This is a genomic window from Saccharicrinis aurantiacus (genome assembly GCF_001660705.2).
In the GTDB taxonomy this organism is placed as follows: domain Bacteria; phylum Bacteroidota; class Bacteroidia; order Bacteroidales; family Marinilabiliaceae; genus Saccharicrinis; species Saccharicrinis aurantiacus.
Genome location: NZ_LYBV02000001.1, coordinates 1 through 230,686, shown reverse-complemented (window position 1 = coordinate 230,686; position 230,686 = coordinate 1). Strand labels below are relative to the sequence as shown.

General features: G+C 35.3%; 172 protein-coding genes, 5 tRNA genes, 1 rRNA gene and 1 other RNA gene. 84 read left to right on the top strand and 95 right to left on the bottom strand.

Features of this window, described 5'->3' with window-relative positions; translation table 11 throughout:
* Positions 1 to 264: 264 nt before the first annotated feature.
* The 6 genes from A8B35_RS00895 to A8B35_RS00870 all read right to left on the bottom strand — a co-directional run bounded on the left by A8B35_RS00895 (position 265) and on the right by A8B35_RS00870 (position 12,482).
* On the bottom strand, positions 265 to 1,383 hold the full coding sequence (locus A8B35_RS00895; RefSeq protein ID WP_075601708.1) for a phytase: 1,119 nt from the start codon (positions 1,381 to 1,383) through the stop codon (positions 265 to 267).
* Between the two features lie 12 nt (positions 1,384 to 1,395).
* Positions 1,396 to 2,355 (bottom strand): hypothetical protein, encoded by a 960-nt coding sequence (locus A8B35_RS00890; protein WP_075601707.1) that lies wholly within the window; start codon positions 2,353 to 2,355, stop codon positions 1,396 to 1,398.
* 59 nt (positions 2,356 to 2,414) lie between these two features.
* A complete protein-coding gene (locus A8B35_RS00885; RefSeq protein WP_075601706.1) occupies positions 2,415 to 3,803 on the bottom strand; it encodes a hypothetical protein in 1,389 nt (462 codons plus the stop codon).
* Between the two features lie 24 nt (positions 3,804 to 3,827).
* Positions 3,828 to 6,629 (bottom strand): TonB-dependent receptor, encoded by a 2,802-nt coding sequence (locus A8B35_RS00880; RefSeq protein ID WP_083634252.1) that lies wholly within the window; start codon positions 6,627 to 6,629, stop codon positions 3,828 to 3,830.
* A gap of 492 nt (positions 6,630 to 7,121) precedes the next feature.
* Complete coding sequence (gene galB / locus A8B35_RS00875) at positions 7,122 to 9,578, bottom strand: beta-galactosidase GalB (RefSeq protein ID WP_075601705.1); 2,457 nt, start codon at positions 9,576 to 9,578, stop codon at positions 7,122 to 7,124.
* Positions 9,579 to 9,587: 9 nt separating this feature from the next.
* Positions 9,588 to 12,482, bottom strand: coding sequence for a VPS10 domain-containing protein (locus A8B35_RS00870; RefSeq protein ID WP_171973130.1), 2,895 nt, complete (start codon positions 12,480 to 12,482; stop codon positions 9,588 to 9,590).
* 344 nt (positions 12,483 to 12,826) lie between these two features.
* On the opposite strand from A8B35_RS00870, the gene A8B35_RS00865 reads away from it, so the two are divergent.
* From A8B35_RS00865 to A8B35_RS00825, 9 genes are all read left to right on the top strand, one after another.
* Entirely contained in the window at positions 12,827 to 13,900 is a 1,074-nt protein-coding gene (locus tag A8B35_RS00865; protein WP_075601703.1) for an L-rhamnose/proton symporter RhaT, read from the top strand.
* Between the two features lie 126 nt (positions 13,901 to 14,026).
* On the top strand, positions 14,027 to 15,184 hold the full coding sequence (locus tag A8B35_RS00860) for an ABC transporter substrate-binding protein (RefSeq protein ID WP_075601702.1): 1,158 nt from the start codon (positions 14,027 to 14,029) through the stop codon (positions 15,182 to 15,184).
* Positions 15,177 to 16,325: a CaiB/BaiF CoA transferase family protein gene (locus tag A8B35_RS00855; protein WP_075601701.1), complete on the top strand. Its 1,149-nt coding sequence runs from the start codon at positions 15,177 to 15,179 to the stop codon at positions 16,323 to 16,325. Before A8B35_RS00860 ends, A8B35_RS00855 begins: the two co-directional genes overlap by 8 nt.
* 10 nt (positions 16,326 to 16,335) lie before the next feature.
* Positions 16,336 to 17,472 (top strand): CaiB/BaiF CoA transferase family protein, encoded by a 1,137-nt coding sequence (locus A8B35_RS00850; protein ID WP_075601700.1) that lies wholly within the window; start codon positions 16,336 to 16,338, stop codon positions 17,470 to 17,472.
* Between the two features lie 11 nt (positions 17,473 to 17,483).
* The gene (locus A8B35_RS00845; RefSeq protein ID WP_075601699.1) at positions 17,484 to 18,704 is read left to right on the top strand and encodes an ABC transporter substrate-binding protein; all 1,221 of its coding nucleotides are present in this window, start codon (positions 17,484 to 17,486) and stop codon (positions 18,702 to 18,704) included.
* A 13-nt stretch (positions 18,705 to 18,717) separates the two neighbouring features.
* Positions 18,718 to 19,791, top strand: coding sequence for a Gfo/Idh/MocA family protein (locus tag A8B35_RS00840; RefSeq protein WP_075601698.1), 1,074 nt, complete (start codon positions 18,718 to 18,720; stop codon positions 19,789 to 19,791).
* Between the two features lie 256 nt (positions 19,792 to 20,047).
* Positions 20,048 to 21,061, top strand: a complete 1,014-nt coding sequence (locus A8B35_RS00835) for a zinc-dependent alcohol dehydrogenase (RefSeq protein WP_075601697.1) — start codon at positions 20,048 to 20,050, stop codon at positions 21,059 to 21,061.
* 457 nt (positions 21,062 to 21,518) lie between these two features.
* Positions 21,519 to 22,283 (top strand): SDR family NAD(P)-dependent oxidoreductase, encoded by a 765-nt coding sequence (locus A8B35_RS00830; RefSeq protein WP_171973131.1) that lies wholly within the window; start codon positions 21,519 to 21,521, stop codon positions 22,281 to 22,283.
* A 94-nt stretch (positions 22,284 to 22,377) separates the two neighbouring features.
* Entirely contained in the window at positions 22,378 to 22,824 is a 447-nt protein-coding gene (locus A8B35_RS00825; RefSeq protein ID WP_075601695.1) for a MaoC family dehydratase, read from the top strand.
* A 657-nt stretch (positions 22,825 to 23,481) separates the two neighbouring features.
* On the opposite strand, the gene A8B35_RS00820 is transcribed toward A8B35_RS00825, so the two are convergent.
* The 4 genes from A8B35_RS00820 to A8B35_RS00805 form a co-directional block, all read right to left on the bottom strand.
* On the bottom strand, positions 23,482 to 24,504 hold the full coding sequence (locus tag A8B35_RS00820) for a hypothetical protein (protein WP_075601694.1): 1,023 nt from the start codon (positions 24,502 to 24,504) through the stop codon (positions 23,482 to 23,484).
* A gap of 416 nt (positions 24,505 to 24,920) precedes the next feature.
* Positions 24,921 to 25,931: a hypothetical protein gene (locus tag A8B35_RS00815; protein WP_075601693.1), complete on the bottom strand. Its 1,011-nt coding sequence runs from the start codon at positions 25,929 to 25,931 to the stop codon at positions 24,921 to 24,923.
* Between the two features lie 96 nt (positions 25,932 to 26,027).
* The gene (locus A8B35_RS00810; RefSeq protein WP_075601692.1) at positions 26,028 to 26,990 is read right to left on the bottom strand and encodes an EFR1 family ferrodoxin; all 963 of its coding nucleotides are present in this window, start codon (positions 26,988 to 26,990) and stop codon (positions 26,028 to 26,030) included.
* A gap of 376 nt (positions 26,991 to 27,366) precedes the next feature.
* Complete coding sequence (locus tag A8B35_RS00805) at positions 27,367 to 28,131, bottom strand: IclR family transcriptional regulator (RefSeq protein ID WP_075601691.1); 765 nt, start codon at positions 28,129 to 28,131, stop codon at positions 27,367 to 27,369.
* A gap of 369 nt (positions 28,132 to 28,500) precedes the next feature.
* On the opposite strand from A8B35_RS00805, the gene A8B35_RS00800 reads away from it, so the two are divergent.
* From A8B35_RS00800 to A8B35_RS00790, 3 genes are all read left to right on the top strand, one after another.
* Positions 28,501 to 30,294 (top strand): helix-turn-helix domain-containing protein, encoded by a 1,794-nt coding sequence (locus tag A8B35_RS00800; protein ID WP_075601690.1) that lies wholly within the window; start codon positions 28,501 to 28,503, stop codon positions 30,292 to 30,294.
* Between the two features lie 405 nt (positions 30,295 to 30,699).
* The gene (locus tag A8B35_RS00795; protein WP_075601689.1) at positions 30,700 to 36,264 is read left to right on the top strand and encodes a chitobiase/beta-hexosaminidase C-terminal domain-containing protein; all 5,565 of its coding nucleotides are present in this window, start codon (positions 30,700 to 30,702) and stop codon (positions 36,262 to 36,264) included.
* A 166-nt stretch (positions 36,265 to 36,430) separates the two neighbouring features.
* Complete coding sequence (locus tag A8B35_RS00790; protein WP_075601688.1) at positions 36,431 to 37,480, top strand: lactonase family protein; 1,050 nt, start codon at positions 36,431 to 36,433, stop codon at positions 37,478 to 37,480.
* Between the two features lie 21 nt (positions 37,481 to 37,501).
* Here the strand turns inward: A8B35_RS00790 and A8B35_RS00785 are convergent, their stop codons facing one another.
* Positions 37,502 to 38,332, bottom strand: coding sequence for an MIP/aquaporin family protein (locus A8B35_RS00785; RefSeq protein ID WP_075601687.1), 831 nt, complete (start codon positions 38,330 to 38,332; stop codon positions 37,502 to 37,504).
* 249 nt (positions 38,333 to 38,581) lie between these two features.
* On the opposite strand from A8B35_RS00785, the gene A8B35_RS00780 reads away from it, so the two are divergent.
* Together A8B35_RS00780 and A8B35_RS00775 are read left to right on the top strand one after the other, a co-directional pair.
* Positions 38,582 to 39,745 carry a glycosyltransferase family 4 protein gene (locus A8B35_RS00780; RefSeq protein ID WP_075601686.1) on the top strand — a complete coding sequence of 388 codons (1,164 nt, stop codon included), beginning with the start codon at positions 38,582 to 38,584 and terminating at the stop codon, positions 39,743 to 39,745.
* 215 nt (positions 39,746 to 39,960) lie between these two features.
* Entirely contained in the window at positions 39,961 to 41,544 is a 1,584-nt protein-coding gene (locus A8B35_RS00775) for a sulfatase family protein (RefSeq protein WP_075601685.1), read from the top strand.
* A 173-nt stretch (positions 41,545 to 41,717) separates the two neighbouring features.
* Here A8B35_RS00775 and rpe read toward each other — a convergent pair whose 3' ends face one another.
* Both rpe and A8B35_RS00765 read right to left on the bottom strand, forming a co-directional pair.
* A complete protein-coding gene (gene rpe, locus A8B35_RS00770) occupies positions 41,718 to 42,398 on the bottom strand; it encodes a ribulose-phosphate 3-epimerase (protein ID WP_075601684.1) in 681 nt (226 codons plus the stop codon).
* Between the two features lie 78 nt (positions 42,399 to 42,476).
* Positions 42,477 to 43,340 carry a sigma-70 family RNA polymerase sigma factor gene (locus A8B35_RS00765; protein WP_075601683.1) on the bottom strand — a complete coding sequence of 288 codons (864 nt, stop codon included), beginning with the start codon at positions 43,338 to 43,340 and terminating at the stop codon, positions 42,477 to 42,479.
* Between the two features lie 488 nt (positions 43,341 to 43,828).
* Between A8B35_RS00765 and rho the strand changes: the two genes are divergently transcribed.
* Complete coding sequence (rho, locus tag A8B35_RS00760; protein WP_075601682.1) at positions 43,829 to 45,514, top strand: transcription termination factor Rho; 1,686 nt, start codon at positions 43,829 to 43,831, stop codon at positions 45,512 to 45,514.
* Positions 45,515 to 45,944: 430 nt separating this feature from the next.
* Here the strand turns inward: rho and rplT are convergent, their stop codons facing one another.
* The 4 genes from rplT to thrS all read right to left on the bottom strand — a co-directional run bounded on the left by rplT (position 45,945) and on the right by thrS (position 49,178).
* Complete coding sequence (rplT, locus tag A8B35_RS00755; protein WP_075601681.1) at positions 45,945 to 46,304, bottom strand: 50S ribosomal protein L20; 360 nt, start codon at positions 46,302 to 46,304, stop codon at positions 45,945 to 45,947.
* A 95-nt stretch (positions 46,305 to 46,399) separates the two neighbouring features.
* Entirely contained in the window at positions 46,400 to 46,588 is a 189-nt protein-coding gene (rpmI, locus tag A8B35_RS00750) for a 50S ribosomal protein L35 (RefSeq protein WP_425595547.1), read from the bottom strand.
* A gap of 45 nt (positions 46,589 to 46,633) precedes the next feature.
* Entirely contained in the window at positions 46,634 to 47,194 is a 561-nt protein-coding gene (gene infC / locus A8B35_RS00745; RefSeq protein ID WP_075601679.1) for a translation initiation factor IF-3, read from the bottom strand.
* A 34-nt stretch (positions 47,195 to 47,228) separates the two neighbouring features.
* Positions 47,229 to 49,178 (bottom strand): threonine--tRNA ligase, encoded by a 1,950-nt coding sequence (gene thrS / locus A8B35_RS00740; RefSeq protein ID WP_075601678.1) that lies wholly within the window; start codon positions 49,176 to 49,178, stop codon positions 47,229 to 47,231.
* A gap of 346 nt (positions 49,179 to 49,524) precedes the next feature.
* Between thrS and A8B35_RS00735 the strand changes: the two genes are divergently transcribed.
* Positions 49,525 to 49,875, top strand: coding sequence for a hypothetical protein (locus A8B35_RS00735; protein WP_075601677.1), 351 nt, complete (start codon positions 49,525 to 49,527; stop codon positions 49,873 to 49,875).
* 88 nt (positions 49,876 to 49,963) lie between these two features.
* On the opposite strand, the gene A8B35_RS00730 is transcribed toward A8B35_RS00735, so the two are convergent.
* From A8B35_RS00730 to A8B35_RS00710, 5 genes are all read right to left on the bottom strand, one after another.
* Positions 49,964 to 50,737 (bottom strand): prephenate dehydrogenase/arogenate dehydrogenase family protein, encoded by a 774-nt coding sequence (locus A8B35_RS00730; protein ID WP_075601676.1) that lies wholly within the window; start codon positions 50,735 to 50,737, stop codon positions 49,964 to 49,966.
* Between the two features lie 162 nt (positions 50,738 to 50,899).
* Positions 50,900 to 51,979: a bifunctional 3-deoxy-7-phosphoheptulonate synthase/chorismate mutase type II gene (locus A8B35_RS00725; protein WP_075601675.1), complete on the bottom strand. Its 1,080-nt coding sequence runs from the start codon at positions 51,977 to 51,979 to the stop codon at positions 50,900 to 50,902.
* 7 nt (positions 51,980 to 51,986) lie between these two features.
* On the bottom strand, positions 51,987 to 53,150 hold the full coding sequence (locus A8B35_RS00720; RefSeq protein ID WP_075601674.1) for a pyridoxal phosphate-dependent aminotransferase: 1,164 nt from the start codon (positions 53,148 to 53,150) through the stop codon (positions 51,987 to 51,989).
* Positions 53,151 to 53,154: 4 nt separating this feature from the next.
* A complete protein-coding gene (locus A8B35_RS00715) occupies positions 53,155 to 54,057 on the bottom strand; it encodes a prephenate dehydratase (protein WP_075601673.1) in 903 nt (300 codons plus the stop codon).
* A gap of 297 nt (positions 54,058 to 54,354) precedes the next feature.
* Positions 54,355 to 56,223: an ABC-F family ATP-binding cassette domain-containing protein gene (locus A8B35_RS00710; RefSeq protein ID WP_075601672.1), complete on the bottom strand. Its 1,869-nt coding sequence runs from the start codon at positions 56,221 to 56,223 to the stop codon at positions 54,355 to 54,357.
* A 152-nt stretch (positions 56,224 to 56,375) separates the two neighbouring features.
* Here A8B35_RS00710 and A8B35_RS00705 point away from each other — a divergent pair, with 152 nt between their 5' ends.
* The 3 genes from A8B35_RS00705 to A8B35_RS00695 all read left to right on the top strand — a co-directional run bounded on the left by A8B35_RS00705 (position 56,376) and on the right by A8B35_RS00695 (position 58,483).
* On the top strand, positions 56,376 to 56,900 hold the full coding sequence (locus A8B35_RS00705; protein WP_075601671.1) for a DUF4251 domain-containing protein: 525 nt from the start codon (positions 56,376 to 56,378) through the stop codon (positions 56,898 to 56,900).
* Positions 56,901 to 57,093: 193 nt separating this feature from the next.
* Positions 57,094 to 57,735 carry a hypothetical protein gene (locus A8B35_RS00700; protein WP_075601670.1) on the top strand — a complete coding sequence of 214 codons (642 nt, stop codon included), beginning with the start codon at positions 57,094 to 57,096 and terminating at the stop codon, positions 57,733 to 57,735.
* A gap of 220 nt (positions 57,736 to 57,955) precedes the next feature.
* Complete coding sequence (locus A8B35_RS00695) at positions 57,956 to 58,483, top strand: TetR/AcrR family transcriptional regulator (protein ID WP_171973129.1); 528 nt, start codon at positions 57,956 to 57,958, stop codon at positions 58,481 to 58,483.
* A 36-nt stretch (positions 58,484 to 58,519) separates the two neighbouring features.
* Here A8B35_RS00695 and A8B35_RS00690 read toward each other — a convergent pair whose 3' ends face one another.
* Together A8B35_RS00690 and A8B35_RS00685 are read right to left on the bottom strand one after the other, a co-directional pair.
* A complete protein-coding gene (locus tag A8B35_RS00690) occupies positions 58,520 to 59,470 on the bottom strand; it encodes an aldo/keto reductase (protein ID WP_075601668.1) in 951 nt (316 codons plus the stop codon).
* A gap of 93 nt (positions 59,471 to 59,563) precedes the next feature.
* The gene (locus A8B35_RS00685; protein ID WP_075601667.1) at positions 59,564 to 60,292 is read right to left on the bottom strand and encodes an SDR family oxidoreductase; all 729 of its coding nucleotides are present in this window, start codon (positions 60,290 to 60,292) and stop codon (positions 59,564 to 59,566) included.
* A gap of 167 nt (positions 60,293 to 60,459) precedes the next feature.
* Here A8B35_RS00685 and A8B35_RS00680 point away from each other — a divergent pair, with 167 nt between their 5' ends.
* The 4 genes from A8B35_RS00680 to menB all read left to right on the top strand — a co-directional run bounded on the left by A8B35_RS00680 (position 60,460) and on the right by menB (position 64,815).
* Entirely contained in the window at positions 60,460 to 61,287 is an 828-nt protein-coding gene (locus A8B35_RS00680) for a LysR family transcriptional regulator (RefSeq protein WP_075601666.1), read from the top strand.
* Positions 61,288 to 61,355: 68 nt separating this feature from the next.
* Positions 61,356 to 62,111, top strand: coding sequence for an acyl-[acyl-carrier-protein] thioesterase (locus A8B35_RS00675; protein ID WP_075601665.1), 756 nt, complete (start codon positions 61,356 to 61,358; stop codon positions 62,109 to 62,111).
* Between the two features lie 169 nt (positions 62,112 to 62,280).
* Entirely contained in the window at positions 62,281 to 63,978 is a 1,698-nt protein-coding gene (gene menD, locus A8B35_RS00670; RefSeq protein ID WP_075601664.1) for a 2-succinyl-5-enolpyruvyl-6-hydroxy-3-cyclohexene-1-carboxylic-acid synthase, read from the top strand.
* 15 nt (positions 63,979 to 63,993) lie between these two features.
* Positions 63,994 to 64,815 carry a 1,4-dihydroxy-2-naphthoyl-CoA synthase gene (gene menB, locus A8B35_RS00665; RefSeq protein WP_075601663.1) on the top strand — a complete coding sequence of 274 codons (822 nt, stop codon included), beginning with the start codon at positions 63,994 to 63,996 and terminating at the stop codon, positions 64,813 to 64,815.
* Positions 64,816 to 64,935: 120 nt separating this feature from the next.
* Here the strand turns inward: menB and A8B35_RS00660 are convergent, their stop codons facing one another.
* The 8 genes from A8B35_RS00660 to surE form a co-directional block, all read right to left on the bottom strand.
* Positions 64,936 to 65,541: a hypothetical protein gene (locus A8B35_RS00660; protein ID WP_075601662.1), complete on the bottom strand. Its 606-nt coding sequence runs from the start codon at positions 65,539 to 65,541 to the stop codon at positions 64,936 to 64,938.
* A 152-nt stretch (positions 65,542 to 65,693) separates the two neighbouring features.
* Positions 65,694 to 66,818: a DNA polymerase III subunit beta gene (dnaN, locus tag A8B35_RS00655; RefSeq protein ID WP_075601661.1), complete on the bottom strand. Its 1,125-nt coding sequence runs from the start codon at positions 66,816 to 66,818 to the stop codon at positions 65,694 to 65,696.
* Between the two features lie 190 nt (positions 66,819 to 67,008).
* Positions 67,009 to 67,926 (bottom strand): hypothetical protein, encoded by a 918-nt coding sequence (locus A8B35_RS00650; RefSeq protein ID WP_075601660.1) that lies wholly within the window; start codon positions 67,924 to 67,926, stop codon positions 67,009 to 67,011.
* A 6-nt stretch (positions 67,927 to 67,932) separates the two neighbouring features.
* Positions 67,933 to 69,627 (bottom strand): gliding motility-associated ABC transporter substrate-binding protein GldG, encoded by a 1,695-nt coding sequence (gene gldG, locus A8B35_RS00645; RefSeq protein WP_075601659.1) that lies wholly within the window; start codon positions 69,625 to 69,627, stop codon positions 67,933 to 67,935.
* Between the two features lie 21 nt (positions 69,628 to 69,648).
* A complete protein-coding gene (gene gldF, locus A8B35_RS23130; RefSeq protein ID WP_075601658.1) occupies positions 69,649 to 70,380 on the bottom strand; it encodes a gliding motility-associated ABC transporter permease subunit GldF in 732 nt (243 codons plus the stop codon).
* Positions 70,381 to 70,382: 2 nt separating this feature from the next.
* The gene (gene lpxB, locus A8B35_RS00635) at positions 70,383 to 71,516 is read right to left on the bottom strand and encodes a lipid-A-disaccharide synthase (protein WP_075601657.1); all 1,134 of its coding nucleotides are present in this window, start codon (positions 71,514 to 71,516) and stop codon (positions 70,383 to 70,385) included.
* 48 nt (positions 71,517 to 71,564) lie between these two features.
* Complete coding sequence (locus tag A8B35_RS00630) at positions 71,565 to 71,861, bottom strand: hypothetical protein (protein ID WP_075601656.1); 297 nt, start codon at positions 71,859 to 71,861, stop codon at positions 71,565 to 71,567.
* Positions 71,851 to 72,621 (bottom strand): 5'/3'-nucleotidase SurE, encoded by a 771-nt coding sequence (gene surE, locus A8B35_RS00625; protein ID WP_075601655.1) that lies wholly within the window; start codon positions 72,619 to 72,621, stop codon positions 71,851 to 71,853. Before surE ends, A8B35_RS00630 begins: the two co-directional genes overlap by 11 nt.
* 291 nt (positions 72,622 to 72,912) lie before the next feature.
* Here surE and pheT point away from each other — a divergent pair, with 291 nt between their 5' ends.
* Both pheT and A8B35_RS00615 read left to right on the top strand, forming a co-directional pair.
* On the top strand, positions 72,913 to 75,369 hold the full coding sequence (pheT, locus tag A8B35_RS00620; RefSeq protein ID WP_075601654.1) for a phenylalanine--tRNA ligase subunit beta: 2,457 nt from the start codon (positions 72,913 to 72,915) through the stop codon (positions 75,367 to 75,369).
* 574 nt (positions 75,370 to 75,943) lie between these two features.
* Positions 75,944 to 77,014: an Ldh family oxidoreductase gene (locus tag A8B35_RS00615; RefSeq protein WP_075601653.1), complete on the top strand. Its 1,071-nt coding sequence runs from the start codon at positions 75,944 to 75,946 to the stop codon at positions 77,012 to 77,014.
* An 82-nt stretch (positions 77,015 to 77,096) separates the two neighbouring features.
* On the opposite strand, the gene modA is transcribed toward A8B35_RS00615, so the two are convergent.
* The 4 genes from modA to A8B35_RS00595 form a co-directional block, all read right to left on the bottom strand.
* Positions 77,097 to 77,867 (bottom strand): molybdate ABC transporter substrate-binding protein, encoded by a 771-nt coding sequence (gene modA / locus A8B35_RS00610; protein ID WP_075601652.1) that lies wholly within the window; start codon positions 77,865 to 77,867, stop codon positions 77,097 to 77,099.
* A gap of 31 nt (positions 77,868 to 77,898) precedes the next feature.
* Positions 77,899 to 79,068 carry a porin gene (locus A8B35_RS00605; RefSeq protein WP_075601651.1) on the bottom strand — a complete coding sequence of 390 codons (1,170 nt, stop codon included), beginning with the start codon at positions 79,066 to 79,068 and terminating at the stop codon, positions 77,899 to 77,901.
* Between the two features lie 66 nt (positions 79,069 to 79,134).
* Positions 79,135 to 79,620: a tRNA (N6-threonylcarbamoyladenosine(37)-N6)-methyltransferase TrmO gene (gene tsaA, locus A8B35_RS00600; RefSeq protein WP_075601650.1), complete on the bottom strand. Its 486-nt coding sequence runs from the start codon at positions 79,618 to 79,620 to the stop codon at positions 79,135 to 79,137.
* A gap of 57 nt (positions 79,621 to 79,677) precedes the next feature.
* Positions 79,678 to 80,028 carry a winged helix-turn-helix domain-containing protein gene (locus A8B35_RS00595; protein ID WP_075601649.1) on the bottom strand — a complete coding sequence of 117 codons (351 nt, stop codon included), beginning with the start codon at positions 80,026 to 80,028 and terminating at the stop codon, positions 79,678 to 79,680.
* A gap of 227 nt (positions 80,029 to 80,255) precedes the next feature.
* On the opposite strand from A8B35_RS00595, the gene A8B35_RS00590 reads away from it, so the two are divergent.
* The gene (locus A8B35_RS00590) at positions 80,256 to 80,738 is read left to right on the top strand and encodes a hypothetical protein (protein WP_075601648.1); all 483 of its coding nucleotides are present in this window, start codon (positions 80,256 to 80,258) and stop codon (positions 80,736 to 80,738) included.
* Here A8B35_RS00590 and A8B35_RS00585 read toward each other — a convergent pair whose 3' ends face one another.
* Positions 80,739 to 81,329: a hypothetical protein gene (locus A8B35_RS00585; protein WP_075601647.1), complete on the bottom strand. Its 591-nt coding sequence runs from the start codon at positions 81,327 to 81,329 to the stop codon at positions 80,739 to 80,741.
* A gap of 34 nt (positions 81,330 to 81,363) precedes the next feature.
* A complete protein-coding gene (locus A8B35_RS00580; protein ID WP_075601646.1) occupies positions 81,364 to 82,707 on the bottom strand; it encodes an amidohydrolase family protein in 1,344 nt (447 codons plus the stop codon).
* Positions 82,708 to 82,842: 135 nt separating this feature from the next.
* Between A8B35_RS00580 and A8B35_RS00575 the strand changes: the two genes are divergently transcribed.
* The 5 genes from A8B35_RS00575 to A8B35_RS00555 all read left to right on the top strand — a co-directional run bounded on the left by A8B35_RS00575 (position 82,843) and on the right by A8B35_RS00555 (position 88,227).
* The gene (locus A8B35_RS00575) at positions 82,843 to 83,739 is read left to right on the top strand and encodes a DMT family transporter (protein ID WP_075601645.1); all 897 of its coding nucleotides are present in this window, start codon (positions 82,843 to 82,845) and stop codon (positions 83,737 to 83,739) included.
* The gene (locus tag A8B35_RS00570; protein ID WP_075601644.1) at positions 83,739 to 84,287 is read left to right on the top strand and encodes a WcaF family extracellular polysaccharide biosynthesis acetyltransferase; all 549 of its coding nucleotides are present in this window, start codon (positions 83,739 to 83,741) and stop codon (positions 84,285 to 84,287) included. The genes A8B35_RS00575 and A8B35_RS00570 overlap by 1 nt, the downstream gene beginning before the upstream one ends.
* 258 nt (positions 84,288 to 84,545) lie before the next feature.
* Positions 84,546 to 86,189, top strand: coding sequence for a sensor histidine kinase (locus tag A8B35_RS00565; RefSeq protein WP_075601643.1), 1,644 nt, complete (start codon positions 84,546 to 84,548; stop codon positions 86,187 to 86,189).
* An 11-nt stretch (positions 86,190 to 86,200) separates the two neighbouring features.
* Entirely contained in the window at positions 86,201 to 86,890 is a 690-nt protein-coding gene (locus tag A8B35_RS00560; protein ID WP_075601642.1) for a response regulator transcription factor, read from the top strand.
* A 335-nt stretch (positions 86,891 to 87,225) separates the two neighbouring features.
* Positions 87,226 to 88,227, top strand: coding sequence for a sensor histidine kinase (locus A8B35_RS00555; protein ID WP_075601641.1), 1,002 nt, complete (start codon positions 87,226 to 87,228; stop codon positions 88,225 to 88,227).
* 162 nt (positions 88,228 to 88,389) lie between these two features.
* Here the strand turns inward: A8B35_RS00555 and purL are convergent, their stop codons facing one another.
* Both purL and A8B35_RS00545 read right to left on the bottom strand, forming a co-directional pair.
* Positions 88,390 to 92,079, bottom strand: coding sequence for a phosphoribosylformylglycinamidine synthase (gene purL / locus A8B35_RS00550; RefSeq protein WP_075601640.1), 3,690 nt, complete (start codon positions 92,077 to 92,079; stop codon positions 88,390 to 88,392).
* 172 nt (positions 92,080 to 92,251) lie between these two features.
* Positions 92,252 to 94,876 (bottom strand): valine--tRNA ligase, encoded by a 2,625-nt coding sequence (locus tag A8B35_RS00545; protein ID WP_075601639.1) that lies wholly within the window; start codon positions 94,874 to 94,876, stop codon positions 92,252 to 92,254.
* Positions 94,877 to 95,174: 298 nt separating this feature from the next.
* Here A8B35_RS00545 and A8B35_RS00540 point away from each other — a divergent pair, with 298 nt between their 5' ends.
* On the top strand, positions 95,175 to 95,609 hold the full coding sequence (locus tag A8B35_RS00540) for an outer membrane insertion C- signal (protein WP_075601638.1): 435 nt from the start codon (positions 95,175 to 95,177) through the stop codon (positions 95,607 to 95,609).
* Between the two features lie 82 nt (positions 95,610 to 95,691).
* Here A8B35_RS00540 and A8B35_RS00535 read toward each other — a convergent pair whose 3' ends face one another.
* A complete protein-coding gene (locus A8B35_RS00535) occupies positions 95,692 to 96,522 on the bottom strand; it encodes a hypothetical protein (protein ID WP_075601637.1) in 831 nt (276 codons plus the stop codon).
* Positions 96,523 to 96,613: 91 nt separating this feature from the next.
* The gene (locus A8B35_RS00530; protein WP_075601636.1) at positions 96,614 to 99,211 is read right to left on the bottom strand and encodes a DUF5686 and carboxypeptidase regulatory-like domain-containing protein; all 2,598 of its coding nucleotides are present in this window, start codon (positions 99,209 to 99,211) and stop codon (positions 96,614 to 96,616) included.
* A gap of 284 nt (positions 99,212 to 99,495) precedes the next feature.
* On the opposite strand from A8B35_RS00530, the gene A8B35_RS00525 reads away from it, so the two are divergent.
* The 3 genes from A8B35_RS00525 to A8B35_RS00515 all read left to right on the top strand — a co-directional run bounded on the left by A8B35_RS00525 (position 99,496) and on the right by A8B35_RS00515 (position 102,845).
* On the top strand, positions 99,496 to 100,692 hold the full coding sequence (locus tag A8B35_RS00525; protein ID WP_075601635.1) for a pyridoxal phosphate-dependent aminotransferase: 1,197 nt from the start codon (positions 99,496 to 99,498) through the stop codon (positions 100,690 to 100,692).
* 61 nt (positions 100,693 to 100,753) lie between these two features.
* Entirely contained in the window at positions 100,754 to 101,998 is a 1,245-nt protein-coding gene (locus tag A8B35_RS00520) for an ABC transporter permease (protein WP_075601634.1), read from the top strand.
* A gap of 205 nt (positions 101,999 to 102,203) precedes the next feature.
* Complete coding sequence (locus tag A8B35_RS00515) at positions 102,204 to 102,845, top strand: NUDIX hydrolase (RefSeq protein ID WP_075601633.1); 642 nt, start codon at positions 102,204 to 102,206, stop codon at positions 102,843 to 102,845.
* Here A8B35_RS00515 and A8B35_RS00510 read toward each other — a convergent pair.
* Together A8B35_RS00510 and A8B35_RS00505 are read right to left on the bottom strand one after the other, a co-directional pair.
* Positions 102,834 to 104,255, bottom strand: coding sequence for an MltF family protein (locus A8B35_RS00510; protein WP_075601632.1), 1,422 nt, complete (start codon positions 104,253 to 104,255; stop codon positions 102,834 to 102,836). The two genes, A8B35_RS00515 and A8B35_RS00510, sit on opposite strands and share 12 nt — an antisense overlap.
* A gap of 57 nt (positions 104,256 to 104,312) precedes the next feature.
* A complete protein-coding gene (locus A8B35_RS00505) occupies positions 104,313 to 106,361 on the bottom strand; it encodes a putative porin (protein WP_075601631.1) in 2,049 nt (682 codons plus the stop codon).
* 227 nt (positions 106,362 to 106,588) lie between these two features.
* Between A8B35_RS00505 and A8B35_RS00500 the strand changes: the two genes are divergently transcribed.
* The 3 genes from A8B35_RS00500 to A8B35_RS00490 all read left to right on the top strand — a co-directional run bounded on the left by A8B35_RS00500 (position 106,589) and on the right by A8B35_RS00490 (position 110,208).
* Positions 106,589 to 107,347, top strand: coding sequence for a DUF5020 family protein (locus A8B35_RS00500; protein WP_075601809.1), 759 nt, complete (start codon positions 106,589 to 106,591; stop codon positions 107,345 to 107,347).
* Positions 107,348 to 107,357: 10 nt separating this feature from the next.
* A complete protein-coding gene (locus A8B35_RS00495) occupies positions 107,358 to 108,650 on the top strand; it encodes an NCS2 family permease (RefSeq protein WP_075601630.1) in 1,293 nt (430 codons plus the stop codon).
* Between the two features lie 220 nt (positions 108,651 to 108,870).
* Complete coding sequence (locus A8B35_RS00490; RefSeq protein ID WP_075601629.1) at positions 108,871 to 110,208, top strand: MATE family efflux transporter; 1,338 nt, start codon at positions 108,871 to 108,873, stop codon at positions 110,206 to 110,208.
* 457 nt (positions 110,209 to 110,665) lie between these two features.
* Here A8B35_RS00490 and A8B35_RS00485 read toward each other — a convergent pair whose 3' ends face one another.
* From A8B35_RS00485 to A8B35_RS00455, 7 genes are all read right to left on the bottom strand, one after another.
* Positions 110,666 to 111,721, bottom strand: a complete 1,056-nt coding sequence (locus A8B35_RS00485) for an ATP-grasp domain-containing protein (protein WP_075601628.1) — start codon at positions 111,719 to 111,721, stop codon at positions 110,666 to 110,668.
* Between the two features lie 83 nt (positions 111,722 to 111,804).
* The gene (locus tag A8B35_RS00480; RefSeq protein ID WP_075601627.1) at positions 111,805 to 112,410 is read right to left on the bottom strand and encodes a PliI family lysozyme inhibitor of I-type lysozyme; all 606 of its coding nucleotides are present in this window, start codon (positions 112,408 to 112,410) and stop codon (positions 111,805 to 111,807) included.
* Positions 112,411 to 112,510: 100 nt separating this feature from the next.
* Positions 112,511 to 113,749, bottom strand: a complete 1,239-nt coding sequence (locus tag A8B35_RS00475) for a DEAD/DEAH box helicase (protein ID WP_075601626.1) — start codon at positions 113,747 to 113,749, stop codon at positions 112,511 to 112,513.
* Between the two features lie 102 nt (positions 113,750 to 113,851).
* Positions 113,852 to 115,036 (bottom strand): class I SAM-dependent rRNA methyltransferase, encoded by a 1,185-nt coding sequence (locus A8B35_RS00470; RefSeq protein WP_075601625.1) that lies wholly within the window; start codon positions 115,034 to 115,036, stop codon positions 113,852 to 113,854.
* Between the two features lie 25 nt (positions 115,037 to 115,061).
* The gene (locus tag A8B35_RS00465) at positions 115,062 to 115,670 is read right to left on the bottom strand and encodes a 3'-5' exonuclease (RefSeq protein WP_245820758.1); all 609 of its coding nucleotides are present in this window, start codon (positions 115,668 to 115,670) and stop codon (positions 115,062 to 115,064) included.
* 54 nt (positions 115,671 to 115,724) lie between these two features.
* A complete protein-coding gene (locus A8B35_RS00460) occupies positions 115,725 to 116,339 on the bottom strand; it encodes a DUF5063 domain-containing protein (RefSeq protein WP_075601624.1) in 615 nt (204 codons plus the stop codon).
* Positions 116,340 to 116,475: 136 nt separating this feature from the next.
* Positions 116,476 to 118,371 (bottom strand): RecQ family ATP-dependent DNA helicase, encoded by a 1,896-nt coding sequence (locus A8B35_RS00455; RefSeq protein ID WP_075601623.1) that lies wholly within the window; start codon positions 118,369 to 118,371, stop codon positions 116,476 to 116,478.
* A gap of 159 nt (positions 118,372 to 118,530) precedes the next feature.
* Here A8B35_RS00455 and A8B35_RS00450 point away from each other — a divergent pair, with 159 nt between their 5' ends.
* The 11 genes from A8B35_RS00450 to A8B35_RS00400 all read left to right on the top strand — a co-directional run bounded on the left by A8B35_RS00450 (position 118,531) and on the right by A8B35_RS00400 (position 128,992).
* The gene (locus A8B35_RS00450) at positions 118,531 to 118,821 is read left to right on the top strand and encodes an ArsR/SmtB family transcription factor (protein ID WP_075601622.1); all 291 of its coding nucleotides are present in this window, start codon (positions 118,531 to 118,533) and stop codon (positions 118,819 to 118,821) included.
* 182 nt (positions 118,822 to 119,003) lie between these two features.
* Positions 119,004 to 119,240 (top strand): thioredoxin family protein, encoded by a 237-nt coding sequence (locus A8B35_RS00445; RefSeq protein WP_245820757.1) that lies wholly within the window; start codon positions 119,004 to 119,006, stop codon positions 119,238 to 119,240.
* A 21-nt stretch (positions 119,241 to 119,261) separates the two neighbouring features.
* On the top strand, positions 119,262 to 119,753 hold the full coding sequence (locus A8B35_RS23505) for a nitrophenyl compound nitroreductase subunit ArsF family protein (RefSeq protein WP_075601621.1): 492 nt from the start codon (positions 119,262 to 119,264) through the stop codon (positions 119,751 to 119,753).
* A 1-nt stretch (position 119,754) separates the two neighbouring features.
* Positions 119,755 to 120,456, top strand: coding sequence for an aromatic aminobenezylarsenical efflux permease ArsG family transporter (locus A8B35_RS00435; protein WP_075601620.1), 702 nt, complete (start codon positions 119,755 to 119,757; stop codon positions 120,454 to 120,456).
* A gap of 40 nt (positions 120,457 to 120,496) precedes the next feature.
* The gene (locus tag A8B35_RS00430; RefSeq protein WP_083634251.1) at positions 120,497 to 121,597 is read left to right on the top strand and encodes a permease; all 1,101 of its coding nucleotides are present in this window, start codon (positions 120,497 to 120,499) and stop codon (positions 121,595 to 121,597) included.
* 237 nt (positions 121,598 to 121,834) lie between these two features.
* A complete protein-coding gene (locus A8B35_RS00425) occupies positions 121,835 to 123,118 on the top strand; it encodes a cytochrome b N-terminal domain-containing protein (protein WP_075601619.1) in 1,284 nt (427 codons plus the stop codon).
* Between the two features lie 33 nt (positions 123,119 to 123,151).
* Entirely contained in the window at positions 123,152 to 123,607 is a 456-nt protein-coding gene (locus A8B35_RS00420; RefSeq protein WP_075601618.1) for a QcrA and Rieske domain-containing protein, read from the top strand.
* A complete protein-coding gene (locus tag A8B35_RS00415; RefSeq protein WP_075601617.1) occupies positions 123,607 to 125,898 on the top strand; it encodes a HEAT repeat domain-containing protein in 2,292 nt (763 codons plus the stop codon). Before A8B35_RS00420 ends, A8B35_RS00415 begins: the two co-directional genes overlap by 1 nt.
* 39 nt (positions 125,899 to 125,937) lie before the next feature.
* Positions 125,938 to 127,743 (top strand): Ig-like domain-containing protein, encoded by a 1,806-nt coding sequence (locus A8B35_RS00410; RefSeq protein WP_075601616.1) that lies wholly within the window; start codon positions 125,938 to 125,940, stop codon positions 127,741 to 127,743.
* Positions 127,744 to 127,807: 64 nt separating this feature from the next.
* Entirely contained in the window at positions 127,808 to 128,119 is a 312-nt protein-coding gene (locus A8B35_RS00405; RefSeq protein WP_075601615.1) for a thiamine-binding protein, read from the top strand.
* Positions 128,120 to 128,176: 57 nt separating this feature from the next.
* Positions 128,177 to 128,992, top strand: coding sequence for a DUF3108 domain-containing protein (locus tag A8B35_RS00400; protein WP_075601614.1), 816 nt, complete (start codon positions 128,177 to 128,179; stop codon positions 128,990 to 128,992).
* Between the two features lie 221 nt (positions 128,993 to 129,213).
* Here A8B35_RS00400 and A8B35_RS00395 read toward each other — a convergent pair whose 3' ends face one another.
* The 4 genes from A8B35_RS00395 to purT all read right to left on the bottom strand — a co-directional run bounded on the left by A8B35_RS00395 (position 129,214) and on the right by purT (position 141,722).
* Entirely contained in the window at positions 129,214 to 137,454 is an 8,241-nt protein-coding gene (locus A8B35_RS00395) for a hypothetical protein (protein WP_075601613.1), read from the bottom strand.
* Between the two features lie 408 nt (positions 137,455 to 137,862).
* Positions 137,863 to 139,962, bottom strand: a complete 2,100-nt coding sequence (gene recG, locus A8B35_RS00390) for an ATP-dependent DNA helicase RecG (protein WP_075601612.1) — start codon at positions 139,960 to 139,962, stop codon at positions 137,863 to 137,865.
* A gap of 117 nt (positions 139,963 to 140,079) precedes the next feature.
* On the bottom strand, positions 140,080 to 140,442 hold the full coding sequence (locus A8B35_RS00385; protein ID WP_075601611.1) for a four helix bundle protein: 363 nt from the start codon (positions 140,440 to 140,442) through the stop codon (positions 140,080 to 140,082).
* A gap of 98 nt (positions 140,443 to 140,540) precedes the next feature.
* Positions 140,541 to 141,722, bottom strand: a complete 1,182-nt coding sequence (purT, locus tag A8B35_RS00380; protein ID WP_075601610.1) for a formate-dependent phosphoribosylglycinamide formyltransferase — start codon at positions 141,720 to 141,722, stop codon at positions 140,541 to 140,543.
* Between the two features lie 549 nt (positions 141,723 to 142,271).
* Between purT and A8B35_RS00375 the strand changes: the two genes are divergently transcribed.
* From A8B35_RS00375 to A8B35_RS00350, 6 genes are all read left to right on the top strand, one after another.
* A complete protein-coding gene (locus A8B35_RS00375; RefSeq protein ID WP_075601609.1) occupies positions 142,272 to 142,751 on the top strand; it encodes a YehS family protein in 480 nt (159 codons plus the stop codon).
* A gap of 5 nt (positions 142,752 to 142,756) precedes the next feature.
* Positions 142,757 to 143,533: a patatin-like phospholipase family protein gene (locus tag A8B35_RS00370; protein WP_075601608.1), complete on the top strand. Its 777-nt coding sequence runs from the start codon at positions 142,757 to 142,759 to the stop codon at positions 143,531 to 143,533.
* Positions 143,534 to 143,543: 10 nt separating this feature from the next.
* Positions 143,544 to 144,335 carry an O-methyltransferase gene (locus A8B35_RS00365; protein ID WP_075601607.1) on the top strand — a complete coding sequence of 264 codons (792 nt, stop codon included), beginning with the start codon at positions 143,544 to 143,546 and terminating at the stop codon, positions 144,333 to 144,335.
* 64 nt (positions 144,336 to 144,399) lie between these two features.
* Complete coding sequence (locus tag A8B35_RS00360) at positions 144,400 to 145,107, top strand: ABC transporter ATP-binding protein (protein ID WP_075601606.1); 708 nt, start codon at positions 144,400 to 144,402, stop codon at positions 145,105 to 145,107.
* Between the two features lie 139 nt (positions 145,108 to 145,246).
* On the top strand, positions 145,247 to 145,807 hold the full coding sequence (locus A8B35_RS00355; RefSeq protein WP_075601605.1) for a cob(I)yrinic acid a,c-diamide adenosyltransferase: 561 nt from the start codon (positions 145,247 to 145,249) through the stop codon (positions 145,805 to 145,807).
* 76 nt (positions 145,808 to 145,883) lie between these two features.
* A complete protein-coding gene (locus A8B35_RS00350; RefSeq protein ID WP_075601604.1) occupies positions 145,884 to 146,105 on the top strand; it encodes a DUF2795 domain-containing protein in 222 nt (73 codons plus the stop codon).
* A gap of 65 nt (positions 146,106 to 146,170) precedes the next feature.
* On the opposite strand, the gene A8B35_RS00345 is transcribed toward A8B35_RS00350, so the two are convergent.
* From A8B35_RS00345 to A8B35_RS00330, 4 genes are all read right to left on the bottom strand, one after another.
* A complete protein-coding gene (locus tag A8B35_RS00345) occupies positions 146,171 to 147,778 on the bottom strand; it encodes an OstA-like protein (RefSeq protein WP_075601603.1) in 1,608 nt (535 codons plus the stop codon).
* Between the two features lie 51 nt (positions 147,779 to 147,829).
* On the bottom strand, positions 147,830 to 149,185 hold the full coding sequence (locus tag A8B35_RS00340; protein ID WP_083634250.1) for a peptidylprolyl isomerase: 1,356 nt from the start codon (positions 149,183 to 149,185) through the stop codon (positions 147,830 to 147,832).
* Positions 149,186 to 149,352: 167 nt separating this feature from the next.
* Positions 149,353 to 150,207, bottom strand: coding sequence for a hypothetical protein (locus A8B35_RS00335; protein WP_075601602.1), 855 nt, complete (start codon positions 150,205 to 150,207; stop codon positions 149,353 to 149,355).
* Positions 150,208 to 150,276: 69 nt separating this feature from the next.
* Entirely contained in the window at positions 150,277 to 152,199 is a 1,923-nt protein-coding gene (locus tag A8B35_RS00330) for a peptidylprolyl isomerase (protein WP_075601601.1), read from the bottom strand.
* A 165-nt stretch (positions 152,200 to 152,364) separates the two neighbouring features.
* Between A8B35_RS00330 and A8B35_RS00325 the strand changes: the two genes are divergently transcribed.
* From A8B35_RS00325 to A8B35_RS00315, 3 genes are all read left to right on the top strand, one after another.
* Complete coding sequence (locus A8B35_RS00325) at positions 152,365 to 153,261, top strand: hypothetical protein (protein ID WP_075601600.1); 897 nt, start codon at positions 152,365 to 152,367, stop codon at positions 153,259 to 153,261.
* A gap of 65 nt (positions 153,262 to 153,326) precedes the next feature.
* A complete protein-coding gene (locus tag A8B35_RS00320; protein ID WP_075601599.1) occupies positions 153,327 to 154,466 on the top strand; it encodes a lytic transglycosylase domain-containing protein in 1,140 nt (379 codons plus the stop codon).
* 111 nt (positions 154,467 to 154,577) lie between these two features.
* Positions 154,578 to 154,979 (top strand): DoxX family protein, encoded by a 402-nt coding sequence (locus A8B35_RS00315; protein ID WP_075601598.1) that lies wholly within the window; start codon positions 154,578 to 154,580, stop codon positions 154,977 to 154,979.
* Positions 154,980 to 155,050: 71 nt separating this feature from the next.
* Here A8B35_RS00315 and recQ read toward each other — a convergent pair whose 3' ends face one another.
* The gene (gene recQ / locus A8B35_RS00310; protein ID WP_075601597.1) at positions 155,051 to 157,159 is read right to left on the bottom strand and encodes a DNA helicase RecQ; all 2,109 of its coding nucleotides are present in this window, start codon (positions 157,157 to 157,159) and stop codon (positions 155,051 to 155,053) included.
* A 108-nt stretch (positions 157,160 to 157,267) separates the two neighbouring features.
* Here recQ and A8B35_RS00305 point away from each other — a divergent pair, with 108 nt between their 5' ends.
* Positions 157,268 to 157,618: a DUF6249 domain-containing protein gene (locus A8B35_RS00305; RefSeq protein WP_075601596.1), complete on the top strand. Its 351-nt coding sequence runs from the start codon at positions 157,268 to 157,270 to the stop codon at positions 157,616 to 157,618.
* A 67-nt stretch (positions 157,619 to 157,685) separates the two neighbouring features.
* On the opposite strand, the gene A8B35_RS00300 is transcribed toward A8B35_RS00305, so the two are convergent.
* Positions 157,686 to 158,849, bottom strand: a complete 1,164-nt coding sequence (locus A8B35_RS00300; protein ID WP_075601595.1) for an alkaline phosphatase — start codon at positions 158,847 to 158,849, stop codon at positions 157,686 to 157,688.
* A 102-nt stretch (positions 158,850 to 158,951) separates the two neighbouring features.
* Positions 158,952 to 159,743 carry a phosphatase PAP2 family protein gene (locus tag A8B35_RS00295; protein WP_171973128.1) on the bottom strand — a complete coding sequence of 264 codons (792 nt, stop codon included), beginning with the start codon at positions 159,741 to 159,743 and terminating at the stop codon, positions 158,952 to 158,954.
* A 263-nt stretch (positions 159,744 to 160,006) separates the two neighbouring features.
* On the opposite strand from A8B35_RS00295, the gene A8B35_RS00290 reads away from it, so the two are divergent.
* The 7 genes from A8B35_RS00290 to A8B35_RS00260 all read left to right on the top strand — a co-directional run bounded on the left by A8B35_RS00290 (position 160,007) and on the right by A8B35_RS00260 (position 168,950).
* Entirely contained in the window at positions 160,007 to 161,362 is a 1,356-nt protein-coding gene (locus tag A8B35_RS00290) for an efflux RND transporter periplasmic adaptor subunit (RefSeq protein ID WP_075601593.1), read from the top strand.
* Between the two features lie 35 nt (positions 161,363 to 161,397).
* On the top strand, positions 161,398 to 162,756 hold the full coding sequence (locus tag A8B35_RS00285) for an ABC transporter permease (RefSeq protein WP_075601592.1): 1,359 nt from the start codon (positions 161,398 to 161,400) through the stop codon (positions 162,754 to 162,756).
* A gap of 82 nt (positions 162,757 to 162,838) precedes the next feature.
* Positions 162,839 to 164,326 carry a TolC family protein gene (locus A8B35_RS00280; protein WP_075601591.1) on the top strand — a complete coding sequence of 496 codons (1,488 nt, stop codon included), beginning with the start codon at positions 162,839 to 162,841 and terminating at the stop codon, positions 164,324 to 164,326.
* Positions 164,327 to 164,380: 54 nt separating this feature from the next.
* A complete protein-coding gene (locus tag A8B35_RS00275; protein WP_075601590.1) occupies positions 164,381 to 165,616 on the top strand; it encodes an efflux RND transporter periplasmic adaptor subunit in 1,236 nt (411 codons plus the stop codon).
* A 251-nt stretch (positions 165,617 to 165,867) separates the two neighbouring features.
* Entirely contained in the window at positions 165,868 to 166,800 is a 933-nt protein-coding gene (locus A8B35_RS00270; protein WP_075601804.1) for a malate dehydrogenase, read from the top strand.
* Between the two features lie 261 nt (positions 166,801 to 167,061).
* Positions 167,062 to 167,700, top strand: a complete 639-nt coding sequence (locus A8B35_RS00265; RefSeq protein ID WP_075601589.1) for a hypothetical protein — start codon at positions 167,062 to 167,064, stop codon at positions 167,698 to 167,700.
* 92 nt (positions 167,701 to 167,792) lie between these two features.
* Complete coding sequence (locus A8B35_RS00260; protein ID WP_075601588.1) at positions 167,793 to 168,950, top strand: DUF6786 family protein; 1,158 nt, start codon at positions 167,793 to 167,795, stop codon at positions 168,948 to 168,950.
* A gap of 64 nt (positions 168,951 to 169,014) precedes the next feature.
* Here the strand turns inward: A8B35_RS00260 and A8B35_RS00255 are convergent, their stop codons facing one another.
* From A8B35_RS00255 to A8B35_RS00240, 4 genes are all read right to left on the bottom strand, one after another.
* Positions 169,015 to 170,316, bottom strand: coding sequence for an immunoglobulin-like domain-containing protein (locus tag A8B35_RS00255; RefSeq protein WP_083634249.1), 1,302 nt, complete (start codon positions 170,314 to 170,316; stop codon positions 169,015 to 169,017).
* A gap of 518 nt (positions 170,317 to 170,834) precedes the next feature.
* The gene (locus tag A8B35_RS00250; protein WP_075601586.1) at positions 170,835 to 173,285 is read right to left on the bottom strand and encodes a T9SS type A sorting domain-containing protein; all 2,451 of its coding nucleotides are present in this window, start codon (positions 173,283 to 173,285) and stop codon (positions 170,835 to 170,837) included.
* Positions 173,286 to 173,499: 214 nt separating this feature from the next.
* Entirely contained in the window at positions 173,500 to 174,546 is a 1,047-nt protein-coding gene (locus A8B35_RS00245) for a T9SS type A sorting domain-containing protein (RefSeq protein ID WP_075601585.1), read from the bottom strand.
* A 171-nt stretch (positions 174,547 to 174,717) separates the two neighbouring features.
* Positions 174,718 to 175,584 carry an AraC family transcriptional regulator gene (locus A8B35_RS00240; protein ID WP_075601584.1) on the bottom strand — a complete coding sequence of 289 codons (867 nt, stop codon included), beginning with the start codon at positions 175,582 to 175,584 and terminating at the stop codon, positions 174,718 to 174,720.
* Positions 175,585 to 175,724: 140 nt separating this feature from the next.
* Here A8B35_RS00240 and A8B35_RS00235 point away from each other — a divergent pair, with 140 nt between their 5' ends.
* Both A8B35_RS00235 and A8B35_RS00230 read left to right on the top strand, forming a co-directional pair.
* Positions 175,725 to 176,756, top strand: a complete 1,032-nt coding sequence (locus tag A8B35_RS00235) for a uroporphyrinogen decarboxylase family protein (RefSeq protein ID WP_075601583.1) — start codon at positions 175,725 to 175,727, stop codon at positions 176,754 to 176,756.
* A gap of 290 nt (positions 176,757 to 177,046) precedes the next feature.
* Positions 177,047 to 178,573, top strand: coding sequence for an alpha-L-fucosidase (locus A8B35_RS00230; RefSeq protein ID WP_075601582.1), 1,527 nt, complete (start codon positions 177,047 to 177,049; stop codon positions 178,571 to 178,573).
* A gap of 129 nt (positions 178,574 to 178,702) precedes the next feature.
* Here the strand turns inward: A8B35_RS00230 and A8B35_RS00225 are convergent, their stop codons facing one another.
* Both A8B35_RS00225 and A8B35_RS00220 read right to left on the bottom strand, forming a co-directional pair.
* Positions 178,703 to 179,437: a hypothetical protein gene (locus tag A8B35_RS00225; protein ID WP_139314775.1), complete on the bottom strand. Its 735-nt coding sequence runs from the start codon at positions 179,435 to 179,437 to the stop codon at positions 178,703 to 178,705.
* Between the two features lie 43 nt (positions 179,438 to 179,480).
* Entirely contained in the window at positions 179,481 to 180,164 is a 684-nt protein-coding gene (locus tag A8B35_RS00220; RefSeq protein ID WP_075601580.1) for an outer membrane beta-barrel protein, read from the bottom strand.
* A 275-nt stretch (positions 180,165 to 180,439) separates the two neighbouring features.
* Here A8B35_RS00220 and A8B35_RS00215 point away from each other — a divergent pair, with 275 nt between their 5' ends.
* Together A8B35_RS00215 and A8B35_RS00210 are read left to right on the top strand one after the other, a co-directional pair.
* Positions 180,440 to 183,235 carry a TonB-dependent receptor gene (locus A8B35_RS00215; RefSeq protein ID WP_075601579.1) on the top strand — a complete coding sequence of 932 codons (2,796 nt, stop codon included), beginning with the start codon at positions 180,440 to 180,442 and terminating at the stop codon, positions 183,233 to 183,235.
* A gap of 128 nt (positions 183,236 to 183,363) precedes the next feature.
* Positions 183,364 to 184,479: an EF-hand domain-containing protein gene (locus A8B35_RS00210; RefSeq protein ID WP_075601578.1), complete on the top strand. Its 1,116-nt coding sequence runs from the start codon at positions 183,364 to 183,366 to the stop codon at positions 184,477 to 184,479.
* A 106-nt stretch (positions 184,480 to 184,585) separates the two neighbouring features.
* On the opposite strand, the gene A8B35_RS00205 is transcribed toward A8B35_RS00210, so the two are convergent.
* From A8B35_RS00205 to A8B35_RS00190, 4 genes are all read right to left on the bottom strand, one after another.
* On the bottom strand, positions 184,586 to 186,091 hold the full coding sequence (locus A8B35_RS00205; protein WP_075601577.1) for an alpha-L-fucosidase: 1,506 nt from the start codon (positions 186,089 to 186,091) through the stop codon (positions 184,586 to 184,588).
* A 20-nt stretch (positions 186,092 to 186,111) separates the two neighbouring features.
* On the bottom strand, positions 186,112 to 187,626 hold the full coding sequence (locus A8B35_RS00200; protein ID WP_075601576.1) for an alpha-L-fucosidase: 1,515 nt from the start codon (positions 187,624 to 187,626) through the stop codon (positions 186,112 to 186,114).
* A 138-nt stretch (positions 187,627 to 187,764) separates the two neighbouring features.
* Positions 187,765 to 189,228, bottom strand: a complete 1,464-nt coding sequence (locus tag A8B35_RS00195) for a sulfatase-like hydrolase/transferase (protein WP_083634246.1) — start codon at positions 189,226 to 189,228, stop codon at positions 187,765 to 187,767.
* A 459-nt stretch (positions 189,229 to 189,687) separates the two neighbouring features.
* The gene (locus tag A8B35_RS00190; protein ID WP_139314774.1) at positions 189,688 to 191,523 is read right to left on the bottom strand and encodes a hypothetical protein; all 1,836 of its coding nucleotides are present in this window, start codon (positions 191,521 to 191,523) and stop codon (positions 189,688 to 189,690) included.
* A 315-nt stretch (positions 191,524 to 191,838) separates the two neighbouring features.
* On the opposite strand from A8B35_RS00190, the gene A8B35_RS00185 reads away from it, so the two are divergent.
* The 3 genes from A8B35_RS00185 to A8B35_RS00175 all read left to right on the top strand — a co-directional run bounded on the left by A8B35_RS00185 (position 191,839) and on the right by A8B35_RS00175 (position 197,062).
* Positions 191,839 to 193,275, top strand: a complete 1,437-nt coding sequence (locus A8B35_RS00185) for a TlpA family protein disulfide reductase (protein ID WP_075601574.1) — start codon at positions 191,839 to 191,841, stop codon at positions 193,273 to 193,275.
* 90 nt (positions 193,276 to 193,365) lie between these two features.
* A complete protein-coding gene (locus A8B35_RS00180; protein WP_083634245.1) occupies positions 193,366 to 196,305 on the top strand; it encodes a histidine kinase in 2,940 nt (979 codons plus the stop codon).
* Positions 196,298 to 197,062, top strand: coding sequence for a LytR/AlgR family response regulator transcription factor (locus tag A8B35_RS00175; protein ID WP_171973127.1), 765 nt, complete (start codon positions 196,298 to 196,300; stop codon positions 197,060 to 197,062). Before A8B35_RS00180 ends, A8B35_RS00175 begins: the two co-directional genes overlap by 8 nt.
* Positions 197,063 to 197,369: 307 nt before the next feature.
* On the opposite strand, the gene A8B35_RS00170 is transcribed toward A8B35_RS00175, so the two are convergent.
* From A8B35_RS00170 to A8B35_RS00150, 5 genes are all read right to left on the bottom strand, one after another.
* A complete protein-coding gene (locus A8B35_RS00170; protein ID WP_075601571.1) occupies positions 197,370 to 198,266 on the bottom strand; it encodes an anti-sigma factor in 897 nt (298 codons plus the stop codon).
* 489 nt (positions 198,267 to 198,755) lie between these two features.
* Positions 198,756 to 200,231, bottom strand: a complete 1,476-nt coding sequence (locus A8B35_RS00165; RefSeq protein ID WP_075601570.1) for a sensor histidine kinase — start codon at positions 200,229 to 200,231, stop codon at positions 198,756 to 198,758.
* Between the two features lie 349 nt (positions 200,232 to 200,580).
* Positions 200,581 to 201,285 (bottom strand): response regulator transcription factor, encoded by a 705-nt coding sequence (locus tag A8B35_RS00160; RefSeq protein ID WP_075601569.1) that lies wholly within the window; start codon positions 201,283 to 201,285, stop codon positions 200,581 to 200,583.
* Positions 201,286 to 201,615: 330 nt separating this feature from the next.
* Positions 201,616 to 202,974 carry an NAD(P)/FAD-dependent oxidoreductase gene (locus A8B35_RS00155; RefSeq protein ID WP_075601568.1) on the bottom strand — a complete coding sequence of 453 codons (1,359 nt, stop codon included), beginning with the start codon at positions 202,972 to 202,974 and terminating at the stop codon, positions 201,616 to 201,618.
* Positions 202,975 to 203,058: 84 nt separating this feature from the next.
* A complete protein-coding gene (locus A8B35_RS00150) occupies positions 203,059 to 203,934 on the bottom strand; it encodes a helix-turn-helix domain-containing protein (RefSeq protein WP_083634244.1) in 876 nt (291 codons plus the stop codon).
* Positions 203,935 to 204,313: 379 nt separating this feature from the next.
* Between A8B35_RS00150 and A8B35_RS00145 the strand changes: the two genes are divergently transcribed.
* Complete coding sequence (locus A8B35_RS00145) at positions 204,314 to 205,333, top strand: ParA family protein (RefSeq protein WP_075601566.1); 1,020 nt, start codon at positions 204,314 to 204,316, stop codon at positions 205,331 to 205,333.
* Positions 205,334 to 205,337: 4 nt separating this feature from the next.
* Positions 205,338 to 206,336, top strand: a complete 999-nt coding sequence (locus A8B35_RS00140; protein WP_075601565.1) for a ParB N-terminal domain-containing protein — start codon at positions 205,338 to 205,340, stop codon at positions 206,334 to 206,336.
* A gap of 1,080 nt (positions 206,337 to 207,416) precedes the next feature.
* Here A8B35_RS00140 and hemB read toward each other — a convergent pair.
* From hemB to cysK, 5 genes are all read right to left on the bottom strand, one after another.
* Positions 207,417 to 208,409 carry a porphobilinogen synthase gene (gene hemB, locus A8B35_RS00135; protein ID WP_075601564.1) on the bottom strand — a complete coding sequence of 331 codons (993 nt, stop codon included), beginning with the start codon at positions 208,407 to 208,409 and terminating at the stop codon, positions 207,417 to 207,419.
* Positions 208,410 to 208,598: 189 nt separating this feature from the next.
* Positions 208,599 to 208,829, bottom strand: a complete 231-nt coding sequence (locus tag A8B35_RS00130; protein ID WP_075601563.1) for a DUF2061 domain-containing protein — start codon at positions 208,827 to 208,829, stop codon at positions 208,599 to 208,601.
* A 365-nt stretch (positions 208,830 to 209,194) separates the two neighbouring features.
* Positions 209,195 to 210,910 carry an NADPH-dependent assimilatory sulfite reductase hemoprotein subunit gene (locus A8B35_RS00125; RefSeq protein WP_075601562.1) on the bottom strand — a complete coding sequence of 572 codons (1,716 nt, stop codon included), beginning with the start codon at positions 210,908 to 210,910 and terminating at the stop codon, positions 209,195 to 209,197.
* Positions 210,911 to 211,211: 301 nt separating this feature from the next.
* The gene (locus A8B35_RS00120) at positions 211,212 to 213,011 is read right to left on the bottom strand and encodes an assimilatory sulfite reductase (NADPH) flavoprotein subunit (RefSeq protein WP_075601561.1); all 1,800 of its coding nucleotides are present in this window, start codon (positions 213,009 to 213,011) and stop codon (positions 211,212 to 211,214) included.
* A gap of 138 nt (positions 213,012 to 213,149) precedes the next feature.
* On the bottom strand, positions 213,150 to 214,067 hold the full coding sequence (cysK, locus tag A8B35_RS00115; protein ID WP_075601560.1) for a cysteine synthase A: 918 nt from the start codon (positions 214,065 to 214,067) through the stop codon (positions 213,150 to 213,152).
* Positions 214,068 to 214,456: 389 nt separating this feature from the next.
* On the opposite strand from cysK, the gene A8B35_RS00110 reads away from it, so the two are divergent.
* Positions 214,457 to 215,572: a methyl-accepting chemotaxis protein gene (locus tag A8B35_RS00110; RefSeq protein ID WP_075601559.1), complete on the top strand. Its 1,116-nt coding sequence runs from the start codon at positions 214,457 to 214,459 to the stop codon at positions 215,570 to 215,572.
* Between the two features lie 52 nt (positions 215,573 to 215,624).
* Here the strand turns inward: A8B35_RS00110 and A8B35_RS00105 are convergent, their stop codons facing one another.
* From A8B35_RS00105 to A8B35_RS00090, 4 genes are all read right to left on the bottom strand, one after another.
* Positions 215,625 to 216,053, bottom strand: coding sequence for an RrF2 family transcriptional regulator (locus A8B35_RS00105; protein ID WP_075601558.1), 429 nt, complete (start codon positions 216,051 to 216,053; stop codon positions 215,625 to 215,627).
* Positions 216,054 to 216,157: 104 nt separating this feature from the next.
* Positions 216,158 to 217,306, bottom strand: a complete 1,149-nt coding sequence (locus A8B35_RS00100; protein WP_075601557.1) for a BamA/TamA family outer membrane protein — start codon at positions 217,304 to 217,306, stop codon at positions 216,158 to 216,160.
* Between the two features lie 4 nt (positions 217,307 to 217,310).
* Positions 217,311 to 218,552 carry an aminotransferase class V-fold PLP-dependent enzyme gene (locus A8B35_RS00095; RefSeq protein WP_075601556.1) on the bottom strand — a complete coding sequence of 414 codons (1,242 nt, stop codon included), beginning with the start codon at positions 218,550 to 218,552 and terminating at the stop codon, positions 217,311 to 217,313.
* 144 nt (positions 218,553 to 218,696) lie between these two features.
* A complete protein-coding gene (locus A8B35_RS00090; RefSeq protein WP_075601555.1) occupies positions 218,697 to 219,128 on the bottom strand; it encodes a c-type cytochrome in 432 nt (143 codons plus the stop codon).
* A 196-nt stretch (positions 219,129 to 219,324) separates the two neighbouring features.
* On the opposite strand from A8B35_RS00090, the gene A8B35_RS00085 reads away from it, so the two are divergent.
* Together A8B35_RS00085 and miaA are read left to right on the top strand one after the other, a co-directional pair.
* On the top strand, positions 219,325 to 219,849 hold the full coding sequence (locus A8B35_RS00085) for an IS1096 element passenger TnpR family protein (RefSeq protein WP_075601554.1): 525 nt from the start codon (positions 219,325 to 219,327) through the stop codon (positions 219,847 to 219,849).
* Between the two features lie 6 nt (positions 219,850 to 219,855).
* The gene (gene miaA / locus A8B35_RS00080; protein WP_075601553.1) at positions 219,856 to 220,755 is read left to right on the top strand and encodes a tRNA (adenosine(37)-N6)-dimethylallyltransferase MiaA; all 900 of its coding nucleotides are present in this window, start codon (positions 219,856 to 219,858) and stop codon (positions 220,753 to 220,755) included.
* Between the two features lie 5 nt (positions 220,756 to 220,760).
* On the opposite strand, the gene A8B35_RS00075 is transcribed toward miaA, so the two are convergent.
* The 3 genes from A8B35_RS00075 to A8B35_RS00065 are packed head-to-tail and all read right to left on the bottom strand — an operon-like array spanning position 220,761 to position 223,044.
* Positions 220,761 to 221,489: a class I SAM-dependent methyltransferase gene (locus tag A8B35_RS00075; RefSeq protein ID WP_075601552.1), complete on the bottom strand. Its 729-nt coding sequence runs from the start codon at positions 221,487 to 221,489 to the stop codon at positions 220,761 to 220,763.
* 10 nt (positions 221,490 to 221,499) lie between these two features.
* Positions 221,500 to 222,453: a glycosyltransferase family 2 protein gene (locus tag A8B35_RS00070; protein WP_075601551.1), complete on the bottom strand. Its 954-nt coding sequence runs from the start codon at positions 222,451 to 222,453 to the stop codon at positions 221,500 to 221,502.
* A 9-nt stretch (positions 222,454 to 222,462) separates the two neighbouring features.
* On the bottom strand, positions 222,463 to 223,044 hold the full coding sequence (locus A8B35_RS00065) for a DUF4199 domain-containing protein (RefSeq protein ID WP_075601550.1): 582 nt from the start codon (positions 223,042 to 223,044) through the stop codon (positions 222,463 to 222,465).
* Positions 223,045 to 223,324: 280 nt separating this feature from the next.
* Between A8B35_RS00065 and ffs the strand changes: the two genes are divergently transcribed.
* The 6 genes from ffs to A8B35_RS00035 all read left to right on the top strand — a co-directional run bounded on the left by ffs (position 223,325) and on the right by A8B35_RS00035 (position 224,570).
* An RNA gene (ffs, locus tag A8B35_RS00060) (signal recognition particle sRNA small type) lies at positions 223,325 to 223,418 on the top strand.
* Between the two features lie 7 nt (positions 223,419 to 223,425).
* A tRNA-Thr gene (locus A8B35_RS00055) sits at positions 223,426 to 223,499 on the top strand.
* Between the two features lie 81 nt (positions 223,500 to 223,580).
* Positions 223,581 to 223,666: transfer RNA gene (locus A8B35_RS00050), tRNA-Tyr, on the top strand.
* A 10-nt stretch (positions 223,667 to 223,676) separates the two neighbouring features.
* Positions 223,677 to 223,750 (top strand) — tRNA-Thr (locus A8B35_RS00045).
* 29 nt (positions 223,751 to 223,779) lie between these two features.
* Positions 223,780 to 223,852: transfer RNA gene (locus A8B35_RS00040), tRNA-Gly, on the top strand.
* A 103-nt stretch (positions 223,853 to 223,955) separates the two neighbouring features.
* The gene (locus A8B35_RS00035; RefSeq protein WP_075601549.1) at positions 223,956 to 224,570 is read left to right on the top strand and encodes an L-threonylcarbamoyladenylate synthase; all 615 of its coding nucleotides are present in this window, start codon (positions 223,956 to 223,958) and stop codon (positions 224,568 to 224,570) included.
* Here the strand turns inward: A8B35_RS00035 and A8B35_RS00030 are convergent.
* The 6 genes from A8B35_RS00030 to rrf all read right to left on the bottom strand — a co-directional run bounded on the left by A8B35_RS00030 (position 224,567) and on the right by rrf (position 230,603).
* Positions 224,567 to 224,893, bottom strand: a complete 327-nt coding sequence (locus A8B35_RS00030) for a DUF6122 family protein (protein ID WP_075601548.1) — start codon at positions 224,891 to 224,893, stop codon at positions 224,567 to 224,569. The two genes, A8B35_RS00035 and A8B35_RS00030, sit on opposite strands and share 4 nt — an antisense overlap.
* A gap of 6 nt (positions 224,894 to 224,899) precedes the next feature.
* Positions 224,900 to 226,288 (bottom strand): TrkH family potassium uptake protein, encoded by a 1,389-nt coding sequence (locus A8B35_RS00025; RefSeq protein WP_245820756.1) that lies wholly within the window; start codon positions 226,286 to 226,288, stop codon positions 224,900 to 224,902.
* A 124-nt stretch (positions 226,289 to 226,412) separates the two neighbouring features.
* Positions 226,413 to 227,753 carry a Trk system potassium transporter TrkA gene (gene trkA, locus A8B35_RS00020; protein ID WP_075601546.1) on the bottom strand — a complete coding sequence of 447 codons (1,341 nt, stop codon included), beginning with the start codon at positions 227,751 to 227,753 and terminating at the stop codon, positions 226,413 to 226,415.
* A 198-nt stretch (positions 227,754 to 227,951) separates the two neighbouring features.
* Entirely contained in the window at positions 227,952 to 229,979 is a 2,028-nt protein-coding gene (locus A8B35_RS00015; protein ID WP_075601545.1) for a ComEC/Rec2 family competence protein, read from the bottom strand.
* A gap of 274 nt (positions 229,980 to 230,253) precedes the next feature.
* Positions 230,254 to 230,327: transfer RNA gene (locus A8B35_RS00010), tRNA-Met, on the bottom strand.
* Between the two features lie 165 nt (positions 230,328 to 230,492).
* Positions 230,493 to 230,603, bottom strand: a 5S ribosomal RNA gene (gene rrf, locus A8B35_RS00005).
* Between the last annotated feature and the right edge of the window lie 83 nt (positions 230,604 to 230,686).

Here is a 230,686-nt window from a genome sequence, read left to right as displayed (position 1 = left end):
TTAATGGGGATTATGTAGAATATTTTTAAAGAAGGCATTTGAAAAAACTAAATTATGAAGAAGGAAGACACTAAAAATATTCAACTAAAAAAAGACACTATATTTTGAGAAAATTATAGTTATAATCCATTCAAAATATAGTGTCTTTTTTTTCAGAATATAGTGTTCACTTTTTATGGGCGTTACGCACTATATTTTTGGATTTGGTAAATTAATTGAAGTTATTAACAATAATTAAATGACACCAATTCTTTAATCTACAATTTACCTGTTCAATACCGCTTGTTTAATATTGCGCCAATCTATTACCTTAAAGTTTTGTGCTTTTAATTCTTCTCCATCGTAGTTATAACCATCGTGCACAATTGCAAATCCTACTGGAAATTCGGGCAAATTAATATTAATTACCTCTAAACCATCCGTTTCTTCCACGCCATCAACAATACCATCCATCACCTTAAAAGAACCCAGGTATTTATTATCGCCCTCTCGTTCAAAAAGAGCATACGAGTAATTCCCTTGTATAGATGCTAGCAGATATCCCGTTGAGTCTGTTGTTGGATATAAGGCGAGTCCTTCAATATCGGCTCTAAAAAGAGGATTCTTTTTAATGATGCTTTCCTTTAAAACCGTACCCTTAGTACCATGTTTTGGGTCGGCTCCATACTTCCATATGGCACTTTTTTCTTCTCCAATATACAATACATCTTGTGCATCATCAGCAACCATACCTTCGGTTTGAGATGGCAGTTTAAATGCGCGCACTTTTTTAAAGCCAATGGTATCTGCTTCACTCCAAAAATGATATTGTTCTACCGAGCCTTGCTTACAATTTATAAAGGCATAAAAATTATTGGTTTGCGGATTTTTATACAAACAAAATCCGTACACCTCATCGGAGAAATCGGAAACTATTTGCCCAACACTTAAGGGACGCAAAGCGCCACTTTTATCAATTTGATAGATATCTGTAGAGTGTGAACTTCTGTTACTAAAAGCTACAATATCAATTAACCCACCTTTATATGGGAATCCGTAACGAACATCTACATTATTGGCTTTGCCAAACGAGTAATAATGCAATTCCTTACCCTTAAGGGTATACACTCCTACTCCTCCTTTTTTATTAGTTCCGATAATATAAATAGAATCAGGGTGCTGCGCAGCCACATAAATAGCAGGATCGTCAGCTGAATCCTCATGAATTCCGGCAGGAACGGGGTCTGTTTCATATTTAGCTGTAACACTAGGTTTAATAAGGCTCTGATGTTTTTTTGATCCCTCGCTAACTCTCCCAACAGGAGTGCAAGCATAAATAAATAGCAATATTAAGATGGATATGGCCGTCCCTATTCTTATTACGTATTTTATTTGCCTCAACATATTAATCTTAATTTATTTCTGTTTATAAAAATTAAAGCTAGGATGCACGTTTTTATCTTTTTCACTTGTGGTTAAGTAACCCCCATCTGTAGTAAAACAAATTGCTTCTCCTTGCACTTCTCCAACATAGGGTACACGTAAAGGTTCAGATTGCAAGAGGTCAACTATACTCTCACTATGGTCACGTTCCCAATAAAAGACCGTTTCATAGGTTTTTATAAGAATTTTTGTGCCGTCTTTTGAAATATCAGCAGCTGTTACTTTTTGTCCATTTATTTTAATCATTCCAAGATACTCGGCTTCATTTTGCTCATCCTCTAAAAACGGATAGTTAATTCGATAAACCAAACACTTAGTAGCTGCTTTAGTAAATAAATAGATATGATTTGTTTCGGGCTCTACAAACATAGCTTCGCAATCGTAGTTTGGGTAAGTTTCCTCAATCTCTTTACTCGGCAGGTATTGATATTTAATGGTTTTAACATCATCAAGCACAACATAAAAGTCTTTCTCAGCAGGAGCTTCAGGCTCTTTGAAGTAATGGATTTCGTACCAATCGCGGTTTAATGGATTATCGCCAAAGTCGCCAACATATAAAAAGTGCTCACCTGTTTTAGATGTAAAGTTTGAGATATCTTCATAATCGATACTCCAGGCCATACCTAAACGAAATCTGCCGAGTTGCTCAGCTTGGCTATTATACAAGTATACAATATTAGAATGTCCCCTGTCATTATGGGTATAATAACAATCTAAATTTACTCTACCTTGTGCTAGCCCTGAAGCCTCTTCAATAGCATTAACAACTTTAATGCTTTTGCTAAATTCAAAATATGTTGTATCAACATCAAAATAGAGCGGATTATAACTTACTTCAAAAGGAATGTAATCCACATCTTCAATCCCTTCCGTTAATTCGTGCGTATCACACGCATAAAAAAAGATGACTAATAATAAATAGAGCTGTTTCATTTTCTTGAAAAAAAAAGCGACCCATAAAAGGGCCGCTAAAATATTGTTTTTACAAATGATTAATTTGTTCCGAAAGCTCCTATATAATTTTTCGAAGCAGGAACAGAGAATGTTTTACCTGCAACATTGTGATTATAAGTAGCCGAAATACCATCTTGTCCAACACTTAAGGCAGGAGAACCTGACTTTAAGTGAAAATCAAAATTTGTCCATTGTTCAAACTTAAGCGTTTCAGTAGTTGAAACAGGCACATTTACTGAAGTACCTTCATCATCAACAGTATCCCAAGTTACTTTAAATGAGTTTACATCGTAGTTGGCAAACATAGGGTCATTATTATCTGTAATAGAGGTAGCTGCAGCCTCAGTTAATAAACCATTTGAAGGCACAAACTCTGAAACCATAATTGCATCATTACCAAAATAATATTGGTAACCATAAGCTGTATTGGCCATATCTACAGACTCATCAACTACACGGAACCCATAACGACAGTTTACAATTAGGTTGTTTTTAATTGTTCCGCGTGCAGACTCTTCAATGTTAATTGAACCTCCTCTTCCTAATGAAGAACGACGGTAACCACCATTTAAAATAGTATTGTTATACACATTCATATTGGTTTGTACTTCGCCAGCATTTTTGCTCGACCATTTTGGACCATTGGTAGCACAGTTGTAAAATAGGTTATAAGCAATATCTCCAGTAGTTCCTTTTTTGATGTTTAAAGCTTCGCCACCTGTAGAACCAATAAATGCAAAAACATTGTTGTAGAACGAAAGCTGACCACCCTCTGGACGAAAAGCATCATCGATAGTATAAGCAATAACAGAGTTATGAACAATTACTTTAGTATTTGGGTTTTCTGAGTAAAATCCGTAAGATGGATCCCCTTCGTCTAACTTAACCTCACCTCTTTGTATTGATGGATACTCATCCGTAAGCGTTGCATTACAAAACTCCATAACACAATGATCCATCACAAAGTTTTCAGCAGTACTAGAACAGATAAAACCACCCCAAGCAGCTAATTTTAGAATATTATTTTCAGTTCTGTCTGCTTCTGGCACAGTAAATTTAATTGGCTTATCAGCTGTTCCAATAGCAATTAAACTCCCCTCAATATATAACTCTGGGCCTACACTTTTATCGGCCAACACTGTAACACCTTCTTCGATAGTAAGCGTTACACCTGGGTTAATTACAATGTGTCCTGCCCAATTTACTATTGAATTAGCTTTCCATGTTGTATTTTCACTAATAAGAGTATTGCCATCAATATCAATAACTACCTGCTCTTCGTCAACATCGGTATCACCATCCTCCGGATTCTCAATATCTGGATCATCTGTTTTTGGATCGTCATCATCATTACAAGAACTAAGAGATAGCGCACCAACTATAGCTGTTGCAAAAAAAAGCGTTTTGAAAAAATTAACTGTTTTCATTTTAGTTTAATTAATTGATTTTATTTAAAATTTATATTTTAATCCGATTAAAAAATTTCGTCCATACCTATCGTTCCGCACCACAAGGTTATCACCTACATTTCCTTGACTTTCGTAATCAACTTGTGTTTCTGTAATCCCTTGGTTGATATACCAAACTCGCTCGGTATCGAGCAAGTTGCGCGCCTTTAAGAAAACAACTAGACCGAAGTCAAAAGTTTTCTCTGCCGAAAAGTCTAACTGCCACATACTTTCTTGCCAATAATCTTTTTCGTAATAGGCTGTTATCTGAGCAATACGTTTACCAGTAAATACATTAGCCAACTGAAATTCGAGGCCCCTATCAGGATTTCTATACAATAATGAAATATTACCTATATGACGCGACTGCCCTTGTAATGGGCGGGTTTGCTCCACCTCTCGAGCTACGATATCCGAACTATTATCATTAACATCTTCTCGTTCGTAGATAACCTTATCCGTAGTAATACTACTTTCGGTGAATGTATAATTGGCCTTTACGCCAAATTGTCTGAAAAACTTAGTCATATCGAACTCCAGACCATAATTTGTAGCATTACCGTAATTTCCTGGTTGCAGATAGGTTGAATTTCCATCTACTACAATTCCTTCTTCTATTGGATCGTTTATATCTTTATAGAAAGCTCCTATAAAAAGATTATCCTGTGGAGAGGGGAAAAACTCAAAACGCAGATCAATATTATTAGCTAATGTTCGCTTTAAATCAGGATTTCCTCGTTCATCAAACTCACTATCGGAGTATGCACTACCAATGTTATAAGGTACTATCTCGAAAAAGCCAGGACGTATTACTGATCGAAAATAAGAGGTACGAATATTCGTTTTATTATTAACAATGTATTTGGCGTGGAAAGAAGGTAAAAAGTCAGTATACTCCTGTTCTCCTATTGGATCTAAAGTACTAAAGTCGCCTAGATTTCTGAGTTCATAACCTTGTATGGTATGCTCAGCACGCACCCCACCTACTAATTCTATTTTTTTATCAATATCCCATTTAAACTGCGTGTAGGCTGAGCTTATTTTTTCTGAAGCATCGTAGTTTAAAGGGTTTGATGAGCTTCCTCTTGGGTTTCCTAACTCCCAAGTAATTTCGTCATATCTCCAATCTCTATCCTTGCGGGTAATAGCACTTTCATAAAACTCAGTATCGGGTTTAAAATTATACTGCACAAAGTTATTCTCACGCTCTTTGTCGCGATACATCCCTCCTATCTTTATGTTAAATTGGCTCGATAAATCTATTTGAGTATTTATGTAAAAAGACAGGTCTCTATCGCTATTATCCTCCCACTGACGAGTTGGCAAATATTCGTATCGGTCAATATCATATGCCAATATATTGCCTCCCAAATGCGTAATTCTTCTTCTAAAATCGAGCTGGTCTGGTCTTATACGCTGCGCCATTGAATATACACCCGACCAATCCATCTTCCATCTAGCAGTAAGCTGATGATTTCCTTGCAAAGTTGAATTATATATGGATTGCTCCGTTGTGCGGTTACGCGTTCGATGTACTACCTCGCCTGTTTTACTTTCAAAATCGTAGTTTGTAAAAAGTATCCTGTTGTTTTCACGAACCTGATCTTCTCGCTCATATATATAAGCATTGTATAAACTGATGGAGTGATTATGATTGAACTGATAATCGAGTTTATTATGAAAACCACCACGAAATAAATACGATGAATATTCACGCTCTTGCATGGTTTGTACTGCAACAGTATTATCTTCGATATTGTAGGCTCCGAGCGTGAAAAAATCAGTTTCTGAACCTCTATGCAATGATTGTACATTACCAGCTATCACAAGCCCTAACTTATTATTAAAAAACCTGTCACCCACAGATAATCCTAAATTGTAATCTACCGGATTATAGCTTTGAGTTTGTCCGTGATTGTTATTGGTAAAATCATTAATACTGGCACTATAACCTGCAGGATGCTTGCTATGTGGTGAGTTATAATCAGTGTTATTTTGACTGTAAGATCTAAAAGGAATCCCATCCTTACTAAATAAAGTTGACATACCAACAGATGCATTTACTTTAAACATAAAATTATCTGGTGCATTTTTCATAACTAAATTCATAGCTCCACCAACTGCATCCCCTTCCATATCGGGCGTTAAGGCTTTTGTTACCTCAATACGATCCATCAATTCTGATGGAAACATATCCAATGGCACATATCTATTTTTATTGTCAGGAGATGGAATTTTAACCCCATTTACAAGAGTGTAGCTATACCTTTTGGGCATTCCCCTAACTATGGCATAACTCCCAACACCCGCATTACTCTGCTCAAGTGATACCCCTGAGATGCGCTGCATTACATCAGCTACGTTTAAATCGGGTGAAAGCTCAATTGCAGCTCCCGAAACCACATTAACAACCATAGGAGCCATTCGTTCTGTAGCACGCGCACTTGAAATAGTATTCTTAATACCACCTGCTGTTACCACTATTTCCCCCATCAACAAGTCATCCTCATCAAGCGTGAAGCTGATTTCTTCATTATTGGTAAGCTTTATTGTATGTTGTTCCTGCTTACATCCAATGTACGATACCGTAAAGGTATATTCGCCAGGTTCTAATCCTTTTATTATGTAGCTTCCATCAAAACCCACTACTGACCCCTCTGTTGTGCCAGAAATTACAACTGTTGCGCCAACCAAAGGCTCTTTATTATTATCAGTTACTTTACCTTTTACCTCATATTTCTCAGCAAATGTATTCAGAGGAATGAGCAGCATCATAAAAATAATGCCTAATTGAGAGTTCATCATTTATCTTTCTTCATCTTAATTAACGATGGCAAATAAACGCGATGTATTGCACTTCAACTTAAAATTAACCTTATGCTATTATTATAATTAAGATCAATTCTACGGTTACTTATATATACTTATAATGGTTTTTTAACAATTATTAAATATTTAAGTAATCCTAATGGAGTAAACAACTGCACTAAGAAATTATAGTACAATAGATAAATGACAATATAGATGCGTGTTATTGAAAGATTGTTAACATCTAAAATCGATAAAAACACATTAAACAAGTGTTAATAGTACAAATTAAATAAAATAGACATTGCTAAAAAAACGAATAAAGGTAGCCTTGCCTATATGCACAAAGCACCACCGACCGCCAAATGATATGCTTGAATAGGTAATAAACAAAAAAGCACCTTCAAAATAAATGAAGATGCTTCTTTAATATGATAGTCAGTAAAACTCCACCACAGATCTTGTGTGATGCAGTATAATCAATTTATTCTATTTTGTGGTTACCACAACTTTTGCTGATTTTAAACCTTTACCACTTGCTACTAGTTGAATAGTACCCGATGATTTAGTTGATTTTAATACTGCTAGTGCCATGCCGTTAAATGCCTTACGATACGGTGCCTGAAATGACTCTAACGAAGCAGCATTACCATTATCAACAGCCACTAAACTACCAGCTCCTTTTACTTTAAAGTTGACTAGGTTATCTGCATTCGGACAAAGGTTACCATCTTTATCTTCAACACGCACAGTTACGTAAGCCAAATCTTCACCTGAAGCATCAATGCTTTCGCGATCAACAGATAGGCTAATTTTAGCTGGTGCACCTGCAGTATTAACCTGCTCTTCTAAAATAGCTTTGCCATCTTTATAAGCTACCACTTTAATAGATCCTGCTTGGTAAGGAACATCCCACGATAAGCGGTATGGCGAATCGAATGTTTTAGATTCGTAACGTAAGAAATCGACCAATACAGTACTTAGGTCTTTTCCTTTTACTTTTTTACCCATCGACTTTCCGTTCACAAATAACTCAGCCTCGTCGCAATTGGTATAACAGTATACTGGGATAGTTTTACCTTCCATGCCTTTCCAATTCCAATGCGGCAATAGGTGAACCATTGGCTTTGTAGTCCACTGACTTTGGTATAAGAAGAAACGATCTTTAGGGAATCCACAAAGGTCAACTGCCCCGAAATAAGAACTACGCGATGGCCAGTTATCGTTCCAATATCCGTTGGTTGAGTTATCTCTACCTCCGTATGGCGTTGGCTCACCTAGGTAATCAAAACCTGTCCAGATAAACTCACCCATACTAAACTCAAATTCTTTTTGAAAGTGGAATTCAATATCTGGTGGATATGCCCATGGCGGACCAACAATATCGTAACTCGTAACTTGGTTGTCATCGGCAATTTTATACTTCTCTACTGGGAAGTGATACACACCACGGCTACTTGTACAGCTGGAAGTCTCTGAACCATACAATGGCATATCAGGATAATTCTCACGAAGCTCACCATATTTAGTAGGCTTGTAATTTACTCCTGCAATATCAACTTGCTGAGCCATGTTGTGCTTATATGGCGCATCGTAATGATTAAAGCCAGCTGTAGTAGGACGTGTTAAATCTAACTCCTTTACGTAGTCGTTCAGCATTTTCGCTGTTTTCCAACCATTCTTCTTATCCTTTTGCTCAATAATTTCGTTACCAATACTCCACATTACAACTGAAGCATGGTTTCTATCGCGAAGTACCATATCTTTGATATCGCGCTCAGCCCACTCTTCAAAAAACACGTTGTAGCCGTTCTCTACTTTCTCCATTTTCCAAACATCGAAAGCCTCATCCTGAACCATTAAACCCAATTCGTCACAAAGTTCTAATAACTCACGCGATGGCATATTATGACTGGTACGAATGGCATTCACACCCATATCTTTCATAATTTGAAGCTTACGCTGATCGGCTCTTCTGTATGTAGCCGTTCCTAAAGCTCCATTATCATGATGCAAACAAACGCCATTAAAACGAACTTTACGACCATTTAAATAAAAGCCGTCCTTATCGTAATGGATGGTGCGAATACCAAAACGCGTTTTGTAAGTATCTACAACTTTACCATCCTGTTTAACAGTTGTTACGGCATTGTATAAGTTGGGCGTATCTAAATCCCATTTTGCCGGATTCTCGATATTACACCATAAGCCAGATACGGCCGATGCATTGGCTTTAATGGTTAATTTCTCACTAACCGTTGCTACCGATTTCCCTTCAGGAGAGAAATACTCTTGAGTTACCTCTATAACTGCATCCTTATTGCTTTTGTTATTAATGGTAGTCTCGTTTTGTACTACTGCTTTTGCATTACTAACCGTTGGTGTAGTAATAAAAGTACCCCATTGTGCTACATGTACTGGCGCATCAACCTTTAACCAAATCGAACGGTAAATACCTGCACCCGGATACCAACGCGATGATAAATCTTTAGGCTCTAAACGTACAGACACCACATTATCGCTACCGTCGTACTTTAAGTGCTTGCTAATATCAAATTCGAAACCTATATATCCATACGGACGATTACCTACGAAAGTACCATTTACCCATACATGAGCATCGTACATAGCCCCTTCAAACTCTAAACGAATTACTTTTCCCTTTGCACCTTCTGGCGTTTTAAAAGTTTTACGATACCATCCTGTACCATGAAATGGTAAACCGCCACTACGGGCATTGTATTTAATATCGAATGGTCCTTCAATTGCCCAATCGTGCGGCAAATCAAGGCTTCTCCATTTCGAATCATCAAATTGTGGTTTTTCTGCTCCTTCAGCCTTATCGTTGAAGAAACGCCACGAGTCGTTAAAATTGATGTTTTGCGCAAAACTATTTAAGCACACGCACAACACCAAACTCATTAGAATTAAAAATTTGTTGTTCATTAGATTTATTTATTGTTTTAAAAATTGCTTAGTATACATTGTATCATCAATTACAATTGAGATAAAATAAAACCCAGTAGCCAAATCCTTAGTTGAAAACGCTAGTTCATTTGCATTTATTACATTTCGATATTCGAAGCTTAGCGTTTTTGAGCCCATAACATCATAGACACTGATAGAAACATTACTTGATTTACTTATCCCAAAACTTAAATTACATATATCGTTAACCGGATTTGGAAAAATAACAATACTCTTTTCAAAACTAGACTCCGATACAGAATTACTGATTTCTTCTTCTTCAGGAGCCCAACCACTTCCTGTATAATCCTTATGGTAACCAACAGCCCATCCGCTTCCCTTAAGCGCACACCAAAATATATTTTCATCCTTTGGATCAGGTTTAAAGTCCACCACAGTATCGGGCTGACCAATATTCTGATTTACTTTTTCCCAAGTATCACCGCCATCAAAAGAAACATAAAGGCCTGGATTAAAATTAGAAGCCCCTTTATTTTCGTGTGGCAAAGCAACACAAACTGTTATAATATCTGAATTTACAGGCGATACTTCTGCTTGCCAAACCCAAGGCATTTCAAATATTTTTGTCCACGTAGAGCCATCATCGGTACTCTTCCAAACACCGCCTTCTGAGATAGATCCTTCTTCTCTACCACAAGAGATAAATAAGTCTTTGGATTTTCCATCCATAAACACATTATTAACCGCAACTATTTGCGATGGGATAGACAACTTTGCCCAATTATCACCTTTGTTAGTTGATTTATATAAACCGCCAGCAACGCCCGTTTTACTTTCGTTTAAAGCAGCATACAAGATTTCAGGATTCTCTGGATGCATAATTAATCGATGCACACTACAATTTGACGGAAATCCAGTATTCGGTCTAGTCCACGTTGCTCCACTATCCGTGCTTCTGTACACTCCAAAGTTTTCGTAATCATCTGGCACATTATCTTTACTTACATCAGTAATCGCATTCTCAGGTTGCGTAAAATAAATATTATCCGGATCATTATAATCAATCATTAAAGAGTTTTGAAACATCATATCCCCAGATACATTTCCAACCCAATCAATAGGTTTAGAAATATTAGCCCATGTTTTTCCACCATCTGTTGATTTGCGATAATATCCACTATGATCTTGGCGAAACATAAGGATGGAAACCTCATCTGAATTCTTCGGATTAACAGCAACTGCAGCAATGGAAGTTGCTCCGCCATCAACATTTTGGCCTTCAATTTGAGTAACAGGAATGGCTCTTTTATCGGGGTAACCTTCCAATGGTGCTGATTGCCAAAGACCATGCTCCCCTGAACAGAAAAAATAGCGTCCATCAATACCCGTTTGTAAAAGCATAAACCTACCTGGCAGGTTACTTGCTCCACGGCCAACCCATGCTGTGCTTCCATCATAGGTTTCAAAATCATCAACTTGCTCCCACGATTCTCCATTATTATTGGTACGTAATACTTGCTGATCCAAGCATATAAAAACATCACCTACGCTGTTAATCGTGAGAAAACGATTACCGTAAGTCTCTGTTTCATGATCTACAACACGTTGCAGATGAGCAAATTTTGTATTTGTTGTTTTCCCAACATTTCTATCAGACCAATAAGTCTCATCTTTATCACTATCCCAATAAGTACCTGTACGTGCCGATGGTTTCCAAGTACTTCCGCCATCACTCGTTTTCCACACATCGCTTGCTCCGAATGATTTATCATGTTTTACATTCTTGCCTAAATACACTTCATTTTTATCAATTGGATTTACAACAATACGATTAAAAACAGGTAATATTTCACTCGGGTAATCTGGATATGCAGCTAGTGCCTCATCTTCTGTAATACCAAACCAATAGGTGATAGTATTATAGTATTTATCGCGCGAGGACCAGTCGGTAATACTAATCAAATCATGATTAAGATTTCCTGTTGCGCTAATCCAATTAACACCCCCATCTGTACTTTTGTATACGCCTCCCGAACTTTTTACTGATGATCCGTCAGCCTCATATTTAGTTTGAAGGATACAGTACAATATAAATTCATCATCACTGGCGTTGTAGTAGTAATCCATATCTCGCGCCAAATGATGCGGTAAACCTTCTATACTCAATGCCCAATCAATACCTTGATTTGAACTACGGTAAATTCCATAATTAGTAACTGCAATAACTACATCAGAATTCCTTGGGTCAACAATTATTTTCCCAAATTCGGTTTTAGCAGGAAATACACTTGTGACCTTAATCCAATCTTGGCCCTTGTTAGTACTTTTATAAATATGACCATACTCTGCATAGTCATAAAAGTAACCCGTTGTCGGATCATCAAAACTTTCTTGACTACGATGATTAGATTTCACATTCCAGAAATTACCCGCACCCATATACCAAATATTATCATTACTTGGGTCAACGGCTAATTCAGAATGCTTTCCTCCAAAATTATCACTTACTAAATTCCAATTTCTACCTTGATCGGTAGATTTATATAGATGCCCTCTAACATCAATTGCTAATCCAAAATTAGCATCCTGGTGCGAAAAAGTTATCGCCTGAATACGACGCATATCTTTTCCATTTCCATCCTCATCTTTTATAGTTTGCCACGATACTCCATTATCCCAGGTACCATAACTATTGTACATATCTGGCGACTGAAACATCACATTTTCATCTGTAGGATGGCACCAAAACTCCTCGCAATAACCAGACATTCCAGGACCAAATTGGGTCCACTCAATTACATCACTTGATTCTATTCGCTCCGTTTGTAATTTATCAAAATAATCCTGGTCCATTTGGGCTTTAACTCCAACTACCGAACTTATACAAAAGATGTAAATAAATAGCTTGTAGATTTTTTGCATATAATCACTTTTAATTTTTTGTAATGAGGTATTCACAAAGGGTGAATAACTCTACTAATTTTTAGGTGACTGCAAGATACAATACCTACAAAATTCCACTCGTGGAATATAATTTATAAAGTTAGGGGGTATTTGAACATCCAATAGCAAATTAGCACCCCATTACTCCCTCTTAAGCAAACTAACTAATTAATCACACTTGGTTTCACAGCCTGATAAATAGCTGAACTTTCCATTTATTTTAAGGGGGTAATTATATATCGTACCTATTTCTCTTGTAGCTTTCAATATTAAATTGCTTCTTTGTATTTCATATTTAAAACACTCATTCATATTTAAATTCTATGATACAACAAAATCCATTAATGGGTACTTTATTACATGCTGTAGGTGGTGTTTCGGCCTCTACTTGTTACGTACCATTTCAGAAAGTAAAACAATGGAATTGGAATTCTTATTGGTTGGTTCAAGCTACTTTTGCTTGGTTAATTTTTCCATTAATTGTCGGGTATATAACTGTACCCAATTTATGGGAGGTATTTGCTGAATCGCCATTCGATTTAATTGTAAAAGCATTTTTGTTGGGTTCTATTTATGGATTTGGGGGCATGTGTTTTGGTTATGCCATTAAACATATTGGATACTCTTTAACCTATACTATTTCAATTGGTATTTCAGCCATCCTCGGAACTATCGTTCCCTTAATTATGCACGGTGAACTTATCTCTAAATTTCATGAACCAGGTGGCAATATTATCTATCTAGGAATGCTAATCTCCTTAATAGGAATTAGCTTATGCGGTGTAGCCGGATATAGAAAAGAAAAAGATCTTACCGAATTAAATAAAGAGTCAGGTGAAAAATCTTCTTTCAATATGAAAAAAGGTTTTACCCTTACTTTAATTGCGGGTGTATTATCTGCTGTGTTTGGCATCTCGCTAGAGGTAGGTGCTCCAATTGCAGAAATAGCAGGAAAACATGGTGCTGGCCATTTTGAAGGAAATGCCAACTTAATGCTTTCAACTATGGGTGCATTTGCTACAAACTTAATTTGGTTTGTTGTGGTTGGCATAAAACAAAAAACATTAAAAGAAATAGTTGATGTAAAAGGTCTTGGTGGTAAAACAATAGGACTTAACATGTTTATGTCAATAATCAGTGGTGCACTTTGGTACGGACAATTTTTCTTTTACAACATGGCACACGTACGCATGGGCGGATTTAAGTTCGCTAGTTGGGTTATCCACATGTCAATGCTAATATTCTTTAGCTACATACTAGGTATTGTAATGAAAGAATGGTCGCAGGTTTCTAAACGAACTTACCGAACACTAGTTTTTGCCTTGGCTGTCTTAATTTCATCATTCTTAATTATGACCTACGGAAGTAGCATGGGCACTGAGGCTATTGGGCACTAAAATAGAGTTAATTAGTTTTCAGCCAGAAGCCAATAGTGAAAAATTAATACTAAAGGCCAAATACTATTATCTCAAACCTAACAAGCTATTCACATTCATCTGATTAAAAAAATAGAAAATATACATATGAGCACTGATATTAAAAAATTAAAAGGAATTACTTGGAACCATAGTCGTGGATTTACTTCAATTGTTGCTGTATCGCAACGTTTTGAAGAACTAAACCCAGGTGTTCAAATTTCATGGGAGAAAAGATCATTACAAGCTTTCGCTGATGAGCCTATCGATCAACTGGCTGAGCGTTACGATTTCTTAATTATTGATCACCCATGGGCAGGTTTTGCAGCTCGAACGCAAGTGATTATGCCTTTGGATACAATTCTATCTAAAGACTTAATGACAGATTTAGCGGAGAATTCTGTTGGGCGTTCTCACGAGAGTTATTCTTTTAACAATCACCAATGGGCATTGGCTGTAGATGCTGCTACACCGGTTGCCTCTAGTCGTCCAGATTTATTCCAAAAAGAAGGACTTAAATTCCCTGAAACTTGGGACGATTTAGTTGAACTTTCAAAAACAGGTAAAGTAGCCATCCCTGGTATTCCTCAGGATACTTTAATGAGTTTTTATATGGTATGTTCTACTTTAGGTGAGAATGTATGCGAAACTAAAGATTACGTAGTATCTGACGAAACAGGCCTAAAAGCGTTACAAATGCTACGCGATTTAGGAGAGAATATCAAACCAGAAAGTTATGATTGGAACCCAATTAAGGTTTGTGAAGCCATGACTTTAACTGACGATTATATTTACGCGCCGTTTGGATATGGATACACCAATTATTCTCGCGAAGGATATGCACGTGTTACCTTAAAGTATCATGATATGGTTGCTATTAACAATCAAAAACTAATCAGTACTTTAGGAGGAACAGGTTTAGCACTTTCATCTAAATGTGAAGAAAAAGAAATAGCAGCTAAATTCTTAGAGTACGCAGGTTCTTTAGAGGTACAAAAAGGAATTTTCTTTGATAATGGTGGACAACCTGGACATAGAAAAGCTTGGACTGACGAAAGAGTAAACAGCCAGTGTATGAATTTCTTTTCAGATACTTTACCTGCTTTAGATCGTGCTTTTTTACGTCCACGATACAACGGACATATGTACTTCCAAGATAGAGCGGGTGCGCCTATCCGTGAATACATGATGAATGGTGGCGATCCTAAACAATTACTGAAACAATTAAACGAGTTATACATCAAATCCCTTTCGGAAAATGAGTAATGCAAAACCTTTAGAGGGTATGTTGGTACTTGAGTTCTGCCAATTTTTGGCAGGACCATCTGCCGGACTTCGTTTGGCGGATTTAGGAGCTCGTGTAATTAAAATTGAGCGACCAAACCACGGTGAGGCTGGCCGCCAAATCGCCATTAAAAACCTTAGGGTTGATGGCAGCAGCTTGGTATTTCATACCTTAAACAGAAATAAAGAATCATACGCAGCTAACCTTAAGGATGCGGATGATTTAGAAAGAGTAAAAGCACTGATCGCTAGAGCGGATGTGATGACGCACAATTTCCGCCCTGGTGTAATGGAGAAAATTGGTTTAGATTATGATACTGTAAAGGCTATTAATCCTAAATTAGTTTATGCCACAGTAACTGGTTATGGTACTGTAGGTCCTTGGTCGGCAAAGCCTGGTCAGGATTTATTAGTGCAATGCATGTCGGGCTTGGCTAACCTAAGTGGCGATAAAGAAGATGGCCCTACTCCATTCGGATTGGCTGTTGCCGATATCGTAACAGGCTCTCATATGGTGCATGGTATTTTAGCCGCGTTATTGCGCTGTGCTAAAACACAAAAAGGTGCCATGGTTGAAGTAAGCCTGCTGGAGTCCATGCTCGATTTCCAATTTGAGGTAATTACAACCTACCTCAACGATGGAAATAAACTTCCTGAAAGAGCTGCTCAAGGTTCAGGCCACGCCTACTTAAGCGCACCATACGGAGTTTATGCAACAAAGGATAGTCATATTTCATTGGCCATGGGTTCATTCGATACTTTAGTCGAACTATTAAATGCAGACGAACTTAAAGGATATAGCGAGGCTGAAACCTTTACCAAACGCGATGAGATTATGGCCATATTACGAGACATACTTTCAACCAAAACAACGCAAGAGTGGCTTGATATTTTTGAACCTGCAGGCATTTGGTCTTCGGCAGTATTCGATTACGAACAACTGTTAAACCACGAAGCTTACAAAGTATTGCAAATGGATCAGAAATTGAGTTTAGATACGGGTGAGCAAATTCACACCACACGTTGCCCTATCCGTTTAAACGATGAAAAAATATTTGCACCAAAACCTGCACCGCGTGTAGGACAGGATACGGATGCCATAACTAAAGAGTTTAACCTGTAGAGACAAAGATATGCTACCATTAAAAGATATACTTGTAGTTGATTTAAGCCAGTTTTTGTCTGCTCCTTCAGCTACTTTACGCTTAGCCGATTTAGGTGCCAGAGTAATTAAAGTTGAACGCCCCGAAACAGGTGACATCTGTCGTCAGCTATACGTTTCTAACGTAATGCTCAACGGCGAGTCTTCAGTATTCAGAGCGATTAATAGAAACAAGGAAAGTTTTCAAGCAGATTTAAAAACTGAAGACGATAAAAATAAAGTACTCAAGCTTATTGCTAAAGCAGATGTGCTAGTGCACAACTTCCGTCCGGGAGTAATTGAGCGATTAGGCTTGGATTACGATACTGTTAAAGCCATCAACCCCTCTATTGTTTATGGTGAGATTTCTGGTTACGGATCAGAAGGTCCTTGGGCAAAAAAACCAGGTCAGGATTTATTATTACAATCACTTTCGGGAGTTACTTGGTTAAGCGGAAATGCCGATAAAGGTCCAGTACCTATGGGAATTGCCATTGCTGATATTTTAGCAGGTTCGCACTTAGCGCAAGGTATTTTAGCTGCTTTAGTGAAACGCATTAAAAGCAATACAGGAAGCAAAGTTTCTGTAAGTATGTTGGAATCTATTCTCGATTTCCAATTTGAAACCATCACTACCTATTACCATGATGGCGGAGAGCCTACTGTGCGTACCGCTAGTAATAATGCACACGCTTACCTTGGTGCACCTTATGGTGTTTACGAAACACAGAATGGTCATCTGGCTTTAGCCATGGGTGCTATTCCTGTTTTAGGAGAATTATTAAGTTGCAAAGCTTTAACGGAGTATCCTGAGCCTGATAGTTGGTTTACGCAGCGTGATGAGATTAAAGATATTCTAGCAAAACATCTTCAAGCACAAAGTACTGAGCATTGGCTATCTATTCTTGAGCCTGCTGATATTTGGTGTGCTGATGTATTGAGTTGGGACAAGCTTTTTGCTCACGATGGCTTCAAGGCATTGCAGATGATTCAGAATGTGAAAATGGGCGATGGTTTCGAGTATCAAACCACACGCTGTCCTATTAAAATAGATGGAGAGTATTTAACTTCATCACTTGGTTCTCCTTCAATTGGTGAGCACACAGCAAAAATTTTAAGCGAACTATAAGCTAGTAAACAATGAAGGAAAAATTAAGAATTGCCGTTCGTAAATTCGGTCCTTTTGAGAGTGCTATAGATAAAATATGGGCCGACTTCTGCAAGCTGAATAACTGCGACTTAGAGTTGGAAGCTATCCCAATGGATTTACATCCTTTATACGATAGCACTTTAAAAAATGATGGCCTTAAAAATGGAGAATGGGATATTGCCTTAATCAATACCGATTGGATTACTGAGGCATATAGCTCCAATGCTATTCTCGATCTTGTTCCGTTTATCAATAATGATTCTTCTATTGATACAGAAGCATGGAGTAACTCTATGTTGGGCAAACAAAGTTTTGATAATGCCTTTATGGGCTTGCCATTTCACAATGGCCCTGAGTGCTTAATTTATCGTAAAGATTTAATTAACGATCCCAAAGAAAAAGAAGCTTTTAAGGCACAATATGGTCGTGAATTAGAATTGCCAAAAACTTGGGACGATTTAATGGAAGTAGCCACTTTCTTTAACCGTCCTGAAGATAATTTATACGGAACTACGTTTGCTGCCTATCCTGACGGACACAATACGGTATTTGATTTTTGTCTGCAGCTTTGGACACGCGGTGGCCAATTAATTACCGATGATAAAAAGGTAATCTTAAATTCAGAAGCAGCTGTAGCAGGTATGAATTTCTACCGCAAAGCACTTCAGAATACAGATGCTATACATCCTGCTTCGCGCGATTTCGATTCTGTAAAAGCCGGATTGGCCTTTGCTGCTGGCGAGTTAGCCATGTGTGTAAACTGGTTTGGTTTTGCTGCCAACTGCGAAGTGAATGCCAATTCTCAAGTAAAAGGTAAAGTTGATGTTGCCTATATCCCTGCAGGCGAAGGCGGCGAAGGCGTTTCCTTAAATGCCTATTGGATGTATGTGATTGGCGCCGGAAGTAAAAAGCAGCAAGTAGCCTATGATTTTATTAAATTCGCTACTTCGGCTCAAAACGATGAGTTGTTAACCCTCGAAGGAGGTATTGGCTGTAGAGTATCAACATGGCGCAGCCCTAAGGTGAATGCCGAGATACCCTATTATCATAAATTAGAAGAGCTGCACCAAAATACAAAATCGTTACCACGCATGGGTAACTGGTCGCAAATTGCAGATATTATTGATGAATTGGTATTGAAAGTAATCAATACAGAAGAAGCCATTGAGTCTATTTTAGAGACTGCACAAACTAAAGTAAACAAGCTGTAAAAGATTAAAAGAGATGGAAATCAATTATAACTATACATTACCAAAGACTTCTCGCCCAATTATTATTTTTGGTGCCGGAGGTATTGTAAACGATGCACATATGCCAGCCTACAAAAAGGCAGGTTTCGAAGTATATGGTATCACCAACAGAACCAAAGCGCGAGCTGAGAAAGTTGCTGAAAAATTCGGCATTCCACGAGTATTCGATAGCATCGATGATGCCATTGCTCAAGCTCCTGAAAATGCAGTGTTCGACTTAACATTAATGCCCAATCAGTTTGTTGATACATTAGAAAAACTACCGGATGGAGCAGCGGTGTTAATTCAAAAGCCTTTGGGCGATTACTTTGAGCAAACCAAAGAAATCATTGAAGTTTGCCGTCGTAAAAAACTAATTGCTGCTGTTAATTGTCAACTGCGTTTTGCTCCATATATTATGGCGGCTCGTAATTTAATTAAGCAAGGTGCCATTGGCGAGATTTACGATATGGAAGTAAAGGTAACCGTGCATATGCCATGGGAATTATTTCCAAATGTAATGTATCACCCACGTTTAGAAATTCAACAACACAGTATTCATCATATCGATTTAGTGCGTTCTTTCTTGGGTAACCCTAAAGGAATTATGGCTAAAACACTGAAACATCCTGGCAAAGAGATGTCATCAACACGTACCAATGTTATTATGGAGTATGGCGATGATGTACGCGCCTTAGTAAGTACGAATCACGATCATATTTTTGGTCACAATCACCAAGAAAGCTATGTGAAGTGGGAAGGTACTAAAGGAGCCATTTATGCAAAAATGGGTTTATTGATGAATTATCCTGATGGTGTGCCTGATGCTTTTGAATATTGCATTTTGGAAGAAGGTAAAAAGCCAGAATGGAAATCAATGAAATTAGAGGGATCGTGGTTCCCTGATGCATTTATCGGAACTATGTCATCTTTAATTTGCTACGCAAATGGCGAAACAGACAAATTAGACACTTCGGTAGATGATGTATTAGATACCATGCATGTTGTTGAAGCAGCTTATGCATCGAGCGATGCGGGTGGCATTGCTCCAAAATACGATTCAATTTAAATAGTAATTAGCTAGAAGTCAGAAGTGAATCTCATCCGACATTGCGTCATCGCGATGCAAGAAGCCATCACAAGGTGAGATGAATTTTACAAAATGCCTTGAGATTCCTTCGTTCCTCGGAATGACGAGGCGCTCATTAAGGTTCAATTGACTTACGATATTGCGTCACTGCGAAGAATGAAGCAGTCTCAAGGAAAGATGCTTAATGAATTTAAGCCAACACTAAATTAAAAATAATTAAAACTCAACATCCATAATGAAAGCAACGTTGTACGAAGGAAATAAATCCTTCTCAGTAGTCGAAAAAGAAATTGAAGCACCTGCAGCAGGTGAAGTAAGAATTAAAGTAGCCTATTGTGGTGTTTGTGGTACAGATGTACACATTTACCATGGTATGATGGATCAACGTGTGGATATTCCACAAATTATTGGACACGAAATGTCGGGTACGGTTGATGCCATTGGCGAAGGTGTTACGGGTTATAAAGTTGGTGAAAAAATTACGGTTCGTCCTTTGGATAATCGTGGAGAAACAGCTTCTGATAAAGGGCACGGACATATTGCGAAGTCGTTAAAGTTTATTGGTATCGATAGTCCTGGTGCCATGCAGCAATATTGGAATGTACCAGCTTTTACTTTACACAAATTAAAAGAAGAGACTGATCTTAAATTAGCTGCATTAATTGAGCCGCTTTCAGTTGCTTGTCACGATGTGCGCAGAGGTCGTTTACAAAAAGGAGAAACAGCAGTTGTTCTTGGTGGTGGTCCAATCGGATTATTAGTTGCCATGGTTGCAAAAAGCAAAGGTGCTAATGTTGTTATTTCTGAGGTGAACGAAATTCGCATTAAAATGGCCGAAGAAATGGGATTTGAAGTAGTGAATCCTGTGAAAACAGATTTAGTTGAATACGTTGAAAAGAAAACAAATGGCGGTTTAGCCGATGTTGTTTTTGAAGTGGCAGGTGTTCAACCGTCATTAGATGTAATGACTGAGGTGGCTGGTATCAGAGGACGAATTGTGATGGTTGCCATTCATGGCGAGAAAAAACCAATCGATTTATTCAAATTCTTTTGGAAAGAGCTTGAATTAGTTGGTGCTCGTGTATACGAAAAAGAAGATTACGAAGAGTCAATCGAGTTAATTACTAAAAACGAATATCCTTTCGAAAGTATTATTACTGATACAAAACCATTGGATCAAATTCAACAATTATTCGAAGATATCGACGCTACGCCAACAGGAATGAAGTTCTTAGTGGATTGTCAGTAATGAGTTAGTAGTTTTTAGCTATTAGTTAGTAGTGATTTACAAACGATATTGCGTCATCGCGATGCAAGAAGCGATCTCAAGGGAAGATGTTTTTTACAAGGCGCCTTGAGATTCCTTCGTTCCTCGGAATGACGCAATAATTAGATACAAAACCATTGGATCAGATTCAACAGTTATTCGAAGATATTAACGCTACGCCAACAGGAATGAAGTTCCTAGTGGATTGTCAGTAATGAGTTAGTAGTTTTTAGCTATTAGTTAGTAGTGATTTACAAACGATATTGCGTCTTCGCGATGCAAGAAGCGATCTCAAGAGAAGATGTCTTTTCAAGGCGCCTTGAGATTCCTTCGTTCCTCGGAATGACGTAATAACAATTAACAACAAATATTAATCAAGAATGTAAGGCATCTTAATACTTGTGTCTTGATACTTGATACTAAAAAATAAACAATGAGCATTTTAAATAAATTTAGCGTAGAAGGTAAAGTTGCCTTAGTAACAGGATGTAAAAGAGGAATTGGTATGGGAATGGCCGTGGCATTGGCCGAGGCTGGAGCTGATATCATTGGTGTGAGTGCTTCTTTGGAAAAAACAGGTAGTGCTGTTGAAAAAGCGGTAACTGCTTTAGGTCGTAAGTTTACGGCTTACACATGCGATTTTTCTGATCGTACATCTTTATACGCATTTATTAAAGAAGTAAAAGCTGAGAATCCGGTTATCGATATCTTGGTAAACAATGCGGGTACTATTTTAAGAGCCCCAGCTGCTGAGCATCCAGACGAAATGTGGGATAAAGTAATTGAGGTAAATCAAAATGCACAATTTATTTTAACTCGCGAAATTGGTAAAGAAATGGTAGCTCGTGGATCGGGTAAAATTGTATTCACCGCTTCGTTATTAACATTCCAAGGTGGAATCACCGTTCCTGGTTATGCAGCTAGTAAAGGTGCTATTGGTCAAATGACTATGGCTTTTGCCAACGAGTGGGCTTCAAAAGGAGTTAACGTAAATGCTATTGCTCCAGGTTATATCGATACTGATAACACTGAGGCTTTACGTCAGGATCCAGTTCGTTCTGAGCAAATTTTATCTCGTATTCCAGCAGGAAGATGGGGTAAGCCTGAGGATTTTGCAGGACCAGTTGTATTCCTTTGTTCTGAAGCAGGTTCGTACATGCAAGGAGCTGTAATGCTTGTTGATGGCGGCTGGATGGGGCGCTAATTAAATAAAGTATCAAGTAGTAAGACACAAGTATCAAGATACGATACTCAGTCTTGATACTTGATACTAGTTACTTGATACTAAAAAAACAGATATGCATATCAAATCACAATATTTCGAAGATTACACGCTGGGAGATTTTAGAGAGACTCTTGGTAGAACGATTACAGAAACCGACTTTGTTGTTCATGCGGGTCAAACGGGAGATTTTTTTCCACACCACATGGATGCTGAGTGGTGCAAAACACAGCCTTTTAAGCAACGCATTGCACATGGCACATTAACTTTTAGTGTGGCTATTGGCATGACGGCTACAGAGATTAATCCTGAGGCTTTCTCTAAAGGATACGACCGCTTGCGTTTTATTAAGCCGGTTCATATTGGCGATACCATCCGAGTAAAGGTTACGATTTCTGAAAAAACAGAATCGAAAAAACCAGAGTTCGGACAAGTAAACGAACACGTTGAGGTATTCAATCAAAAAGACGAGCTAGTATTGGTTTGTGATCATATATTATTGGCGAATAAAAAGGATAAATAAATATTTATAAGCATTTTTTATCAAGGCTTGCTCCAATCAAATGAAGCAGGCCTTTTTTATGAAACTTAGCTTGGTATTATTATCGCCTGGGCAGAAGTCTCAATAAATCAAGTTATTTATATCATAAGAATATGTTCGGGTGAAGCTTGCTGCTGAAGTAAAAGGGCAATTTCAGCTCGGGTGGAGCTTGCTGCTGAAGTAAAAGAGCATTTCCAGCTCGGGTAGAGCTTGCTGCTGAAGTAAATGTGCATTTCCGGCTCGGGTAGAGCTTGCTGCTGAAGTAAATGTGCATTTCCGGCTCGGGTGGGGCTTGCTGCTGAAGTAAAAGAGCATTTCCAGCTCGGGTGGAGCTTGCTGCTGAAGTAAATGTGCATTTCCGGCTCGGGTGAAGCTTGCTTATGAATTAAATGTGCAATTCCAGCTCGGGTGGAGCTTGCTTAAAAAGTAAATGTGCATATCCATAACGTTGGCATATGAAACGTAAGGATTTTTAAACACAAAATTACCTTGTTGCTCAGAGCCAAATTTGCAATTAGACACAAATTTAAATTTTTTAATCAACACATCAAATTGCAAATTTGGCGGGCTCGATTAAATGCTCAAAAGTTCCATAATCCACTGTTGTCCTTATGTTTTGTGATGCATTGTTATGGCCTTTTATTCTTTCTTAAATTTAATTCCTTCAATTCTTAACTCATTGTCAACATTATGTATACGTATCACCTCCTTTTTCAAGAAATCACCTGATGTTGCCAACCATTTGATAACTTTTTCGGCTCCATTCTTCAAAAATGGACTTCCTTCTTTTTGCTCAGTTGTAAAATATTGTTCAACTGACCCTGCAATCAAATCTGTTACACTTAATAAATCCATTGTATGGATATCTTTATTTGCAAAAGGCAATTTTGATCCACCAATTTGTTTGTATTTATTGTCAGAGTATACTTTAAGCACAGCTTTCAATAAACCTAAAGCATTATTGAACATCTCACTATTTTGAATAACAGGGTCCTTATCACTCATCCAAATAACCTTCTGGTCTGAATCTGCAATAAGAGGTAATACATATCCTATTACATGTAATATCCTCATAAGCTTTTCAGCGGCTTTTTTATGCCAACGACCCAATCCTGCATTTTCTATTTCCTTAAGCAAATGTATATTCTCATTTCCAATAAACAATGAACTCAATTTCCTGTCGATAAGAATTGTAAGTGAAAATCCATAAACATTACGGTCAATTGTCTCTAAATATTCGTCTAATGCTCTAAAAGAAGGACCGTAATCCAAATCTTTAAATGAGATTTCTTTCTTACTCAAATCATATTTTTTTCTGACCTTTTTTAATGCTTCGCTAATGTGATAGCAATGATTCCAACCGCAAAACAAGAAAGAGTATGAGTTATATTTACTGCCTTTGTGTTCTCCTCCATAATCTGAGAATATAGCTATTGATTCATTTCCCATTGTTTTTAGTTCGGGAAGGGTAAGTTCCCCTTTTGAATGCTGCGCTTGAAAGTATGAATCTAATAGTCGAATTAAAGAAGAGTTTTCTTCAAACCTTTCACGTTTTATGGAATTGAATTGAATGTTTTTTAAAGTCATAGAATTAACAAATTCTTCCCAAGTATTCGGAATTTCGTATTTCTTGTTATTATATTCTATAAATCGGTTGCTCATTTTTTTTAATTGGCCATAACTAACTCATATTCTCACCACCTCACTATACAAAAATACCGTATATTCTACACACTCACCTCATTGGGTAATATACGCACAAGTGGGAATATCTAATTCGGATATGAAAGTAGAAAAAAATATCTTATGCTCAACTACACGTAACACCTTTGAGTCGCCGCTCGTGCGCGAATCCCTTCGCGTTCATTTTTATACTACTTTAAAGTTGGACGACACGTGAGGACAGATGTAGCAGCAAAGAGGGCTAAAGCACATTTGAAAATTATACAATAAACACGAATCCCAAAATCTAATAAAGAACTTTAAAACCCGACTAAAATACTTGAGTGGTATTGAAAACAGGTTGTAGTTCAACCGCGAATAATCGCTGGGTCTTGCAGACCATTCATTCCTATTTATTAGCGATCGTCATTTTTTATATTGTCAATTAACTCTTGCTCTAACTCGTTGTAATTTGAAATAAGTATATCATCATTCACTAGATACAGAAACTTTTCTTTTGAATTGAATTTACCTAAACTAAAAGAAAGCCTAGAACCTGGATATCGAAAACTTGATCTACCAATATTGTAATAAAAACATACTTGGTAATTATCAATATCTTCGTATAAAAGCTCAAAATCACATGAATATCCTTTTTCAAATTCATGCCTTTTTGATAGCTTTCCATATATAATATTACGCTCATAACCTGGCTTTAGCCACTTTTCTCTGTCCTCGGTAGGATGATGCTCATAATATGGATTTATATGATAAAATGAACTATCAGTATCAAAAATGAAAAAACCTAAATGATCTGTATCTAATATTCCTGAAATATTATCAAGCTTTAGAAGGACTCTTTTTTTACAAAAAACGTAAATACTATCGTTTGAGTAACTATATAGTGTATTTTCGTGTAGACTTTTATCCGTATATCCAAAAGCTCTATAATATTCTTTTGCTAAAAGTTTCTTTTGAGTTTTATCAAGTTCAGTTGCATATAGATGCCTGAAATCATTTTTATCAAGTAACTGTTTGTTTTCTTCATCACTATGCCTTGCAATATAATCTGTGTAGTTAAATGTAAGATGTTTGAAAACTTTTAATACTCGCTCAGTCATAATGGTTGTATCATGAAGCATTATGAAAAAACCTGTCTTCCTTATTCGTAAGGAATTGTGATTATTAAATGAAGATACTGAAAATTCAATTCTAGGGAATTCTTTATACTCCTTCTTAGATAGTGTAACCTTCAAATAATCTTCTATGGTTGATGTAATACAATTGTATTTGAATCGATATTCTTTGTTAAAATTACTAGATGTAAATGTTATTTTCTCCGTTTCTATCTTATAATAACTGGCAGTTGTTGCAAATGCAGTCAATATATTTAATCCAAAAAACATAATTACTAAGGTGTATTTCATTTCAAAAATATTACTACGTAAGTATTACTGATTGATTACCGCTATCGTTGTTTAGTTTACTTTCTTTTAAGTTACTCACTTCGCCCCGCATTACGTTTATAATTTGTTGTGCGTTCGTGTTTTCTTGCAATCTACTAATTCTTTTTCAGGTTTATTCCTATGCTTCCACCAATATTTGATAGTATTTTTTCGCCAAATAGCCCGTGTTCTATCAAAGTCTTCCCAGTATCTTTCTTTATGTCCACCCGCCGATTTCTCAAAAAAGCAATTCCGTTTTTTGATTGTATAACGATTATCGCCTTGTGTTAATTTCCCGAAATTAATTGCATTCGACGGACAATGATGCATACATCTTAAGCAGTGCAAACAGTCTTTGTTATCTACTATTTCAATATAATCTCCTTGGTTTACAAGATTTGAATCGGGACATTTTTTTGCACACAAACCACAATTTTTACAAGCATCTGTATCTATCTGCAATTTTGGATATTTCGTAATTTCAATATCTTTAACAATTTTCAGTCTTAGTGGGGCAAGGATATGAGGTTTTTTCTGTACAATTTTCCTATGTCCATTTATATTATCCAATATTTCGATTACAAAATCATCAATCTTTCTTGTAATGTCATCTTCAAAAAACATAACATTTTCATATTCATAATCATTTTCAGGTTTTCTTGCGGATATTCCATTTGAAGGTGATTTAAAACTTTTCTGACCAATTAACTTAAAATTAAGCTTTTTCAACTTTTTCGAAAAATCATAAAATACATCTGCTGTAAAACGAGCATAAGTACAAAATTGAAAACATGTATTATTCCTACACTTTTCTTGTAGTACAGGAAATACTTTCAGATAATTATCAGGGAAGGTAAATTTATAAACGGGGTAACCAAAACCAATAACTTTATCGGAAAAATCAATAGTTTTTAGCATGTCTATGTCCTCAATAGAGATTAAATCTACTCTATGATTATTTCTCTCAAGCCTTTGTTTTATTTTGTTACTTATTAATTCTGTATTGCCTGTTCCTGAAAAATGTATAATTATAAATTCCATATTAACCTACTGTTCACTCTTTTTCTCTTGCATGCATGACGCTCAACTAAATCATATACTCACCACCGCACTATACAAAATTACCGTATATTCTGCATACTCACCTCATTGGGTAATATAAGCAACTGTGGAAATATATAATTCAGATATGAAAGTAGAAAAAAATATCTTATGCTCAACTACAAGTACCATCTTTGAGTCTCTATTTTATACAGTCATTCGCTGCAGCCGCGATAGGAACGGCAGTGGCGGCTGTGCTTGTGTTGTTTTATAGGGAGTGCGGAGGCGACCGCAGGAAGCCCACGTACCGACTATATAAAACACCCAAGCAAAGTTGCTACTATAGTGGATAGCGCGTTGAGCTGCCCAAATCATATTACTCTTGCGTTCCGCCTATAGATACATGTATGGCTTTCACTGTTTTTAAGGTCTCTTCAACAATGGTATCGTTTGATACTAATTTACGAAGCTGCGAGGTTAAACCAGATACCATAAGTACGGCCATTACATCGTTATTTACATCGTATACAGGCGCAGCAAAATCGGTAACCCCCTCGGTTAAGGTACTTTTACGGATTAAACACTTGATATCCTTCAGTTCTTTAAGCTCTTCTTCTAATTGTATTTTTTCTTCCTTCGATAATTCTTTATAATCGTCGGAAGCCTTAAGTATTTGCTTACGCTCTGCTGGTGTTTTGTGTGCTAATATTATTTTACCCGAATTGGTTTGGGTGATGGGAAACACCCCTCCCACCTCAACAGACAGAGAAATTGGTGTCATGCTTTTAGCCTGACAAATGATTAAGAGTTTTCCTTGATAAAAGAAACTTAAATGACAGGACTGATTAATGGTGTGCGATAACTGCTCAAGGTAAGGCATGGCGGCTTTTACCAATTTATCGATTGACGAGTGATGGTGCGACAGCTGAAACAAACGCAAGGTTAACTGATATTTGCCCGATATAGGCTCCTTATTTACATATCCCCTATCTTCGAGGCACACCAACATTCGGTATATCTCGTTTGGTTTACGATTAATTCCTATTCCGATTTCCACTTGTGATTGCGGAACTGACTGAGCTGAAAGGAATTCTAAGATATCTAAACCCTTATCTAAAGCGGGCGCATAATAATTAGGCATAAGCACAATTTAATTTCCACAAAAATAAGAAAATCAGCATTTTTAATAGTGCAATAGCCACTTTTATTATGAAGTTGTTTAAGGTTGTAGGGGAATTTCGAGAGTGACAATTTGATTATCAGTGGCAAAGCTCAATTTTCTATTGCATAGCCGTAGCTACGGAATAAAAATTAGCTGAAGCCAATGAAATCAAGGTGTTACTCGCAGATTTTCAATACAACTTTAAACAACTTCTATAGCAAAATTTACATAGATACTTTTTTATTGAGTATCGTAATAATTATATAGATAAGCATATATGGGATAATTGAAAATTTGGTTATGCATTGATTTTTTTTAATCTTTAGCCTACCCTTAAAACCTATTCCAATGGATTATCGCACAAAAATTAATGTACTACACTATTATTGGATTATATTTTTTTTAATAATTCCAAGCTTTGGAATTGCACAAAATACTGTTACTCTAGTAATCACAGAAATTCCATCGTACACTCCAAAAACAGATACCCTATATCTTTCGTCTTCGCTTGATGGATGGATAGAAAGTAATGATTCTAAAAGATTCCGACATTTTCCTGATGGAGCTTATCGCTTAACTGTTGACCTTAAGGATAACAGTTTCTTTGAGTATAAAATTAATCGTGGTAACTGGGATAAAGTTGAAGGAAATAACTGGGGGGATTATAGGCTAAACCGTAAGTTTGTTTATAATGATTCCATATTCGAAATTCACCTTAAGGTTTTAACTTGGCAAGATTTACACCATTCAATTTATCCGCCAATAGATATTATTGTAAAGTCAATTCCTGAAAATACGCCTCATGATGCATCTATATTTTTAACAGGCACCTTTAACAATTGGATTGATAATGATCCTAATTACAAATTATCAAAAAATAGTGATGGAAGTTATAGCGGAAAAATACCTCCTGGATATGATACTATTTCCTACAAGTTTATTAGAGGTCCATGGGAATCAATAGAGAGTAGATGGGATGGTGGAATGCTTTCGAATCGAACATTTATTGCATCGAGTAATCGGGATCGTAAGGTTGTTACTGAAATTGCAGATTGGCAAGATTTATCAACAAAAAAGGTGAGCTTAAAAGCCATATTTCTTTTATTAATATTACAATCTATTGTACTAATAGTAATTAAATTACACCATAAAAGCGGCATAAAATTACTACTATTAAATGTACTTGTAATTTTAGCATTACTCCTAAAATATCTATATCTCGACTTTCCTTTTCTAACACATTTTCCTAAAGGATACTTACTAACTGGCATACTATTTTCTACCATTATTCCTATATACTACATTAAATTAAAGAAAAGCATCAATAAATTTAAGACAATAGAAAGGGTTCTTTATTTACCCCTTATCTTAGTGTTATTATGGTATCTTAGTTATTATTCAGTATCAAAGGATACTTTTTTTCTAGGTTTAGTGACCAATAAATACAACCACCTATTTTTTAGCTTATACGGATTCAGTTCTGTTTTTATGCTAATACTTTATTTCAATATACAATCAGTAACTTCCAACCTAGAGCTCAATAAGAATCAAAAGAGAACTTATCAGATATTTCAATACTCATGCTACGCAATTACTTCAATTACAATAGCTGCTGTTTTACTATATATCAGTCAAGATATAGATATTAAGTTTGTAACTGATTGGTATGAACATTTAGTATGGATATTTATTGGGGTTTCATTAATCTACTATCATTGGTCAACAATTCTTGAAAAAAATTCCGTTTCTCATAAATTACAAAACAGTAAAATTAAAGATTCACATTTGAATAACAATTGGATGAAACTCAAGTCGAAACTTGTCAATCTTATGGAAGAGGATAAGGTATACTTAAATCCAGAGCTCACATTATCAGACTTATCACTTTTATTAGGTACTAACAACCAATATGTATCAAAGTTAATTAACGAAGGATTTGAAAAAAGCTACAATGATTATATTAATTCGTATAGAATTAAGCTTTTTATAGATATAGTACAAAACGACAATACCAATAGAACATTCCTGCACCATGCATTTAAAGTGGGCTTTAATTCAAAATCGGCTTTTAATAGGGCTTTTAAAAAGGTGAAAAATACAACCCCAAGTGAATACTTTTCTTCAAGAAAAATTCATACTTAAAACTTACCATATTTCACTCATAATTTATACAGGCTTATTAAAGTTCGTTTTTATTATTTCAATTTTGTATCTCTTTTTGTAGTAAAACCGTATCATAAAAACATCTTATGAGTATCACTTTTTAATTTCTTCTTTATTATTAGACACTTCATATCTTTTTAAGGAAGCAGAATTCAAAAATACGCTCTCTCACCACCACACACACTTGGTGTTGATAATGAATCAATTACACGATTCATTATATAAATTGACACCATAGATATATGCATACCTCTCTAATTTCTTCAATAGTGAATCCTCGAAATCACATTTAAGCATTAACATTGATTAACAGTTGAAATCTCTTATTTTTTTTGAATTGTATAAGCCCACATGAATCCTTTTTAATCAATTAAATATATAATCATGAAAAAAACATCAACTCAATTCTTTTATGCAATACTGTGCATAATAGGATTGCTAAGTACAACACAATCAATGGCCCAACAACCCAATGATTCTAGAATTCTATTACAAGGATTTTATTGGGATTGCTATCAAGGGAACGAAGGAGAATGGTATAATATAATTGCCAATAATGCTGATCAAATAGCCAACTCAGGAATTGATATGATTTGGCTGCCTGCTCCGAGTGCTTCTACAGGAGGAATGGGGTATTTGCCTACTGAATTAAATGTGTTAAGCAATAGCTTTGGTACAGAAAGTGAACACAAATCGATGCTAGACAAGTTAAACTCATTAGGAATTGAACCTATTGCTGATATCGTTATTAATCACAGAAATGGAACTTCAGACTGGGCCGATTTTACAAACCCTGAATGGGATGGTACAAGATCAATAGTTAATAATGATGAAGTTTGGAATGAACCTGGATATGGTGATTTACCACGTGGCGGTGATGATACTGGTGAAGGTTATGATGCTGGTAGAGATGTTGATCATACAAATAGTATTGTAAGACAAGGTATTAAAGACTGGCTACAGCTTTTAAAAAATGCTGGCTATAAAGGCTGGAGGTACGATTTAGTAAAAGGCTATGCCCCAAGTTATAATGCTGAATATAACGACGCCTCCTCCCCTTCATTCTCTGTTGGTGAATTCTATGACTTTGATAAACAAAAAGTACAAGACTGGGTTGATGGTACCAACAAAAAATCAACTGCCTTCGATTTCCCAACTTACTCTACAATTAAGGATGCTGTTAAGGATAACAATTATTCTTATTTAGAATATGAAGGGGGTGCTTCAGGACTTATAGGTTGGTCGCCTGCACAATCAACCACGTTTATTGAAAATCATGATACTCCTAGATATGACAGCGGAAGAGATATATGGAATTCAAACAACGTTTGTATCGGATATGCTTATTTATTAACGCATCCTGGAACACCAACAATTTATTGGCCTCATTATTTCGACTGGGGAGTAAAAGATCAAATTAATGAACTTATTGCGGTAAGAAAAGCAGCTGGGGTAACAAACTCTAGCACGCTTGATATTGTTAAGTCACAATCCGATTGCTATGCTGCAATTGTTAATGGAAATGTAGCTGTAAAACTAGGTTCAGGCGATTGGTCTCCAGGTTCAGAGTTTACTTTACAAACTTCTGGTAATAACTATGCAGTATGGGCTAATATAACTGAATCAAACATTCCCGTTCTAACCGTAACTGATGGTGGCAATTATTCGCAAGGAAGTGTGAATATTACCATGAGTGCAACTAATAATGGAACAATATACTACACTCTTGATGGAACTGAACCTTCTACAAGTTCAATATTATATACTCAAAGTTTTTTACTTGATACACCTTCTACTATTAAATCTATTGCTTACAACAACGATGGAAGCTCTGAAGTAATAACCAACACTTATACTTTTAATGAACAAACAAGTATAACTTTACTATGGAAAACCGACGTAAGCAATCCAAGACTTTGGTTTTGGGGTATAACTGACGAAGGTACAAATGAAACATATGAATGGCCAGGTGCAACCATGACTTCAAGCACTAATAATCCAGGATGGGTTGAATATACAATCAACGGGTCTGGGGGTAATTTCATTTTTAGTGATAATGGTAGTAATCAAACTGAAGATTTAGTCAATATCACCGATTCCGATAGCAATTCTGCCGATGGTCTTATCTGGTATGATAATGGGTGGACAGATGGAAATGGCAGCACTACTCCAATTGTTAATGCTCCAACAATCACGCCTAATGGCGCTATATTCTCGGTAGATACAACCGTAATACTCAGTGCTGACAATGGTGCATCTATATATTATACCTTAGACGGGTCTACACCTAGTAACTCAAGCTCACAATATGTAAATGCAATTACAGTTGATAAAACCCTAACCCTTAAATCAATTGCGATAAAAGACGATACATATTCAAATGTAAGTAGCGCTACTTTTACAAAAACAAGTAATAAAATTGACAAACCAATCATTTCTCCTAATGGAGGAATATTTGATACAAACATTACGGTTTCAATTACTTGTAATACTGGTGAGAAAATATATTATACAACAGATGGAACAATCCCTTCTGAAACATCTCAGGTATATTCATCAGCACTAAGCCTTACGGAATCAACAACTGTAAAAGCAATAGCAGAACTTAATGGTGATATATCTGAGGTTGTTTCTGCTTCTTTTACTAAACAAGGAGAAAGTACTGCAAATACAGATTATTTTACTTGGGACAACGCAAATATATATTTTGTGATGACTGACCGCTTTTATAATGGTAATACTAGCAATGATACTTCATACGGAAGAGGCTTAAATGGAAATGGACAAGAATATCCTGACGATAGTAATTCTGGTGCTGGTGAATTTCATGGTGGCGACCTTAAGGGGATGACCGCAAAACTAAAAGAGGGATACTTTGAAGAAATAGGCATTAATGCCATTTGGATTACATCACCTGTAGAACAAATGCACGGATGGTGTGGCGGCGGACCTGCTGGCGATTTCAGACACTATGGTTACCATGGATATTATGCCCTAGATTGGTCAGAACTAGACAAAAACATGGGAACTGAAGCTGATTTAATGGAGTTTGTTGATGAAGCTCACAGCAGAGGTATTCGCATTGTAATGGATGTTGTAATAAACCATACGGGCTACGCAACCATGCACGAAATGGAAGAATTTAATTATGGTACCGTTGATGCGGCTTGGAGAGACTGGATGCCTAGTAATGGTGAAACTTGGCATAGCTATCACGACTTATTCGTAGATTATGAAAATGGTGATTGGTCATCTAATTATTGGGGCAGCGACTGGATCAGACATCCTGACATTAAAGGTTATGATGTTGGCGGAGACGATTTAACCATGTGCGTTGGTTACTTACCCGACTTAAAAACTGAATCTACAACAGAGCTAGACATCCCAGGAATTTTAGTTGCTAAATGGACTGCAGAAGGAACTCTTGATCAGAAAAAAGCAGATTTAGACTCCTTTTTTAACGAAACTGGATTAAGCAGAACTGTATCAAATTATATGATATTCTGGTTGGTTGATTGGGTTCGTAAATTTGGTATTGATGGATTTAGAATTGATACTGCAAAGCATGTTGATCAGGATGTTTTAAAACGATTTAAAGAGATGGCAGTAGAAGCTTTAAAAGAGTGGAAAGCTGCTAACCCTGATAAAGTAATGAATGATGATGAGTTTTGGACTACCGGTGAGGTTTGGGGACATGGTTTTGCAAAAAGCCACTACCACACTGATGCTGGTTTCAACTCTATTATTAATTTTGATTTACAAGGAAATTCATTAGACAGAAATAATCTTGACGGATTATTTACTGATTATGCTAAAGTAAACGACGATAGAACTTGGAATGGTTTAAGTTACTTGTCATCTCATGATACTGAGCTATACGACAGATCCAGACTAAAAGAAGTTGCTCCTGGGTTTTTATTACTCCCTGGAGGAATTCAAACTTATTATGGTGATGAAACAGCCCGACCATTAGGCAATTACGATGATGAAGAACAGAATACGCGTTCGGATATGAACTGGGGTAACTTTGATGATGCTACATTTAACGTATGGACTAAATTAGGTACTTTCCGTCGCGAGCATGCAGCTGTTGGAGCAGGTACACACACTAAGCTTTCTGAATCACCGTATACTTTCGCCCGCGATTATGTTGATCCAATAACTGGTTACGAAGATAATGTAATCATAGCCATCAATGCAAGCGGAAATACGGAATTTGATGTTGCTGATCGTTTCCCTGATGGACATACAATCGTTGATCATTATACCGGAAATACTCAAACTGTTGTTGATGGAAAAGTAAGCTTTACAGCTGATAGTGAAGGAATAATACTACTGTGGGATAAAGATTATGTGCAAGTTAATAAGCCAATTGTTAGTTTTGTAACACAAATTGAATGGTCTGAAGATCCAATTAGTATCGAATTGAGTATTACAGATAAAGAAGATCCTAACCCTATTTTATACTATACTTTTGATGAAAATATAGGTACAGATAGCTTAGACCTCTGGAACGTATACTCACAACCTTTTATATTAGAAACAACAGAAACTATCAGAATTGTTGGTATCAATGCAGAAGGTAACTTATCACGCGTATCTAGCAAAAAGTATAGCGTTGGACCTATTGAACCAATGACCTTATGGCTTTACAAACCATCTGATTGGGCTGGTGCTTATCTATTCTATGATGAATTAAGTCCTGAAGGCGAAGGCGTATCCAATGTAATAGCATGGCCTGGAGCCCAAATGATTGATGAAGGAAACGGGTGGTACTCATATACTATTACGGCAATCACAGCTAACGTAATTGTATTTAACGGAGGTAGCAATACGCAACAAACTGAAGATTTATATCGAACAGGAGATGGTTGGTATCAAGATGGTAGCTGGTTTGATAGTTGTCCTTCTAATTGCCCTGGACCAAAAGAACCAAGTGTTTCTATTTATATGTCTCAAATAGGAGAAAGCGACCAGTTTAATGTTACAATTAGTGCAACTGAAGACGGGATTTCTTATTACACAACCGACGGTTCAGAACCTAGCCAGTCGAGCACTTTATACGAAAACTCATTCGAGGTAAGTTTGGGTGAAGTAGTTAAAGCCATTGCATACAACAGCATTGGTGCCTCTACTGTTGAAACAGCGAAAGCCGAAGTACAAGAGACACTAACATTTATGTGGAAAACTACTACTTCAAATAATCCAACAATACATATTTGGAATGTAGATGGAGTAGCTGGAGATTTAACAACATGGCCAGGTGCAAGTATGCAAACAAGTACAGAGTATTCAGGTTGGGTTGAATATACAATTGAAGGTGAATCTGCCAACGTAATCTTCAATGGTAATGGAGGACAGTCGGACGATTTAATTGGTATATCTGATAATGATGGTGAATTTGATGGTATTGTTTGGTACAACAACGGGTGGGTTTCAAAACCAGATAACTCAGAATCATTTACTATTTATTACAAAGGCGACTATACGCATATTTATACTTGGGATGATAACCTAAATGCTGATATTGCATGGCCTGGCACTGAAATGCAGGATACCGATAATGATGGTTGGTACGAATATGTTGTTACCGGAAACGATTGTATCAATCTTATTTTTAACAATAGCAACGGTCAAACTGCTGATCTCAATAGATGTGGTGATGGTTGGTATAGCAACGGATCATGGACTAATCTTAAGGGTACCAACACCCCATTAAGTACATCTAATATAAAAACTGGTAAAGTAATTCTATATCCAAATCCAGCAGACCAATTCGTGTACACTACAAGTGTATCTGATAATAGTGTTATTAGTTTTTATAACGCAATAGGCAATATTGTGTATCAAACAAAAGTAACAAGCAACAAGGTTGATATTGGACATTTGAAACCTGGGCTTTACATAGTTCGAGTAAATAATACAACTCATAAAATTCACGTAAAGTAATAATTAAATAATATTAATAGAGGTCCTCTTCAAACTTAGAATTGAAGGGGACTTTTTTTATAGTTTAAGTATATACACCAATCATTTCTGAAAAATGATAAAATAACTATTTTTAAAACCTTAAATCAACCTCAACAAATATGAACACATTTTGAAAGAGAAAATTATGAAGTTTTACACAGGATCATATACAGAACATGTTGGCGGAGATTTAGCTGGAAATGGAGTAGGCATACAATGCTTTAATTTAGATGATCAGTCGGGAGAAATAACTCCACTCACTAGTTCGGCAACTATTAACCCAGGCTATTTATGTATTAACCAATCAAAGCAATTACTCTACAGTTTTCAGGAACGACTAGAGACCAAACTACCTCTTTTATTATGCTTTAATATTGAAGGAAACAAGCCTGAGTTATTATATAAACAAGAGATAACGGGAGGATTACCTTGTCATATTTTACATATTAAGGATTACAACTGTATTGTGGTTAGTTGTTATGAAACTGGTAATTTTTTAATTTACGATTTAGGCGAAAATGGCATCCCTCAATCTAATCCTCAGAATATTACTTACTGTGGTAATAGCATCAACAAAGAAAGGCAAGAAGATCCGCACGCACATATGGCCCATTTTGATAGCAAACACAAACAGCTGTTGTTGGCTGATTTAGGATGTGATAAGGTGTATTGTTTAAAGATGGAAAACAAACTATTCAAACAAGTAAATTCCGTTGACATACCTAAAGGTGGCGGCCCTCGCCATATGGTACAACACCCGAATGGAGATTATCTATTTGTCAATAATGAAATGACGGCTGAAATCAGTCTTCTTAAATGGGAAACCGACAAGTGGAAATGGATTAAAAATGTAAGTGCCATAAGTACACCTCATCTTAATCATGCATCGGCTTCTGCCATTAAAATATCAACATGTGGAGCATACATATATGTTGGGCTTAGAAGTTCAAATAGCATTTCAACCTTGAAGTTTGATGCTGAAAACGAAACGCTACTTTTGATTGAAAAAACAGATACAAGAGGTATTACTCCACGTGATTTTGAACTATCCCCGGATGGAAAAGTATTAATTGTTGGTAATCAAGATTCTGAATCCATTGTATGCTTTGGCATAGATGTGCATAAAGGTACGCTTAATTATCGATCGCAAATAAAGGGAGTTGCATCAGTGTGCTGCGTGAAATTTGAGCAATAATAATGCTACAGGTAATTTAAATTAATCTTCACCCTTGCAAATGCAAGATGAAGATGCTTCCGTCATTGACATCTTAAGAACTTTATCGTAAAACACTGTTGCAACAGCAGCTCCTAGTATAGGAGAAAAGGTATACACTAAAAGGAAACCTCCGTTGATCGACTGCATAGAGGCTTCGCCCCAGCCCATAATCCAGATTACTAACCGTGGTGCTAAATCGCGAGCAGGATTTAAACCTGCTTGTGTTAATGGGCCTACTAAACAGATGATTGACGCTACAACCAAACCAATTATAATGGGCGACAGATTATTGCCTGGTCGGCCCACATGACAACCTTCTGTTAAGGCTAATACTAATAGCATCAGCATAAAGGTTCCAAATAACTCAGTTATCATTGCAGCAGATAATGTAATTACCGAAGTACCATCGCCATAAATATAAAATGCACTAAATATGCGTGCCGTTTTTACTGATTCTATGGACCCTCGAACAATATTGTGCTTACTTTCATAGTCGGCAATAGGTGCCGAAAATAGGATATACACCATTAAAGCTCCTAAAAACGCCCCCATAAACTGCCCTAGAAAATAGGAAGGTACTTTTTTCCAACTCATCCGCCTACTAAACGCCATAGCCAAGGTAATGGCCGGATTAAAATGAGCACATGATAAATGACGAACGGTATAAATTCCTAGGGTAACAGACAAACCCCATATCATTGCCACCTGAAAAATTCCTTCATACCCATTTAATGTAGTAGCTACAGCAATAGCGCCGCAACCAAATACGATGAGCATAAAAGTTCCTATTAACTCTCCAATGAAATCTTGTTTATAAAAAGATACTTGCATAGTGTGTACTTGTGTGCAACAAAAATATACAATTCAAGTAAAGCCACACACCAAAAAATAGAGCTATATAGGTGGGTAAATAAAGGATTTCATAAACTAATGCAACCTACGTTTGTTTTATGCATAGTAATTAACATAGATTAATCTCGTTCTATTACACATTGATGGGTAACAAAAATATATAAATCATAAAAAATCGCTTACTCCATTTTATTTAGTAATTTAACGTAAATCAACTCAATTGATAATATGAAGAATAATTACATTAGAGTAGCAATTCTTTCAGAACTTGACCCGAATGACAAAAGAAGCTGGTCGGGTATTATCTATTGCATGGCAAAATCTTTAGAGCAAGAATTTGAGCACGTTTCTTATTTGGGCCCAGTAAAACTAACTAAGAAAAAGAGAAAAGTAATGCGGTATAAACAGCTTTTTTATATTGCCATTCATCGACTTTTAACGAAACGAAAATATAATGGAATTAATTGCGGAATTAAAAGCTCATACCACGGTAAGTTTTTTGATGCCAAAATTCAAGAAAATAAAGTTGATGTAATTTTTGCACCTATTTCTGCGCCACAAATCGCAAAACTTAAATCAACAGTTCCTATTTGTTATTACTCTGATACCACTTATCAAACTATTGTTAACTATTATCAGAAATACTCAAATTTCTCTCAATTCTCTAACAGAATTGCTCATTCTCTTGAACAAAAAGCTTTTGATAAAGCAATTTCTCATGCTTTCTCATCACAGTGGGCGTGTAATTCAGCTAAAGAAAATTATAATGTAACAAACCCTCAACTAGTAAAAATGGGTGCAAACATTGATAGAGAGCCTACTGAAAACGAATTAGAAAAGAATTATGATAACTGTATTAAAATACTATTCGTAGGAGTAGAGTGGGAACGTAAAGGTGGAGATATTGCAATTGATACAATTGATAAACTAAATAAGAATGGCTTTAATGTTGAATTAACTGTTATTGGATGTACCCCTCCCATCAAACACAAAAAAATGAAGGTAGTTCCATTTTTGGATAAAAATAAAAAACAAGATATGGATACTTTTCGAGATCATTTTGTACAAGCGCACTTATTCTTTATGCCAACTAGAGCAGAATGTTATGGGATAGTATTTTGTGAAGCTAATGCTTATGGATTACCCGTAATAACAACCAATACAGGAGGCACTTCTTCTGTTGTTGAAAATGGAGTAAATGGGTATATACTGCCTTTATCAGCGACAAGTTCAAATTACTACAAAGTAATTTCAGAACTATTATACAACAAGACAAAACTTAAACAACTAGCAGTAACATCGCGAACAAAATACTTAAATGAATTAAATTGGCAACAATGGGGTAAAAAGATTAGAAAAATAATAGAACACACCTATTTCTCGAAACAATAATTGCCGACTAAACTACCTGCAAGTTCTTATTATGAGTGAACCTAAACAAAACTCAACTCGATTTTAAATAGACACCACAATTAATTGTATTTCCCCCCTCAAAATACTTTGGTTTCTTTAGCAAATAGCAAATACAATTAACAAATTTGCTATGCCAATTACACATTGGTACAATACCGTTTAAACCTTTAAGAGGTTCACAAAAATCTTATAAAATGAAATACATATTTATTGCACTATTAGCCTGCATACTCTTGCCTGTATCTGCTAAGAAGAAACAACCCAACATTATTTTTATAATGAGCGACGATCATACCGCCCAAGCCATTGGAGCCTACGGAGGATTGTTAGCCAACTTAAACCCTACCCCTAACCTTGATAAATTGGCGGCTGGAGGTATCCGCTTTGAAAATGCTTTTTGTAATAACTCTATCTGTACACCTAGTAGAGCCAGTATTATATCTGGTCAATATCCTCAAACCAATGGAGTACTCGACTTAGATGGCGCATTAGATCCTGAAAAGCAATATTTGCCCAAAGAATTAAAAGCTCTTGGTTACTCTACAGCTATCATCGGGAAATGGCACTTAAAAAAGGAGCCTATTAATTTCGATTATTATAAAGTATTGCATAGTCAAGGAAAATATTTTAACCCTACTTTTAGGGAAAAAGGTAAAGGCACTTGGCCAAAGAATGAAGTTAAAACTGAGGGACACTCAACTGACGTGATTACTGATTTATCAATAGACTATTTAAAGAACCTAGATAAGTCGAAACCTTTCTTTTTAGCACACCACTACAAGGCTCCGCATGATATGTTTGAATATGCACCTCGCTACGAAGATTACTTAGCCGATATTGAAATTCCTGAACCTTCAAGTATGTATAACCAACCCTTCTGGGGTTCTGAAGGAACTAGAGGAAAAAACGATAGTTTAATACATTACATCGGCACTTCTATTTCTCCTCGTCATCAGCAAAAGATAAACTACGACACCAACTATTCTGATCGTTGGTTCGGAGATAGTATCGACGCAAGCTTAGCAACTCATTTAGCTTATCAGAAATACCTAAAAGATTATTTACGATGTGTAAAAGGTGTGGATGATAATTTAGGGAGGTTATTTCAATATTTAAAAGATGAAGGCCTCTGGGAAAACACAATTATTATTTATACTGGAGATCAAGGTATGATGCTTGGTGAGCATGATTTGATAGATAAACGTTGGATGTACGAAGAAGCCATGCGTATGCCCTTTATTGTGCACAATCCTAAAATGATTGAAAAAAATCAAGTGAGTGATTTAATTATTAATAACACAGATTATGCACCTACCATGATTGAGCTTGCCGGTGGAAAAACTCCGGATTATATGCAAGGAAAATCATTTATCAACACCCTACAAGGAAAACCTGAAGTTAATTGGCGTAAAGGAACCTATTACCGTTATTGGATGCATATTATTCATCATTATGTTCCGGCTCATTTTGGAATACGCACTAAAGATTATAAATTGATTTTTTACTACGGTAAACACTACCTACCCGAGGAAGAGTTCAGTAAGTTCTATTGGGGTAAAACTTATAATGGAATAGCGCAAGAAACACCGCATACTTGGGAATTGTACGATTTAAAAAATGATCCTAATGAATTACACAACCGTTATAACGATCCTGCTTACAAAGCAATCATAGCAGAGCTTAAAGCAGAACTTAAACAAACACGTGAAGAATTAAACGAAACGGATGCTAACTACCCCGAACTAAAAGCCATTGTTGATAAACATTGGAACGACTAATCGAATAAGAAACAATAAAAAAAATAAGGTTGTAACAGATGTATTTTGAATACTTCTGGCTACAACCTTATTTTGTTATAATCTTAGATACCTTAAAGTAAGGTAATTAAGATATCCTTTTATCATTTAACCTCTATGAAGAAAATTATTTGATTGCTCAATTCTATATATGTTTAAACAAGGTTTGATGCAGGTGGATCTGGTAAGAAATGTTTCATTTCTTTAACAGCCTGTATGGGATTTGGCGCATTAAAAATAGCACTCCCTGCCACAAGAACATCCGCACCTGAGTTTATTAACGATTGGGCATTACTAACAGTAACACCTCCATCAACTTGAATTAAGGCCCTACTATGTTTACGCTCTATAAGAGCTTTTAGCTCAGCAATCTTTTTATAGGTATTTTCAATAAACTTCTGCCCACCAAAACCAGGGTTGACTGACATTAGTAATACTAGATCAACCTCAGTTATAATATCTTCTAATAAAAATACCGGAGTATGCGGATTTAGAGTAACACCCGCTTGCATACCTTCTTTTTTGATGGCATCAATTGTTCTGTGCAAATGGGTACATGCCTCATAATGCACATTTAGCAGATCAGCACCTGCTTTCTTAAAATCAGAAATATAATTATCTGGTTCCACTATCATCAAGTGCACATCAAAAGGTTTATCAATATGCGGTCTTAATGATTTCAATATCGGCATACCAAACGAAATATTTGGCACAAAACGACCATCCATTATATCTAAATGAAGCCAGTCAGCCTCACTTTTATTTATAATTTCTATTTGCGACTCCATTTTGCTGAAATCAGCAGCTAGTAGTGATGGTGCTATAAGATGTTTCATTTCTATTTTTTAGTTTGCGCGCAAAAATAAGAATAAAAAAACCTTCCGACTAATAATAATGGGAAGGTTTAAAATTAATTAACCTAAATAAGATCTTAAAATCTTACTTCTATAAGTATGTTTTAGTCGTTTAATGGCCTTTTCTTTAATTTGCCTTACTCGTTCACGTGTTAGATTAAATAAGTTTCCTATTTCCTCTAAAGAATATGGCGGTTCACCATTTAAACCATAATACAATTTAATAATATCTGATTCTCTATCAGATAATGTAGATAATGAACGCTCTATTTCCTTACGTAAGGAATCACTTAGAAGTGTATTATCAGGACTAATAGAATCTGTAGATAGCAATGTATCATACAAGTTATTATCCTCATCTTTTCGCAAAGGTGCATCCATAGAGATATGCTTATGCATTGCCTTTAATGAATCCTTTACTTCTTTCGGTGTTAGGTCTAACACTTGAGCGATCTCTTCAGTTGTAGGCTCTCTTTGATACTCCTGCTCCAATGCAGCAAAGGTATTATTCACCTTATTCATTGAGCCAATTTTATTAAGCGGTAACCTAACTATTCTAGCTTGTTCGGCCAGTGCTTGAAGTACCGATTGACGTATCCACCAAACTGCGTAGGAGATAAACTTAAACCCTCGAGTTTCATCAAACCTTTGAGCTGCTTTGATTAATCCAAGATTTCCCTCATTTATTAAATCTGGCAAACTCAGGCCTTGGTTTTGGTATTGTTTCGCAACCGAAACTACAAATCGAAGATTGGCATTAATAAGGCGATCTAAAGCTACGGTATCACCATCCTTAATACGTTTGGCTAGTTTAACTTCCTCCTCTGCCGTTAATAATTTCACCTTACCAATCTCGTGGAGGTATTTATCTAAGGAAGGAGTATCTCTATTGGTTACCTGCTTCGTTATTTTTAATTGTCGCATAACAATTTACAAGGTTTAAATTATGGGTTAATAATAGTTTTAGCCAAATACTCGCTATGTATACCAACATTAAATAAATGATTCAATTAATATTAGTTTTATGCAGCGTTCAGTAAATATAACAAAAAATAGCTCTTTTGGTTTTTTTACGCTAATAAAAAGGGTGTTACATTACATAAATTTTAGGAAATCTAAGAGCAAAGTGTAAAATTATCATACAAAGACCAATTATTTACTCATTCAAATCTTAACTAACCATAGTTGCATAATAACGAATTGTAAAATCATCATTATTAAAATTTAAACAATCAAATTTGCATCTTCATTTCTTATTTACTAAGTTTGCAATGTACCTCTGAGTATCACATCTTTTAAAATAATGTATTTCATACAGTCAACTCAGACAAATCAGAACATTTTAAACTTATTATATCGAACATTAGTTCGTTTCACTTATTTCCCCAGTTATTTATTGGTAGTATTATATTATGTACGATATTCTTGAATTAAACAAGAAGCTTTTAGCAGAACTTAAAGAGGTTGCTAAGGAGCTTAACATTAAACGAATTGATTCGTTTAAAAAACAGGATTTAATCTACAAAATCCTAGATGAGCAAGCCATTATTGCCTCTGAAAAAAAGAAAACTGACAAACCAGCAGATAAAAAGCACACCAAGCGCCCTAGAGTTAACAAGCCTGTAAAGCAACCCACTACAGATAAAAAGAAACCTGCAGAAAAAGCTACCGAAAAAACTTCTCCGATTGCAGAAGTTGCCAAGGCTGCTGCAAATGAGGTTAAAAAGGAATCCGTGATTGAACCTGAAAAGAAAGCAGAAATCAAAAAGGAAACCAATCCTCAAGAAGTTAAAACTTCGGATAAAAAACCAGAACAGAAAGAACCTCAAGCAAAAGAGAATCCTCCTGTTGCATCCGAAAATAAAAGACAAGCAAACAATCGTCATGATGACAAAAGAAACAAGCCACATGACAACAAGAACCAAAAAGATAACAACAACCAACACCATAGAAAGAACCAAGACAAATCTTTTGATTTTGATGGCATAATTTCAGCATCTGGCGTTCTTGAAATCATGCAAGATGGATATGGTTTCTTAAGATCGTCAGACTATAACTACTTAAATTCTCCTGATGATATTTATGTATCTCAGTCACAGATAAAGTTATTTGGATTAAAAACTGGTGATACAGTATTAGGAGCCATCAGACCACCAAAAGAAGGTGAGAAATATTTCCCGTTAATTAAAGTTGAAGAAATAAATGGACGCTCTCCTCAAATCGTTAGAGATAGAGTCTCATTCGACCACCTAACGCCAATATTCCCAGATGAGAAGTTTAAAATAGCAGGAAGTGGCAAAGATAGCTTATCAACACGTGTTGTAGATATGTTTGCTCCTATCGGAAAGGGACAAAGGGGACTTATTGTTGCACAACCTAAAACTGGTAAAACTGTTCTTTTAAAAGAAGTTGCCAACGCTATTGCTTCTAATCACCCAGAAGTATACATGATTATACTACTTATTGACGAACGACCTGAGGAGGTTACTGATATGGCAAGGAGCGTTAATGCAGAAGTTATCTCTTCTACATTTGATGAACCAGCTGAAAGACACGTTAAGGTAGCAAATATTGTATTAGAGAAAGCAAAACGTATGGTAGAGTGTGGGCACGATGTGGTAGTACTTTTAGATTCTATTACTCGTTTAGCGAGAGCTTACAATACAGTATCTCCAGCTTCTGGTAAAGTATTGTCCGGTGGTGTTGACGCAAATGCTCTTCACAAACCAAAACGATTCTTTGGAGCAGCGAGAAATATTGAAGATGGTGGTTCATTAACCATATTAGCTACTGCCCTTACTGAGACTGGCTCTAAAATGGATGAAGTTATTTTTGAAGAATTTAAAGGTACTGGTAATATGGAACTTCAGTTAGATAGAAAATTATCTAACAAACGTATTTACCCTGCTGTTGATGTTACTCTATCAAGTACTCGTAGAGATGATCTACTTGTTGAGAAAGATAACATTAGTAGATTATGGATTTTACGCAATTACTTAGCAGATATGACTCCAGTTGAAGCTATGAATTTCTTAAAAGATAGAATGCAACAAACTAGATCTAATGAGGAGTTTTTAATCTCTATGAATTCAGATTAAGCATTACAAATAATATATAAAAAACAGGCCGTCTCAATCTCTGAGACGGCCTGTTTTTTTTTACGATACTATGTCTATCCAACCCGAATAAACACTGCATAAGTACCTATATTTCTTCGTAAAATAGGTTATACCAATTCTATTTTAAAGTGAGCCTTAAATTGTTTTGTGTATTTTTAGCTAAGCAAGGCGAAAAATTGAGTCATAGCCTTAGCTACGGCGATATTTTTTAACGATGGATAAGTTAAAAAGGACGAAAGAATAAGGCTCATTTTAATGTAGTATTGGTATTACCCTGGTATCAGAATAACTAAGCCCAATTATAAGTGACTAATTGAGAAATTGAGGATGTTACTTGGTTTCTGTAAGTATAAAAACAAAAAAGCCGTTAAGAAATATTCTTAACGGCTTCTATTTTGTTGAGCTACTCTTAGTTTTTAGCAGCTTCCATTGCTTTTGTAAGCACAGCTTTAAAAGCATCTGGATGATTAACAGCTAAGTCAGCTAAAACTTTACGGTTAATTTCAATATTTTGCTTAGTCATTGCACCCATTAATTTAGAGTATGAAACTCCTTCTAAACGAGCAGCAGCATTGATTCTTTGAATCCATAATGCTCTAAATTGACCTTTCTTTCTTTTTCTATCACGGTATGCGTAACCTAAACCTTTTTCATATCCATTTTTGGCTACCGTCCATACATTCTTTCTTCTTCCAAAAGAACCCTTAGTTTCTTTTAAAATTCTTTTTCTTCTTGCTCTTGAAGCAACAGCATTTACTGATCTTGGCATTTTTTTGCTTTTTAGAATGATTAGCGCTCCACTCTTGGAGTCTTTCTAGCTAACTTCATTCGATTAATAATAATTGTAATAAGGTACCGTCCTTATTATTTCATGTTCAATAATAACTTGATGTTTTTCTCATCAGCTGCATGAACTTGACCTGCGTAAGTAAGATTTCTTTTACGCTTTTTAGACATTTTTGTTAAAATGTGACTTTTAAAAGCATGTTTTCTTTTAATCTTACCAGTTCCAGTGATTTTAAAACGCTTTTTAGCACTGGAATTCGTCTTCATTTTTGGCATTGTAACTAATATTAAATTGTTTAATATAATTGATCGTTACTTTTTAACTTTCTTAGGAGACAAGAATATAATCATTCTCTTTCCTTCAAGCTTTGGTAACTGTTCAACTTTCCCATACTCTTCAAGATCTTGTGCAAATCTTAATAATAAGATTTCACCTTTCTCTTTAAATAATATCGAACGTCCCTTAAAGAATACATAAGCTTTCACTTTAGCACCTTCGTCAAGAAACTTAATCGCATGTTTTAGTTTGAATTCATAATCATGGTCGTCGGTATTCGGACCAAATCTGATTTCTTTAACTACAACTTTAACTGCTTTCGATTTCAGTTCCTTTTGTTTACGCTTTTGCTGATACAAAAACTTCTGATAATCGATTACACGACATACAGGAGGATCAGCATTTGGCGATATCTCAACTAAATCTAATTCTAACTCATCAGCCATTTTCATAGCCTCAGTAGTAGAAAATACCCCCGGGTTCTCAATATTTTCTCCAACAAGTCTTACTTTTGGAATTCGAATCGCGTTATTTACACGAAATTGCGGCGTTTCTTTTTGAGGGGGCCTGCCTGTCCTTCTTCTATGAGTTGCTATTGTTAAGTCCTCCTATAATTAGTTAATAATTTATTTATTTATCTATTGAAGATAATTGTTCTTCTACTTCGTTGTTAATAAAGGCTGAAAATTCTTCAATTGTCATTGCTCCTTTATCTCCATCCCCTTGTTTACGTACTGAAACGGTATTTGTTTCGGCTTCTTTTTCGCCTACAATAAGCAGGAATGGTATGCGTTTCAGCTCGTTATCACGGATTTTTCTTCCGATCTTCTCATTTCTATCGTCTAAAACGCTGCGAATATCGGAATTATTTAGAACATTTGAAACTTTTTCAGCGTATTCGTTATATTTTTCGCTAATTGGCAGAACAACCACTTGTTCAGGAGTTAACCATAATGGAAACTTTCCGGCTGTATGTTCTATTAATACAGCAACAAAACGCTCCATACTTCCGAATGGTGCACGGTGAATCATTACAGGACGATGCTTTACTCCATCGCTACCCATATACTCTAATTCAAAACGTTCTGGCAAGTTATAATCAACCTGAATAGTACCTAATTGCCATTTACGACCAATAGCATCACGTACCATAAAGTCAAGCTTAGGCCCATAAAATGCAGCCTCACCATACTCTACAATGGTATTCATACCACGTTCGTCGCAAGCCTCAATAATCGCAGACTCTGCTTTTTCCCAATTCTCTTCTGTTCCGATATATTTTTCATGATTTTCTTTATCTCGTAAAGAAACCTGAACTATATAATCTTTAAAATCGAGCGCTTTAAAAATATATTGAATAATATCAATAACCTTTTTAAACTCATCTTTCAACTGATCAGGACGACAGAAAATATGGGCATCATCTTGAGTAAAACCACGAACACGTGTTAATCCATGCAATTCTCCACTTTGCTCGTAACGATAAACAGTTCCAAACTCAGCCATTCTAATTGGTAAATCTCTATAAGAAACAGGCTTTGTTTTAAATATCTCACAGTGGTGTGGACAGTTCATCGGTTTTAACAAAAACTCCTCTCCTTCTGCAGGTGTATTTATAGGTTGGAATGAATCTTCACCATATTTTGCATAATGACCGGAAGTAACGTATAGTTGCTTGTTTCCAATATGCGGTGTAATTACAGGTACGTAACCATATTTACGTTGAACTTTTTTCAAGAAATTTTCTAAACGCTCACGTAACATAGCCCCTTTAGGTAACCACAACGGTAATCCTTGACCTACATTTTGCGAGAAAGCGAATAACTCAAGTTCTTTCCCTATTTTACGATGATCGCGTTTTTGAGCTTCTTCAAGCTTAACCAAGCACTCCTCAAGCATCTTTTGCTTTGGAAAAGTAATTGCATAAATACGCGTTAGCTGTTTACGTTTTTCATCACCGCGCCAATAAGCTCCTGCGATACTTAATACTTTTACAGCTTTTATGGCACTAGTAGATGGTAAGTGTGGTCCGCGACATAAATCGGTAAATTCACCTTGCTTGTAAAAAGTAATAGTACCATCTTCAAGCTCATTTATAAGCTCAAGCTTATACTCATCATTTTTCTCAGTGAAATAGCTTAATGCTTCAGCTTTGCTAACCTCAGAACGTTGGTATGCATTTTTCAAACGCGCCAACTCTTTCATTTTAGCTTCGATTTTAGGCATATCAGCATCACGAATTACAACTCCATCTCCAGGATCAACATCGTAATAAAAACCATTTTCGATAGATGGTCCTATACCAAATTTCATACCTGGATATAAAGCCTCTAAGGCTTCGGCCATAAGGTGAGCTGAAGAGTGCCAGAAAGCATGCTTTCCTTCTTCATCTTCCCACTTATATAATTTAATAGATGCATCAGACGTTATCGCACGAGATATATCCCACGTTTCGTCGTTAACAGATATAGATAAAACCTCTTTTGCTAAGCGAGGACTAATACTTTTTGCTATTTCTAAACCGGTAACACCTGCTTCGTACTCACGCACTGTGCCATCGGGGAAGGTTATTTTAACCATATGATGAATATTTTAATATCAAAAAACGCACAAAGATAATGAGTTTGTTAAAGAAAAGACTACAGACGTTTAATAATTTTCCACCTCGTGCAAAAAAACTGAATTAAAAGAAACTAAAATAACTATCAGCATTAATTCTGTTTCAGCATATTTGACTATAAACCACTTTCTGAGAATTAAGAAATAACAACTACGAGTGCATAGGTATTACTACTCATAAATTCAAAAATAAGAATTCACTTAACTCCAGAAAAACAAGATCCTTATAAATAAATTCCATAATTAAATAACTTAACTTTCGTAGAATCTAATTGGAGTATCCGATCATATTAAGTATTATTACCCTATGAGTGATATAGAAATATTACAACAACTGGGATTAGCTATAGAAGAGCAACAAATCATTTTCTATGACAATTACACCCAAGAGCATAAAATAGATTTTGATAGCTTAAAAGAAGTTACTATCGAAAAAGCATATACGCCTATTCATTCTCGCTTGAGTTATTGGCTTAGTTTTCTAGCAGTGGTAAAAACTCCATTTAGTGTTAGAAGACTATTTAACGTTGAAGATTATCGTGAAAACTACGAATTAGAACTAGAACTAAAAGACGGGAAGGTACTTTCACGTATAGTTAAAGACATAAACCTACATGAGGTAGAATCATTTCTAGATCAAATCAATAAAGCCCTATAAAGCAAAACCTATTTATATAGAATATCTGTTCTAAATAAATAGGTTCATTAAGTTGTAAACTTACACCTTGTAAACAACCAGTAAAAGGTTATTCAATATTCTCTCTTACTTCAGCCAAAAATTCTTGCATCTTCTTGGTATCTTTAGTCTCAATAATTGCTAATAGCTCTTTTAGTTTAAGCCTAATTTGTTCAACCTGTCCGCTTGTGAATGGATTAAATAAAATCTCAGATAATAAATAATCATCTTCACTTAACAGACCCTTGGCAATATCGAAATGCTTTTTAAAGGTAGTACCAGGTGCTTCTTGCTTTTTCATGACCGATGCAAACACAAGAGTTGATGAAAAAGGAATAGACAATGAATATGCAATTGTTTCATCGTGCTCAACAAACGAGTACTCATGTATATTTAGTCCGAGACTACTATAAAAATCTTTGAAAAATGTTTTACCCAAATGATCACCTTCTGAAATAATAATTGAATGGTGATCGCCTAAGCTTTTGAGGTTACCAAAAGTTGGTCCGAACATTGGATGGGTAGAAACATACGGCATACCTGATGCTTCGTAATACTCTTTAAATCCGGTTTTAACCGATGAGATATCAGAAATAATACAAGTTTTAGGTAGGTAAGGAATTACCTCATCAAAAGCCTGAATGGTATACTTTAAAGTAACCGCATTAACTAGAATTTGGGGTGCAAACTCAGTTATTTCTTCGAGCTTTGTAAGACGTTGCGTATTAAAAACGTATTTTAATTTTTCTAAGTTTGGATCGTAAAGGGCTACTTCGTGATCGAGGCATAGTGCATCACTTAACCAAGTCCCCATTTTTCCGGCTCCAAGTATACAGATTTTCATTTTATTTTAAAGTATCAAGATGCAAGTATCAAGACACAAGATGTTTTTCAAGGCCTTACTATACTTTATCTTCATTATTTGTAGAATTAATTTATTTCAAGAATAAGACGCAAATATCAGAGTGATATCTTGATACTTGTGTCTTATTACTTGATACTTAAATTATTTATTCATTATATCGTTCTGACGCGATACAGATTCTTTATGAATACTTTCGAAAAGATCCGTTAAGAACTCGTCTGAAAGACCTAATTTCATACCACGCTCTTTACGGTTATTCATAATCTCATCGTAACGACGAGACTGTAAAATGGTAATATTATTGTCTCTTTTATATTTACCTATTGATTCAGAGATTTCCATTCTTTTTTGAAGAACTTCTAATACTTTAGTATCTAACTCATCGATAGTTAAACGAAGATTATCTAATTCAGTACGTGGCTTCTCACCAATTTTAGGATCACGTAACTCAATTTTTGTTGTAATCTCTTTTAAGTTTTTAGGTGTAACTTGTTGAGATGCATCACTCCATGCTTTCTCAGGACAACGATGTGATTCAATTAATAAACCATCGAAATCAAGATCCATTGCTTCTTGAGAAATCTCGTAAATCAACTCACTTTTTCCACTAATGTGAGATGGATCACAAATAATTGGCAACTCAGGAATACGACGTTTTAACTCAATTGGAATTTGCCATTGTGGATGATTACGGTATTTTGTTTTATCGTAAGTAGAGAAACCACGGTGTATAGCAGCTAATTTAGTAACACCTGCACGGTTGATACGCTCTAAAGCACCAATCCATAACTCAAGATCAGGATTCACTGGATTTTTTACTAACACAGGTATTTCAACACCTTTAAGTGCATCAGCAATCTCTTGAACAGCAAATGGGTTTGCAGTAGTACGAGCTCCAATCCAAAGAATATCAACACCATATTTTAAAGCTTCGAAAACATGGTTTGCATTGGCTACCTCTGTACCAACATACATACCTACTTCTTCTTTCACTCTTTTAAGCCATGGTAAACCTAAAGTTCCAACACCTTCGAAAGCACCCGGACGAGTACGTGGTTTCCATATTCCAGCTCTAAAAATATTGTACCCTTCGGCTTTTAATTGTTTAGCAGTTTCTAAAACCTGCTCTTCTGTTTCTGCACTACATGGTCCTGCAATTACCCACGGACGCTCTAGGTCAAGCCCTGGAAGGCTTATTTTTTCAAGATTTAATTTATCCATCTCTCTTTTATTTTAAGCTGTTCTGTATTTTTATTATTGATTCTTTTAACACTTCTTTATTGGCACACAATGAAATTCTGATGAATTTATCACCTTGACTACCAAATATTGTGCCCGGTGTAATAAAAACATGTGCTTTATTCAAAATTACATCTGACAATTCAATGGCCGAGCTAATATTTTCAGGAATACGAGCCCAAATAAACATACCCGATTGATCTTTATCGTACTTACAATTGAGCATATCCATAATCTTCCATACTAATTCTCTACGCTCAAGGTATTCTTTATTTACCTCACCGTACCAATCTTTTTCAAGACTTAAAGCCTTTACTGCAGCTAATTGTAATGGTTTAAACATTCCGCTATCCATATTACTTTTTACACGTAATATATATTGGATATAACTTGACTTCGCAGCTACCATTCCAACACGCCAACCCGCCATATTATGCGATTTGCTTAATGAGTTTAACTCAATACAAATATCTTTTGCGCCTTTTACTCTAAATATACTAAGTGGCTTGTCATTCAATATAAAGCTGTAAGGGTTATCATTACAGATTAATATATTGTGCTTTTTACCAAAGGCAACTAGTTTTTCAAACAACTCAATAGTAGCGTTGGCACCAGTAGGCATATTGGGGTAATTTACCCACATGAGTTTTACTTTTGATAAATCTTGCTTTTCTAACTCATCAAAATCAGGTTGCCAATTTAACTCCTCCTTAAGTTCATAATTAACCATTTCCGCTTCCACCAAATTAGATACCGAAGCATAAGTAGGATATCCTGGATTTGGCACAAGCACTTTATCGCCTTTATTTAAAAAAGCCATTGAAATATGCATGATACCTTCCTTAGACCCCATTAATGGCAATACCTCTTTTGCAGGATTTAACTCAACACTAAAATGCTTTGAATACCACTTTGAAAATGCTTCGCGTAATTCGGGAATACCAACATAACTCTGATAACCATGATTAGTAGATGCATTAGAAGCCTGTGTTAACTCCGCTAAAACATCCTCATGCGGTGGTCTATCTGGATTACCTATCCCTAGGTTTATAATAGACATGCCTTGCTGACGCTTTTCATCAATTTCTCTTAGCTTTTTAGAAAAGTAATATTCTTTTACTTCGCTAATTCTTTTTGCAGGTTGTATGCTCATTTTATTAGAAGGTTTTTTGTTCTGATAAAGGTTTATTATCGTTACTAACAGTATCGAAAGAACGTTTGCCAACATGATATTCACCTAGGCTTTGCAAACCTTTTGTCAGTGGCTTTATAGCGTCTAATGATTGTTTATATCTTATGTAATCTTCAAATATTAGATCAACGTAAAATAAGTATTCCCACTCCTGCCCTACAACAGGTAATGATTGTATTTTAGTTAAGTTTATGTTATAGAATGCTAATATAGAAAGCACTTTTGATAGACTTCCTTCTGAATGAGGAAGCGCAAATACGATAGACGATTTATTTATTTTATTGTTGATTAATAAATCATCCACTTCCGTTTTTCCTCTATCTGAAACAATTAAAAAACGTGTGAAATTTCGTTTGTTGGTTTCAATATCCTGAGCTATAATTTCCATATTATATTGCTCTGCGGCCAAATCAGGAGCAATAGCAGCAACACCTGTTAGCTGACCATCGTTAATACGCTTTGCACTTAGGGCTGTATCATCAGCAGAAATTAATTTAATGTGGGGATAATCCTTGAAAAACTGACGACATTGAGCGAGTGCCATTGGATGAGAATGCACCTCTGTTATATCTTCAATTTTTTGACCTGGTAAAGTCATTAACTGATGCTTAATACGCAACTTATACTCCCCTATGATAACCAAACCCGAATCTTTAAGCAAAGTATAATTTTCAAGAATACTTCCAACTAAAGTGTTCTCAATAGCCACAATACCGTATATGCTATTGTCGCTTTTTAAAGTATCAAAGAGCTCTGGAAAAGACTCACAAGGAACCATCTCCAAACTATCTTCTTCAAAAAAAGCATTTGCGGCAATCTCATGATTTGAACCGGCACCGCCTTGTATAGCTACTTTTCTTAAGCTCATTCCTATTTCTTCGTTTAATATTGACGTAAAAAAAAAGTCCCACCTGTTATGGTGGGACTTTTATAATTTCTTGTTAGTAATTATATATTATATACCCACCTCTTTTGGATTACAGAAACCAAAAAAGTAAAAATAAAAGCTATAAAAATATGCAATGTGGGTCATCACTAAATCTCTTGTTTTAATTGTAACGCTGACAAAAGTAATAATTATTTTTAGCGGTAAAAATAAATTGATTAAAATTTACCGAATTTTAATGAAATTTGTCATTTGAAACTTCCTATACGTAATAAACTGTTAGCTGCCAATTTCACTCAACTCTAACCAACGCATTTCTTTTTCGTCCAGCTCTGCCATAATTTCATTTAAGCGCTTTGATTTTTCAGTAAGCGTTTCGTTATCCAACGTACCCGAATTCAAACCGTTTTCAATCTCTTCTTTTTCCGCAGATAACGCTTCCAAATTAGCTTCAATCTCTTCCATTTCCTTCTTCTCTTTAAAAGATAATTTCCGAGGCTTTTCTTTTACTTCAGTTTTTGGTTTTGCAGGTTCTTTTACTGCTCGCTCTTGTTTGCGCTTTTCCTTTTCTTCGTTTACTTTAAAATCATGATAAATTGAATAATTTCCTGGGAAATCTTTAATCTCTCCTTGCCCTTCAAAAACAAAAAGATGATCTACAATTTTATCCATAAAATACCTATCGTGCGAAACAATTATAACGCAACCTTTAAAAGCTTGAAGGTATTCTTCTAACAGATTTAAGGTGAAAATATCTAAATCATTGGTAGGCTCATCAAGAATCAGAAAATTTGGATTCTTCATCAATACAGTCATCAAGTACAATCGTTTCTTCTCGCCTCCACTCAATTTATCAACCTGCACATGGTGCATTTCGTTTCCAAATAAAAAGTAACGCAAAAACTGAGCTGGGCCCATTGAATCTCCAGAACCTAATGTAATATTCTCCGAAATTTCAGCAATTACATCAATTACTTTTTTCGACTCATCTATCTTCATTCCATTCTGATGATAGTAACCAACCACAACAGTTTCACCTGTTTCAATGGTTCCTGAATCCGGAGGCAAAGCGCCTGTAATGGTATTTAAGAAGGTTGATTTACCCGTACCATTTTTTCCAATAATACCCAATTTTTCACCTTGGGCAAATTTGTAACTGAAATCCTTTAGTATAGCTAAGTCATCAAAACTCTTATTTATATCAAAACACTCAATAATTTTTTTACCTAACCTAGCTGATTTTATATTCAGATTAATAGACTTCTCTGTTGTTCCGCTATTGGCTTTCTTTTTTAAATCATGAAAAGCATCAATTCTATATTTCGCTTTTGTACCACGAGCCTGTGGTTGACGATTCATCCAATCTTGTTCTTTCTTTAAGAGATTCTTTGCTTTTTCAACTTGCTGTGCTGTTGTAGCAATACGCTCTTCTCTTTTTTCGAGAAAATAGGCATAATTACCCTTATACGGATAGAGTGTTCTATCCGCCATCTCAAGAATTTCGTTACAAACACGATCCAAAAAATACCTATCATGCGTAACCATTATTAAAGTAGCCTTTGAACGTTTCAAGTACTCCTCTAACCATTCTATCATCTCCAAATCAAGGTGATTTGTTGGCTCATCCAATATTAAAAAATCAGGTTCGTTAATTAAAATATTAGCCATAGCAACACGTTTCTTTTGCCCTCCGCTTAGCTGACTAATTTTTTGTTCAAAACGCGTAATTTTAAGTTGAGATAGAATTTGCTTAATACGTGCTTCAAAATCCCAAGCACCTAATTTATCAAGTTGCTCAATTAAATCCCCTAAAGCTTCATGATCTTCATTTGCAAGCGCATTTTCATAAGCCTTAATTGCAATTACCTGAGGATTCTCTGAAGCAAAAATCTCTTCGATTACTGTATTATCGTTATTCAAAACCGGATCTTGTGACAGGTATCCTAAAGAAATTCCTTTACGATAAACAACCGAACCTGTTTCTGCAGGCTTAACTTTACCTAAAATATTGAGCAAAGTTGTTTTACCCTCTCCGTTTCTTGCAATCAATCCAACTTTCTGTCCCTCCGAGATACCAAACGTTAGATTATCAAATAACTTAATCTCTCCCCAGTGCTGCGTTAGGTCTTCAACCGATAAATAATTCATCTTAACTATACTAAATTGTACCTCAAACGGATACGTTTTAAATTACCTTTTTCCTTATTATTACTATATTGTAATAGCTATCAATATTTCAAAAATTATATTTGGTATTGAATTTGCTTTACAAAAGTAGTATAACCATTTAATTTATTGTTATGAATAAGATTTTAGGATTACTTTTAGTACTGATGGTAAGTATTTCAACTATTACTGCTCAAGATAAATTAAGTAAAAAGGAAAAACGCCAGCTTGAAAAATTAGAAGAATTTGAAAAACTACAAGATTTAATTTCAAATAAAAAGTTAGAATTTATTGCAGATAGAGCATTTCCTACCGGGTACCGAAACGTTGATTTAACTACAAACCCTAATTTTCTGCGCATATCTAATGATTCTGCTCATGCAGAAATGCCGTATTTTGGTCGAGCTTTTTCTGCAACTCCAGGCGAAAGAGGTGGCATCCGTTTTGAATCAGAAATGATTGAAAAAAGCATAGAAATAAACGAAAAGAAAATGAAGGTAACTTTAATCTTTGAAATTAAAGATGATGGCAAAAATTACAGGTGTATTCTTGATATGTTTGGAGGTGGGTCTGCCAGCCTATCTGTTGGATCCGACCACTTACAACAAATTTCTTACAATGGAAATATAGAAGAATATACACCAGAAGAAGAAAAATAAACTCCTCTAGTTCAACAATAACAAGCTCTTACTATACACTAAATTATTGAATGGTATAATTTAGTGTATATGATAATAATTGTTTTCATATATTTGCACCCGATATTAGACATTGCAAATACACTTCAGAACCCTACCACACTAACAAGCTGACATTGCTATAGTAAGAAAGGTTCTGATTTTTAAACCAACTATGAAAACATTAAATTATCTATTATTAAGTTGTTTGTTTTTAACATCATGCAAAAACGACAGTTCTGAGATTACTTACAATTCACCTAATAAACAAAACATTAGCATTAATGTAATAGGTCAGAATGCTGAATTATTTATTAATGAAGAAAAAGTAAGTTCTTCAAACTTATCAATTGATATTAATACCATCAAAAAAGAAAGCTTTGCCATATATGCACAAATTGAAAATAAGGGTAAATTATTCCAAGATTCAAAGCAAATAAATAAACTTACCATTACCAATAAAAACATAGTATTGGATCCATTAAGTAACATTGGATCACTTGAACTATCCTTATTTCAAGAAGAAACAGACAACAACTCCGTTACTCCTATGGAAAACACTGAAGTTGCCCTAATAACAAGTAAAATTGCTAACATGTTATGGGAAAATAATTCGATGACATCTCAAAACATCCGACAGAATTCTATAGAAATATTGAATACCAATAAAGATGGACTTGTAATTTTTAATGATATCCCCGTTTCTTTTGATACATATTTCTTTATGATATTACCTAAAGACGATTCTGAGTTAATTTGGATAAACTACTATTTAACAAAAGGTGAACATGAATTATCTAGAACTTTTATAAGATAATATCATCTAAAAAGCAGTGCATTAAATTTTTGATGAATTTATTTAATGGTATAATTTTATTGATTCACCAAATTTTATTGTTCATCTATCATGCTAATGAAACCTTATTTAACCCTTTTACGTTAATCGATAGCAAAAGAATATATTATCTAGAGTACATTTTTTTTGAAATATGAGAGTTAAAGATAAAAATAAGACGATTGCAATATATAATGCAGTTATGTTTCTTGTTGAAAAAGAAGGATTTGGAGGGTTAACAATGAGTAAAATAGCCAAACAAGCTAAATTGGCTACAGGTACTCTCTATATTTATTTTGAATCGAAAGAATTACTAATTAACGCTCTTTATCTTGAACTACAAGAGAATGCAGCCTCTCGGTTTTTAGCTAACTTTGATAAAACTGCTCCTTTTAAAAATAAAATAAAAGGTATTTGGATTAACTATTTTAACCACAGAATTGAATTCCATAAAGAAAGCGTTTTTCTTGAACAGTATTACCGCTCTCCGTACATTAGTGAGGAACAACGCAGAATTGCACACGACTTAAAAAAACCTATTATCAACCTATTAAAAGAAGGCCAAAAGGAAGGCGAAGTGAAATCTAATATTGACGCTGCTTTATTATTTTACTCAATGCTTGGCTTTATAAGAGAAATTGCTGCCGAACACTTCTTAGGCACCTACACTATTTCGGATCAGACGATAGAGGAAGCTTTTGAATTAAGTTGGAATGGAATAAAAAAATAGGAAATCCAAGTAATTGGATTTCCATAACTTAATATTTTATAAGTCCCACAGATTTTCAAGAGTAACAGGACTACCTTCTATCGCAAAGAAACTCCCGTTCACATACCTTCTGTTTTTGTTTACAGCTTTAACTTGAGCCATTTCGTGTTCTGTCAATGATAAATCAACAGAATCTAAATTCTGTTTTAATCGGGCAGGATTAACTGATTTTGGTATAACTGAAATAGACCTTTGCATTGCCCACGCTAAAATCAACTGAGCAATAGAAACACCCTTTTCTTTTGCCAGCTCCGTTAGTTTTATATCCTCTAATAAAACAGGTTCATCTGCTGTTTTTAAACCTTGTGGTCGATCTGAAGATCCCAATGGAGAATAAGCCATAACATGCACATCTGCACTTTGGCAATAATCCACCAAATCATCTTGTTGAAAATACGGGTGAAGCTCAACCTGATTTAAACATGGTTTTATTTTGCAGTTACTTATCAGGTCTTTTAATTTTTTAATACTAAAATTACTCACTCCAATATTCTTACTCAAACCCAAAGCATACGCCTCTTCCATACCCAACCAAGTATCCGCAATTGGTTGATCCGCTAACGAAACAAAATCTTCAGGTTTAGAGGCTGCTGGCACCTCCTTTTTGAATGGTACCGGCCAATGAATTAAGTATAAATCAAGATAATCTAATTGAAGATCAGACAATGTTTGCTTTATGGCAGTAACAACATTACTCTTCCCGTGCATATTATTCCATAATTTAGAAGTCACCCACAACTCTTCCCTTGTTACAACTCCCTCACTAATTGATTCTGAAATTGCCTTACCTACTTCTGATTCGTTTCCGTAAACAGCTGCGCAATCAATATGTCTATATCCTAACTTAAGCGCTTCCTTTACTGCATTGTATACATCACCGGGTGCCGATTTCCATGTACCCAAACCCAAAATAGGCATATCGCCATTCGTAAATTCTAAAGTCTTCATAGTATTCTTATTTATTCAGAAAGCAAGGTAGCACCTTTCTTACATATTTAACAAAAAATACAAGAAAGATAGCAATACTTCTATCAGCATATTTTACGACTCTTGCTTTGTTGCTGCTAATACAATTTCGCGCACATTTACACCTTGAGGTTGATTAAAAGCATACCATATTGCATTCGCAATATCTTCAGGTTTTAAAACCCCACCCATTTCTTCTTTCCAAACATTATAACCAGCTTTAATTTCGTCAGAAGTAGTGTGCGATAACAACTCGGTTTCAACAGCTCCTGGAGCAATGGTAACCATACGTACATTAAATGGAGCTGCTTCTTCTCTTGCATTCTCAGTTATAGCATGAACTCCAAATTTAGTACCTGTATATGCGGCATGATTCGGAAAAGTTTTTCGCCCAGCAATTGAACTAACATTTATAATAGTTCCACCTTTACGCGCTTTCATCTGCGGTAAAACAGCCTGCATACCATTAAGAACTCCTATAATATTTACATCAAACATTCTTTTCCACTCTTGTGGATCTTGTGTTGTTAAATCCCCTAACAACATAACTCCCGCATTGTTAACAATCGCTTCCGCTGTACCATACTTTTTTTCAGCATCTGCAACAGCATCTTTTACAGCAGCAATATCAGTAACATCCACCTTTTTACAAATGGTATTGGGTAAAGAAAGAGCTTCTAACTTTTCAACTCTTCGTGCTAATAGTAAAAGAGAATATCCTTCTTTTGAGAACAACTGAGCTGTAGCAGCCCCAATTCCAGAACTTGCTCCTGTAATAACAATTAATTTATTATTAGTTTTCATAATGATATATTTTTAAAACCACTTTAACTTCCACATACATCCCCAACTCTTTATTATTAGCAATGTATAAGCAATCCATTTTTATATGAATTATTATATTACAAAGGTATAGCTTAACTTTACCCGCTCAAAATACTATTTTTATATAGCTATTATAAGTTATAATTATGGATGAAAGACTACTCCGTTTTTTCGTAGCTGTTTACGAAGAAAAAAACCTATCACGCGCAGCAGAGAAGTGCTTTGTTTCTCAACCTAATATTTCCAACGGAATAAAACAATTGGAAGAGCTGATTGGTAAACCTCTTTTTAATAGACACAAACGTGGGGTTGAATTAAAAGAGGATGCACATTACTTATACCCTATTGCCAAACGCATTATTGGTGAATTACAGTCAATTCCTGAAATATTTAGAGAGGGATCTTTAAAACAAAAAGTAGTTGTTGGTATTGCTGATAGTATTTCTCAACACTACAAACGAAGTTTCTTTAATATATTATCGAATGAAATAAATAATATTGAATGGGACTTAAGACCAATGGCGCAAGAATGCGAACTTAATATTTTAGTTAGAGAATGGAAGTTTGAGTCTCATCACTTTTTACCTCTTTGGAAAGAAAATTACGTATTGTGCATCCCCGAAAATCACCCATTAGCAGAAAAAGACATTATTGATTTAATTGACTTGAAGAATCAACCTTTTATTCATTGTCCTCCTTGCGAAGCACACCAACAAAGCCTATCTATTTTAAATACAACTGGAGACAAATGGAATACTGTAGCAAATTGCGCCACAAAAACGGATGTATTAACCATGCTGATGGCTGGTTTAGGGATTTCTTTTCTCCCCGAATATTTAATAGAAGGTGCTAAAGGATTTGTTGTAAAACCTTATAATGGACCAAAATATTACAGAGAAATTGGATTATCTTATGCTAAAGACAGTTTAAATAACCCTGCAGTAAAACAAATAATTGAACACTATTCAAAATAAATTATAGAAGAACAAACTAAATATATGTAATTTGACTTAACACCTTTAAAAACCCCGAAAAGATACCAATGAGCAATATATATACAAAAGAATTTGAAGTAAGCACCTACGATGTTGATATAAATCAAAACATAAGAATCAGCCGAATTTTTGCCTTCTTCCAGGAAGTGGCTTGGCTTCATGCTGAAGAGTTACAGTTTGGATTCTTCCACCTAAAGGAAAATCACAATTCATTCTGGGCTCTAAGCCGATTACACATCAATGTAAATAAATATCCTAAATGGAACGATAAAGTTACCTTAAGAACATGGACTGTAAGCGCCAACCGACTTTTTGCACGGAGAGACTTTGAAGTAATTTTAAACGATACTGTTTGTGCAAAAGGTAGTTCTGATTGGATTATAGCCGATTTAGAAAGCCGAGTTTTACAAGACCCTTCAAAGATACTTGCTACAATTCCTTATGTTTTTGGAGAAGGTTTAAGTGAAGTATCAACAGAACGAATAAAACCCACCAAACTTTCCTTAAAAGACGAATGCATAAGAAAGGTAAGATACAATGATTTAGATATGAACAACCACCTAAACAGCATTCGCTATTTAGATTGGGTACTCGACTGCCTACCCCGCGATTGGCATATTAACAACAAAGTAACCAATGTATCAATTAACTACATGCATGAGGTAGCTTGTGAACAGGAAGTACGAATTAATTATACACAAATAAAGGAGGCTGCATGCACTTATCAATTTATCGGCATCAATAAAAATACAAATATCAACTCCTTTCTAATGGAAGTATCATTTGAAAAAATATTATTGTGATTCTACAAATTCTCATCCCTTAATTATAGGCCAAAGATTATTCTATTACATTTTTTGATAATACTATATTCTCCTATCTTTACACGGCTCAAACCTCATCGATTCATATGGATATTTTATAAACCCATAAGGATTGATGTTAAGCATTTTATAAACTAAAAAGATTTAAGTGAGTAAAACCACATCAGACAAATCTGTCGTACAGTTACTTGTACAACAATGTATAAAAAAAGGAATCCGCGAGGTTGTAATCTCTCCAGGATCAAGAAATGCTCCATTAATAATAGCATTTAACGCTATTGAAAACATTGAATGTTTCACTATAGTTGATGAACGAAGCGCTGCCTTCGTAGCACTTGGTATGGCACAACAACTGCGCCGCCCGGTTGCCATAATATGCACCAGCGGAACTGCAGCTTTAAATTATGCACCAGCAATTGCTGAAGCATATTATCAAGAGATTCCTCTAGTTGTTCTCACAGCAGATAGACCAAAAGAATGGGTAGGTCAAGCCGATGGTCAAACAATCGATCAAAGTAACATTTTTAGCAATTACATTAAGCATAGTATTGACCTGCCTGTAAAGATTGCTCATGATGATGATGCATGGTACGCCAACAGGTCAATATCCGAAGCACTGAATAACACCATGCATCCCGTGCCTGCCCCTGTGCATATTAATATTCCTTTACGCGAACCTTTATACGGAAGAACTGCCGCTGAAAAAAGAGTATCGCGACCAATTGAACAGTTAATTCCGGAACAGACTTTAAGCGCAGATCAAATACAAGAATTAGCCACAAAATGGAATAAAGCAGAGTCCGTAATGATTGTCGCAGGAGTTTTAGCTCCTTGTGAAAAAATGAGCCAAGTGCTTAGTCACTTAGGCCAACTATCAAATACAGTATTCTTAACTGAAACAACAACAAATCAATTTTGCGATAATTTCATCACTTGTATCGATAGGCAAATATTCTCTATTGACGAAGATGAAGCTGCTTTATTTAAGCCAAGCTTATTAATCTCATTGGGCGGACAAATTGTTAGTAAAAAGATAAAAGAATTCTTACGTAACAATCCTCCAAAAGAACATTGGCACATTTCTCAATCCGATAAAGTTATTGATACTTTTCAACGTTTAAGCCTATCAGTAAAAATGGATGCTTATGAGTTTTTCTCTCAAGTAGCATCGCACTTAAAGGTTGAAACCGGCAGATTTAAAGATATTTGGCAAAAGCGCTCGTTAAAAAACCAAGCTTTACACGAGCAGTTTATTGAGCAAACAAAGTGGAGTGATTTAAAAGCACTAAATCACATCTTTACCCATTTGCCAGAAAAATCTCAATTACAATTGGCCAACAGCACTCCTGTTCGTTACGCGCAGCTGTTCCAAGACGATATTAAGGTTCACTCTTTTGCCAATAGAGGCACAAGTGGTATTGACGGTAGCGTAAGTACTGCTGTTGGAGCATCAATTAACTCTGAGAACCCAACTATCCTTATTACGGGAGATCTTAGTTTTATGTATGATTCAAATGGTTTATGGAATTCGTATTTGAAAAAGAACTTTAAAGTAATTGTTATCAATAATGGTGGTGGTGGAATTTTCAGATTCATTCCTGGGCCATCAGATTCACCAGAATTGGAGCAATTCTTCGAAGCCAAGCACCAATATAAAGCAGAACATCTTGCTTATACCTATGGATTAGATTATTTTAGCGCATCATCACTTGAGGAACTAGAAGATACTTATAATAACTTCGTAAACAACAACACCAAAGCTTCATTACTTGAGGTTTTTACACCTGGAGATATTAACGGTAAGATACTTCGTAATTACTTTAAGAATTTTAGTAACAATAGATAATATAAAACACACGATATGAGTAAATATAACTGGGAATCTATAAAGGAGTATTCCGATATCAAATTTGAATTCTTCGAAGGCATTGCCAAACTAACAATCAACAGGCCTGAAGTATACAATGCTTTTCGTCCGGAAACAATTATGCAATTATTAGAAGCCATTGAGGTTTGTCGTGAACGCCAAGATATTAGCGTAGTTGTGCTTACCGGAATTGGAGATAAAGCATTTTGTTCTGGTGGCGACCAAAAGGTTAAAGGTGTAGGTGGCTATATTGACGAACATGGCGTACCTCGATTGAATGTATTGGATTTACATAAAAAAATTAAATCGTTACCTAAGCCTGTTATAGCTATGGTAAACGGATACGCTATAGGCGGAGGACATGTATTACACGTTGTATGCGACCTTACCATTGCATCTGACAATGCTCGCTTCGGGCAAACTGGTCCTAAAGTAGGAAGTTTTGATGCTGGCTTTGGCTCATCTTATTTAGCTAGCCACGTAGGGCAGAAGAAAGCCCGTGAAATTTGGTTCTTATGCGAACAATACACTGCTGCAGAAGCTGAAACAATGGGTATGGTTAACAAAGTGGTACCTCTAGAAGATTTAGAAGATACTACTGTTGAATGGTGCAGAACAATAATGAAACGCAGTCCATTGGCATTACGCATGATTAAAAGAGGATTAAATGCTGAATTAGATGGACAACATGGTATTATGGAAATGGCTGGTGATGCTACTTTAATGTATTACCTAATGGAGGAAGCGCAGGAAGGAAAACATGCATTTCTTGAGAAACGTGATCCTGACTTTAAACAGTTCCCAAAGTTCCCGTAACAAAAGAAAACTTATATACAAAAAGAGCTTGTCAACTTTATTAAGTGACAAGCTCTTTTTGTATGAATGAAATAGCGATTTCCTGAAGCAGAAAACCTCAAGATAAAAGCATCTAATAAATTACTTAATTTTTAAGACAACAATTAGTCTATTTAATACAATTTCTATAATTCCGAAAGCAATACCAATACTACCAAAAACAGTAAGGTTGTGTATAATATGCTCAGCATCTCCTGTTATAACAAGATTCCCCAACTCAGTATAAACCTGATAAAATGACATTACTAAAAGCGACATCAATACACACTCAATTATTAAGATTAATGCGTAATGAGGGTTCTGCTTTATATTATATATTAAATCAACAGTTATCCTCGTTAAGGATATCAAAAACGTTATTAAAATAAGCGTAATAGCATACTCTCTTGCAGCATCCAATGTGACTGCACTATTATAATAGGCCAAAAAACCAACAGCCATTAAAACAAATGATGCCACATTTAAAAACAAACGCAAAAAACTAAAAATTGTGATTGGTTCTTTTTTTAACACAAACATACCTGCAATAGTCATAAATGAAGCAAACAGATACAACATTGATAATATCAACATTAAAGGCTCAAATGTATTTGGCTTATTGGTTAATGCAAACACACCTAGTATTATTAAAAATACTCCTCTAAAAGAGAACCCCCACGGGTTTTCTAAACTATATGACTTCTCCATAATTCTTTTTCTTTAATTAGTTGTTTATTCAGTTTAGGAAACATGAACTTAATTATATTGTTCACTATTTTATGGTTTGAATATAGCCAAACTGTTAGAATAAAAAAAGGGAAGCTTTCGCTTCCCTTTTTCAATATATTGACTTATATATTTTAATTTATCATCATAGGCATTAAAAGCATTAGCTCATCCTCAGGCCCATCATTTTCTAAAGGCAAAAAGATCCCTGCTCTTGCAGGATCTGCTAACTCCATCACAATCTCTTCTGACGAGATATTATCTAATAATTCAGCTAAAAATGCTGATTTAAAACCAATTTCTATTGCATCACCACTATACTGACAACTTAAGTTTTCATATGCTGAGATAGAAAAATCAATATCCTGCGCAGATACCATCATCTTATCTCCAGTAATGGATAACTTCACTAAGTTGCTAGCTTGATTTGAAAATAGAGAAACTCTACCCAAAGTATTTACAACCTCCTGGCGATTAACAATAATTTTATTCGGATTATCTTGAGGTATTACAGCATTATAACTTGGATAATTACCTTCTACCAAACGGCAAACTAAACGATGATTCTCCATAACGAAGAATGCATTTTTATCATCAAACTCAATTGTTACATCACCATCTTCTTTTACCAAAACACTCTTTAAAAATGAAGCTGGCTTTTTAGGTAAAATAAATGAAGAGCTAAACTCAGTTGTAGCATCCATACGCTGATAACGAACTAATTTATGAGAATCACTCGCTACAAATGTTAAATTCTCTGGAGACATCTCCATTAAAATACCATTCATCACTGGTCGTAATTCATCGTCAGCAGTGGCAAACAAAGTTTTATTAATACCTGCTAATAAAACTGATGCTGGCAATAATAAATTCGATGATTTATCTTTATCCACTTCTGGAATCTCAGGAAACTCATCTCCACTTAATCCAACAACACTATACTTACCTCTATCCGTAAGAATATCAACAGCTAATGAATCGTTGTTAATATCAAAACTTATGGGTTGCTCTGGGAATTTTTTAAGCGTTTCAAGCAATATTTTAGCTGGCAATGCCACTAAACCTTCACCTTCGCTATTATCAAGAGACATTGATGTTACCATTGTAGACTCTAAATCAGAAGCCGTAATGGTTAGTTTATCCCCTGCTAATTCGAATAAAATATTTTCTAAAATAGGAATTGAACTTTTATTGCTAACAACACGACTTACGGCTTGTAAGTGATAAAGAAGTTCGGAACTTGAAACAACAAATTTCATTATATGAATTTTTATTTTACTGATTACTACTTGTCTGCTCGTTAAAAATCAAAGACTTAAAAAGCAGGTGAAATTTTAATAAGCATTGGTAATTATAAGAGAATTCTTTGAGTTTAGCAAGCCTATTTTGAGCTAGTTATTACAATTTTTCAACATCCGGTCAAAAAAAGTAAAGTCGAGAATTTGATAGCTACTTTTTAATAAAAAATGAGGCTTTTCGTAAAATTGGATCTACTTGTATAAAGGAAACAACTCCCCATTCTTTAGATTCAGATACATTAACCAGCAGTTCACTTTTTGAAACCTCACCTGATTGAAGAAACTGATAAAACTGTATCTTATGATTTTTACCTAATTTTTCTCTTATTGATAAATCACATAACTTTTGTCCTATGCAAGTATCTACTTTAGAAATCCGACGAGATAGTTCGAGGTGCTTAAACTCATATAAGTAAAACTTGGCTATATCATTATCAAGAACCTTGCTATTATTACTTTTTACAATTATCTCTTCATCCTCTTGACTGATTACAAATGAATCATCATTATTGGCCCAAACCATATTTACGTTTTCAATGGATTCCTTCTGAAGTGAAAACAAAGTTTTATTTCTCCAAAATATTGGATTTACGAGGTCATTCGAGAATATATAATCAGCTTCGGCTGAGTCGTACAATACATTAGGATATTTGGCCTTATTACGATAAGCGTACAATATATTATGATCTTGCTGCAAAAAGACTTCATAAGTTTCATTCCCTTCTGATTTTGCAGTTATCCGAGTTCCAACTTGTTTAATGCTATTTTTTACAGTTTCGCCTTTAGGTCCGGTTAAGGGGTATCGCACAGATAGGTTAGATAAGTAGTCTTTCAACATATCTACCTTGAGCTTAGAAACCTCTAAACCATCATTTAACGACCACAACTCTCCTTGTTTTGAAATTTGGAGCGAATCGTCACCAGATACAATAAAAATATCCGTCCAACTATTCACCTTATCAGCCTTAAGATCTAAAGCTTTTTTCATTGTGCCTGAATTAGACCTAAACATAAAGAAAAGAACCAACCCTACAAGTATTACAAAGGCAACTAATATTTTAGTGCGCATATTGGCTTATTTTTTATAGTTAATCTTGCGATAATAGAACACTAGAGAGGCAATTAGTGCAAGAAAGAAAATCGGAGCTATTAAATTAAACAACTTCCAATAAAATGATTGCTCAGAAACTTTGCTTTTATCGAGCATTCGTAAAGTATAACTTCTGCTACGCAGATTCATCCAACCTTCATCATCGCAAAGATAATTAACAGCATTAACAATAAAGTCCTTATTACCAAAGGTGGTATTGGTCATTTCATCGAAACCTAGAGGCAACACTTTGGGGTTTGTCCCCTTAAAGCGCACTTTATTTTTAATGATATCGCCATCAGCTACAACTATCATTTTTGTTGGCTTACTAGATGTTAAAATTGGCAAATCAGAATTAATATTATTTGGCTTTAAACGATTCTCAAAAATTGATTTAAATACTCCTTTTTGCGCGATTGCTGTTGGCAAAAACGATTGTGTAAATTCTCTCCTATCAGGTTTCTGATTTACCAAAGCTAGAGTAATATAAACTGGAACTTGATCAACCTTTGAGTAACGCGAACTACGTAACAAAACACTTCTTTCTAGATCTAAATCGTTATTTACAGTATCAATAGTACTAACAAATTCGGATGTTACTACATTTAAATTTCGTGTTATAGAATGGTTGGGTTGCGGTATTAGCAAAGGGCTGTAAAGCCACGGAGCCGGTACTATACTTGGCTGTTGCCCGGGTTTTGCAATTGAAACAGGAATCATACCTGCTTGTATATCCTGAACAATAACAGGATTAATGCGAACCCCATATTTAAAAAGTTGATCGCTAATATTTATATCGCTCAATATACCCACAGCCTCACCAGACTTACGCAAACTATCAACAGTTATATTCACTGCATCAACCAACCACATTATGCGTCCACCATTCATTAAGTACTGATCAAGGATATACTTATCTAACTCTGAAAATCTCTCTTGAGGTTTAGCAATAATAACTGCTTTATACGGACTTAATATGTTTGGATCATCACCTAAAACCCCTCTATCTACTTCATAATTTTGCGATAACTGATCAGTTATATCCAATACATCTAATTCGTCCAACTCATCGTGACCTTCTAAAAATGCAATACGCATCTTCTCATCACTCGTAATTCTTCGAAAAGCATCTACAAATTTATATTCTAAGGTTTCTAGTGATTTATTTAAGTTTTCAGAACCAGAGAAGCCCTGAACATTTTCTAATAAATTTATCGGCAACTGTTTTCCATTATAGTAAACTACTGCAAAAGGATAAACCAAAGTGCGCGTATTTCGACCATCTTCGCCTGCCTCAAAAACTTGTTGAGGAGCCATCCCTAAACTTTCCATCTCGCTTAGGCGCTCCTTTTGTTCCTTCTTTGATCCTTCCATTGGATCGATAAAGCTATACTCAATATTACTCCCAGCATAAACTCTGAATTCATCTAACAACTCATTAGTTGCTCGCGATAAATTCTTAAACCCAACATTTAAATCTCCATGCAGGTAAACTTTTACATAAACAACCTCCTCTAAATCTTTGAGAAAATATTTTGTATTATCAGCAAGGGTATAACGCTTCTCGCTAGTTAAATCAACTCGAAAAAACCAATTGATTGCTATCATATTAATAACAATAGCAGCTCCAATAACTAGAATTAATTGAGATATATGTTGTGTTTTTTTACTTTTAAGCATCTGAACTATTGCATTTTTTAATTACCACTTTCGACTTAACAAAACAGTTTTTGATGCAAACAAAAAGACACCAATAACACTAAGGAAATAGATTATATCTCTAGAGTCAATTACTCCTCTACTTATGGATTGATAATGAGAATCGATACCCCAATTTAAAACTATGGATCTTAATTGATTGTTAGATACAACATCAGAAAGTGCATCAAAACCAAAGTAAAATACAAAACATAGTATTACGGAAGTTACAAAAGCGACCACCTGATTATCAGTAAGACTTGAACTAAATACACCGATGGCAACATAAATAGATGCCAAAAACAACAATCCTATATAAGAGCCATTTGTTCCGCCTGTATCAATATTTCCAACTGTACTTCCCAATTGATAAACACTAAAGTAGTAAATCAAAGTGGGTAATAAACTCACAATAATTAGAGTTAAACCGGCAAAGTACTTCGCCAAAACTATTTGCATTTCAGTTAACGGACGAGTAAATAACAACTCCATTGTTCCTATTCTTTTCTCATCGGCAAAAAGACGCATGGTAACAGCAGGCACTAAAAACAAGTACAACCAAGGTGCTAAGTAAAACAGAGAATCGAGACTAGCATACTCGCTAAATAAAATATTTAATTCTCCTGGAACAACCCACAGAAACAATCCGCTTAACATTAGAAAAACACCAACAACCAAATAGCCTGTTAAGGAACTAAAAAACGAAATAATTTCTTTTTTGTATAAACTCCACATAATTAGTTATTCTTCAATTCTTGAACCATTAGTTTTGCAGCTTTAGCACTACTTCCTGGTCTTCCCATAATTGTATGTAAATCGTTATAACTGATAAACATCTTTATTCTGTAATCCTGATTATGTAACAAATCTTTAAGTTCTGCTGTAACAGATTCGGTAGTATACTCATCCTGAATCAACTCTTTAACACCTTCCTTGTTTAGTACTAAGTTTACTAAGGATACAAACGGTATTTTCAGGATAAACTTCTTGATAAAAGCATAAAACCATTTACCTCCCCACATTTTATAACAAACTACCTGAGGACAATCTAAAAGTGCGGTTTCTAAGGTTGCTGTTCCTGAAGTTACTAAGGCAGCTTGCGAGTGCTGTACCAACTCATATGTTTGGTCAAATATTATACTAACATCTTTCCCTTTTACAAATTCTTGATAATGCTCCGCCGAAAACGAAGGTGCGCCAGCAATTACAAATTGATACTCAGGAAAAGACTCTACAACACTTAGCATTGTTGGCAAAATGTAGTTCAACTCTTGCTTACGCGAACCCGCCAACAAAGCTACCATAGGTTTATTACTTAAACCATTTCGCTTTGTAAATTCACCAACCGTTTCTGCTTTATTAGGTCGAGCATCAATGGCATCAAGAACAGGGTTACCAACATAGTTAATTGGTACATTATGCTTTTTATAAAACTCAGTTTCAAATGGAAGAATGGTGTACATTCTGTCCACATATTTTTTAATTTTACTTACTCTTCCTGTATTCCAAGCCCATATTTTTGGCGAGATGTAATAAAATACTTTTAAACCCATTTTATGGGCAAACTCGGCAATACGTAAATTAAAACCTGGATAATCAATAAGTATTAAAACATCAGGATTATAAGCTTCAATATCTGATTTACAATAACGAAGGTTGGCTTTTATTTTATCTAAATTACTAAGTACCTCTTTTATTCCCATAAAAGCAGTTTTAGAATAATGCATTGCCATCTCACCTCCTTCAGCTTGCATTAAATCACCTCCCCAGAAACGAAACTCGCACTCCGTATCTTCATTCTTTAATCCTTTCACTAGGTTTGAACCATGTAAATCTCCTGAAGCTTCTCCTGCTATTATATAATATCTCATTATTTCAATTAATCTAATTATCTACGGTACTATAGGTAGGTGTATGGGTTATAATGCAAAGCGTAAAACTATTACTGCAATTGCGTACAACAAAGTTGCTGTTACAATTCCTCTTGCTGCTAGTAATCGCTCCAATTTAATGGCTAATAAAAAAAACAAAAGGTTAGGAAGAACGCTAAGACTTAACAACTTTGTTAAACCATGCGCCTGGGTTAATTGACTCATAAATTCACCGTATTCCATATTATCTCCAAAACGGAAGTAAAATATTAGATATGTTGTAATTATTGGTAATATTAAGCCTATTAATAGTCCTATATATAATTTATTGCACTTACAGTTCATATGATAGATTTGTATTATTTAGTGTAGAATAGTCGGTTACATCAATATGGCAGGGAACTACAGAAGCCATATTATTATTTAAGAAAAATTCGTCTGTATCTTTTGCTTCTGGCTCTTCGTTTTTAAATTGCCCACTTAACCAATAATACTTCCTTCCTCGTGGATCCTGGCCTTCAACAAACTCTTCTTCCCACTTTCCTTTAGCCATCCTTGCCTTTTTAATGCCATCAAGTTTATCCGAATCCGGAATATTTACATTCAAGTATGTTCCCTTAGGTAAGCCCGATTTTATTACACTTGACAATACCGATTTAACAACTCGTTTACTTTCTGAAAAATCAGCATCGGCATCATAGCTACATAAAGAAAAACCAATAGAAGGAATTCCATTCATACACCCTTCACGAGCAGCTCCGAGCGTTCCTGAATAGTGAACACTTGCTGAGCTATTTGTTCCATGATTAATGCCAGAAACAACATAGTCAGGCTTCTCAGCCAACTGATAATGAATTGCCAATTTCACGCAATCAACTGGTGTACCATTAGTTTCGTAATAATGAACATCATCTCTAACTCCTAAATCTTTTATTTTAAGAGGTTCATTTACTGTGATGGCATGCGACATTCCTGAAAAAGATTTATCAGCAGATACAACAAAAACCTTCCCAAACTCCTTAACTGCATCTACTAATTCATTAATACCTTTGGCATTAATGCCATCATCATTACTAACTAAAATAACTGGTTTTTTATTGTTCATAATTAAATAAGAAGTGTGTAATAAAAGCGTAGAAAATAATAGTTAAACATTATTATTTAAACACTATTTTTTCAGTTTTCAAATATACAACACGTGCTACAATATTTACATATCCTATTCGCTTTTATAAAAAATTTAACTTTAAAGATAAAATTCAATCTTCTATTAAGGAAGTTGACTTCAAAATAGTTACTTTTGTTCTCCCAAAAATGAGCAATAATACTTTTCTCATAAAATAATAAAGTAAAACAAAGTTCCTTTTGTAATTACTAGGAACCAAAAAATATACAAATGCTAATTTCGTACAACTGGTTAAAGAACTATTTAGACATTAACATCGAAACTGATAAGGTTTCAAAAATCCTTACAGACATCGGTCTTGAAGTAGGTGGAATCGAAGAGGTTCAATCTATAAAAGGCGGATTAGAAGGTTTAGTTATTGGTAAAGTTCTTACTTGCGAGAAACATCCAAACGCTGATAAACTTAGTAAAACAACCGTTAACATTGGTACCGACGAAACTTTAGAAATAGTTTGTGGAGCACCAAACGTAAGAGCCGGCTTAACTGTGGTTGTTGCAACTGTGGGTACTACTCTTTATAGCGGTGATGAAAGCTTTGTTATTAAAAAATCGAAAATTAGAGGCGAATTATCACAAGGTATGCTTTGTGGAGCCGACGAAATTGGTGTTGGTGCTGCTGATGGCGGTATCATGGAACTGCCAGAAGAAGTTTCGGCAGGTACTTTAGCTAAAGATTTCTTTAATGTTGAGTCTGATATTATTATTGAAGTTGATTTAACACCAAACCGTGTTGATGCAGCTTCACATATTGGTACTGCTCGTGATTTAGCAGCGTACTTAAAATCGAACAACGAAGTAGCTGAAGTAAAATGGCCATCTGTTGATGATTTTAAAGTTGAAAATACTGATTACCCTGTTGAAGTTAGCGTTGAAAACACAACTGCTTGCCCTCGTTATGCAGGACTTACAATTAGTGGAGTTGAAGTAAAAGAATCACCTGACTGGTTAAAAAACAAATTATCAGTTATTGGCTTAACGCCGATTAACAATGTGGTTGATGTTACCAACTTTGTACTACACGAATTAGGTCAGCCTTTACATGCCTTTGATGGAGCTGAAATTAAAGGCGATAAAGTTGTAGTTAAAACCTTAAACGATAAAACAAAATTCACAACTCTTGATGGTATTGAAAGAGAATTATCAGATAATGATTTGATGATTTGCAATGCAGAAGAAGGAATGTGTATTGCGGGTGTTTTTGGCGGCGAAAAAAGTGGTGTTAAAGAATCAACAACTAAAATATTTTTAGAGAGTGCATACTTTAATCCTGTTTATGTTCGTAAAACAGCTAAACGCCATACTTTAAGTACAGATGCTTCTTTCCGTTTTGAGCGTGGTATCGATCCTAACATCACAATTTACGCTTTAAAGCGTGCAGCATTATTAATACAAGAAGTTGCTGGTGGTACCATCTCGTCTGAAATTACAGATATTTATCCTGAACCTATTAAAAACTTTGAGGTTGAGGTAAAATGGAAAAACATTGACCGCTTAATTGGAAAAAAATTAGGTGAAGAAAAAATAAAAAGCATTTTTGCTGCTTTAGATATGAATATTATCAAGGAAGATGAAGAAGCTGTTTTGCTTTCTATTCCTCCTTATAGAGTAGATGTACAACGTGATGTTGATGTTATTGAAGATATACTTCGTATTTACGGATACAATAATATTGAGATTCCACAAGCTGTTCACTCAACTTTAGTATACTCTGATAAGCCAGATAACCACAAAGTAGTGAATACTATTGCCAACCAATTGGTTTCGTTAGGATTTAACGAAATTATGAACAACTCACTTACAAAACCAAGTTTGTACGCTGAGTCAGAAACCTATCCTGAAAAGAATGTGGTAGCATTATTCAACCCATTGAGTTCAGATTTAGGCGGAATGCGCCAAACGCTTTTAATGGGTGGCTTAGAGTCGGCAAAACACAATATCAACCGCAGAAAAGGCGATCTTAAATTATTCGAATTCGGTAATTGTTATTTCTTAAATCCGGAAGGCGAAAAAGGTTCGTTAGAGAAGTTTAGAGAAGAACAACATTTAGGTATTTTCTTAACAGGAAATATGATTCCGGCAAGTTGGAATAGCCAAGAACGCAAAGTATCATTTGCTGATATTAGAGGTGTTGTAAACAATATATTAGAGCGATTAAATATTGGCGAAGCTCAATTAAGCGAGCAAGATGCTAACAATGATTTATTTGCAGAGGGCATCAATATTAGCACTAAAAACAAAATTAGTTTAGTTGATTTTGGTTTAGTAAGTTCAAAAGTTGCTCAGTCGCTTGAAGTTAAAGAATCGGTTTATTTTGCAGAATTTAACTGGGATAACTTATTAAAAATAGCTGGCCGTCAGAATGTATTATTTACTGATATCCCTAAATTCCCAGAGGTTAGCAGAGATTTAGCATTACTAATTGATAAGTCAGTTAATTTTGGCGAGATTAAAGCTGTAATGCAAAAAACAGAAAAGAAGCTTTTAAAGAAAGTATCTCTATTTGATATTTACGAAGGCAAAAATTTACCTGCCGATAAAAAATCATATGCCGTTAACTTCATTCTACAAGATGAAAACAAAACCCTTACCGATAAACAAATCGATAAGATTATGAATAGCATGATTAAAAACCTAGAGCGTGAAGTAAACGCTCAATTAAGAGGATAATCAAAAAATAACATATATCGTAAAAGAGGCTGTCTCAGAATGAGACGGCCTCTTCTTTTTAGTTACAAATTCGTAAGCTAACTCCAACTTAAAAACACAAAAACATTCCTTAAACTCAATATTTCACCTTGAAATTAATAACATCAAAGTTTCTTTACCAAGTCAACTTACAAATTGAAAGTTTGTTGTCTGAAAAATTCAGTTGTGAGACAGCCTCTTTTTTCCTCATTAGCTTAAGTAAAGCTACCTTATCGCATTATATATGAAAACGTACATTGACGATAAAACAATCTCAATCCATAGTAAACTCTAGTTGAGTATGAGTCGTATCCAATGATGGTATAATCTATTCCTCTTTTCAGGGTATGTTTTTCACTTAAGGATTACTATTATTATTCTACGATTAAGCATATACTCTCCCTTTAAATAAGTAACTGTTTTCAGGAAGTGTATTTCTATTTTCAGATCACAATAAATTTATGATTAATTCTAAAATAATAATTCTCTCACTATTTTTTGATTAAAGTACTTATTTCACTTTTGTTATATTTGCTGCACATTTTAATTCAGATACATGTATACTGCAAAATATTTACAAAATTTTATTAAAAATGTATTCCTAGCCATGGGTAGTACTAATAACGATGCTAGTTTAGCAGCTGAAGTTCTTATTTCTGCTGATTTACGTGGAGTTGACTCTCATGGCGTTGCAAGGTTAAGTGGCTATGTTCGCTTATGGGAAAAGGGTCGCTTAAATGCAACACCTAATGTGAAAATAGTTCACGAAACTCCCAGTACTGCCGTTATTGATGGTGACCTAGGAGCAGGTTTAATGGTGGCTCCAAAGGCTATGAAAATTGCCATGGAAAAAGCGAAGCTTGCTGGTACCGGTTGGGTTGCTGTTAAAAACTCAAATCATTATGGTATCGCCGGATACCACTCTATGATGGCTGCTGAGGAAGATATGATTGGATGGAGTATGACTAATGCAAGCGCTCTGGTTTCTCCTACCTTCTCAAAAAGTAAATTTTTAGGAACCAATCCTATTTCGGTTGCAATTCCGGCCGATAAGGAACCTCCTGTTGTTATTGATATGGCAACTACACCTGTGGCTAATGGTAAGTTAGAAGTTTTGCAGCGTAAAGGCGAGAGTATACCCGAAGGTTGGGCTCAAGATGAAAACGGAAACCCATCAACAGATGCTGCCATTCTTAAAAAAGGAGGTGCAATGTTGCCTTTGGGAAGCGATAGAGTGCATGGAAGTCACAAAGGGTATTGCTTAGGTTCTTTGGTAGATATTTTATCGGCTGTTTTACCAGGAGCGAACTACGGACCATGGGTTCCGCCTTTTGTTGCTTATGCCCCATTACCTGAAAACCCAGTTGGTGAAGGTATAGGACACTTTTTAGGAGCTATGCGTGTGGATGCATTTAGACCTGCTGACGAATTTAAATCACATATGGACAATTGGATAACTACTTTCCGAAATGCTGTTCCTAGCGAAGGACATGATCAAGTATTGGTTCCTGGTGACCCTGAAAGAGCCATTACCGCAGAGCGACTTAAAAATGGCATTGACCTTCTTCCCCCGGTAGTAGAGGATTTAAAGAGTTTGGCTGAAAAATTCAAGCTAAGCTTTGAATAAAACAGTATTGTAAGAAAGCTTGTTATTCAACCAACAAGCTTTCTTACTTTTCCATTAATTGATTATAGAGAATTCATTTATTTTATTCTGGCACAGAGAATCCATACTTCATCCATATTGATTTAGCTAGTGGAGATTGCAAATATTTATACAGCAACTGGGCGTTACTTTTATCGCTAATTACAGATGCTATATTTTGAATTGCAGGATGTGATCCATCCGCAAAATCGGCAACAATTTTAACCTTTGAAGATTTTAAGGCATCGGTTTTATATACAATCCCGTAAGGGACTTCGCCCAATTCAACAACCATTAAAGCCGATCGTACATCTTTTGCAGGCAACATCTTAGGCTTTATTGTAGTGTACCATCCATAATGTTTTAACGCTGCAACAGCATACTTACCTGCTGGAACATGACTTGGATCTCCTATCGAAAAATAATCATCTGCTAGTATATCACTCCAAATAATTGCTGAATCTATATCAACACTAGTTTTACTATTTATAGGCTGAATAAGAGATAACTTATTACCTGCAACCATCGTTTTTTGTTGATCAACAACGTAGCCTAAACTATCAATATAATCGGCCCACCTTTTACTTGCAGATATATATAAATCCGGTTCTCCTCCTTGTTCTATCTGGCGGGCAAGTGTTCCGCTTGAGGCTAAATTAAGCTTTACTTCCACTCCGTTTGTAATAAAAAAAGAATCGCAAATTTCAGTTAAAGCATCAGTTAATCCAGCGCCTGCAAAAACAACTAATCTATTTTTAGCATCCTTTTTAGTATTGTTGACACATGAACAAAGTACTATTGCAATTACAACTATTATTATTTTAATATCTCTCATCTTAATATCCTCTTTATTTGTTAGATTTTTATTACAGTCTAAATTGTAGAGCTGTTCCTATATAGTTTCCTAAGTTTGGCGATGTTGTACCATCCTGTATAATATAATGGAGAGCTAATTTAAGTTTATCTTTACTTAGGTACCAATTTAACCCCATATCTAATGAATTGTCATCACCAATAAACTTATATACAGATTTACTTCCACTTGCATCATAAGAATCATAACACACCACCGCTTCAATATATTTATTGGCAATAATAAAGTTATACGAAGCTCTTGCATACCATGTTATCGCATCTATTTTTTGCTTAGCTTGATCCTCTCGTTTCATAGCAAAACATTCTCCTTCTATACGAATGCCTTTGTAACAAACTAACAAATCGGCACCATAAGTGTAAGATGTTTTAAACAAAACAGAATCACAAAGTTTACCATTTTGCTGACTAGAACCTCCTAGTCCGATTGAAATACTTTTGGTTTTTCGCCAATTATTAGCGGGCACCATATAACTATATTTCGACTGTTCTCCATCTCCAATAGTTAAAACCGCCCTACCTGTAAATAATTTATTCCCGTAATTACTGCATGAGTAGGCACTTGGTTCATATACCCCTGTACGATAACTAATGGCGCATTTATTAAAGTTTTTAATACCACCTAGGGCAATTCCACTTTCAATACCATTACCCTTTCCACTAACAAAATGACGCAAATAATAGTTTGACCTAGTTTTATCTAAACTTGCGACATTCCATGGAGAGTTTGTAAATTCACGGCTAACACCTGTCCAAAAATATCCCATATGAATATTCAAAAGGTTTTTATCTGATAACGGTTTTATTGTAAAGTAACCATTCCATACCGATATCCCATTGTAAGAACCCTTAACAGCAGTATATACATCTTCACCAACCCTATCGGCACTGAATCTGAATATATAATTTAACCATGGTGTAGGATTTCCCTTTGCTCCAATTCTAACTCTTCTAAACATCGCATCTGATCGATCATACACTTCCTCCCCTGATTGTTTCTCGTTCATACTATATACATACCAAAACTCAAGATCGAGCACTGGTTGAAATAACTTATTCTTATCTAATTTAATAAATGGGTTTATTTCGTTCTCTTCTTCTGCAGCTCGCGCAACCTGAAATGTTATTATTAATAGGAAAATTAATATTGCATTGTACTTCATAAGCTTTATTCTAAAAAATGAATAACGGTAATTAAAATTTAAAAATGTTGACGGATTGGGTTTATACTACAAAAATCGCTCATCTGATCTAACTGTCTCACAGCACGAACCTTTTGATTTATCGAGCCAACCTAAAGAAACATTATAACGATTATCCATTTCTCCGAAGAAAGGTTTAATGTCAATTAACGGACTACCATCTAACATATCTACATCTTCAATATGAATTCGGTTGCCCTCAATATTTTTGAGTTTTACCGTTGATAAACCAATTGGATTTGGTCGAATAGGAGATCGTGTGGCAAAAATTCCACGAGGGACACTATCCATAAATGGTGTTACCTTTAATTCACACTTTTCTACTTTATGCAGATGATACAAAAGAGTTAAATGCGAAAAGCCATCTAAATCACTTAAGCCTTCAATAAGCTCTTCTTGTAATTCAATAAACCCACCTATGCCTTTCGCACCATTGGGCTGAATTGGCATATCGGATAGTGTTTTATGCGGCGTATGAATAGTTCCAATCGCCACGAAACTAATAGTGTTCATATATGATTATTTTTTAGATTACTGAATTGCATTATTCATAGAAATGAATAACGGTTTTTAAAAAAAATGACAACCTAGATGCTCTACTATCTGCTTATTTAAAGCTTCTTGTGATGCCGCAATCTGCTTATAAACAGCCAAAGCATTCTCACCAGATTTAGTTAAGTAGGCTCCTCCGCCATTTGAACCTCCTCTTTTTCGTATCACCAATGGAAGAGGTGACATTTCGTTCATCTCTTTTATAAATGACCATGCCTGCTGATATGACATCTTCATTTCCTTAGTAGCTGCATTAATTGACCCCAGATCTCCGATAAGTTTTAATAATCGTATTCTCTTCTCATTTAAAAATAGAACACCATTTTTATCAATCTCGAGTTTTGTATTTATACTAAAAGGCTGTTTCATACTTAGGGTGTGTTATAAAACCTATGCCAAACAATACAATCCAATACTAATCAAGCAGATGGACATATTATCACTAAGTATTTCCTACAGAATGGAAACATAATTACCTATTTTTCGACAAAAATGTAGACTGATAAATAAAATTGACGTAAATTGAATGGAATCAAACTAAACTTTTCTAATATTCAGACCTTTATAGGTAATAATCATTTGAATTAGAATACGTCATGAAGCAATTTAATAAAGAAGATAAGATTCGAGAACTACTAAAAGCATTTGAAGCTACAGATGAGTTTTATGCTAAATTTAGAACTAAATTTAAATTAGAGATGCTTATGTTGTTTCATAAGTATCACCCTAATAGTAAAGAAGATGATATTGCTGAAGAAATTATTGAGACCTTTGCAAATCAAATTATTTCCACCTCTGAATCAGTACTCGATAAGGATAATAACTATCCTGATTACAGAAAAAAGGAAGAACTAATAGGAGTAGAAAGGGTGGTAAAAAAGATTAAAGCTCTTGAAGGAGTTTCTGAATTCATCGAGCTAAGTCATGCCAAAGCCAAAGAATTAATTGTTGAGTTTTATCCCTCAATTATAAATTTAAGCGGAGATGGTTTTAGACTGTTAGATCAATATGTGAAAATGCACCACGCATCATTCGTAGTCAATATAAAAAATAGAGATAATTACAGAGACGAAGAATAATTAAAAGTTTCTTTGATTCATAAATGCAGGGTTATTAGTATTATAATTACTTATGCTAAATCCTGCTTCAACACGAAATGAATCAGAGAATTTATATCCCACAAAGGTTTCTCCGGTTATATTGTTATAGGCATTTCTTCTATCATTTGGTAACGATGTTTCTACATTTGCATAATTCATATATCCTGCTCCTCCTACATAAAGCTTATCGTTAACCAAATAGGTTCCTCTGGCATAAACCCCCATGTCTATTATAGTTTGATCCGCACTTGTATTGTTGTAGTATGGCACATTAAAAGCCTGCGTTCTGCCCAAATAAACCCCTCCGTCTACAATCCACTTTTTACTTGGCTGAAATACCATATGCGGAGATACATAAGTATTGAATCCGTAAAAACCATCGAAATTAGTAAAAGCACTTGTACCCAATTCATAACTCACTTTGGGTTGTATATTATAAACTAGTTCCAAAGAATCTAGTTGAAGCATAATATCGCTACCATGATCAATATTCTGCATTGCAATATTATCTTGTGCTTTAACGCAAAAAGATGTTGAAACAATGGCAAATAAAAGGAGAAGAATACGCATAATACTACATTTTAGTAGACTTAGATAACAATAATTATTCCAAATTTAGAGGCTCTAAGGACGTTCGGAAAATAAAACTCCCCGAAGTTTTACGTGAGTCGAAAAGTTCACCATTGTATACCATTTGTCCTTTTAAAAATACGAAATCGCACCTACCTTTTAATTTGTATTCATTATGATTTGCTTCTGCTGATGGCAAGGTACAATATAAATTCCTATCGAAATCAGGATTCCAAACCACTATATCTGCATCTGATCCAATTGCTAAAATACCTTTTTGAGGATATACACCCATAAGTTTTGCAGGCAGAGTTGAAGTAATATTACTCAACTTTTGTATACTAATTTGCTTTTGATTAACCCCAGAAGTAAAAAGAACACTTTGATAATTTCTTAAATAATGATACCTATCTGGCCTATTGTAAACCAACTCGCTCGAAACATCATTAGAGCTTTGTAAATTAAATGGAGGACTAGCAATTATAAATCTATTTGAGTTTATAATTTGCCAAACAGCCTCTTCACTCAGAAATGTTAACTTATTAGTTGCGTCTTTAAATAGATAATTTCTATTTGAAAGGCCATTTACTTTTTGAGTTTCTCCGATATTGAATGGAAGAATTAAACTTCCATAAAAATCTGCTTTTCGCTCAATACCTCCGTAAATAAGGTTATACTCTTCTACAAATAATATATTGGTAAACATTATTGAGCAACCATATGAAACACCTACATTGATAAGCATATTCAATGTTTGAAAATGATCCTCAATGGTTTTAGTACTGTATAACTCTGAAGACTTCTCTTCTTTTTTGTGGTTGATACTTAAATCGCAAACCAACAAAAGGTCGTTATTTAAAATACCAGATAGTATATTTTGTATAACTTCTTCAGAAACTGCATAAAGGCTACCTATGTTTATGGTTAAACTACTTATACCTTCGTGCAAGTAACTATTATCAATAATATCTGTTGTTATGTTTTTGAGCTTATTAAACTTTAAATGAAAACTAAAATCAATACTATTCTGGCTACCACGTTTTTTAGCTGCTTCAATATTTTTTTGGTAATCTTTTTTAGGATTATCTTCAATTGAATCAATCATCATGGTTGTTCCATTATACATCTGTGCTTGATTCAACCTTAAGATTTCTTCAGTATCTGATTGACATTTGATAAGTTCGAGAAAACTTCTATTGATATCTATAATACCAGGCATTATGTATTTATCTGATGCATCAATAACCGGCGTTTCTGAAGTTGGTCGTTTTAAACTAGGGGCAATTTCTAATATTTTATTACCACCTACCAAAATATCTTCCTTTTTAATAGAATGAGGACTAACAACAAAACCGTTTTTTAATAGCAGATAGTTCATATATAGATATTCTTAGACAACTCAATTTAGCGTTTTCACATCTTTATACAAAACAATAACTCTATTTACTTTCGTGCACTCAATCTAATTAATAGTTTTGCAGCAGAATTAAACTAATTAGAACTATTATTTATAATGTGGTGGATCTTAGCCTTAGTATCAGCGCTGTTTTTAGGTGTATACGATGTAGTAAAAAAAGTATCATTAAATAATAATGCTGTATTTCCCATATTATTATTCAGCTCAATAAGCAGTTCGCTCCTATTTATCCCACTTTTATATTTTTCCAAATCTGGTTTGTTAAACGAATCTAGTTTATTTTATATTCCCACAATAAGTACCACTGAGCATTTAATGCTATTACTAAAATCAGTGATTGTGGTTGGATCATGGAGTTTTTCATTTTTTGCATTAAAACACTTACCCCTTACCATTGTAGCACCAATAAGAGCTACAGGGCCTTTATGGACTTTGATAGGAGCAATCATTATTTTTAATGAACGCCTAAGTCCACTTCAGTGGATAGGTATTATTATAACTCTGGGGTTCTTTTACCTTTTCTCTATAGCAGGTAAAACAGAAGGCATCAATTTTAAACGTAACAAATGGATTTTATTTATAATAATAGGAACCTTATTAGGTGCTGTAAGTGGTTTATACGATAAATTTTTACTTCAAAAAATTAACCGAATGGCCGTACAGTGCTATTTTACGTTCTACCAAGTAGCCCTTATGATTCCTATTGTACTAATTATTTGGTTACCTCAAAAAGGCAAAACTACCCCCTTCAAGTGGAGATGGAGCATCCCATTAATTGGTATTTTCTTAATAATAGCTGATTTTTTCTATTTTTATGCTTTACACATTCCTGATAGTATGATTTCAGTAATATCAGCTTTACGCAGAGGAGGTGTTATTATAGCGTTTACATTTGCCGCCATCTTCTTTAATGAAAAGAACATTAAAGTAAAAGCGCTTTATTTATTAGGTATACTTATTGGTATCACATTACTCATTTTTGGAACTAAATAATGAAAAGAACCGATTTATCGAAATACAATAATAGTTGGTATAAACCCGGAAACATTATTATGCGTACCCTTTGGTATTGGACAAATGCCTTGGTATTCAATCATTCATTAATTCCGATATCGGGTATAAAAGTATTTCTGCTAAAGTGTTTTGGGGCGCACATAGGCAAAGGTGTAGTAATTAAACCCAGTGTGAATATTAAATACCCTTGGAAACTTTCAATTGGTGAAAATACTTGGATAGGAGAACAGGTGTGGATAGATAATTTAGATACAGTGAAGATTGGTGCTAATTGTTGCTTATCACAAGGTGTTCTTTTACTCTGCGGAAACCATAATTACACTAAAGAAACCTTTGACTTAATGATCGGTCCCATTACCCTGGAAGATGGCGTATGGATAGGCGCAAAATCTATTGTAACAGCTAACACACATTGCAAAACACATTCGGTATTGGCAATTAATTCTGTGGCCTCCAATAATCTTGAAGCTTTTTCAATTTATCGAGGTAATCCTGCCATTAAAGTAAAAGATCGAGTAATGAACTAAGCACATCAACGGCCAACATTACATTAATTTAAAAATTAGGCATAAAAAAACATGAACTTGCAAGCAAATTCATGTTCTTCTACTATTTTACACTACACTATGAAAATTAACCCTTGTTTTATTGTCATTGTAAAAGTATGCATCTTATAAATAGTACAGGGTTAAGGGCGGGTTAAAGTGAGTTAAGGATTAGTTAAAGTGTAATTGCAGGCATTATAAAACTCTATATTTGTATAGGTATAAAGGTTAATCTACAATATGCAAAAAAGAACTTTAGTTGGTTTAGTAACATTAATGTGCATTTCTCTGTTTGGGATTATTGCACTACAGTACATTTGGGTAAGCAACGCAATTAACGTACAAACTGAGAAATTTAATGCTTCGGTATTTGATGCTTTAAATCAAACCGTATATAAACTTCAAAGAAACCAAGCCGCTAATTATTTCTTGAATCAATATGCGCCAAATAATCAGGTTTCATTGAGTATTGATACTGCAAAAAATAGTAGAAGCTACACGGTTCCATATTTTCCTAGTACAGCCACTCAAAACAACAAACAAGCTACTAATACGGGCGTTGTAAAAATAATGGAGCACAATCCGTATGGTATATTCTCGGCACAAGCAAATATTACCGAGAATGGCATTAGCCGAAAATATCAGATATCACGAAATACTTTAGATCCTCAAAACGGTGCTAATATGTATGAGATTGAAAAGGCTATGAATCATTTAACAGATTCATTAAACCAAATTATCAATCACATTCAAAACGGAACGATAAATGCCATGACGCTTTTTAATCAGTTTAATTATGAGCTTCATATGCAAAAATCGGATAAACGGAAATTTATAAATAAAAAGGAGCTTCAGAAAACACTTAAAAGTGAGTTATTTAATAGAGGTGTCAATTTAGATTACGAATTTGGTATATACACCAATAACCGATCTAACAAAACCACTTTATCATCTAAATATTATGAGGTTGATGAAAGTTCAAAACTATTTAGTTGCTTGCTCTTTCCGGATAATATTATGCGAGGCCAAAATAGTTATGTTCTCGATATATACTTCCCCGATAAAGATCGATTTATTATGAAATCACTTTCCTTATTATTTGGGGGCTCTTTTTTACTTACAGTAATTATACTTCTTACTTTTTATTTCACCCTTAAAACTATTGTTGATCAGAAAAAAGTTTCGGAAATAAAATCGGACTTTATCAACAATATGACTCATGAACTAAAAACTCCTATTGCAACCATTAATTTAGCTGCAGATAATATTGCAAATCCAATAATATTGAACAGTCCGGAAAATATTTCTCCGTTTATACGGATTATTAAGGAAGAAAATCAACGCATGAATAAACAAGTTGAGCGTGTTCTGCAAATGTCTTTGATAGAAAAAAAAGATTTACAGTTGGTCCCTATTAGTGTTGATATTCATAAAATAATTCAAGAAGCCATTAATAAAATAGCGCTTCTTGTGAATGAGAAAGAAGGGGTTATCTTATCAAATTTTAATGCTCCAAAAACTTCTTGCTTGGTTGATGAAGTGCATATTACCAATGTTTTGCTTAATTTGTTCGAAAATGCTATTAAATATTGTAAAGAGGAACCTCATATAGAGGTAAGTACTACAAATACAAAAACTAGCATTGAAATTTGCGTAAAAGACAATGGCATTGGAATGAGTAAAGAACAGCAAGCCAAAGCTTTTGATAAGTTTTTTAGAGCAACAAAAGGCAACATACACAATGTAAAAGGATTTGGCCTTGGCTTAAGCTACGTAAAAGCAGTTATGCTTCAACACAAAGGCGATATTAAACTCAAAAGTAAACTTGGCGAGGGAAGTCAATTTACCTTAACTTTACCCCTAAACGAAAAACAACTTAACTAAAACTAAGAAATATGAAGAAGGTATTTATGGTAGAAGACGATCTCAATTTTGGGACTGTTATGAAATCGTACCTCGAAATAAATGGGTTCAATGTAACCTGGGTGAAGGATGGCGCTAATGCAATGAAAACCTACATGCCCGATTATTTTGATATTTGCATTTTGGATGTTATGCTTCCGAACATTGATGGCTTTACCATTGGAAGAGAAATTAAAACCATAAACGAAAATATCCCCCTCATATTTTTAACCGCAAAAACACTAAAAGAGGATGTATTACAGGGGTATGGCGTTGGAGCAGATGATTACATAACCAAGCCTTTTGACTCTGAAATACTTATAGCAAAAATAAATGCCATACTTAGCAGATCTACTCATCAAGAAGTTAGTCCGAAAGAAAGCGTATACAAATTAGGTTTTTTAGAATTTAACTACGAAATGCGTACTCTAAGTTCTGAAAACTACTCGCAACAACTCTCACCCAAAGAAGCCGATTTATTAAAAATGTTATGCGAGAATATTAATAAAGTAATGCCTCGTGAAAAAGCCCTTACCAAAATATGGGGCGAGAATAATTATTTTACTACGCGTAGCATGGATGTTTATATAACCAAGCTGAGAAAATACCTACGAGAAGATAAACACGTAGAAATTGTAAACATCCACGGAAGTGGTTATCTATTAAAAGTGAACAAAGATTAAATTGATGCTTATACCAAAAACACCATCAAATGATTGATAAGAAATTGAATTATTTATAGATTCTACAATGAATAAAATAGAAATATAGCCATAGCTAAATTGACATTTTATGAAGAAGTAGAAGCTTTATAGAAACAATTTATACCAATCATTTGGTGGTGTTTTTGGTATAATACAGTAAATATAAAACATTCAATAAAAGAAGGGCTTTTAAAATTTTAATGGTATAATATTTCAAAAAGCATAATAAATATCTCAGCAATAGTTATTTTAGTAATACAAATAGGCACATTCGCATTTTTGTATTAAGTATAACTACTTTAAAATAGCCCTTCATGACTTTATACGATTACATAACAATAACTTTTATTTCTGTAGGTGCAGTTATTATGCTATTAAGCGCAAACCGCACAAAAAGAATCCTTAATATGTTACCCACAAATAAACTAAGGGGTAAATGGCGAGGCTTGAGTATATCCATGTTTGTTTTTTTTATTGGTTATCTATTTGTTGTTCTATTGGTTATTTTAGGTCGCTCTGAATTACTCGAGTTCCTGTCTGGGATAATATTCTTATTGGGTTCACACTTTGTATTTATTGTGGTTAGCTCAGGACTAGATAGCTTTAAAAAAATTAAAGAAATAAACCAAAACTTAAGTGATACCGAACTAAAAAATAAAGAACTCGAACGCTTTGCTTACGTTACCTCGCATGATTTAAAAGCTCCACTCAGGGGAATATATAGCCTAGCATCGTTCATAAAAGCAGATTTAGAGGACGGACAAACTGAAGAGGTTCAGGATCATTTAAACACACTATTAAAACAAGTTGAGCGACTCGAAAATTTAATTAATGGAATATTACATTATTCTAAAATTGGTAAAATTACCGTTGAAGCCATTAACCTTAACCTTTTGGTACATGAGGAGTATGAAAAATACCAGAACCTAAATAATGTAAAACTCGAAATTCAAGGTACTTTGCCTACCATAAATGGAGATAAAACACAGATATCACAACTAATATCGAACTTGTTAAACAATGCCATCGAGTATAACGACAAAAAACTTTGCCAGATAACTATTTCAAGTGAAGAAAAGCCTAATTTTTACGAGATAAGCTTTGAAGATAATGGCCCTGGAATCCCCTCTAAATATCACGAAAAGATATTCGAAGTATTTCAAACTCTTGCTCATAAAGATATCCACGAAAGCACTGGCATAGGACTTTCAATTGTAAAAAAGATAATGGATAAACACGAAGGCGAGGTTAAAGTAGAATCTGATGGTAAATTAGGAACCAAGTTTATTATAGTTTGCTCAAAAAAGTTAAAGTAGTTAATAAATATCAACCGAACCCTAATTTCTGCCCTTCCAAGCATTTGTGATTAACTTAACAAGATTCAAAAAGCATAAAATACAAAAGCCCGATTCGTAAGAATCGGGCTTTCTTAATATCTATGGTAAAAACACACTTCTGTCTTCTTACTTCACTCTTCTTTACTTGTTTGCTTCAACCCATTTACGAGCATTTACAAAAGCTTCGATCCAAGGGGTAACCTCATCGGCTTTTCTGTCCTCAGGATAGTGTGCACATTGCCATGGGAAAATAGCACGCTCTAAGTGAGGCATCATAGCCAAGTGGCGACCATCGTTTGATACGATTGCTGCGGTGCTGAAATCAGAACCATTTGGATTAGCTGGATAAGCATCGTAGGCGTATTTACCTGCAATATTGTACTCTGCCTCTGCTTTTGGCATGTTGAATTTACCTTCGCCATGTGCAATCCAAACACCTAAGGTATTTCCTGCCAATGTTTTTAACATTACAGAGTTGTTATCTTGGATATTCATGTTCACATAGTTCGACTCGAATTTATGCGAATCGTTGTGCTCCATGGTTGGTTTCACATCGTGATTTGGGTAAACTAACCCTAACTCAACCATTAACTGACATCCATTACAGATACCTAAACTTAAAGTATCAGGACGTGCATAAAACGCATCAAGTGCTGCTTTTGCTTTTTGGTTGTATAGGAATGCTCCGGCCCAACCTTTTGCAGAACCCAAAACATCAGAGTTAGAGAATCCACCTACAAATACGATGAAGTTAACGTCCTCTAAAGTTTCGCGACCTGTGATAAGGTCAGTCATATGAACATCTTTTACATCGAAACCAGCTAGGTACATTGAATAAGCCATCTCACGATCGCCATTCACACCTTTTTCGCGGATGATAGCGGCTTTTACGCCCGACATGCCATTACGCTTAGCCTCTAAACCGTAAGCTGCAAGTGTTCCTGCAAAATCGGCATTAAACTTATATTGTAATGGTTGTTGTTTATAGTTTTCGAAACGTGCTTTGGCTTGCGCTTCGCCGCTTTGTTTGCGATCTAATAAATACGAAGTTTTGTACCAAGTATCGCGCATCTCATCAATATCGAAGCTCATTGTTTCGCCCGACTTAGTGATGCTTAATGTGCGTGCCTCAACAGGAGAACCAATCACTTGGAAAGCCAACTCTTTTTCGGTTAATAAAGCCGTTACTTTAGCTTCATCCTTAACCTGAATCAATACACCTGGATTTTCGGCAAACAATACTTTTACTAGGTCTTGCTCTTCGATAGCTGATAAATCGATGTTTAAACCATGTGATTTATTGGCAAAACACATCTCTAACATTGCAGTTACCATACCTCCGGCAGAGATATCGTGACCTGCAAGAATTAAATCATCCTTAATTAAAGATTGAAGTGTTTCTAATCCCGTAAGGAAATATTGGTTATCGGCAACCGTTGGAGCCTCAGCACCTAGTTTATTTACCACCTGTGCAAATGAACTACCGCCTAATTTTAAAGCATCGAAAGAAAGATCGATATAGATTAATTTAGTATCTACATCTTTCTTTAATACCGGCTCAACAATTTGGCGCACTTCACTAACCTCTGCAGCAGCAGAAATAATTACCGTTCCCGGAGAGATTACTTGCTCTCCATCTTTATATTTTTGAGTCATCGATAAAGAATCTTTCCCTGTTGGGATGTTGATTCCTAAATCGCAAGCAAACTCACTTACTGCCTCAACAGCTTTGTATAAACGGGCATCTTCGCCTTCGTTTTTACAAGGCCACATCCAGTTGGCGCTTAACGAGATGCCTTTAACACCACGTGCAAACGGTGCCCAAACTAAGTTGGTTAAACTCTCGGCAATGGCTACTTTTGAACCTGCAGCAGGATCGATCATGGCAATTGCAGGTGCGTGACCTACTGATGTTGCCAATCCGCTAGTTCCTGTATAATCAATAGAAGTAGCCCCTAGGTTATTCAATGGAATTTGAATTTCACCGGCACATTGTTGCTTGGCCACTTTACCAGTTACCGAACGGTCAACTTTGTTTGTTAACCAATCTTTACTAGCAACAGCTTCTAATTGTAATACACTCTTTAGGTAATCCTCGATTTTAGAAGCATCGTAAGATACTGCCTCGTACGACTCCTCAACTGTTTTATCTTCCATAATTGTTTTAGGAGGATTCCCAAACATATCTGAAAGTTGCCAATTGATTGGCGCATTACCTTTACTATCTTTAAATACAAAGCTCATGTCGCCTGTTGTTTCACCCACCACATACATTGGTGAACGCTCACGATCGGCAACCGCTTTTAATTTGTCAATGTCTTTTTCTTTAAGCACAAGACCCATACGCTCTTGCGACTCGTTACCTGCAATTTCTTTGGCAGATAAGGTTGGATCTCCCACCGGAAGTTTATCTAAATCGATAACACCACCTGTTTCTTCAACCAACTCTGATAAACAGTTTAAGTGACCACCAGCACCATGATCGTGAATTAACACAATTGGATTTTCATCGGCCTCAGACATGGCACGAATGGCATTCATGGCACGTTTTTGCATTTCAGGATTTGAACGCTGAACGGCATTTAACTCAATGGCATTGTCGAACTCACCAGTTGCTACCGACGAAACGGCTCCACCACCCATACCAATACGGTAGTTATCGCCACCTAAAAGCACCACTTTGTCGCCTTTATCTGGAGTATCTTTTAAGGCATCCGATTTTTTAGCAAAACCAATACCTCCGGCCAACATAATTACTTTATCAAAAGCAAATTTCTTTTGGTTCTCGAAGTGCTCAAATGTAAGCACCGAACCACAAATCATTGGCTGACCGAACTTGTTACCAAAATCACTAGCTCCGTTAGAAGCTTTGATTAAGATTTGCTCTGGTGTTTGGTATAACCAAGGACGCGCCTCGTTGGCTTGCTCCCATGCTCTACCCTCTTCTGAACGAGAATAAGAAGTCATGTAAACAGCTGTACCAGCAAATGGAAGAGATGCTTTACCTCCACCTAAACGGTCTCTGATTTCTCCTCCTGCACCTGTTGCAGCACCATTAAAAGGCTCAACAGTTGTTGGGAAGTTATGTGTTTCTGCCTTTAATGAAAGAACAGTATCAATTTCTTTGGTTTGGAAATAATCAGGCTTATCGTGCGATGCTGGAGCAAACTGAACCGCTTTTGGTCCTTCAACAAATGCTACATTATCTTTATAAGCTGAAACTAAGAAATTTGGATTTTCTTTTGAAGTACGTCTGATTAAGTTGAATAAAGAGCTTTCTTTCTCTTCTCCATCAATAATAAAAGTACCGTTGAATATTTTATGACGACAGTGCTCTGAGTTTACTTGAGAGAAACCGAACACTTCGCTATCTGTTAATTTACGACCTAATTTTACGGCCAATCCTTCAAGGTATTGAACCTCATCCTCGCTTAAAGCTAAACCTTCCGATTTGTTATAAGCGCCCACATCATCAATCTCTACAATTGGATCTGGTTCTTTGTCGATGTTAAAAATTTCCTGATTTAATCCGGTATACAATACCTGTAACATTGGATCAAACTCAGCTTTTTCATCAGCTACTTTAAAGTACTCCTCGATACGAGTAATACCTTCGATGCCCATGTTTTGAGTGATTTCTACGGCGTTGGTACTCCAAGGAGTAATCATCTCTTTACGAGGTCCAACAAAAAAACCACCTAAGTCCGTTTCATCGGTTTTGGTGGCACCACTAAAAGCCCATTCAAGCTTTTTTACATCTTCTGCTGCTAAATTAGCATCGCAGCCTACTGCTAAAATCTGTTCAGATTTACCTTTAAAGAAAAGGACCATGTTTCTTCCTGTTTTGAGATTTATTGAATCTGCTGCAAAAGTACAATAAAGGATGAAAATTACGTAATTAGAGGGAGTGTTTTTTGTGCTTATTAACAATACAGAATTGCATATACAAAAAAAAGGGAGTCTGATACCAAACTCCCTTCATTTTTCAACCTTAAATGGTTTTTTATTTTAAGTTCGCAATACTTTCTTCTATTGCTTTTATTTTAGCTTCTGCGTCTGCTTGTTTCTGCTTTTCAATAGCAACAACCTTTTCAGGTGCATTATTAACAAAGCGCTCATTACTCAGCTTCTTACTAACAGAAATCAAGAATCCTTTTTGATATTTTAATTCTTCCTCTAGTTTTTTAATTTCTTCTTCTGCATCAACTAAATCACCAAGTGGAATATAATATTCTGTAGCTTTTACCATAAACGATAATGCACCGGATACTTTTTCTGTTACAAAGTTTACTTCGCTAGCATTAGCCAATTTACTAAGTATTGGAATAAATGTTTTATCCAAAGAACCATCATTATCTAATATACTTAAAGCAATTACTTCTTTATTGGCTATATTTTTTTGCTTACGAATATTACGTACTCCTGCAACAGCTTCTTTAGTCAACTCAAAATTAGCTAACAATTTTTCATCAACCTTAGTTACCTCCGGCATCTGAGCAACCATAATACTTTCGCCTTCTTTTCTAGGCTCAAGTAATTGCCATATTTCCTCTGAGATAAATGGCATAAATGGGTGTAGTAATCTTAAAATCTTATCAAAATTATCGATAGTTGCTTTTAAGGTAACTTCATCAATTGGTTGTTGATAACCTGGTTTAACAATCTCAAGGTACCATGAAGAGAAATCATCTCTAAATAAAGTATAAACAGACATTAAAGCATCTGAAATACGATATTTACTAAAGTGATCGTTAACTACTTCAATGGTTTGGTTTAATTTATGACTGAACCACTCAATGCCTTTTGTTGCACTATCAGGCTGCGGAAGTGAACTGTCAACTTCCCATCCTTTAACCAATCGGAAAGCATTCCAAATTTTATTTGCAAAGTTACGGCCTTGCTCAGTTAAGCTATCGTCGAATAATAAATCACCTCCTGCAGGAGAACACAATAGCATACCAACACGTACACCATCAGCTCCATATTTAGCAATTAAATCTAATGGGTCTGGAGAATTACCCAATTGCTTACTCATTTTACGACCTTGATCGTCACGAACCATACCAGTAAAGTATACATTCTTAAATGGGAATGTTCCTTTAAATTCGTAACCAGCCATAATCATACGTGCTACCCAAAAGAATATAATATCATGACCTGTTACCAAATCACTTGTTGGATAATAGTAATCTATTTCATTTTTTTCAGGATTAAAACCATCAAAAACAGAAATAGGCCACAACCATGATGACGCCCATGTATCAAGCACGTCTTCTTCTTGACGAAGATCAGCAATAGTTAAAGCGTCATTGCCCCTTTTTTCTTTCGCCAACCTTACGGCTTCTTCATCATTCTTAGCAACGACAAACTCTCCATTTTCGAGATAGTAAACTGGGATTCTATGTCCCCAATATAATTGACGTGAAATACACCAATCTTTTACATTCTCCATCCAATGGCGGTATACATTCTTGAATTTAGCCGGATGGAACTGAACTTCGTCAGTCATAACAGCATCAAGAGCAACCTTGGCCATCTCGGTCATTTTCAAGAACCACTGCGTACTAAGTTTTGGCTCAATAACCGCACCCGTTCTTTCTGAACAACCAACTTTATTATCGTAATCTTCAATTTTTAATACGTTACCTGCTTTTTGTAATTCTGGGATTATTTCCTCACGAACCACAAAACGATCTTTACCCACAAATAACTGGGCTTTTTCGCTTAAGGTACCATCATCATTTAATATATCGATGCTCTCCAAATTATGACGCATACCCATTTCGTAGTCATTGATATCATGTGCAGGCGTAATTTTCAAACAACCTGTACCAAATTCCATATCAACATAATCGTCTTCTATTATAGGAATAGAACGATTTACCAAAGGCACAATAACACGTTTTCCTTTAAGATGAGTAAAACGCTCATCGTTAGGATTAATACAAACTGCAGTATCACCCAATATGGTTTCAGGGCGAGTAGTTGCAATTGTTACCGTTCCCTCTTCTCCTTCAATATTGTAGTTTAAATAGTATAATTTAGATTTTACTTCTTTATAAACTACCTCTTCATCTGATACAGCAGTTAGGGCATCCGGATCCCAGTTGACCATTCTAACACCACGATAAATAAGACCCTTCTCATGTAGTTTAACGAATGTATCAATTACCGATTCGCTACGTTCCTTATCTAATGTAAAACAAGTTCTATCCCAATCACACGAAGCACCTAGCTTTTTTAATTGCTCAAGAATAATTCCTCCGTGCTCTTCAGTCCAATCCCAAGCATGGCCAAGAAATTCATCACGCGTTAAATCAGCTTTATCAATACCTTGAGTTTTTAGTCTATTCACAACCTTTGCTTCGGTAGCAATTGATGCATGATCAGTACCTGGAACCCAACAAGCATTTTTACCCATCATTCTAGCCCTACGAACTAAAATATCTTGAATAGTATTATTTAGCATGTGTCCCATATGTAATACTCCGGTAACATTAGGTGGCGGAATGACGACAGTGTAGGGCTCTCTTTCATCAGGTTCTGAATGAAAAAGATTCTGATCCATCCAATACTTATACCACTTATCCTCGGTTTCAACCGAATTGTATGTACTTGCTAATTCCATTTTATAAATAATACTATGGTTACTTAATTACTACACAACTTATTTGCAGGTATGCATTTAAATAAAGTTGTTCAATTTTCGGATGACAAAAGTACAAAAAAATAGCCTTTAACTTCATATTTATGAAAGTAAAGCATCATTAATAATTACTTTATTATTTACTTGCGAGCTATTGACATTCACACATACAATACATAATTTTGATTTAATACTAAACGTAAGTTTAATTTTTATTACGAACTATTTTATATGTATATTGTTAAACAAGCAAATACACTAACTTAGAAATTAGAACATTATGAAAAAATTACTATTTATTGCTCTTGTTATTACAGGATTAGCAGCTAGTGCCAATGCACAGGAAGTCGGTGTAAGATTTGGTAGCTTTAGTGGAAATAACGTTGCCATCGACGGAGTATTTGGATTAGGCGAATTTAGCAGAATACATGCTGATGTATCTTTTGGTGATGGCGTTGGAATTGATGCGCTATGGGACTTCTTGTATAAACCACTTGGAGATGTAGAAGGTTTAAATTGGTATACAGGTGCCGGTGTAACAACATTTATTGGTGATGATTTTAAACTAGGTGTTGCTGGTGAAATTGGTATTGAATATCATTTTGCAGGAGTTCCGATTGCTCTTGGAATTGATTGGCGACCTACTTTAGAAATAATTGACAACACGAGTTTTAATGCTGATAGCTTTGGTTTTAATGCTAGATTCTGTTTCTAAAACTTAAGCCAATACACAATATAAAAGGAGGAAGTACAGCTGTACTTCCTCCTTTTATGTAAATGATTATTTTACTCAACTATTACCATGAATCTGTTTCAATATTATCTTTCATAATTCTGTCTTGCTGTGTTTTAATTTCAGCGTCACTCATTTTACTCTCTTCTCCAATATATACCAATACTCTCGAACCATAATTTTCGCTATCATTTATTGGTATTATTTCTACATACACCTTCCCATTTTTCTTATAAATACTTGAAGTTTTCGGCATCACACTAAATAAGATTAACTTTCTGCAATTTGATGGCTCTAATCCAAGCACCTCAATAGTATTATTAATACCCCCAACAGTAACTTTTGCTTTTGTAGCTGACATATCCATTAATATGTACTTACTGTGTTTCTCTTTACTTAGTAGGCCAATGTACATATTCCCATTAATACCAACTACTTTAATTTTACTTATCCCTGACAAATCAACATCCTCAATGTCGAAGTATATTTTATCCGTAATTTTATAAACTACATCATATGTGTTATTTACTCCAATCGCATCACTTACATCCACACTAGTTTCTTCTTCAACTTCTTGTTCTTCAGAATCTGTTGAATCATCAGTTTCCTCTTCTTGGTGTTCACCTTCATCTAAGTTCTCTTCTTCAGAATCATTTTCATCGTTTTGTTCCACCTCTGAGTCTTCCTCTTCTTCTGAATTATCAGATTCATCGTTTGTTGATTCATCGTCCTTCTCTTTATTATCTTCAGATTGCAGTTCGTCAAATATTTCGTCAGCTTCTTCTAACAAAGAATCATCTTTTGTACAAGCCGAAAATAATAAGCAGCATACAATAAATATCGAAACTAAATTAAATACACGTTTTAATACATCATAAAATTTTACATTTTTCATAGCATAGAAATTTAAACATTCACACAACACCAGCTTCCTTTACTCGCTGATACGCAAGATATGTAAATAGGTTGCATAAATACCTAAATAACTACCATAGAGTAATAGCAACCCTAACTCCCCACATCTTAAAAGAGGTATTTTCGAAAGAAACAAAAGCACCAACAGAACCTACTAATAGGATATCTGAGATACCATACCCTAGCTCATTATAATTCAATATTTTTTCATTCGTCAAAAAATGAAGATATAAATTTTCATTCCACAATTTATCTTGAAGAAATGGTAGATTCTTAAGTAAGAGATAAGGTGACTTATAATTTAAATGGCCCTGAATAAACCAATCATTACTACTATACTCGTAATCATTTAGCAACACAAAGCCATTGTGCCATTGCTTAAAAGAGATTGGTATTTCGGAAGTATTAAAATGTTTGAACTCTGAAAAATGCATTTCACCAACATTAAAAAACTTTCCAATACTCAGGTCGTATTTAAAGGCGTACATAAAACTCCAATCAAGTTCTTGCCTTATTCTTAGTTCCATTAAATTGTAATTCGACATTTCTGTATTACCAAAATCAAACGCTCCTCTATAACTTAATGAAACAGTAGGGAAATCAGAATACTGCATTACTTTTCGGCCATGTACAATTTTATAATAATTCTTAGGGGTATAATGTAACGATGCGCTGAAACTATTACTTGATCGGGAATTAAAATATGTTGAATCAACGTTTGAAACCACGTTATTAGGTTCATACGACCTACTAGGGTATGCTAATGCAAAATCGGTACTATTCTCAAGCTCAATATACCTAGCATGTTTTAACCCAGTTGAGAACTGCAAACCATTTACTATATCTATATCGATTGCTCCCTTTATATAATTGCCTTGATATAACTTTAAATAATTTTCTTTAAAAAAAAGCGAAGACATCGCGTTAAGCAATGGGTGTGTACCACTTTCATCATTAAAATCGGAAAACCACTGACCTGCTGACAAACTAAGAACACCTCTTTGTAAAGGGGCAAAATAGTATTTATTCTCAAACCTCCATGTGAGCTGCTCCTGTGCAAAAGCATATTTTAAATAAGGCTGAACAGTTAGGTGGTGAATTGTATCCAGTTTCCAACGGGCCTCCATTGTCTGCATATATGAAAACCCTGCCACTGAATTAAAATCAAATGCTTTAAGGTTTATGAGTCCGGGATAGCTTATTTGCAGGGCACTATCCTTTGAAAAAGAATGATACCCTGATATTACTTTCGAAAACAGACTCCTATTTTTATGATTATTAAAAGCTTTAGTTGTATCTCCTTCTGCTGATCTGAGAGACATATTTATTGAGTCTCTCTTATTAAAGCTACTGATCTCATTATCTGATAAAGGGATTGGTCTTATTACATCCCACTGAATACTATCACGCTTCACAGTATCCTTAACTACCTTATAATTACTACTCCAATCATCAATTTCCAAACTCTCATCTTTTTCTTCTTTCTTCTCCTTATTCACCAAACGAGTTAGTTTTAGCATATCCCTATTACTTAGATCATCCTTCTGGAGTAAGGCTTCGATTTTTTTTTCAGTTTTTGATAATTGCGGTATACTGTCACTCTCCTCTTCTTCCATTCCCCCATAAGCAATTAGCACCGATTCGGGAACAACCAAGGCGTCATTCAACTCAATATCATGATAATCAACCGAACCACTATAATTAGCCTTTAACTTAAAACCCATCAATTTAACATCCACATCAAACAAATGACTCACAGGAAGCCACACGCGTTCTTTAACCTGCTCCTGCACTTGCTTAACTTTAATAGTGCCAAAAAACTGAGTATTTGATAAATTTACGGAGTGAATATTCCAGAGTTGATCTACTATATATATGTATCCTGAAAACAGCTTCTGATTTTTCCTTTTGGGAATTACTTTTATTTTATTCACATAGTAATCTCCCTGCTTAAAAAAACCGATATACTGAAACTTATAAAATGAAAATGATTTACGAGAAAGCGGACTAATTAAATCTTCATTATCTACATCGTAAAAACTATAATTTAAAAATCCCATTACCTGATCTTCGCTATCATTTGGGATGCTAGAACGCTTTGAAACTTGTATATGTTCGTACTGATTAGGGAGGGTGAACTTTATTTTATTTACCGATTCGGATACGTAATTCTGCCCTTGCTCAATACCCTCTTCTTTTAATTGCTTGCGCATAATCAGAGGAATCTTATCCATATCAAACCCTCCTTTTAAATAAACATCAGCATTATAACGTTTAACTTGCTGTTGAAAATAAGGAGCTAGACTAATTGATTTGCGCATAATTGCATAAGCAGGATCTTCCTTTCCTGAATAAACCTTTACTTCTTTAAGTCGATAATCTTGCTCTTGCAAAGTAATATCCATTTCTATATCCTCATTACTTACAACAATTTTAATCTCCTTACGGGCAAAGCCTAAAGCCTGAAAGTAAATATGATATTCGCCCTTATCTAACCTTAGGCTATATATTCCCTGGGCATTACTTGTGGTTCCGGTGGTTAATTCCTTAATATAAATAGATGCAAAAGGAATACTCTGACCGTCGATTGAAGAAATAGTTCCTGATACAGATTGCGCAGAGAATTCGGAACAAAGAAAAGCTAAAAGGAACAAAAGAAATACTCTCATAAAGTAAGTACGGTTTATAGAAAATGACTTTTAATATCTGCAAGCTCCATCATAACAAAACATACTTGCAAATTTGACTTAGGTAGAGCAAAAATAGGACAAATTATTAGCCTATTAAACAAACATATAGTGATAATCAAATAAAACATATACTAATACGTACTTCACAATGCTACACTGAACTACCAGTCAAGGCATTGAAATTTTTATTTATCTTTTTTGTAAATAAAACATGATAAAAGATAGCTTTTAGGTATTTTTACCTCCTAAATTAAAATACATATATGCCATCAATATCAAAAAGAGGAAATGATATGCCTCAATCACCAATACGAAAATTGGTACCAATATCGGAAGAAGTTAAAAGTAAAGGTATTAAAGTTTACCACCTTAACATAGGCCAACCCGACATCCACACTCCACAAGAAGCCTTGGATGCGGTGAAAAATTTTGATAGAAAAGTTGCAGCATATACTCACTCGGCAGGTATGCCAATGTATAGAAAAAAACTAACCAAATATTACAAAGAAGCCAATGTTGATATTGCTTACGATGATATAATGGTTACAACCGGAGGATCTGAAGCTTTTTTATTCGCTTTCTTTTGTTGTTTCAACCCTGGAGATGAAATAATTATACCTGAACCATTTTATGCGAACTACGCCGGATTTGCTACTGCAGCAGGTATTAACATCAAACCTATTTCTTCAAAATTTGAGGATGGATTTGCACTTCCTCCAATTGAAGAGTTTGAGAAACTGATTACCTATAAAACAAAAGGAATATTTATATGCAATCCCAATAACCCAACGGGTTATTTATATTCTCAAGAAGAGTTAAATCATTTGAGAGACATTGTTTTAAAACACGATTTATACCTTCTTTCAGATGAAGTATACCGCGAGTTTTGCTACGATGACCAAGAACACATATCTGCATTACAACTAGAAGGCATAGAAGAAAATGTTGTACTAATAGACTCTGTAAGTAAAAGATATAGCGAATGCGGTATCAGAATAGGGGCATTAGTTAGTAGAAACAAAAGTGTGATTAGCTCTGCAATGAAATTTGCTCAGGCCAGATTAAGTCCTCCCCTGTTTGGACAGTTAGCTGCTTGCGCCTCGCTAGATGCATCTATTGAATATAGTGGCTATGTTTATAAGGAATATTTAGAACGTAGAAATCTGCTTGTTGAAGGATTAAATAAAATACCTGGTGTGAAATCTTTGACTCCGAAGGGAGCGTTTTACACAATGGCGAAACTACCGGTAAATGACTCCGATCATTTTTGCGAGTGGCTATTAGGAGAGTATTCGTTCAATAACGAAACCTTAATGTTAGCTCCGGGATCTGGTTTTTACCACAGTAGGTATTTGGGTAAGGATGAAGTGAGAATCGCATACGTACTAAAGCAAGAAGACTTAAAAAAATCGCTCATTATCCTTGAAAAAGCTCTTGAAGTTTATCCTGGAAAGAAATAATAATTCTTAAGGAATAAAAGCGCTCTAAATACTATCTTTAGGGCGTTTTTAATTTCTAAGCATGAACATCAATCTATATATTGCCAATAAAATACGAAAAGGGAAAATAACCGGTAAAAAAATAGCGGGCCCTGTCATTACCATTGCAACCCTAGGCATTATCTTAGGAGTTACAGTAATGATTTTATCCCTTACCATTGGCACAGGCTTTAAACGTGAAATTAGAAATAAGATTGTTGGCTTTGGATCACACATTCAAATAATAAATTATGATTACAACTCTTCATTTGAAACAAATCCCATCAGAAAGGATAGCATATTTGTTGAAGAAATTTATGAATTTGAAGGCATCAAACACATCCAAGAATTTGCTACTAAGCCTGGACTGATTAAAACCAAGGATAATATACAAGGTATTATTTTAAAAGGAACAGGCAGTGATTATGATTGGAGCTACTTGGAATCTACCATCACAGAAGGGAAACTTCCCAATTACAATACCTCTAAAACATCCAATGAAATTATCATTTCAAATACAATAGCTAAACTACTGCAACTTAATATTGGAGATAAGGTACCAATGTACTTTTTCCAGGATAAAATAAGAGCGCGTAACTTTAAAATAGCAGCAATATACGACACGCACCTAGCCGAATTTGATAAGATGTTTATGTTTGTTGACATCAGACAAATTGTTAAACTAAACAATTGGAATAACAACCAGATAACTGGCTACGAGATTACGCTAGATAGTTTTGATCAATTAGAGGAACTCAGCCGAGAAATTGATATTCTTGCAGCCTCCAGAATCTCACCAGATGGTGGAATGTTACGCATTTCAAACATTCAACAACAACAACCTCAAATTTTCGGATGGCTTGGCTTGTTAGATATGAATGTAGCTGTTATTATAACTTTAATAGTAATTGTTGCAGGCTTTAATATGATATCAGGCTTACTAATTATCATTCTTGAAAGAACATCAATGATTGGTATTTTAAAATCGATAGGAACACAAAACTGGAATATCAGAAAAATATTTCTTTACCTCGGTTCATTTATAATAATACGAGGAGTTGTAATTGGTAATATAATTGGGCTTACACTTTGCTTAATCCAACAGCAATTTGGCCTGTTTAAACTAAATCCAGAAAACTATTATTTAGATACTGTACCAATATACATTAATGCCTTACATATTGTGTATTTAAACATTGGCACCCTACTTGTTTCTTACTTAATGATGGTAGGGCCTTCCTACTTAATTACCAAGATAACACCTGTTGAAGCCATACGCTTTGATTAAGAAGCACAGCCTAGTAACAATATTTAACAAACAAATTATCGTAGCGAGATTTTTTGGCACGAAATTTATAATACTCTATATGTATTTAGACAAAGGTTTAGATTAATAATAGACAAAGACAATGCAAAAAAAGCCGGTGGGGAAACCGGCTTTTTTTATGGACTTTTGTGAGATTTTTAGTAGTTTAAAACAAAACTATTAAAGCATGAATCTGAAACTCATAAAATACATTCAAGAAAAAACAAAAACAGAACTCCCTGGCAAGGCAGCGCAACTTATCATGTCTCCCTCAGACAGAAATACTTCCAACCGATCATACCCAATAAATTCAGCTAAAAACAGCAGTGTACTCATCCTTTTATATCCTAAAAATGGAAGCATTTACATTCCGTTTACATTAAGGGCACAATATAAAGGGGCGCATAGCGGTCAAATCAGTTTGCCTGGAGGAAAGGTTGAAGAAACAGATAGAGACCTTGAACATACTGCCCTAAGAGAAACTTACGAAGAAATTGGCATTCACAGTAACTCCATTACAACCATAGGCTCACTAACACCAACCTACATTCCCAATAGTAACTTTAACGTTTATCCATTTATTGCCTATTGTTCTGAGGAACCGGAATTTAAGCCCGATAATTATGAGGTTGATGAAATTATAGAAGCTCCACTGCATCAGATTATGAATCCGAATAGTGTAAAGCAATTTGAAAAGAATATAAATGGACATGATATCACAGCGCCATATTTTGATATAGATAAGCACCGAATATGGGGTGCAACCGCAATGATTATTAGCGAATTAAAACAATTACTTTTGCATTACGAGGAAGAATTAATCCACTAAATTTTTGTAATGCTCGTATCGTTCAATAATTTCTTTAACATACATATATGGCTCAGCACCTCTACAGTACCCGAATTGAACAATAGGATCTTTAAAATATTTAGGATTGGATTTATTCAATAAATAGAAGTCTACGTTATCAGTCCATAATTTTGGATTCTTTTTATATTTCTCAGCCAAGCGCATCGCATCAAGCACATGCCCTATCCCAACATTGTAAGAGGCCAATACAAACTTCTGTCGTTCAACAGGATCCTGAATTCTGATGGCCATTCTTTTGTCAAGCCACTTTAATAACTCAACCCCTCCTCTAATATTCTCGCCTGGTGAATACACATCATCCACCTTAAAGCGTTCTGCCGTAGCTGGCATCAATTGCATCAATCCCTTTGCTCCTGCCCAACTTTCAATTTCAGGCTCAAATCGAGATTCTTGATAAATAAGTGATGCTACTAATCGCCAATCCCAATCGAAATCATTTACTTCATTTTTTATAATATCATCAAAGCGAGAAAAACTTCCTCCCTTAAACGAATTAAAACTATTGTCGACAATATGGCTTGAGCGTCTGTTGATAAAGTACTTCTTATAAATGTAGCGATACCTGCGAGTTTCCTTAAAACGTACTATCCAGTTATTCAATACGGATAATAAATCAGGCGAAGACTTACGTACTGCCCATGCAATTTTTTGAGGAAAACTAATGGCCATATCAATATTGATATTGCTGTAGTAGTTTGTATTTACTTTGGCTACATTTTCATCGGCAATCGTATAATCTATTTCGCCTTCCGAAACCAATCCTATTAGTTGCTCAGCTTCATAGTGCGCAATTTCAACCACATTAATACTATCGCCTATTTCATCGGATAAATGATTCAAGCGCGACTTATACGCTGAGCCTTTGGGGATATAAATGGTTTTACCAGCTAAGTTTAGTTGGTTGGTGATGGTCTCTTTGAATGGACTATCTGAATTTGCCTTATCAATTAAGGCATCGTTACGCTGAATTAATACCTGACGCGCATAGGCATGAGGCTCTGTAAAAGTAACTAACCTAGAACGGTCATTGGTTACCGTAAGGTTTTTGGCAATAAGATCAACATCACCCCTTCTCAAGTCGCCGAGGTTATTCTCAAAATCGTTATCAACAATTAACTCTAACTCTAAATCAAGATTATCGCAAAAAGCATTTAACAATTCTAACTGATACCCCATGGGAGTACCTTTATAAATAAAATAGTTAATTGAATTGTAATCTGTAACAACAACTAATTTGCCACGCTTTTTTATTTCATCAAAGTCGATACTTACCTCCTCCTCATATACCTCCTCTGATTTTGTACCAGAAGGCGTACTACATGAGCTTAATGAACACAATAATACAATTACAGCAATAAGAAACCTCATAGAGAATAATTTGTTTTATAAGTACATACGAGGTAATTGGCAATAAGGTTTACAATTTTAATCATAAAAACGCCATGTAATTCCGTACTTAATTCGCATAGGCTGATATGGATAACCCTTTGAAACGAAATAATTTTGATCCATAAAACTCTCGTTGAAGTGATCAAGTTTAAAGTAGAAGTTAGCACGTTTTAGATGCATATTTATAAAGAAATCCATAAAGGGATAATTCCCAATTTTTTGATCACTCTGCAAATAAAACTGGCCAGTAGCCGGCATGTAAGCTTTGGCGTAAAAAGCAGTATGGTAACGTACATCAACCCCAACCTGAAACTGAAGAACACGTTTTGCCAAATAGAAGTTTAGGTAATTTGAGGTAAATGCCGCGAAATCAGGCACAGGGTACAACTCTTGATTACTAGAATACTGATAGGCTAACTTATTATTACTATGAAAAGGCCCTGCCGTAAAATCTTTATTTAAAGATATTTGAAATGCACTAATTACATCTGTTGTTTGCTTAGGCATAGCATTTTGATCCCAATAAATATAATCGCTCATGGTTTTCGATTGCCACGATAATTTCATTCGTCGTGTAGGAATATTTATACCTGCCTCTAGGTTAATTGTTTTTTCTTGTTTACTAATTGCATTTTCCCATTGAAAATGGTTAGAATAATAATTATCCTCAAAATATTCAGCTGAGCGTAAATCTAAGTACCCTTTAGCATAGATACCTGCTGTATCTTTAAAAACACGATATAATGAGTTTATTTCTCCAGATACATGTATATCTCCGGCCTTATATCCTTGAAAATACAAACGGCCGTCTGCATTCCACCAAAAGTTATCTCCTAGGTTCTTAAAAACTTGCCCTCCAAAATAACTCGTGACAAGAGTTTCTTTTTGGTATTGGTAAGTATAAACAAGATCACCATTATCATCCTCATCTTTGATAGACTCATCAGGCATCATGTACGTTTTTATATCGTTACCTATATAGGCCCTTAATCCAAAACGCAATAAGGAATTGGCTTCCTCATTAAATTTTATTTGGAATACATTACTTAACTTCGTATAGGTTGTACTATCCATTGTTTCGTAAGGGTTGATATAAATACTATCATAAATTGGAATCTCCCCAGCATCGTTATACTTATTTGTTAAATCATCAATATTATAACTCCTCCTATAAGTACTAGCATTCAATGTGTGATATATGGTACTCACCGGTACCGATATAGGTTCAAATGAATCATCTTTGATAACATTACCCAAAGAATCAAGCTCCTCAGAAGCTGGTTTATTGATAGTAATACTACCAATATTATAACTATGCGATAAAAAGAAATTATAGTTTTGAACCCTACTAAAAGCATCCTGATATTCAACGGGGATATCTTCGGGCTTACTAAAATCGCCAGACTCAGGATTAGGATTTGTTATATACTCATGATCTGCATTAAGTAAACCTCCACTTTCAAGGTGAAGTGCTTTATTATATAAGAAAGCCGAATGAATGGCGTATTTTTCTCCAACGTAACTTGTAAAAAACTTGAAGTTACGCACATCAACATTTTGCGCATTATACATACCTTGCGTAGATAAAGTATTGTACTCAGCACCAAAATTAAAATCCTTTGTAACATTAGTACTAAAGAAAGCAGAAAAGTTCTCTTCCTTACGCCTAGCTGGCTGACCATTACGATAAGTTAATTCAGAGAAAGGTGTTTTAGTATTAAACCAAACAATATCTTCGGGTTGATTCAGCAAATATTTGATATTACTTACAAAAATAAACTCATTAAAACTCTCTTGATTCGATAATAAATTGGAAGTAAATGGAGAACCTATATTACCTGTAGAAGTATTTGAGAAACTCTCTTTAAAAGATAAGTTATCAACATGAAAGCCTGCTAAAGTAGTATCTATAGCAACGCTATCTATAAAAGTATTGTTGTCAATTAACACCCAATTTCTAAATCGGTCGTGCACATCAACCGTCTCAACTTCTTTTTCTTCTGGCTCCTCTTCAAAGCTGCCTTGAGCAAACGTTGAATTGATACTGATAAGAAACAAGAATAAATATATACAGTTTAATTTCATTGCCGACAAAGATAGAAAAACTCTTTTTTATAATGCGCTATTATCTATTTCAAATGACATATTAAGGACATCTACAATAAGATAATATTCTGATTAAACATTAAGAAAATGTGAACATATCACTTATTGGTTTAAAAAAAAAGTTTACTTTTGCGCCTTCAAATTTAAAACCTAAGCTAAAAATATTAATTTCAACGTTTTATATCCTATTTTCAAAAAAAACACTTATGAAAAAAGCTTATTTTTTAGTATTATTTGTCGCTATTTCCCTAGTAGCAGCAAAAGCACAAAACATTCAATTACACTACGATTTCGGAGAATCAAGAAAACTTGCCACAGCAACCATTGAAATGTTTAAACCAGATAAGTATGGTAGTACTTTCTTTTTTGTTGACATGGACTTTGGAGGCACAAATGGTACTCCTGTAGCAGATTTTGTTGGTGAGCGCACTAACAATATGAACTTAGCCTATTTTGAGATTGCACGTGGTTTTAAATTTTGGGAAGCTCCTATTGAAATGACTGTTGAGTATAATGGCGGTTTCTTAAGAGATGCTTCTGCTGGAGGTTACCCACTATCTACAGCATACTTGGCAGGACCAAGCTACACCATGAACAGCAAAGATTGGTCGAAAGTATTAACCTTTAAAGCATTATACAAACAATCGGTTAATGTTAATAACATTGAAGGTTTTGGTTACAACAACGTTCAATTTACTGCTGTTTGGGTACTTAACTTCTTCGATAACAAATTTACTGCTACTGGTTTTGCAGACTGGTGGACTGAGAAAGTTCCTGTAAATGGTGCTTACATCCCTGGCCTTAACGAAGAAACTGCAAGTTCTGTTTTCCTTACCGAACCTCAATTCTGGTATAACTTTAACAAAAACTTCTCCTTAGGTTCTGAAATTGAAATCAGCAACAACTTTGCATTAAACAAAGGCTGGATGGTAAACCCTACTGTAGCAGCAAAATATACATTTTAAATAGTATACTATGTTAGAAAAGTTTTTTCAACTGAAAAAGAACAATACCTCAATCAGAACTGAGGTAATTGCAGGTATTACCACGTTTATGACGATGGCATACATACTTGCTGTTAATCCTGATATCCTTTCTGCAACAGGAATGGACAAAAATGCACTTTTCACAGCAACTGCACTATCTGCCATTGTTGGTACATTAGTTATGGCATTAGTTGCTAAACTTCCTTTTGCTTTAGCTCCAGGAATGGGACTGAATGCTTTCTTTGCCTTTTCCATTGTAATTGGAATGGGCCACAGTTGGCAATTTGCTTTAACGGCGGTATTCATTGAAGGTATCATCTTTATATTATTAACCATGTTTAATATTAGAGAGATGATTGTGAATGCCATTCCTATGAATTTAAAGCATTCCATCTCCACGGGTATTGGTCTGTTCATTGCTTTTATTGGTCTTAAAAATGCAGGAATTATTGTATCAAACGATGCCACTTTTGTTGCCTTAGGTAATCTTTCGTCGCCAGCAGCTTATATTGCCTTGGGTACGCTTGTTTTAATCGGTATACTTTTAGCACGTAATGTAAAAGGCGCTTTATTAATTGGTATTTTTGCTGCAACAATAGTAGGTATTCCTTTAGGTATTACAACCATTCCTGATGGAACTTTAGTTTCTCTACCGCCAAGCATTGAACCTATTGCATTTAAGTTCGACTTCCATAATATATTTACAGCTGATATGGTAATTGTATTATTCACTCTATTATTTGTGGATATGTTTGATACCATTGGTGCTTTAGTTGGTGTGGCTTCAAAAGCAAATATGTTAGATAAAAAAGGACAAGTACCTAGAGTTAAGCAAGCATTACTTGCCGATGCAATTGGTACTACAGCAGGTGCTATGTTAGGAACATCAACCGTAACAACTTATGTTGAGAGTGCTTCAGGTGTTGCTGAGGGTGGCCGTACTGGTTTAACCTCGCTTACTACTGCTGGTATGTTTTTCTTAGCTCTTTTCTTTGCGCCAGTATTCTTAATGGTTCCAGGTGCAGCTACTGCTCCGGCATTAATATTAGTAGGTTCGTTTATGATGAGTCCTATTCTGAAAGTAAACTTTGATGATTTCACAGAATCAATTCCCGTATTTTTAACGGTAATTATGATGCCACTTACCTTCAGTATTGCCGATGGTATTGTATTCGGATTATTATCATACGTTCTGTTAAAACTATTTACTGGCAAAACAAAAGAGTTAAGTCCTATTATGTACATACTAGCGATACTATTCCTCTTTAAGTTTTTCATATAGATTACTTTAGTTGAAAACTAAAATATATTAAGGCCGCCCATAAGCGGCCTTTTTTTATACCCCATAACTCACCTTAACTCAAAAACCAAGCACCTACCCTTAATTAAGCGAGTTTAAAACTTGAATAAAAGTTTTTATTTATGTTGCTTTACACACTGCTTTTAAGCTCTAACATCCGGCTTAAGCCGCAGACTATTTCAATTATAGAAAGCATTAATACATGAAAGACCTTACGGTAGGAAACGAAGCAAAACTTATATTCCGATTTGCAATCCCAATGGTATTGGGGAATATACTGCAGCAGCTTTATAACGTAATCGATAGTATTATTGTAGGCCAAGTTTTAGGCAAAGAAGCCCTAGCAGCCGTGGGTGCCTCGTTCCCAGTTTTTTATGCACTCATTGCTTTTATGATTGGTATTGGTAGTGGAGCCACCATAGTAATATCGCAATTTTATGGCGCCAAACAAACCACCAAAGTAAAACGAACCATTACCACAATATTCTCTGTATTATTTTTTGCCAGCCTCATTATTATGGCCGTTGGCATAGGCTACAGCACCCAAATATTTACACTCCTTAAAGTAGACGAAGCCATCCTACCCCAATCGGTTGAATACTTTAATGCTTACATGACGGGCATGATAGCCTTCTTTGGCTTTAATGGCGTATCCTCTGTACTCCGAGGCTTGGGCGATTCAAAAACCCCACTCCGTTTCATGATATATTCCACCGTATTAAATATTGTGCTCGATGTATTGTTTGTTATGGTATTTAAATGGGGCATACAAGGTGCAGCATATGCCACGGTAAGCGCACAATTCATCACATTTGGAGCGGCCATTATACACCTACAGAAAAAACAACACATCATTTCTTTTAACCTTCGTAAGTGGGTTATCGACCTTCGTCTGCTGAAAGAAAGCATGCGCATAGGTTTACCCACAGCCTTTCAGCAAACCTTTGTGGCCCTCGGTATCATGGCCTTAATTCGTATTGTTAATAACTTTGAGCCCGATGTATTAGCGGCCTATACAGCCGCCGGACGCATTGACTCCCTTGCCGCACTGCCAGCACTTAACCTCGCCTCGGCCCTCTCGGCCTTTGTGGGGCAAAACCTAGGAGCAGGTAAACTCGATAGAATTAAAAACGGACTCCGAGCCACCCTTTTCATGGCATGGGGAATCAGTATCATTGTAATGGCAAGTGCCTATCTTTTTGGCGAGCAACTCATGAAACTATTTACCTCCGATGCTGCCGTAATTCAATACGGAGTCGACTATCTGGTAATTGTAAGCTCGTTCTACCTCATATTTTCAACCATGTTTGTGCTGCATGGGGTACTCAGAGGAGCCGGTGCCACACTAATACCCATGTTTATTAGCCTATTATCACTATGGCTAATCCGTATACCACTAGCCCTCTTCTTCTCCGAAAAAATAGGCGTTGCAGGTATATGGTGGGCCATACCAGCCGGATGGTGCACCGGCATGCTAGGCTCCTTAATCTATTACCTAAGCGGCAAATGGAAAAACAAAGGAGTCATCAAATATAAATAACAAACCCTACTTTTTGGGCCCATATCCCGCTATCCGCTATAGCCTATGTAATGTTGGCTAAGTACTGCTAGGCAGTGCGTGTGCTCCTAAGGTCGCATCCGCCAGCCAACCAGCACTAAGCCACTATTACATAGGGCTGCCGCTTCTATCAGGGGCAATACCGTTAACAAGAGTTAATTATTCAAATCAGATAATTTTAGGCACAAGCTTTGTATTACCCCATACCGAAGAGCATGAGAGTTTTTCATAAGTTAGGGTTTAGGTTATAAATAGGAATGGCTCCAAGGCATTCCTATTTTATAGAAATCCACATTAAACAGACATAAGAAGTTTTTTTTCATAGATTAGGGTTTAGGTTAAAGAAAAGGGATTCAACAACGGTTGAAATCCCTTTTTTTATGCCCTTACATCATCTACTATATACTCCCACGAAGGGGTTTGTTTCCTTAATTCTGGCTTATCTACTAGCCTTCCATCTTTGATTCAATATATTACTCAATAAGTCGACGTAATTCCAGCCTATTTTCCTTGCAGAAAGTAGCGTTAAACTATCTTGTCTTTTTCTATGAGGCCGTGATGGGCCAGTCATATTCGGTTTCATATTTAGGTCAAACAACAAGTATCTTCCTTGATTATTGGCTCTGCAATCAATTCTAATTGGAGCCTTAATTCCAATTAACTCGGCTGATTTGATACAGTGTTGGTACACTTCTTGAATTTCGATTGTCTGCAACTCGTCATCATCCAAAACTTCACTATTTTCAATAACTGCAGTAATTCCATTATAAGGTGCAATTCCCCTATTATGATTGAATCTTTTAACCGCTGGTAAACACCAAGGGGTGCTGAAGTATTCCTCATTATTATTAATCCAGTATTTTCCTTTTGGCATTACCGTAATGGTAATTTCCTGTCCTTCTAAATATTGCTCAACATACACAGCATTTCCATATTGATTATCAGAGAATAATTTATCTAGATTTTCATTGAGCTCATATCGACTGTCAATTCTAATAACTCCCTGACTACCTCTTCCTCTAATTGGTTTTAAAACCAAGGGAAACTCCAATTCTAAGGATAAATTATTATAATTCTCAATTGTGATAAGTTTGTTTTTAGGAATGGGAATATTATGGGATTTCAATAAACTATTTGTGAACAATTTATCATCATAAACATCTACCGAACTTGGTACCTGACCTACAACTTCAATTCCTTTGTAAAGATAACTTTCAATGGTATGCTGCTGATACAAAACTGTATTCAACCAAAATATTTTTACTCCCTTTTGTAATGCAGCCTCAATCCCATCTTTCGTATCCGGGAAAACCCAATCCTTATCATTAGTTATATCTGGATTTTCAACTGGCGTAATCACATCAAAATTATTTTCTAATAACTCAAATGCGATATCAGCACCACTATCAGAATACCCTCCTACTTTCATAGGCTTCTGAATTCCATCCTTTGCAGGAGGAAGTTGAGCCTGATATAATATTGCAATTCTATTCATTTATTTGGCTTTAATTCGCACTCTATCAAGCTTAAAGGAAACCATAAAAAAAAGTAACACGCCTCATATTATTTACAGAACAATTAATACGTTGCAACTCTATCAACAACAAGCTTTCTACCGGATTCTCCATTTAGCATTTTATAAGATACCTTTCGCATTCCTCCTGTTGGATTTGCATTACTATCGCTTCTTTTATAAATAGGAAACCGCTGCACTAAACTGTTTTCTGATATTAAAAATACATCATGCCCCATATAACCTTCATTGATAGCCTTATTTTCAGCAGTTAGCTGAAAGTACACTTGACTCATCGACTTTTTATTATTCACAGAGAAGGCATATACCTTACCATAAGAACCACTGCCAGGACTTTGGGTAAAAACAAATAGCTCGGGAGAACCATCCGAATTTAAATCTGATACTTCGGCACCAACTATAAAATCTCCCTGCACATCTATGATTTCATCGTACTCTCTTATCTCAAGACCTGATGATTTTACATGGAGCTTTGTTGTATAGCTTTCTGTTATTGAAGTTACTGAAAAGTCAATACCTTGTAGTGACAGTTCTTTATTGAATACGTTTGAGTTACTATTCTCCTCCTTAATATTTGAGGATGATTTAGAGCTGAAGTGACAAGAAGATAGGGTGAAGACAAAAGTAAGTGTAGCTATTGAATAACGCATGTAATTTAGTTTTGGTGAATTACAAAATTAGCTAATTATACCAACAAAAAAAGACGTAAATGTTATAACATTTACGTCTTTATAAGTACAACAACTTGCGTTACTTTTTATCTTTTGGAGGTGATTTCTTTTTAAAGGGTTTTTTGCCTTTTCCGCCACCTTTACCTTTTTTATTGAACTTACGGTTTTTCTGAGGATTGTATTCTGGTGCTTCATCGTACTCAGGAGGCAACGGCACTTTATAAATAGTTGACTCTATAAGTTGCTCTATCTGATGAAAATCAGCCTGGTCGGTTTCACTCACAAAGGTGATACCTACACCTGTGGTTTTTGCGCGTGCAGTACGTCCTATTCTATGTACATAATCTGCAGCATCACCCGGAACATCGTAATTAATTACTAAATCGATATTTTCAATATCGATACCACGCGCCACAATATCAGTGGCTACTAATATTTGTACGTTACGATTTTTAAACTCCCGTAATACTTCGATGCGTTCATTTTGGTCTAAATCAGAATGTATGGCACGCGCATTAAAATCGTTACGACGCAACATACGGGTAATATCATTTACTCGAGCTTTACGACCCACAAATATGATAATACTCTGTAGCTCCTTATCTTTTAAAAGATCAACAATCAAAGGATCTTTTTGCGCCTCGTAAACCACATAAGCTGCCTGTAATATTCCTTCAGCTGGTTTTGAAATAGCAATATTTACTTCCTCAGGATCTGTTAATAAGTTTTTAGCTAGCGTTCGAATTTTTGGAGGAAAAGTTGCCGAGAACAATAAGTTCTGACGCTTTTTAGGCAAATGACTTTCTATTTGCATAATATCCTCGTTGAAACCCATATCGAGCATACGATCGGCCTCATCTAAAATAAAGTGGGAGATGGTGCTAAAATCAACATATCCCATTGTTAGGTGCTGTATCATACGTCCTGGTGTGGAAACTATAATATTAGCACCTTGTGTTAGAGCTGTTTTTTGCTGATCCCACAATTTTTTATCGTTACCACCAAAAACAGGCAATGAGGTTACGGGCAAAAAGTAACCAAAACCTTCAATCTGCTGATCAATTTGCAGGGCTAACTCACGTGTAGGCACAAGTATTAGGGTATTACAGCCCTCTGGTTTATCACGCACTATCCTATCTAAAACAGGCAATAAATAAGCTGCTGTTTTTCCGGTACCTGTTTGTGCACAAGCAATTAAATCTTTACCAGTTTTAATAACCGGAATTGTTAATTCTTGTACGGGCGTGGTATCTTCAAACCTCATGGCATCCAATCCCTCTAGTACTTCGGGTGTAAAATCTAATTCAGTAAACTTCATTATTTATTTTAGATAAGTAGTAAAAATTAGTGATAAGTATGAAGAGAAAATTCTTCAGTTTTTTCTCTTCAGCCTTCAAGCTTAAACTAAACCCTATTATTTTTATTCAACTTGCAGCACTAATCCTTTAAGGTACTCTCCCTCTGGATGGTAAATATTTACCGGGTGATCTGCTGGTTGTGTTAATTGATTTAAGATACGAACTGTACGTCCTGAGCGAGCTGCAGCAGCAAAAACTGACTTACGGAAATTTTCTTTACTCACTACTCCTGAACACGAAAACGTAAAGATAATACCACCTGGTGCAATTTGCTCAAATGCTTTTGCATTCAGCTTTTTATAACCTTGCAAAGCATTATTCAACACATTATTGTGTTTGGCAAAGGCCGGAGGATCAAGGATAATCAAATCGTATTTATCCTTAATATCATCTAAATATTTAAAAGCATCAACCGCAAATGCATCGTGGCGAGGATCTTCAGGGAAGTTTAACTCCACGTTTTCATTTGTTAGATCAATCGCTCTTGCTGAACTATCAACCGAGTGCACCAACTCAGCACCTCCACGCATGGCATAAAACGAGAAGCCACCTGTGTAGCAAAACATATTCAATACCTTGCGCCCTTTACTATAATGCTCTAACAAGGCACGGTTGTCGCGCTGATCGACAAAGAAACCTGTCTTCTGACCTTTTTCCCAATCCACACGAAATTTCAATCCGTTCTCCAAAGCAATACGTGCTTCTGACTGACCAAAAGTGTAGCCATTCTCCGGCGTAACATCTGCCTTAAAAGGAATGGTTCCTTCTGATTTATTATAGATGGCTTTTAATGCATCACCAAATAATTCTTTAAGAATAGCATCAACAGTATCCTTAATTAGATACATACCAATTGAATGCATTTGTACTACAGCAGTATCGTCATACATATCAATGATTAATCCTGGTAAGTTATCGCCTTCAGCACCTACCAAACGATAAGCATTGGTTTCTGGGTTATTAATAAAACCCTGCACATTACGTAAGTCGTAAGCTTTTTTGATTTGAGACTTCCAAAATGCTTCGTTGATTTCTACTTGTTGAAACGATACAATACGAACGGCAATAGAGCCTATTTGGTAATGACCTGTTCCTAAATACTCATCCTTATTATCGAATACTTCAACAATATCGCCCTCCGCTGGCTGACCGTAAATTTTTTTGATGGCTCCGCTAAATACCCATGGGTGGTAACGGCGCATTGATTGGTCTTTTCCCGACTTGAGAACTACTTTAATATATGACATGCTTTTATAATTTCTATCTGATGTGTTATTCTGTTTCTGGTAAATCCTGCAGTGTACTAGGATCAAGCTCTTCGAGCGATTTATAAATTTCGAGTGCAACCCAAGAGTCGGTAGCAGCATAGGTTATTTGTCCTTCAGAGAGGGTTTCTGTTTCCCAATTTGACAAACGCTGACGTTTAGATACTCTAAATTCCAATAAGATACCTGCTAACTTCTTAAGAGAAAAATCTTTTACTCCTAAATCAGTTGCTTTGGTTTGTAATTCGATGAAACCACCATCTTCAAACTCCGAGAGTCGTTTTAATCCGCGAATATCATCGCGAATACCCACGCCAACTTTTAATATCTCATTCGATGCCAAAAGCTCAACTAACTCATTTGTTAAGCCTGTTTTATTCAGCCGTACCAAAAAGGTTTTTTCTTCACTTGAAATCTGTAGTAATGAAATTTGATTAGTTTGGCCCTTTTTAAAAGCTGGTTTTGTTTCTGTATCGAAGCCTAAAACTTTGCATTTTTTCAAGTGACCCATCATTTGAGGAATCTCTTCTGCATTTTCAATTACTACAACTTCGCCTTCGTAATGGCGTAATGGAAGTTCGTTTAAGGTATCGTTACTTATCGAATTGTATATCAAAATATTTTATTTTAGTCGTGGAAGGCTGAACCTTACTTTGCTATTTTATTAAATTTAATCTTGCCATTGCTGTTGGAAATTATCGAACCAACCACTATTTCCATCGGGGTTATCACCAAGCTCATTTCCGCCTAGTTCATCCTCTAGGTTTTTACCTCCATACACTAAACTATGACAGGCACGGAGTACATTCACTAATTTTTGTCCCCAATGTAACTCAAAATTATTTACTAAATCAACCAAAGCATCATTCATTATCTCTGTTTGGCCAATTCGGTATGAAAATAAGAAATCTTTAACCTCTTGATAAACATCTGTTAAATTCTCACTAATGCTTGATGCAACCTCCTGTTCCTCATATTCATTATCAGGAACAAAAACTTCTAAATAATCATCATTAGCACCTAAAGTTCCTAATAAAGAATGATTCATTCTGATGTAATCTTCCTCAGAAATATATTTCTCAATTTGTTCCTCTAACTCATAATCCACCTTAGGAAGCGTTAATGATTTTACATATAATAAAGGAAGTATTCGAACCATAACGTAAACCAGTTCTGCGGAGGTGGCCTCTGCCGAATGTTCTAACTGCTGACAAAACTCGTTACCAACGGTTACAAACTCCAATACGTTTTTTGTATATACTACGTGATCTAATCCTTCTTCCATTCTTATTCAATCATTTTTAAATTTTGCGTTGCAAAAATAAGAAAATAAAGTATAAGATAACAGTATATTAGCGCTAAAGGCGATTAACTAGGATTAATTGTTAACTGTAAATTGAAATACCTTGGTATTTTATAACTCATTTCATACACCATTTATCCTCTTCGTTTTGATAAATTATTTCATTATCAATGAGCCAATCTAATATGGACTCCCACTGTTTTTTATCTGAAAACTTAGCTGTAAGCTCTAATTTTGATTTGGGTTCCTGCAGAAATTCTTTTATACTTTGCTCTAATTCTTGCAAGTCATCCGCGTTAATTCCTTTCTTCTTTTTATCAATACAAACATCGCATTGTCCGCAAGACTTGGCTTTTTTATCGCCAAAATATTGGAGCAAAAACTGGCTGCGACACATGTGTGTATCATCGCTATAATTGATAACTGCCGATACGCGTTTTTCAAAATCGGCTTTTCTATCTTTGTAAATCGCATTGGGTAGTTTTACAAAACGCTGCTCCTCCCTATCCTGAACATAAAACACTTGAGGAGTTTTCTTTCTCGGTATATAATGCACCACCTTCATCTTACTTAACTGATTTAAATAAGTAAATATGGTTTTCAGTGGCACGTTAGCTCTTTTGGCTAAGGTTTGTTCGTCAATGGCAACATAATCGGTCCAGAAACCAGTGTAGGAACGTAATAATAATTTCAGGAAGGCATCAAAATTAGAATTACTCACTTGTAAATGATACAATTCACTTTTACCAACCGTAATATGCAATCGGGCGGGAATGTTTAACTCTTCGGTATATTCAACATATTCTGCACGTTGTAGAATCTTTAAACTATTAAACACCTGCAACAAATTAAAACCATAAGCCTTAGCAAAGGGAATCATTTCAAAATCGAAGGTGCGCTCTGCTCCATGCCCCACGGCAATCTGAAAATAATTACCCAAGGCTTGATACACCCTATTAATCACATCCTTTTCAGGAAATGTTACGGCCATATTTCTTTTCAAACGTGTTTTATCAGCGTTATTCCACAGCATAACAGCGTAGGCTTTTTTCTCATCACGCCCTGCTCTTCCCGCCTCTTGAAAATAAGCTTCTAAAGAATCCGGGGCATCCATATGAACCACCAAACGTACATTAGGCTTATCTATTCCCATACCAAAAGCATTGGTACAAACCATTACTTGCACAGAGTCGTTCATCCACTCCTTCTGCTTTTTATCTTTACTTTGATGCGTTAAACCTGCATGATAATAGTGCGCTGAAATACCATTTTGAATAAGCCACTCACAATATTCCTTTGTTTTTTTACGATTACGAACAAATACAACAGTACATGCATTAATGGCTTTTACTATTTTAATAAGCTCACCCAACTTATCCTCGACATTACGAACGATATAAGCCAAATTTTTACGTTCAAAACTTTTTTGAACCACATGCTTAGTTTCAAACAAGAGCTTATCTTGAATATCATCAACAATTTGCGGCGTAGCTGTAGCTGTTAAAGCAAGAATAGGAACCTCAGGTAGTTCTTTACGAATATCAGCTATTTTAATGTACGATGGTCTAAAATCATATCCCCATTGACTAATACAATGCGCCTCATCCACCACCAACATACTCACCTTCAACTGCGGCAGCTTTGTTAAAAATAATTCTGTTGATAAACGCTCGGGCGACATGTATAGGAATTTATAATCGCCATAAATACAATTATCGTAAGCAATATTTATTTCTCTATTGCTTAAACCATTAAAAACAGCCAGTGCCTTAATTCCCTTATTCTGAAGATTGGCTACCTGATCTTTCATTAAAGCTACCAATGGAGTTATTACAATACAAACTCCGTCCATCGCCATAGCAGGCACCTGAAAAGTTATGGATTTTCCACCACCTGTAGGCAATAGCCCCAATGTATCCCTACCAGAAGCTATTGATTTAACAATCTCATCTTGCTTCTCTCTGAAACCATCGTAGCCCCAGTACTTTTTTAATATGTCGAGGTATTTTTGCAAAAATCTTAAATTAATTGAGGATGTGAATATAGTAATAGTTACTTAGTTTATAAGAGTGAAGGCTGAATTGTGAACAACACCTAATAGGCAATATTCTCCACTGAAATTTTTGCTATTAAAAAATAACAATTACATTTGTTCGTAAATTAACGAACTACAATGAGCGAATTAAAAGATAAAGACAAAAAGATAGCTCGATATGCAAAAGCATTGGGACATCCTGTGCGCATCTATGTTTTAAATTTACTATCGGAGCAAAGTTGTTGTTATAGTGGCGACCTCAGCGAGAAACTGCCCATTGCAAAATCTACATTATCGCAACATTTAAAAGAACTTAAAGATGCAGGTTTAATTCAAGGAGAAATTGAATCTCCCAAAATTAAATATTGCATCAACAAGCAAAATTGGAGTGAAGCACAATTACTATTTAAAGAATTCTTGAATCTTTAAAAAAATTTGCACCTACTGTTCGTTGTTTTGCGAAATACGTAATTGAAAATAGTATCTAGTTTATAGCCAGAAGTCAGCAATGAATACAATTTTAAATAGAACCCTATTTTTATTGCAATAGAATTATCAACCTAAAACCATTGGGTTAAGAACATATAAATATTAGAAAATTAATAGATAAAATGATGGAAATAAAAATTTTAGGAACAGGTTGCAGCAAATGCAAAACATTAACAAAAAACACTGAAGAAGCTGTGACAGAATTAAACCTCAACGCAAAGGTTAATAAAGTTGAGGATATTGTTGAGATTATGAATTACAACGTAATGTCAACCCCAGCATTAGTTATAGATGGTAAAGTTGTGTCAAAAGGAAAGTTACTATCTACCAAAGAAGTAAAAGAATTACTAACTAAATAATAAAGCTCAATATATACTCAGATGATAAACACAATTTACAAGTTCAGCATCGTATTATTAGTGGCAACATTTATTCAATCTTGCGCTAATTCAAACTCAAAAACAAAGACTGTAGCCGAAAACACAGGGCAAACAGAAAGTTGTTGTGCTTCAAAAATAGAAGCAGGTAATTCTGCCGAAACAGGATGCTGCTCTACTAAAAATGATTCTACTGTAATTAATGCTTACTATTTTCATGCTACACGCAGATGCGCTACCTGCGAGGCTGTAGAAACCGTTACAAAAGAAAGTTTAAAAGAATTCTATGGCTCTAGCGTATCATTTACATCGATTAATAGAGATGAAAATAAGGATAACCTTATGATTGAAAAATATAAAATTAGTGGACAGACTTTATTGATTATTAAAGGCGACAAGGTGGTAAATTTAACCAACGATGCTTTTATGAATGCGCGCACAAAGCCTGAAAAGCTAAAACAAAAAATTAAATCAACCATAGATTCAATGTTGTAGAATGGAGCTTTTACAAAACTTTCTTGAGAACTCACAGTTCCCTATTTTTTCGGCATTTTTATTAGGACTAATGACTGCCATAAGTCCATGTCCACTGGCTACCAATATAACCGCCATTGGATTCATCAGCAAAGATATAGAAGACAAACGCAAGGTGTTTTTAAATGGCCTTATATATACTTTAGGCAGAGCCATTACATATACGGCCATAGGCATGGTATTTTATTTGGGAGCAGATCAGTTTCAATTGAGTGGCATAGTTCAAGAATGGGGCGAAAAACTACTTGGACCAATCCTTATCGTTATTGGTTTATTTATGTTGGGCGTGTTAAACTTTAATATTGCAATACTTGGCTCGCTCAGCGAAAAAATGGAAGAGAAATCAAATACCGGTTTTTGGGGAGTGCTTTTATTGGGTATTGTATTTGCCCTAGCCTTTTGTCCTTATAGTGGCGTATTGTATTTTGGCATGTTAATACCCATGACTATGAGCAGCACAGGAGGCTTGATACTTCCTATTATTTTTGCCCTAGCCACAGGAATCCCTGTTATCCTATTTGCATGGCTCATTGCTTTCAGTGTAGGGTCTTTGGGAAAAGTATACAATAACATCAAAACCTTTGAAACTTGGTTTAGAAGAATTGTTGCTCTTGTGTTTATTGGTATTGGACTCTACCAAAGTATCATATTCTTTTTCGTATAAAATAACTCACCCAATTCATAACTATCTATATAAATAAACTATGCCATCTACAACTGAAGAATATAGCATTGAAAGCAATACTGACCAAGGAGATAAACTTGCTAATAAAAGAAAAATCAATATCATAACTTCCATTGCACTTGTTCTGCCTACTTTGATAGTGTTATACCACTACTTGGCTACAATTGTTGATTATGTAACTTATGATTTATTCACACTCAACCCCGACTCTCACCTTGGGCAATCCATCAATTTCTTTTTTTACGATACCATCAAAATTCTTATTTTACTATTTCTAGTGAGTACCTTAATGGGAATAGTAAATGCCTACTTTCCTATAGATCGATTACGGATTTATCTGACCACAAAAAAGATGTATGGTTTCCAATACTTCTTTTCAGCACTTTTTGGAGCTATTACCCCATTCTGTTCCTGCAGCTCTATACCACTTTTTATCGGCTTAGTTAAAGGAGGCATTCCATTGGGAGTAACTTTTTCTTTTTTAATTACCTCACCTCTTGTTAATGAAGTTGCTGTTGCCATGTTTTTGGGTTTGTTTGGAGTAAAAGCTACAATGGTGTATACCTTAAGCGGGATATTGTTAGGATCAATCGGAGGCTATATCCTAGGAAAGTTTAAACTAGATAGATATTTAAGCGAATGGGTAAAACAAATACAGACCAATTCTGAAAAAGAAACAGAAGTTTGGGAATCAGAGCAAACACCATTCATAGATCGATTGCCTTCCATAATTGAAGAAGGTTGGAGCATTGTTCGTAAAGTAATAGTGTATGTAATTATTGGCATTGCAATAGGAGCCGCTATGCATGGCTATGTTCCTGAAAACTTATTCGCAAGTTATCTTTCAGCTGACAAATGGTATGCAGTGCCATTAGCCGTAATTCTAGCTGTACCCATGTATGCTAATGCAGCCGGAATTGTTCCTGTCATTCAAGTTTTTGTTGCCAAGGGCGTACCTCTAGGCACTGCAATTGCATTTATGATGGCAATAGTCGGACTTTCTTTACCTGAAGCCACCCTGTTAAAAAAGGTGATGACATGGAAGCTTATTATTATATTTTTCGGGACAATAACCGTGTTTATCGTTGCTTTGGGTTATCTTTTTAACCTTATTCTTTAATTCCTAACTCTAGCTAAAAACCTTAAACTCTTTAACTACCTTAGCTTTTCGTCTTATTAAATGATGCTTGTTTTGTAAAAGGCAATTCTTATAATCACCTAACCTAAAGCAACTTTAAGAAAGTATAATGTCTATTATCCAATAGCCTAACAATCTATTGGAATATCATTTTCACTTTAGCAGCTTTTTGGCTTTCTTTGTCATATTGTTCAAATTGAAACTACAAGTCATTCAATAATGAAAGATAAAAAAGCTATTAACTTTCCGAAGTCCATTGAAAATTTCCTTCTTCACCTGCATCCCATAAAAATTGATGCTCGGGCTGTAAAATTTACACGAACATTTGGCTTAGGAGGCATAACTGCATTATTGTTTATAATACTCTGTGTTACCGGAATGGTATTACGTTTTTCGTATGTACCATCTGTTGCCGGAGCTTATGATTCAATATTAGCTTTGGAGAGAGAAACTATCTTTGGTCATTTTCTTCGCAACTTACACCATTGGTCAGCTAAACTTATGATTATTGTATCGTTCTTACATATGGTAAGGGTTATATACTCTATGGCTATTTTTAAGAAGAGAGCCGAGAACTGGATTTATGGTTTAGTAATGATGTTTTTTGTGGTAGCAGCAAGTTTCACAGGCTACCTTTTACCATGGGATCAGTTGGCATTTTGGGCAGTTACTGTAGTTACTCAGATCATCGAATACATTCCTTTTATTGGTGTTCCATTAGCTGATATGGTGCGTGGCAGTTCAACAGTTGATGAACAAACTTTATTAAACTTTTATACATTACATACGGGCATACTACCTCTATTATTTATAGTATTAATGAGTATGCATTTTTGGTTAATCAGAAAAGCAGGAGGTGTTGCACTACCTAAAATAGAGAAACCAGAGAAAGTTAATGTAAATCCAAATTTAATTTGGATTGAGATAATGGCAGCCGCTATTGTTATTGCTGCATTATTTTTAACATCGGCATTTTACCATGCCCCATTATTAGAAGAAGCCAACCCTTTGGTAAGTCCAAACCCAAGTAAAGCACCCTGGTATTTCTTGGGAGCTCAAGAATTACTACTCCACCTTCACCCAGTTTTTGGTGCGGTATTGGTTCCTTTAGCTGTAACTGCTTTCTTTGTTTATCTGCCATTTTTTAGAGTAAAGAATTTAAACGTTGGCGTTTGGTTTAATTCGCCATTAGGCAAACAAATTACCATACAATCAAGCATTGTTTCCTTTGTTTTTACTTTTGTATTAATATACCTACTCGATCACTTTTTACACTTTCAGCTATGGTTTACCTCGTGGCCAATGTGGATTAGTAACGGTATATTGCCATTTTTAGCTTACATGCTACCAATGGGTGCTTATGTATATTTTTGGAAGGCAAAAAAACAAGCTGAGAATACAGAAATATTATTGGCATGCACAAGCATTCTTCTTTCTTCATACCTATCCATGTTATTTATTTCGTTGCTGCTTAGAGGTGAAGGAATGACTTTAATTTTTTAATTTGATTACTTTTCCGTTTACATTGAAAATAAAATGAAATTCAACAGAAGAAAATTCATAAAACGTCTATTGGCAGGAATTGCTGCCTTAGAAGCGATATACCTTATTAAAGGAGGCATTAACAAATCAAGTGTTAGTAGTAACGAAAAGGAATTGTTTAATGCGGGTAGTGCCGAGAACTTCTCAAACGGAAAGACCTATCCTTATTTATCAAATCAATTCTTTTTAAGACGATTTGAAGATGGAGGATTTCTTGCAATGTCAATTAAATGCACACACCTAGGCTGTGTAGTTAATCAAGATAGTAAAGGCTTTGCATGCCCTTGCCACGCATCAAAATTTAATAAATACGGAGAAGTAATGGCCGCGCCAGCAACTCGCCCGCTTGATTTATTTCCGGTTATCATTGAAAATGGTGAAGTATTAATTGATACCACTAAACCATTTAAAAGAACATCCTACTTAAAATCGCAATTAACTTACGCATAATGGAGAATCGTAAAAAAATAGAACGTATCAGCTTAATTGCACTTTTAGTTACCATCATAACTATTCCGCTATATACGGTTATCAGAACCTACCAGGGTACAGAACCGCTTAATGAGGAAGCGCAATTTGTGGGTAAAGAAACTTGTAAAGAATGTCACCTAAACGAATACAATAGTTGGGTGGGCTCTGATCATGATAAAGCCATGCAACATGTAAACGATTCTACAGTACTTGGCGACTTTAATAACCAAACTTTAGAGTACAATGGGATGACCCATAAAATGTATAAGAAAGATGGTAAGTTCATGGTTTACACAGATGGAGAATCTGGTGAAATGGAAGAGTTCGAGATTAAATACACCTTCGGTTACTACCCTTTACAACAATATTTAATTGAGTTTAGCAGAGGTCGCTTACAGTGTTTACCAATTACTTGGGATTCAAAAAACAACAAGTGGTACCATATGGCCACTGAGGTGTATCCTACTGAAATGATTGAAAGTACAAACTGGTTACACTGGACCAACCAAGCTCAAAACTGGAATGGGATGTGTGCCGATTGCCACTCTACAAACTTGGTAAAAGGATACGATGTTGAGTCGGATAGCTATAATACCACTTGGAGTGAGATAAATGTAAGTTGTGAGGCTTGTCACGGGCCAGCTTCCAATCACTTAAAATGGGCTGCTAAAGCAGAATATGCCCGAGATACAGATAACAACTACGGTTTAGTACTAAAAACCAGCGGAATTGACAACAAAGAATATGTTGATTTATGTATGCGATGCCATACACGAAGAGGTTCTATGTCTGATTTCCACCACAGTGCTGACATTTACAATCACTCTATCCCAAATCTTCCTATGCCAGATAATTACCATATTGATGGTCAAATATTGGATGAAGATTATGTGTATGGTTCATTTACGCAAAGTAAAATGTACATGCGCGATGTGAAGTGTAACGATTGCCATGATGTACACAGTACCAAACGTCATTTCGAAGACAACAGACTTTGTACACAATGCCACCGTGCCGATGATTACGATACTTATAATCATCACTTCCATAAAGGATATGGCGAAAGTGGAGAAGCTGTTATTGCTGATGATGGAGTAAAGTTTGAGGTTGGCGAAGGTACACGCTGTATCAATTGCCACATGCCTGCTAAATTTTATATGGGACCGGATTACAGAAACGATCACAGTTTTAGAGTTCCTCGTCCGGATTTAACCAAAACACTAGGAACACCAAATGCCTGTAATCAATGCCATGCCGATAAATCAACCCAATGGGCTATGGATAACGTTGACAAATGGCACGGAACTAGTAAGAAATCACAATATGGTGAGGCTTTCAAAGAGGCTTTAACAGGAAGTGATGCTGGATACGAAGGCTTAGTTAATATTTATAACGACGAAGTATATCCTGAGATTGTTAGAGCTACAGCTATTAGTTATATGGGCCGTCATTATCAAACTCGTAGTAAAGAGATTCTTTATCAAGCTATGAATGATTTCAACGGCCACATTAGGTACAATGCACTGCAAGCTTTAATGGTTGATGATGAAAAATCGCTTGATAAGGTATTAGATAAATTAAGTGATCCCACACGAGCCATGAGAATTGAAGCGGCTACAAAGCTTAATAATGTTTCGCAAGATCAGATACCAGCAAAATATAAAAAACAGTTTGCCAAAGCCAATAAGGATTATAAGGCTGCATTAGAGTATAGCGCTGATTTCCCATCAGGAAAGTTCAACTTGGCTAATTTTTATTACAATACCAATAATGTGCAACAGGCTGAGAAATTTTATATCAGAGCACTAAAACAAGATCCCGAATTACACGCTATTAAAGTTAACTTGGCCATCTTGTACAACAACAAAGGAGAGCACAACAAAGCAGAAAAGCTATTGCTCGACTACTTAAAACATTCACCTGAGGATGGATCAACAACCTTTACTTATGCCTTGTTTTTATCAGAACGACAACGCTATGATGAGTCAATGACTTACCTATTAAAGGCTGCTAAATTATCTCCTGATAATCCTAGAGTAATGTATAACATAGCAATGATGTACGACTTTAAAAACGAACTAGCTAATGCTGAAAAATACTTAAATAAAGCTATAAACATCAATCCAAATGATGCAAACAACTATATGGCATTATTAAATTTATATATGAAAAATAATAAAGCCGATAAAACAAAAGCAACAGCTAAAACCATACTTGCAAAATTCCCGAATATTCAAGATAAAGCACAAATTGAAGCTTTAATTAAATAGTTTTATTCTTTTGTTTGAGTTTTAAAATATTAAACCGATATGCATAATACCAAATATAGTTTTATACCTGCAATAGTTGCCTTAATAATTATTGCATACTCATGCGCTAACCCAGGTTTTCCAACGGGTGGACCAAAGGATGAAACGCCACCAGTTGTAAAGAAATCAACTCCTGAGCTTAATGCACTCAATTACCGCAAAAAAACAATTAACATTGAGTTTGATGAAATTATTAAGCTTGATGATGTATTCAATAAATTTGTTACTTCGCCACCTCTTAAAAAGCGCCCTGCAATAGATGCTAGAGGTGCAAAACTTAGAATTAAACTAGACGAAGAAGAAGAATTTCAGGAAAACACTACCTATACTTTCGACTTTGGTAATGCCATACAAGATAATAATGAAGGTAACCCAATTCCAAGTTTTGTATTTTCGTTTTCAACCGGAGAAGTGGTAGATTCATTTGCCATAATGGGTAATCTTTGGGATGCTGAAGATTTATCCCCAATGGAAGGCATACTGATTTTAGCGCACAAAAATTTAAACGATACTGCCTTTACCAATAGCGTACCTGAACGTCTTGCTAAAACAGACGAAGAAGGCTTTTTTGCTCTTAAAAACTTAAGTCCGGGCGAATATAGATTATATGCACTTGGTGATGCCAATAACAATTACATGTTTGATCAGCCAGCAGAACAAATTGCTTGGTTCGACTCAATCGTATCGCCATCGATGGAATACGTTGAATTTGCAGATACAATTTCAGAAGATTCCATATACTATTACGATCAGCTTGTGTATAGCCCTAATGACGTAAGAATGTTTTTGTTTACAGAAGACAATGGGAACCAATATATGCTAGGTAACGAAAGAAAGACAAAAAATACCATGTCGTTCTTTTTCAACAATCCTGCTGAAGAATTTAAGATTACGCCAATAGATACCGTTGTTGGACCTGATTGGGCCATTTACGAACCTTCTGTAAATAATGATACTGTATTAGTTTGGGTAGCTGATAGCAACCTTTATAAAAAAGATACGCTAAAGGTAGAACTCAACTACATGGCTTTAGATACGTTATTTAATCCCGCTTTAATGCGTGATACATTAACTATGTTCCATTTTGAGTTTGTAAAAAAAGAACGTAAGCGTAAACGCGATAAAGATCAAGTTGAGAAAAAAGAAATGCTTAAAGTTCAGAAATCATCATCGCAAGTTGATGTTTATAGCAACTATGCCTTTATAATGCCTACGCCAATTGCTAATATTGATAGAGAGAAGCTATACTTATACCAACAAATAGATACGATTACCGAGCAACTTGACTTTGAATTAGAACAAGATGCTTTCTTTAAACGCAAATACTGGGTAAAAACAAGATGGACTCCAGGAGGGCAATATAGTTTTGGGATAGACTCATTAGCCATTACTGATATTTATGGCCTACATACCGATTCTATTGGCAGTCAATTTTCGGTAAAGAAACTCGACAGCTACGGATTATTCCTTTTAGATATTGCTAACTCTGAAGAAAATTGGCTGATACAACTACAAGATGCCTCAGGAAATATATTACAACAAAAGTATGTTCCAGCATCAGGAAAATTAGCATTTCAATACATCAAACCTAGTTCATACATCATAAAATTAGTGATTGATGAAAATATGAATGGGCAATGGGATCCGGGTGATTACTCTGAGAAACGTCAACCAGAAAAAGTATATTACTATGCAGAGCCTGTTAACGTAAGAGCGAACTGGGATGTAGAAATATCATGGGATCCATACGAATTTGACATCTACGAGTTTGTTAAAAACAATCGAAAAGCGAAAAAGAGAGAATAAATACTAGGTGCTAGGTGTTAGGTGTTAGTAACTAAGGTGTCTTTAATATTTTAAATACAACAATATGTCAGTTTTACTCAATTTTGCCATGTTTCCAACAGATGCTGGCATTAGCAAAAGCAAAGCCGTTAGTCAGGTTTTAGATATGATTAAAAAAAGTGGAGTCAGCTATAAACTGAGCCCCATGAGCACTACTGTAGAAACCGAAACCATGCAGGAAGCCTTGGAAATTGTAAACAAGGCATACTCTTTGCTTGAGAAAGATCATGAAAGAGTTTATTCGAGCATAACAATTGATGCCAGAAAAGGAGAAATGGGAAGAATGGAATCAAAAATTGAAGCCATTGAATCCAACATAGGTCCTGTGAATCATTAATACGAAATTGTTTTGACTCCATAAACTCATTATTGAGTATTACTAAATAACAAACTAGTGCGCAAACTACTTTTCGTAATTGCTTTATTCGTAGGCTTACTACAAAATAGCTATAGCCAATGTAATGTAACTAATTTTGCTTTTCAATCAGGCGAAGTGGTAACCTACCATGCTTATTATAATTGGCATTTTATATGGATAAATGCAGGTATTGTTCACTTCTCAGTGGAGGATAAAACGTATAATGATAAAGACACATGGTTTTTATCTGCCTACGGAAAAACATATCCTAGTTACGATAAATTCATGACAGTTAGGGATACCTTTGAAACTTACATAGATAAGAGTAATTTCAACCCTCTTTTCTTTAATAGAGTTACAAAAGAAGGCAGCACAGTGTCGCACCATCAATATAACTTTGATTACGAAAATAACAAAGTTGACACTCACATTAGCAAAGGAGAGCCTGCAAACTACAAAGATGCCTCCATTGAATTAAAAGATTGCACAGGAGACTTAATTACGATGGTTTATAAGGCGCGCAACCTTGACTTCTCAAACTATAACGAAGGCGATAAAATACCCATTAGAATGATTGTAGATGGAGAAATACACGACCTATACATTCGTTACCTAGGTAAACAAGAAGTGAAGACACGCAACGGACGCAAATTTAGATGCTTAAAATTCACACCTCTGTTAGTAGAAGGCACCATATTCTCATCAGGAGAAGGAATGACTGTTTATGTTACAGATGATAAAAACCGTATACCAGTAGTTGTTGAAGCTAAGATTTTAGTAGGCTCTGTTAAAGCTATGTTTGTTGATGTTGAAGGGGCTAGGTATCCGTTGACTTCGGAAATAACGAAGTAAGCCTGTTCTCAACATTCATATAATGAAATACCCTTGCTTTATTAAGTAATAAACTAACCCTGTGAGTAAAATTACTTGGAGCATCCTAGAAGTAAATCGTAGCCTCTATCCATCTAAAAAGACTATATAAAGTCTGATGCAAAGTTTACTGATTACTCTATAAAAAAGCACCCACCACAAATGAATGAGGGGGGTGCTTTTTTATGTATTTAGTATAGCTTTTAATTAAAACTACTCACTTTCTCGTGGTAACTTTTATTACCAATACGTACTACAATAATCCACAACTTATTACTTTCTGGCAATTTTAGTTGGGTTAGTGCTGCATGTAGGTCTTGAATAATATGTTTCTTTCCGGCAAAGTCGTAAACCTCTACAAAACAGCCTCCTGTGTTATTATTAAATTGCTCAGTGTCAATATTTATGTAAGCATCACCATCAGCTGCATAAATAGTTGGTTTTTTTGCAATTACTGGTTCTTCTAAATCAGTACTACGTTGGGCAAAATGCAGAACAAAACGATCATCGCTTGTTCCCTCTTCCATTTCTATCTCAAGCTCAGGATTAATCCTAAGATCATAATACTCTCCCATTAACTTATCTTCAAGAGACATATCATATGTTGGTAAAAATGTATTTAAATTAGTTGCTTTAAAAACGTAGCTTTTACTCTCAGGAACGCTTATACCTAATGGTATACTTTGCTCATCAATTAAACTTGAAGCAATATTTATTACAACTTGTGTTGATGATTTTATTGCGTATACTTGAGGAAAGTCAGCATTAGAAACGAATCTCTTTTTTGAATCTCGTGAGGTTAATACTGTACTTCCATAAGGTCTGAATACAGCAATTAATTCATCGGCATAAACACCATCTCCAATTGTAAATCTAAAAACCTCTTCTCTTTCAATAGTTGATGTTGATTTTAAACTTCCTTCACCACCGGAGTTCGTTCCATGAATTTGTGCTGCTTCATTAATCTTAAAATTAGCAGTAGTATTTGCATTTAGCCAAAAACTTTGACCTGGAGCAATTTCATTTGATCCACCATTTGCACCGACACCTTCAGTAATATTATAAGTGGCAAAGCCTCTAACACTAGCTAAGTCAGTTCTAATCCAAACTGTTTGATCAATTTTATCATTATCAAAATCCCATGCTGATTCGCGATTAACATCTAAATATGATAAATAAGGGTTACCTATTAAATGCCAACCTTCTGATAAACTAGATGTTAATTCTCCATTATTGATACTTCCGGTAACTGCAACTTTTGTGTTTGCGTCTTTAAAATTAACGCTATACCCCTCTAACTTTGCATCTAATGTACCTGATGTGAGGTTATTCCATCCTTCTAAATAATTATAGATAATTACATCAACACCTGACGTTCCATAATCACTTACAGTAGCACCATTAATAGCTTGTCCTATATACCAATACCTACTTGCTTCCGCATAAGTCCATTCTGATTTAATATTGTGACTAACAATTCCTCCTATAATTACCGAAGTAGGTAAATCAGTTGTATTTTGAATAACCAACTGCTCTGAATCTGTACAATTTACACTTCCTAATACATCAACACGTGCTCCTGGTTGAATTGTTAAACTTGCGTCTTTTTGTATCTCTATGTCATTACAATACACATGCCCTAGGGCTGAAACAACAGGTTTATTTGTTGTGTTTACTATAGTAACATCTGAACCTGAATGCGGCACTTCAAAAGTACTCCAATTACCGGGTTCAAACCAATCTGTATCTACGTCTCCTGTCCATGAAAACGCAGGTGGTTCGGATTCGGAACCAAATGTTAAATAATGATGAACTTCTCCTGCTTTATACCCAAATTCTAAATAGTTTTGTAATTCGACAGTGCCTGAATTATTATCTCCTATCACATTACTAATAGGTAAAACATCCCATTCTTCACGTTTATTACCTGAGCTTGTATTGTCTGTCCAGTTTACTATTTGCACATCGCTTGCATCAACACCACTAAGAGCATCCCACCTGAGAGTCACTTTTGCAAGTGCATTTTCGTATGGAGCAGACAACTGCCAATATTCACTATTACTAACATACTCTACATCATCTGACTTAACAGTATTATCCTTTCCCTGACTATAGTATTGTGCATCCCAGTATCCTAAAGACCCTCCCTGTGGAAGCACTTTAATGTAACCATAACGATACCCATCACCTAACGGGTAAACAAAACTACTACCAGATACTATATATTTTCTTACTTTTCCTGAGACATACGAATTGTCGCTCCCTCCTGTAACAATATTGCTCGAATGAGAACTTAAAGTTAAGGCTAAACCATCTGCTATATTTAATATTCCATTTTTGAGCTTTAGGTTATTCTTTATTTCAACATTGCTATTGATATTTACCCCTTTTAGATTATCAATTTCAAAATTGTAGAATGCATTACTATCTGAAAACTCACTATCAATATTTTGAGTTGTACTTCCTACAAAAGAAGTTGTTCCTTGATTTGCAGTATAAACACCGCCACCTTGTAATGTTAAGTTTCCTGCAATATACAGCACCTCATTATATTCATTTACTAGGTTAGCACCCTCTATAAGCAAACTTCCACCAACAACAACATCACTATTGGGTAACCTACGCTTTCCACTACCCGATATTGTAACATTATTATAGACAGGCAATTCATTCATAATATCATAATCAGTAGAACCATAATATTCAATAGTTCCCCCTACAGCATCAATAAAAGCATCATAAACCCCTGCAGGTAAAGATCCACCATCAGAGATTTTTATAAGACCAGTTCCACTCACTGTACCTAAACGATGCCCGTAAGTTGATCCTACATCAATTATACCCATTGTGTTAATAATTGTACGATAAGCTACCTTACTTGGACTAGCAGGTAAGGTCAGTTCATGCTCTACATAAACAATTGCCCCAGACGGGCCTCCAGCTGGAATCATATCCCCAGGTGTACCTTTTACTCCTGTATCCGGATCATAAGTAGCCCAATTATTTTCATCATCCCATGAACCATCACTCGTGGTAATATAAGTAGCTAATTTATCAGGAATAGCATCAGGCTCGCCAGCTGTATAATCTCCATCTATCACCAAATCATCAGCACCTGTCCAACTATATTTTATTTGATCTGCTGCAATATCAATACTTCCATCTGACTTATTCCACTCATCAGAATTTAATAATATTTTAGCATTAATATACTTACTCTCATCACCCAATGCATCCGCATTCTCATATTGCATAACAACATCTGCTGATAACCCTGAAATTTGATCTGCATCTAAAGTCCAATTATATTGAAGAACCTTACTTGGATCTAAAACACTAACGTGAGCTTCGTTAGCTGCTTTTACTCGTATTGAGCCATCATTTACAGTATTACCGCTAACATCAAGAGTTATTGGTGTATACTTTCCAAAAGAACCTATTGGATAAACAAAATCTCCAACAAATGAGGATGAAAAGAATTTCTTGATACCTGCATCTGTAAAGGATAAGTTTGTTTGGATCATATTACCAGAACTAAAGCCTGTTAAACCATCACTTGCATCTACTATAATAGCCTCATCATTTATTTCGAGTAAGTTACGCCCAATATCAAAAATACCATTAGCCAACTTTAACTTTTTACCAATGGCAAAAGCCGATGATTGTGTAGGCAAATTAATACCTGCTGTATTGTTTATGGTTAATACATCAATGCTTCCCTGCCCTTGAATACCCTGTAATTCAGAACCTCCCATTACAAGACCATCACCAGATGTAGTTATAAACTGCCCGTTATTAACCACATCGCCTTTGGCTGTTATAATATTAGTATTGGTGTTGATTGAGCCATCCTCTAGTGTTAAGAAACGATTTACTTCTACTCCTGATAATTCTAAACTTAATTCACCAGTTCCGCCAATTTTAGTAAAATCATAAAATAGTGTAGATGCAGCAGATCCATTAATGGTTTGAGCGTCTGTACCTGTCATAAATACAGCACCAGTGCCCGGAGTAAAGGTTCCATCATTGGTAATATCTCCACCTACATATAAGTACAAATCGTTGGCATCGAAATTTGTTGTTGACCCAATATTTAAAGATTCAGTAACTGTAAGTGCATTAGTATAGAGTTTTACATGACTATTACTATTTCCTGCCAGAATTAGATTATTAATAGCCTGACTTGCATTTACCCCAAATTCTCCAGAAGCTCCAATAACAAAACCAGAACCAGTGGCCACATTAACAAGTTCAGGGTAATAGTACAAAGATGCCATACTACTACTTCCATTACTATTATTTATTAGAATAACGTCACTCTCGCCTTGAGAAAAAGAGCTCCCTTCTCCACTAATCTCAAATACTCCTCTTGATGACTCCATATTTGTGGCCTTTGTTCCAAGGAAAACCAATCCATCATTTTGAACATAAGTTAGTATTCCTTGATCAGTATTAACGGAACGTCGAATTTGATCGCCCACCTGAAGCATACTAGAGTTACTAATTTCGAGATAAGAGAGTCCTGAAGTAGTGTACTCTATAAAACTACTATTACTTCCTCCTGTACCATCAAAATTAGCCATACCTCCATTTAAGATCAAGGCACCGCTAAGTTGAATACCAGAATTACCTGAAGCATTTATTGTACCGCTACTAACTATTAATTTCGACTCTAAGGGAATATTGTAGTTATCTCCTCCTGTTGTAAGGTTGATATTAATTGCAGCATTATTTAAATGACATTCTCCTGATTTTATAATCAATGATTTAGAAGCATCATTGGTTGGGCCATTAACACTAAAATTTGATGTAAACTCTAGCTTTTCTGCAATAGGTTTATCAACATAAATACGATGAAACATAAGAGTTCCATCACCTTTTACCTCCGAAGAATTTACACCTTCAAATACTACATCTGTTTGGGTAAAATTAAAAACACCTGAGGTACCGGTATCAATGCCTCCATGAAGAGTTAACAGTTTACTATCTATATTACCTATAAATTCTCCATTACCTATAAACCTTATATCACCATAAACAGTCATATTATGATTATGAGCTTCGGGAAATTTTATACTTCCTGCATTTATTATAACATCACCAAAAACCTCCACTTCTCCATCATTCATGCCTTTTATATCGAATGCAGGACCGTTCACTGAGAAATCTCCTAGTACTACCAACTCGACCTGTTTACCATTTCCATGATCTATTTGTGTTGTACCTGTACCTGTAATCTCTAAATTAGGATAATATGGTATAATACTTTGATCTGGAAATACTTTGAGGTTATTATCGGTAGAGGTAAATTCAATCGTTGCTTCAGGATTATCACAAAACTCAGTATGATCGCCATTTATTGTGGTGTAAACTGCCCAATTACCATTCTTTTCATATATTAAATGACCAGAACCTTTAATTACTCCTATATCATGACCTGAAGTTCCATTTTTCACTTTTAACATTCCACTAATACTCACTTGTGAAGCATCTGCATCACTTTCAGTTATAGTTACTGTATCGCCTTCTCTAACAATAGCAATATCTGATGAACCTGGCTGACCACTTACTCCATCTTGGTCTATCCAGCTAGTAGTATGCCAATTATGCGAACCTGTACTAGTATATGTTTTAGCTCCAGCTATTGGTATTTGTCCGTTACCGTTATCCAAACCTGCTGTATACTCACTATTTATAAGTTTTTTATAAGAACCATAATTAGCAGTGGGATCAACAATAAGGGTTTCTTCATTTTTTCCATACTTTGCATCACCTAATTGCCATTCTAGATTTTCCATGTAGGCAGTACTCCAACCCTTAAGGTTCTTATTGGAAGTAAACTCTAGGCTAATAATATTATCTACTAGATTATCAAAGCCTTCTACCGTACTTTTCCAATAGTAGGCCATAACTTTTGATGGATCAGTTGTTGATGGATGTGGACTATTAACAGGTGTAATAGAGAAATAACCTGTTGTTTCAGGCGACTGTGCGGCAATGGTAGAAAGCGATACATAACAATAATCAGATGTAGATGTACCTAAATGATAAGTTACCAAATGACCTACCGAGGATCCAATGGTGCTTTTAATGGATAAACCTTTATCACTAGCATTACCGGCAGTATAAAAATATCGTTCGCTATTAGCATTGGTAATTACCCCATCAACTTTAAGTTGATAAGCGCCCATATTTACCTTAGCATTGCCTGAAGACGAAAAATTAAAATCATTAATCCTTACATCAGAAGCCAATACCATACCATTATTGGCATTATTTAGATGTATACGCCCAAAGTCATAATCCTTACCAAATTTACCTTTTATATTTTGCATTATCGACCCTACTAACTCTAAACCGCCGGTTCCGCTAGAGGTAAGCATCCCCTCTTGTATACATACACTATCTGTAACTGTAGGCCAAAAGTTAACCGGATCAAAAGAACCTCGTTGCAATTTAATAGTTCCATTAATCTCAATATTACTATTACCTCCCATAACTACAGAATAGAACTGATTGCTTGTAGGATGCTTTTCTTTATTAATATATAAACCATTCAGTTCTATGGTGCCACCTGTTGTATTGTTAATAGATCCATTTTGCGATCCATTAAACACCAATTTTCCGCTTTGATTATATGTACCTCCAATATTAAGAGCACCTCCAATAAAAACCTGATAGGAACCATCATCAAATATGCTATTTGTTTCAATAGTAAGGTCATTAAGAATTGTCAATGATGGGGGTTGCCAAGTTGTGCCAGTTAATCCGTCATAATCAACAATCACTGCTCTATTACCCCCTGTACCTTTAGTAATTTTAAGATTATACAAAGGGGCAGTAGTGTATATTTTACAATCTCCCCCAAAAGTTTCAACCTGAATGGTACCTCCTGTTACATTGTAATTCCCTTCAGCAGAAGCCACATAAAAACCTCCGTTATCCTGACCATTATCTTCTGCAAGAATAATTGTACCTCCACTCATTTCAAACACTGATGTAGATTCTCTAAGCTCAAAGAATGGGTGCAGGTGATCCTGCTCTACCTCAACATCGACATTAAACACACCTCCACTCTGTCGGTAGATAAAAGGCGCTCCATTGTCAATTTGAGCCAATTGAGGCGTATTAACCGCACCTCCCTCAATTACCAAAGCACCTGTGCTATTAACAGGCGTGTAATAAGAAATACCTGCCGAATATTGCGGACAGGTAAACGCACCTGATGATACTTTTAATTCACCATAAACAGATACTCCATTCCAGTTTTGTTGCCAATATTTCCCTTCTAATCCAGTAACAACATCTGCTCCATTAATCCATAATCTAGCAGTTTCCGGAATAGTAAATTCATTAGGTGAAGAACCATTCATATTCTCGCCTAAACGATCAATTTTTATATTATCACCTAATTGTAAAGTTCCGTTCTCTATAACCAAAGGTAACTTTTGCCAACCGCCAGAGCCATCTGTGTTATCTGAAGTAGATCCTGTGACTGGTCCATATAAAGTAAAGTTATTTGAATTGTTGGCACTAATTGTTAGTCCGTAAGTTTTATCTGTTCCTTTATTTACAAAAATACGATACAGGTTCGTTAGTCCATCACAAAGCATGGTATTATCGCTTGCTCCTAGGAACCTAACTTTCACGGCACTGGTATTAGGTTCTGCATATTGATCACCGTCGGTAAAATCAACAGTCCCTCTATTTATAAAATCACCATATAGTTCTAATGTATGAAAACCCGTTACTCCACCATCTGTAGACGATAGCAATTCAGCTCCCTCCTCTACAATTAAATCCTCACTAACAACAACGTTAACGGCCCCACTATCTCCACCAAGTATTACTTTTCCATTTTTAATAGTTAAGCTACCGTTAACCTTAAGTTCGTGGTTTATGGTCAATCGTCTATTATCTGTAAGATCGATAAAATCTACCTCTACATTAAAAAATTCTTCTTGCCAAGGCCAAGGATAGTTATTATTATAAACAACCGTTCCTTCCCCTTGCCCCTTGCTTACAAAATGAGTTCTGTCTCCAATAGGAAAATTATTTATTCCTAAAATAATTTTACCTCCACCCCTTATTGCCGAGAATGTTGATTGATCAGAACTCCTCAAATCTAAGCGACCGTCAACAGTAAGCACTCCGCAGATAACACTTAAATTGCGTAAAGGAGAATCATAGGGTGCAATACCATCTGGCATTGTTACTGTTTTACCCGAAAGAATAACTATGTTATCACTTGATAATTTAGGGTAGGTATTACTTGGGTTAACAAAAACCGCTCCAGCAGGATCTAAAGTCCAAATGGTAGGATCATCCCAATCACCACTAGCTAGTGAGTACCAGGTTTCTGCAAAAAGATTTACGCTTACTAGTAAGAAAATAGAAGTTAATATAATCCCTTTTATCTTACCTGAAAAATTAGGTTTAATCATTATTCTGTTTTTTTTTCAACACCATAAGCAATTTTTCAATTTGCTTATTTTATTTGTTACTGTAGGTAGTGTGAGCTTCTGCCTTTATACTTAATAACATCATAAAAGTTTCATCTATAACACACAAAAACATCTACTATTACCCTTGTATAAATCAGCTAAAAGCATATTTTTTTATAAACATTCAAAATAGTTACACTAACAAACCTATTAACTACACATAATAACTAAAAAAATAATTAACGTTATATTTGATTATAGTTAAAAGCCCCCACTTTCTTCACTTAAAACCTCATGCTATAAAATAATATTAAGCCTCTTTTGTTTAATTGATTCTTTAACTTTTATGTTAAAAATATTTAATAAACATTACCTTGTGAAACTTATTAGATCACAATAATTTAGCTATTAACTAATTAAACTCCAGTTCATCTTTTGCCTAGCTAGCTTAGTAAGTTGTTTGTTGAGAATTTGATTTTCGGGTTTTATTAAATCTGGGTCATTTTCTAAAATTACCTCCACCACATTGCGCGCATGCTGCATGAGTTGGGCATCGCGGGTTATATTGGCAATTTTTAGTTCAAAGGGAAGTCCACTTTGTTGGGTACCTTCTAGGTCACCCGGGCCACGTAGTTTCATATCTGCTTCAGCTATCTCGAAACCATCATTGGAATCCACCATAATGCGCATCCGTTTTTTAGTATCCTCGCCCATTTTATAGCCCGTCATTAATATGCAATAACTCTGCTCAGCACCTCTACCTACTCGTCCGCGTAACTGGTGTAACTGCGAAAGACCAAAACGCTCTGCACTTTCAATAATCATTACCGAAGCATTAGGTACGTTAACGCCCACCTCTATTACGGTAGTTGCCACTAATATTTGTGCTTTACCGCTAGCAAATTCTTGCATGGCAGCATCTTTCTCTGCGGGTTTCATGCGCCCATGAACCATAGTTGTTTTAAACTCAGGAAATGCACTTAGCATATACTCTAAACCCTCAGCAAGGTTTTTAAAGTCCATTTTCTCAGACTCTTCAATTAAAGGATAAACCACATAAACCTGACGACCTTTTGTAATTTCGCCTTTTATAAACTGATTTAAGTTATTTCGCTTATTATGAAAATAATGCTTCGTTTCAATAGGTTTACGCCCTGGTGGAAGCTCATCGATAACGGATACATCTAAATCGCCATAAACCGTCATGGCGAGTGTACGAGGAATTGGAGTTGCCGTCATCACTAACACGTGTGGTGGAATACTATTTTTACGCCATAACTTGGCGCGTTGCGCTACCCCAAAGCGGTGTTGCTCATCCACAATCACCATACCTAGGTTTTTAAATTGCACCACATCTTCAAGCAAGGCGTGTGTACCAATTAAAATTTGCAGCTCTCCGCTTAATAACTCTGCATGTATCTGTTCGCGCTCTTTCTTTTTGCTCGAACCGGTTAATAACTTCACGTTAATTGGCATCTCTTTTAGCATCTCCTGAATAGATTCCAGGTGTTGCGATGCCAATATTTCAGTAGGTGCCATTAAACAAGCCTGGAAATTATTATCCAAAGCGATAAGCATAACCATGAGTGCCACCATTGTTTTTCCGCTACCAACATCGCCCTGCAGCAGGCGATTCATTTGGTGACCTGTACCTACATCGTTTCTTATTTCACGAATTACTCTTTTTTGAGCACCTGTGAGTTCAAAGGGTAAATTATTAAAGAAAAACTGATTAAATATATCACCAACCTTTCCGAAAATATGTCCTTGTATATTTTTACTGCGCTGTGTTTTTTGTTTTAATATATTGAGTTGAATATAAAATAACTCTTCAAATTTTAAGCGAAATTGTGCCTGCTCCAACAACTTAGCATCAGTTGGGAAATGAACCGTACGAAGAGCACTATCTAAAATCATTAAATTATATTGCTTCACAATATAAGCTGGTAATGTTTCAGAAATGGCTCCCTTAAAAGATAGAAATATACCTTGCTGCATCTTCTGAATAGCTTTTGAATTCAAATAGCTATTCTTCATTTTTTCACTGGTATTGTAAAAGGCTTGTAAGGCCGATGCTATTTTAGGTTTGCTTTCATCCACCTTCTCCATCTCAGGGTGCACAATACTATATGTACCTTTAAAAGCAGAAGGTTTCCCAAAGATGATATACTCCGATTTGGCATCGAGTATTTTCTTCATCTTATCGATATACTTAAACCAAATCAATTCAAGCACTCCGGTTCCATCTGTAAATTTGGCCACCAAACGCTGCCCTTTTCCTGTACCAACTGTATTTAAAGAGGCGACTTTACCTTTTAGCTGAATATGCGATGCCGAATTGTCAATTTCTCTTATCAAATAAGTACGGCTTCTATCCACATACTTGTATGGAAAATGATACAACAAATCCTCGTAAGACTGAATTTTCAGTTCACGCTTTAGTACCTCTGCCCTTTTGGGTCCAACACCTGGCAGGTAAGTTATATCTAATGTGGATAAGTCGCTCACGCTTTAAAATTAATGATAAGTTATAAGTGTTAAGTTATAAACGCCTTCTTAAGTTATAAGTGTTAAATGATAAGTTATAAACGCTTACTTCATGTAAAGCAATTTATAACTTAGCACTTATAACTTTTTTAAATTTGCTTTTGATGTGATTATTATTTTGGTGATTAAACTAATTACTTCAGTTGCGTCTTTATTTATCGAATTGTACATATCCTCTGACAAATAGGAGGTTTCCTTCAATAAGTCGAGCCAATATTTAGTTTCATTAATTTCTTTTTGTGCTATTGCCATCTTATGAATAAAGTCTGCTTTCGATTCTGCAAACTCAGCCTCCCTAATCATAGCTCCAACACTTGTACCGCTTCTTAATATTTGTTTTGAAAGTATATATTCATTTTGCTCTTTAGTTAAGTACTTATACAACTTAACTATTCTAATTGCAAAACTAAAACTCTTATCCCTAACAATACTAGCTGCCATACATTTTTAAAATTAATGATAAGTTATAAGTGTTAAGTTATAAACGCCTAGATGATGTAAAGCAATTTATAACTTAACACTTATCATTTATAACTTCATTACAGTGAAACTGTAATAGAGCCACTCGCCTTTTTAGCGATGGCACGCGCTTCTTCTACTGAGTTTGCACGGGCTAAACAAACGCCCATGCGGCGCTCTCCGTCAACTTCTGGTTTACCGAATAATCGCACCTGCGTGTTTTCTTGAGTTAAGGCAGAATCTAATCCTGAAAAAGTAACCTGATTAGAAGTTCCTTTTACCATGATAACACTACTTGCCGATGGACCGTGAAATGCAATATTTGGAACTGGCAATCCTAAAATAGCCCTTACGTGTAATGCAAACTCACTAAGATCTTGAGATATCATAGTTACCATTCCCGTATCGTGCGGACGCGGAGATAGTTCACTAAAATATACCTTATCGCCTTTAATGAAGAATTCTACGCCAAACAAACCCCATCCGCCTAAAGCGCGTACTACTTTCTCTGCAATTGTTTTGGCTTCGGCCAATGCTACGTCTGTCATTACTTGTGGCTGCCACGATTCTTGATAATCGCCGCCTTCTTGCCTGTGCCCAATAGGCTCGCAAAACGAAATCCCATCAACATGGCTAATGGTTAAAAGCGTTATTTCATAATCAAAATCAACAAAACCCTCAATAATTACTCTATCGCTATTTCCTCTTCCTCCTTCAATGGCGTAAGTCCAAGCATAATCAAGATCGGCATCACTTTTCGCAACACTCTGCCCCTTACCCGACGAGCTCATTATAGGCTTAATCACACAAGGATATCCTATTTCAGCAACCGCCTGATTAAACTCCTCACGACTACCTGCAAAACGATAAGGCGAAGTAGACAAGCCTAACTCCTCAGCTGCTAAAGTTCTAATTCCCTCACGGTTCATGGTTAACTTAGTAGCATTAGCAGTAGGTATTACATTAAAACCCTCATCTTCCAATTCTAATAATGTATCTGTTGCAATAGCCTCAACTTCAGGAATAATAAAATCAGGCTTCTCAGCTCTGATAATTTCAGCCAATCGTTCTCCATCAAGCATCGAAGCCTCGTAAGAACGGTGTGCCACCTGCATTGCCGGAGCATTTTTATATTTATCAACCGCTATCACTTCAACGCCATAACGCTGTAATTCAATCGCTACTTCTTTCCCTAGCTCCCCTGAGCCCAATAAAACGGCTTTTTTACTTACCGCCGATAAAGGTGTTCCTATTACAGTCATCTTAATTATTTTAATTGGGTATAATTTCTGCAAAAATAAGTTATAATTATGGTTTTGCAATAGAAGCTCCTAATTTACACACTCAAAGCAAAAAGTCTTTCTTCTCTTCTCTTTTGTCTAAATTTTTGAGGGCAGTTAAAGTGGCTATCCGTTATAGCAAGCACAATGCTTAGCTCTTTTTATATAGTCGGTGCGTGGGCTTCCTGAGGTCGCCTACGCCCTCCTTATAAAAAGGCCAAGCAATGCACTTACTGCCATTTCTATCCACACTGCGTCGGCAAAATTAAGAAGAGAGGCATACGAAATAAATTACTGCCAACCCGCACCGCTGACAGAAACGGCAGCCCTTTGGTATTTTGCCATAGTGGCGCTTGTTAAGCGGATGCGACAGGGGAGCACACGCATTAACTAGTAACACTTAGGCAAAATAATAAAGGCTATAGTGGATGGCGGCTTAAGGTGCCCACAAAACTATTTAGTTCTTATACTTACATTGGTATACAATTGATATTTGTGCCGAATGACTATCTTTGACAAAATTTTAGATGAATGAATAATAACGACATATTAAAAAACCTTAGGTTCACACTAAACCTGAGAGATGAACATACTGTTGAGTTACTTAAATCGGCTGGTATTGAAGTGCCTTTAGAGGAAGTGAAAGCTTGGTTTTTGAGTGATGAAGACGAAAAATATAAATCGCTATACGATATAAAATTATCAGCCTTTTTAAATGGTGTTATCATTATGAAACGAGGCAAGCAAGATGACAAGCCTGTTATTAACGAAAAAAAGCTGAACAACAACATCATACTTCGAAAGCTAAAAATTGCTTTTAACTTGAAGGATACGGATATGTTGGAAATTCTGAAGGTGGCTGATTTTGAGATTAGCAAACACGAGCTAAGTGCTTTTTTCAGAAAGCCAGGTCAGGGACAATACAGAACGTGTAAAGACCAGATTTTACGACGCTTTTTATTTGGTCTTCAAAAATGGTTGAGCTTTAACAGACCTGCTCCTAAAAAATAAAACATATGCATAAACTTGGCAAAGTTGGTTTAGCCCTCGGTGGCGGAGGTGCAAAGGGATTGGCTCATATTGGCGTATTACAAGCCATTGAAGAGTTTAAAATTCCGATTGATATTGTATCTGGCACTAGCATGGGCTCAATAATTGGGGTGCTATATTGTGCTGGCTTTTCGCCAAGGGAAATGCTACAAATTCTTCATGATGAGAAGGTGTGGAATTGGTTTAAAATAGATTTATTTAAAGGTGGTTTTGTAAACCTAAATACTGTAGAAAAGAATTTATTTAAACACATTAAGCACAACGAGTTTGAGAAACTAAAAACGCCGCTTATGATTGCGGTTAGCAACCTACACTCGGGCAAAGCTAAAGTGATAAGCGAGGGAAACCAACTTTTAAAATGGGTTATTGCAAGCAGCAGTGTACCTGTTATTTTTACGCCTGTTGAAATAAATAATGCCCACTATTCTGATGGTGGCATTTTTATGAATTTACCCTCTAACCCTTTGGTTTTAAATTGCGATACGGTTATAGGTTCAAATGTTGTTGCCGATTCTAAGATTGATGAAATATCGAACCCCAAAGATGTTGCCGAGCGTGTTTTTAACTTATCCATCATTCAAAACCTCAGAATTAGTAAAACCTACTGCGACTATTTTATTGAGCCTCCAACCTTAGTTGATTATTCAATGTGGGATTTTAATAAAATGGACGAAATAGTTCAGCTTGGCTACTATGCTGCAAAAAAAATAATTAAGAAAAAGATACTTCCCGACCTCGAATAAATTATTTACAGTGAATAGATACAAACTAAAAGCTTACGTAAAACATAAACGAAGAGCCAAATACCGAAAAGGGCACAGAATACATCCGCCTTTTGCATTTAATTTAGTTCGCAACATTTTCTTCGAAAAGCATCCTTACTATCATTTTGATGAGATTAGTGAGGTACGTAAAGCTTTGTTAAGAAATAAAGAAACCATAGAGGTAAGCGACTTTGGTGCCGGCTCAAAAGTTTTTAAATCGAATAACAGACAGATTGCCAAGATTGCTAAATACAACACAACTCCTCAAAAACAAGGCGAGTTAATTTCGAGGTTGGTATGCCACCTCAAACCTAATAATATAGTGGAGCTTGGCACCTCGCTAGGAGTAGGCACCTTATATTTAGCGAAACCAAATTCAAAAGCAAACATACACACCATTGAGGGCTGCCCAGCTATTGCTAAAGCAGCTCAGAATACTTTTGCACAATCGAAGGTTAAAAATATAACACAACATATTGGCAGTTTTAAAGAGAAATTACCCAAAGTATTAAACAAGCTTGATAAAGTAGACTTGGTTTATTTTGATGGCCATCATAATTATGAAGCCACACTAAATTACTTCCAAATGTGTTTGCCACACGCAAACGAATCAGCACTATTTATTTTTGATGATATCAACTGGTCGAAAGAAATGACCAAAGCATGGAATGAAATAATAGCTCATAACGAAGTTTCTGTGTCTTTTGATTTATTCCGTTTCGGACTGGCTTTTATTAACATGAATGTTCGCAAGCAACACTATAAAGTATCTTGGCCATAAAGGATACAGTTATGATAAAAAACTCGATCAAAACATTAACTTTACACATCTAACAATTACATTTATGAGCAAGCCCGTTATAGAAATTAAAGACATTATAAAACATTACGAAGTTGGAACACAAGTTGTAAAGGCGCTGAGAGGCGTTACTGTTCAAATCAACAAAGGAGAGTATGTAGCTATAATGGGTCCTTCAGGTTCTGGTAAGAGTACCCTCATGAATGTAATAGGGGCTTTAGATACTCCTTCTGGCGGGCAATATATTTTAAACGGAACAGATGTTAGTCACCTAACAGATGAAAAGCTTGCCGAAATTAGAAATAAAGAAATTGGCTTTGTTTTTCAAACCTTTAATCTACTTCCCCGCTACACAGCTCAAGAAAATGTAATGCTCCCCCTTATTTATGCAGGAGTTTCAAAACCCGATAGAATTGAACGTGCTAGTCAGGTTATTAACAAAGTAGGACTGCAAGAACGCGCCTCACATAAACCCAACGAAATGTCGGGTGGACAGCGCCAACGTGTCGCTGTTGCGCGTGCATTGGTAAATAACCCATCCATAATTTTGGCCGATGAGCCAACCGGAAACCTTGATACCAAAACTTCTGTAGATATTATGCGCTTATTTGGCGATATTCATGCATCAGGAAACACCATAATATTAGTTACTCACGAAGAAGATATTGCTCAACATGCCCACCGCATAATCAGGCTTAGAGATGGCGTGGTTGAAAGCGATATAGTTAACAAAGAGGTTGTTGTATTGCAATAGTCAATATGCTTTAAGTAATAATCCGAACTTGTACTGCTTTTCCAAATTTCTAGTTAGTAAAGCTAATAAATCAATTAGCCATTATGATAAACTTTTTATAATGTTTAGTGTTTGATGGATAGAAACAAACAGTAAAACAATGAGTAAAAGTTTAGTATATACAAAAACAGGAGATAAAGGTAAAACGAGTTTAATTGGTGGAACAAGGGTTCCTAAAAACCACTACAGGCTCGAAGCATATGGAACGGTTGATGAGCTGAATACCTTTATTGGGATGATTAGGTCATATGAACTTGATGAAGTTACCGACAAACAAATTATCGATATCCAACACAAGCTCTTTTATATTGGGGCCTTTCTTGCAACTGATTCAAACGTTACTGATTTACGAGAAAAAATAAAGTATGACGAGGCAGTAATTGAAAAGCTTGAAAGCGAAATGGATCGTATGGAAAGCGAGCTTCCTCCTATGAAGTATTTTGTGCTACCAGGCGGTCATCCTGCAGTTAGTTATTGTCATATTTCTCGTACCATTTGCCGACGAACCGAAAGAAGAATATTAAGCATGATGGAAGAGAGTGAAATTCACCCTTGGGTGATCAGATATGTTAACAGATTATCTGATTACTTATTTGTTTTATCTCGATATTTATCAAAATATTACAATATAAATGAAATTCCATGGGTTCCAGAGTTGTAAGTTTTTACTTTTTTTCTATATTCGCAGAAAATACAAATAATAATTACATAATAATAAACTATAAAAATTTCAGGGTATGTATTGGACACTAGAACTAGCATCGAAATTAGAGGATGCACCCTGGCCTGCTACAAAGGACGAATTGATTGATTTTGGCATTCGCTCTGGAGCTCCATTAGAAGTCATTGAGAATCTTCAAGAAATAGAAGATGAGGGAGATGTTTATGAGAGTATCGAAGATATCTGGCCAGACTATCCAAGTAAAGATGATTTTTTCTTTAACGAGGATGAGTATTAAACTCAAAAAAACTACAAAGGAGGCAAATGCCTCCTTTTTTTATGTTGTAAATCGTAATTACCTAGCTATTCCTTAAAGTCATCGTAGGTATTATCGAGGTTATACTCTGTCCTATCCTCTCCTCTATCAAATTTGGGCAGTTCCTCCCAAGTAAAAATATCAGTATATACCTTAGGCCTAAAAACATCGAGCCAATAAAAGCCCACTAACTTTGTATTTTCTGGCACAACCAATTGCGTTGGATTCATAGTACCATTTGGAGAAACACGCATTATAATACGCTCTAATTGGCGCTCCTTTAGCTTTATGGTCATATTACTACATTCTGCCTTATTTAAGCCAATAACCACTTCATCATCCATCGGATAATATATGGTTTGAGCGTTACCATTCACATCAATTTTATAAAGCTCATTGTTCTTTACAAAACCGGTCATTTCTTTACCCTTAATCTGATTGTAAGAACCAGTATCTTCCTCGGAAATAATAAAAGCTCGATTTAATAAATCAACCCTATCCATTACTCCATCCTTACTGTACATTTTAATTACATCAGCAGTCAGTTGATTACCCAATGACCACATTATAGGGTCGTAATAAAAAGTATTGGTAGAATCTCTGGAATCAAATACCATGGAGTCGCATCTACCTTGTATATCACGCCTAAAATACTTTACGTGTCTGTATGCTTTTATAAGCTTCTCACCTTCCTCCTCTTCAATAGGGACCGCTTGAAGCGTATCGCCATGCAAATACAGAGTGTCTAACTCATAAATCTGTATCATTAAGGCATCTTCGGTAGCTAAGGCGTATTTGGTTTGCTCGTTATAGTAACCGTACTCGCCTTTTATTATGGTATTATTAATAGTATCGTGTAATTCCATACTATTAAAAACTTCCCCTAAACCAGTATTACGATTGTAGTAGATTGTATCGCCATAAAGGGTCTGTTCGCCTTCAACGTAAGCATTTTCTCTAAGCACTCCAAAATCTTTTGCTGTATCATAATAACCATCCTCAGCATAAATTGTATTGCTATCACTAACAATAAAGGTTGGCCCTTCAATACGAGCTATTTCGGTAATTGTGTTGTATTTTAAAGTATCAGAAAACATAGTGTATTTAGGATTCACCACTTCAACACTATCTTTATAAAATACATCTTCGGTATCGGGATAGTAATAGCCTTCTTTACTAGTTAAAACAGTTTCTTTGTTAACCGTTTTTCCATCATTAAAATAATAGGCTATATTATTTATTCTATCAAAATCGAGAAACTCTGTAGTTAATGTTGTCTCTTTATTTTGCAATCTAACATCACCTCGCACTTTTGCTAAACTAGTTTGTCCATCATAATCTAACGTATTTCCCCACAAATTTAAGGTGTCATTTTGGATAATATGAACATTACCTATTGCGTATATTCTATTGGCATTTTCGTATTGATAAGCGGTATCACAATACATTAAAGCACTACCGTGTTTAAACTCAACATTACCTATTAAAACACGAACATCAGCACCGAATTTCACTTCATTATGACGTAAAAAATCAGCATGTTTAATATCTACTTTCTTTTGAGCTACAACATTAGTCGCAATAACAGTAAAAAGAATCAGTAGGAATAACACCTTGTTTTTGATTCCGCTACCATTTACACAATCACTCTTCATTATTGAAGTATTACTTTAATAGAAAAAAAGCCCTCGCTTAAGACAAGGTTTTTATTTAATCCAGTTTTTAAAGTCGAAGCTGCAGCCAGCCCAATCTTCGTTGATGGTAATATAGGTTTCGAGCTGTTTTTGTCTTACCCAATCATCAATGGCATCACTACGTCTTTTCTCTGTCATAATGTTTTGTACCAATTGATAATCGTCTTTAAGATTGGCTCTATGTGGCTCTATTTTTTCTTTCTGTTTAATAATCACGTAAACATCTTTCGCCTTTTCATCCTTAATTTTAAAAGGTTCAGATACTTCTCCTTCTTTTAATCGTTGCAATTGTTTTGCCAAAGAAGGATCTTGAATAGCTGATAACTCAAAACTTGAAGATTGCGTTCGCATATTTACCATTAATCCACTATTGTTTCGTGTTTCTTTATCCATACTAAAACGCAATGCAGCCTCATCAAAAGACATTTTTTCATCGTCAATTAACCCCTTAATAGAATCTAAACGGGCAATTGCATCGTTATTGGATTGAGATGAAATTTTTGGCTTAAGAAGAATATGACGAACATGAATACGCTCCCCTTTTCTATCGACTAACTGGATGATATGGTAACCAAACTCAGTTTCAACTACCTTAGAAACCTTATCCTTTTCTTGTAAGTTAAATGCTACGTTGGCAAACTCGGGTACAAAAGTACCACGTGTACTCCAACCTAAGTCTCCACCTGTTGTGGCACTACCTGGATCTTCAGAATACAATACTGCTAAAGTTGAAAAATCTCTACCATCAGCAACTTGCTTTTGGAAATCGCGCAGTTTATTTTTTACAGCGTCAATTTCTTTTTGCTCAATTTTAGGATAAGCAGCGATTTTCTGAATTTGGTATTGAACAGGAACCATAGGCAAACTATCCTGATTTGTTTTACGATAGTAAGCACGTACTTGTGATGGTGTAGGTTCAATATTCTCAGTAATATTTCGCTGCATAGATTCCGTCATGATTTGCTCACGAACGGTTTTCATTTGCTCCTTTTTAATTTGTAATACCGATTTATTAAACCACTCTTCAAGCTTTTCTTTACCTCCGGCTCTGTTGATAAACTCATTCATACGTCTATCAACTTCATTAATTACATTATTCTCACTCACCTCAACACTATCCAATATCGCTTGGTTCAACATCAACTTTTGAATCAATTGTTGTTCAAAAAGCTTACATTTTAAGTCTCCCTTAGCAGACATACCTTGCATAACAGCTTGTTGATATTGATATTCGACATCAGATTTAAGAATGGCATTATCTCCAACAACGGCTATTACTTCGTCAATAATGTTTTTTTGGGCTTCAGCAGTAGTTCCTGCTATAAGAAAAGTAAGAACTACTATGAAAATATGTTTTGTTTTTAGCATCAGTATAATAAATTAAATCCAAGAGGTTTCCTTGTAATAAAGGCACAAATATAAGTAATATTAAATTAGTCGCTAATATTTAGTAAAGTTAAAAACTAGTTAAACTTTAAATGTAGAGGCAATATCTGAAGTATCATAAAAACATTCTTTTAAGCTTTTACAGAAACTTATTCATAGAACTTTATTTGTTTTTGCTCTAGGCCTTCTTCATAGAGTTCTTCTTCGAGATTTTGTATAAACTTAATTCTATTTTTATTTAATAAAATAGATTCAATCCTACCCTTCACAAATTCAACTGGTGCTAGCTCATTCTTGAGTTTATACTCGTTAATATAAAGGTAATAAACGTAGATAGAATCTTGAGTTTCGAATAATTCATTCTTTTTAAAGAAGCGAGAATCATTAGGTACAGGCTCTGGCATCAAAGCATTAAACTTTGTTGTCTCGGTCCATTTATCAGCAAAATTCTCAAATTTATTTGCGTTTTGATAACAGTAAGCTTCTAGCTCTTTCACATCCTCCTCTTTATCAGACTTAAATAGTGCTTTTACGGTATTCAAGTTAGGCGCCGTTAGCGGAACTTTTATAAACATACCTTTCACAATGGTTTGCTGTAGGGCAAAATTATCCTTCATATCCTCATAGTAGGCTTCAATTTCACTATTGGTAATATCAGGTGCATACTTTTGCTCAAGGAGTTTCTGCTGATATTTATGCACTAAAAGCGAGGCTCTATAATCTTCTAGTAATTGCGCCACATCTTTTTCTTTAGCCGATAAGTTTAACTCCGCTTTACGAAGAAGCAGCATTCTTTTCACCCACCTGGCAATATAATTTTGTGCAAAAGATGTACTATCTGCAACTGATAAGTTCTCAGGGATTGCACTCGACAATTCTTTTACTGTTAAAATGTAACTCTCAACTTGAGCTACAGGTTGTAGATTCTCAGTATCACTTTCTTGAATACAAGAAAACATGAACAATGAAAGTGTGATATAAATACTAACGATTAATAACTTCATTATGTGTTGTTGAATATAATATGCATGCAAATAATTATTTGCATTTAGTATGAGCCAAAAGCCTTATTATTATAAGGCTTTTTTATTTACAATAGGATTTAATTTCTCTTTTAGCACACTAAGCCATTGTGCCTCTAATTCTGTTTGATAATCTGCAATAACCTGGCCTTTTGTTTCATCAAGAGCTTTGTAAACTTTAGGAATTGTTTTCCCACGTGCAAAGCTATAAGGAAATTCTTTATCTACATTGCCTTCCGATTTTTTATCTTTCCAAATTTGAGCATCTACTGTTTTAAAGTCGCCACGAGAAAAGGTTCCCTTCACCAATTTAATTTTATTGGGCTCAGGCATTGTTGACTTTATGGAATCAAAATCAGATAAAATAGTGGATTTTGCTATTTTACTAAATGCTTTTTGATCCTTCTTTGACTTAAAAAATGCAATCTCACCTTGTATTTGTTCTGGCTCGTAATAGCTTTTAGAGTTGGCATTAAAATAGTTCTGTATTCCTATAGAATCTTCGTTAGCCTTATTCCAAATTTCAGCTTGACTAATCTCAAAAATCAATAAACCATCATGATACTCATCAACCAAGAAGCGGTATTCTGGATACTTTTCTTCTAAATGTGCTTCCTCATAACTCAAGATTTTTTCATCGGCAAAAGCCTCAAACATTGCATCAAATTCTTTTATTCTTTTGGCTTTGGTATAAGTTCTATTATCAATAATAAATTTTGCTAAATCAGCTCCTGTATAGCTTGAATCAGCCAAAGTAAATAAAACAGCATCTTCACTATTCAATAGTTCAACGTAATCCTCGTTGGATAAATCAGTACTAGTACCCTTATCTTTAACCAAGCTCATATTAGCCCCATTTTCGCTATACGAATATTCCTTCTTCAATCGAGCAACTAAAGATTTAGTGCCTTTATTGGCTCTTTCATCACGTTTAATTTTCCCTTTTATTTCCTCTTCCATCTCTTCGAAAGAAGCAATAGAGCGCTTGTCTAATAACTTTATGATATGAAAACCATATGGCGATTCAACTACTGCTGAAATATTATTTACACTATCTAACTCAAATGCAGGCTCGCTATATTCTGGAATCATTTTACCTGCACCAAACCATGGTAACTCACCGTTGTTTGTGGCACTGCGTCTGTCTTCTGAATAAGAAGTGGCCAAAGCACCAAAATCATCCCCTTTAAGGACTAACTGATAAACAGAGTCAATTTTAGCTTTTTTCTCTGCTTTAATTTCTGAAGTTGCATTTTGAGGAAACATCATCATAATATGGGCTGTTAATAACTCTCCTCTATCCTCTCGCTTATCATTTACTTTTATCAAATGGTAACCAAAAGATGTACGTGTAATCTCAGATAGTTGCCCTACTTCAGTGTTATATGCCGCATGCTCAAACGGATAAACCATCATGAAACCTTTAAAATATCCTAGATGACCTTTGTTTTGTTTTGCCGATGGATCTTCAGAATATTTCTGAGCCAATACTCCGAAGTCTGCTCCTTCTTCAGCTTGTTTTTTGATACCCATTAACTTTTCATAAACTTTTAAGGTATCTTCGGGCGAAGCATTTTCATCTAACCTTAAGAGTATATGACTCGCATCAACTTCAACTTTTAAATGTTCATAAGCTTCTTTCAGCAACTGATCAGTTATTGCCTGATCGGTTAAATATGGCTTAGCAAGTTCTTTTTTATAATAATTAAACTCTTTAACAAAAGCAGGAACGGTATCTAAACCTTGAGCCTCAGCTTCAGCAACCTTTAATTTATAGTTTACAAAAAGATCTATATATTCCTTTTTTGATTGCTTTGTTTCAGAAAAGCTGTTGTTTTTATCGTAAATGAAATTAAACTCTTCCGAAGAGAATTCTTTATCTCCAATTGTCAATAGTGTAGAACTGTTTTGTGCTTGTGCACCAAAAGTCACTAATAATCCTAAAGCAACAGTTTGTATCGTTTTTCTTATCATGTTAAAGATTCAATTAATGTGAAGTTTTTTTAAAAACGGTGCTAAGAAAATAAAATTGCCCGACAATGGAAAATTGCCAACACATTAAACTTAACAGCTGTACCTTGTGACATCCGTAAAAAATCTTATTTTTGTGGGCTGTAGAAAATTAAGCATAGGTATAAGATGGAGCAAAATAGCACACCCCCTCAAAAGAAGTCGAATAAAACCACCATTATTATTGGAGTTACAGCTGCAATATTGGTATTTATTATTGGCTACTTGTACTTTCAGAACAAAAGTGAGATGCAAGGCTATATAGATGAAATGCAGGAGGAAAAAGCAATTCTTACCTACGAATATCAAGACCTAGCTACGAATTTTGATTCGCTTCAATCAAATAGTGATACGTTAAACATTATGCTTGAGCAGGAAAGGGAAAAGATTGCTCAACTTATTGAAGAGATCCAAACTGTTAAAGCTACCAATTCATCTAAAATTAGGGAATATAAAAAGCAATTAACATCAATGCGTCGGGTATTGAAAAGCTTTGTTTCACAAATAGATTCGTTAAATCAGAAAAACCAAGAACTAACAGAAGAAAATATTGCTTATCGTAAAAGGGTTAGCTCAATGCAATCGAGTGCGCAGCAATTAGAAACCGAAAAAGAAAAATTAGAGCAGGTAGTAGATATAGCCTCCAAATTAGAAACTTTTAATATGGAAGCCTCTACAGTGAATGCAAATGGCCGCAAAACCACACGTTTATCTCGAATAGATAAAATTAAGATTTGCTTCACTATTCAAAAAAATATTACAGCCGAGGTTGGTGAAAAAGAAATATTTTTAAGAATCCTTCGACCTGATGGCGCATTATTATTTCACTCGCGTGAAGATATTTTCAAATACGAGAGTGATGAGATTTATTTTTCGAGTAAGAGGGTAATTGAATACGGTGGCGAAGAAGTGGATGTTTGCTTATACTATAAAGTAGATTCAGGAGAACTTACAAAGGGAGAATATACCGCTGATATTTTTGCTGATGAAAGAAATATTGGCACAATGACTTTTACTCTCAAATAATAATTGAGATAAAAGCATTTCGTTTGGCTTTTAAATGAACGAATATCAAAACAATACCTTAATTTATGATGCTATTAGGAAATAAAAATTGGTGGGTTTTGATTATCGCTATTACTATTTATAGCAATATTTCAGGACAAGATAATACCATACCACAGTTTCCGGAGTGGATGATAAAGCAACGTATTGAAACGCTAAATGAACAAACACCTATTGAGCTTAATTATAACGAAAATGTAAAAGCTTATATTGATGTTTACACAGTAAAAAGAAGAGATCACTTAGCTAACATTATTAGTCGCTCAAAACTATACTTCCCCCTGTTTGAGGAATATTTAGCAAAATACAATCTACCATTAGAACTTAAATACCTTGCTGTTATTGAATCAGCACTCGACCCTAAAGCAAAATCCTCATCGGGAGCTATGGGGCTTTGGCAGTTTTTATACCACTCGGGTACAATGTTCGATTTAAAGGTTACAAGCTATGTTGATGAACGCTGCGACCCTATTTTAGCCACTGAAGCTGCCTGCAAATATTTAGAATATTTATACCGCAATTTTAACGATTGGCAATTGGCGTTGGCTGCATACAATGGTGGTGTAGGTGTAGTGAAAAAAGCGATTGAACGATCTGGCGGTATTACAAATTACTGGGAACTCAGACCATATTTACCCGAACAAGTTAAAGGTTATGTACCTGCTTTTATTGCAGCAACGTATGCCATTGAATATTCAAAATATTACGACACGCCAAACCTTGAACCCAATTATGTATTTTCTGATTTAGATACTGTATACGTTCACAAAAAAATATCGTTTGATGAAATAGTAAGCAGAACAGGTATTGATTTAGTGGAACTACAGCAGCTAAACCCAATGTTCACGAAAAATATAATTCCGAACAGAGAAAAACCAACTTGCCTTTTTCTACCAAAAAAATATATTTCTCGATTTATCGAAACGGGTTCTAATGTGGAACTGAAAAAATTAAAGAAAGAATACCCTCTTCCTCGCACAAAAAAAATCATACATACAGTGGTAAAGGGAGAATACTTCCATAAGATTGCCATAATGCATAGATGTACAATTGAAGACATATTACATTGGAATCACTTAAAATCAAAAGATATACACCCAGGACAAAGATTAACCATTTGGGTTCCATCCTACAATAATCACTTTTCTATATTGAAAGAAGTTTAGGTTACAAACTAATTACACCACAAAAAGATACTTTTTGCACTTCTTCTGTTGGAACAAAAACTACCAATAACGGTTGTTATATTGTAAACAACAAAATAATCAAAATAAATTATGAAAAAGAACACAGACGCCGGATTACTATTGATCCGTTTATCTATAGGCTTGTTAATGCTACTTCATGGTTTAGCTAAACTCAGCGGAGGAATTAACTTTATTAAAGGAATGGTATCACAATTGGGCTTACCTCAATTTTTAGCTTACGGAGTATTTGTTGGAGAAATATTAGCTCCCATTGCCATAATAATTGGTATAAGAACAAGGTTAGCCTCAGCAGTATTTGCAATTAATTGTTTAGTCGCCATTTTTATGGCACACAGTAATGATATATTTAGCCTTGGCAAACATGGCGGTTGGGCTATTGAGTTATTAGGACTCTATTTATTTGGCGCCCTTGCTTTGTTTTTTACTGGTGGAGGAAAATACGCATTCTCTAAAAACAATATTTGGGATTAGGTCCCAAAACTAATTCTTGTAACAAATATGCTATGGTTTTGAAATATTATCATTCTAAACCATAGCGATCTTTAATTCTTTTCGGCCAAAACCATTGCCAAACGAACCACATGATGCGGTATTGCTTTATTGGCGGACTCATACACTTCTTGCAAAGTTGCTTTAGAGTTACCTTTTAAAATTTCTTCAACCTCCATTTGCTCATAAGGCATAACGTATTGCTCAATATCAACAGATTCTCCATTCTGATATAGCGTAGCTAAGTGAGAATATACGGTAATCAAATTAATTCCGAGTTGAGCAGCAATCACCTCTGGTGAACTTCCTTTTTTATATAAATCGTAAGTTTTTTCGTATGCTGGTTTTGTTCTTTTTCCTTTATTCTTAAAAGTGATTATTTCATCAACAAAAGCTTGACCATACTGATCCCATTTCTGATTTCCAACACCTGAAATTTCTTTCATCTCCCATTCGTTAGTTGGCATGTGAGATACCATTTCTGATAATGTAGCATCTGAAAACAATATATATGGAGGAACGCCTCTTTCAACAGCCATCTTTCTACGCAATTGTCGTAATTTTTCGAATAAGCTTCCTTCTGTTTTAGGTACTGAAGCTTTATGCGAAACCTTTTTAGGTGCAACCTTTGTCTCTCTCTCAATCTTTTGATTGAGTAAATGTAACTGAACTTGAGCTCCTTCAAAAAGCACTTTATTACTCAAAGGCGTTAATGCTAAAATACTTCCGCGTTGGTATTCAATTTTTAGATATCCTAAACCTAATAGTTGATTACATATTGTAGCCCATTGGTCGGCTGTTTTTTCGGTTCCTGCACCAAAGGTTTTAATTTTATGAAAATCGCCAGCTAAAACATCTGGTCGTGATTCTCCCACTAATACATATGGCAGCAATTCCTTACTTAACTTACCTTTGGCTCTTACCACTGCCGACAAAGCTTTTTGAGCCAACACCGTACCATCAAATAAAAACTGTCGCCCTTTGCAATTATCACAAGCACCACAATCTTCTGTTGTCCATTCGCCAAAGTAATTCAACAACAACTTTCGCCTGCAATGATTCGACTCTGCAAAATGAAGCATGCGATCTAATCTGGCATTTAAAATCACTCTACGTTCAGCCTCTTCGTTAAATTGAGCTAGTATATTATAATCGCGAACGCCATAAAACAGCAAAGCATTAGCTGCCATCCCATCTCTTCCACTTCGCCCGATCTCTTGATAGTACCCTTCAATATTTTTAGGCAGGTTATGATGTATTACCCATCTAACATTAGATTTGTCAATACCCATACCGAAAGCAATTGTTGCGCAAACAACCCTGATTCTATCATTAATAAAATCACTTTGAACCCTATTTCTCGATCCTGCCTCCATACCAGCGTGGTAATACCCTGAAGATATGCCATTATCCCTTAAGTACTTTGATAGATCCTCTGTGTTTTTTTTACTCAAACAATATATTATTCCCGATTCATCTGTGTGTTGCTTAATAAATTCGAGAATCTTTTCTTTACGTTTATAGGCAGGCTGAACTTCAATAAAAATATTAGGCCTACTAAATGAATCTTTAAAAACAACCGGTTCCACTAAATTAAGCTGCTGCAGAATATCATTTTGAGTAAGCGGATCGGCCGTTGCTGTTAATGCCATAATTGGCACATTTTTAAACTGACGTTTTAAGTACCCTAACTTTTTGTAATCAGGTCTAAAATCATGTCCCCACGATGAAATACAATGGGCTTCATCAATGGCAATTAAACTAATTTGAAGTTGTTTTAAAGTATAGAAAAAATGCTCGCTATTCATTTTCTCAGGAGATACATACAGCAGCTTGATTTTGTGATCTACTAAATCATTCATCACTTGCTGTTGCTCCATATCGCCAAGCGAGCTATTTAGGTACATCGCCGATACTCCATTCTCGCGTAAAGCCTCAACCTGATCTTTCATTAAAGCAATCAAAGGAGAAACCACAATTGTAAGCCCTTTGCCCAATAAAGCAGGAACCTGAAAGCAAATACTTTTACCTCCACCCGTTGGCATTAAAACCATACAGTCCTTTTTTTGAAGTACAGTTTTTATAACCTCCTCTTGTGTTGGACGGAATTTACTATACCCAAAAGTATTTTTAAGAATTTGCTGAGCCCTATTTATTTGCATGCCGCAAAAGTATTATTTTTTGCACGGATTCTTTCTTTTTTTGTAACCTCTTTACAATAGATGTTGTCTTACTAAGCAGAACATAAATAGAAATAAAAAATAATAATTATGGAAAATATTTTAGTACCTGCAATCGTATTTGGCTCTATAACAGCCATTATAATATCAATAGCTCATTTTAGAACCAGAAAAGCAGAACGCCTTGCCTTAATTGCAGCAGGAAAAGATGCGGGCTTGTTTAATGAAGGGGAAAAGAAAGAAAAAACATCTGGAGCCTTAAAGTTTGGTATTGTTGCAGTAGCCCTAGGCATTGGTTTATTAGTCGGTGATTATTTGGCTAAAAGCACCGATATAAATGAAGCTGTTGCATATTTTTCAATGATGTTACTCTTTGGTGGAAGTGGTTTATTGAGTTTCTATTTTATCCAGAAACAAATAAATAAAAAAACGGATAAGTAGACGAATAAAAACAAAAGGCGCATTGTAATTAAGTACAATGCGCCTTTGTTATATTGTTACAAAAATATTACTTCTTAAATTTCCAAAGCTTCATCATTTTATCAAACACTTCAGTATTCTCATATATACCCATAAATTCTTCAGCTCCTGGACCGATGGCAAATACAGGCACCATAATTCCTGTATGATTCCCTGTTACAAAGCCACCATTAACACTTCCTGTTGACATATCGCCACCTGTAACTGCCATACCTCCCGTTTCATGATCAGCTGTAACAATTACTAAAGTCTCTTTATCTTCAATTGCAAACTTTAATACCTCACCAATAACCTTATCAAAATCTAACATTTCGCCAGCTACAAATGAAGTACTATTTTGATGACCACCCCAATCAATTTGGGATCCTTCAACCATTAAAAAGAAACCATGTAAATCAGCTGATAAAGTTGAAATGGCTTTATTAGTGGCATCAACCAACATATTTCCTCTTAATTGATAATCATCGTTATGCTCGTCGGCAGTAAAAACTGCTAATCTTCCATTATTCTGGATTTTCTCTGCTTCCTCCATCGAATAAACGATCTGATAACCCTTTTCAGATAAGTCTTTTGTTAGGTCTTTACCATCTTTACGATTTTTGAAATGAGCAGCTCCACCACCAATAAATACATCAATATCTGTATTTAAAAAATCAGCAGCAATCTCTTCGTACATTTTTCTTGATGGCTGATGTGCAATAAAAGAAGCCGGTGTAGCATGTGTAATTGACGAAGTAGCTACTAATCCTGTGGCTTTCTGATTATCCTCAGCATACTCTAAAATAGTCTTTGCTGGCTTTCCGTTAGCATCCAAGCCTATTGTTCCATTGGTAGTTTTAACTCCACTTGCCAAAGCTGTTCCTCCTGCAGCAGAATCCGTCACATAATTATCACTACTTTGGGTTTTTGAAAAACCAATATGCTTAAAATTACAAAGATTTAACTCGCCCTTATTGGCTGTTAGACCAGTAAAAACCTGGGCAACGCCCATTCCATCACCAATTAATAGTATAATATTTTTAGGCTCTTTTTTAAATTTTAGCTCACTCTCAGTATACTTTTTTACCTCATAAAAATCCTCGTTCTGATAACTCAGATTTTCCGCTTTATCTTTATAATTTTCTTGTGCACTTGTAACTGCACTCCCCCCTACAAAAATGGCTATTAAAGCCACAAATTTTACTATTCTCATATTTTCTATCAAATTTATACTCGGATCAAAGAAATCATTTCAATATTAACTACCCATTACCAAATACTTTTATTTTTTTAACCTAAACATCACATTCAAACCCTATGATTTATATTTTTTATCATTTGCCTGATTTTTTGAATCCAGGTAATCGAATAAACCAGTATACACAATTCCAATGCCAATAATTGTTCCCCACAATGCACCTAAGCTAATATCTAGGTTTGTATGAACACCCAATAAGACTCGCGAGTAAGCAATTAGTAAGGCAATTAAATAAATAGTAACAACACCATACTTGTTAAACCAACTAAATCGTAACAAAAAAATATAACTAATCAGAAATGCCATTAAAAAGGCATTAACTGAATGTCCTGACGGAAACGAGTAACCTGTTTCTTTTAGCCAGTGTTTCCAAATAATGGGTTGCACTTCCATATCCCCTAACACGATAGGGCTTTGATTTGTTTCAGCTATAACATTTTTTAAGTACTCTGTTCGCTCTTTTTTAGAATGGAGGCTATACATTTCTTCTAAAGAAAACTTGTTAAACTCTGATAACCATTCAATATTTGGTCGTGGAGCTTTTATTTTTTCCTTAATAAAGTGTTCGTTAATTTGAGCAACCCCAATAAAAACACCTGAGAAAACAACAAATATCATCAAGAAATATTTCCACTTAAATTTCCCTCTGATAATACTGATAAAAAGGGCGGTTAAAAGTAGAATAATTCCACTACCTGCTACACCCCCAATATTTGTTATGCCTAACCATAACTGAGCCATTAATTTATTTGATACCGAAAAGTACTCGAGGCTTACACCAAACGAGGCAAAAACAATAATTAAACTAACTATTGCTATAGGAAGTATTATACTTATGCGTGATTTCATTTTATACATTGCTATAAATAATTGAAAGGCTAAATTAATGCTAAAATTACAATAATAAGCTCTACCGGCTTTATTAGTTCACTCTGCATACAATTTCAATTGTAAACAACACTCACTCTCATCAATTAAGCACTTAATTGCTTGTTGAAACAATTCAATTGTTATATAGATTCTTACTTGTTGCACTCGCACTAAATAATTACCTTTAGCCGACTTCAAATTACTTCATCAAATCAAAACTTGATATAATATAACTCAGAATAATGACGAAAAAACAAAAAATCGGAGTTTATACAGGCGGAGGCCTGCTCCTCACTTATTTAATTTATTACTTCTTTTTTAGCACAACCATAACCGAAGACACACTCATTGTTAGCAAAGTTAAACAGGGTGAATTTCAATCACTCGTATACAGCACAGGGCAACTTCAGGCCGAAAAATCTGTTTCCATAAATGTACCAAAAGAGCTTGGGGCTCGATCAATAAATATATACGAAATTAAGGTTACCCAAATTATTGAAGAAGGTACTGTGGTTGACTCAGGAGAGTATGTAGCCTCATTAGATCACAGTGCTGTTGAAGAAAAACTTGCTGATGCATTAACTGCACTTACCGAAAAAATGGAAGCTTTTGAAGATGCTAAGATTGACACCAACATCAACCTTAGTAATTTGCGTGATGATTTACAAAGTACCCGTATTGATTTAGAAGAAAAAGATTTGGTTTTAAAGCAATCTAAATACGAATCTCCTGCCGTTATCAGACAGGCAGAATTGAATTTATCAAAGGCTGAACGAAAACTTGAACAAGATTTGAGAAACTACAAACTCAAAAAACAACAAAGTCAATTTAAGGTAAAACGTGCTTACAACGAAGTAAAGAAAGTACAAGACAAAGTAGATGACATTGAGAATCTTTTTGAGGCACTTGATATAAAAGCTCCGGCACCAGGCATGGTTATTTATAGTTTTGATAGGATGGGTAATAAAATTAAAGTGGGAAGTTCTGTTAACAGGTGGGCTCCAAAAATTGCCGAACTACCAGATTTAACAGCTATGATTTCTAAAACTTTTATTAATGAAGTTGATATCTCAAAAGTAAAGGTAGGCCAGATTGTTCACATTGGTGTTGATGCATTTGCTGAAAAACAATTTGAAGGTGAAGTATTAGAAATAGCGAATATCGGACAAGTAATCCCTGGCGGAGATTCAAAGGTTTTTGAAGTAACCATAAAAATAAATGGCTCTGATACAGATCTAAGACCAGCCATGACCACAAGTAATAAAATTACAACCCAAACCTTAGAAGATGTAATTTATGTTCCGCTTGAAGCTATATTTTATCAAGATAGTATACCGTTTGTTTACACCAATAAAAACAACACAAAAAAAGCAGTATATCTAGGTCCTGAAAACGAAAACTATGTTGTTATTAAACATGGCTTGAGCGAAAAAGAGTCTGTTTACCTTAACGAACCTATTAACAAAGCAGGCCAAATTGAAGGAATTGAAATGTATGACACGATACAAATTAAAAAACCTCAAGAAATTGTTAAACCTGATTCGATTAGCCCCAAGGCTAAAAGAAAACGTGGAAATAAAATGAAGCTAGAATCATAGCTCCTATTTAGTGTTCACCCTATAAATTATATAACATGAACTTACCAATAAGGAAGCTATATACAAGATACATTCATAACGTAATAATAGCCATTGAGGCCATTACGGCAAATACACTAAAATCATTACTAACTGCCCTTGGAATTATGTTTGGGGTTGCAGCAGTAATTAGTATGCTTGCCATAGGAAAAGGTGCTCAACAAGAGGTGTTGGAGCAAATTAAAATGGTTGGTGTAAATAACATTATTATCACTCCTGTTAAGGAAACTGTAATTAGTGGAGATGGCACCAATTCAGATGATGATAGTAACCAAAAATCAAAACGAAAATCAAAAGGACTTACTTTGGTAGATGCCGAGTCTATTCAAAAAACCATACCAAGTGTTGATAAAGTTAGTCCGGTTATATCAATGAATTATTATGCGGTTAAATACGATAAAAGTTATCCCATTGTTTTAGAGGGTGTAGCTCCTGAGTATTTTTCCTTACTAAACATTGACATTGTTAAGGGTAAAATATTTAGCGATGAGCAAAACGAAAAGGGAGTACCCATTTGTGTTATTGGCGATAATATTAAAGTAAAATTCTTTAATCAAGAAAACCCAATTGGCAAATACATTAAGGTTGGCGAAAACTGGTTAAGAGTTGTTGGCGTTGCCGAGAAACGAGACTTTACAGCTTCTGCATCTGATGAAATGGGAATTTCCTCATCGGATAATAAAATATTTATCCCCACAAAAGCACTTCTTTTAAGGTTTAAAGATAGATCCAGAATTAATCCGAAAATATTTGAACAAATGAGCCGTGGCGGTAATAATTCAAACTCTGAAGACAAAGCCACGATTGAAAATCAGCTAGATAAAATTATCATTCAAGTAAAAGAAACCAACGAGTTGAGTGCTACAGCTGATATAATAAAAAGGATGTTGTTAAGAAGGCATGCTAACCTTTACGATTTTGAGGTTACTGTTCCTGAATTATTGCTGAAACAACAACAGAAAACCAATGATATTTTTAACATAGTACTAGGAGCCATTGCAAGCATATCGCTTATAGTTGGGGGAATTGGTATTATGAATATTATGCTAGCCTCAGTGTGGGAACGTATCCGAGAGATTGGTACACGACAAGCTATTGGCGCATCTCGTAAAGATATTATTGTTCAATTTTTAGCAGAATCTACCCTAATTAGTATTGGAGGTGGGTTAATTGGCATTGTGTTAGGCGTTTTATTGGCCTACACCATAGAAGCTACTGCTGGCATAAAAACAATTGTCTCCTTTATATCGGTATTTATTGCCTTTGGAGTATCTGCCACAGTAGGAATTGTTTTTGGTTATATCCCAGCAAAAAGCGCGGCAAGTCAAGATCCTGTTGAATCGCTTCGCCACTAATAGCACTAATAGTAAGATTATTTGCAGATAAAGAACATATAAGTAAACTGGATTTTATTCCATAGTACAAATCAGTATACAGATGAAAAAAATAATAATTGCCCTCATAATATCCTTTTCAATAAACTGTGTTTATGCGCAAACTGATAGTATATCACTCAGCCTGAGTCTAGATCAGGCAATTGAGTTTGCCTATTCTCAGTCAATTTATAGTTTCCGACAAAAAAACATGTATCTATCCCGATACTGGGAATTCAGGAGTTACAAAGCAGAGCGTTTACCTTTATTAGGCTTAACCTCTACTCCAATTAACTATCAGCATTCTGTTATCTCAAGGTACGACCCTGATACAAACGAAGATGTATTTGTTCCAACAGAACGACTCACATCTGATGCTTCGTTACAAATTAGTCAGAATATTACACCTACTGGTGCTAAAATCAACGCATCTACGAGTCTACAACGCATACAAAATTTTGAGTCTGGAAATCTATCGTATTACACAACTCCGGTTACCATAGGTATTTCGCAACCTTTAAATGGTTTCAACCAATTTAAGTGGCAGGCAAAACTTGAACCTCTTAAATTTGAACAAGCCAAAAGAGAATACTTGCAAAGTTTACAGGAACTTTCAATTAGATCAACTAATTCATTTTTCAACCTGGTCAATGCCGAAATTAACTTATCAATAGCTGAAACTAATGTTTCAAACGCAGATACACTTTATCGAATAGGAAAAGGTAGATTTGAAATTGGTACTGTAACGCAAGACGAACTATTAGATTTAGAATTAAGTTATCTGAATGCAAGTATGGCATTGGCTCGTGCAAAAGTTAACTTGCACCAGGCGCGTATTTCTTTAAATTCTTTTTTAGGATTTGATGATAATGTATTCATACAATGTATAATTCCTAGAGACATCCCAAAATTTAAAATAAATGTAAATGAAGCAATGGATGAAGCGTTTGCCAATAATCCGGAGATTTTGCAGTTTCAACAACAATTAATTGAAGCCGATAGGAATTTAGCGCAGACCAGAAGTCAAAATGGTATAAATGCAAACATCTACGGAAACGTAGGATTTAATAAAAATACGGATGATTTAGGACTTGCCTATCAAACCCCTTTTGGAACAGAGGAAAACTTGCGCTTTTCATTGGATATGCCAATCGTTGATTGGGGACAACGAAAAGGAAAAGTACAAATGGCGAAATCAGACAGAGAAGTTACTGAAGCCACCGTAAAGCAGGCTAAGATAGATTTTGAACAAGATATTTTTATCAGCGTAATGGAATTTAACATGCAAGAACAACAAGTTAAAATTGCATCTAAAGCTGATACCATTGCACAAATGGGTTATGAAGTAACCAAGCAACGCTTTTTAATTGATAAAGTAGACGTGATAAAACTTAATGCTGCTCGAAACTCGTTAGATGCCGCTAAAAGAAATTACATCAGTAGTATACAATCTTATTGGAATAGTTATTTCTCCATCAGAAAGAAAACACTTTTTGATTTTGAAACTCATGAATCATTAATTCATGAACTTGATGATTTACTTCAGAAATAAGATGTGTATTCTATTATAAAAGCTTCACTTTATAACAAGACGTAAAATAAAATTATGCTCAATAAAGTATCCAAAAGAAATCAACTCATAATAGGAATAAGCGCCTTATGCTTAATTGCCTTTTTTATATTTAAACCTTCAGCAATAGTTAATAGTAGTAAAACAGTGGATGTTAAAGAAGGTCCATTTACTATGGAAGTTGAAGCTACAGGAGAGATACAAGCTTTAAAATATGAGGAAATTTCCATACCTACCCTACTTAATAATAGAAAACTCCGTATTTGGGGTTTAAAAATAACCGACCTAGTTGCTGAAGGCACTCAGGTTAAGAAAGGAGATTATGTGGCTACGCTTGATCCTGCTGATGTTGAAGACAGGCTTAAAAAAAGCATGGAAAAAGTAGATGAATATCAGTTAGCTTTTGATAATGCCGCCTTGGATAGCACTATTGCCCTTGTAGCTTTTCGCGATCAGATAATTAACGCCTCAGACGATATTCTTGAAAAAGAAATAAAAGTTGAACAATCGAAATTTGAATCAAAGGCCATTCAACGTCAGACTGCAATAGAATTAGAATTGGCTCAATTAGAATTAAGTAGAAAAAAAAGAACCCTAAGTAAAGAGCAAAATAGACATAAAGTAAAAATTAACAGAGCAAATAAAAGGCTGCAAGATGCCCTTAAACTGCAAAACGAACTAACTGAATTAGTTGCACAGTTAAAAATTACATCTCCTTCAAACGGTATGGTTGTGTATGCGCGAGGCTGGGGTGGTCATAAAGTAAAAGTTAATAGTGATGTTGGCCCTTGGAGTCCTACAATTGCAATAATACCAGATTTAAGCACACTTGTTTCTGAAGCAATTGTTAAGGAAATTGATATCGCTAAAGTGAAAGTTGGGCAAAAAGTAAAAATTGGTATTGATGCATTTCCTGATGATAATTTTAAGGGTGAAGTTATTCGAATAGCCAATATAGGACAACCCATATCAGGTACAGGCATGAATGGCTTTAAGGTATTGATTCAGATAAATGCAAAAGAGAAAAAGATTCTCCCTAGCATGACCACCACCAATATGATAACGGTTGCTGATTATCCATCTGAACTAATACTTCCACGTGAAGCTATTTTTGGTAATGATACCATTAAATACGTATTCAAAAAAACTAGCGGATTACCAATAAAAACATACGTTAAAACAGGAGGTGAAAACGAAACAAAAATGAGAATTATAGAAGGTATCAGCGAAAATGAAACCGTGTTATTAACCCGCCCAAATAAGTTTGAATAAAAGATTAACTGTACCTCATAACTGAAGTTATTAAAAGCCTATTAAATTGATAGTGGAAATTGCACTAATAATGTTATGAAACATCTGTTTTAATTACTGAAAAATATCTTCAATTAAATGCATCTATTTATATTTGTCTCTCCAAAATCGTAATTTATCGCTTTCGTGTAGAATTTATAATGATATTACACCTTAGCATTTTGGAAAAAATAGAAATAAATTATCTCAATAAAATTAAAAGAAATATAATTATGAAAGTAACCGTAGTTGGAGCTGGTAACGTAGGGGCAAGTGTAGCAGAATATGTAGCTATCAAAGACTTTGCTGCTGAAGTTGTTTTAGTTGATATCAAAGAAGGTTTTGCTGAAGGTAAAGCAATGGATTTAATGCAAACTGCTTCTTTAAATGGTTTTGATACTACCATTACTGGTGTAACTGGTGATTACTCAAAAACTGCAGGTAGTGATGTTGCTGTTATTACAAGTGGTATACCTCGTAAGCCAGGTATGACTCGCGAAGAGTTAATTGGTATTAATGCAGGTATTGTTAAGCAAGTTTCTGAAAACTTAATTAAATACTCTCCTGATGTTACTTTAATCATCGTAAGTAACCCAATGGATACAATGACTTATCTTGCCGCTAAAGCTACAGGTTTACCTAAAAACCGAATTATTGGTATGGGTGGTGCATTAGATAGCGCTCGCTTCAAGTACCGTTTAGCTGAAGCTCTTGAATGTCCTTCATCAGAAGTTAGTGCAATGGTTATTGGTGGACATAGCGATACAGGTATGGTTCCTTTAATTGAAAAAGCTACACGTAACTGTGTTCCTGTTTCTGAATTCCTTTCTGAGGATCAAAAAAGTTCTGTAGTTGAAGAAACTAAAGTAGGTGGTGCTACATTAACTAAGTTATTAGGTACTAGCGCATGGTATGCTCCAGGTGCTGCTGTTTCTGAAATGGTACGTGCTATTGCTTTAGATTCAAATAAAATTTTCCCTTGCTCGGTATTATTAGATGGAGAATATGGTTTAGACGATATTTGCATCGGAGTACCTTGTGTAATAGGTAAAAATGGTGTTGAAAAGATCATTGAAATTGAACTTTCAGATGCTGAAAAAGCTAAATTAACAGAGTCTGCTGCTGGTGTTAAAAAAACCAATGCTGACTTAGCAAGTAGCTTATAATTTAGTATTATAAAATATACAATTGAATCCTGAGTCGAGCTCCGACTCAGGATTTTTTATTTGCAGACATGAATAATCATCATTCATCACCAAAATCACACCTTTAATCAACAAAAAACATCATTTTATATAACCTTATGCTATTTTTTGCGTTACCTTAGTGTCGTTTTAATTAATCTCTTTAACAATAGAACTAAAATTTAATCTGTTATAACTAAAAAAAAGGTTTAAATTTAGTTTTGTAATATAATTGATAGCTACATGAAGAATGCATTTTACACAACAACTATTATTCTTGCTTTTATTATTGGAATATTCAATCAAGATATAAATGCACAAGAACAAAACGCAACGCCTGCCAAAATTGTTAAATCAGGCTTAGAAGGTCAAGAATTAAATTTAAAAGAACAATTTGATTTTGTAATTACTAAATCAGAATCCTACCAATCATACAAAGTTGTAAAAACCTCTTCATTAAATAAATTAAAAGTTAATTCTCTAGATTCTATTCAGATTTACAAAGATCAAATTAAGGATTTAGAAGTAATTAACGATAACCATATTAAGGAAATAAATAAGCTAAAAGAAAACTTATCTGAAACTAATGAGAAATTAACCTTAGTTAGTAATGAGAAGGATAGTTTCTCTTTTATGGGCTTTTTGATGCTTAAGGGTACTTACAGTACAATGATGTGGTTAATTGTGCTTGTTTTAATTATTGCAATTGCGGTATTGGTATTCTTATTTAAGCGAAGTAACTATGTTACCACTAAAACAAAAGAATCTCTTAACGATAAACAAGACGAATTGGATAAACATCGTAAATGGGCGCTTGAAAGAGAACAGAATTTGGCGAGAGAGCTCAACAAATTAAAACAAAAGTACAAAGGTTTTGAATAAAGACTAATATCATTAACACATACAGAGGTAGAGCTTTTACGTTCTACCTTTTTTTTGCTTCAGAAATTAATCACCCTTAAACAAACTATATCATGAAAAATATTTTATCATTAATAGTGATCGCTTTTACAGCATACTCTTGTACAAAACCTCCTACAAAAACCTATAATTACGACCTTGATTTTATTAAGAAGAACACGGAAGTTATTGAGTTAAGCTCAGAAGATGGGCAATCGAGAGTAATGATTACCCCGCACTATCAAGGAAGAGTTATTAGCTCATCAAATAATGGGCTTAAGGGGACAAGTAATGGTTGGGTTAACTACAATGCTTTTGATAATGACAGCCTTAATACGGGACAAAATATTGGCGGAGAGGATCGCTTGTGGATAGGGCCACTTGGTGGACAATACTCTTTCTACTATCAACAAATAAAGCCTATTGACGAGGATAATTGGAAAGTACCAGATGCTTTTAATGCTGAACCCTATGAAGTTATTAACCAAAGTGAAAATTTGGTTTTGATGTATAAAGAAATGCTGTTAAGAAATTTTATAGGAAGCGAATTTAATATACGAGTGAATAAAACTATTTCGTTATTAGAAAAACATGAGATAGAAACAAACCTAGGCATTAAACTGAATAGTAGCATAAAAGCTGTTGCTTTTAACAGTAAACATTCTCTTATTAACAAAGATACCATACAGTGGACTAAACAAAGCGGACTACCCTGTATTTGGAGTTTAGCTATGCTTCCAGGAAGCGACAATACCAATGTATACATACCCTTAAAAAAAGACGTAAAACTTAATGAAGTTGGCATCTATTTAAGTGATATTAATGAAGACCGAATTCTTATTAATAATGGCATTTTGAAATACAAGGCAGATGGAAAGTATAGAAATAAGTTAGGTTTTAATCCTGATGTTTTAATGGGAAATACTTTTGCTAGTCTTTCTCCTGAAAACAACACTTTAACAATTGTACAATACCAAAGAACGGATGATACCTTATATTTTAACTCTGAGGTTAGTATACAAGATAATCCATACTTAGGGGAACCTATACAAGTTTATAATCATGGACCAATGGATTTTTCCGAACCTAATGAGAATGCATTTTACGAATTAGAAAGCACCTCAGCAATGAAAGAATTAATGCCTAATGATTCAATTACACATTTTCAACGAGTTTATCATTTAAGTGGCGAGTTAGCCCAATTAGAAAACATACTTAAACAGATACAATAAAAAAAGGAGGATGCATCACTGCATCCTCCTCCAAACTACATTCTATAATAAATCTAATCCAAAATTATTTTTTCAGTACTCTAGTAACTTTATCAGCTACTTTAACAAGATATACTCCTGTTGGTTGAGATGATAAATCAACTTGAGTTAAACCACCAGCTGCTCTTATTACTGAAACTATACTTCCTGTTGCACTGTGTATAGTAATAACTGAACCGTCAGCTACATCAGTTATATTTAATACATCAATTACAGGGTTAGGGTATACATTTATTCCAGCTTCCTTTGTTTTATTTTCAAGATTAGTTGCAGTACCTTCTTTAACTATTACTTCAAAAGTTTTTGTTTCTGTTAATCCATCTAACTCAATAGTAGCAGTTAATGTAAGCGCTGCATCACTACCTGAAGGCTGCACTACACTTCCATCATTGGCTACAACTGATAGATTTGAAGATTCCCAAGATACAGTAGCCCCATTTTGCATTAATGGTAAAACAATATCTTCAGTAACTGCAGAAACATCTCCTAAAGTCAAATTAGCTTTTGCCATTGCTAATGTTTCAGCAACAGTCATCGACTCAATCTTAACATTACCAATAAACATACAGTTACCTCCAAATTCAGATGCTGCAGTAAAATAAACATCACTTGCACTATAAATAGTGTTGTTTTCAACCTGAGTATTACGAAGTACCCAAGAATCTCCAATATCAACGTTCTCTACCATTACATCTATTGAAAATATATCTTGTACTGCTGTTTTTGTAGCTGTATAAGTAATTCTAATTACATCACTTTGAATATCTGGAGTACCGGCAGCTGCAATATCATTTGGATCTAAGCCCCATTTATTAGCATCTATTAATAACGCTTCTGCATTTGAAGCACCAAAATACGAAAATACACGCATTGTTCCATTTGGTAATGAACCATTGTCATCCCATGAACTCTGTTGCACTTCAAAACCAAGAGTGTTAGCGTTATATGTTTCCCCAGCCATATTATTCTGGCCATTTGTATTCAATCCATCAGCAACTAATCCAAATAAAGTAAACTTTCGATTATCAAAAATTGGGGCATCAAGTAGTTGTACATCAATATCAACTGTTAATACAACACTTTGTCCTACTGCCCAGTTTGAATAGGGATTTAAAGTTTGTATGCCTCCTCTCCAATCAAATCCTTGTATACGTCCATCCCCTGTTGCTGACCATCCATTTGTATTACTAGTTGATGTCCAGTCATCATTCCATTGAATCATTTTACCAGAATACCAATCTTCAAAAGTTTCTTCAAATACTAATGATTGTGCTTGTGTGCTTAATATCACTAAACAAGCTAATAACATCGTGTAAAATCTTTTCATAAAATAAGTTTTAAAATCTTAATTAATTTTTTTTAACATTTATTATGAATCAAAATTACAGACTTAGCCTGTTTTCTACGGTAAGATATTAGAATTTAAGAAAGGGGTAAATTAGAGATTAACAAATTTAACGATGCGAAAAAAACACCCCCTATTTAAATAAAATACAGCAATTTAAAAGTTGAAAACCACGAGAAATAGCTATAGTATCTGGTTGATAATATATAAGTTAGAGATATCTACCCGCAATAATAGAACAATCATTCCACTATATATTTCCTCTCTTTTTAAATTTAACCTAACGTAATGTGGTATATACTTTTGATATAGGGTATTTGATTGTAATTTATTAGGTGAGATAAACATCAATATTGCTTATTTAAGTTTTAAATGGCTCATATGTATACTAACATTATAAAACTGCTGAAAATAATTTAAGGCAATTCTAAAATTGAATTGATGTTATAAAAAGGAGGATACATAAAGTATCCCCCTAAAAAAAAATCTATGATTGAAAATTATCTCTTTAATACTCTGATAGCTTTTGTTCCTACTTTTATAATGTAAACGCCTGTAGCTTGTCCTGACATATCAATCGATAATGATTCATCTGATGCAACTACTGCTTTTACAACATTTCCGGTTGCGCTATAAACAATTACATTATCACCAACAACTGCATTGTTAATATACACCATATCCTGAATTGGGTTAGGGTACACCACAATATTGCTTGTTTTATCAACCTCTAATGCTGTAGATGTATCGTAAATAATGGTAACAATAGTTGAGCCAGTAAATATGTCTCCATTATCGTTGGTAGCAGTAAGACTTAATGTAACATCAGTATCTTGACTTACAACAGGAGCTGTAAATAAAGCTGATCTACTATCCGATCCATTCAAAGAAATACTATTATCCGAAATCGTCCATTCCCAATTTATTGCAGTAAGTGAATTTATATAAGATGGAACTGTTACTTCATCATTTTGTTCCACTTCAATAGTAGCTTCAACACTACCAAAAATACCACCGTAATCAATATCATCAAATGAATTTAAAACCGCAACACCATTTGTAAGCATTTTCCAAGTAGGTGTAGTTGCAAAATCGAAATTTACATAACTTCCTTGATTTAGTAATTCAACAGAAGTTAAAGATGTTGCATTATCATCGGTAACACCGCAATTTTCATCATAATAAGAATTACTAACTGTAGGGGTATAAACAGGATCTCCAGTATAAGCAGTAATAAGACCTACTATAGCATTTGCAGTGGCGTCAACACCATTATCCTTAATGTGACCATAAAATGCACAATTACTTACTGCAGCGTTACCATTAGCCCAAGTATCACCAAGCATAGCAACAATACCTCCACTACTATAGTTTGCTACAATATTTACATCAGCAAAACAGTTTGTGACACTACCTTTAGGCAAATAACCTACAATAGAACCAACCTTTCCACTACCTCTAATTGTACCTCCTAAAACGTAACAGTTTTCAACTGAATGTAAATCGTACAATTGGCCACAGAATGCCGCAATACGCTCATCAATTTGATTATCATCAGCATTAATATTTACATTAATTAAGCCAAGGTTCATAATATCACCCGAAGCATCTCCAAACATACCAAAGAACTGATTATTTTGATCTTCGTGGCGAGTAACCGTTAAGTTTTTAATCACATGATTATCTCCATCAAAACTACCTGTAAATTTAGATATATCTCCATCAACAGTAGTATAGCCCATTGGATAATAAACATGTCCATCCATATCAATATCAGAGGTTAATATGAAATTCTTACCATAATGCCCTACATATTGAGATACCTCGCTTAGCAACGCAGCACTATTGATTTGATAAGGATTCGTATCTCCATCACCTCCTGCATAAGCAGGCTCAACCATTGTAATTGTTCTCATGTCAGAATCCGCAATACCATCTTCATCCTTTGCCGTTACCGTAAGGTTATACTGCCATTTACTAGCTATAAAACTTGCTTCATATGTACCTCCATTATTGGTCATAGTATAAGTGTTAACACCATCACTCAATTCCATACTAGCGATTGGAGATCCTGATGTAGCATTGGGTGTTGCAGTTGCCATTACTGTAATATTATCACCGCGAGAGTATCCATCAGTAGCAGAAGTAATTATTGTAGATGGATTAGGAGGATATGGAGCTTGTTCCATTTCTAATTTTAAATAATCCCATGTCATAGCTCCACCTAAATTTTGCTTAAAATAAACTGTAAATGCTAACAAATCGCCCCATTCTTGATACAATTTTTCATGCTGAAGATCTACTCTATTTAATGTTGTTATTTCTGTTAGACTTTCCCCTTCAACTTTTTCAGCTTTTAGCTCAATATCAAACATATTTTCTGTTGCCTTTTTTGTAACGGTATAAGTGAACCTAACAATATCACCATCAGTAATATCTGCAGCAGTATGACTAATTGAATTATCATTTATTGAACGAAAGAATAATCCATTATTAGTATAAGTTTCAAAACCTAAAGTAACATCTGAACCACTTGAATTTTTATCTGCAGTAACTGTTGCTCCACTTAAAGGTACCCTTTGTGTAATACCAAATATAAAATTACGGGCAGCATTAGTAGAATTGTCAACATCATTAATTTTCACATCACTAGTAATTCGTATAGAATTACCCGGCTTCCAATAATTTAAAGGATTACCTGACATATTATAACCTCTCCAAGTACTTATAGTAGTTATACCGCCAGCACCATCGGAAGCTAAACCATTGGGGTGATTAGATCCTACCCAAACATTGGTTGTGTTATCATCTAACTTATCTGTACCTAAATTACCGACAAAACTATTGAAGTCATTTTCGTAAACTGTTGTATACTGTCCATTCACTAATGTAAAAGGCACAAGAAAAACAAAAAGCAATATTGTTTTTAAATTGGTGTATCCGTTATTCATATACATATATTTTATACTTATTAAACATTAATTAACAAATGCAATATATGCTCTACACAACAAAATAAAGGTGGGTAACTTTTGAATAATTAGGGGATAAAACCAATAATAAATAAGAGTTCAATGCATTAAACCCATAAATATTAATGCAAAAAAAAGAGAATGCAGAAACTGCACTCTCTTTAAAACAAAAATTAATGATTGAAAACGATATCTATAAAATAATCTTAGTGGTAGTGTTTCCTACCCTTACCAAATAAATACCTTTATTTAGGGTTAATGGTATTTGTATTTTATTGGATGCTAAAGTCCCCTCTTTAACTATAGCACCTTGGATGTCGTAGATTTTGTAGGCTGAAACTTCGTTACTCACATTATTAATAAATAATACGCTATTTGAACAGTAAACTTTTACTTCGTCTTTTGTCTCTGGTAAAATACTAGTAGGAGTATCCCCTTTTTCTAACTTTACTGAAGACCATAGAAGCCCATGATCCTCATCGGTTCCATTAGAAATTCCACCTGCATTATAAGGTATCTTTGTATAAGCTGTAAATACAGTATTATTAGCTGCCGCATTATAAATTATAGCTTGGGTAAAAGTACTTTCTAAGGTAGATACTTCAATATTATTACGAGTAATAACCAGCTTTGAACTAAAACTATCAGCATCGTTTAATTTCGTTACTAAATATTCAAACTTAATAACATCATTATCCGCAAGGTTTGCAATTACAAATGACTTATCAATTTCATTTGCCAATCTTACTTGCATTTCGCCTTCTGTTTCTGATATATCTCTTAATTCAAAACCTATAGAAACTGCACCCCCATATGATGGAGCATCACCTCTATCTGGATTACCAGAATCATGATCCATCCTTTCAGTAATTCCAAACATTAAATCTCTCGCTGTTGAACCACCAATATCAAAAGACTCATCAAATATACTTGCATCAGTAATCACAACTTCTGTAGTTATTTGCACACTCTTACCTGCTAACCATTCTCCAACAGGTTTCCCGTTCAAATGGGCCCCTCTCCAATTACTTTGAGTTTGAAGACCACCTTCTCTTTTTACAAAATTTTGCCATATTTGATTAGCTCCTGTCCAAACAAGGGTCTCTCCTTCCTTTTCTAAAAGAATATTTTGTCCATTATTTAATGAAGTAAAATCCGATTCATAAACCGTTGTTAATGTTTGAGCACTTACATTTAAACCAATAAATGCCATTGCTAATAAAATGTAATTTTTTTTCATACTTTTTTAATTAAACTTTAGTGATATATTTCTGAGGCCTAAATATATCCTAAGGAATAACTAATAACATGTGTCCTTTTTCAAAAATAACAGTGGTAAACCCTACATCTTTATTCACAACAAATTGAGTGTTTTTTTCAAGGGAAAATATCATAGACCTCCCTCTTTCATCTAAATTAAGCCCCCCATCTTACGGTATTCTGCAGGAGTCTCTCCTGTAATCTTCTTGAAGATACGGGTGTAATACTGCTGACTATTAAAGCCTATTTCTTCACTAATTTGTCTTTGCGACTTTGAAGTAGTTATTAAAATTTCCTTTGCTTTATCTATTCGTTTGTTATTTATAAAATCAGTAGGCAACATACCAGTTAGCTTTTTAAACTGCCGAGAAAAATGGTCTTTTGAGCAGCAAGCTATTTGTGCAAGATCTTCAACTTTTATATCCTGATAAAGATTCTCTGAAATATGAACAAAAACCTTATACATCTTGCTTTTAGCCTTTGAGCTTGATGGTTCTCCTGGAATATCAACAATAAACCTACTAAACAGCTGTTTTAATATTCCGATAGTTTCGAGCTGAACTCCATTAGATAAGTGCGACATATTATTAGAATACCAATTACGTTGCTCGTAAATATTAGGGTCGGAATATTTTAATGCCAAAGATGGATTCAACTCTAACAATCGATTAAACAAACTATAATCTAACAAACTCGCCTTCACCTCGTGTTGTATCGTAATATTATCAAATATCTTAATACCACTTGATAGTTGATGGGTAAAGTGTAAATAATACTGACTCAAGGATTCAACACAGTGATAACCGCAGTGTGTATAGCTTGGAATAAAATACAAGTATCCGGGTTTTAATCTGTACATCTGATTGTTTGGATGCACAAACCCCTCTCCTTCCGTAATTAAATATATACGTGAAAACGGACTCACAATATTGGAATAATTCCAATCCATACCAACTGTAACCTTGGAGGTATTAAAAATATTAACCTTAATGTCATTTATAAGTCCTGGTGCCAACATAATTTAATCGTTTTTACAACATTACAATAGTACGCAACAAAATGTCGGATTTATGCAAAATTTAGTCGGAATATTAGGGGGTAAAAATTACTATTCAAGTTAAATTCACCATTGTATTCAGCTTTAAATTAATCTACAATATGACACCAAAAGAAAGAGTTTTTGCCACTATCAACAGAGAACCTGTTGATTACCCTGCTAGTTGGTTGGGTTTACCTGTTCCGGCCGCGCTGCCCCAATTATTTAGATACTTTAATGTAGATAGTATTGGAGCTTTGAAACAAAAACTACAAGACGACGTTTGGCCCATTGAAGTTCCTTATAATAATGCGCCATTTAATGATGTTGGTTGTGCCTTGCAATTTGCCAAAATAGATGAAGGCGGCACCCAAGATGAACGAACATTAACGGCACCAGGTTTTTTTGAGGGGCAAATAGATCCTTCCATCATAGATACCTTTGACTGGCCAAACCCGATGGATTATCTCGATATTAAAAGAACCGAACAAGTTTTAAATGAAGCGCCTGACAACTACTTTAAACTTGGTATTATGTGGAGTGCCCATTTTCAGGATACTTGTGCGGCCTTTGGTATGGAAAATGCCCTTACTACCATGATGATGTATCCTGATATGTTTGAAGCAGTCATTAATAGAATAACTGATTTCTATTTAGAATTGAATGGCCAATTCTACGAGGCTACTAAAGGAAGACTAGATGGTGTACTAATTGGAAATGATTTTGGAAGCCAAACTGCTTTAATGGTTGACCCTGATATGCTGAGAACATATGTTTTTCCGGGTACACAAAAATTAGTTGAACAAGCTAAAAGTTACGGACTAAAAGTAATTCATCACTCATGCGGAAGTATACATCCTATAATTAACGATCTATATGATATGGGAGTTGATATTGTGCATCCTATACAAGCATTAGCAACAGATATGAGTGCTGAGAATTTGAACAGAACTATTAATAATGGTGTATTTTGTGGTGGTGTTGATGCTCAAGAATTATTAGTTAACGGCACACCTAACGAAATTAAGGAAAGAGTTCATGAAATTAAAAAACTGTTTCCATCTGGACTAATTATTTCACCTAGTCATGAAGCAATATTACCAGACATTGCTCCTGAAAACATCGAAGCTTTATTTACATCTATCAAACAATAAAATTTCTCTAATCTAACAAGTACCCCATACACCAATTAAACTGCACACATTAACATGTGTATGGGGTACTATTATTAAGGATTATTGCACATTCTATTGTCTATTCTGATACACCACCTTACTTAAACCAATTCTGTCTATCAGATTGTTCCAAATCATCTCCTTTCTTTAATATATCCCCCTTATTACTCATTTTTTCTTACCTAAAAAAGCAAGTCTAAAGCTTACTTTTACACCATAACTTTTTTATACATAAACGATTTATTCAAAACTACAAACACAGACATAAAATGAACAAATTCAAGTTTATTGCAACTCTATTAACAATCTGCTTTAGTCTATCAGTATTTGCACAAAAGCCGTATAAAGCAGATTGGGAATCATTAAAAAAATACGAAATACCACAGTGGTATAAAGATGCGAAGTTTGGTATATTCATACATTGGGGACCTACAACTGTACCCGCAAAAGATAGTGAATGGTATGGATACCATATGTGGAATGAGGGTACTGTAGATGCCTTGGGTAATCCTACATCAGAACCTTCGAGAGCCTATCAATATCATGTTGAAAACTTTGGTAAGCCAGAGGATTATGGTTATACAAAGTTCATTCCTGAATTTAAGGCTGAAAACTTTAATGCAAAAGAATGGATTGACTTATTTAACGAGGCAGGTGCTAAATATGTGGTTCCGGTAGGCGAGCACTGCGATGGATTTGCGTTATACAATTCTAAGGTTACGCGTTGGAACGCCGTAAATATGGGTCCTAAACGTGATATTGTAGGCGAATTATTTAAAGAAGCCAAAAACAAAGATATGAAAGTGGGTATGTCGTCGCACTATGCATATGCATGGCACTGGTGGACTTACGACGAGAAGTATGAAACTACAGACCCGAAACTACAGGATTTTTATTGGAAAGCCCACGAAAGGTGGTCGCCAGCCACTCCTGAATTTGTAAACCATTGGTACAAACGCACCATTGATATGATGACGCAATATAAACCTGATTTAATGTGGTTCGACCTTGGCTTATGTGAACCTGAATATGAAGAAGCACGTAAAAAGTACTTAGCGAAATACTACAATCAAGGTTTAAAAAATAACCAAGAGGTTGTTGTGAACTACAAAAATATTAAGTGGAAACCAATACCTGACGGAGCTGCTGTTTTAGATATTGAAAGTGGAAAATTAGATCGTATTCGCGAAGAAACATGGCAAACCGATATGTCGCTTGGCGGATGGCGCTGGGGGTTCTCAAAGCCTTATGATATGCGCAAACCGGGAGCTTACATTAACGACTTAATTGATATTGTAAGTAAAAATGGCGTTCTATTATTAAACGTAGCACCAAATAAACATGGCGAGATACCTGCCGACCAACAAGCGATATTAAAAGAAATTGGTGCTTGGTTAAAAATTAATGGCGAAGGTATTTATTCAACTACTCCATTTACTGTGTTCGGACAAGGACCTACCAATGCTAAAATGGTATTGCATGGCAACATGAAAGATAAAGGCTTTACTGCTGATGATGTTAGATACACACAGAAAGGCCAAACTATTTATGCATTTCTATTGGAATGGGAAGAAGGTAAAGAAACCCTTTCTTTAAGCGCTTTAGGTTCTGAGAATAGAGTTATTAACGATGCTATAAAAAGCGTTTCAATAATGGGTTACGATGAAACTATTAATTGGATACAGAAGGATAATGAGTTAATTATTCAGCTCCCTAAAGAACGCCCGGTTAAAAATGCTATAGGTTTTAAAATTGAATTAGACGATGCGCCTAGCGATATCTTTAAAACTAAATAGTATTACAAAATATTGATACTGATTAAAGTGAGTTCATTTTATTGAACTCACTTTTTTTATACTCAAAACCATCAGCATTATAGAATATGGTTTTTCTATTAAAAGCTTTAAACATTTAAGCTACACATACTATCGTATATAATACTGAAATCCTAACATAAAGGTATTTAGATCAAGGTTCATCCCAAAATTCTCATTTGTAGTTTCTGGTTTGTTATAACCTTCAGCTGGCTTACGAATATTTTTGACATAGTATATTTGACCTATATTACAATTCACAGCAAACTTATCGTTAAGAAAATAAGTTAAGCCTGGCGTTATATTTGCCCCAAATTCAAAGATATCAATAGGATCATCATGTGAATAATAAGTATATTTAATATCTTCATCGTTTATAGGATACGAATAATAATAGCCTGTTTCAGAACCTGAACCTATCAGTAAATTAAAAGTATAATTGAAATATAATTTCTCACCTAATTTATGATATTTGGTAACGTAAGGGTTAAATAGGAATAGTCTATTTTTTTCAACATTACCCATTTCCTCTTCTATTATTCTGTTATAATAATCACTATACCATTCTTCTTTGTATTCTGATCTACTCGTACTATACTTATATGATATTCCAATACCTACCAATAATGATTCTGACACAAAATAACCGAAACTTGGCGCTATTGTATAACTATTTGATTTACTCTTTATATTATCATATTCCTCATAATAAACATTTCTGATTCCATCGTAACTACCACCATTCCAGTTAAACGAGCCATCAATAAGTAAATTTCCTTTTTCAAACTGGGCACTCAAATTCAAAAATAACATGCTTACACATGTCACTATATATATTTTTTTCATTTGTATCTTGTAAAATTAAATCTCAATATTATTAAACTCGTAACTATCTTAGGTAAAATTGAAATCCTAAAGTGAATGTGTTTAAGCTCAAATCCAAGCCATAATACTCACGCTCTGTCTTTGGTTCATCTTCTAAATCTTGTAGGGTTTCTTTAGATTTACTATAATGTAAACGACCAATATTAGCTGCGAAAGCTATTCTATCAGAAACAAAATAAGTCAACCCTGGAGTTACGTTTAGTTTAACTTCAGATACTTTACTTTCAGTTTTTCTATTATAATCAGAATAAGATTCCTCATCATAATCCTCGAGTTTATCCACTCCCTTCCCAAATAAAACATTAAATGTATAATTGAAATATAGTTTCTCTCCTATCTTATGATACTTAGTAATGTAAGGGTTAATAAATACCATATTTTTAGTGGTTTCATAATGATTACTATAATCGTCAAAATCTGTAGTAGATTTATATTTAGACTGAGAATAACTAACACCCAAGCCTAATAAAAATGATTCATTTACAAAATACCCCACACGAGGACTTAAATATAGATTCTCCGATTTACCTGTATTCTTCTTACTCCAAGAATCGGGCTCAGACTCTCTTAAGTAGTTACTTTGATTATAATTCACTAATCCTTCAATAAGAAAATCACCTTTGTTAATTTGAGCACTCAAGCTTGTTAGTAGAATGCTTAAACAAGCTGTAATCATTAGTTTTTTCATCGTTCTATTTTAAATATTAGATTAAAGAATAACCTTAATAGTTATCTACCTTACATTAAGAACCTAAAAACAGATGAAGAAAGACTTAAGAGTATAAGTCCTTGATATAGCTAGTTTAGGTCTGTAAAGTATACAACTAATTAAAGTTTTATGTTTACAAAGGCGAAAGTAACAAAAAACACAATACTAATTTTATGATAAATTATTATTTTGATTAACAGATAATGTGAAGGGTAATTAAAATTTTGTCGTCAAAGAGATATAAAATAATAGCAATGATTTTCTCAAGACTCCAATTACTAATTGCCCTACTTTTATTATCAATAAACTTATTGGCAGAACCAATAATTATAAAAGGGAAAGTATGTAACCAAAATCAAAAGGCTCTTAGCAATGCCCATATACTTTTGGCTGGCAATAATAACTACTCTATAACCACTGATGAACAAGGTAATTTTATTTTCTCAGATGTGCCTGTTGGTGATTATACCATTCAAATTAGCTATTTAGGCTATGCTGTACAAAGTAAAAAACTCAGTAATATAAATACCAATTCAGATGTTGGTACCATTACCCTCCTTCCCAAAGCAAATGAGCTAGACGAAGTTATTGTAAAAAAAAATGTACCATTGGCCACTGTTAGTGGCGATAGCATTCAGTATAATGCCGATGCCTATAAGGTAAACCCCGATGCCGATGCTGAAGATTTAATAAAAAAGATGCCAGGTATTACTGTAAGTAACGGTACCGTTGAGGCGCAGGGCGAGGAAGTTAAAAAAGTTTACGTTGACGGTAAAGAATTTTTTGATCAAGACCCTACCCTGGCTTTAAAATCGATACCGGCAGATATTATCCAAAGCATAGAAGTTTTTGACGAAATGAGTGAGCAGTCGCGCTTCACAGGTTTTGATGATGGAAACACCACCAAAGTAATGAATGTGGTGACTCGTGCGACTAAAAAGAATGGCCAGTTTGGACATATGTACATCGGAAGCGATGGTATTGACAAATACAGCGCTGGTGGAAACATTAACTTTTTTAATGGCGATAGACGTATTTCTATTGTTGGCCAATCGAATAATATTAACAAGCAAGATTTTTCCAACGATGATTTGTTGGGCGCAATCGGTAGCAGTGGTAACAGAAAAGGGGGTGGTTTTAAAGGCGGACCTGGAGGTGGCAGACCTAGAGGTGGTGGTGGATCATCCAACTCAAACTCCATGGTAGGCCAGCAAGATGGTGTTTCAACAACGCACTCCTTAGGGCTAAACTATGCCGATCAATGGGGCGAAAAAATAAAGGTATCAGGCAGTTACTTTTTTAACCAATCAGATAACCTTAGCGAGCAAGATATCTACCAAAATTACTTTGTTCAGGATGATGGTTTTAATCAATATTATACCGAAACCAACGAAGCTAACAGCACCAATTACAATCACCGTTTTAATTTTAGGTTTGATTACGATATTAACGATAACAACAAACTTTTAATCATCCCTCGTTTTAGTTTTCAGGGCAATAACTCCGAAAGTAATATCTTAGGAAGTAGCTTTATAAACGACACTTTGGTAAATAAAACAGAAAATATGCTATCAACCGACATGGCAGGTTATAGTGTGGGGAATGAAATAGTGTGGATGCACAAATTCTCAAAAAAAGGCAGAACCTTCTCGCTAAGCGGAAATACTACCTACAATTCTAAACAATCTGATAGTTATCAGATGTCGCGTACCATTGAAGATGAAATGATGCTTCCGAGCGATTCCTTAAACCAATATACCGACTACTCAAATCCTAAAACTAAAGTAGGTGCAAAAGTGGTTTATACCGAACCAATGGGCAGATATAGTCAGCTTATGCTTAATGCCAATTCAAACTATACTTTTGATGATGGCGATAGAAATGTATTCGATTATAACTACGATGATGGCGATTATACAGATCATAATACCGATTTATCAAATGTATTTACCAGTGTTTACGCAACCCACAGAGCTGGTGGTGGATATATGTACAAAAAGAATAAAACCTTTTTAACCGTTGGCCTCGATTACCAATACTCAACATTGGAGAGTGAGCAACAGTATCCCGAATTATATACTATCAGTAAATCGTTCCATTCCATTTTGCCCAACATCAGGTTTAAAACCAATTTAGCATGGAATAAAAACCTAATGGTATTTTACAATAGTAGCACGCAACAACCTACGGTAAGTCAATTGCAAAACACCATAGACAATTCTAATCCTCTGCAGTTAACAATGGGTAACCCTAACTTGAACGAAAGCACCAATCATCGTTTAATGGCACGATACTCATCGTCGAATATGGATAATGGTACCATGTTTTTTATAATGGGAAGTGCTCAATACACTCAAAACTATATTGGAAACAACACCTTATTTGCCACAAGAGATACTGTTATTAACAACTCCATAACACTACCGCAGGGTAGCCAGCTAATTACGCCTGAAAACATGGATAATTATTGGAATGTTAGATTGATGAGTTCGTACGGAGTACCTATAAACCCGATTAAAACCAACTTAAATATGTCGTTAGGTTATCGATATACCCACACCCCCGGTATTTATAATGGTGAAGAAATATATTCTGATGACAATACTTTTACGGCAGGTGTAACTTTAGCAAGTAACATAAGCGAGAATGTAGATTTTACCATCAGTTCTAACTCAAGTTACAACTTAGCCAATAGTAGTTTACAAAGTGAGCAAAACAACAATTATTACAACCAAAATACCACTGGCGAGTTAAGTCTTATTTTCTGGAAAGGCTTTGTGTTTAGGGCTTCTTGCTCGCATCAATATTATTATTGGACTGATAATGCCTACAAAGAATCGTTCTTTATTTTAAATGGCGAATTAGGTAAAAAATTCCTGAAAAATCAGGCTGCAGAAATAAAGCTCACCGTATACGATGCACTTAACCAAAACCAGAATATTACGCGCAATGTAACGGATGCTTACATTGAAGATATAAGAACAAATGCCTTACAACGCTATGTAATGCTTTCGTTTACCTATCGCTTACGAAATTTTAATATTAAATAAACTCTCGAGTGATAAATGTTAAGTTTTAAGTTATAAACGGATTTACTGCTTGAGGGTAGCATTGCAACAATTTATAACTTATCATTTAACACTTATAACTTATTTTTTGCAAAAAATAAATGTATTATATGAAGTGTTTTAAAAAGATTTTTGTTTTAGCATGTGCCATAGCTATTAGTCAATGGTCTTCCGCTCAGGAGAACCAACAACAAAGAAAGCGACATACTCCTGAAGAAATAATTGCCTTAATTGATCTGGATAATGATGGTAAGGTTAGTCTATCAGAATTAGAACAGCACGAACAGTTTAATCGACTATCAAGCAATTTTGATAGAATTGACAAAGATGGTGATGGTTTTATAACAGCGTCGGAATTAGAAACAGCCCAACAAAACCAAATGAAACGCAGCAAGCAAAATGCGAGTCAAAAAGAGATAGGCAAATGGGATGATGGCAAAATCACCATTGATGGAGGGGTTAAAGATTGGGGCGAAATGCTAAAATATTACGATCCTGAATCAAAAATAATGTACCATTATAAAAACGATGATTCTTACCTATACTTGGCTTTTCAGGTGAAAGAAACAGCCATACAAAACAAAATAATGTCATCGGGTTTCAACCTTAATATAAACGCCAGTACAAAACCGAAACTAAGGGCTACTATAATATTTCCGGTAATGCAAGGCCAAAGCCGATCTAAAGAAAATGGTGGCTCTGAAATGGGTAATAAACAATCAGGCGGAGGACAGAAAGACCGAAGTCAAAGAATGGAAGAGCGCAAGCAACTGTGGCTATTTTTAATGAGTGCCATTAATACTGAAGGTTTTGTAAGCGGGGTAACTAGCATCGCAAAAAACAATGGTTCTGATAAAGCTTTTACCTACGATATTGCTTGGGATGATTTAAACCAAATGAATATTGAATTTAAAATTCCAATTGCTGAACTTGTTGAACAACATGACAAACAGAAATCTGCAGACAAAATTGAATTTATGATTGAACCTCGTGTTCTAGCTATGCAGATGCCTGAAGGTGGCAGAGGTCCTGGTATGGGCGGACCTGGAGGCCCAGGTGGCGGTGGTAGAGGAATGGGTGGTCCTGGTATGGGAGGTCCCGGTGGTGGAATGCGCCCTGGCGGTGCTTCTTCTATGCAAGGTCAGGGAGGTAATAAACCTGATATGCAAACCATGATGAGTGAGCAAGCCTTTAAATTTAAATTTCAGTTATCAACAGGCGAATAGATAGGAGATGTTAGATAAGAGACAATATATTTTAGACTGATTTACAAAATACAAGAATGAATCTCAATTTAAAATCTATTATCTCTTATCCATGACATCTACATACTTATTCCCTCTTTATTTTAAGTACATAAGCAAAATCACAAGGCTTTTCTTTAGGCATTTTAACCACTAATGCTTCCTCATCCTGGTTCCATTCAATTGCTTCATCCGAACCAAGCATACTAATGCTTTTTATGGATCCCGGAAATAATTTACCCATCGAACTAAGGGTTCTTATTGCGACTTCCTTTCCTGGCCAATCCATACAAATGGCATATAAGTTTTTCCCATTTTGGGTAAAACGGATATCCTCAGCTGTGTATTTTGGAATAAACTCACCATGTTTTTTACCTTGACCATGATGCCCAGGGTGTGTTACCTCGGTAGGTCCTTCTCCAAAAAACACCCATGGAATGGTATTGTAGATGGCCTCTCCATTTATTTTCAGCCAATCGCCCATGGCATAAAGTTCCTTCTTTATTGGTTCCGCAAAAGTACCATCGGCTTGTGGAGGAACATTTAATAGGATACGCCCATTTTTACTGGTGATATCCACTAACATATCCACCAAAGTGCCTGCATCTTTGGGTTTATTAACGGGATTATAAAACCAAGTTGAATACCACTCGTAATGGCGCTGCATATTAATATCAGCCATCCATGGGGCGTACTGTAAGCCCACAAGATTACCATCTTCAATATCGCGCATGCCAATACCTACAGGTATATCGTGCGATTTATAAATTACCTCAACTTCTTTATCCCACTCTATGCCCTTATTAAAAAAGTGACTAATCATTTTTTGTTGATACTTTTCAGGCGTTCCGCCAAGCTCCGGTTTGGCATGTGGCAACCAGCGACCTCTATCAACTTGGCCCTTTAACTCCTTTCCTACAGTACCTCCAAAACCAGTATCAAACCAAATCATATCAGGCTGATATTTATCTACAGCTTCTGATATACGAGCATACCACGCGTCGTATATAACATCGGCCACTCTCCCATTATTCATAGTCCCATATGCTGAGTTATCCTCATACGGATTGAGATAAGTACTATTCTCCTTTGAAATTGGACCCCACATACGCTCCCAAAAATTTCCCGTATGAAAAGAAGATATTACTGGCATTCCTCGCTTGCGCAGCTCCTTTGCCAAGCTTCCATAAATATCTACTTTAGGTCCTTTTTGCACTGTGTTCCATTCAGTAATATCGCTATCCCAATTTAATAAGCCACTTCCGTGCCATGCAACAGGGCCGCCAAACTGAGCTCCGGCAGCCTGAAACAAATCAACCCACTCTTTAGCATCAAAGTGCTCTCCTTTCCATTGCTCAATTGCATCAAGCCTTGTCATTTCTTTATTGCCCGAAGCCACCTGAACTGTTTGTGGCCCCCAATGACAATAGATGCCGAACTTCATTCCATCAAGCCACTGTGGAGACTGATGCTTACGCAGAGAATTCCAATCCGCTTCATATGGTTTTTCCTCAACTTTTGCAGTGGTATCACCTGAACCTGTACAGCTCAATAAAAATGCAATAAATGGTACTATTAAGTAGTTTCTTTTCATATTCTAGTAGGTATCTTAGCTTACAATTTATTACGTCCTATTTTAAGCACATAGGCAAAATCGCATGGTTTCTTATCAGGAAACTGCACCTTTAAACTTTGGGCTTTATGTTCCCACTTTATGGATGCATCACTCCCAATAAGGCTGATACTTTTTATTTCATTGGGATACAACTTTCCTTCATATCCTAAAGATTTGATTTCTATAGCATCCGTTGGCCAATCTAAAACAATGGCATATAACACACCATCCTTCTGTGTAAAACGAATATCCTCGGAAGTGTAACTTGGAATATCTCTCCCTTTGTTCTTCCCTTGTCCGTGATGACCTGTATTTTTTACGTAAGCCGGGCCTTCACCATAAAACACCCAAGGCGTAGTGCTATAAATAGCTTCTCCATTTAAATTTAGCCAATCGCCCATTTTATAGAGCTCTTGTTTAATATTCTCGGCAAAAGAACCATCTGCTTTTGGCGGCACATTTAATAAAACACGACCATTTTTAGCGGTGATATCAACCAACATATCAATAAGCATGTTAGCATCCTTTATTTCATTTTTAGGATTGTAAAACCAAACCGTAGGCCATACCATATGTTGCTGCATATTAATATCGGCAATCCATGGGTCGTATTGTAAACCATCAAGGTTACCATTCTCAATATCGCGCATAGCAATACCCGGAGGGATGTCGTTACTCTTATAAAACAGATCCACCTCTTTACCCCAATCAAGAGCGGCATTGAAATAACCACTGATATAACGTTGCTGTATATCTTCGCGAATGCCATCGATAAACAAGTCTTTATCCGACTCCATAATCTTGCCCTCTTTAATCATATGCTTTTTCTCAGGACCAACTGTACCACCAAAACCTACATCAACCCAAACCATATCTGGCTGATATAATTCGTAACCCTCTGTCATTCTATCAAGCCAGCCCTCTAGGTATTCAGAAGTATATCGTCCTCCAGCTCCATGAACCTTATGTGTATTACCCCTTTTAGAATAATCGTTACCAGGTTCCATGTAAGTATCATCTGTTTTACTCATCGCGCCCCACAGTGTGGTGCTATGGAACGAAGCCACAAGCTTCATATCTGCTTTTCTTATTTCTCTGGCCAACTCGCCATAAATATCAATTTGAGGGCCTTTTTTAAAACTATTCCAATCTGTTATTTTACTGTCCCAATTTAAACAACCATTCACATGCCATGCCACCGGTCCCGCAAACTGAGCTCCAGCATCTTTAAACAATTGCACCCATTCAGCAGCATTAAATTTATCGCCTTTCCAATGCGTGATAGCTTCATGAGCTGGCATATCGTGCTGTTGCATTTCTAGGGTTATAGATTGTGCTCCCCAATGAGAATAAATACCAAACTTTGTATCGAGCAACCATTGCGGTGTTTGATGTTTTTGTAACGACGACCAATTAGCTTCATAATATTCTGGTTTTTCTTTGGATGGAGATGGATTAGGAGCACAAGCTGCTAATCCAATAATCAATAAAACAAATGATGTAATTTTTTTCATAGTTGTTACTATTTAATTAAACATAATATTAAGCATGAAGACAAAAGTATAAAGAGATTCATAAGTATATGAATCCGTCTTTAATCTTTATACTTTTATCTTACTACTAATTTATATCCCCATTTTCCTTAGAAAATACTACTCATAAAGCAATTTCTTATTACTAGTAAAAACAGGGTCTTTATACAATTTTGCTTGGCGTATTAATTCGCTTTGCATTTTTTTTGCAATCTCTTTATATTCTGGATTCTTATAGAAATTGATTTCTTCATTTGGGTCTTTCTGTAAATCAATTAACCATGGCTCGCTTCCTGTTGATAATACCAATTTGTATCTATTGCTCAAACTAGCAATCCACGATTGTGCTGAGCTTGTCATGTAAGTAATACGATCATCGGTAACTACTTTTTTCTTCGATGTAAAATCGCTGGAGGCATCAATACCATGTGTTTCTTCGGTAAATTTGGCATCCATTAAACCCAAAATAATAGGCTTAAAATCGGTAGATGTAAATGCCTTGTTAATCACTTTTCCCGATTTCACTTTATTCGGATAACGCAATACAAATGGCACTTTTGCCGATGCTTCGTAAGGGTTTCCTTTATTGTGCTTGCGGTGCTCGCCCATTAAGTCGCCATGGTCTGATGTAAACAATACAATGGTATTATCGGCTAAATCATTATCATCTAAAAACTGAAGAATACGCCCCACATTATCATCAATACATTTAACCATTCCAAAGTAACGTTGCATTTTTCCCTGATCAAGTTCTTTTGCTTCGCTCTTGCCACCAACAGCTGCCCATTTTGGCATCTTATCCTTTGGTGTTTGCATGGTTTTAGGTTGTTCAAAAAATAAATTCTCATACATAGTATCATAAGGAGGGCGAACTGTGTTTGGCGTATGCGGATCAGGAATAGAAAGCATCAAACAGAAAGGTCCTTTTTTATCACGTTCTAAAACCTCTAGACCTTTTGTGGTCAAATAATCGGTAGTAAAGTTTTCATCTGTTATCTTTTTTAAATTAACCTGCTGTCTTTGTGTCTCAGCATCATATTTGCCATAAATAATTGGTTCTCCATTTTCATCATCAAGTGCTTTCCAGTGCCCTCGGTTAAACATATACCTATTATCAGTAAACCCGAATTTACGTGCAGGTTCAAAACCCGGTTTGGCATCACCATCTAAATGCCACTTACCGATGTAAGATGTAGCGTAACCACTTTCTTTTAGTACCTCAGCAAAAGTTTGCACATCATCATACATAGGAATATCGTTACGATAAGAACGTGTTGCAATAGGGTATTTACCCGATACAAAAGAAGCCCTTGATGGTGTACACACCGGAGATGACGCATAAAAATTGTTACAGATGGAACCCTCGTGCGCCAATCTATCGATGTTTGGTGTTTTTACTTCAACACCCTTTCCCCAAACAAAGGCTTGATCTTCGCTTAATTGCTCTCGGTAGCAACCTAGCGTTCTAAAGTTATGCTCATCGGTGTAAATGATCACAAGATTGGGCTTTTCTTGGCTTTTTGCCAATTGCGGAAATAATAAGCTTAGAAAAAGTAAAGCTGAAAAATGTTTTAAAATGTTCATATTACAAGTAATTAATTTTATTAGTTGTGCTACATAAAATATAAGCACTATTCTCAGCTAGCTAATTTATTTAATAACTAAACCTTTTATCAGTTACTTTTCTAGGAATAAACAGGGGTTATTTATGCTTGCATAGTAAGAGCAGGTACTGTACATCATCTGAACAAACCACTAGAGCAACCTAAGTCATCGGCTCAAATGAGGATAATATTTAACTTCTTATAATTAATCTTCTTAGCAGGAAAACAGCTATATTGAAAATGAAAATAATGACAACTAACAGGCATTTATTCGTTTTACTACTTTTCGATTGTAAATATACTATCATTAGAATAGTTTCATTCCCTATTTTTAGTCTTATAAACAGGGGGTATTTATTTAATTAGCAGCAATACTCTAAACGCAAAAAAGAGGAATCCCAAACTTGAGATTCCTCTTTCTATATTTTATGAAATAGCCCTATTTAAGGGACTTGTCAGCATTTTGAACTTGCAATATAACCGAGGATACATGACCTCCATTATCCCTAAATTTAACCCCAATTTCATTGGTACCATCTTTTAAATATACCATAGGAACCGGAATCTCTAAAGTCCCGAAAAAACGTTTTCTAGTGTTCTGATCATAACCTCTAATAGGATCAGTAGGTAAATTTAGCTCGTTGCCATTAACCAATATTATTGGTTGTAAAGATAAACCATGATCTCGGCCTAAGCCTAAACGTAAAGTAGCTTCGCCTTTACCTGCTTCAATATTTTCTATAGTAAAATCTATTTCAGTATCTGCTTTAATTGGTTTTAGGTAAGAGCTTGCATAATGCTTTTTACTACGTATAGTATTTGTAAACTTGATGTTCGATTTAAAATTATAAGTCAATACAACTGTTTCTCCATAATTAATCGATAAATCGGTAAGCGAACTTTGTTGCGTTTCTGTTAACTCGGGTAATTTATCCTTATAAATATTCAATCGCTTTATGCTTACATCTTTTAAACCTTTGGCATCTAGTAAATCGAGATTTATATTTTGCGTTTCGTCGTTTAAATTGTTTAATACCACGTACAATTGTTTGCCATCAACAAAAGCTTGTGTTTGCACATCCACATTAGTGGAGTTAAAACGAACTCTTTCGCCTTTTACATCTTTCCATACTTCAAAAAAGTACTTACGCTCGGTTAACTCCCAATTTCCATTTTCTGTTTTAGTCCATAAACCCGATTTCGAATAGCGTGCCTTGGGCTGCTGTTTACCAATGGTAAAAGGTGTTGATAACACAACATCATTACCACGCTCAATAAAATTCATTACCATATGCATTTGCGAGCGTACGGCTTGCGCATTTACTAAAGGCACGTAGTTACCATTCTTTTTATAGTTGGGCTGATCAGGTACAAGACGACCATATTCTGTAATGGCAAAAGGCTTAACCTCATTGAGTTTGATAAAACTATAGGCTTCAATCATATCCAAGATAGCTTCTGAGTTTGATCCAGATCTGCGCCCATCCTTATTGTTAACACCACTCCCATCGTAAAGGTGAACCGTATAAATATCAATATCTGCACCCGCTATATCAATAAAGTTTTTATATCGGGCTTCCCACAAGCCAAAATTATTGGCATCAAACTCAGGAAATGCCGATCCGAAACCAGCTACCTTCATATTAGACAACTCGGGCGTGGCATGAATTTCTTGCGCTACATCACGATGGAACTCACACATTTTAGTTGTGATAGCATTAATCTTCTCTTTTTTATATTTGCCATTTCTTCCTTCTGGATATAATGTAACAGCCTTAATCATGGGCTCATTAAATGGTTCAAAATACAGTGGTACAAAATCTGCTTCATCCCTAAAATAAGCAGCCGAAAACTGTGCCGCTTCCTTACTGAATTTAGTTATGTCTACTTGAGAGTAATCAACTGTTTTATCGTAAAAAATAGAGCTAGGATGTCCTGTTGATGCATAATTACTTACCTCGCGCACTCCATTATATTTCTTTTTCACTTTAGGATAAACACCATTTTTATGTTTTGCTGCCGGACTATTAAACATCCGAGCACCAACATAATCTGAGTCGATATTGTATTCCTTTTTCCACTTCTCAAAATCGGCATCTTCCTTTTTAAAAAAGGCATGGAAGGTTAAATATTTACTTCTATTAAAGGTAGATTCATTGCCCACATAGCGCTGTGTTTTATGATCGATAGTAATTGTGCCTTGTGCCTGAGTGGAAACACCACCTAAAGGAAATAGCATGAAGGCTAGTAATTTTACGACTTGTATTCTTTTCATCTGCATATTTTTTTTATCCTTCGCATTAGCGGCAAGGATTTAAAGTACTTTTATAAAAGGCTAATTTACATTTATAGAATTGCCACAATGGAAATAAAACTCCTAAAAATAGGTGGGAGAAGAACCACTCCGAATTAATGTGATGGGGATTTATGAAAAACAAGGTGGTCTAATGAAATAGGGGTATCTTAATGTAGATAAACTTGTGCGGATCTTACCAAATTCTAATTATAAGCAACCATATACTCATGCTACTACTTAAAGTAGGCTTTGTAGGATAACTTAGCATAATTATAAATCCTAAAAAAAGCCTTTATGAAAACGCTTTCATTACTATGTTTTAGTTTATTATGCTGCATCCTTACTAATGCACAAAAGCCTGTGAAAATAACCGGAACTATAATTTCTGGAAACCCAACTGAAATTGAATTTCAGTATATGAACGATAATCCCATTTCATATTTATCCGATGACTACAAAGGCGTGTTTGTAAACCAAAATTGCACCTTACAAATTCCTGTAAAACGGCTGATGAACGGACAAATGCAGATGGGTAATTACACGCAACCTGTTAGTTTTTTACCTGGAGATAATATTGGTATTGATATAGATGGTGATTCTATACTCTTTAAGGGTAAAGGAGCCAACAAAAACAATTTTCTACAAGCTGTTGAGAAAAGTGAATTCAATTCCGATTATATCTATAAAGCTTTATGTAGCGATGATTTAAACTTAGATACTTTTGCTTATCAGGTGAATCGTTTTATAGATGGACGAACACAGCTTTTATACAATTATCAGAAAACCTATCAACTTGAAGAAGCATTTAACAATTACTATTTAGCCGATATAAAGTATGCGAGATATGGTGCCATTGAAAGTGCCAAACGTTTCTACTGCCACAAATACAAAATAGATAGCGACTCGGTAAAATGGCCTCAAATATATACTGAAAAATATGATCTATCTCTACTAAATGACCACGATACAAAATATAGTATTTATAATGATTACATAGCAAGTGTAGTACACGAAATAAGCGAAATAATAAGAACTCAAAATAATAAAATAAGTAAAGATGATGCCAAATTTATTGCCATTAACGACTCTTTATCTGGTAAAACAAGGTCATATGCTATGGCAGCGCAAATACAGTCTAAACTAAGTGAATCTAATTATGATCAAAAATTTATTGATGCATTCTATAACCTCAATAACGATGAAATTGCATCCTACGAAGTGGCCACTGCTATTAAAAAATATAAAACCAAACAATCCTTACTAGGTCAGCCTTTACACTCAGAAATGGCTAATGCCATTGTCGTAGATAGTGCAGGTGTGAAATCCACTTTCGGCGAAATGATGACACAATTTAAAGGAAAAGTAGTATACCTAGATATTTGGTCACCATATTGCGGCCCATGCCGAATGGCGATGCCACATTCTAAAAAACTTAAAAGTAAACTTGCCAACAAGGCTATTGAATTCGTATACATAACTGTTGATGGAAATAATGATAAACTTTGGGATACATTATATGAGGTATCACAGACCAAAGACAATCATTACCTGTTTGAAAATGGATTTAAATCAAGCCTTCATAACTTTATGGAAATATTCTGGGTTCCTTGCTATATGATTTTTGATAAGGATGGTAAATTAGCAAATTACAGTGCTCCGCGACCCACTGAAGTAAAAGACGGTGAGGAATCCGATTTGGAGAGAGAGTTAAGATCTATACTGAATAAATAAATATAGCTATTCAGTAGAATAATTATTACCCAATCTTTATCCTTTTTAATTTCTTATTTTACATTTTTGCACCTACTCTATTTTAAAACTATGAAACTTCTCAAGCTCATCATTCTCGTATTCTGTTTTTCCATTAACACAATGACGAGCAACACGCCATCTGATATTCAATACCACATAAAACAGGGGGATACCTTTATGATAAGAAGCTTGCAGCTTCAAGATTTACGCGGATGGAATGCAAATTCTTTAAAAGAATCATGGTATAATAAATACTTCGTATCATTTAAAGCACTCAAGGAATATCCGGACTCGACAGAACTACAAGCTGAAATAGTGAGGGCTATTTCTCATAACTCTTATCATCATTTTGATACACATACGGGCGCACTACCGTTTATTGAAGAGGACTTCTCTTTATTGAATCAAATTGGCGATAAATATAAAATAGTCGTTCAATCCGATGGTAATATAAGTACATCTCAAGCCCTAAATAAAACTGCGTTAATACCATTTAATGAAAAGGACTTTGATAAATATATCAGCAAAAAATCTGAAAGCTATTATTTTGGCAAGCAAAACTTTATAAAAGACATAACGCAAGGTGCATTTCCTCTTTCTTACGATGCTAAACGTATGGAAGACTCTATAATTAGAAAGGGTGATACATCAATTCCCATGGGATATCTTACCAAAAAAGATTCCTTACTATTCTTTCAGCCTGCTTATTGGCATCCAAAAATACTTGATGCCAACTACATGAATAGTCCGTGTGAAGGGCCACTTCTATTTTCGCAAAAGAAAGGCCGCTTTACTAAAGGTAGGTACTCCTATGAAACAAAGAACATACCTTATCATAGAGTCGAGTTTATAGATGACACCATAAAAGCCGCTAAAACAACTTTTAAACTTAGCGGGACTATACAAAACTTAAATGCACGCAAGCTTAGCCTATACATTCTCAATAAATATCCTGATAGTTATTATTTTCAATTCGACTCTTTAGAAGTGGATGAAAGTGGATATTTTAACTGGACTTTCCCTTTAAACAGAGCTTGCGAACTTAATTTTAGAATAGGCGATGTTGAAGATGAAAATTCAATAACTAAACAATTTTTCTTTGAACCTGGAGATAACGTCATTATGAATATTGATGCCAACAATGCACAAAATAGCTGGGAGTTTTCAGGAAACAATGCTACTAAATTCATTTTACACGAACAGATTAAGCATCAAATTAACCTATTACAATGGGGAACTTACACTTCTGTTGACCACCTAAAAACCGAAATGCTACAATTACAAAATAAGCTAATAAAGGAAACTGAAACTAAAAACATATCGGCGCTCAGCAAACAACATTTAAAAGCAAGCATTTATTTTGGATGTTATAATGCATCCCTATTCTGTAATCAGAAAGGTTACTTTACAAATGGTTATGATAACAATTGGCAAAATACATTTTTAGCTGCAGCAGATTTTCATACTTACGGAAGTTATTCATCAAACGAAATGAGGGAATATATAGGCTCGTTTTTACAATATCAGTTGAATCAAACTACACAGTGTTGCGGATTTAAAAAGAATCAGATTAATTTATTCAGTACCAATGCTGCAAAAGATCAGTTTACCTTGGCTAAACTTATTTTTAAAGACGATGTGCTATATTATGCCCTTGCCAATCAAATACAAAAAATGCTATTGAATAGAAATAACAGCGATGCACAAGAATTGGTGAAAGATTTTTGCCAAATGTACCCTAAAAGTGAAATAGCTGCTTACCTAAAAAACGATATTGGTGATGCCCTAAGAATACAAAAAGGCCTTGCAGCACCCAATTTCACATCACTCACTCCCGAGGGTAAACAAGTAAACTTAAGCAACCATAAAGGCAAATGGGTATACTTTAAGTTTATTGATTCCGAGGCTGATATTGAATTACAAAGTGTAAAAGATCTAGGAAATTATTTTAAGCAATTAAATGACAAGCGAATTAAACCCTTGTTGATTTTAACGGATAAAGTAATTACTTCCGAAAAAATAGATTCTTTAGCGAAATACTATAGCGGAACTATTCTTTGTAATCCTAATTGGCAGTTTGCTTCTACAAAGCCTTACGGCATTTCTTCCAAACACGCTAGTTTCCTGATAAACCCTAATGGAATAATAGAAAGTACTTCGTACTTTTTACCTACCAATGTCGAAGGATACGATTCTTATTTAACAGAATCTATTAATTGGCTACAAAGTTATCTCGACTTACGCGAAGATGATTTTAATACCGTAGAATTCAACAAGAGTAATTTAGTTTGGGGAGTTTTAGCTTTTATTACTCTTACAATTATAAGCCTATTGAGTGTATACTGGTGGCAAAAACGAAATAAAGCAATAGCGCAACACAAACGCGAGAAGTTAGACTTAGAGCTCAAAGCCATTCGCTCGCAGCTCAACCCGCATTTCATGTTTAACACCCTTAGTTCAATTCAGCATTTGGTGGGCGACAATAGAAATAACGAAGCGTCGCAATACATTGGTGAGTTTTCGGGCTTAATGCGACAGGTATTGCACAACTCCAACAAAAGTATGATATCGCTTAACGAAGAAATTAAGGCAAGCCGTACTTACTTAAAATTAGAATCGCTGCGTTTTAATTTCTTTTATCATATCGAGGTGGATGAAAGCCTCGATTTATTCAATACCGAAGTACCCGCCATGTTATTGCAGCCATTTATTGAGAATGCAGTTATTCATGGTATATCATCCTTACAAAACAAAGGAGAAATACGCATTTGTATAGCTAAAAATAATGGCGTAATAATGTGCTCTATCGATGATAATGGCGGTGGATATTATCCTGTAGAAGAGAATATGATCAATGGTCAAGGTATTAAGCTATCGCAAAAGCGTTTTAATATGATTTACCATGCATCGGATAATCATCAGAACATAAAAATCCTGAATAAATCGGATATTAACAGTAAAGAAAAAGGTACTTTAGTAAAAATCACTTTACCCCTTGATGATGAATAAACCTACAAACATATCAGCTATTATTGTTGATGATGAACCAAACAATTGCCAATATCTTAAAAATAAGCTTAACCAAAACCACCCAAACATCACTATTATTGATATTGCACACAATGCTTTAAATGGTGTACAGCTTATTACAAAACACAACCCTCAATTAATATTTCTGGATATTAAAATGCCAGGAGGTAGCGGTTTCGATATGCTTGATGCCATCCCCAATAGGAACTTTGAAGTGATTTTTACCACCGCTTTTGATGAGTATGCCATAAAGGCCATTCGTTTTTGTGCTTTCGATTATCTACTAAAACCATTAAACGATACTGATTTAAACCAAGCCATTGAGCGTGTAAGTCAAAAAATTACTTCGGCGCAAAGTAATTTGCAAGAACAATGGGAAACATTAGATTTAAATAACAATGCAAGTGAAAAACGCATTGGGCTCCCCTCATCGGATCAAGTACTATTTGTTAAAACCAAAGAAATTATTCGCTGCAAAGGCGATAATAATTACACACATGTGTATTTAATCGATGGATCAAAAGTTTTAGTATCGCGCACGCTAAAAGAGTTTGAGGAATTATTGAGCGACGAAGGTTTTTTGCGTGTACACCAGTCGCACTTGGTAAATAAATCGGAAGTAAAAGCTTACGTTAAAACGGATGGTGGTTATCTGCTAATGCACGATAAATCGCAAGTAAGCATCTCGCGCATGCGTAAAGATACAGTGGTAAAAGCCTTGGGTTTTAAATTATAACATTTCTCAAACCCCTTGATTTTACTAGTCCCCCGGTATATTTGCCCCCTCCGCTAGTACATTTTATATACTCCACCACTAAATTATAGTAGCTTTCCACTAGTTTTTGGTCTATTCCGAGTATTATTTACCCATCTCTGGGTATACTTTTGGCAGTTTTCCGCATGTTTTGTATAGTCCGCAGCTAATTTTATGGCCATTCCTATTAAAAAAAGTAAGTTTCAGAGCTTAAATAAGTAAAATCATACAACAAAGAAACCCACTAGCTTTTCAACCAGTGGGTTTCTTTGTTATTAAAATCCATCTACTATCTCGTTACTGTTCCCATTGGGAAAGTCTCTGCTACTTTATTCATGAAGTCATAAGTTTTATGATCCATTGCGTCCTCCATTACAGGTGCTACTAAAGGCTTAAACATAAATGGAGCTGAGCTATTATCCGGACTTGGCTCAATGGAGATCACCACTGTGGTTCCTGATAAATCAGTAGGGAATGTTAAACCATCAGGAGCATTTTGAATAAAATCTTCTCCCGGGAAACTTGGCCCTAGGTTATCAGTACCGCTGTAAGGTGCTGCATTATCAGCCATATCAACCTCGGTAAAAGTACCTGTGCTCACTGGCATTCCATCAATTACAGCCCAACCTTCGTAGGCCCATCCACTTGGTAGTTCAGGTAAATTTAAACCTACTGCAGGTGCACCACTCTCTAAGCTTAGGAACCAAACACCGCTCAATTCATCTTCCATTGAGTTTGTTGTTGGTGTTGCTAATATGTATTTACCAGCTGCGCTTTTAAAAGTACTACCTAAAGCTGCACCATGGCTAACACTCACATCTGCTGACGACTCTGAAAAACTACCACCTAGTATTTTTATTGCACTCGGTGCCGGATCATCATCGTTAGCTGGTTCAATAGATAGTACAAAATCAGTAGCTGCTATTAAGTACATTTCATCAACGGTAAAAGTTGTTTTTGATAGTTTACCATCATCATCAACAGTAAAGGTACCTGTACTTACTGGCTTACCATCAACTACAATCCAACCCTCATACACCTCATCGGCGCCTAGGTTTTCTAAGTATTTAATATCGAGTGTTAGCATATTATCAAGCATAACATCATCATTGTCATCATCGTTATCACATGAAATAATAAATAGTGATAAAAAAAGAACTGCTAAAGGAAATCTAAATCGTTTCATAATTAAAGTTTTTATTGAGTTATTATTTTGATTCAAATTTCCTGATTAAGTATCACGATATTATCACGGAAGTATAAAGTTTTAAAAAAGTGGCAATTAATTTTAGTTTATAACTAAAATCAAGAGTTGAACTTTTTTAGTATACTTTAAGGGACTTCATCCCTTAAACCCTGACTTACTTTTTGTTCTTGATGACAAAAACTAAGGAAAAAACATCAAGACTGCTTTTTAAATAGCTTTTTATTATGCTAAAACTTAAGTGCGGCTGGGCGATCTTCGAGCAAAGCTCTCAGCTTCCCAGTCTTACTAAAGTTTCAACACAAACAAAAGATATTTAAAAATGAGGCCAACAAAGCAAGGCGCTCTAAATAAACTATTTCAACCCTTAATTCACATTTATAATAGATTTTTAGTCATAGCCCTTTTTAAACACAAAAAACCCGATAGTTTTACTGCGAATACTATCGGGTTTACAAATCCTTTATTTTTTTAAGCACTATAAGCAGGCAGTGTAAAGTGGAAATTGGTTATTTCATTAACTGTACTCTCCACCTTAATTTGCGATTGATGCACTTCTAGAATATTTTTTACTATAGCTAATCCAAGACCTGTTCCCTCAATGCCTTCTTTTTCTTTATCCACCTTATAGTAGCGATTAAAAATATTAGGCAAATCTTTTTCGGATATACCTTCACCAGTATTCTGAACGCTCACATTTATTCCTCCATCCACTTTATCAACCAACAACTTAATATGACCATCGGCTGGCGTATACTTAATGGCATTATCGAGCAAGTTCTGAATAACCCGATCCATCATAGCCAAATCGCCATAGGCCATTGGTATACCTTCACTAATTACTGATTCAACACTTATGTTTTTATTATCGGTTAATAACTTCGATTTTAAACAAGCATCACTAATTAATTCTTGCACAAAGAACGGCTCTTTTTGCAATTGCACTTGTCGGGCTTCAAGCTTCGATAATTCAAATAAATCGGCCACCAAACGCGTTAATTTTTCGCTGCTTTTATGAATCACCTTCATGTATTTAATGGTATCCTCCTTACTCAAGCTATCCGATTTCATCAACAGTGTTTCAATGTAGCCCTGAATAATGGCCAGCGGATTACGTAAATCGTGCGATACATTGGCTATTAATTCCCTTCGTAAACTATCTACTTGCTTAAGCTCATCAATATTTTTAAGGATGGTATCAGCCATATCGTTAAAATTGGTTGATAACACCGACAATTCATTTTGTTTATTACTCACAGGAATGCGCGCATGTAAATCGCCATCAGCAAACTGCTTTACCGTTTGTATAATCACCCGAAGGTTACGGGTAAGCACCCATATTAAAATTAAACCAATGGTAAAAGCAGCTATAAGAGTTAACAGAAAAGAATTTACACCCAACTTAATCCAATAACTATTGGATACCAAAGCATGTGTAGTTTCATACTTTTCGCTGGCTAATACTATATATACATATCCTAAAAACAGACCATCCTGATGTACTTCAGTGGCCGAGAAAATTGTTTCCTCACCTGGGTTACGCGGATCATCGCCCAATACATATTGTTGCCCTTTGCTGCCTATAAAACTTTTAATGGGTGCAGTATTTACTCTACTCAATTTCACTTTTTTATCAAGCACCACAAAGGATAATATTTCGCCATCAGGACTCACCAAATAAACCTCTATACCAGGGTTTACAGCCATCATAGAATGCATAATCACACCCAGTGATTCCTTATCAACTTCCCCATTTTTAAAGGGTGGAGATTCTTTTACCAAATAATCAGCCACCTCAGCATTTAGCCTTTGTGTGGTTTCGTTATAGTATTTATCGGTGGCATAAGTAACAATTACTATGTACGAAATTGCCAATAGCAAAAGCACCAATAAAAAGGATAGCGACAAGCGCCAGTATAAGCTTTTTCTGAAGTTTATTATTCCCATGAGATTTTCTTCTTAAGTAATAAAATGAACATATTAAAACAATAGATCTAGACCATAGCATCATAAATAACAATATCGTATTGGGCTGTCTGCCCAAACCCGACTTCATTTTTTGCCTTGATGCAAAAAATAGAAGCAAAAAAAATCAAGGCTACTTTTCAAAAGGCTTTCTTATTTACCTAAACCTTGAGTGCGGCCAGACGATTTTCGAGCGAAGCTCTCAACTTTCTGGTCTTACTAAAGCTTTAGATAAAACGATAACCTTTTGAAAAGAGGCCGGTCAAACTAGCACCTTTTAAAACCCCTTTATAATAAATCACTAACAATCTAAAACCTATTCATCTAACATCTAATCTATATCATCATTAAATCGGTAACCTACACCCCAAGTGGTTAATATGTACTTAGGATTGGTAATATCGGGTTCAATTTTGGCACGCAACCTGTTAATGTGCGAGTTAACCGTATGTTCGTATCCATTAAACTCGTATCCCCATATTATTTTCAGCAGCTGATCTCTATCGTAACTTCGCCCGGGGTTTTTACAAAGCAGCACCAACAAATCAAATTCCTTTGGGGTAAGTTCTATTCGTTCACTATTAAGTGTAACACGATGTTTGAGTTCGTCAATCACCAATCCCTCAAACTGATGATGCGTACTTTCTTTACTTTCGGTTTCATGCTTGTTTACCTCTTGCCTGCGCAAGATGCTTTTAACACGTGCAATAAATTCGCGGATACCAAAGGGCTTGGTTAAATAATCATCGGCCCCCGACTCTAAACCCAATACCAAATCAATTTCTTCCGACTTAGCCGTAAGCATTAATATTGGGGTATGGTTATCCAAGGCTCGCAGTTTTTGGCAGACTTGAATTCCATTCATTCCAGGCAACATAACATCAAGCACAATTAAATTATAATGATGCTCCATGGCCATATCAAACCCTAGTTTACCATCGTTGGCAATTTCGGTGGAACAATCTAAATCACTTAGGTGGATGCTCAACAAATCCGTTATGTTTTCATCGTCTTCTACTAATAATACTTTTGTCATAGAGCTGAGTTTATTGATAAGCTACTTAATACCAAACCTCATTTATGATAAAAAGGTTTAATCCAAAGTATTTATGTCCTTAAAAACAGATAACATATCCCATTTTTGTAAAGGTATGATATAAGTATCACAGAATTATCACGGAATTAAAATGCGAAGATGGTTCTTGAAAAGCAGGAAAACGCCTAGGTGTAATTATGGATGACCACCATCATTTAGGCAGCACTATGAAACACCTGTTGTTCTTTAAAAATATGGGAAGGTTGGAAGGTTGGAAGGTTTAAAGAAAGTGAATAAGGTGACTTTAATGTCACCTTAGCTATATCTATTTTACATTAGGCCTGTTAGCATTCCGTGGTAGTACATTGGTTTTAAACCATGCTTTTTCAGCATCCACCACATACTTCTATCAACACCCGGATCTAACATAGAAAAACTTGGCATCACTTCCTTATCGTACCCAAACTCACACATCAATACTTTTCCGTATTCAGTAACAATAGGGCATGCAGTATATCCATTGTATTTCTCAGTTGGTGTTTTGCCTTCCATAATGGCAATTAAATTTTTTGCAGCAATTGGTGCCTGTATGCGAATGGCAGCACCCGTTTTACTAGTTGGTAACGACGAAACATCACCCAACGATACAATATTAGAATATCTATTATGAATCATTGTATACTTATCCACGTCAACCCAGCCACCATGTTTTAGGTCGCCTTGTTTAACTACTACATCCGATTTTTTTATAAAATCAGGCGCACTCATTGGTGGTACAAAATGTAAGAAATCGTAATCGAGATTCACTTTTTCGTAGTTGGCATCAAAAGGAGTGGCCGTTAATGTAGGAGCTGGTAATTTTTCAAACACTGCTTTTTTAGCATAGGTATCTATCGATACCAAGCGATGTTGAAAATGCGGTTTAATTTCTTTCTGCTCAAACAACTCTTCTAACCTATCGCCAAAAACAGCAGGTTTAAACAAACTACCACTATTGGTATAAAAATCAACCTGCTTTCCATCACGTGCCTTCTCATTACGCAAATAATCTTCGGTCATGAAAGCAATCTTTTTAGGAGCACCACCACACTTAATTTTGGTATAAGTATCTGCAAATACAAGCTGTGCATCCTTTTTCTGAGGTAACTTAGTAATGGCTTCATAACACTTTTGTGCACCATTAAAATCGTATATACAATGCGCGTTCCCCTTGCCTAATTCCTTACGTGAAATGCCTTCAATTAAATCAAAATTCAATTGTCCGCCAGGCACTAACACCATGTAATCGTAATCAACTACGCCTGATTTTTTGGTGGTTAAGGAGTTGTTTTCAGGATTTAATTCTTTTACCGAATCCTGAATCCACTTTACATTGCGAGGTAATAAGGACTTGGTATCTTTTACCACATCATCCGCATCAAAAACGCCTCCAGCAATCATTGTATACCCGGGTTGGTAATGGTGTTTTACATTGGGTTCAATTATGGTGATATCCTCATCGTGAATCATTTCGCTCAAATAAGCGGCCATTGTAATACCTGCAGCTCCACCGCCTACAATAACGATTTTAGCTTTTACATTGCTTCGTTTAAAATATTTATAAGAACGTTCGCTAATAACTAGTCCGCCTAAACCTAAGGCACCAATTTTTAAGAACTGCCTTCTTGATGTTCCATTACCTTTTTTCATAACCTTAATCAGATGTGTTTTGTTTAATAGCTCCAAATATGACTAAAGAATAAGGATAGGTATTTATAAAAAAATGCCAATTGCTTATAAAAAAACACTATTTGATTCGTTTCTAAATTGAAGAGGACTGATGGATGTATGTCGCTTAAAATAGTTAGACATATTGCAAACCTCATCAAAATGAAGCTGATAGGCAATCTCTTTTATGGTCATATCTGAGTGAACCAATAAACGTTTTATCTCTAATATCAGGCGTTCATCTATAAAACTTTTTGTGGTTCTTCCGGTCTTCTTTTTTAAGAGGCGATTTAATTTTTTGGGTGTAATTTTTAACTCATCCGCTATATCAACCACTTTTAAACGGTAACTGATACGCTTGTTTAACAACTCATAAAAATAGCAATCTTCAAATATATCTGATTCTACGTCATCATTAACCTCGTCCAAATTTTTGGATTCTAAATTAATAATCAAAATTTTCAGGTGACAACGCAAGAGCTCTTCGTATTGAAAAGAGTTGGATTTCTTATCAAATGCTTTTATAATACTTTTTACTTGTTGTTTAATGGTTTTAGTTACTGCAAAAACAGGTGAGGATACATGAGGATTTAGCAAAATAGAACCATAGAGATAACACAGGTTGACCTTCTCTTTTAACAAAAAATCAGAGGTGAATTTTATAACATCCCCTTTCATCACAACATTTCTATCGTATTGTATTACCTGCCCAAGAGCTACCGGGATAATTATATTATCGCGCAATACAATTTGTTTAAAATCGATGGAAAGAATCCCACTTGCTTTTTTGGCATGAATGAGAATATAAAACCCCATTGTATGCGGCTCATATAACGACTCGCCTCTAAGTTCCTCAACTTTAGATAATGAATTGATATCGAATCCATCAACCCGCTTCAAGCTATATTTAAACTGATGTTTAGGTATATTCGTGTTTTTCATAAATCATTAGTCCCATATATGGAGGTGAGGTTCAAGGCGTGTCAAAATATAGAATATATATTGATTATACAAGATAATAATACTCAATAACGCTTAAGGATATACTAGCCTACATTAAAAGCGTGTGGTAATAATGAAAAAAATAACCATCGAGATTAACCATCCATCTGAACATTTAGTATACGCGAATGAGTCATCTTGCAATATTTTGTGAGATATGGCACATTTTAACTACAAAAAAAGCACCTACATCAAATAAAACAGTAATACAGGGCAATTTAATGCATCACAACATTGTGATTATAGGTAATTATGTATTAATATTGTGAGAAATTAAACCGTAAGGTGACACAATTGTCACTTTAATCATATTTATCTCATGAATATTTCTGATCAAATAAGAATCTTTCTACGCAATAATCCGTCTTTAAGTATCTCAGGTTTGGAGAAAGAAGCAGGAATTACCGATCGCAATCTATCCTATTTAATGCACGGTAGGGTGAAAAAGATAAAAGCCGAATCACTTGAAAGCATCCTAAGCATCTTAAAAAAATATGGTTTTGAACCACAAGAAGGTGCTAAAGTAATTTCTATTGTGAACAATAAGGGCGGTGTATCAAAAACAACACTCACTGCAAATATTGGTCGTGGATTGGCTGAGCGTGGTTACAAGGTTTTATTAATTGATAATGATCCCCAGGGAAGTTTAACGGATATATTAGGTACTTATTCGCACACCGATGAAGAGGGTGAAGAATTATACCACAAACAAGATTCAGATGTTGAATTATACAACTGTATGCTGTTGGAGGACAACCCTCGTTATGTAGACCCTTTAGAGTGTAGATACGATGCTTTGGTGGGCGGACGAAAAAAACTCGATTTTCATATCATCCCTTCTACCCTACTGTTACAAAACCTTGAAAATGAACTCACTTCAATGGGTGCCGTTGGCTCATTCAGACTCGATCAGGTATTAAAAAAGGTAAGTGGAGAGTATGATTTTGTGCTGATTGACAACCCCCCGGCCATGAATATTTTGGTTACCAACGCCATTTTAGCGAGCGACAGCGTGCTGATACCAGTACAGCCCGAGAAGTCGGCCGTACAGGGGATTGTAAACCTGATAAAATTCATAAATTTACAATCGTCGGTAAAACAAGGCACACTTTCGTTGGAGGGTTTATTATTCACCTTGGTAAAAGCAAACACCATGGTGCACAAAACCAACATGGCCTACGTAAGAGAACACATTACTGATATTAGAGTTTTAGAAACAAAATTCTCATCGCGTACTCAAGTACCTAAAAGTGTTCAGCGAATGAAAACATTGTACGATGATCATGAAGCCAATGAATCGCGAAAAGAAATTGAATCGATAATTAAAGAATTATTGTAATACCATGGGACGAATAGGATCAAAAAACGATAAGCCAACAGATAAATCCGCTGCCAAAGGAAAGAAAAAGGACAATGGTTTTAAATCGCCAACAAACTTTAACGACGCCAACCAAAAGCTAGCCGAAAATCCGGCCAACGCCTCGGTACATGCATCTATTCGCCAAAGCATTACCATTAACGAAGAGCTCAACAGCCATATTACTCCACTACAAACCGAGGAATATAATGCACTTAAGCTAGATATTAAGGAGAATGGCGTGCGCGAACCCATTCTTTTATGGCAAAATCCGGAATCGGAAGAACTTCTTTACATTATTGTTGATGGCCACCATAGATACAAGGCCATATGTGAGTTAAGCGACGAAATGGGCGATGCTACGCCACAGTTTATTCTGAATTTCCCTTTTGATAAGGATCAGATTAAGCATATAAAAAGCATTAATGAGCTGAAAATTTACATGTCGCGACGACAACTTTCTCGTCGTAACTTAAGCAAACAGGGCTATTATTACCATATAGGATATATTTACAACAGCATTATTACCGAAGGCAAAAAATCAGATACCAATGAGGCTGAGAATTTAGCGGCGGAGTTTGGCATTACCAAGCGAACCATAATGCGCTACCATAAACTGTACAGAGGAATTAACAAACTGCCCATTGATTTGCGCCTCGATTATTTTTCAGTAAACTCGTTTGGCATACAAATGCAATCGATAATGGAATTGGCCGATTTATCGGATATTGAAGCAAAAGATATCATCAAACAGTTGTTTTCAGGCAATCAGAAAGACAAGGATAGCGATGATAAAAAGCTAAATACCCAAAGAAAAAGCAGTTCTAATTCGGGCTGGCTCGATCTGTTTAACACCTATGCAAAAACCGATAATTCAAAATCGGAAAAGATCATTAAATCAGGTGGTGCCGAAGCCATTTCTAAATTAAAAACTTATTACCAAGAGCGCCTAAAGGCTCTGGAAGATTTAAAAGATAGTGAATAAAGTCTCCCATGCGATTTTTCAACAATCTCGCATGGGGCTTTCTCAAGAGCTTATTTCAAGACATCAAATTCGAATGGAAAACCAATATTGTCCTAAATAATATTACGTATTGGGTTTTCAACCCAAACCTGCCTACCTGCAGGTAGGCCCGACTTCATCCTGAAACAATTAAGAATACTCAATTCTTAATCGTCCCGATACCTTGAAGCAAGAAACAGAAGCAAAGAAATTCAAGGCTACTTTACAAATAACTTTCTTATTTATTTAAAGCTTAAGTGCGATTGGCGGATCTGAGAGCACAGCTCTCAGCTAGCCAATCTTACTAAAGCTTTAGATAAAACAAAAGCTTTTTGTAAAGAGGCCATATAGCGTGACGCTTAAAAACAAACCCCTAAAAATAAAAGATCCGATACTAAGTTAGCCTTCAAAACACGGGAAAAATGTACAATCTCGCACCTTATGAGGTGAATCTCGTATCAGGGAACCCCAATCTCGCATCAAGGAAGTTCAATCTCGCTATGGCGGAGGTGAATCTCGCATAGAAGGAAGCCAATCTCGCAGGGGTATTTCATGAATCTCGCATGCCGGTATGGCGATCTCGCACCTATGATACCCAATCTCGCATCAAGGAAGGTGAATCTCGCATGCGAGATTGGGTATCTTGATGCGAGATTGACTAATTTTGTTTGTTTGGCAATTAGGAGACTATTTTGAGATTTGATAGACCTCTTGTTTGTTACGAGCATTGTATTACGAACCTTACCAGAATGACACCGCAGGCCTGTGTTAGGGATTGGAATGGCATCCTTTGTGAGCCCATTATGGCGAAGCAAAGATATAATGTAAAGCCCGACCCGAGCCTGAATAGTGTTTTTATTTTATGGTTGTTAATGGCGCGGGGAACACCCAAACATTAAACCTGCAATATGCATTAGCCTATCTATTGCATAATCCAAATTAAAAAGAAATGATACGAGGGCTGTGCGGTTTAAAATGAAAATACCCGACAGACTCAATAGCATTACTGCTATAAAACCCATCAGGTATCGGAATTGCTTCTTTATATTTTATGTCCGTATACTATATTACATAGTACGGATCTCCGTTGAGATATTGTGCCATTTCGGGGGCAAAATAGGTAACTATATAATTGGCTCCGGCACGCTTAATGGCAGTGAGCGACTCAATCATAGCGGGCTGTTGCTCCAATAAATTTTGATTGGCGGCATTTACAATAGACATGTACTCGCCTGATGATTGATAGCCCACAATTTGTGCCGATGAAAATTTAATGCGCGAACGCACAATAACATCTAAATAGGTTTGCGCCGGGGTGATACCTACCCAATCAGCCCCTTCATCGAGATCTGTGGCAACTTCATCGAGTCCTTGCAAGCGGGTGCGATAATCAACCTGATAGGCTTTTTGCTCGCGCCCAGCAGGGTTTAAACCGTCGATACCTCTATCTGGTCCGTAATAATTAGATGCGTACTTGGCTGCAAAACTCATTATTTTTACATCGGGATAACCGCGTTTTTTAAGGTGCGTTTTGATGGCATGCACTTGTCCGTCCATCATGGCTGATGGTGCTACAAAATCGGCACCAGCACGAGCATGACTCTCGGCCATTTTTGCTAATATTTCAATGGTTTTATCGTTATCAACAGTTAGTCCGCGCAAAATACCGCCTTGTCCGTGACTGGTATAGGGTGTTAAATCTACATCGGTAATTACGATTAAGGATGGATAAGTTTCCTTTATTTTTTTTACGGCTAATTCAATCAGATTATTGTGCTTAAATGCTGCACGTGCATCTTTTGATTTTTCGCGATCATCGACAATTCCTTTTAAAAGAATTTTATCAATGCCTGAGGCAATGGTTCCTTCTAGGTCTTGCAACAATAAATCAAGTGAAAACTTAAATGCACCTTCAATACTAGGTACAGCTTCTTTACGGGCCTCGCCACTTACTAGGAAGTAGGGGTATATTAAATCTCGCGTTTGTAAATCTACATCGGCATGATTATCTCTTATTTCAGGACTTAACCTGGTACTTCTGAATCGTTTAAACATGCTGTTGGGTATTAATTGATAATAAAATGGGTGTTTATTGGCACTTAGCCAAAACCCGACTTACTGTGCCGTATGAACAACAGTAAGCTTAGAAAATAAAGCCTGCTTTTAAAAAGGCCTGTAAACGAGACACTCAAATTATTACTATCATGCATTGCATTAATAGCAAATTTTGATACTTGATATCACTTATATATAATACTCTGGCGGCTTTGGTTTTTCTTTACCGTATTTAATAACATTCCAAAGGCGTTCGTGCCAATAGTATAGGAACATTTTGGTAAAAACCTCTACTCCACTTATGGATGCAGCTAAACCTATATGCCCTGTTATTAAATATGAAATAACAAAGGTATCGATGGTACCTGTTATTCGCCACGAAACAGTTTTGAGTAGGGTTCTATATCTTTTTTCTTTCATCCTGTTGATTTGACTATTGATACTGTATAATGAGTGTTATGTATTGGGATTTCATCCCGAATCCGGCTTATGCTGAAACAATTAAGAATACTCAATTCTTAATGGTCCCGATGTCTTGAAACAAGAAACAGAAGCAAAGAAGTTCAAGGCTGCTTTCCAAAAAGCTTTTTTATTTATTTAAAGCTTAAGTGCGGCCGATTGATTTTCGAGCAAAGCTCTCAACTTATCGGTCTTACTAAAGCTTTATCTAAAACAAAAGCATTTTGTAAAGAGGCCAGCCTCCGAGATGCCTTAATGGTGATAGGTGTTTAATGATAAACTATATATACGTTTAACATTTATAACTCAACACCTATCATTGAACACTATATTACTTTCACAGCCGGCTCGTGCTGAATTATACCTACACGGCCCACAAAATCACCAAACTTTTCTCCTTTATTACGCTCTTTTGCATAACGTGGTAGTAGTACTCGAAGCTCTTCAATAATTTGCTCCTCAGATAGGGTTTCCTTGTAAAGCGTATTTAATCTATCGCCTGTAAAACCGGCTCCTAAATACATATTATATTTACCCATTGAACGCCCAACAAATCCTATTTCTCCTAGGAACGGTCGACCACAACCATTCGGACATCCGGTCATTCTTATTAATAAGTCGTCGTTGGTTAAATTACTTTCAGCCAACACTTCTTCTATTCTATCCATTAGCTTTGGCAGATATCTTTCTGCTTCGGCAAAAGCCATAGTACAGGTATTTAAGGCCACACAAGCTAAAGCATGTTTACGGGCTTCGCTCATTTTAGGCTTAGGCCATATTTTGTACTCTTTCAATAAGGCTTCAATTTCTTTTTTATCCTCATCTTTAATGGCACCAAGTAATAAACCTTGATTTCCGGTTAAACGGAAGTCACATTTTTTTAGCTCGGCAATGGCACGTAATCCTGTTTTTAGTTTATAATCCTCGGTATCCTTTACTCTACCATGCTCAATATATAAACCTAAAAACCACTTACCACTTTTGGCTTTTTTCCATCCTAATACATCGCTATTGCTTTTGAATTTGTATGGTTTTGGCGCATCAAGAGAATAACCCAAACGATCTTGCAACAGGCCTTTAAAATTATCGGGTCCTAAACGATCTACGGTATACTTTAAACGAGCCTTACGGCGATTTTCACGGTTACCATAGTCGCGTTGCAGCTTTACAATTTCTTCAACTACTTCAAGCGTCTTCTCGTAAGGTACATAACCAACCACATCGCCAAGGCGAGGATAAGTTCCTTTTTCGGTAAAAGTCATTCCTAAACCACCGCCAATTACTACGTTAAAACCAGTAAGTTTATCGTCTTTACCAATTGCTATTAAACCAATATCGTTTGAAAATATATCTGTATCGTTATACGGAGGTGTTGCAATGGCAATTTTAAATTTACGTGGTAAATAAAGCTTTCCGTAAATAGGCTCTTCATCAACTCTACCATTCACTAATAACTTTTGATTCAACCAAATTTCGTGATATGCCGTTGTACGTGGCAATAAATGCTCACTAATATCTTTACTCATTTGATAGGCTGCAGGTACCAATGGCGATAACGCTTCGTTGGTACTACACATTACATTACGATTGACATCGCCACAAGCAGCAATTGAATCCAATAAGGTTTCGTTAATGGCTTGCATAGTTGGCTTAAGCTTTTGTTTGATAATGCCATGAAATTGAAATGCCTGACGCGTAGTTAACTTTAAGGTATTACTAGTAGCATGTGTTTTAGATATTTCATCAAATGCAATCCATTGATCGGCCGATGCCAAACCTCCAGGAATACGCACTCTAATCATAAAACTATATAAAGGCTCAAGCTTCTGCCCTTTACGCTCCACATCTAAATCTCTGTCGGTTTGCTGATAGCTACCGTGAAACTTAATCATTTGTGTATCATCTTCACTTACAGAACCGGTGGCTAAATCCGCCAATCCTTCTTCGAGTGTACCGCGTAAGAAATTACTTCGCGATTTGATGCCTTCGACATCTGAGGGGTTCCATTCTGGAAATATTTCGTTGTTCTTTACTTCTGCCATGATCTTACTTTTTTAAAACCTGATTTCAATTAAAATTTTTGAATTCAGATTGATTTAAGAACTTATATACAAGGCAAATTTTGCAAAGCTAGCGAGCTAGCTAGAAAAATTTAACGCAGTATATGTGTTATTTAATCAAAAGACATAAATTGTCTCATTATAAACAGTAACCTTCATCTTAAAAATTATTCAAAATAGCCCGCTATTCTTTCATAATTTTTAATCGAATCTTACTATTTATAAATGGTCTGAATCCAAAATTTTACATCGAATTCAGGTTGATAGGTTACGGATTGCCTTACTAATAAACATCTTCTCTAAAATATCCATCGGCTCTTAGCTTCTTTAAATAATCAGCAGCCTCACGTGTTGATATTTTTCCATGTTCCTCGATAATTTGTACCAAAGCTTTTTTCACATCTTTGGCCATTCTATCCTTATCGCCACATAAGTAAAAGTAACCTCCATTATTTAACCATTGAAATACCTCAGCGCCATTTTCGCGTAATCTATCTTGCACATACACTTTCTCTTCCTGATCGCGCGAGAATGCTACATCTATCTTTTGTAGTAAACCATCTGCTCTGTATTGCAATAATTCAGTTTGATATAAAAAGTCTGACTCAAAATGTTGATCGCCAAAAAACAACCAGTTTTTACCTTCAGCCTCTTGCGTTTCGCGCTCTTGTAAAAAGGCTCTGAAAGGAGCGATACCGGTACCTGGTCCGACCATAATTACGTTAGACTCGTTGGCTGGTAGTCTGAAACTTTCATTTTTACGAACTCTAACCCAAACATTCTCTCCCGGATGAATCTGATCTGCTAAGAAGCTTGAACAAACACCGTTGCGCTCGCGTCCTTTATTTACAAATCGTACCGCACCTACAGTAACATGTACTTCATCAGGATTGTACGCATAACTTGATGAAATAGAATACAAGCGTGCTGGTAGTTTACGAAGTAAATCAACCAAGGCTTGGGCTTCCAGTTTAACTGGATAATCTTTAATTAAATCAAGAAAATCTAATCCATAAAGAAACTCCCCAATTTTCTCCTCGTCAGCAACTATCGCATTTAAACTGTCGTTAGATGCTAAATCGGCATATTTTTTAAGAACAGGAAGGGTAACAACCGTTAATTCAAACTGATTAATTAATGCTTCTTGAATAGCTACATCTTTACCTTCAACCTGAACAACAGTACTAGCATCTATAGCTAACTGCTCCAAAATATCTGCAACTAAAGCAGCATTATTCTTTGCTGTTATTTCAAGTGCATCACCGGCTTCGTAAACAATGCCTGTTTCTTCAATATCTATTTCAATATGATAAGTCTCTTTTGCAGAACCCCTACCATTTAATAATACCTTCTCGAGCACTTCTGCTTCAACCCACTCATTGGCTTTATTCGCACTTGTTGCTTTTGCTGTTGGTGCCGACACAGCAGCTTGACCGTTTTGACCAGCAAACTTTTCAACAATACTTGGTATCGCAACGGCCGCAGCATCCTGAAAATCTACATCCAACTCAACAATATCATAAATTCCTTTGCCACCTAACTTTGTTAGTTGCTCGTAAATATCCCTACCAGTTTTACAGAAGTTGATATAGCTACTATCGCCCAAAGCTAGTACCGCAAAATTTAGAGCTGATAATTTAGGTGCTTTTTTACCATGTATATAGGCATAAAAATCTTCAACAGAAACCGGTGGATCTCCCTCGCCATGCGTGGAAACAATCACTAAAAGGTTTTCTTCTTCTTTTAGATTTCTATTTTTATATTTTTGGATGTCTGATAACTGCACCTGAACACCTGCAGCTTCTGCCTGCTCTTGTGCCTGCAAAGCCAATAACTTTGAATTACCAGTATGCGTACCGTATAATATAGTAAGTTTTGCTGGCGCTTGAACATCTGTTCCAACAGTTACGGCTCCATTAGAAGATCCGTTTACGAGACTTTGTCCCAATAGTTCTCCCGACTGATTTAAACCTGCTAGGTAACCGGATGCCCAAATGCGCTGCTCTGCAGATAAAGAAGCAAACAACTCCTGAGCCTGCTTAACCTGCTCCGGCGAAAATATATTTTGTAAAGACTGAATCATTCTGTTTGTCTGAATTTATTCGTGAGCATTGGTTTATAGATATGCTCGAGGGTTTATAAAAAAGGATTATTGTGGCACATGAAGCACCTATACAATAATCCTTAACAATACTTTTAGAAAAAAGATTTATGAATATTATTAAATCTCAAAACTGCTTAGGTAACGCTCACCTGTATCAGGAAGAAGTACCACAATTCGCTTTCCTTTATTCTCTGGCTTTTTAGCAACTTCTAATGCAGCCCATAGCGCAGCTCCTGAAGAGTAACCAACCAATAAACCTTCTTGTTTAGCAGCTTTATGACTAGTATGTACAGCATCTTCGTTAGAAACTTTCACTACTTCATCAATTAAGTCTGTATTTAAGTTTCCTGGAATAAAACCAGCTCCAATACCTTGAATTTTATGAGGTCCTGGTTGTCCACCTGAAATAACTGGTGAGTCAACAGGCTCTACTGCCACAATTTTTATATTTGGATTCTTTTCTTTCAATACTGTTCCAACTCCTGTTAAAGTACCTCCTGTACCAACACCTGAAACAAAAACATCAATATTACCATCTGTATCAGCCCAAATCTCTTCAGCTGTTGTAGCTTTATGAATAGCTGGGTTCGCTGGATTGTTAAATTGTTGTGGAACAAATGAACTTTCGTGCTCATCAGCAATTTCTTGAGCTCTCTCGATAGCACCTTTCATCCCTTTAGCTGCAGGAGTAAGTACTAACTCAGCACCAAACTTTACTAAAAGCTTACGACGCTCAATACTCATGCTTTCAGGCATTGTTAAAATTAATCTATACCCTTTAACTGCAGCTACAAAAGCTAAACCTACACCTGTATTTCCACTTGTTGGCTCTACAATTACAGTTCCTTCTTTTAGGTCTCCTGCTTTTTCAGCAGCTTCAAGCATTGCAAATGCAATTCTATCTTTCACTGAGCTAGCTGGGTTAAAATATTCTAGTTTGGCAACTACTTGCGCTTCGCTTTCGTTTAATCTGTTTACTTGTACTAGTGGTGTTTTACCAATTAATTCTGTAACGTTCTGTGCAATTCCGCTCATAATATTAGTTGTTTATATGATTTCCTATTGATTTACTATTTTAATTCTGAGACAAACATAATAGAAGAATTTATACCTCACAAGACAAAATCACCCTTTAATCATACCTTAATAGTATGATTAACAACAATTCTTAGTCCATGAAAATATCACAAGTTATTAATTTACAATATCTTATCCTTAAATAAACACAACAATTTTAACAAAAACCATTTACATACCTTTTTGGTATGATTAAATAAGGACACGAATACCCATAACACACATCTTAAATTACCTTACTTATTTAATCACCAAAACCCGTTCAGTTATCAACAAGATCTTTCATAATTCTCGAATTTGTTATACATTGAAACACAAGCCACCACACACTTAAATATTGAAATCGTATGCTTACCACACTATTCGAATTATCCAGGATGCTTATCGCCGGCTCAATTGTGGGCTACTTTACACTACGTTTATTTTTTAAAAATAGCGTGTTTCAGAGAATTGGGTTCCTATGGATTGTTAACGTGATCATCAACGCTTCCATAAGTAAATTCCTATATACCTACCCTGATGATTTTTCCTATTGGATTGCTCTACCACTTGGACTTGGCAATACGGCCTTCTTTTTCTACCTGACCTACAAAATGGTAAAAACACCTCTAAACAAAGCCATTGAAAATATCAATCAATTGGCAAATGGGAATCTTAATTTAGAAAAACAAGACAAAACCAAATACACGGGAGAACTCAAATTACTAGATGAATCTACTCATAAACTTAGCAGTATTTTAGTGAACGCTTTTGCCAAAATAAAAGCTTCAAGTCTCGCGATCAATAATATGAGTAGCGATATGAATATTATGGCAGAAAACCTATCGACGGGCAATAGCGAACAGGCAAGTTCCATAGAAGAGATTTCATCATCAATGGAAGAAATGAGCGCGAACATTTCTGCATCTTTTGACAATGCACAATTAACGAAACAAAAATCGGAAGAAAGCAATACCGCCCTTAACAAAAGTAGCATCTCAGCGCGCAAACTTGAAGAGGCAATACTTGATATTACAGGCCATATAAAAGTAATTGACACAATAGCTACAGAAACAAATTTGCTCGCACTAAATGCATCTATTGAAGCCAAACAGGCTGGTGAAGCAGGCAAAGGTTTTAATGTTGTAGCTGCTGAAGTCAAAAACCTGGCCGAAAACAGTAGCAAATCTGCCTTACAAATTCAAGAACTCTCGGAAAGATGCAAACTATTATCTGAGGAACTCATTAAAAACTTAGAAGACACCATTCCAACCATGAAGATCACCCAAGAGCTTATGACGGAAATAACGAGTGCAAGCATGGAGTTAAAAACAGGTTCAGATCAAATTACTTCAGCAGTTAACGAAATTAATACTACAACTCAATCGAACGCTGGACTATCTGAAGAACTAAGTGGTAATTCATCGTATCTCTTTAATGAATCAAAAACTCTTAATGATAGTTTGGAAGGTTTTAAATCATAAAAGGAGCCATTATTACGAATGACTCCTTTTAAAAACTCTTTATGTGATACTACTAAATATAGTACATTAAACTTTCATTTAGATTTCTGTATTCTCCTTGTATATCTGATAATGTTTTAGCTTCTAATACATCTCTAACATCACCAATTACATTATTCAATACAAGAGATACGGCCTTCTGATTACTAGATATATCACCATCTAGTTCATAATCTTTACGAGTGGCATCTTCTAGACATTCAAAAACCATCAATAAACTAATCCTTTCAGGACGATATTTTAGTTTATAACCTCCACCTGCTCCTTTCTTCACCTCGAGCATACCAAACTTTTTAAGCTGAACAGCAATAGCCTCGAGAAACTTCATTGGAATTTTATGACGTAAAGAAATTTGATAAATCCCCATAAATTTTCCTTCACCCAACTCAGCTAATGCCAATAGAAAACGTAGACCATATTCTGTTTTTTTCGATACCTTCATAGCAATAACCTTTCAAATTAATATGATTTACAAATAAACAGAGTTATGAAGTAACAAGCAAGTCAAAACTCAATTTTAACCCACCTTTATAATAGGATTTAAAACTAAAAAGCTTCCCCTAAAGTAAAATAAATCCCCTTATCACCCCGATTAGTCATACCAAAATCAGCACGAAAACTTAACTTCTCTTTTGGCAATAACTGAAAACGAAAACCTGCACCAAACATAACATGAACATCTTCAACTATAGAGTTATCCCAATTATTAAACACATTTCCCACACCGGTATTTAATACATAACCAATCCTCCACCATAAGGGAGAACGGTATTCTGCTTGCAAATACGCAACATTAGTATCCATATATTTATACGGTCTGTCTATTCCTCTAAACAAACGCTTACCTCCTAAGGTTGGCATACGAAAGAATGGTACATCTCCATAAGCTGAATTCAAATAAGCCTGAAAAGCTAATACTTTATCATTTTCGCTCAGCTTTATATAGTTTCTAGCATCAATTTTAAAGGATGAAAAATCATAATCTCCGAAGTAATAATCATAGGAAATAGCTAAATACTGACCACTACTTGGATAGGAAATATTATCTCTACTATCATAGTAAGCTGTTGGCCCAATCCCCATTACAAAGCCACCTTCATATCCAAGGACATCTTGATTTAAAGTAGTTCCGCTTATATTAGAAATATCAAAAAAACCTAAATCATAATTCACACCTAAGAATACAGTATTAGAAAGACCTTTGGAAACGGTTCCTGTAAATTCGAACTTTTCCATATCAAAGTCAGAATAAATATCTCCTTTATCCTGATTACCTATACCATAAAAACGGTCGGGCATAAATTGAAAAAGCCATTTATTTTCAAATAGCCAATTGTTATTGGTGTAAAAACCGGATGATAAATCCAACTCATACATACCTGTTGTAGATATCATTACTGATGGACTAATATTTGAGGGTCGAAAATATTCAGAATCTTCATCTGAATTATTTAAATAAAACCTCCAAACCGGCATAACTCCAAAAGAGAACTTTGTTCTTTCTTCGTAGCCAGCCATTGGTATCACGAAGAAAGTATAATTTTCACGCTCAAATGTAATTAAATCAATCCCCCACTCTGCAACATCAGTAATCCACTCAACACTTTTAGGATAATGCTGAGTTGTGTCTGTTTGCGCATCAATCTTTGTAATACAAAAAACAATTACAACAAACGCTAGTAGTCGTTTAAACATAAATTTATATGGCCTCCAAAGCTTGTTTAAAATCGTTTATTAAATCTTCCGCATCTTCAATCCCAATAGAAATACGAATCATCGATTTGCGTATTCCCATTTCAGCACGTTCCTCTTCTGAGAACTCGCTATATATTGTTGACCAAGGATGAATAATTAAAGTTTTGTTATCATTTAAATTAGTAGCTCTACGAACCATTTGCAAACGATTTAAAAACAAGTAGCATTCTTCTTGCGAGGCTAAGTCAATAGTCATAACCGCACCTGGCTTTCCTCCAAATTGTGTTTGCGCCAAAGCATAGGCTTCATCTCCTTTTAAACCAGGATACCTTACTAATTTAACTTTATTATGCTCCTTAAAAAAGCGCCCTAATTCAATACAGTTTTGAACACACTTATCTAAACGCAAAGCCAAAATATCGAGCCCTAAATTTAAAAAGTGCGCTGTATGTGCTGACATACATCCACCTAAATGCCTGAATATTTCCTTGCGTACTCTAAATTCGAACGCTTTGGTTTCGAAATTAGCAACCCACTTATTTAATGCAGGAAGCTTAGACCAATTGAAAGTACCATTATCAACCACAGCACCACCAACAGCCGCCGCACCACCAGAAATAAACTTGGTAGTAGACATCACTTCAATATCGACACCGAATTTAGCAGATTTAAAAACGTATGGAGGAGTAACTGTAGTATCTGCAACAACAGCAATATTATGTGCATGAGCCAATTTTGCTACCGCTGCAATATCAATAATTTCTAATTGCGGATTAGTAATGGTTTCGAAAAATACTGCGCGCGTTTTACCATCAATATTCTTCTCTATCTCCTTAAGGTCGCTCATATCTACAAAACGAACTTCAATTCCCCATTGCTGAAGTGTGCTCTTCAATAAAGCATAAGAGTGGCCAAATAGATGATTTGAAGAAATAATATTAGCCCCCGACTCAACCAAAGCTAAAAATGTATTCGAAATAGCCGCCATTCCAGATGATAAGGCAATAACGCTCGAAGCCTCAGTAACTGCTTTTAACTTATTCTCAAAATGCTCAACTGTAGGGTTACTCGTTCTGCTATATGCATGAGCGAACTTCTTTCCCATAAAAGCCTCTTCAATTTCTTCAGCAGAATCAAATTCGTAAGCCACGCCATCATAAACTGGCATATGAAGGGAATTATGAGCATCTTTTTTTGAAAATGGTGTATGTATTGATTGGCTTGTGTAACCTTTTTTGATTGTCATGAATATCAATTTTTGAGAATATTGTGTAAAAAAATAACAATTTGTAGAATTCCACAAATAATAAAGATAATTTACTTACTCTATTTACTTCTTTGGTTTCTATTTGCAAGATTATCCCTTTTAACACGTATTGAATAAGAGGTATTATCGTAACGCTTTAACCTCCTCGGCAGTTATTACTTCTGCACTGTTATCGAAACCATTACGAATATAATTTAAGACTTGAGCAATTTCGTTATCAGATAACTTCTTAAAATTGGTCATTACATTATTATATTTTTCTCCCTCAACTTTTATTTCTCCACGAGCTCCATTAAGAACAGTTTCTATTAAATAATTCTTATCGCCTTCTGAATTTTTAGTATTCACAATAGGAGGATGAACGCGGGGAATTCCCATACCATTTCGTTGGTGACATGCAGCACAATTAGCTCTATAAACTGTTTTACCCAACTCCAAATCCATCAAAATCGCTTTTTCACTCTTTAATTTAGTAGAATCTTCACTTTTCTTGTTCGCGTTTTTACACGATACTAAAGTGAATAAAACCAACATACTAACACATAACTTAAACATATAGAAAACATTATTAATTAAAGTGCCACAAACATACAAAAAGATATGTTTATCCTATATCATACAATAAACTCATTAAAAAAACTCACATAGTGCTCACTATAAACAAACTGGTGTGCTTTTTGTTAATAGAACATGATAGAACACCAATAAATTGCTGTAATTTAAATATATTCGCCCTCCAAAATTTTGAACAATGGCTATAAGATTAAGATTGATTTCTGATGAGAGTGAAAACTTTGTTAGAGACGTTGAAATAGACTCAGAAAATACATTTTTAGACCTTCATAACTTTTTACAAGATGCTTTAGGTTATAAAAATGGAGAAATGGCTTCTTTTTTCGAAACAGATAACGACTGGACAAAAGAAATTGAGATACCATTAATGGATATGAACCCTGAATCAGACGATGCTGTAATTACCATGGCTGAAGCTAAATTAGGAGATTACATTTCTGAAGCTAAACAAAGACTTCTGTATACATTCGATCTATTCAGTGATAGAAATATTTTTATTGAAGTTTTTGAAGTAGACAATAAAAAATGTAAAGATCCACAAGTATTAAGAAGCGTAGGAGATCCTCCTAAACCAGCTAATATGGATGATATTTTACAAGGAGGTGACGATTCTAACGAATTTGATATTGACAAATTTGATGATGAATTTAAGGATGATAACGATCCTATGATCTCATATTCTGACAATTTAGAAGACCTTTAATCACAAATGTCGAAAACTCTTATAATAATTGTTGGCCCTACGGGAATTGGCAAAACAAGTACTGCAATAAACATTGCCAATTCCTACAATACGGAGATAATTTCTGCTGATTCGAGACAAATATTTAAAGAATTAAATATTGGTACAGCAACTCCTACCTCAGAAGAACTTAGTCAGGCTAAGCACCACATGATTGCTACGCATTCTATTAAGGATTACTATAGTGCTTGGGAATTTGAGCAAGATGTGATGAAGCTTAGCATACAATTATTCGATAAGCACGACACCCTAGTTTTAACAGGTGGATCAATGATGTATGTTGATGCTGTTTGCAAAGGTATAGATGATTTACCTACAATAGATGAAGAGTTACGCAATTCGCTTAAAGCACAATACGAAAAAGAAGGTATTGAAAACATTAGGCGACAATTAAAGAAACTCGACCCTGAGTTTTACGATATTGTTGACCTAAAAAATCATAAACGAGTAATACACGCTGTAGAAATTTGCCTGATGACAGGAAAACCATACAGCTCCCTTCGTACGAACTCAATCAAAAAAAGACCATTTAATATGATTAAAATTGGTCTTACAATGGATAGAGCTGATTTATACGAGCGAATTAATTTGAGGGTTGATAAAATGTTTGAAGCAGGTTTAGAGGATGAAGTAAAAAGAGTGTATCCGCTTAAAGAGCTCAATTCATTAAATACCGTAGGTTATAAAGAACTTTTTGCCCACTACGATGGCGAATATAACTTTGAAAAAGCCATTGAACTAATTAAACGAAACTCTCGACGTTACGCTAAAAAGCAACTTACATGGTTTAAACGCGACGCTGAAATTACATGGTTTAACCCTAGCGATATTGAAGAAATTAAAAAACACATAGAAAAGCAGTTATAGCTACTTTATCGCGAAGCAAGTAATATGGTATGAAAACTACCATCGGTCCACATTTCTTCCTTAAATGAGCCAAAAGCCTCTACAAATGGGAAGTATTTGGCAGCTATATCCATTAAATCCTCAACCAATATTGGCGTCAGAATTTGCGAATTCTTTAACTCCTCCCCAGTCTTTTTATCGCTTAAAGTCGTTAAAAAGTCAATCTTACCATTATCAAGGTGCTTGTAAAAGCGTTTAAAAAACACCTTATCGTTTTCGATAGCTGGTAACTTTTTCACACGCTTTTCCATTATCTTATCATAGTTAACAATCTGAATGGCTAACATTGAATCTTCAGGCTTAAGGACTTCTGATATACTAGAAATAAATTGCTCAACTTCAGTTGCATTATCTAAGTGAACGAGAGTATTGCCAAAACAGTAGGCAAAATCATACATCCCCGCCTTATAATTCTGGTTAACATTTTTCAAATCTCCAACAGCAAAATTTACATCAATAGCCTGAGGTTTCTTTGCTTTGGCAGCAGCAATCATCGAGTCATCAAGATCAAAACCATCAACCCTAGCTCCTTTGCGACCCATTGAAATAGCCAAACTACCAGTACCACAACCTGCATCCAAAATCTTCTTTCCTGACAAGGATATTAAATTACGCGTTATAAATTCTTCCTGTACAGGGTTGTAAGGGAACAACTGATCATATGATTCAGAAATTGAATGGTAAAATTCGCTCATGGTTTCAACTTTATAAATTAACTTCTTTTTCTATATGATATTGATTTCTATCAGGGCTATTGCGAGATACTAACTCCGCTAAAAAGCCTGCTAAAAATAGTTGCGATCCGATAACCATTGACGTTAAAGCAATATAAAAATAAGGGCTTGTAGTAATTAGCTGCATTTTAATGCCATGATAAACATGGTATAGTTTATTTATACCCAAATAGCTTGATGCGATAAATCCTACCAAAAACATTAATGTTCCGAGGCCACCGAATAAGTGCATGGGTTTTTTACCAAATTTTGAAATAAAACTAACTGATAACAGATCTAAGAAACCTTTTAGAAAACGTTCCATACCAAATTTAGATACACCATACTGTCGCTCACGATGAATAACTACTTTTTCTGTTATGTTATTAAAGCCACTTCTCTTTGCCAATATTGGAATATATCTATGCATCTCGCCATACACTTCAATATTTTTAACGACATCCTTTTTATAGGCCTTTAGTCCACAATTAAAATCGTGCAACTTAATCCCTGAAATCACACGCGCAGTACGATTAAATAATTTACTTGGCAAAGTTTTACCTATTGGGTCGTGTCGCTTTTGCTTCCATCCACTCACTAGGTCATACCCTTCCTCTACAATCATATTATACAAAGCGGGTATTTCATCCGGATTATCTTGTAAATCAGCATCCATTGTAATAACAACATCACCATTGGCAGCTTTAAAACCGGAAAATAAGGCTGCAGATTTGCCATAATTACGTCTAAATTTAATGCCCAATACTTCCTTATGCGCTGCAGCCATTTTTTCAACAAGAGCCCACGATCCATCATTACTACCATCATCTATAAAAATGATTTCGTATGCAATATTCATTTTTGCAACAACCCGGCTTACCCAATCCTTTAACTCCACTATTGATTCCACTTCATTATAAAGTGGCACTACAATCGATAAATTCATATGCTATACTTAAACAACCTCACTAAAAGGCGGTTTCTTTGTTTTAATAATTGCCGATATTATTAAGGATATAATTAAACCAATAACTACAGTGCCTGGTATGGATAATATCGGAGATACAAACTTACTCTTTTTAATAGTAGATTCTCGTTCTTCTTCTAATTTATTGAGGGTTTCTTCTATGGCTTCATCAGGTACATTCATATCTTGCATAAAACCAATCGTCTTCTCAGCAATAATCTCTTGTGATTCTTTTACGTAATCAGGGGCAATAAAATTATTGAACGTAATATTGTAAACACACGAGAATAACGCTACTATAAATGTAACGAGAACACCATATTTAATTCCTTGATTAAGTGTTATTACTCCACCTAGCTCAACCTTTTTATATTTTTTAATAAAATAAACCAATCCGATAATTAAAGGTAGAATCCCAACAATTACACCAACCGACATAAGAGCCATAAAAGAGATACTCTCGAGATCAATTATTAAATAAGAAATAAAGTTTATAAACACGATTACTCCACCTAGGATTAATCCATCTTCGAGACTCTTGTTAATTAAAGATCGTTTCGAGTTTTCCATTTTCGAAATTTTAAATTGTACTATTTATGATTAATATTTGAATGAGCAAAGTATCCAATTCTACATTAATATCAAACCTACATCCGCTAAAATTAATTCTGGATCTGAATAAAAAATCTAATTGCTAAAGAAAGCTCCATTTTTTATCAAAAAAAGTTCAAAAAATAAACTATTGATAACAAGAACATTAAATAATTAATGCAAAATTAATTCATTTTTTTTATTCAAATCGCTTGCAGGGTTAAGCTTTTTGCCTACATTTGCAACCGCTAAGAAAAACGGGCAAGTCCTGTACGACCAGCTCCTATTGAATTCCCCCAGGGCCTGACGGCAGCAAGGGTAGATGGTTGTAGCGGTGCGATGCAGGTAGCTTGCCCACCCGCCAATGTAGCTCAGCTGGCTAGAGCAGCTGATTTGTAATCAGCAGGTCGTGGGTTCGAGTCCCTCCATTGGCTCTCAGTTTTCTAAACGTAGAAAACATTAAGAGACAGTCTTAAGGCGTTTAAGACAAAGTTTATTGAAATAAAATATTGTTTGGGCAGATACCAAAGCGGCCAACTGGGACGGACTGTAACTCCGTTGTCTTTCGACTTCGCAGGTTCGAATCCTGCTCTGCCCACCAACTTTATTTTGCCAATGTAGCTCAGCTGGCTAGAGCAGCTGATTTGTAATCAGCAGGTCGTGGGTTCGAGTCCCTCCATTGGCTCTCAGTTTAACAACTAGAGAATACATTATGCGAAAGTAGCTCAGCTGATAGAGCATTAGCCTTCCAAGCTAAGGGTCGCGGGTTTGATCCCCGTCTTTCGCTCTACTAAAGCCATCCTAATTATTTAGGGTGGCTTTTTTAGTATTAACCATTTATTAATCTGAACATTCGTAAGCCTCCAATCCTTTAACTTAATAAAAGAATTATGCTACTTAAAATTTACCCTGAAAATCCAAATCCTAAAGATATAAGATTCATTGCGGAAGAATTACGCAAGGGTAAAGTTATTATTTATCCTACGGATACTATTTATGGTATAGGGTGCGATATTAATAATACAAAGGCCGTTGAAAGAGTTGCGAGAATTAAAAATATCAACCTAAAAAAAGACCACCTTTCTTTTATTTGTTACGATTTAAGCCACATATCAGATTATACCAAGAACATTAATAATAATGTATTTAAAATAATGAAACGAAACCTACCTGGTCCGTTTACCTTTATTTTAGATGCCAATTCAAACGTTCCAAAACTATTTAAGAACAATAAGAAGACTGTTGGTATTAGGATACCTGATAATAATATTATTAGAGAATTAATCAATGAATTAGGCCACCCAATATTGAGTACCTCAGTAATTGATGATGATGAAATAATTGAATATACTACCGATCCTGAACTTATTTATGAAAAGTATCATAAGCTAGTAGACATAGTTATTGATGGTGGTTTTGGCGACAACTCACCTTCTACAATAGTTAATTGTACCAATGGCGATGTTGAACTAATACGTGAAGGAAAAGGCACTTTAGAGTACTAATGCACTCCTAACTTCATCCACATGCAATCTTGCCAATCTGTGAACATATGAAACAATAAGCCAACAGCTACAATTCTTGTCTTTTTGAAGAATAACATTACGGTATATAAAACTATGGCTGGATAGCTATGTAATAAATGAAATCCAATACTACACCTATCTGGATCAAAAATAGGATTAGCCAATAAATGATCAATATCAACTAGCATAGTGGCCAGCATAATCAACCATGCTTTCTTCCACTGATCGCGAAAAAAAAGCCAAGCTATTAAACCGGGAGCAATAAAATGCAGGCTATAATGTAATACAAATACAAAACTCACCTACAATTAATTTTTCCAAAAGTATGGAGTGAGAATTAATACTACAGTAAATATTTCTAATCGTCCTAATAACATTAGGAAAGACAAAAACCATTTACCAAAATCAGGAACAGCAGCAAAGTTTGATGCAGGTCCGAACTCTCCTAGCCCTGGTCCTATATTTCCTAAACATGTAGCAACAGCACCAATGGATGAATCTAAATCAAAACCCATAACAGACATAATAACCATACTAACCCCAACGGTTGCCATATAAATAACTATAAAAGCCAAAATATTAGTAAGAATTGGCGACGATACCGCTCGTGAATTATAACGAACAGGTATAATTGCATTTGGGTGAACTAATCTTTTAAGTTCGTAATAGGCATTTTTTATCAGAAGCACTATTCTAACTACCTTAATTCCTCCTCCAGTAGATCCTGCACTACCTCCAACAAACATTAGCATAAACATGATAATACTAATAGTTGGTACCCAAATCATATAATCGGCCGTTGCATAACCGGTTGTTGTTATTAAAGATACTACCTGAAAAAGAGCATCGCGAAAAGCTTGTTCTACATGTGGTACATCTCCTGAGAAATACAATACAACTGCTACTAAAACCGATACAAAAACCGTTATTAAAGTATAATATTTAAACTCTTCATCTTTAATGACAGCTTTAAATTTACCATGCAAGGCTGCATATGACAATGAAAAATTAACACCTGCAACAAACATGAAAATGATAATTACATACTGAATAAATGCAGAATCATAGAAGGCTACACTAGCCTGTTTAGTTGAGTAACCTCCTGTAGCCATTGTAGTGAATGAGTGGCAAACTGCATCGAACAATGTCATTCCTCCAATCCAAAGTAAAATGGTTTCAACTGCAGTATATGATAAATAAATAACCCATAAACGTTTTGCTGTATCTGCTATTCTAGGGTGTAGTTTATCTGGTACAGGCCCTGGAACCTCTGCTACAAAAAGCTGCATACCTCCCACTCCCAAAATCGGCAATATTGCTAAGGATAAAACTATAATACCCATACCTCCAAGCCATTGTATTATACTCCTCCAGAATAAAATACCATGAGGTAGTGCTTCAATATCATTTAATATTGAGGATCCGGTTGTGGTGAAACCACTCATGGTTTCAAAAAATGCGTCTGTAAAAGAAGGAATTGCTCCACTTAACCAAAATGGCAAGAGACCAAAAAATGAAAATACGAGCCACACTAATGTTACTACAATATACCCTTCACGCTTCCCGATAGATTTATCGGTATTTTTATTGGTGAGATAAAATAATCCTCCAATTGAAATGCATATTAAAGCAGATACTAAAAAATAAGGCAAGTCATACTCACCATAAATCAGTGAGACAACTGATGTTAATAACATAAAGACTCCTTCTACCACTAGAAGCAAGCCTAATATAAGCAATACAATGCGATGATTTAACATGACGAACACCCTTTGGGTAATAGTAATTTAATGTATTCTTTTAACTAATAATTAGAAACAATCAGTTAAACATCTTTTCTATTTTTCTAATTCCTGATGGCATTGCAAAAATAACCACTTTATCATTAGGCATTATCTGAGTATTGCCGGTAGCAATAATAGCCTGACCATTACGAATGATACCACCAACATTTACATCTTTAGGTAATTTAATTTCTGATAGTCTACCTTTGATTATTTTAGAATCATCACTCGCAACAAGTTCAAGCACCTCAGCTTTTGAAGTAGTTAAACATTTAACATGTGAAACTCTGGCCTTTACAGTATACCTATATATATAACTAGCCGCTATCAGTTTTTTATTAATGAGCGTACCAATACCAACATTTTCTGCCAAATCAATATAATCCATATTTTCAACTTCAGCAACCGATTTACGGACACCCATTTTTTTTGCCAACTGACAGGCTAAGATATTAACTTCTGAATTAGCTGTTACAGCAACAAAGGCATCCATCTTCTTAATCCCTTCGTCTTTTAATAATTCAAGGTTTCTTCCATCACCGTTAATAACAAGCGTTCGCTCTAACTCATCAGCTAAGCGATTACTTTTCTCCTTATCAATTTCAATAAGTTTTACATTATAATCATCCTCAAGGCGTTGGGCTACTTTTTTTCCAATTCTACTACCACCAAGAATCATCACATTTTTAATGTCAAATTGCTCTTTGCCAGCATCTGTCATTAATTGTTGTGTTCCTTCAGGTGTAGTGATAAAATAAGCTAAATCATTATGTTTAAACGATTCATTTCCTCTTGGAATAATGGTTTCCCCATCCCTATTAATGGCAACTATATTATATAATTTCTGACTATGAATTTCACCGACTTCAGCAAGTGTTTTATTTACTATTGGTGCATTCTCTCTAACCTTAATTGCATACAGAATTAATTGTCCATCAGAAAAATCAATCTGCTGTCTAATCCCAACTCTTTTCAGAGATGTCATTATTTCTTTAGCAGCAAGTTCTTCTGGATAAATTAACTGATCAACTCCTAATTGTTGAAAGAACTCTTTGTTTTCAGGTAAAAGATATTCGTAATTATTTATTCGTGCTATAGTTACTTTAGCTCCTAACTTTTTAGCTAGAATAGCAGACATAATACTCAATTCTTCATAAGGAGGCACTGCAATAAACAAGTCACATGACTCTACGTTGGCACTTTTTAAATCATCAATTGATGACACCGACCCAACTATAGTCATTAAGTCGAAATGTGCTTCCATTTGCTGCAAACGCTCTGCATTATCATCAATCAGAATAACATCATGATTAGCATTACACATAAGTTTTGCCACATGCGTACCCACTTCACCAGCTCCTGCAATTATAATTCTCATCTTTTGTTTAATTCAATAATAAAATTGACCTCGAAAGTACTATTTTTGAAAATCGATACAAATTTAATCTATATAAATTAATTCGTATCACTTATTCTATAAATAAGCTTAATTCAATGATAATTGAACATTAACTATACTTCAGTCTATGATTCTCTCTATCATATAAGCCAATACATAAAACGAGCCAAAGTGAAATTATAGCTGATCAACAAGAACATAAGCCCCATCCTTAGCAAAATAAGAAGTGCTATTTCTTTTAATTTTTCTGATATTTCTAAGACCTCTTGTACTCCATGAAGAATCAAATATAAGCTGAATATTTTTCATTTGAATTAAGTGCCGAATAGTGCTTAGCGGTGTTTTACTGGTAATAATGACAATATCAGTTTTAAACCTATCTAAACAATTTGCAATATTATTACACTCCCCATTGAGTCGTAGTATCCGCTTATCAGAAGTCTGAAAAGGCATTAAAACGTCGGATTCTGAAACTACATATATCAAACTATCAAGTCCTTCGTGAAGCTTCATAGGATTAACGACCTGATTAATTATTCGATCCTCAAGCGTATCATTTGATATTACAAACCCTTTTTTACCATCTGATTCAAATATTAGACTACTTCCTTTTACATTTGCAACAACTAATAAATTACGCTTACTTTTTTGCCAATAGTCAGCAATATTAAAGGCCATAAAAAGAACTAACAGCAATAGACTACTATTCAAATATATTAGACGTTTTGTATGTGACCACAAAACCACACTCAATAAGATACAATACAAAACTAGCATTTCGTAGAAACCAATTTGTACTAGAGTAAAACGCGCATTTGGCAAATCACTCACATAATTGGTAATCTCGTTGATATACCACAAACCATCTTTTAATATCCCTGAAAATAAATTAGCAATAAAACAACCCTCGGGAGTTAAAACAATTAGTAAAGCCGATAATAATATAACAGGCAAGATTGGGAGCATTAATATGTTAGAAACTAAAAACCAAAGAGGGAAGAACTTAAAAGTAAAAACACCCAATAATATAGTTCCAATCTGTGCAGCTAATGATACTGAAACAATATCCCAAACCAACTTATTCCATGGCTTCCTGAAATATAGTAAGGCATTTATAAGCGGAAAAAAGTAGATAATAGATCCAACAGCTAAAAAACTCAACCAAAAGCCAACATTAAAAAGTGCATATGGGTTACCAACGAGAATTATAAACGCCGCAATAGCTAAAGTGTGGTATACATTATACTTATTACTCACCAATTTTGAAATCAAAAATATAGTAAGCATTATACTTGCGCGAACAATCGATGGCGACAAACCAGATACAGAAGCATAAAGCCATAATATACTCACTGTGTTGATAACTTTTAATACGCCTAATCTACTGCGGGTAATTTTGCCTAAAACAGAGGTAACCAACATAAATATAACACCCAAGTGCAAGCCACTAACTGCAAGTATATGCATAGCTCCTGAGTCTGAGAAAGCTTGTTTCTGATCATAATCTAAATGGTCTTTATTACCTAACAATAAAGCTGAAATAATTGCATATTCGTCAGGTGATAACCTTAATAATTTCAATCGAGACTCAGCAGCTTCGCGTAGCTTATAGAAATAACGACGGTAATTGTATTCTGAATCAACTATTATGAAATTGGGTTTATTTATATAAAAAGAATAAAACACGCCTTTTGACGCCATGTATTTTGAATATTCAAACGAAAAAGGATTTCCCGTTTCCTTAAAAGGATTAATTCTCGTGTTAACAATTAATTTATCCCCTGGTAATACACGTTTACCAATAATATCACATTTAAAATAAGCTATCGCATTAAAGCTTTGTGATCGTAAACTATCAACCTTTATACAGTTAAACAGCACACTCTGTTGCCCACCTGAATTCTTCAACACCTTCGTCGCAACTGCTGAAAATATCAGCGGCTTATCACAACTTAATACTTCCTTCTGCCTATCTGGGGAAGTAACTATTCCAATAAAAACAAAGTGAAAACTAACTATTATTCCAATCCAATGCCTACTCCTATAAGATAATATATTAGGGCGAACGTAAAATAGCACCAAAGATAAAAAGCCAATTATCAGAGGAATATAAAAATGCGAACTCCAACCTATTTGATCACCCAGAAGCCTACCGAGTAACAAAAAAAATAAGAATTTAATAAATGGATAAGTTTGAAAAGACATAGCAATAGGTTTGGCAATAACTCATTTGAAGATAATATTTTAAACCAAAACCTCAAAACCAGAAGATAACTCTATTTTGGGTGTGCCCCTGCGGGTCGGGCTTTGCGTTATATCTTTGCTTCGCCATAATGGGCTCACAAAGGATGTCACTTCAATCCCTCACACAAGAACTATTCAAGCAGTAATATTATAAAGATTCAATAGTCCATTTTAAAGCACAAAAAAAGCCTCACAGAAGATCTGCAAGGCTTAACCATTATTGAGGTATTCTATGTACCGAGAGGCGGGCTTGAACCACCGACCTCATGATTATGAATCATGCGCTCTAACCAGCTGAGCTACCTCGGCTTTTTTTTAGTTTCAAGTAAAAAGTATCAAGTAGTAAGATGATTGACAGCTTGTATTATGCAATGTAAATCGTCTTGATACTTGTGGCTTGTATCTTGATACTCTAATCTAATTTCCTTTAAACAAAAAGAGCAACTACAAATAAATGTAATTGCTCTTCTTAAAGGTCGGCGGCGACCTACTCTCCCACATTTCTGCAGTACCATCGGCGCTATAGGGCTTAACTTCTCTGTTCGGAATGGGAAGAGGTGGAACCCCTACGCTATAACCACCTTAATATTTTGTTTTAATGATAAAGGATAAGGGATAAATGATAAACGCACTTATTCGTTTATAACTTAAAACTTATAATTTATAAC

What these genes read in the sequence shown, in the direction of transcription:
- A8B35_RS00840 (WP_075601698.1), top strand. Translation starts at nt 18,718, where the DNA reads ATGGAAATCAATTATAACTATACATTACCAAAGACTTCTCGCCCAATT.
- A8B35_RS00155 (WP_075601568.1), bottom strand. Translation starts at nt 202,974, where the DNA reads ATGAAAAAAGGTAATGGAACATCAAGAAGGCAGTTCTTAAAAATTGGT.
- A8B35_RS00015 (WP_075601545.1), bottom strand. Translation starts at nt 229,979, where the DNA reads ATGTCTTTTCAAACTTATCCATTTATTAAATTCTTATTTTTTTTGTTA.
- A8B35_RS00260 (WP_075601588.1), top strand. Translation starts at nt 167,793, where the DNA reads ATGAAAAATATTTTATCATTAATAGTGATCGCTTTTACAGCATACTCT.
- rho (WP_075601682.1), top strand. Translation starts at nt 43,829, where the DNA reads ATGTACGATATTCTTGAATTAAACAAGAAGCTTTTAGCAGAACTTAAA.
- recQ (WP_075601597.1), bottom strand. Translation starts at nt 157,159, where the DNA reads ATGCAAATAAATAGGGCTCAGCAAATTCTTAAAAATACTTTTGGGTAT.
- A8B35_RS00475 (WP_075601626.1), bottom strand. Translation starts at nt 113,749, where the DNA reads ATGAAGTTTACTGAATTAGATTTTACACCCGAAGTACTAGAGGGATTG.
- A8B35_RS00100 (WP_075601557.1), bottom strand. Translation starts at nt 217,306, where the DNA reads ATGTTTAAACGACTACTAGCGTTTGTTGTAATTGTTTTTTGTATTACA.
- A8B35_RS00650 (WP_075601660.1), bottom strand. Translation starts at nt 67,926, where the DNA reads ATGCGCACTAAAATATTAGTTGCCTTTGTAATACTTGTAGGGTTGGTT.
- A8B35_RS00890 (WP_075601707.1), bottom strand. Translation starts at nt 2,355, where the DNA reads ATGAAACAGCTCTATTTATTATTAGTCATCTTTTTTTATGCGTGTGAT.
- A8B35_RS00785 (WP_075601687.1), bottom strand. Translation starts at nt 38,332, where the DNA reads ATGCAAGTATCTTTTTATAAACAAGATTTCATTGGAGAGTTAATAGGA.
- A8B35_RS00320 (WP_075601599.1), top strand. Translation starts at nt 153,327, where the DNA reads ATGATGCTATTAGGAAATAAAAATTGGTGGGTTTTGATTATCGCTATT.
- A8B35_RS00395 (WP_075601613.1), bottom strand. Translation starts at nt 137,454, where the DNA reads ATGATTAAACCTAATTTTTCAGGTAAGATAAAAGGGATTATATTAACT.
- A8B35_RS00820 (WP_075601694.1), bottom strand. Translation starts at nt 24,504, where the DNA reads ATGAGCAACCGATTTATAGAATATAATAACAAGAAATACGAAATTCCG.
- A8B35_RS00860 (WP_075601702.1), top strand. Translation starts at nt 14,027, where the DNA reads ATGAGCACTGATATTAAAAAATTAAAAGGAATTACTTGGAACCATAGT.
- A8B35_RS00300 (WP_075601595.1), bottom strand. Translation starts at nt 158,849, where the DNA reads ATGAGAATAGTAAAATTTGTGGCTTTAATAGCCATTTTTGTAGGGGGG.
- surE (WP_075601655.1), bottom strand. Translation starts at nt 72,621, where the DNA reads ATGAACAATAAAAAACCAGTTATTTTAGTTAGTAATGATGATGGCATT.
- A8B35_RS00535 (WP_075601637.1), bottom strand. Translation starts at nt 96,522, where the DNA reads ATGAAAAATGTAAAATTTTATGATGTATTAAAACGTGTATTTAATTTA.
- A8B35_RS00275 (WP_075601590.1), top strand. Translation starts at nt 164,381, where the DNA reads ATGCTCAATAAAGTATCCAAAAGAAATCAACTCATAATAGGAATAAGC.
- A8B35_RS00180 (WP_083634245.1), top strand. Translation starts at nt 193,366, where the DNA reads ATGAAACTTCTCAAGCTCATCATTCTCGTATTCTGTTTTTCCATTAAC.
- A8B35_RS00290 (WP_075601593.1), top strand. Translation starts at nt 160,007, where the DNA reads ATGACGAAAAAACAAAAAATCGGAGTTTATACAGGCGGAGGCCTGCTC.
- A8B35_RS00150 (WP_083634244.1), bottom strand. Translation starts at nt 203,934, where the DNA reads ATGAAAAACACGAATATACCTAAACATCAGTTTAAATATAGCTTGAAG.
- A8B35_RS00445 (WP_245820757.1), top strand. Translation starts at nt 119,004, where the DNA reads ATGATGGAAATAAAAATTTTAGGAACAGGTTGCAGCAAATGCAAAACA.
- A8B35_RS00485 (WP_075601628.1), bottom strand. Translation starts at nt 111,721, where the DNA reads ATGAATAGAATTGCAATATTATATCAGGCTCAACTTCCTCCTGCAAAG.
- A8B35_RS00425 (WP_075601619.1), top strand. Translation starts at nt 121,835, where the DNA reads ATGAAAGATAAAAAAGCTATTAACTTTCCGAAGTCCATTGAAAATTTC.
- A8B35_RS00250 (WP_075601586.1), bottom strand. Translation starts at nt 173,285, where the DNA reads ATGAATAACGGATACACCAATTTAAAAACAATATTGCTTTTTGTTTTT.
- A8B35_RS00695 (WP_171973129.1), top strand. Translation starts at nt 57,956, where the DNA reads ATGTTTCTTGTTGAAAAAGAAGGATTTGGAGGGTTAACAATGAGTAAA.
- A8B35_RS00515 (WP_075601633.1), top strand. Translation starts at nt 102,204, where the DNA reads ATGAATCTGAAACTCATAAAATACATTCAAGAAAAAACAAAAACAGAA.
- A8B35_RS00280 (WP_075601591.1), top strand. Translation starts at nt 162,839, where the DNA reads ATGAAAAAAATAATAATTGCCCTCATAATATCCTTTTCAATAAACTGT.
- A8B35_RS00790 (WP_075601688.1), top strand. Translation starts at nt 36,431, where the DNA reads ATGAAGTTTTACACAGGATCATATACAGAACATGTTGGCGGAGATTTA.
- A8B35_RS00105 (WP_075601558.1), bottom strand. Translation starts at nt 216,053, where the DNA reads ATGAAGGTATCGAAAAAAACAGAATATGGTCTACGTTTTCTATTGGCA.
- A8B35_RS00845 (WP_075601699.1), top strand. Translation starts at nt 17,484, where the DNA reads ATGAAGGAAAAATTAAGAATTGCCGTTCGTAAATTCGGTCCTTTTGAG.
- A8B35_RS00895 (WP_075601708.1), bottom strand. Translation starts at nt 1,383, where the DNA reads ATGTTGAGGCAAATAAAATACGTAATAAGAATAGGGACGGCCATATCC.
- A8B35_RS00340 (WP_083634250.1), bottom strand. Translation starts at nt 149,185, where the DNA reads ATGCTAAAAACAAAACATATTTTCATAGTAGTTCTTACTTTTCTTATA.
- dnaN (WP_075601661.1), bottom strand. Translation starts at nt 66,818, where the DNA reads ATGAAATTTGTTGTTTCAAGTTCCGAACTTCTTTATCACTTACAAGCC.
- rplT (WP_075601681.1), bottom strand. Translation starts at nt 46,304, where the DNA reads ATGCCAAGATCAGTAAATGCTGTTGCTTCAAGAGCAAGAAGAAAAAGA.
- purT (WP_075601610.1), bottom strand. Translation starts at nt 141,722, where the DNA reads ATGACTGTAATAGGAACACCTTTATCGGCGGTAAGTAAAAAAGCCGTT.
- A8B35_RS00525 (WP_075601635.1), top strand. Translation starts at nt 99,496, where the DNA reads ATGCCATCAATATCAAAAAGAGGAAATGATATGCCTCAATCACCAATA.
- pheT (WP_075601654.1), top strand. Translation starts at nt 72,913, where the DNA reads ATGCTAATTTCGTACAACTGGTTAAAGAACTATTTAGACATTAACATC.
- A8B35_RS00235 (WP_075601583.1), top strand. Translation starts at nt 175,725, where the DNA reads ATGACACCAAAAGAAAGAGTTTTTGCCACTATCAACAGAGAACCTGTT.
- A8B35_RS00190 (WP_139314774.1), bottom strand. Translation starts at nt 191,523, where the DNA reads ATGAAAAGAATACAAGTCGTAAAATTACTAGCCTTCATGCTATTTCCT.
- A8B35_RS00660 (WP_075601662.1), bottom strand. Translation starts at nt 65,541, where the DNA reads ATGGAGAAGTCATATAGTTTAGAAAACCCGTGGGGGTTCTCTTTTAGA.
- A8B35_RS00070 (WP_075601551.1), bottom strand. Translation starts at nt 222,453, where the DNA reads ATGAATTTATCGATTGTAGTGCCACTTTATAATGAAGTGGAATCAATA.
- A8B35_RS00710 (WP_075601672.1), bottom strand. Translation starts at nt 56,223, where the DNA reads ATGAATTATTTATCGGTTGAAGACCTAACGCAGCACTGGGGAGAGATT.
- A8B35_RS00265 (WP_075601589.1), top strand. Translation starts at nt 167,062, where the DNA reads ATGAAGAATGCATTTTACACAACAACTATTATTCTTGCTTTTATTATT.
- A8B35_RS00530 (WP_075601636.1), bottom strand. Translation starts at nt 99,211, where the DNA reads ATGAGAGTATTTCTTTTGTTCCTTTTAGCTTTTCTTTGTTCCGAATTC.
- A8B35_RS00590 (WP_075601648.1), top strand. Translation starts at nt 80,256, where the DNA reads ATGAAGCAATTTAATAAAGAAGATAAGATTCGAGAACTACTAAAAGCA.
- A8B35_RS00095 (WP_075601556.1), bottom strand. Translation starts at nt 218,552, where the DNA reads ATGACAATCAAAAAAGGTTACACAAGCCAATCAATACATACACCATTT.
- A8B35_RS00460 (WP_075601624.1), bottom strand. Translation starts at nt 116,339, where the DNA reads ATGGAAGAAGGATTAGATCACGTAGTATATACAAAAAACGTATTGGAG.
- A8B35_RS00480 (WP_075601627.1), bottom strand. Translation starts at nt 112,410, where the DNA reads ATGCGTTATTCAATAGCTACACTTACTTTTGTCTTCACCCTATCTTCT.
- A8B35_RS00200 (WP_075601576.1), bottom strand. Translation starts at nt 187,626, where the DNA reads ATGAAAAAAATTACATCATTTGTTTTATTGATTATTGGATTAGCAGCT.
- thrS (WP_075601678.1), bottom strand. Translation starts at nt 49,178, where the DNA reads ATGGTTAAAATAACCTTCCCCGATGGCACAGTGCGTGAGTACGAAGCA.
- A8B35_RS00850 (WP_075601700.1), top strand. Translation starts at nt 16,336, where the DNA reads ATGCTACCATTAAAAGATATACTTGTAGTTGATTTAAGCCAGTTTTTG.
- A8B35_RS00490 (WP_075601629.1), top strand. Translation starts at nt 108,871, where the DNA reads ATGAAAGACCTTACGGTAGGAAACGAAGCAAAACTTATATTCCGATTT.
- A8B35_RS00140 (WP_075601565.1), top strand. Translation starts at nt 205,338, where the DNA reads ATGGGACGAATAGGATCAAAAAACGATAAGCCAACAGATAAATCCGCT.
- A8B35_RS00765 (WP_075601683.1), bottom strand. Translation starts at nt 43,340, where the DNA reads ATGCGACAATTAAAAATAACGAAGCAGGTAACCAATAGAGATACTCCT.
- A8B35_RS00345 (WP_075601603.1), bottom strand. Translation starts at nt 147,778, where the DNA reads ATGAAGAGTGATTGTGTAAATGGTAGCGGAATCAAAAACAAGGTGTTA.
- A8B35_RS00520 (WP_075601634.1), top strand. Translation starts at nt 100,754, where the DNA reads ATGAACATCAATCTATATATTGCCAATAAAATACGAAAAGGGAAAATA.
- A8B35_RS23505 (WP_075601621.1), top strand. Translation starts at nt 119,262, where the DNA reads ATGATAAACACAATTTACAAGTTCAGCATCGTATTATTAGTGGCAACA.
- A8B35_RS00090 (WP_075601555.1), bottom strand. Translation starts at nt 219,128, where the DNA reads ATGTTTAAGTTATGTGTTAGTATGTTGGTTTTATTCACTTTAGTATCG.
- A8B35_RS00545 (WP_075601639.1), bottom strand. Translation starts at nt 94,876, where the DNA reads ATGGAATTAGCAAGTACATACAATTCGGTTGAAACCGAGGATAAGTGG.
- A8B35_RS00225 (WP_139314775.1), bottom strand. Translation starts at nt 179,437, where the DNA reads ATGAAAAAAATATATATAGTGACATGTGTAAGCATGTTATTTTTGAAT.
- A8B35_RS00555 (WP_075601641.1), top strand. Translation starts at nt 87,226, where the DNA reads ATGACTTTATACGATTACATAACAATAACTTTTATTTCTGTAGGTGCA.
- A8B35_RS00730 (WP_075601676.1), bottom strand. Translation starts at nt 50,737, where the DNA reads ATGAAAATCTGTATACTTGGAGCCGGAAAAATGGGGACTTGGTTAAGT.
- A8B35_RS00675 (WP_075601665.1), top strand. Translation starts at nt 61,356, where the DNA reads ATGAGCAATATATATACAAAAGAATTTGAAGTAAGCACCTACGATGTT.
- A8B35_RS00815 (WP_075601693.1), bottom strand. Translation starts at nt 25,931, where the DNA reads ATGAAATACACCTTAGTAATTATGTTTTTTGGATTAAATATATTGACT.
- A8B35_RS00245 (WP_075601585.1), bottom strand. Translation starts at nt 174,546, where the DNA reads ATGAAAAAAAATTACATTTTATTAGCAATGGCATTTATTGGTTTAAAT.
- A8B35_RS00615 (WP_075601653.1), top strand. Translation starts at nt 75,944, where the DNA reads ATGTATACTGCAAAATATTTACAAAATTTTATTAAAAATGTATTCCTA.
- A8B35_RS00035 (WP_075601549.1), top strand. Translation starts at nt 223,956, where the DNA reads ATGCTACTTAAAATTTACCCTGAAAATCCAAATCCTAAAGATATAAGA.
- A8B35_RS00585 (WP_075601647.1), bottom strand. Translation starts at nt 81,329, where the DNA reads ATGCGTATTCTTCTCCTTTTATTTGCCATTGTTTCAACATCTTTTTGC.
- A8B35_RS00405 (WP_075601615.1), top strand. Translation starts at nt 127,808, where the DNA reads ATGTCAGTTTTACTCAATTTTGCCATGTTTCCAACAGATGCTGGCATT.
- A8B35_RS00325 (WP_075601600.1), top strand. Translation starts at nt 152,365, where the DNA reads ATGGAGCAAAATAGCACACCCCCTCAAAAGAAGTCGAATAAAACCACC.
- A8B35_RS00595 (WP_075601649.1), bottom strand. Translation starts at nt 80,028, where the DNA reads ATGAAACAGCCTTTTAGTATAAATACAAAACTCGAGATTGATAAAAAT.
- A8B35_RS00270 (WP_075601804.1), top strand. Translation starts at nt 165,868, where the DNA reads ATGAAAGTAACCGTAGTTGGAGCTGGTAACGTAGGGGCAAGTGTAGCA.
- A8B35_RS00795 (WP_075601689.1), top strand. Translation starts at nt 30,700, where the DNA reads ATGAAAAAAACATCAACTCAATTCTTTTATGCAATACTGTGCATAATA.
- A8B35_RS00120 (WP_075601561.1), bottom strand. Translation starts at nt 213,011, where the DNA reads ATGATTCAGTCTTTACAAAATATATTTTCGCCGGAGCAGGTTAAGCAG.
- A8B35_RS00255 (WP_083634249.1), bottom strand. Translation starts at nt 170,316, where the DNA reads ATGAAAAGATTTTACACGATGTTATTAGCTTGTTTAGTGATATTAAGC.
- A8B35_RS00360 (WP_075601606.1), top strand. Translation starts at nt 144,400, where the DNA reads ATGAGCAAGCCCGTTATAGAAATTAAAGACATTATAAAACATTACGAA.
- A8B35_RS00410 (WP_075601616.1), top strand. Translation starts at nt 125,938, where the DNA reads ATGCATAATACCAAATATAGTTTTATACCTGCAATAGTTGCCTTAATA.
- modA (WP_075601652.1), bottom strand. Translation starts at nt 77,867, where the DNA reads ATGAGAGATATTAAAATAATAATAGTTGTAATTGCAATAGTACTTTGT.
- A8B35_RS00025 (WP_245820756.1), bottom strand. Translation starts at nt 226,288, where the DNA reads ATGTTATTAACATCAGTTGTCTCACTGATTTATGGTGAGTATGACTTG.
- A8B35_RS00065 (WP_075601550.1), bottom strand. Translation starts at nt 223,044, where the DNA reads ATGGAAAACTCGAAACGATCTTTAATTAACAAGAGTCTCGAAGATGGA.
- tsaA (WP_075601650.1), bottom strand. Translation starts at nt 79,620, where the DNA reads ATGAACACTATTAGTTTCGTGGCGATTGGAACTATTCATACGCCGCAT.
- A8B35_RS00335 (WP_075601602.1), bottom strand. Translation starts at nt 150,207, where the DNA reads ATGAAGTTATTAATCGTTAGTATTTATATCACACTTTCATTGTTCATG.
- A8B35_RS00240 (WP_075601584.1), bottom strand. Translation starts at nt 175,584, where the DNA reads ATGTTGGCACCAGGACTTATAAATGACATTAAGGTTAATATTTTTAAT.
- A8B35_RS00220 (WP_075601580.1), bottom strand. Translation starts at nt 180,164, where the DNA reads ATGAAAAAACTAATGATTACAGCTTGTTTAAGCATTCTACTAACAAGC.
- cysK (WP_075601560.1), bottom strand. Translation starts at nt 214,067, where the DNA reads ATGAGCGGAATTGCACAGAACGTTACAGAATTAATTGGTAAAACACCA.
- A8B35_RS00880 (WP_083634252.1), bottom strand. Translation starts at nt 6,629, where the DNA reads ATGATGAACTCTCAATTAGGCATTATTTTTATGATGCTGCTCATTCCT.
- A8B35_RS00510 (WP_075601632.1), bottom strand. Translation starts at nt 104,255, where the DNA reads ATGAGGTTTCTTATTGCTGTAATTGTATTATTGTGTTCATTAAGCTCA.
- A8B35_RS00500 (WP_075601809.1), top strand. Translation starts at nt 106,589, where the DNA reads ATGAAAAAAGCTTATTTTTTAGTATTATTTGTCGCTATTTCCCTAGTA.
- A8B35_RS00435 (WP_075601620.1), top strand. Translation starts at nt 119,755, where the DNA reads ATGGAGCTTTTACAAAACTTTCTTGAGAACTCACAGTTCCCTATTTTT.
- A8B35_RS00575 (WP_075601645.1), top strand. Translation starts at nt 82,843, where the DNA reads ATGTGGTGGATCTTAGCCTTAGTATCAGCGCTGTTTTTAGGTGTATAC.
- A8B35_RS00495 (WP_075601630.1), top strand. Translation starts at nt 107,358, where the DNA reads ATGTTAGAAAAGTTTTTTCAACTGAAAAAGAACAATACCTCAATCAGA.
- A8B35_RS00680 (WP_075601666.1), top strand. Translation starts at nt 60,460, where the DNA reads ATGGATGAAAGACTACTCCGTTTTTTCGTAGCTGTTTACGAAGAAAAA.
- A8B35_RS00835 (WP_075601697.1), top strand. Translation starts at nt 20,048, where the DNA reads ATGAAAGCAACGTTGTACGAAGGAAATAAATCCTTCTCAGTAGTCGAA.
- A8B35_RS00700 (WP_075601670.1), top strand. Translation starts at nt 57,094, where the DNA reads ATGAAAACATTAAATTATCTATTATTAAGTTGTTTGTTTTTAACATCA.
- A8B35_RS00415 (WP_075601617.1), top strand. Translation starts at nt 123,607, where the DNA reads ATGGAGAATCGTAAAAAAATAGAACGTATCAGCTTAATTGCACTTTTA.
- A8B35_RS00110 (WP_075601559.1), top strand. Translation starts at nt 214,457, where the DNA reads ATGCTTACCACACTATTCGAATTATCCAGGATGCTTATCGCCGGCTCA.
- A8B35_RS00305 (WP_075601596.1), top strand. Translation starts at nt 157,268, where the DNA reads ATGGAAAATATTTTAGTACCTGCAATCGTATTTGGCTCTATAACAGCC.
- A8B35_RS00825 (WP_075601695.1), top strand. Translation starts at nt 22,378, where the DNA reads ATGCATATCAAATCACAATATTTCGAAGATTACACGCTGGGAGATTTT.
- A8B35_RS00170 (WP_075601571.1), bottom strand. Translation starts at nt 198,266, where the DNA reads ATGAAACGATTTAGATTTCCTTTAGCAGTTCTTTTTTTATCACTATTT.
- A8B35_RS00175 (WP_171973127.1), top strand. Translation starts at nt 196,298, where the DNA reads ATGAATAAACCTACAAACATATCAGCTATTATTGTTGATGATGAACCA.
- A8B35_RS00885 (WP_075601706.1), bottom strand. Translation starts at nt 3,803, where the DNA reads ATGAAAACAGTTAATTTTTTCAAAACGCTTTTTTTTGCAACAGCTATA.
- A8B35_RS00505 (WP_075601631.1), bottom strand. Translation starts at nt 106,361, where the DNA reads ATGAAATTAAACTGTATATATTTATTCTTGTTTCTTATCAGTATCAAT.
- A8B35_RS00165 (WP_075601570.1), bottom strand. Translation starts at nt 200,231, where the DNA reads ATGGGAATAATAAACTTCAGAAAAAGCTTATACTGGCGCTTGTCGCTA.
- A8B35_RS00560 (WP_075601642.1), top strand. Translation starts at nt 86,201, where the DNA reads ATGAAGAAGGTATTTATGGTAGAAGACGATCTCAATTTTGGGACTGTT.
- A8B35_RS00185 (WP_075601574.1), top strand. Translation starts at nt 191,839, where the DNA reads ATGAAAACGCTTTCATTACTATGTTTTAGTTTATTATGCTGCATCCTT.
- A8B35_RS00565 (WP_075601643.1), top strand. Translation starts at nt 84,546, where the DNA reads ATGCAAAAAAGAACTTTAGTTGGTTTAGTAACATTAATGTGCATTTCT.
- A8B35_RS00540 (WP_075601638.1), top strand. Translation starts at nt 95,175, where the DNA reads ATGAAAAAATTACTATTTATTGCTCTTGTTATTACAGGATTAGCAGCT.
- A8B35_RS00735 (WP_075601677.1), top strand. Translation starts at nt 49,525, where the DNA reads ATGAGTGATATAGAAATATTACAACAACTGGGATTAGCTATAGAAGAG.
- A8B35_RS00630 (WP_075601656.1), bottom strand. Translation starts at nt 71,861, where the DNA reads ATGAACTGTAAGTGCAATAAATTATATATAGGACTATTAATAGGCTTA.
- A8B35_RS00285 (WP_075601592.1), top strand. Translation starts at nt 161,398, where the DNA reads ATGAACTTACCAATAAGGAAGCTATATACAAGATACATTCATAACGTA.
- A8B35_RS00715 (WP_075601673.1), bottom strand. Translation starts at nt 54,057, where the DNA reads ATGAGCTTAAGAAAAGTAGCTATACAAGGCGGTGCCGGTTCAAATCAT.
- A8B35_RS00450 (WP_075601622.1), top strand. Translation starts at nt 118,531, where the DNA reads ATGAGCGAATTAAAAGATAAAGACAAAAAGATAGCTCGATATGCAAAA.
- A8B35_RS00805 (WP_075601691.1), bottom strand. Translation starts at nt 28,131, where the DNA reads ATGCCTAATTATTATGCGCCCGCTTTAGATAAGGGTTTAGATATCTTA.
- A8B35_RS00085 (WP_075601554.1), top strand. Translation starts at nt 219,325, where the DNA reads ATGGCTATAAGATTAAGATTGATTTCTGATGAGAGTGAAAACTTTGTT.
- lpxB (WP_075601657.1), bottom strand. Translation starts at nt 71,516, where the DNA reads ATGAGATATTATATAATAGCAGGAGAAGCTTCAGGAGATTTACATGGT.
- A8B35_RS00330 (WP_075601601.1), bottom strand. Translation starts at nt 152,199, where the DNA reads ATGATAAGAAAAACGATACAAACTGTTGCTTTAGGATTATTAGTGACT.
- miaA (WP_075601553.1), top strand. Translation starts at nt 219,856, where the DNA reads ATGTCGAAAACTCTTATAATAATTGTTGGCCCTACGGGAATTGGCAAA.
- A8B35_RS00370 (WP_075601608.1), top strand. Translation starts at nt 142,757, where the DNA reads ATGCATAAACTTGGCAAAGTTGGTTTAGCCCTCGGTGGCGGAGGTGCA.
- A8B35_RS00605 (WP_075601651.1), bottom strand. Translation starts at nt 79,068, where the DNA reads ATGAAGTACAATGCAATATTAATTTTCCTATTAATAATAACATTTCAG.
- A8B35_RS00375 (WP_075601609.1), top strand. Translation starts at nt 142,272, where the DNA reads ATGAATAATAACGACATATTAAAAAACCTTAGGTTCACACTAAACCTG.
- A8B35_RS00385 (WP_075601611.1), bottom strand. Translation starts at nt 140,442, where the DNA reads ATGGCAGCTAGTATTGTTAGGGATAAGAGTTTTAGTTTTGCAATTAGA.
- gldG (WP_075601659.1), bottom strand. Translation starts at nt 69,627, where the DNA reads ATGCTTAAAAGTAAAAAAACACAACATATATCTCAATTAATTCTAGTT.
- menB (WP_075601663.1), top strand. Translation starts at nt 63,994, where the DNA reads ATGAGTAAATATAACTGGGAATCTATAAAGGAGTATTCCGATATCAAA.
- A8B35_RS00855 (WP_075601701.1), top strand. Translation starts at nt 15,177, where the DNA reads ATGAGTAATGCAAAACCTTTAGAGGGTATGTTGGTACTTGAGTTCTGC.
- A8B35_RS00470 (WP_075601625.1), bottom strand. Translation starts at nt 115,036, where the DNA reads ATGTCATATATTAAAGTAGTTCTCAAGTCGGGAAAAGACCAATCAATG.
- A8B35_RS00780 (WP_075601686.1), top strand. Translation starts at nt 38,582, where the DNA reads ATGAAGAATAATTACATTAGAGTAGCAATTCTTTCAGAACTTGACCCG.
- purL (WP_075601640.1), bottom strand. Translation starts at nt 92,079, where the DNA reads ATGGTCCTTTTCTTTAAAGGTAAATCTGAACAGATTTTAGCAGTAGGC.
- A8B35_RS00870 (WP_171973130.1), bottom strand. Translation starts at nt 12,482, where the DNA reads ATGCAAAAAATCTACAAGCTATTTATTTACATCTTTTGTATAAGTTCG.
- gldF (WP_075601658.1), bottom strand. Translation starts at nt 70,380, where the DNA reads ATGTGGAGTTTATACAAAAAAGAAATTATTTCGTTTTTTAGTTCCTTA.
- A8B35_RS00430 (WP_083634251.1), top strand. Translation starts at nt 120,497, where the DNA reads ATGCCATCTACAACTGAAGAATATAGCATTGAAAGCAATACTGACCAA.
- rpmI (WP_425595547.1), bottom strand. Translation starts at nt 46,588, where the DNA reads ATGAAGACGAATTCCAGTGCTAAAAAGCGTTTTAAAATCACTGGAACT.
- A8B35_RS00570 (WP_075601644.1), top strand. Translation starts at nt 83,739, where the DNA reads ATGAAAAGAACCGATTTATCGAAATACAATAATAGTTGGTATAAACCC.
- A8B35_RS00865 (WP_075601703.1), top strand. Translation starts at nt 12,827, where the DNA reads ATGATACAACAAAATCCATTAATGGGTACTTTATTACATGCTGTAGGT.
- A8B35_RS00350 (WP_075601604.1), top strand. Translation starts at nt 145,884, where the DNA reads ATGTATTGGACACTAGAACTAGCATCGAAATTAGAGGATGCACCCTGG.
- galB (WP_075601705.1), bottom strand. Translation starts at nt 9,578, where the DNA reads ATGAACAACAAATTTTTAATTCTAATGAGTTTGGTGTTGTGCGTGTGC.
- A8B35_RS00800 (WP_075601690.1), top strand. Translation starts at nt 28,501, where the DNA reads ATGGATTATCGCACAAAAATTAATGTACTACACTATTATTGGATTATA.
- A8B35_RS00685 (WP_075601667.1), bottom strand. Translation starts at nt 60,292, where the DNA reads ATGAAAACTAATAATAAATTAATTGTTATTACAGGAGCAAGTTCTGGA.
- A8B35_RS00355 (WP_075601605.1), top strand. Translation starts at nt 145,247, where the DNA reads ATGAGTAAAAGTTTAGTATATACAAAAACAGGAGATAAAGGTAAAACG.
- A8B35_RS00075 (WP_075601552.1), bottom strand. Translation starts at nt 221,489, where the DNA reads ATGAGCGAATTTTACCATTCAATTTCTGAATCATATGATCAGTTGTTC.
- A8B35_RS00210 (WP_075601578.1), top strand. Translation starts at nt 183,364, where the DNA reads ATGAAGTGTTTTAAAAAGATTTTTGTTTTAGCATGTGCCATAGCTATT.
- A8B35_RS00690 (WP_075601668.1), bottom strand. Translation starts at nt 59,470, where the DNA reads ATGAAGACTTTAGAATTTACGAATGGCGATATGCCTATTTTGGGTTTG.
- A8B35_RS00145 (WP_075601566.1), top strand. Translation starts at nt 204,314, where the DNA reads ATGAATATTTCTGATCAAATAAGAATCTTTCTACGCAATAATCCGTCT.
- A8B35_RS00720 (WP_075601674.1), bottom strand. Translation starts at nt 53,150, where the DNA reads ATGAGCATACAACCTGCAAAAAGAATTAGCGAAGTAAAAGAATATTAC.
- A8B35_RS00810 (WP_075601692.1), bottom strand. Translation starts at nt 26,990, where the DNA reads ATGGAATTTATAATTATACATTTTTCAGGAACAGGCAATACAGAATTA.
- A8B35_RS00125 (WP_075601562.1), bottom strand. Translation starts at nt 210,910, where the DNA reads ATGGCAGAAGTAAAGAACAACGAAATATTTCCAGAATGGAACCCCTCA.
- trkA (WP_075601546.1), bottom strand. Translation starts at nt 227,753, where the DNA reads ATGAGAATTATAATTGCAGGAGCTGGTGAAGTGGGTACGCATGTGGCA.
- A8B35_RS00295 (WP_171973128.1), bottom strand. Translation starts at nt 159,743, where the DNA reads ATGAAATCACGCATAAGTATAATACTTCCTATAGCAATAGTTAGTTTA.
- A8B35_RS00205 (WP_075601577.1), bottom strand. Translation starts at nt 186,091, where the DNA reads ATGAAAAGAAACTACTTAATAGTACCATTTATTGCATTTTTATTGAGC.
- A8B35_RS00775 (WP_075601685.1), top strand. Translation starts at nt 39,961, where the DNA reads ATGAAATACATATTTATTGCACTATTAGCCTGCATACTCTTGCCTGTA.
- A8B35_RS00420 (WP_075601618.1), top strand. Translation starts at nt 123,152, where the DNA reads ATGAAATTCAACAGAAGAAAATTCATAAAACGTCTATTGGCAGGAATT.
- rpe (WP_075601684.1), bottom strand. Translation starts at nt 42,398, where the DNA reads ATGAAACATCTTATAGCACCATCACTACTAGCTGCTGATTTCAGCAAA.
- A8B35_RS00230 (WP_075601582.1), top strand. Translation starts at nt 177,047, where the DNA reads ATGAACAAATTCAAGTTTATTGCAACTCTATTAACAATCTGCTTTAGT.
- A8B35_RS00160 (WP_075601569.1), bottom strand. Translation starts at nt 201,285, where the DNA reads ATGACAAAAGTATTATTAGTAGAAGACGATGAAAACATAACGGATTTG.
- A8B35_RS00705 (WP_075601671.1), top strand. Translation starts at nt 56,376, where the DNA reads ATGAATAAGATTTTAGGATTACTTTTAGTACTGATGGTAAGTATTTCA.
- A8B35_RS00725 (WP_075601675.1), bottom strand. Translation starts at nt 51,979, where the DNA reads ATGGATAAATTAAATCTTGAAAAAATAAGCCTTCCAGGGCTTGACCTA.
- A8B35_RS00195 (WP_083634246.1), bottom strand. Translation starts at nt 189,228, where the DNA reads ATGAACATTTTAAAACATTTTTCAGCTTTACTTTTTCTAAGCTTATTA.
- A8B35_RS00130 (WP_075601563.1), bottom strand. Translation starts at nt 208,829, where the DNA reads ATGAAAGAAAAAAGATATAGAACCCTACTCAAAACTGTTTCGTGGCGA.
- A8B35_RS00580 (WP_075601646.1), bottom strand. Translation starts at nt 82,707, where the DNA reads ATGAACTATCTGCTATTAAAAAACGGTTTTGTTGTTAGTCCTCATTCT.
- A8B35_RS00215 (WP_075601579.1), top strand. Translation starts at nt 180,440, where the DNA reads ATGATTTTCTCAAGACTCCAATTACTAATTGCCCTACTTTTATTATCA.
- A8B35_RS00315 (WP_075601598.1), top strand. Translation starts at nt 154,578, where the DNA reads ATGAAAAAGAACACAGACGCCGGATTACTATTGATCCGTTTATCTATA.
- hemB (WP_075601564.1), bottom strand. Translation starts at nt 208,409, where the DNA reads ATGTTTAAACGATTCAGAAGTACCAGGTTAAGTCCTGAAATAAGAGAT.